General features: G+C 33.7%; 214 protein-coding genes, 16 pseudogenes, 2 riboswitches and 1 other annotated feature (2 of these 233 only partly in view). Of the genes and pseudogenes, 174 read left to right on the top strand and 56 right to left on the bottom strand.

The genetic code is table 11. The features are described from left to right. The 3 genes and pseudogenes from AAG068_RS15760 to AAG068_RS15750 form a co-directional block, all read left to right on the top strand. A protein-coding gene (locus AAG068_RS15760) for a GNAT family N-acetyltransferase (protein ID WP_001968677.1) crosses the window boundary here: on the top strand, positions 1–436 show its 3' portion. 71 nt of this gene lie to the left of the window's left edge; 436 of the gene's 507 nt are visible here — the last part of the coding sequence; the start codon falls outside the window, past its left edge; its stop codon occupies positions 434–436. Between the two features lie 48 nt (positions 437–484). After that, positions 485–871, top strand: a pseudogene (locus tag AAG068_RS15755) (hypothetical protein); the annotation flags it as partial. An 88-nt stretch (positions 872–959) separates the two neighbouring features. Then, positions 960–1,265: a monooxygenase gene (locus tag AAG068_RS15750; protein ID WP_098254585.1), complete on the top strand. Its 306-nt coding sequence runs from the start codon at positions 960–962 to the stop codon at positions 1,263–1,265. A 134-nt stretch (positions 1,266–1,399) separates the two neighbouring features. On the opposite strand, the gene AAG068_RS15745 is transcribed toward AAG068_RS15750, so the two are convergent. After that, a complete protein-coding gene (locus tag AAG068_RS15745; protein WP_329375463.1) occupies positions 1,400–1,633 on the bottom strand; it encodes a DUF6241 domain-containing protein in 234 nt (77 codons plus the stop codon). A gap of 111 nt (positions 1,634–1,744) precedes the next feature. Here AAG068_RS15745 and AAG068_RS15740 point away from each other — a divergent pair, with 111 nt between their 5' ends. Further along, positions 1,745–2,077, top strand: a complete 333-nt coding sequence (locus AAG068_RS15740; protein ID WP_001120970.1) for a DUF1904 family protein — start codon at positions 1,745–1,747, stop codon at positions 2,075–2,077. A gap of 52 nt (positions 2,078–2,129) precedes the next feature. On the opposite strand, the gene AAG068_RS15735 is transcribed toward AAG068_RS15740, so the two are convergent. Together AAG068_RS15735 and AAG068_RS15730 are read right to left on the bottom strand one after the other, a co-directional pair. Continuing rightward, positions 2,130–2,453, bottom strand: a complete 324-nt coding sequence (locus tag AAG068_RS15735) for a hypothetical protein (protein WP_166688362.1) — start codon at positions 2,451–2,453, stop codon at positions 2,130–2,132. Positions 2,454–2,569: 116 nt separating this feature from the next. Continuing rightward, positions 2,570–2,962 (bottom strand): VOC family protein, encoded by a 393-nt coding sequence (locus AAG068_RS15730; protein WP_166688363.1) that lies wholly within the window; start codon positions 2,960–2,962, stop codon positions 2,570–2,572. Positions 2,963–3,073: 111 nt separating this feature from the next. Here AAG068_RS15730 and AAG068_RS15725 point away from each other — a divergent pair, with 111 nt between their 5' ends. Then, positions 3,074–5,383 (top strand): AAA domain-containing protein, encoded by a 2,310-nt coding sequence (locus AAG068_RS15725; RefSeq protein WP_166688364.1) that lies wholly within the window; start codon positions 3,074–3,076, stop codon positions 5,381–5,383. 75 nt (positions 5,384–5,458) lie between these two features. Further along, positions 5,459–5,560, top strand: a riboswitch (SAM riboswitch). An 88-nt stretch (positions 5,561–5,648) separates the two neighbouring features. Then, on the top strand, positions 5,649–6,854 hold the full coding sequence (locus AAG068_RS15720; protein ID WP_342714914.1) for a M20 family metallopeptidase: 1,206 nt from the start codon (positions 5,649–5,651) through the stop codon (positions 6,852–6,854). 166 nt (positions 6,855–7,020) lie between these two features. Here the strand turns inward: AAG068_RS15720 and AAG068_RS15715 are convergent, their stop codons facing one another. Then, positions 7,021–7,461 carry an Lrp/AsnC family transcriptional regulator gene (locus AAG068_RS15715; RefSeq protein ID WP_001178565.1) on the bottom strand — a complete coding sequence of 147 codons (441 nt, stop codon included), beginning with the start codon at positions 7,459–7,461 and terminating at the stop codon, positions 7,021–7,023. A gap of 167 nt (positions 7,462–7,628) precedes the next feature. Between AAG068_RS15715 and AAG068_RS15710 the strand changes: the two genes are divergently transcribed. The 5 genes from AAG068_RS15710 to AAG068_RS15690 all read left to right on the top strand — a co-directional run bounded on the left by AAG068_RS15710 (position 7,629) and on the right by AAG068_RS15690 (position 13,267). Further along, complete coding sequence (locus AAG068_RS15710; RefSeq protein WP_247998377.1) at positions 7,629–8,393, top strand: SDR family oxidoreductase; 765 nt, start codon at positions 7,629–7,631, stop codon at positions 8,391–8,393. A gap of 232 nt (positions 8,394–8,625) precedes the next feature. Further along, positions 8,626–9,222, top strand: a complete 597-nt coding sequence (locus tag AAG068_RS15705) for a TetR/AcrR family transcriptional regulator (RefSeq protein WP_166688367.1) — start codon at positions 8,626–8,628, stop codon at positions 9,220–9,222. Between the two features lie 62 nt (positions 9,223–9,284). Next, a complete protein-coding gene (locus AAG068_RS15700) occupies positions 9,285–10,427 on the top strand; it encodes an MFS transporter (protein ID WP_166688368.1) in 1,143 nt (380 codons plus the stop codon). A 358-nt stretch (positions 10,428–10,785) separates the two neighbouring features. Further along, the gene (locus AAG068_RS15695; RefSeq protein ID WP_166688369.1) at positions 10,786–11,352 is read left to right on the top strand and encodes a TetR/AcrR family transcriptional regulator; all 567 of its coding nucleotides are present in this window, start codon (positions 10,786–10,788) and stop codon (positions 11,350–11,352) included. A 58-nt stretch (positions 11,353–11,410) separates the two neighbouring features. Then, positions 11,411–13,267, top strand: coding sequence for an alpha/beta fold hydrolase (locus AAG068_RS15690; protein WP_247998376.1), 1,857 nt, complete (start codon positions 11,411–11,413; stop codon positions 13,265–13,267). 164 nt (positions 13,268–13,431) lie between these two features. On the opposite strand, the gene AAG068_RS15685 is transcribed toward AAG068_RS15690, so the two are convergent. Continuing rightward, complete coding sequence (locus AAG068_RS15685; RefSeq protein ID WP_166688371.1) at positions 13,432–13,944, bottom strand: hypothetical protein; 513 nt, start codon at positions 13,942–13,944, stop codon at positions 13,432–13,434. Positions 13,945–14,500: 556 nt separating this feature from the next. Here AAG068_RS15685 and AAG068_RS15680 point away from each other — a divergent pair. The 12 genes from AAG068_RS15680 to mntA all read left to right on the top strand — a co-directional run bounded on the left by AAG068_RS15680 (position 14,501) and on the right by mntA (position 23,587). Then, positions 14,501–15,010, top strand: a complete 510-nt coding sequence (locus tag AAG068_RS15680; protein WP_166688372.1) for a DinB family protein — start codon at positions 14,501–14,503, stop codon at positions 15,008–15,010. 48 nt (positions 15,011–15,058) lie between these two features. After that, complete coding sequence (locus AAG068_RS15675) at positions 15,059–15,370, top strand: hypothetical protein (protein ID WP_243870302.1); 312 nt, start codon at positions 15,059–15,061, stop codon at positions 15,368–15,370. A 92-nt stretch (positions 15,371–15,462) separates the two neighbouring features. Beyond that, positions 15,463–15,768, top strand: a complete 306-nt coding sequence (arsR, locus tag AAG068_RS15670) for an arsenical resistance operon transcriptional regulator ArsR (RefSeq protein ID WP_074595470.1) — start codon at positions 15,463–15,465, stop codon at positions 15,766–15,768. Between the two features lie 60 nt (positions 15,769–15,828). Continuing rightward, complete coding sequence (locus AAG068_RS15665; RefSeq protein WP_004411740.1) at positions 15,829–16,266, top strand: ArsI/CadI family heavy metal resistance metalloenzyme; 438 nt, start codon at positions 15,829–15,831, stop codon at positions 16,264–16,266. 18 nt (positions 16,267–16,284) lie between these two features. Further along, entirely contained in the window at positions 16,285–17,325 is a 1,041-nt protein-coding gene (gene arsB / locus AAG068_RS15660; protein ID WP_166688373.1) for an ACR3 family arsenite efflux transporter, read from the top strand. A gap of 25 nt (positions 17,326–17,350) precedes the next feature. Continuing rightward, positions 17,351–17,755 carry an arsenate reductase (thioredoxin) gene (arsC, locus tag AAG068_RS15655; protein ID WP_071759159.1) on the top strand — a complete coding sequence of 135 codons (405 nt, stop codon included), beginning with the start codon at positions 17,351–17,353 and terminating at the stop codon, positions 17,753–17,755. 304 nt (positions 17,756–18,059) lie between these two features. Beyond that, positions 18,060–18,716: a uridine kinase family protein gene (locus tag AAG068_RS15650; protein ID WP_071759158.1), complete on the top strand. Its 657-nt coding sequence runs from the start codon at positions 18,060–18,062 to the stop codon at positions 18,714–18,716. A gap of 294 nt (positions 18,717–19,010) precedes the next feature. After that, positions 19,011–19,994 (top strand): phosphotransferase enzyme family protein, encoded by a 984-nt coding sequence (locus AAG068_RS15645; protein ID WP_166688374.1) that lies wholly within the window; start codon positions 19,011–19,013, stop codon positions 19,992–19,994. A 55-nt stretch (positions 19,995–20,049) separates the two neighbouring features. Next, positions 20,050–20,649, top strand: coding sequence for a DJ-1/PfpI family protein (locus AAG068_RS15640; RefSeq protein ID WP_166688375.1), 600 nt, complete (start codon positions 20,050–20,052; stop codon positions 20,647–20,649). Positions 20,650–21,021: 372 nt separating this feature from the next. Then, positions 21,022–21,771, top strand: coding sequence for a metal ABC transporter ATP-binding protein (locus AAG068_RS15635; RefSeq protein ID WP_071759155.1), 750 nt, complete (start codon positions 21,022–21,024; stop codon positions 21,769–21,771). After that, positions 21,768–22,634, top strand: coding sequence for a metal ABC transporter permease (locus AAG068_RS15630; RefSeq protein ID WP_048525430.1), 867 nt, complete (start codon positions 21,768–21,770; stop codon positions 22,632–22,634). Before AAG068_RS15635 ends, AAG068_RS15630 begins: the two co-directional genes overlap by 4 nt. Before the next feature lie 17 nt (positions 22,635–22,651). Further along, on the top strand, positions 22,652–23,587 hold the full coding sequence (gene mntA / locus AAG068_RS15625) for a manganese ABC transporter substrate-binding protein/adhesin MntA (RefSeq protein WP_342714913.1): 936 nt from the start codon (positions 22,652–22,654) through the stop codon (positions 23,585–23,587). Between the two features lie 88 nt (positions 23,588–23,675). On the opposite strand, the gene AAG068_RS15620 is transcribed toward mntA, so the two are convergent. From AAG068_RS15620 to AAG068_RS15605, 4 genes are all read right to left on the bottom strand, one after another. Then, on the bottom strand, positions 23,676–24,281 hold the full coding sequence (locus AAG068_RS15620) for a response regulator transcription factor (RefSeq protein WP_166688474.1): 606 nt from the start codon (positions 24,279–24,281) through the stop codon (positions 23,676–23,678). Next, a complete protein-coding gene (locus AAG068_RS15615; protein WP_166688377.1) occupies positions 24,259–25,848 on the bottom strand; it encodes an ATP-binding protein in 1,590 nt (529 codons plus the stop codon). The genes AAG068_RS15620 and AAG068_RS15615 overlap by 23 nt, the downstream gene beginning before the upstream one ends. Before the next feature lie 83 nt (positions 25,849–25,931). Continuing rightward, a complete protein-coding gene (locus tag AAG068_RS15610) occupies positions 25,932–27,896 on the bottom strand; it encodes an FtsX-like permease family protein (protein ID WP_166688378.1) in 1,965 nt (654 codons plus the stop codon). 23 nt (positions 27,897–27,919) lie between these two features. Continuing rightward, complete coding sequence (locus tag AAG068_RS15605) at positions 27,920–28,675, bottom strand: ABC transporter ATP-binding protein (protein ID WP_087984508.1); 756 nt, start codon at positions 28,673–28,675, stop codon at positions 27,920–27,922. A gap of 346 nt (positions 28,676–29,021) precedes the next feature. Between AAG068_RS15605 and AAG068_RS15600 the strand changes: the two genes are divergently transcribed. Both AAG068_RS15600 and AAG068_RS15595 read left to right on the top strand, forming a co-directional pair. Beyond that, positions 29,022–30,017: a CgeB family protein gene (locus tag AAG068_RS15600; RefSeq protein ID WP_166688379.1), complete on the top strand. Its 996-nt coding sequence runs from the start codon at positions 29,022–29,024 to the stop codon at positions 30,015–30,017. A gap of 167 nt (positions 30,018–30,184) precedes the next feature. Next, positions 30,185–31,069 (top strand): alpha/beta hydrolase, encoded by an 885-nt coding sequence (locus AAG068_RS15595; RefSeq protein WP_166688380.1) that lies wholly within the window; start codon positions 30,185–30,187, stop codon positions 31,067–31,069. Positions 31,070–31,217: 148 nt separating this feature from the next. Here AAG068_RS15595 and AAG068_RS15590 read toward each other — a convergent pair. Then, positions 31,218–31,354: pseudogene (locus AAG068_RS15590) on the bottom strand (transposase); the annotation flags it as partial. 22 nt (positions 31,355–31,376) lie between these two features. Then, positions 31,377–33,023, bottom strand: coding sequence for an ABC transporter substrate-binding protein (locus tag AAG068_RS15585; RefSeq protein ID WP_329339194.1), 1,647 nt, complete (start codon positions 33,021–33,023; stop codon positions 31,377–31,379). A gap of 102 nt (positions 33,024–33,125) precedes the next feature. Here AAG068_RS15585 and AAG068_RS15580 point away from each other — a divergent pair, with 102 nt between their 5' ends. The 5 genes from AAG068_RS15580 to menA all read left to right on the top strand — a co-directional run bounded on the left by AAG068_RS15580 (position 33,126) and on the right by menA (position 38,327). Beyond that, positions 33,126–34,379 carry an MDR family MFS transporter gene (locus AAG068_RS15580; RefSeq protein ID WP_329339191.1) on the top strand — a complete coding sequence of 418 codons (1,254 nt, stop codon included), beginning with the start codon at positions 33,126–33,128 and terminating at the stop codon, positions 34,377–34,379. Positions 34,380–34,471: 92 nt separating this feature from the next. After that, positions 34,472–35,626, top strand: coding sequence for a 1-deoxy-D-xylulose-5-phosphate reductoisomerase (locus tag AAG068_RS15575; protein ID WP_270672487.1), 1,155 nt, complete (start codon positions 34,472–34,474; stop codon positions 35,624–35,626). A gap of 217 nt (positions 35,627–35,843) precedes the next feature. After that, entirely contained in the window at positions 35,844–36,416 is a 573-nt protein-coding gene (locus tag AAG068_RS15570; protein WP_048525451.1) for a histidine phosphatase family protein, read from the top strand. A 187-nt stretch (positions 36,417–36,603) separates the two neighbouring features. Further along, positions 36,604–36,987, top strand: a complete 384-nt coding sequence (locus AAG068_RS15565) for a hypothetical protein (RefSeq protein ID WP_048525453.1) — start codon at positions 36,604–36,606, stop codon at positions 36,985–36,987. A 428-nt stretch (positions 36,988–37,415) separates the two neighbouring features. Continuing rightward, positions 37,416–38,327: a 1,4-dihydroxy-2-naphthoate polyprenyltransferase gene (gene menA, locus AAG068_RS15560; protein WP_088316211.1), complete on the top strand. Its 912-nt coding sequence runs from the start codon at positions 37,416–37,418 to the stop codon at positions 38,325–38,327. Positions 38,328–38,425: 98 nt separating this feature from the next. Here the strand turns inward: menA and satA are convergent, their stop codons facing one another. Then, positions 38,426–38,977: a streptothricin N-acetyltransferase SatA gene (gene satA / locus AAG068_RS15555; protein ID WP_071759142.1), complete on the bottom strand. Its 552-nt coding sequence runs from the start codon at positions 38,975–38,977 to the stop codon at positions 38,426–38,428. Between the two features lie 217 nt (positions 38,978–39,194). On the opposite strand from satA, the pseudogene AAG068_RS15550 reads away from it, so the two are divergent. From AAG068_RS15550 to AAG068_RS15515, 8 genes and pseudogenes are all read left to right on the top strand, one after another. Next, a pseudogene (locus AAG068_RS15550) lies at positions 39,195–39,311 on the top strand (polysaccharide deacetylase family protein); the annotation flags it as partial. 354 nt (positions 39,312–39,665) lie between these two features. Next, on the top strand, positions 39,666–40,028 hold the full coding sequence (locus AAG068_RS15545) for a DUF2294 domain-containing protein (RefSeq protein ID WP_016717920.1): 363 nt from the start codon (positions 39,666–39,668) through the stop codon (positions 40,026–40,028). Between the two features lie 555 nt (positions 40,029–40,583). Next, on the top strand, positions 40,584–42,116 hold the full coding sequence (locus AAG068_RS15540; protein ID WP_342714912.1) for an NADH dehydrogenase subunit 5: 1,533 nt from the start codon (positions 40,584–40,586) through the stop codon (positions 42,114–42,116). Beyond that, positions 42,116–44,740: a DUF2309 domain-containing protein gene (locus tag AAG068_RS15535; protein ID WP_342714911.1), complete on the top strand. Its 2,625-nt coding sequence runs from the start codon at positions 42,116–42,118 to the stop codon at positions 44,738–44,740. The genes AAG068_RS15540 and AAG068_RS15535 overlap by 1 nt, the downstream gene beginning before the upstream one ends. Before the next feature lie 79 nt (positions 44,741–44,819). Next, the gene (locus tag AAG068_RS15530) at positions 44,820–45,332 is read left to right on the top strand and encodes a carbonic anhydrase (RefSeq protein ID WP_166688386.1); all 513 of its coding nucleotides are present in this window, start codon (positions 44,820–44,822) and stop codon (positions 45,330–45,332) included. A gap of 85 nt (positions 45,333–45,417) precedes the next feature. Then, positions 45,418–46,848: a cryptochrome/photolyase family protein gene (locus AAG068_RS15525; RefSeq protein WP_342714910.1), complete on the top strand. Its 1,431-nt coding sequence runs from the start codon at positions 45,418–45,420 to the stop codon at positions 46,846–46,848. Positions 46,849–46,959: 111 nt separating this feature from the next. After that, on the top strand, positions 46,960–47,415 hold the full coding sequence (locus AAG068_RS15520; protein ID WP_048525467.1) for a TspO/MBR family protein: 456 nt from the start codon (positions 46,960–46,962) through the stop codon (positions 47,413–47,415). 103 nt (positions 47,416–47,518) lie between these two features. Next, entirely contained in the window at positions 47,519–48,229 is a 711-nt protein-coding gene (locus tag AAG068_RS15515; RefSeq protein WP_166688388.1) for an alpha/beta hydrolase, read from the top strand. Between the two features lie 102 nt (positions 48,230–48,331). Here the strand turns inward: AAG068_RS15515 and AAG068_RS15510 are convergent, their stop codons facing one another. Both AAG068_RS15510 and AAG068_RS15505 read right to left on the bottom strand, forming a co-directional pair. Continuing rightward, complete coding sequence (locus tag AAG068_RS15510; RefSeq protein ID WP_166688389.1) at positions 48,332–48,697, bottom strand: YxeA family protein; 366 nt, start codon at positions 48,695–48,697, stop codon at positions 48,332–48,334. Between the two features lie 396 nt (positions 48,698–49,093). Continuing rightward, positions 49,094–49,198, bottom strand: a pseudogene (locus tag AAG068_RS15505) (acyl dehydratase); the annotation flags it as partial. Positions 49,199–49,316: 118 nt separating this feature from the next. Between AAG068_RS15505 and AAG068_RS15500 the strand changes: the two are divergent. The 8 genes from AAG068_RS15500 to AAG068_RS15460 all read left to right on the top strand — a co-directional run bounded on the left by AAG068_RS15500 (position 49,317) and on the right by AAG068_RS15460 (position 55,387). After that, entirely contained in the window at positions 49,317–49,703 is a 387-nt protein-coding gene (locus AAG068_RS15500; protein ID WP_166688390.1) for a general stress protein, read from the top strand. 85 nt (positions 49,704–49,788) lie between these two features. Further along, positions 49,789–50,190: a peptidase U61 gene (locus AAG068_RS15495; protein ID WP_342714909.1), complete on the top strand. Its 402-nt coding sequence runs from the start codon at positions 49,789–49,791 to the stop codon at positions 50,188–50,190. Between the two features lie 35 nt (positions 50,191–50,225). Beyond that, positions 50,226–51,251, top strand: a complete 1,026-nt coding sequence (locus tag AAG068_RS15490) for a ParM/StbA family protein (protein WP_166688391.1) — start codon at positions 50,226–50,228, stop codon at positions 51,249–51,251. 276 nt (positions 51,252–51,527) lie between these two features. Then, positions 51,528–52,478: a magnesium transporter CorA family protein gene (locus tag AAG068_RS15485; RefSeq protein ID WP_166703129.1), complete on the top strand. Its 951-nt coding sequence runs from the start codon at positions 51,528–51,530 to the stop codon at positions 52,476–52,478. Positions 52,479–52,555: 77 nt separating this feature from the next. Next, positions 52,556–52,777: a hypothetical protein gene (locus AAG068_RS15480; protein WP_098346726.1), complete on the top strand. Its 222-nt coding sequence runs from the start codon at positions 52,556–52,558 to the stop codon at positions 52,775–52,777. Positions 52,778–53,048: 271 nt separating this feature from the next. Then, positions 53,049–53,483, top strand: coding sequence for a hypothetical protein (locus AAG068_RS15475; RefSeq protein ID WP_048525481.1), 435 nt, complete (start codon positions 53,049–53,051; stop codon positions 53,481–53,483). Positions 53,484–53,721: 238 nt separating this feature from the next. Beyond that, positions 53,722–54,462, top strand: coding sequence for a YrrS family protein (locus AAG068_RS15470; RefSeq protein WP_166688393.1), 741 nt, complete (start codon positions 53,722–53,724; stop codon positions 54,460–54,462). Positions 54,463–55,087: 625 nt separating this feature from the next. Then, positions 55,088–55,387, top strand: a complete 300-nt coding sequence (locus AAG068_RS15460; RefSeq protein WP_000214796.1) for an ArsR/SmtB family transcription factor — start codon at positions 55,088–55,090, stop codon at positions 55,385–55,387. A 58-nt stretch (positions 55,388–55,445) separates the two neighbouring features. Here AAG068_RS15460 and AAG068_RS15455 read toward each other — a convergent pair. Further along, positions 55,446–55,526: pseudogene (locus AAG068_RS15455) on the bottom strand (DUF2187 family protein); the annotation flags it as partial. Positions 55,527–55,752: 226 nt separating this feature from the next. On the opposite strand from AAG068_RS15455, the gene AAG068_RS15450 reads away from it, so the two are divergent. The 3 genes and pseudogenes from AAG068_RS15450 (at position 55,753) to AAG068_RS15440 (ending at position 57,816) form a co-directional block, all read left to right on the top strand. Beyond that, positions 55,753–55,995: a hypothetical protein gene (locus tag AAG068_RS15450; RefSeq protein WP_048525485.1), complete on the top strand. Its 243-nt coding sequence runs from the start codon at positions 55,753–55,755 to the stop codon at positions 55,993–55,995. A gap of 353 nt (positions 55,996–56,348) precedes the next feature. Further along, positions 56,349–56,718, top strand: a pseudogene (locus tag AAG068_RS15445) (MarR family transcriptional regulator). 219 nt (positions 56,719–56,937) lie between these two features. Beyond that, positions 56,938–57,816: a LysR family transcriptional regulator gene (locus AAG068_RS15440; RefSeq protein WP_063224972.1), complete on the top strand. Its 879-nt coding sequence runs from the start codon at positions 56,938–56,940 to the stop codon at positions 57,814–57,816. Positions 57,817–58,134: 318 nt separating this feature from the next. Here the strand turns inward: AAG068_RS15440 and AAG068_RS15435 are convergent, their stop codons facing one another. The 4 genes from AAG068_RS15435 to ycaC form a co-directional block, all read right to left on the bottom strand. Next, positions 58,135–59,970, bottom strand: a complete 1,836-nt coding sequence (locus AAG068_RS15435) for an amidohydrolase (RefSeq protein ID WP_157409974.1) — start codon at positions 59,968–59,970, stop codon at positions 58,135–58,137. Between the two features lie 13 nt (positions 59,971–59,983). Continuing rightward, a complete protein-coding gene (locus AAG068_RS15430; protein ID WP_071759131.1) occupies positions 59,984–60,577 on the bottom strand; it encodes an antibiotic biosynthesis monooxygenase in 594 nt (197 codons plus the stop codon). After that, on the bottom strand, positions 60,574–61,218 hold the full coding sequence (locus tag AAG068_RS15425) for a hydrolase (RefSeq protein WP_048525494.1): 645 nt from the start codon (positions 61,216–61,218) through the stop codon (positions 60,574–60,576). Before AAG068_RS15425 ends, AAG068_RS15430 begins: the two co-directional genes overlap by 4 nt. A gap of 169 nt (positions 61,219–61,387) precedes the next feature. Continuing rightward, positions 61,388–62,032 carry an isochorismate family cysteine hydrolase YcaC gene (gene ycaC, locus AAG068_RS15420; protein WP_048525495.1) on the bottom strand — a complete coding sequence of 215 codons (645 nt, stop codon included), beginning with the start codon at positions 62,030–62,032 and terminating at the stop codon, positions 61,388–61,390. 493 nt (positions 62,033–62,525) lie between these two features. Between ycaC and AAG068_RS15415 the strand changes: the two genes are divergently transcribed. The 5 genes from AAG068_RS15415 (at position 62,526) to AAG068_RS15395 (ending at position 69,393) form a co-directional block, all read left to right on the top strand. Further along, positions 62,526–63,362 carry an alpha/beta fold hydrolase gene (locus AAG068_RS15415; RefSeq protein WP_157409973.1) on the top strand — a complete coding sequence of 279 codons (837 nt, stop codon included), beginning with the start codon at positions 62,526–62,528 and terminating at the stop codon, positions 63,360–63,362. 410 nt (positions 63,363–63,772) lie between these two features. Next, on the top strand, positions 63,773–65,362 hold the full coding sequence (locus AAG068_RS15410) for a bifunctional metallophosphatase/5'-nucleotidase (RefSeq protein WP_048525499.1): 1,590 nt from the start codon (positions 63,773–63,775) through the stop codon (positions 65,360–65,362). Between the two features lie 439 nt (positions 65,363–65,801). After that, positions 65,802–67,133: an erythromycin esterase family protein gene (locus AAG068_RS15405; RefSeq protein ID WP_157409972.1), complete on the top strand. Its 1,332-nt coding sequence runs from the start codon at positions 65,802–65,804 to the stop codon at positions 67,131–67,133. A gap of 498 nt (positions 67,134–67,631) precedes the next feature. Next, entirely contained in the window at positions 67,632–68,789 is a 1,158-nt protein-coding gene (locus AAG068_RS15400) for a serine hydrolase domain-containing protein (RefSeq protein ID WP_157409971.1), read from the top strand. A 343-nt stretch (positions 68,790–69,132) separates the two neighbouring features. Continuing rightward, on the top strand, positions 69,133–69,393 hold the full coding sequence (locus tag AAG068_RS15395; protein ID WP_157409970.1) for a cytochrome P450: 261 nt from the start codon (positions 69,133–69,135) through the stop codon (positions 69,391–69,393). 165 nt (positions 69,394–69,558) lie between these two features. Here the strand turns inward: AAG068_RS15395 and AAG068_RS15390 are convergent, their stop codons facing one another. Further along, positions 69,559–70,710, bottom strand: coding sequence for an anion transporter (locus AAG068_RS15390; protein WP_342714908.1), 1,152 nt, complete (start codon positions 70,708–70,710; stop codon positions 69,559–69,561). Positions 70,711–71,570: 860 nt separating this feature from the next. Between AAG068_RS15390 and AAG068_RS15385 the strand changes: the two genes are divergently transcribed. The 25 genes and pseudogenes from AAG068_RS15385 to AAG068_RS29965 all read left to right on the top strand — a co-directional run. After that, positions 71,571–72,995 (top strand): alanine/glycine:cation symporter family protein, encoded by a 1,425-nt coding sequence (locus AAG068_RS15385; RefSeq protein ID WP_048527828.1) that lies wholly within the window; start codon positions 71,571–71,573, stop codon positions 72,993–72,995. Between the two features lie 124 nt (positions 72,996–73,119). Further along, a complete protein-coding gene (gene glsA / locus AAG068_RS15380) occupies positions 73,120–74,100 on the top strand; it encodes a glutaminase GlsA (protein WP_048527827.1) in 981 nt (326 codons plus the stop codon). Between the two features lie 233 nt (positions 74,101–74,333). Further along, positions 74,334–75,650, top strand: coding sequence for a sensor histidine kinase (locus tag AAG068_RS15375; protein ID WP_342714907.1), 1,317 nt, complete (start codon positions 74,334–74,336; stop codon positions 75,648–75,650). 4 nt (positions 75,651–75,654) lie between these two features. Then, positions 75,655–76,599 carry a response regulator gene (locus tag AAG068_RS15370; RefSeq protein ID WP_000274068.1) on the top strand — a complete coding sequence of 315 codons (945 nt, stop codon included), beginning with the start codon at positions 75,655–75,657 and terminating at the stop codon, positions 76,597–76,599. A 681-nt stretch (positions 76,600–77,280) separates the two neighbouring features. After that, positions 77,281–78,855 carry a spore germination protein gene (locus AAG068_RS15365; RefSeq protein WP_342714906.1) on the top strand — a complete coding sequence of 525 codons (1,575 nt, stop codon included), beginning with the start codon at positions 77,281–77,283 and terminating at the stop codon, positions 78,853–78,855. A gap of 26 nt (positions 78,856–78,881) precedes the next feature. Continuing rightward, positions 78,882–79,973 (top strand): spore germination protein, encoded by a 1,092-nt coding sequence (locus tag AAG068_RS15360; protein WP_342714905.1) that lies wholly within the window; start codon positions 78,882–78,884, stop codon positions 79,971–79,973. Next, positions 79,970–81,163, top strand: a complete 1,194-nt coding sequence (locus tag AAG068_RS15355; protein WP_342714904.1) for a Ger(x)C family spore germination protein — start codon at positions 79,970–79,972, stop codon at positions 81,161–81,163. The genes AAG068_RS15360 and AAG068_RS15355 overlap by 4 nt, the downstream gene beginning before the upstream one ends. 224 nt (positions 81,164–81,387) lie before the next feature. Next, positions 81,388–82,380, top strand: coding sequence for a DUF4046 domain-containing protein (locus AAG068_RS15350; RefSeq protein WP_342714903.1), 993 nt, complete (start codon positions 81,388–81,390; stop codon positions 82,378–82,380). A gap of 107 nt (positions 82,381–82,487) precedes the next feature. Continuing rightward, the gene (locus AAG068_RS15345; protein WP_342714902.1) at positions 82,488–83,732 is read left to right on the top strand and encodes an NAD(P)-dependent malic enzyme; all 1,245 of its coding nucleotides are present in this window, start codon (positions 82,488–82,490) and stop codon (positions 83,730–83,732) included. A 167-nt stretch (positions 83,733–83,899) separates the two neighbouring features. Beyond that, positions 83,900–84,247: a DoxX family protein gene (locus AAG068_RS15340; RefSeq protein ID WP_342714901.1), complete on the top strand. Its 348-nt coding sequence runs from the start codon at positions 83,900–83,902 to the stop codon at positions 84,245–84,247. Positions 84,248–84,561: 314 nt separating this feature from the next. After that, positions 84,562–85,380 carry a pyrroline-5-carboxylate reductase gene (gene proC / locus AAG068_RS15335; RefSeq protein ID WP_342714900.1) on the top strand — a complete coding sequence of 273 codons (819 nt, stop codon included), beginning with the start codon at positions 84,562–84,564 and terminating at the stop codon, positions 85,378–85,380. 177 nt (positions 85,381–85,557) lie between these two features. After that, complete coding sequence (gene brnQ5, locus AAG068_RS15330; RefSeq protein WP_342714899.1) at positions 85,558–86,910, top strand: branched-chain amino acid transport system II carrier protein BrnQ5; 1,353 nt, start codon at positions 85,558–85,560, stop codon at positions 86,908–86,910. Between the two features lie 309 nt (positions 86,911–87,219). After that, complete coding sequence (locus AAG068_RS15325; protein WP_342714897.1) at positions 87,220–88,635, top strand: amino acid permease; 1,416 nt, start codon at positions 87,220–87,222, stop codon at positions 88,633–88,635. A gap of 166 nt (positions 88,636–88,801) precedes the next feature. Next, positions 88,802–89,443, top strand: a complete 642-nt coding sequence (locus AAG068_RS15320; RefSeq protein ID WP_342714896.1) for a nucleotide excision repair endonuclease — start codon at positions 88,802–88,804, stop codon at positions 89,441–89,443. A gap of 198 nt (positions 89,444–89,641) precedes the next feature. After that, a pseudogene (locus AAG068_RS15315) lies at positions 89,642–89,829 on the top strand (small, acid-soluble spore protein, alpha/beta type). Positions 89,830–91,038: 1,209 nt separating this feature from the next. Next, the gene (locus AAG068_RS15305; protein WP_342714895.1) at positions 91,039–92,268 is read left to right on the top strand and encodes a helix-turn-helix domain-containing protein; all 1,230 of its coding nucleotides are present in this window, start codon (positions 91,039–91,041) and stop codon (positions 92,266–92,268) included. Between the two features lie 1,498 nt (positions 92,269–93,766). Continuing rightward, positions 93,767–95,086 carry a hemolytic enterotoxin HBL lytic component L2 gene (gene hblC / locus AAG068_RS15300; protein WP_342714894.1) on the top strand — a complete coding sequence of 440 codons (1,320 nt, stop codon included), beginning with the start codon at positions 93,767–93,769 and terminating at the stop codon, positions 95,084–95,086. Positions 95,087–95,147: 61 nt separating this feature from the next. Continuing rightward, entirely contained in the window at positions 95,148–96,368 is a 1,221-nt protein-coding gene (gene hblD / locus AAG068_RS15295; RefSeq protein ID WP_000714435.1) for a hemolytic enterotoxin HBL lytic component L1, read from the top strand. Between the two features lie 36 nt (positions 96,369–96,404). Further along, positions 96,405–97,532 (top strand): hemolytic enterotoxin HBL binding subunit HblB, encoded by a 1,128-nt coding sequence (gene hblB, locus AAG068_RS15290; protein ID WP_001968418.1) that lies wholly within the window; start codon positions 96,405–96,407, stop codon positions 97,530–97,532. 375 nt (positions 97,533–97,907) lie between these two features. After that, entirely contained in the window at positions 97,908–99,308 is a 1,401-nt protein-coding gene (gene hblA, locus AAG068_RS15285) for a hemolytic enterotoxin HBL binding subunit HblA (RefSeq protein ID WP_157409962.1), read from the top strand. Between the two features lie 683 nt (positions 99,309–99,991). Continuing rightward, complete coding sequence (locus AAG068_RS15280; RefSeq protein WP_166688398.1) at positions 99,992–102,397, top strand: PAS domain S-box protein; 2,406 nt, start codon at positions 99,992–99,994, stop codon at positions 102,395–102,397. 366 nt (positions 102,398–102,763) lie between these two features. Next, positions 102,764–104,263 (top strand): spore germination protein, encoded by a 1,500-nt coding sequence (locus tag AAG068_RS15275; RefSeq protein WP_048527806.1) that lies wholly within the window; start codon positions 102,764–102,766, stop codon positions 104,261–104,263. Positions 104,264–104,283: 20 nt separating this feature from the next. Beyond that, the gene (locus tag AAG068_RS15270; RefSeq protein WP_042511077.1) at positions 104,284–105,366 is read left to right on the top strand and encodes a GerAB/ArcD/ProY family transporter; all 1,083 of its coding nucleotides are present in this window, start codon (positions 104,284–104,286) and stop codon (positions 105,364–105,366) included. A 2-nt stretch (positions 105,367–105,368) separates the two neighbouring features. Beyond that, complete coding sequence (locus AAG068_RS15265; RefSeq protein WP_088316584.1) at positions 105,369–106,448, top strand: Ger(x)C family spore germination protein; 1,080 nt, start codon at positions 105,369–105,371, stop codon at positions 106,446–106,448. 211 nt (positions 106,449–106,659) lie between these two features. Further along, a pseudogene (locus tag AAG068_RS29965) lies at positions 106,660–106,834 on the top strand (nucleotide excision repair endonuclease); the annotation flags it as partial. A 175-nt stretch (positions 106,835–107,009) separates the two neighbouring features. Here AAG068_RS29965 and AAG068_RS15255 read toward each other — a convergent pair. The 3 genes and pseudogenes from AAG068_RS15255 to ansR form a co-directional block, all read right to left on the bottom strand. Then, the gene (locus tag AAG068_RS15255; RefSeq protein ID WP_088081149.1) at positions 107,010–107,381 is read right to left on the bottom strand and encodes a DUF1304 domain-containing protein; all 372 of its coding nucleotides are present in this window, start codon (positions 107,379–107,381) and stop codon (positions 107,010–107,012) included. A gap of 39 nt (positions 107,382–107,420) precedes the next feature. After that, positions 107,421–107,660: pseudogene (locus AAG068_RS15250) on the bottom strand (nitroreductase family protein); the annotation flags it as partial. Positions 107,661–107,836: 176 nt separating this feature from the next. Further along, positions 107,837–108,214 carry an HTH-type transcriptional regulator AnsR gene (gene ansR / locus AAG068_RS15245; protein ID WP_048527800.1) on the bottom strand — a complete coding sequence of 126 codons (378 nt, stop codon included), beginning with the start codon at positions 108,212–108,214 and terminating at the stop codon, positions 107,837–107,839. Between the two features lie 185 nt (positions 108,215–108,399). On the opposite strand from ansR, the gene ansA reads away from it, so the two are divergent. Continuing rightward, complete coding sequence (gene ansA / locus AAG068_RS15240; protein WP_144611835.1) at positions 108,400–109,404, top strand: asparaginase; 1,005 nt, start codon at positions 108,400–108,402, stop codon at positions 109,402–109,404. Positions 109,405–109,457: 53 nt separating this feature from the next. Further along, positions 109,458–110,888: an aspartate ammonia-lyase gene (aspA, locus tag AAG068_RS15235; RefSeq protein ID WP_048527796.1), complete on the top strand. Its 1,431-nt coding sequence runs from the start codon at positions 109,458–109,460 to the stop codon at positions 110,886–110,888. A 244-nt stretch (positions 110,889–111,132) separates the two neighbouring features. Here aspA and AAG068_RS15230 read toward each other — a convergent pair whose 3' ends face one another. Both AAG068_RS15230 and AAG068_RS15225 read right to left on the bottom strand, forming a co-directional pair. After that, complete coding sequence (locus AAG068_RS15230; RefSeq protein ID WP_342714889.1) at positions 111,133–111,987, bottom strand: manganese catalase family protein; 855 nt, start codon at positions 111,985–111,987, stop codon at positions 111,133–111,135. A 234-nt stretch (positions 111,988–112,221) separates the two neighbouring features. Next, positions 112,222–113,355, bottom strand: a complete 1,134-nt coding sequence (locus AAG068_RS15225) for a zinc-dependent alcohol dehydrogenase (protein ID WP_342714888.1) — start codon at positions 113,353–113,355, stop codon at positions 112,222–112,224. Between the two features lie 229 nt (positions 113,356–113,584). Here AAG068_RS15225 and sasP point away from each other — a divergent pair, with 229 nt between their 5' ends. Then, positions 113,585–113,797, top strand: coding sequence for a small acid-soluble spore protein, SasP family (sasP, locus tag AAG068_RS15220; RefSeq protein WP_000002837.1), 213 nt, complete (start codon positions 113,585–113,587; stop codon positions 113,795–113,797). Between the two features lie 294 nt (positions 113,798–114,091). Continuing rightward, positions 114,092–114,607, top strand: coding sequence for a DUF3231 family protein (locus AAG068_RS15215; protein ID WP_000512139.1), 516 nt, complete (start codon positions 114,092–114,094; stop codon positions 114,605–114,607). 35 nt (positions 114,608–114,642) lie between these two features. On the opposite strand, the gene AAG068_RS15210 is transcribed toward AAG068_RS15215, so the two are convergent. Beyond that, positions 114,643–115,119, bottom strand: a complete 477-nt coding sequence (locus AAG068_RS15210) for a YndM family protein (protein ID WP_342714887.1) — start codon at positions 115,117–115,119, stop codon at positions 114,643–114,645. Positions 115,120–115,393: 274 nt separating this feature from the next. On the opposite strand from AAG068_RS15210, the gene AAG068_RS15205 reads away from it, so the two are divergent. The 3 genes from AAG068_RS15205 to AAG068_RS15195 all read left to right on the top strand — a co-directional run bounded on the left by AAG068_RS15205 (position 115,394) and on the right by AAG068_RS15195 (position 117,311). Next, a complete protein-coding gene (locus tag AAG068_RS15205) occupies positions 115,394–115,606 on the top strand; it encodes an alpha/beta-type small acid-soluble spore protein (protein ID WP_000069660.1) in 213 nt (70 codons plus the stop codon). 194 nt (positions 115,607–115,800) lie between these two features. Continuing rightward, a complete protein-coding gene (locus tag AAG068_RS15200; protein WP_000872953.1) occupies positions 115,801–115,953 on the top strand; it encodes a hypothetical protein in 153 nt (50 codons plus the stop codon). A 14-nt stretch (positions 115,954–115,967) separates the two neighbouring features. Continuing rightward, the gene (locus AAG068_RS15195; RefSeq protein WP_342714884.1) at positions 115,968–117,311 is read left to right on the top strand and encodes an amino acid permease; all 1,344 of its coding nucleotides are present in this window, start codon (positions 115,968–115,970) and stop codon (positions 117,309–117,311) included. Positions 117,312–117,363: 52 nt separating this feature from the next. On the opposite strand, the gene AAG068_RS15190 is transcribed toward AAG068_RS15195, so the two are convergent. Both AAG068_RS15190 and AAG068_RS15185 read right to left on the bottom strand, forming a co-directional pair. Further along, on the bottom strand, positions 117,364–117,990 hold the full coding sequence (locus AAG068_RS15190) for a LysE family transporter (protein WP_342714883.1): 627 nt from the start codon (positions 117,988–117,990) through the stop codon (positions 117,364–117,366). Between the two features lie 91 nt (positions 117,991–118,081). Further along, entirely contained in the window at positions 118,082–118,840 is a 759-nt protein-coding gene (locus AAG068_RS15185) for a YqcI/YcgG family protein (protein WP_342714882.1), read from the bottom strand. Between the two features lie 508 nt (positions 118,841–119,348). On the opposite strand from AAG068_RS15185, the gene cotF reads away from it, so the two are divergent. The 3 genes from cotF (at position 119,349) to AAG068_RS15170 (ending at position 121,499) form a co-directional block, all read left to right on the top strand. Next, the gene (gene cotF, locus AAG068_RS15180) at positions 119,349–119,828 is read left to right on the top strand and encodes a spore coat protein CotF (RefSeq protein ID WP_065484273.1); all 480 of its coding nucleotides are present in this window, start codon (positions 119,349–119,351) and stop codon (positions 119,826–119,828) included. Positions 119,829–120,169: 341 nt separating this feature from the next. Continuing rightward, positions 120,170–120,676, top strand: coding sequence for a DUF2243 domain-containing protein (locus tag AAG068_RS15175; protein ID WP_342714881.1), 507 nt, complete (start codon positions 120,170–120,172; stop codon positions 120,674–120,676). Further along, positions 120,666–121,499 carry a cytochrome c oxidase assembly protein gene (locus tag AAG068_RS15170; protein WP_342714880.1) on the top strand — a complete coding sequence of 278 codons (834 nt, stop codon included), beginning with the start codon at positions 120,666–120,668 and terminating at the stop codon, positions 121,497–121,499. The genes AAG068_RS15175 and AAG068_RS15170 overlap by 11 nt, the downstream gene beginning before the upstream one ends. Before the next feature lie 706 nt (positions 121,500–122,205). Here the strand turns inward: AAG068_RS15170 and AAG068_RS15165 are convergent. Further along, positions 122,206–123,063, bottom strand: a complete 858-nt coding sequence (locus AAG068_RS15165) for an MBL fold metallo-hydrolase (protein ID WP_342714879.1) — start codon at positions 123,061–123,063, stop codon at positions 122,206–122,208. A 336-nt stretch (positions 123,064–123,399) separates the two neighbouring features. Between AAG068_RS15165 and AAG068_RS15160 the strand changes: the two genes are divergently transcribed. Both AAG068_RS15160 and ppsA read left to right on the top strand, forming a co-directional pair. Then, a complete protein-coding gene (locus AAG068_RS15160; RefSeq protein ID WP_342714878.1) occupies positions 123,400–124,602 on the top strand; it encodes a macrolide family glycosyltransferase in 1,203 nt (400 codons plus the stop codon). Between the two features lie 152 nt (positions 124,603–124,754). Next, positions 124,755–127,361: a phosphoenolpyruvate synthase gene (gene ppsA, locus AAG068_RS15155; protein ID WP_342714877.1), complete on the top strand. Its 2,607-nt coding sequence runs from the start codon at positions 124,755–124,757 to the stop codon at positions 127,359–127,361. 55 nt (positions 127,362–127,416) lie between these two features. Here the strand turns inward: ppsA and AAG068_RS15150 are convergent, their stop codons facing one another. Further along, positions 127,417–128,034 carry a TetR/AcrR family transcriptional regulator gene (locus tag AAG068_RS15150; RefSeq protein ID WP_342714875.1) on the bottom strand — a complete coding sequence of 206 codons (618 nt, stop codon included), beginning with the start codon at positions 128,032–128,034 and terminating at the stop codon, positions 127,417–127,419. 171 nt (positions 128,035–128,205) lie between these two features. Here AAG068_RS15150 and AAG068_RS15145 point away from each other — a divergent pair, with 171 nt between their 5' ends. The 5 genes from AAG068_RS15145 (at position 128,206) to AAG068_RS15125 (ending at position 132,120) form a co-directional block, all read left to right on the top strand. Further along, a complete protein-coding gene (locus AAG068_RS15145; RefSeq protein WP_342714874.1) occupies positions 128,206–129,387 on the top strand; it encodes a YhgE/Pip domain-containing protein in 1,182 nt (393 codons plus the stop codon). Positions 129,388–129,568: 181 nt separating this feature from the next. After that, entirely contained in the window at positions 129,569–130,003 is a 435-nt protein-coding gene (locus tag AAG068_RS15140) for a ferritin-like domain-containing protein (RefSeq protein WP_342714873.1), read from the top strand. A 233-nt stretch (positions 130,004–130,236) separates the two neighbouring features. Then, on the top strand, positions 130,237–130,698 hold the full coding sequence (locus AAG068_RS15135; protein ID WP_342714872.1) for a DUF2691 family protein: 462 nt from the start codon (positions 130,237–130,239) through the stop codon (positions 130,696–130,698). Between the two features lie 26 nt (positions 130,699–130,724). Then, a complete protein-coding gene (locus tag AAG068_RS15130) occupies positions 130,725–131,237 on the top strand; it encodes a GNAT family N-acetyltransferase (RefSeq protein ID WP_342714871.1) in 513 nt (170 codons plus the stop codon). A 4-nt stretch (positions 131,238–131,241) separates the two neighbouring features. After that, positions 131,242–132,120: an aminoglycoside phosphotransferase family protein gene (locus AAG068_RS15125; protein WP_342714870.1), complete on the top strand. Its 879-nt coding sequence runs from the start codon at positions 131,242–131,244 to the stop codon at positions 132,118–132,120. A gap of 51 nt (positions 132,121–132,171) precedes the next feature. Here AAG068_RS15125 and AAG068_RS15120 read toward each other — a convergent pair whose 3' ends face one another. After that, positions 132,172–133,980: an S-layer homology domain-containing protein gene (locus AAG068_RS15120; RefSeq protein ID WP_342714869.1), complete on the bottom strand. Its 1,809-nt coding sequence runs from the start codon at positions 133,978–133,980 to the stop codon at positions 132,172–132,174. A gap of 242 nt (positions 133,981–134,222) precedes the next feature. Here AAG068_RS15120 and AAG068_RS15115 point away from each other — a divergent pair, with 242 nt between their 5' ends. The 4 genes from AAG068_RS15115 (at position 134,223) to AAG068_RS15100 (ending at position 138,752) form a co-directional block, all read left to right on the top strand. Then, positions 134,223–135,551 (top strand): YjiH family protein, encoded by a 1,329-nt coding sequence (locus tag AAG068_RS15115; protein WP_342714868.1) that lies wholly within the window; start codon positions 134,223–134,225, stop codon positions 135,549–135,551. A gap of 347 nt (positions 135,552–135,898) precedes the next feature. Continuing rightward, positions 135,899–136,486: a GNAT family N-acetyltransferase gene (locus AAG068_RS15110; RefSeq protein ID WP_342714867.1), complete on the top strand. Its 588-nt coding sequence runs from the start codon at positions 135,899–135,901 to the stop codon at positions 136,484–136,486. A gap of 330 nt (positions 136,487–136,816) precedes the next feature. Beyond that, positions 136,817–137,449: a YdcF family protein gene (locus tag AAG068_RS15105; RefSeq protein ID WP_342714866.1), complete on the top strand. Its 633-nt coding sequence runs from the start codon at positions 136,817–136,819 to the stop codon at positions 137,447–137,449. A gap of 154 nt (positions 137,450–137,603) precedes the next feature. Further along, complete coding sequence (locus AAG068_RS15100) at positions 137,604–138,752, top strand: acyl-CoA dehydrogenase family protein (RefSeq protein ID WP_342714865.1); 1,149 nt, start codon at positions 137,604–137,606, stop codon at positions 138,750–138,752. A gap of 196 nt (positions 138,753–138,948) precedes the next feature. On the opposite strand, the gene AAG068_RS15095 is transcribed toward AAG068_RS15100, so the two are convergent. Beyond that, positions 138,949–139,419, bottom strand: coding sequence for a DinB family protein (locus tag AAG068_RS15095; RefSeq protein ID WP_342714864.1), 471 nt, complete (start codon positions 139,417–139,419; stop codon positions 138,949–138,951). Positions 139,420–139,488: 69 nt separating this feature from the next. On the opposite strand from AAG068_RS15095, the gene AAG068_RS15090 reads away from it, so the two are divergent. From AAG068_RS15090 to lepB (AAG068_RS15075), 4 genes are all read left to right on the top strand, one after another. Beyond that, complete coding sequence (locus tag AAG068_RS15090; RefSeq protein ID WP_342714863.1) at positions 139,489–140,217, top strand: ArsR/SmtB family transcription factor; 729 nt, start codon at positions 139,489–139,491, stop codon at positions 140,215–140,217. 146 nt (positions 140,218–140,363) lie between these two features. Beyond that, complete coding sequence (locus AAG068_RS15085; protein WP_342714862.1) at positions 140,364–141,509, top strand: stage II sporulation protein P; 1,146 nt, start codon at positions 140,364–140,366, stop codon at positions 141,507–141,509. A 194-nt stretch (positions 141,510–141,703) separates the two neighbouring features. Further along, complete coding sequence (locus AAG068_RS15080) at positions 141,704–142,381, top strand: copper homeostasis protein CutC (RefSeq protein ID WP_342714861.1); 678 nt, start codon at positions 141,704–141,706, stop codon at positions 142,379–142,381. 23 nt (positions 142,382–142,404) lie between these two features. Then, positions 142,405–142,956 carry a signal peptidase I gene (gene lepB, locus AAG068_RS15075; RefSeq protein WP_000662503.1) on the top strand — a complete coding sequence of 184 codons (552 nt, stop codon included), beginning with the start codon at positions 142,405–142,407 and terminating at the stop codon, positions 142,954–142,956. A 49-nt stretch (positions 142,957–143,005) separates the two neighbouring features. Here the strand turns inward: lepB (AAG068_RS15075) and AAG068_RS15070 are convergent, their stop codons facing one another. After that, positions 143,006–143,419 (bottom strand): hypothetical protein, encoded by a 414-nt coding sequence (locus AAG068_RS15070; protein WP_342714860.1) that lies wholly within the window; start codon positions 143,417–143,419, stop codon positions 143,006–143,008. Positions 143,420–143,669: 250 nt separating this feature from the next. Between AAG068_RS15070 and AAG068_RS15065 the strand changes: the two genes are divergently transcribed. From AAG068_RS15065 to lepB (AAG068_RS15020), 10 genes are all read left to right on the top strand, one after another. Continuing rightward, positions 143,670–144,422 (top strand): IclR family transcriptional regulator, encoded by a 753-nt coding sequence (locus AAG068_RS15065; protein WP_342714859.1) that lies wholly within the window; start codon positions 143,670–143,672, stop codon positions 144,420–144,422. A gap of 14 nt (positions 144,423–144,436) precedes the next feature. Beyond that, entirely contained in the window at positions 144,437–145,150 is a 714-nt protein-coding gene (gene pxpB / locus AAG068_RS15060; RefSeq protein ID WP_342714858.1) for a 5-oxoprolinase subunit PxpB, read from the top strand. Then, positions 145,141–146,130: a biotin-dependent carboxyltransferase family protein gene (locus AAG068_RS15055; protein ID WP_342714857.1), complete on the top strand. Its 990-nt coding sequence runs from the start codon at positions 145,141–145,143 to the stop codon at positions 146,128–146,130. The genes pxpB and AAG068_RS15055 overlap by 10 nt, the downstream gene beginning before the upstream one ends. An 18-nt stretch (positions 146,131–146,148) precedes the next feature. Continuing rightward, a complete protein-coding gene (gene pxpA / locus AAG068_RS15050; protein ID WP_342714856.1) occupies positions 146,149–146,910 on the top strand; it encodes a 5-oxoprolinase subunit PxpA in 762 nt (253 codons plus the stop codon). Positions 146,911–146,933: 23 nt separating this feature from the next. Further along, positions 146,934–147,629 carry a DUF969 domain-containing protein gene (locus tag AAG068_RS15045; RefSeq protein WP_342719774.1) on the top strand — a complete coding sequence of 232 codons (696 nt, stop codon included), beginning with the start codon at positions 146,934–146,936 and terminating at the stop codon, positions 147,627–147,629. Position 147,630: 1 nt separating this feature from the next. Further along, positions 147,631–148,593 carry a DUF979 domain-containing protein gene (locus AAG068_RS15040; RefSeq protein WP_342714855.1) on the top strand — a complete coding sequence of 321 codons (963 nt, stop codon included), beginning with the start codon at positions 147,631–147,633 and terminating at the stop codon, positions 148,591–148,593. A gap of 15 nt (positions 148,594–148,608) precedes the next feature. After that, a complete protein-coding gene (gene pcp, locus AAG068_RS15035) occupies positions 148,609–149,256 on the top strand; it encodes a pyroglutamyl-peptidase I (RefSeq protein ID WP_342714854.1) in 648 nt (215 codons plus the stop codon). 75 nt (positions 149,257–149,331) lie between these two features. Then, positions 149,332–150,051, top strand: a complete 720-nt coding sequence (locus tag AAG068_RS15030; protein WP_342714853.1) for an NAD-dependent protein deacylase — start codon at positions 149,332–149,334, stop codon at positions 150,049–150,051. A gap of 242 nt (positions 150,052–150,293) precedes the next feature. Then, positions 150,294–152,447, top strand: a complete 2,154-nt coding sequence (locus AAG068_RS15025; protein ID WP_342714852.1) for a peptidoglycan D,D-transpeptidase FtsI family protein — start codon at positions 150,294–150,296, stop codon at positions 152,445–152,447. Between the two features lie 82 nt (positions 152,448–152,529). Continuing rightward, positions 152,530–153,051 carry a signal peptidase I gene (gene lepB / locus AAG068_RS15020; RefSeq protein WP_342714851.1) on the top strand — a complete coding sequence of 174 codons (522 nt, stop codon included), beginning with the start codon at positions 152,530–152,532 and terminating at the stop codon, positions 153,049–153,051. 33 nt (positions 153,052–153,084) lie between these two features. Here lepB (AAG068_RS15020) and AAG068_RS15015 read toward each other — a convergent pair whose 3' ends face one another. Continuing rightward, on the bottom strand, positions 153,085–153,708 hold the full coding sequence (locus AAG068_RS15015) for a cephalosporin hydroxylase family protein (RefSeq protein WP_306475324.1): 624 nt from the start codon (positions 153,706–153,708) through the stop codon (positions 153,085–153,087). 157 nt (positions 153,709–153,865) lie between these two features. Between AAG068_RS15015 and AAG068_RS15010 the strand changes: the two genes are divergently transcribed. Both AAG068_RS15010 and AAG068_RS15005 read left to right on the top strand, forming a co-directional pair. Then, positions 153,866–154,390, top strand: a complete 525-nt coding sequence (locus AAG068_RS15010) for an NUDIX hydrolase (protein WP_342719773.1) — start codon at positions 153,866–153,868, stop codon at positions 154,388–154,390. Positions 154,391–154,497: 107 nt separating this feature from the next. Further along, positions 154,498–155,355, top strand: a pseudogene (locus AAG068_RS15005) (PhzF family phenazine biosynthesis protein). Positions 155,356–155,388: 33 nt separating this feature from the next. On the opposite strand, the gene AAG068_RS15000 reads toward AAG068_RS15005, so the two are convergent. Beyond that, the gene (locus tag AAG068_RS15000; protein ID WP_342714850.1) at positions 155,389–156,165 is read right to left on the bottom strand and encodes a class I SAM-dependent methyltransferase; all 777 of its coding nucleotides are present in this window, start codon (positions 156,163–156,165) and stop codon (positions 155,389–155,391) included. Positions 156,166–156,362: 197 nt separating this feature from the next. Here AAG068_RS15000 and AAG068_RS14995 point away from each other — a divergent pair, with 197 nt between their 5' ends. Beyond that, complete coding sequence (locus AAG068_RS14995) at positions 156,363–156,830, top strand: DUF2716 domain-containing protein (protein WP_342719772.1); 468 nt, start codon at positions 156,363–156,365, stop codon at positions 156,828–156,830. Positions 156,831–156,893: 63 nt separating this feature from the next. Here the strand turns inward: AAG068_RS14995 and AAG068_RS14990 are convergent, their stop codons facing one another. The 3 genes from AAG068_RS14990 to AAG068_RS14980 form a co-directional block, all read right to left on the bottom strand. Further along, positions 156,894–157,664, bottom strand: coding sequence for a DNA alkylation repair protein (locus AAG068_RS14990; RefSeq protein WP_342714849.1), 771 nt, complete (start codon positions 157,662–157,664; stop codon positions 156,894–156,896). A gap of 32 nt (positions 157,665–157,696) precedes the next feature. Next, positions 157,697–158,002: an iron-sulfur cluster biosynthesis family protein gene (locus AAG068_RS14985; RefSeq protein WP_342714848.1), complete on the bottom strand. Its 306-nt coding sequence runs from the start codon at positions 158,000–158,002 to the stop codon at positions 157,697–157,699. Positions 158,003–158,114: 112 nt separating this feature from the next. Then, positions 158,115–159,581, bottom strand: a complete 1,467-nt coding sequence (locus AAG068_RS14980; protein ID WP_342714847.1) for an amino acid permease — start codon at positions 159,579–159,581, stop codon at positions 158,115–158,117. Between the two features lie 112 nt (positions 159,582–159,693). Beyond that, positions 159,694–159,886: riboswitch (Lysine riboswitch) on the bottom strand. A gap of 322 nt (positions 159,887–160,208) precedes the next feature. Here AAG068_RS14980 and AAG068_RS14975 point away from each other — a divergent pair. Beyond that, positions 160,209–160,658 carry a GNAT family N-acetyltransferase gene (locus AAG068_RS14975; RefSeq protein WP_342714846.1) on the top strand — a complete coding sequence of 150 codons (450 nt, stop codon included), beginning with the start codon at positions 160,209–160,211 and terminating at the stop codon, positions 160,656–160,658. Between the two features lie 40 nt (positions 160,659–160,698). Here AAG068_RS14975 and AAG068_RS14970 read toward each other — a convergent pair whose 3' ends face one another. Then, positions 160,699–161,601: a sulfite exporter TauE/SafE family protein gene (locus AAG068_RS14970; RefSeq protein ID WP_098347041.1), complete on the bottom strand. Its 903-nt coding sequence runs from the start codon at positions 161,599–161,601 to the stop codon at positions 160,699–160,701. A 206-nt stretch (positions 161,602–161,807) separates the two neighbouring features. Between AAG068_RS14970 and AAG068_RS14965 the strand changes: the two genes are divergently transcribed. The 9 genes and pseudogenes from AAG068_RS14965 to AAG068_RS14925 all read left to right on the top strand — a co-directional run bounded on the left by AAG068_RS14965 (position 161,808) and on the right by AAG068_RS14925 (position 169,240). Then, a complete protein-coding gene (locus AAG068_RS14965) occupies positions 161,808–162,605 on the top strand; it encodes a VOC family protein (RefSeq protein WP_342714845.1) in 798 nt (265 codons plus the stop codon). 14 nt (positions 162,606–162,619) lie between these two features. Next, complete coding sequence (locus tag AAG068_RS14960) at positions 162,620–163,558, top strand: aminoglycoside phosphotransferase family protein (protein ID WP_342714844.1); 939 nt, start codon at positions 162,620–162,622, stop codon at positions 163,556–163,558. Positions 163,559–163,571: 13 nt separating this feature from the next. Continuing rightward, a complete protein-coding gene (locus tag AAG068_RS14955; RefSeq protein ID WP_342714843.1) occupies positions 163,572–164,315 on the top strand; it encodes a metallophosphoesterase family protein in 744 nt (247 codons plus the stop codon). Positions 164,316–164,447: 132 nt separating this feature from the next. Continuing rightward, positions 164,448–165,119, top strand: coding sequence for an AAA family ATPase (locus AAG068_RS14950; protein ID WP_342714842.1), 672 nt, complete (start codon positions 164,448–164,450; stop codon positions 165,117–165,119). Positions 165,120–165,247: 128 nt separating this feature from the next. Continuing rightward, positions 165,248–166,072, top strand: coding sequence for a DUF2785 domain-containing protein (locus tag AAG068_RS14945; RefSeq protein WP_342714841.1), 825 nt, complete (start codon positions 165,248–165,250; stop codon positions 166,070–166,072). Positions 166,073–166,177: 105 nt separating this feature from the next. After that, positions 166,178–167,164 (top strand): alpha/beta fold hydrolase, encoded by a 987-nt coding sequence (locus AAG068_RS14940; RefSeq protein ID WP_342714840.1) that lies wholly within the window; start codon positions 166,178–166,180, stop codon positions 167,162–167,164. A gap of 34 nt (positions 167,165–167,198) precedes the next feature. Further along, a pseudogene (locus AAG068_RS14935) lies at positions 167,199–167,870 on the top strand (response regulator transcription factor). Next, a complete protein-coding gene (locus AAG068_RS14930; protein ID WP_342714839.1) occupies positions 167,867–168,862 on the top strand; it encodes a sensor histidine kinase in 996 nt (331 codons plus the stop codon). The pseudogene AAG068_RS14935 and the gene AAG068_RS14930 overlap by 4 nt, the downstream one beginning before the upstream one ends. Before the next feature lie 63 nt (positions 168,863–168,925). After that, complete coding sequence (locus tag AAG068_RS14925) at positions 168,926–169,240, top strand: DUF3892 domain-containing protein (protein ID WP_342714838.1); 315 nt, start codon at positions 168,926–168,928, stop codon at positions 169,238–169,240. An 86-nt stretch (positions 169,241–169,326) separates the two neighbouring features. Here the strand turns inward: AAG068_RS14925 and AAG068_RS14920 are convergent, their stop codons facing one another. Together AAG068_RS14920 and AAG068_RS14915 are read right to left on the bottom strand one after the other, a co-directional pair. Further along, entirely contained in the window at positions 169,327–169,767 is a 441-nt protein-coding gene (locus AAG068_RS14920) for a YaiI/YqxD family protein (RefSeq protein WP_144575681.1), read from the bottom strand. A gap of 81 nt (positions 169,768–169,848) precedes the next feature. Continuing rightward, positions 169,849–171,291 carry a PLP-dependent aminotransferase family protein gene (locus AAG068_RS14915; protein WP_342714837.1) on the bottom strand — a complete coding sequence of 481 codons (1,443 nt, stop codon included), beginning with the start codon at positions 171,289–171,291 and terminating at the stop codon, positions 169,849–169,851. A gap of 124 nt (positions 171,292–171,415) precedes the next feature. On the opposite strand from AAG068_RS14915, the gene AAG068_RS14910 reads away from it, so the two are divergent. Next, positions 171,416–172,327, top strand: coding sequence for a DMT family transporter (locus AAG068_RS14910; RefSeq protein ID WP_342714836.1), 912 nt, complete (start codon positions 171,416–171,418; stop codon positions 172,325–172,327). An 18-nt stretch (positions 172,328–172,345) separates the two neighbouring features. On the opposite strand, the gene AAG068_RS14905 is transcribed toward AAG068_RS14910, so the two are convergent. After that, positions 172,346–172,813: an NUDIX hydrolase gene (locus AAG068_RS14905; protein WP_342714835.1), complete on the bottom strand. Its 468-nt coding sequence runs from the start codon at positions 172,811–172,813 to the stop codon at positions 172,346–172,348. A 96-nt stretch (positions 172,814–172,909) separates the two neighbouring features. Between AAG068_RS14905 and AAG068_RS14900 the strand changes: the two are divergent. The 6 genes and pseudogenes from AAG068_RS14900 to AAG068_RS14875 all read left to right on the top strand — a co-directional run bounded on the left by AAG068_RS14900 (position 172,910) and on the right by AAG068_RS14875 (position 177,488). Beyond that, positions 172,910–173,304: pseudogene (locus AAG068_RS14900) on the top strand (DUF3980 domain-containing protein). Between the two features lie 17 nt (positions 173,305–173,321). After that, on the top strand, positions 173,322–173,792 hold the full coding sequence (locus AAG068_RS14895) for a GNAT family N-acetyltransferase (RefSeq protein ID WP_342714834.1): 471 nt from the start codon (positions 173,322–173,324) through the stop codon (positions 173,790–173,792). Between the two features lie 48 nt (positions 173,793–173,840). Continuing rightward, entirely contained in the window at positions 173,841–174,743 is a 903-nt protein-coding gene (locus AAG068_RS14890; protein WP_342714833.1) for an AraC family transcriptional regulator, read from the top strand. Between the two features lie 11 nt (positions 174,744–174,754). Then, positions 174,755–175,702, top strand: a complete 948-nt coding sequence (locus tag AAG068_RS14885) for a serine hydrolase domain-containing protein (RefSeq protein WP_342714832.1) — start codon at positions 174,755–174,757, stop codon at positions 175,700–175,702. A 206-nt stretch (positions 175,703–175,908) separates the two neighbouring features. Then, a pseudogene (locus AAG068_RS14880) lies at positions 175,909–176,280 on the top strand (hypothetical protein). A 170-nt stretch (positions 176,281–176,450) separates the two neighbouring features. Then, complete coding sequence (locus tag AAG068_RS14875) at positions 176,451–177,488, top strand: SDR family oxidoreductase (RefSeq protein WP_342714831.1); 1,038 nt, start codon at positions 176,451–176,453, stop codon at positions 177,486–177,488. 62 nt (positions 177,489–177,550) lie between these two features. On the opposite strand, the pseudogene AAG068_RS29960 reads toward AAG068_RS14875, so the two are convergent. Then, positions 177,551–177,690: pseudogene (locus AAG068_RS29960) on the bottom strand (DUF4240 domain-containing protein); the annotation flags it as partial. A 174-nt stretch (positions 177,691–177,864) separates the two neighbouring features. On the opposite strand from AAG068_RS29960, the gene AAG068_RS14870 reads away from it, so the two are divergent. Continuing rightward, on the top strand, positions 177,865–178,305 hold the full coding sequence (locus AAG068_RS14870; RefSeq protein ID WP_342719771.1) for an NUDIX hydrolase: 441 nt from the start codon (positions 177,865–177,867) through the stop codon (positions 178,303–178,305). 21 nt (positions 178,306–178,326) lie between these two features. Beyond that, positions 178,327–178,973: pseudogene (locus tag AAG068_RS14865) on the top strand (alpha/beta hydrolase). A gap of 47 nt (positions 178,974–179,020) precedes the next feature. On the opposite strand, the gene AAG068_RS14860 reads toward AAG068_RS14865, so the two are convergent. Then, a complete protein-coding gene (locus AAG068_RS14860) occupies positions 179,021–180,964 on the bottom strand; it encodes a translation factor GTPase family protein (RefSeq protein WP_342714830.1) in 1,944 nt (647 codons plus the stop codon). Between the two features lie 265 nt (positions 180,965–181,229). Between AAG068_RS14860 and AAG068_RS14855 the strand changes: the two genes are divergently transcribed. The 10 genes and pseudogenes from AAG068_RS14855 (at position 181,230) to AAG068_RS14810 (ending at position 188,772) form a co-directional block, all read left to right on the top strand. Then, positions 181,230–181,658, top strand: a complete 429-nt coding sequence (locus tag AAG068_RS14855) for a MarR family winged helix-turn-helix transcriptional regulator (protein ID WP_000204172.1) — start codon at positions 181,230–181,232, stop codon at positions 181,656–181,658. A gap of 18 nt (positions 181,659–181,676) precedes the next feature. Further along, positions 181,677–182,315: a nitroreductase family protein gene (locus AAG068_RS14850; protein ID WP_342714829.1), complete on the top strand. Its 639-nt coding sequence runs from the start codon at positions 181,677–181,679 to the stop codon at positions 182,313–182,315. 37 nt (positions 182,316–182,352) lie between these two features. Then, a complete protein-coding gene (locus AAG068_RS14845; RefSeq protein ID WP_342714828.1) occupies positions 182,353–182,646 on the top strand; it encodes a putative quinol monooxygenase in 294 nt (97 codons plus the stop codon). An 86-nt stretch (positions 182,647–182,732) separates the two neighbouring features. Next, positions 182,733–183,208: pseudogene (locus AAG068_RS14840) on the top strand (signal peptidase II); the annotation flags it as partial. A 411-nt stretch (positions 183,209–183,619) separates the two neighbouring features. Then, entirely contained in the window at positions 183,620–184,126 is a 507-nt protein-coding gene (locus AAG068_RS14835; protein WP_342714827.1) for a DUF3902 family protein, read from the top strand. A 214-nt stretch (positions 184,127–184,340) separates the two neighbouring features. Beyond that, a complete protein-coding gene (locus AAG068_RS14830; protein WP_342714826.1) occupies positions 184,341–185,507 on the top strand; it encodes a serine hydrolase domain-containing protein in 1,167 nt (388 codons plus the stop codon). Positions 185,508–186,243: 736 nt separating this feature from the next. Then, the gene (locus AAG068_RS14825) at positions 186,244–186,720 is read left to right on the top strand and encodes a YbaK/EbsC family protein (RefSeq protein ID WP_342714825.1); all 477 of its coding nucleotides are present in this window, start codon (positions 186,244–186,246) and stop codon (positions 186,718–186,720) included. Between the two features lie 22 nt (positions 186,721–186,742). Then, a complete protein-coding gene (locus AAG068_RS14820; protein ID WP_342714824.1) occupies positions 186,743–187,504 on the top strand; it encodes a YqcI/YcgG family protein in 762 nt (253 codons plus the stop codon). Continuing rightward, on the top strand, positions 187,497–188,135 hold the full coding sequence (locus AAG068_RS14815) for a LysE family translocator (protein ID WP_137015075.1): 639 nt from the start codon (positions 187,497–187,499) through the stop codon (positions 188,133–188,135). The genes AAG068_RS14820 and AAG068_RS14815 overlap by 8 nt, the downstream gene beginning before the upstream one ends. A 121-nt stretch (positions 188,136–188,256) precedes the next feature. Next, a complete protein-coding gene (locus AAG068_RS14810) occupies positions 188,257–188,772 on the top strand; it encodes a hypothetical protein (protein WP_342719770.1) in 516 nt (171 codons plus the stop codon). Positions 188,773–188,894: 122 nt separating this feature from the next. Here AAG068_RS14810 and AAG068_RS14805 read toward each other — a convergent pair whose 3' ends face one another. Beyond that, complete coding sequence (locus AAG068_RS14805; RefSeq protein ID WP_342714823.1) at positions 188,895–190,274, bottom strand: catalase; 1,380 nt, start codon at positions 190,272–190,274, stop codon at positions 188,895–188,897. Positions 190,275–190,536: 262 nt separating this feature from the next. Between AAG068_RS14805 and AAG068_RS14800 the strand changes: the two genes are divergently transcribed. The 6 genes from AAG068_RS14800 (at position 190,537) to AAG068_RS14775 (ending at position 198,304) form a co-directional block, all read left to right on the top strand. Then, positions 190,537–191,754, top strand: coding sequence for an aspartate aminotransferase family protein (locus tag AAG068_RS14800; protein WP_342714822.1), 1,218 nt, complete (start codon positions 190,537–190,539; stop codon positions 191,752–191,754). 448 nt (positions 191,755–192,202) lie between these two features. Further along, positions 192,203–193,225, top strand: coding sequence for a hypothetical protein (locus tag AAG068_RS14795; RefSeq protein ID WP_342714821.1), 1,023 nt, complete (start codon positions 192,203–192,205; stop codon positions 193,223–193,225). Positions 193,226–193,601: 376 nt separating this feature from the next. Continuing rightward, positions 193,602–195,119, top strand: a complete 1,518-nt coding sequence (locus AAG068_RS14790; protein ID WP_342714820.1) for a glycosyltransferase family 2 protein — start codon at positions 193,602–193,604, stop codon at positions 195,117–195,119. A gap of 52 nt (positions 195,120–195,171) precedes the next feature. Then, complete coding sequence (locus AAG068_RS14785) at positions 195,172–197,493, top strand: glycosyltransferase (RefSeq protein ID WP_342719769.1); 2,322 nt, start codon at positions 195,172–195,174, stop codon at positions 197,491–197,493. A 257-nt stretch (positions 197,494–197,750) separates the two neighbouring features. Further along, positions 197,751–197,951, top strand: a complete 201-nt coding sequence (locus AAG068_RS14780) for a hypothetical protein (protein ID WP_342714819.1) — start codon at positions 197,751–197,753, stop codon at positions 197,949–197,951. 110 nt (positions 197,952–198,061) lie between these two features. Next, positions 198,062–198,304, top strand: a complete 243-nt coding sequence (locus AAG068_RS14775) for a hypothetical protein (protein ID WP_016118130.1) — start codon at positions 198,062–198,064, stop codon at positions 198,302–198,304. Positions 198,305–198,447: 143 nt separating this feature from the next. Here AAG068_RS14775 and AAG068_RS14770 read toward each other — a convergent pair whose 3' ends face one another. Both AAG068_RS14770 and AAG068_RS14765 read right to left on the bottom strand, forming a co-directional pair. Then, positions 198,448–199,935: a glycosyltransferase gene (locus AAG068_RS14770; RefSeq protein WP_342714818.1), complete on the bottom strand. Its 1,488-nt coding sequence runs from the start codon at positions 199,933–199,935 to the stop codon at positions 198,448–198,450. Between the two features lie 87 nt (positions 199,936–200,022). After that, on the bottom strand, positions 200,023–200,283 hold the full coding sequence (locus tag AAG068_RS14765) for a hypothetical protein (protein ID WP_098347453.1): 261 nt from the start codon (positions 200,281–200,283) through the stop codon (positions 200,023–200,025). A 403-nt stretch (positions 200,284–200,686) separates the two neighbouring features. On the opposite strand from AAG068_RS14765, the gene AAG068_RS14760 reads away from it, so the two are divergent. Next, positions 200,687–202,144, top strand: a complete 1,458-nt coding sequence (locus AAG068_RS14760; RefSeq protein WP_001186940.1) for an MFS transporter — start codon at positions 200,687–200,689, stop codon at positions 202,142–202,144. A 56-nt stretch (positions 202,145–202,200) separates the two neighbouring features. Here AAG068_RS14760 and AAG068_RS14755 read toward each other — a convergent pair whose 3' ends face one another. Genes AAG068_RS14755 through AAG068_RS14745 form a run of 3 tightly spaced genes read right to left on the bottom strand, consistent with a single transcriptional unit; the run spans position 202,201 to position 205,374 of the window. Then, entirely contained in the window at positions 202,201–203,310 is a 1,110-nt protein-coding gene (locus AAG068_RS14755; protein WP_342714817.1) for a DUF4018 domain-containing protein, read from the bottom strand. After that, positions 203,285–204,448, bottom strand: a complete 1,164-nt coding sequence (locus tag AAG068_RS14750; protein ID WP_342714816.1) for a DUF58 domain-containing protein — start codon at positions 204,446–204,448, stop codon at positions 203,285–203,287. The genes AAG068_RS14755 and AAG068_RS14750 overlap by 26 nt, the downstream gene beginning before the upstream one ends. Next, the gene (locus tag AAG068_RS14745) at positions 204,445–205,374 is read right to left on the bottom strand and encodes an AAA family ATPase (RefSeq protein WP_342714815.1); all 930 of its coding nucleotides are present in this window, start codon (positions 205,372–205,374) and stop codon (positions 204,445–204,447) included. The genes AAG068_RS14750 and AAG068_RS14745 overlap by 4 nt, the downstream gene beginning before the upstream one ends. A gap of 204 nt (positions 205,375–205,578) precedes the next feature. Between AAG068_RS14745 and AAG068_RS14740 the strand changes: the two genes are divergently transcribed. Together AAG068_RS14740 and AAG068_RS14735 are read left to right on the top strand one after the other, a co-directional pair. After that, complete coding sequence (locus AAG068_RS14740; RefSeq protein WP_097843601.1) at positions 205,579–205,896, top strand: PadR family transcriptional regulator; 318 nt, start codon at positions 205,579–205,581, stop codon at positions 205,894–205,896. Positions 205,897–205,903: 7 nt separating this feature from the next. Continuing rightward, entirely contained in the window at positions 205,904–206,440 is a 537-nt protein-coding gene (locus AAG068_RS14735) for a DUF2812 domain-containing protein (protein WP_087955877.1), read from the top strand. A gap of 318 nt (positions 206,441–206,758) precedes the next feature. Here AAG068_RS14735 and AAG068_RS14730 read toward each other — a convergent pair whose 3' ends face one another. Continuing rightward, positions 206,759–207,007, bottom strand: coding sequence for a hypothetical protein (locus AAG068_RS14730; protein ID WP_000433607.1), 249 nt, complete (start codon positions 207,005–207,007; stop codon positions 206,759–206,761). Positions 207,008–207,290: 283 nt separating this feature from the next. Between AAG068_RS14730 and AAG068_RS14725 the strand changes: the two genes are divergently transcribed. The 8 genes from AAG068_RS14725 to AAG068_RS14690 all read left to right on the top strand — a co-directional run bounded on the left by AAG068_RS14725 (position 207,291) and on the right by AAG068_RS14690 (position 212,591). After that, complete coding sequence (locus tag AAG068_RS14725) at positions 207,291–207,674, top strand: VOC family protein (protein ID WP_098668652.1); 384 nt, start codon at positions 207,291–207,293, stop codon at positions 207,672–207,674. A 14-nt stretch (positions 207,675–207,688) separates the two neighbouring features. Then, positions 207,689–208,231: a GNAT family N-acetyltransferase gene (locus AAG068_RS14720; protein WP_342714814.1), complete on the top strand. Its 543-nt coding sequence runs from the start codon at positions 207,689–207,691 to the stop codon at positions 208,229–208,231. After that, positions 208,231–208,812 (top strand): kinase, encoded by a 582-nt coding sequence (locus tag AAG068_RS14715; protein ID WP_342714813.1) that lies wholly within the window; start codon positions 208,231–208,233, stop codon positions 208,810–208,812. Before AAG068_RS14720 ends, AAG068_RS14715 begins: the two co-directional genes overlap by 1 nt. 162 nt (positions 208,813–208,974) lie before the next feature. After that, positions 208,975–209,709 (top strand): LytR/AlgR family response regulator transcription factor, encoded by a 735-nt coding sequence (locus AAG068_RS14710; RefSeq protein WP_342714812.1) that lies wholly within the window; start codon positions 208,975–208,977, stop codon positions 209,707–209,709. Next, on the top strand, positions 209,709–211,025 hold the full coding sequence (locus tag AAG068_RS14705; protein ID WP_342714811.1) for a GHKL domain-containing protein: 1,317 nt from the start codon (positions 209,709–209,711) through the stop codon (positions 211,023–211,025). The genes AAG068_RS14710 and AAG068_RS14705 overlap by 1 nt, the downstream gene beginning before the upstream one ends. A gap of 79 nt (positions 211,026–211,104) precedes the next feature. Beyond that, the gene (locus tag AAG068_RS14700) at positions 211,105–211,782 is read left to right on the top strand and encodes a YhfC family glutamic-type intramembrane protease (protein ID WP_342714810.1); all 678 of its coding nucleotides are present in this window, start codon (positions 211,105–211,107) and stop codon (positions 211,780–211,782) included. Between the two features lie 2 nt (positions 211,783–211,784). Then, on the top strand, positions 211,785–212,171 hold the full coding sequence (locus AAG068_RS14695; protein ID WP_342714809.1) for a DUF3887 domain-containing protein: 387 nt from the start codon (positions 211,785–211,787) through the stop codon (positions 212,169–212,171). A 108-nt stretch (positions 212,172–212,279) separates the two neighbouring features. Continuing rightward, on the top strand, positions 212,280–212,591 hold the full coding sequence (locus AAG068_RS14690) for a hypothetical protein (protein ID WP_342714808.1): 312 nt from the start codon (positions 212,280–212,282) through the stop codon (positions 212,589–212,591). Positions 212,592–212,631: 40 nt separating this feature from the next. On the opposite strand, the gene AAG068_RS14685 is transcribed toward AAG068_RS14690, so the two are convergent. Beyond that, positions 212,632–212,847 carry a helix-turn-helix domain-containing protein gene (locus tag AAG068_RS14685; protein WP_000974619.1) on the bottom strand — a complete coding sequence of 72 codons (216 nt, stop codon included), beginning with the start codon at positions 212,845–212,847 and terminating at the stop codon, positions 212,632–212,634. Between the two features lie 10 nt (positions 212,848–212,857). Next, positions 212,858–213,340 (bottom strand): DUF2975 domain-containing protein, encoded by a 483-nt coding sequence (locus AAG068_RS14680; RefSeq protein ID WP_342714806.1) that lies wholly within the window; start codon positions 213,338–213,340, stop codon positions 212,858–212,860. Positions 213,341–213,625: 285 nt separating this feature from the next. Here AAG068_RS14680 and AAG068_RS14675 point away from each other — a divergent pair, with 285 nt between their 5' ends. From AAG068_RS14675 to AAG068_RS14665, 3 genes are all read left to right on the top strand, one after another. Then, positions 213,626–215,287: an alkaline phosphatase gene (locus AAG068_RS14675; protein WP_342714805.1), complete on the top strand. Its 1,662-nt coding sequence runs from the start codon at positions 213,626–213,628 to the stop codon at positions 215,285–215,287. A 268-nt stretch (positions 215,288–215,555) separates the two neighbouring features. After that, positions 215,556–216,587 (top strand): fatty acid desaturase, encoded by a 1,032-nt coding sequence (locus AAG068_RS14670; RefSeq protein ID WP_342714804.1) that lies wholly within the window; start codon positions 215,556–215,558, stop codon positions 216,585–216,587. A 275-nt stretch (positions 216,588–216,862) separates the two neighbouring features. Then, a complete protein-coding gene (locus AAG068_RS14665) occupies positions 216,863–218,050 on the top strand; it encodes an RtcB family protein (RefSeq protein WP_342714803.1) in 1,188 nt (395 codons plus the stop codon). 62 nt (positions 218,051–218,112) lie between these two features. On the opposite strand, the gene AAG068_RS14660 is transcribed toward AAG068_RS14665, so the two are convergent. Beyond that, positions 218,113–219,537: an amino acid permease gene (locus tag AAG068_RS14660; protein ID WP_342714802.1), complete on the bottom strand. Its 1,425-nt coding sequence runs from the start codon at positions 219,535–219,537 to the stop codon at positions 218,113–218,115. Between the two features lie 267 nt (positions 219,538–219,804). Between AAG068_RS14660 and AAG068_RS14655 the strand changes: the two genes are divergently transcribed. After that, positions 219,805–220,554 (top strand): IclR family transcriptional regulator, encoded by a 750-nt coding sequence (locus AAG068_RS14655; protein ID WP_342714801.1) that lies wholly within the window; start codon positions 219,805–219,807, stop codon positions 220,552–220,554. 75 nt (positions 220,555–220,629) lie between these two features. Continuing rightward, positions 220,630–222,270, top strand: coding sequence for a M20 family metallopeptidase (locus tag AAG068_RS14650; protein ID WP_342714800.1), 1,641 nt, complete (start codon positions 220,630–220,632; stop codon positions 222,268–222,270). 191 nt (positions 222,271–222,461) lie between these two features. Here the strand turns inward: AAG068_RS14650 and proC (AAG068_RS14645) are convergent, their stop codons facing one another. Then, entirely contained in the window at positions 222,462–223,280 is an 819-nt protein-coding gene (proC, locus tag AAG068_RS14645; RefSeq protein WP_342714799.1) for a pyrroline-5-carboxylate reductase, read from the bottom strand. A 339-nt stretch (positions 223,281–223,619) separates the two neighbouring features. Continuing rightward, positions 223,620–223,830, top strand: a binding site (T-box leader). 135 nt (positions 223,831–223,965) lie between these two features. Between proC (AAG068_RS14645) and proB the strand changes: the two genes are divergently transcribed. Next, positions 223,966–225,069, top strand: a complete 1,104-nt coding sequence (proB, locus tag AAG068_RS14640; protein ID WP_342714798.1) for a glutamate 5-kinase — start codon at positions 223,966–223,968, stop codon at positions 225,067–225,069. Between the two features lie 31 nt (positions 225,070–225,100). Further along, positions 225,101–226,348, top strand: coding sequence for a glutamate-5-semialdehyde dehydrogenase (locus AAG068_RS14635; protein ID WP_342714797.1), 1,248 nt, complete (start codon positions 225,101–225,103; stop codon positions 226,346–226,348). Between the two features lie 50 nt (positions 226,349–226,398). Here AAG068_RS14635 and AAG068_RS14630 read toward each other — a convergent pair whose 3' ends face one another. Further along, entirely contained in the window at positions 226,399–227,592 is a 1,194-nt protein-coding gene (locus AAG068_RS14630; protein WP_342714796.1) for a nucleoside transporter C-terminal domain-containing protein, read from the bottom strand. 164 nt (positions 227,593–227,756) lie between these two features. On the opposite strand from AAG068_RS14630, the gene AAG068_RS14625 reads away from it, so the two are divergent. The 4 genes from AAG068_RS14625 to AAG068_RS14610 form a co-directional block, all read left to right on the top strand. Next, positions 227,757–228,800, top strand: a complete 1,044-nt coding sequence (locus tag AAG068_RS14625) for an ArsR/SmtB family transcription factor (RefSeq protein WP_342714795.1) — start codon at positions 227,757–227,759, stop codon at positions 228,798–228,800. A 51-nt stretch (positions 228,801–228,851) separates the two neighbouring features. Beyond that, positions 228,852–230,072: an MFS transporter gene (locus tag AAG068_RS14620; RefSeq protein ID WP_342714794.1), complete on the top strand. Its 1,221-nt coding sequence runs from the start codon at positions 228,852–228,854 to the stop codon at positions 230,070–230,072. Between the two features lie 87 nt (positions 230,073–230,159). Next, on the top strand, positions 230,160–230,486 hold the full coding sequence (gene hmoA / locus AAG068_RS14615) for a heme-degrading monooxygenase HmoA (protein ID WP_342714793.1): 327 nt from the start codon (positions 230,160–230,162) through the stop codon (positions 230,484–230,486). 146 nt (positions 230,487–230,632) lie between these two features. After that, positions 230,633–230,686: the 5' portion of a nucleotidyltransferase domain-containing protein gene (locus AAG068_RS14610; RefSeq protein ID WP_342714792.1), read on the top strand. Its footprint extends 639 nt past the window's final position; the window shows 54 of its 693 coding nt (coding positions 1–54); the start codon lies at positions 230,633–230,635; the stop codon falls past the right edge of the window.

Below are 230,686 nucleotides of genomic sequence, written 5' to 3'. Positions count from 1 at the left end.
TACATCAGATAGCAATGTTATGAAATACATACCCGAAGGGGTTTTTACTGAGGAAGATGCAAGAAACTTTGTAAATAGAAATATGGGTGAAAATGCAGAGAACTTTCCTGTGATACTGGTAGACGAAAATATTCTGATTGGTCATATTGTTTTTCATAAATATTTTGGTGAGCATACTTATGAGATTGGGTGGGTATTCAACCCAAAATATTTCAATAAAGGATATGCTTCTGAAGCAGCACAAGCTACATTAAAATATGGGTTTAAGGAAATGAAATTACATAGAATTATAGCTACATGTCAGCCACAAAATATCCCGTCATATCGATTGATGGAGAAAATTGGAATGAGAAGAGAAGGATATTTCAGGAAGTGTATACCCCATGGAAATGAATGGTGGGATGAATATTATTACGCTATTTTAGAAGAAGAGTAGTGTCTCAGTATGCATGGTTCAAATCAAGATCATAATTAAAATTGTGCTATCTTTTCAACCGAACATCCAATAGCAATAGCTCGCAAAGGAAGCAACCATTGGATAAAAACTGAGGATGTTAATAAATCACACTGGGCATTAGATAATTATCAAGAAGAAGGAATCAGAGTACACAACTGGTTTGTTGACGATAGTGTGGTTATTTACCATAGAACAGTTGCCACATTAATAAATACTTTAATTGAACACGGGTTTTCGCTGGATAAAATAATCGAACCACAATCAACTTTGGCAGGGATAGAGAAAATACCAGATTTAATAAACGAATCACGAAGTCCATCTTTTATTATAATCAAGTCAAAAAAAATAATATTTAAAAATATCTACCGCAATCTGGGAGCTTTTATTGAATTACGAAAACAGCCGTTTCATTAAAGAATGGCTGTTTTTTTAAAACATAACCTAAAGTCGTTAAACTGTATGCATTCGAATTGAAAAATATTGAAAATAGGGGTGAGTGAAAATGGCATATTTATTACAGGTTGATTTTCCGTTTGAAGGTCCTTTTGGTGAAGAAATGGAAAAAGCATTTTTGGATTTAGCAAAAAGTATTAATGAAGAAGAAGGATTCCATTGGAAAATATGGACGGAGAATGAAGAAACGAATGAAGCTGGAGGCATCTATGTATTTGAAGAAAAACAAGATGCTGAAAAATACGCGGAAATGCACAAAAACAGACTTCAAACATTTGGTGTTAAAGATATTAGAGTAAGAATTTTTGCCATCAATGAAAAGTTAACGAAACTGAATCGTGGTTATAGTAAATAATAAGGGACACAGAATTCAAAAAAGAAGGGGATAAGCCCTTCTTTTTTTGAATTGATGCTACAGAAAGAATAGCGTTTTTTTTATTATAGGAGCATCTCTATTTGATAGTTTAATATCGATGTGACAATACCTCATTATTGTTTTTCAGACTTCCCTTGTTCTAGAATGTATGCTTCTTCTTGTTCCGATGTCGCTAATTCGTATGCTTGACCAGTGCTGTTATTATCCAATTCCCATAATAAATTATGCTCCTCAACGGATTGAGAGAAATCGCCTTCATACCAACGAACCAAAATCTTGAGGTACTGTTCTTTATGTTGCAAGGTTCCACTATTACTTTCATCAATTACTCGACGTACTGCTTCGATGTTTTCTGCATTCTTAAGAATGTCATTGAAATGTACGAATAGATGTTAGTGCAGCAAAATAAATTGTGTTATGATATGAGGAAATATAAGCTATGTAACGGAGGGAATAACATGCCGCATGTTGTGTTTCGTGGAATTACTACAGAACAATTAAAAAGCATAAGCAAGCCATTAGTAGAAGAACTCGCAGATATCTGTGAGTGTGGTACGGATAATTTCACCTTGGAACTACCAAGTTCTACGTTTGTATTCAATGGAGAAGAAATAGAAGCGTTTCCTCTTATTGAAGTGAAATGGTTCGAGCGTGGACAGGAAATTCGTGATCGATTTGCCAAGGCTATTACTACATATGTAATGGATTTTGGGCTTCCAGAAGTAGAGGTTGTATTTACGGTTTTCACAGAATCAGCGTATTATATTAACGGGAAGCATTGTGCAAGTTAGAGCTATTGGAAAGATTTTTATAACATTAAGAAAAGAAATAGGAGAGAATATCCTATTTCTTTTTATTTCTATAAAAAAATATAACTGCTAAATCTAAAGTAATGATAATAATTAGAAGAAATACTTCTATAAGTGCATCAGTTTTCCCATGTTGCAAAGACTTTATAAAGAAATCCCATTCTGTTTCATAGGGAGGCTCTGCCCAATTTCGTTGCATTCCTAACACTATTCCATTTACGAAAAAGATAATACTTAATAGGATTCTTCCAATAAATGCGGCAACTACTTGTAAACTCCAATGCTTTATTTTGATTACATACAGAATAGGGAATAGTATAAGTATCCAAAAAATAATAATATAGATTGTATGGATCATTCTCTACTCCTCATAAAATGATTGTTTTTAATATAGGCGATTCTTTTGGTTGAAGATATGTTTCATTAAAAATAAGGGCCGGAATTCCGGCGCCTTTTCTATCCTAAAGTCTTACTCTATCTCTCCGTCTCAAAAAACTCAATCCATTCTCCATCAGGACCAGCAAAGAATATGTAACGTGTTCCATCTGGTAATGTTTCAATTTCATCTCCTAGTAAAAAGATTACTTTATGTTTATTTAGTCTTTTAATTTCATCTTCTAATGAATCCACTTTAAAGCAAATGTGATGTACTTTTCCTTCTGCCGGAAGAGAAGAGTTATAACCTTCAATGAGTTCTAGTATCGTTTCCTTTGATTCTTCCACACCTAAAAAAGCGAGTTTTAAGTCTGGATTCGGGTGTCCCATACGTTTAATGAGCTGTAAGCCAACTACTTCTTCATAAAATGAAATAGATGTTTCTAAGTTTGCGACCATAAGTCCGACGTGTTCAATTCTTCTAACTGACATGTAGATTCCTTCTTTCTGAAAATTATATACAATATATTATTGAAAATTAAGAAAATAAGCAAGATAAAAACCTTACAAATTTTAGCGTGTTATATGGTATAGTGAGAAAGTATGTTTGGGGAGAAGGAAGGAGATTATACGATGAATACACCTACTCAAACTCCTTCATTATCGGAAACGATGAAAGAGTGGCATTATGCATTAGCGTATGAAATTAAGCATTGGAAAACGATAGGTGGTAGTAAAATTTCTATCATGAACGGTCGTTTTTTATATACAGATTATGAAAGTACAGTATATGTATTTCAGCTTATTTCGGAAGTAAGCTTACCGGAAGGTTCACCAATTCGAATTGAGTTCGATGGTGAGGAAGCGACAGGAGAAGTATTATCTGTACATGGATTAGAAATAGAATTGAAATTAAATGATTATATACAAGGTGAAATACGAGAAGCTGTTTTATACAGTGAACCGTGGCAATTGTTAGAGCAACTGCAAGAGCGATTGAAAGAAGCGCGTAAAGATAAGTTAAAACGTAATCGTATAAAGCGTCTTGTTGACGGGACGAGTAGTCCGAAGCATATTGAGAAGATGAAAAATCCGAAAAATGAATTGGCGTATCGTTCATTTTATAATCCGACAACGTACGTATGGGGACCGCCTGGAACAGGGAAGTCTTACAATTTATCACGTATTATATCGGCTCATTATCAAAAAGGAAAATCTGTACTTGTATTAGCTCATAGTAATGCGGCAGTGGACGTATTAATGAGTGAAGTAACGAAGCAAATTGAAAATAAAAAGAAATGGACGCCTGGTGAAATTGTTCGTTACGGTTATAGCCAGCATGATCATATACGAAATCATGAAACGTTACTTGCGTCGAAGCTAGTTGAAACGACGAACGGGTCTTGGGGAGAAGAAAGACTCTATTTAGAAGAAACACGCCAAGATCTTCGTGAAAAGATTTTATCATATAAAGCGACTTCTGCTGATAAGAAGCGTATACAAGAGATTGAAAGTGATCTTCGAAAGCAAAAAGCGAAAATTAAAGAAGTAGAAAAAGAATATATTGAAAATGCGAAAGTAATCGGTGCGACTTTATCGAAATGTGCGATTGATTCACTTATTTATGAGCGTACGTTTGATTTAGTTGTCGTAGATGAAGTGAGTATGGCATATGTTCCGCAAATTGCGTTAGCTGCTTCACTTGGAAAACGCATCGTCGTTTGTGGTGACTTTTTACAGTTACCTCCAATTGCGATGGCAAACCATGAACTCGTTCGAAAATGGCTTGGGGAAGATATGTTTTACCATGCGGGGATTGTTGAGTCTGTTAATAAATCAGAAGCACATCCGAACCTCTTTATGTTGCAAGAACAAAGACGTATGCATGCAGATATTTCGAAGTTTACAAACTCATTTATTTATAAAAATAGAGTATATGATCATCCGTCTGTTTCAGAACGTAAAGAACTTGCGCAACTACAACCGTTCGCAAATGAGGCGAGCGTTTTATTTGATACGAGTCTAATGGGTGCCTTTTCGTTAAAGGACGCTGCTTCAGGTTCTCGTTTTAACATTATGTCTGGTTTAGTAGCGATGCAAATGATGTTAATCGGATTGTTAGATGGTGTTCAATCAATCGGTGTTGTTACACCTTACAGAGCGCAATCCCGCTTTTTATCAACGTGCATTAGAGAAATGTTGCAGAGAACGAAATATCAAAACATACCTGTTTTAGCGGCGACGGTTCATAAGTTTCAAGGTTCTGAAAGAGATATGATGATTTTTGATACAGTGGATAGTTATCCGCAAGAACGACCTGGCGTGTTATTCTTTGACCATAAAAACCATCGCCTCGTCAATGTTGCAGTGACAAGGGCGAGAGGGAAGTTCATTCAATTATCAGATTGTCATTATATGCGTAAAAACCTTTCGAGAAAACAAGCGTTATCACAATTAACAGCTCATATAGAACGTCACGGAGATGTGTATGACCGCACGACATCACGACAATTGTGGGAACGAAAAATTTCGAAACGTTTACGCTGGTTTATGGAAATGAATCTTGAAGAGCCAAAAGGGTTATTGAAAGATATTTTAGCGGCAAAACGAAAAATTATTATTTCACTTCCAAGTACAAAACAAGTGGATAAGCGAGTATGGCAAGCGTTAATGCGTTCAAATGTGCAAATAACAGTGTATAGTGATGGACCAGTTCCATTAAAAAATGTAAAGTTACAAAGACAAAATAAAGCATTCCCGTTTATCGTAATTGATGATGAAATCTTTTGGGCAGGGGCACCGCTCACATCTCAAATGATGTTTGAAGGTAGTACGGAATTTCCGTACGTATGTGCAAGACTGCAAGCACCAGAAACAATTGGTGTTTTAAAAGGATTTTTAGATATTCGGTAAATTCGGATAGGAATGCCTTGACTTTTAATCGGAATGAACTTAGAATGAATATAATTTAATATAATTTTATGAAAATTCTTATCGCGAGAGGTGGAGGGACTGGCCCTATGATACCTCGGCAGCGGATTCGTTATGAATACTGTGCCAATTCCAGCAAGGTAACTTGAAAGATAAGAAAGAAGCTCATTTTGACTGTATATGCAGAAGCCTCTTTCTATCTTTTAGAAAGAGGCTTTTTTACGTGAAAATATAAGGGGGAAGAAAAATGGGAGCGACAGGAGTAACGTCACAAAGAAAAACAATTGAAGAGAGTATTGAAAGAAATAAGGAAAAGTACATAGAAACAAGTCACGATATTCATGCGAATCCGGAGATTGGTAACCAAGAGTTTTATGCATCAAGAACGTTGAGTTTATTGCTAGGGAGTGCAGGATTTCAGTTGCAGCACAATATAGCTGGACATGAAACAGGTTTTATCGCGCGAAAAAGTTCAGGAAAACAAGGACCAGTTATCGCATTTTTAGCTGAGTATGATGCTTTACCAGGACTTGGTCATGCGTGTGGTCACAATTTAATTGGCACAATTAGCGTTGCGGCAGCGATCGCATTATCAGAAACGCTTGAAGAAATTGGCGGGGAAGTTGTCGTGTTTGGAACACCAGCTGAAGAAGGAGGGCCAAACGGTAGTGCGAAAGCGAGTTATGTAAAAGCTGGTTTATTTAAAGATATTGATGCGGCACTTATGATTCATCCGAGCGGAAAAACAGCGACAACAAGCCCTTCACTAGCAGTCGATCCACTTGATTTTCATTTTTACGGAAAAACAGCTCACGCCGCAGCTTCACCAGAAGAAGGAATTAACGCATTAGATGCGGTCATTCAACTGTATAACAGCATTAATGCACTTCGCCAACAACTTCCATCAGATGTGAAAATTCATGGCATTATTACTGAGGGCGGAAAAGCACCTAACATTATTCCTGACTACGCTGCAGCAAGATTCTTCATCCGTGCAGCAACGCGAAAAAGATGTGCAGAAGTAACAGAAAAAGTAAAAAACATTGCACAGGGAGCAGCGTTAGCAACAGGTGCGAAAGTAAAAATCCATCAATTCCAAAATGAAATCGATGAATTACTCGTAACAAAAACATTTAATGAAGTCGTAGCCGAAGAACTAGAATTACAAGGTGAAGACGTAAATCGGAAAGAAAGATTTGGCATCGGTTCAACCGACGCAGGAAACGTAAGTCAAGTCGTACCGACCATTCACCCGTACATTAAAATCGGGCCAGATGATTTAATTGCACATACGAATGAATTTAGAGAAGCAGCACGTTCAGAACTTGGAGATAAAGCATTAATTACATCCGCAAAAGCAATAGCAAATATGGCGTATCGATTAATTACGGAAGAAGGGTTGTTAGAGAAGGTGAAGGAAGAGTTTAGAGAGGCGCAGAGGAATCAGGGGTAAGGGGATTAAGGTACTTTTTTCGAATAGAGATCTAATTAATAAGTAGAGATATAAAAAAGAACATTGAAATATCAATGTTCTTTTTTGTTACTAATCATTAATTTTGTTGGATTTTCTCATAAAGGAAAAGCTTTTACTGTTAGCGGAGGATAATACGTATCCTTTATTAGAAAGATAATTTCTCCTCAAACTCACTCTTTAAAACAATTAAAGGAGATGACAAGCCAAATTGCATTAAAGAGTCTAAAAATGCAGCGAGAGAATCCATCGAATCGCTCATAACTTTCATCATATAATTAAACTCCCCACTAATTCGATATAAATCTGTTACTTCAGGAGCGGCATTACAAAATTGGATAAAATCAGAGCATTGGCTCGTTTTAAACATGATGAATGCTTGAATGTTTTTATTAATTTTGGAAGGCTCAAATTTCGTTCGGTAAGCCGCTATAACGCCTTGATCTTCAAGTTTATTAATACGTTCCTTTACAGCCGGTTGCGTCATGGATATAATTCGGCCTATTTCTGAAACAGAAATTCTCGCATTTTCATACAACAAGTTCATAATTTTATGATCGATTTCATCCAGTTTTACTGCGTTTTGCATTGTGTAGCCTCCTTGTTTTGTTTTCTAAAGTGAATCATAAATTATAACTATAATATCATAAGTGAACTAACTAAATTACCTATAAATCTGTATTTAAAATGATTGGTTTTTGCATGAAAATATAAGTATAGGATTTATCAAAAGGGAATTTAGGAAGGATGGAAAAAATGAAGAACCTTGATGGGAAAGTAGCATTAGTAACAGGAGCGAGTCGCGGAATTGGCCGTGCGATTGCGATGAGATTGGCGAAAGATGGAGCATTAGTTGCGATTCACTACGGCCGAAATAAAATAGCTGCAGATGAAACGATTAGTGAGATTGAATCTAATGGAGGAAAAGCGTTCTTAATTGAAGCTGAACTCAATTCAATTGATGGTGTCAAAAAGCTAGTAGAACAGTTAAAGAATGAATTACAAATAAAAGTTGGTACATCAGAGATTGATATTTTAGTAAACAATGCAGGGATAGGTACACAAGGAACGATTGAAAATACGACAGAAGAAGTTTTTGATGAAATTATGTCTATAAATATTAAAGCACCATTCTTTTTAATTCAGCAAACATTACCGTTACTACGAGCAGAGGGGCGCGTGATTAACATTTCATCAGCTGAAGTAAGGCTTGGTTTTACAGGCTCAATTGCATACGGCTTAAGTAAAGGTGCGCTTAATACGATGACACTGCCTCTAGCTAAACATCTTGGAGAAAGAGGTATAACAGTGAATACAATTATGCCTGGATATACGAAGACAGATATGAATACGAAATTGCTAGATAATCCGGAAATACGAAATTTTGCTATGAATTCATCTGTGTTCGGACGAATAGGGCAAGTTGAAGATATTGCAGATGCAGTAGCATTCCTTGCTTCTTCTGATAGCCGCTGGGTAACTGGGCAGATTTTAGATGTTTCTGGAGGGTTTTGCTTATAAAGGCACTACTCCATACTCATCACGCTAATTTATAGAAAGATAGACATACTAAAGAAGTCTATTAAAACGTGATTTTTTCGCTAGGCAACTGGAATAAGGGGGCTATTTTTAATTATTCGTAATCTAAAATAATCAAATTTTATTTTACAGTAGCAATAAACAAATTTATTGACCGCGCGGTACAAAAAGAGTATTCTATTCATGTTATCTTTAAAATGAGAGGAGGATACGATTGAATAAACGCGGCAGACCCCGAGAGTTTGATTATTCCTCAATTGTAGATGTTGCAATGAAAACATTTTGGTTAAGAGGATATGAGGGGTGTTCTACACAAGATTTATGCAGTGATACAGGACTTGGAAAAGGAAGTTTATACAATACTTTCGGTAGTAAACATGAACTGTATAAACAAGTATTAGAACGCTACCATGAAATTGGGATTAGGGAACAAAGGAAATTGTTAGCTACTCCAATTCCAGTTAAAGAACGATTAAGTAATTTTTTTGAATGGGCATTGAAAGAAGACTTTGAGAATATTAATCAAAAAGGATGTTTATTGATTAATGCCAGTATAGAACGTGCTAAAAACGATTTAATGGTACAAGAAATTTTCTCGAAGCATGTTGAACTTCTTAAACAAGCTATTGAAACAGTGATGGAGGAAGGATTGCAAACAGGTGAAATTTCAAAGAAGCAATCAGCTGAGGATTTAGCTAGTCTGCTTTTAAGCAGTTATTACGGATTCCGTGTTCTTAATGTATCGATGCAAAATCGGATGTTGTCTGAACAAGTTATCAAAGGAACAGTGGAGTCTATTTGTGGCGCTTAGTGCGCTCTTTTTTCACACTATTTTTGTACCAATCATTACAATAATGAATAAGGAGTGTTTTTATGTCATCGATTATTTATTTATTAGCTTTAGCAATCTTTTGTATGACTACATCAGAATTTATGGTTGCAGGTATGATGAATGAACTTGCTCTTGCATTCCAGGTTTCTGTATCATCTATTGGGTATTTAATTTCAGCTTATGCAGGAGCAATGGTAATAGGAGGTCCCATTTTAACTGCAATCCTCTTACGAATGCGCAGCAAACAAGCATTATTGTTTTTAATGTTCGTATTTTTAATTGGTCAATCGCTCGGAGCTATTGCTTGGAACTATGATATTATGATGATTTCACGTATTATAACTGGTATTGCTTCAGCTTCAGCTTTTGGAGTTGCGATTTCCTTTTCTGCAACATTGGTTCACTCTGATTCAAGGGGAAAAGCTGCATCAATTGTACTTGCAGGTTTAATGTTCGCAACTGTATTAGGTTTACCTATAACAACCGTTATTTCGCAATATTTTGGCTGGCGTATTAGTTTTGGGGCTGTTTCGGTTCTTGTGCTAGTATCAGGGATTATGATTCAACGGTTGTTACCATCATCTTCAAATAAAGAACAATTAAATTGGAAAGACGAACTTCTGCGATTTAAGAATATTCATCTTTGGGCAGCGTACGTAACAAGTATGTTCATTATTGGTGGTACGTTTGCAGCATTTAGTTATTTCACTCCTATCTTTACAAATGTCACAGGCTTTTCAAGTGCAAGTATTCCATATTTACTTGCTCTCTATGGCAGTGCGACGGTAATTGGGAATATAATAATTGGCAAGTTCGCTGATAAATTTACAATGAAAATACTTATGGGTGGATTAATTATATTAATCATAGCGTTGTCTTTATTTGCTTTAAGTGCAGAGAATAAATACATTACAGTTATTTCTACGATTTTTATTGGTTTAACTGGTGTAGCATTGAATCCAGCTATGGTTGCGAGAGTGATGAAAACAGCTAGTAATGGAATAATGATAAATACCGTTCATAGTTCTTTTATTACGCTAGGTATTGTTATTGGTTCGTCACTAGGTGGTCTTGGGATCAGTAAAGGATATGGTTTTGTATCTCCGCTATGGATTGGAGCTTGTTTAGCTATCCTTGGGGTAATTTCGTTATTCCCATATTTACATAAAGGAAAGGTAGATTAAGATGTTTAAAATTTCTTTATATGGGGGAGCACCACATTACTACCAAGCTAATACTTTCATATCCCCCTAAATTAAATTTTTCTTTCTCTACAGATAGCTATTCTGAGAAGCCGCTCATTTTTTCGTTTTGGGGGCATTTCTTTTTCTTAAGTTGATGGGTATGTATGGTGACCCCTATTAGGCGATAGTGAATTAACAATTTCGGGGTTCAGTTCAACTTTATTCAAAATAAGATTTTTTTGCAGTAAAATCAATGTTAGTAGAATTTTTTTAATCAAAATTTTTTTAAAATTAACATAAATACTTGCAATATTTAAATTAGTACTATATAGTTCTAGTTATGACAAAGGTAAAATTAATGAATCAAAAACGTGTGATTGAAGTAGCTGCAACATTATTTTTAGAAAAAGGGTTTGCTTATACAAGTATGGATGAATTAGTACGTGTAAGCAAAGTTTCAAAGTCTAATGTGTATTATCACTTTTCTAATAAGGAAGTACTATTAGAAGGGGTCGTTGATTATTGGATCGAAATGTATCAATCTGCAATTGATGACGTACTTTCTCAGAACCAATTTTTAGTTGAAGATCGTATCCAACAGTTTTTAAAGCAATTATCACAAGGAGTTCAGTCGAGAGAGTATAAGGGGAGCTGTCCATTTATTACTCTTTATATTCAAAGTCCTACACAGGCCACGCAAATAAAAGAAAAAATAGGTCTTTTTTTTACAGGATTACAAAAGAAAGTTTCTCTATTACTTAAACAAGGGGTAGAGAATGGAGAATTCAGAAATACGATTAATATTGATGAGGTTGCATCACTTTTTATTACAAATCTTGAAGGAGCGTTATTTATTTCAGAAACATTGAAGGATGCAACTGTAGTTACGAAAACAGCAGATCATTTTTTTAAATTGCTTCGATAAAAGAAGCATTTTTTTTACATCAAATTAGTACTGAATAGTACTAAAAGGGAGATTTTATATGAGAACAGTATTTTTAACTGGTGGAACAGGCTTTATTGGAAAGCAATTAGTGAAAGAATTAGCCAAAGAGGATGTTAAAATTCTTCTTTTAGTGAGGTCGAAAAGTAAAGCAATACGCATTTTTCAAGAAAGAGGCATCTTAAAAAAGGCAGTTATGCACTTTATTGAAGGTGATTTGACGAAAATTGATTTAGGTCTAAGTGCTGAAGATAAGGAGAGGGTGTTGAAAACGGATGTGATTATTCACGCAGGAGGCCCCATGGATATTCAAGCGACAAGTAAAGAGGCAGCTTCCGTATTTTTAAATGGCGCGAAACATATTAGTGAATTAGCTAAAAGTATTCATCAATTGAAGGGCTTGCAACAATTTATTCATGTTGTAGGTTATATGAGTCCCTTTGATGATAAAAATAGCAAGATTGCAATTGATGTGTTTCAAGACGGAAACAATTATTTGAAAATAAAAAATCCATATGAGAGAACAAAATTTTTAGCAGATCTTTATATCCGTCAGCAGGCATCAGCAGTAGGTTATCCGCTTTCTGTAATTAATCCGCCAACTGTAGTCGGTAGTAGTAAAACAGGGAGTACAGAGCAGATAGCAGGATTAGGTTTGCTTGTGATGAGTATGCGAAGAGGGCTCATGCCAGTGATTCCTGGAGGTAAGGGATATAGGTTACCACTTATTTCAAACGATGAGTTTGCGAAGTTTATTGTGCAGGTTTTCAGGTTGGAGCAACCGACTATTCAAACATATACACTTGTTGAAGACAAACAGCACGATCAGAACATTGCTGAATTATTAAGTATTATGTCGGAAAGTATGAATATGAGGGCACCAAAAATCTCGGTTCCAATGCCGCTTATGAAAACAATTATGAATAGTGGAGTAAGTAAAATAACAAAAATTCCTTCTGATGGACTGAATTTTATTACAAAACGAAAATTTTCAAATGTTTCAGCGAAAAAAATTATGGGAGGAGATTGGTTTAAGAAGACGAGTGTAATGAAATTTTTCCCTGCCGTAGTAGCTGATCTGGATTATCGAATGATGTATCAAAATGGCCAGCATAATCATTTATTTAAACGAACATTATGCAATAACACTACCCTTTACCAATTACAAGGAGAGGGTAAACCGTTTATTTTATTACATGGTTTATTGAGTGATGGAGAGGATTTATTTCCTTTAGCACAAGAGCTTCATGAAAAAACTGGTCAACCTGTATGGATCTTGGATCTTCCAGGTTTGGGACGTTCTCCTTTTAAACGAGAGAAAAATCTTCTAGATATCTATTTGAATGTAGTGAAAAAGTTATTGGAGAAAGCTACTAATGGTGCACATCTAATTGGTCATTCATTCGGTGCATTTATTCTTCTGGAAGCATTGGTACAAGAGTACATAGATAAGAAGTATTCAATCACTTTACTTCAGCCACCTGTTGTTAAAAAAAATGCTAAATCGCTAAATGTTCCTCAATTTATGAACAAATGGACATTAAAACTGGCAACTACTAATTTCATAGAGCGATATTTATTAAGTAATGGTTTGTTTGAAAGTATAGAGAGCATCCCTGAACATTATATTGAAAAAATAAGGAACAGTTTTACTTCTCCTAGAATTTTAAATACTACGGTTCAGCTTAACAGTTTACTACTGAAAAACGATCAAGGTGATTTCAATGAAGTAACAAAGTATAATCTTCACATTATTTGGGGGGATTATGACAGAAGTTATTCTGCTCCATCGCATCTTGGTAAGGTTGATTTTGTTCCATATGGCCATCATTTTCCTCTTAGCCATCCGAGTGAAACGGCAACATTAGTAATAAAAAATAGTAATACTAGTAGATGAGAGTGTGGGATAAATAAAAAATGTGTAGTAAGAACGTTGTGTCTTTGAAATAAAATCGTACTGTTTGGGGTCCCGCCAACAAGACGCGAATTTTGCACGCTAAGAAAAAATACAATAAGCTGTCCATATGGGCAGCTTATATACATAATTCTCGTTATTGGAAGTTAATCTATATTGTTCTTAAATAAACTTAATATTTGTTGAGCATCTGTATCCCTTATTATATAATGTTCGAGATTTTTTTGTTCTTCATTGTCTTGACGAGCAATTACAACTTTTTTATTCTCTAGCCAAATTAAATATGTTTCACTGGAACTATCTTGGTAATTTACATTCATTTGATAATCAATATTTGCCTTGGCCTCATCATCTAGCAAAAGAGGAATAACTCTTTCTCGATCCTTATCTATTCCTGCATGTTCCATAGATTTAATAATTTGATCAAACTCTAGATTTATAGCTGTTTTTTTATTTTTTACCTTAGTTGATATAAGCTCAATTTTCTTTATTTCCTTTCCTTGAAAGAAAATTTGTTTGCGATTTTCCTCTTGTTGTATTGAGGCAGTTTTTACTTTTGGTTGTTCAGTAGTAGATGTACTACCAGTGTTTGTCTCAGTCGAACAAGCGGATAAATATAGGAATAATGATAAGGTCAGAAATGATATATTTTTATTCATAAATTAACTCCTTTTTTTATGGATAATATTCTCTTTCACCATGTAATAAACCTTTTTAAAGGGGAGAAGCTATCTACTCTTCGTATGAATACCTTATACACTTGAAGTTAACATAACGTCTCATTGTCGGTAGCAAGTTTTTCATTAAATCCTTGTTTTTACTAAATTTTTTGTCTCTATGTCTATCTATCTCTTATACAAGATTTTATACATCATTGATATAGCGGGGATTCTAGGGATCTTCTCTATTCTTTTTTGCATAAAATCTTGTATAAAAAAGTAGTTAGACTAGTGTGTTTTCTCCGGTTCATTTCAAAATATAATTGAAAATTCATCTTTAAATTAAAAAAAGTGTTACCTATATATATTAATAACTTCGAAATATTGTATAACAGATAATTTTTATTGTGCTAACGAATCAGGATAGTGTGGCGACTGACCAACTAAATAGTTGCTTATTCTCGATTATTAGAAGGGAAGTTCTATCATTTCGCGAATTTATTAGACATAGACGAGCGCTATAATTTTCTATATGTACATAAAGAGGTGACTACGCATGAATCAAAGACCGTCAGAAGAAGAATACGCCGGGAGCTCCGGTGAATATATCCGTTTGGTGCCGGACGGTAACATCATCGATATTCTGTTCGCCCAGGAAAAGCAAATGATCGAGCTACTGGCATCGTTGACCGAAAGCCAGGCTGCATATCGGTATGCGGAAGGAAAATGGACGCTGAAAGAAGTCGTGGGCCACATTGCAGACGCGGAACGCGTCATGACCTACCGCCTGCTCCGGTTCGCAAGAGGGGACCAGACGCCGTTGACCGGTTTCGATCAGGAATTGTTCATGCCTCCTTTCGGAAGTTGGACAACTGAGCAATTGGCCGAAGACTACCGGGCCGTACGGCAATCAACGATCACATTGCTGCGCGGGCTACCGGCGGAGGCGTGGACCCGAAAGGGCACAGCCAACAACCTAAGCATTACGGTGCGCGCCCTCGCGTACGGCATCGCAGGACACGAACTTCATCACATGGGGGTCATCCAAAATCGGTACTTGAGTTAATCGTCGGGTGAGGATCAACTGTTAATAGAAAAGTTAAGTGGTGTGAGTTTGCGAGCAGAACATATTAACCCGATATATAAAATCGTTATAGAGAGTATTCCAGCACTATGTGATTCGCAAAGTAGCAACGTTCGTTTATCGGAAAGAAGTAAACTAGTTACAAAAAGCGGACTCGTTTTACAAATTTCTAACGGTAAATGGCAAACTGATGATGACGAATTAAACGATAAACTAAACGATATTCAAAAAACGGAAAAGGATTTAGTACAGCAAATGGTAAAAGTGAAAACGAAAGAGCCAACTCATACAAGTAGGCTCTTTTGGTTTCTTTGGGATATCCTTTATATTTCATTATATTAATCAAAAAAATTGATTAATTAGTTGCATAAAGAGCTAAACTACATATATACTATAAACATCAAAAAAAGTTGGTGAAGGGAGAGTGAACTAAAATGGCACAAGATTTTCAGCCCTATGAGAAAAAATTCAAAGCATTAGCGGATCAGAAGCGTTTAGAGATTATGTATGAACTTTGCCAGCGAGGCCAGACTTGTGTATGTGATTTAACAGAGATTTTTGAAATGACGCAATCTAAATTGTCCTATCATTTAAAGATTTTATTAGATGCAGGTTTAATTGTAAAAGAAACAAAAGGTACGTGGAGTTATTATGATTTAAATGATGCGGAAGTAAATAATTTATTATCAGAAGAATTATGCTGTATCTTTAGAAAAACAGGCAAAGGTAGTTGTTGTTAAAATTTTGCGTTATTAATCAAAAAAAATTGATTAATAACATATAAAGAGGAGGAATAAGCTATGAGATATGTTCATGTCGGTATAAATGTTACGGATTTAGAGAAGTCTATTGAATTCTACGAAAAGGTATTTGGTGTGTCACCAGTTAAGGTGAAAGTAGATTATGCAAAATTTTTATTAGAGACGCCAGGACTTAATTTCACGCTAAACGTACGAGATGAAGTGAAGGGAAATCAGGTAAATCATTTCGGTTTCCAAGTGGATACAGCTGAAGAAATTACGTTACATAAAGAAAGATTAGAAAAAGAAGGTTTCTTTGCGCGTGATGAGATGGATACGACTTGTTGCTATGCGGTTCAAGATAAGTTTTGGGTAACGGATCCTGATGGGAACGAGTGGGAATTCTTTTATACAAAAGCACAGAGTGATGTTCATAAAATAGAAGAGGCACCTTGTTGCACGACTTCTAACGTAGTAGAACAAAATTCTTGTTGTTAATAGGAGATGGAAAATAAAATGAAACGTTTATCTTTTCTAGATCGATATTTAACACTATGGATTTTTCTAGCTATGGCTGTTGGGATTGGTTTAGGGTTTGTATTTCCTAGTGTAGTAGACGGACTGAATACATTACAAGTTGGAACAACGTCTATCCCGCTTGCTGTTGGTTTAATTGTCATGATGTATCCACCATTAGCAAAGGTTCGTTACGAGGAAATGGGTCGAGTATTTAAAGATGTAAAAGTATTGGTTTTATCTTTAGTACAAAACTGGATTATTGGACCTGTACTTATGTTTGTTTTAGCAATTATTTTTCTTCCAGATAAGCCAGAATACATGGTCGGGCTCATTATGATTGGTTTAGCACGTTGTATTGCAATGGTTATTGTTTGGAACGACCTTGCAGATGGGGATAAAGAGTATGCGGCAGGTTTAGTGGCTTTTAACTCAGTATTTCAAATGTTATTCTTCTCCGTTTATGCATACGTGTTTGTAACAGTCATTCCAGAATGGTTAGGAATTGAAGGGGCTATTATCGATATTACAATAATAGAAGTAGCGAAATCCGTATTTATCTATTTGGGAATTCCTTTTATAGCAGGTATGTTGACACGCTTTGTACTCGTTAAGTTAAAAGGAACACAGTGGTATGAAAAGGTGTTTATACCTAAAATTAGTCCACTTACATTGCTGGCATTGCTATTTACAATCATCATTATGTTCTCTTTAAAAGGGGAAATGATTGTTAGCGTGCCACTAGATGTTGTAAGAATAGCGATTCCGTTATTAATCTATTTTATTGTCATGTTTTTTGTTTCTTTCTTTATGGGAAGAAAAATTGGTGCAAACTATCCGGTGACTACAACGTTAGCATTTACAGCAGGTAGTAATAACTTTGAGTTAGCAATTGCTGTAGCAGTTGGTGTGTTTGGTATTCATTCAGGCGCAGCATTTGCAGCTGTTATCGGGCCGTTAGTGGAAGTACCTGTAATGATTGCACTTGTAAACGTCGCTTTTTGGTTTAAGCGTAAATATTTTAATGATCAACCAGTATAATTTAAAAACAAAGGTGGAAAACAACATGGAAAACAAAAAGACAATCTATTTCTTATGCACAGGAAATTCATGCCGAAGCCAAATGGCAGAAGCATGGGGGAAACAATATTTAGGTGATAAGTGGAATGTATATTCTGCAGGAATCGAAGCACACGGAGTAAATCCAAATGCTATTAAAGCGATGAAAGAAGTAAATATTGATATAACAAATCAAACTTCGGATGTAATTGATGTAAATATTTTAAATAAAGCTGATATAGTTGTTACCCTTTGTAGTCATGCAGATTCTGTTTGTCCTTCGACACCTCCGCACGTAAATCGTGTTCACTGGGGATTCGATGATCCAGCAGGAAAAGAGTGGTCTGAATTTCAACGTGTCCGTGATGAAATTGGAGAACGTATAAAGCAATTTGCTGAAACAGGGGAGTAAATAAAGGAAAGAGCCAATCTTCTATCGTATAGGGATTGGCTCTTTTATATTAGTCATGACTGCATTGGTTCGCATAAATTACTGGAAAATAGAGGATGTTCTATTGGATTGATAAAGTTAGAAGTGTATTTAATCATGTAGGTGTTCACAAATAATAAAGTCATTTAAAAGATAATAAAGTTGTTTAGAATTAGAGATGGTATGATGAATAATCACACTATCTTTTTCTTTTTATGTATAATTAAATAAAAGGATTTTTGGATATTAAAATAAAGGGTAGTATATTAGCGCAAGGGGGAGAATGATGGATAAGTTGTTACAAGAAATTATAAATTGGTTAAAGATGAGAGATGAACAAATTGTTATCGGTATTTCAGGACATGGTGCAGCTGGAAAAACAACGTTTACTAATAGACTCGTAAAGCTACTAAATCAAAATGAAGTAAATTATATTAATACAGATCCTTACATTGTTAGTTCAGATATCCGCAAGCATGCAGTGATTCACTATACATATCAAAATGAAAATCATCGTTATAAAATGACAGCTTGTCATCCAGCGGCGCACCATTTGGCAGCTTTAGAAAGAGATATTCATATGGTTAGAGCGGGGCTAGATTTTTATACGATAGATACGCATTATATGAAAAGTAAGTTGATTTCTTCGGAAAATAAAGTAACGATTGTGGAAGGAATGAGCGCCGCATTTATTAATCCTGATTTATTTGATTTGAAAATTTATTTTTATACAGATGGCGAAACGGAACTAATGAGAAGATCAAGCCGGGATATAGCTGAAAGGGGAGCCGATATAAATTATTTAAGGCAGTCTCATGAAGAACGCCGGATTCAATATGAAGTATTTATGCATTCGTATAGTCAGCGTTTTGATATAATTATCAAAAATTCTGATGAAACAATATGTTTAGAAAAAAATACATTTGAGTTTTATAAAGTTTAAATGAAAATCCTCAATTTGTTAATTGCATTATGACGCTTAATTTTTCTTATTTAGTACTTGTATTAAACAAATGTATTATTTAATCAATAATACATTCACTATGAAATAACTAGATTTTTAAAAAGATATAGTAGCCTTCTTTCATCTACATAGATAGAAGGCTACTATAATTTTGGCGGCAAAATTACATAACTGTATTATTACTCACAGTAGGAGTTATATCTTAAAAATCTTCACTTTAAAAGGTTTTATTCGGAAGTACAAAAATGAATTTTTGTATGTAAGGAGAATAGGATGAAACAAATAATAAAAGACATATTAATAAACTACTTTAAAGAAATTCATTCACTACTAGTTGAAGAAGAACTACATAAGAACAGTTGGAATACAGATTTACACTACAAAATTATAGTGAATGGAAAGCGGTATTCCGCACGGTTTATTAATAGCGATCGAACAATCAATCCAGCCTTTGGGACGTTATCTAATGAACAATTGAAAGAGCAAGTACGGTTTACGTATTATTTACGAGAGCATGGAATTCCGTTTATGGAGATTAAGGAGAATATGGCGGGGTATTACTTTACATTACTCACTTGGAATGAGGAACAGTACCGGTTTGTATTGTCTACTTGGATTGAAGGAGAACATATTACTCATTGTACAGAAACGATGGCAGAAGTCTTTGGAAAGGAAGCAAGAAAGATACATGATATTTCTAGTACGTTTCAAAGCTCGGCTTTTCAAAAGAAATCTCATTTAGATGGATATGGTGAGTTTATCAAGCTATTAGAAAGTAATGGTTGTACAAGTAAGGAATTGAAAGAGTATATAGATTTCGCTAAGTACCATATAGAATGCGCACATACGAGTGATTTGGAGTGTATTGTACAAACTGATTTAAATCCTTTAAATGTCATATGGGATTCAAATCAATGTGTAAAAGGAATTATAGATTTTGAATCGATTGCATATGTTGATCGTATTGAAGGATTAGCCTTTTTAATAAAATGGTATTCCCGGACAGAAGGAATACAGTCGCATAAAGTATGTTCGAAAGTTGCTAGAGCATTTTTAGAAGGGTATAAAGCTAATAACATTTTAAATTCAAATGATTATAAAAGACTTTCTTCGTTGCTGTGGTTATCAGGCAGTTTAAATTGGAACTTTGTTAAAAAGACGTTGAGCCTAATAGGTGACGAGAGTGCATTAGTAGAACATTTGAGAGTTTATAAAAGAAGAGGAGAAAGACTGTCGTCATTGTTAATTTGTAGATAACATTTATTCTTCTAATTTTGGATGCGAAAAAGAAAGTATATGAGGTGTTCAAAAAATGAAAATACAAATTGTATTGTTTGATGGTTTTGGAGAGCTTGTCTCTTTTGCACCTTTTGAAGTATTGAAAAGAGCGATAGAAGAAGGGGCTCCGTTTACGGTTGAACTCGTATCAAGTGAACGAAAACAAGAAGTTACTACCTCGTTTGGAGTTACGGTTACACTACATGATTTTTTACGAATGGATAATCGCCCAGATTTGTTAATTGTACCTGGTGGTGGCTGGAATCATAAAGCTGAGCACGGGGCACGAAAGCAAGCAGAGCTTGGTACTCTGACTAAAATGATTAGAGATATGCACAACGAAGGAACGATTGTTACGGGAGTTTGTACTGGAGGTATGTTACTAGCTGCATCCGGTATATTGAATGATAAAAAGGCAACAACGCATCATTTGGCGCAGAGTGAAATGAGTGAATATGGAGCAGAACTTCTTCCTTACAGAATTGTAGATCAAGGGAATGTTATTACTGCAAGAGGAGTTACTTCAGGACTTGATTTAGGACTTTGGATCACGGAAAGATTTGCAAGTCCTAAAATTGCAGCTGCTGTTGAAAATAGAATGGAATACGAGCTGCGAGGTGTTGTTTGGAAGTGATTTAATTTTAACCATGTTTTTGCTGTAGAGTGTATCAAATAGTATAAAAGAGGAAGATCCAACTCATACGAGTAGGCTCTTTCTCTTTTATACTATATTGCTTGTCTTTCACAGTAATATCTTTTTTTTAAAATCATAAAATAGATAATATATTTTGTTCCACATTGATAATTATTTTCATTATATATTTATAAATTAGTAAAATTAAGTTTACAAATTTGCGTATAGCTTATATAATTTGACTCATATAAAAAAGTTTCCTTAAGGAAACTTTATCGTGAATTTACATTCGCGTTATATTTTTTTGTTTAAAAGTTGCCATAGTGCAAAATAATTATATATATGAAAAAAAGAAAGGGGAATGCATAAAAAATGGATGAGGCTATAATTGTCAAAGATTTATTTGTATCTTACCAAGGGAATCAAGTAGTTCAAAATGTTTCCTTCGATATTGAAAAAGGGAAGCTCGTTGGAATTATTGGTCCAAACGGTGCGGGGAAATCTACTTTAATGAAAGCTGTTTTAAATCTAATTCCAAGTGATAAGGGATACGTTCAAGTTCTTGGAGAGGATATTCGGAGTGCTAGAAAGCATGTTGCATATGTACCGCAAAGGAGTGATATAGATTGGGATTTCCCAATCACAGTTTTAGATGTGGTGCTAATTGGAACATATCCATCTTTAGGGATGATGAAAAGACCGAAGAAAGAGCATCGAGATTGGGCTTTTGAATGTCTAAAAAAAGTCGGTATGGAGGAATTTAAAAATCGTCAAATTGGTGAGCTTTCAGGTGGACAACAACAACGTGTCTTTTTAGCGAGAGCATTAGCACAAAAGGCAGAGATATTTTTCTTAGATGAACCGTTTGTTGGAATTGATGTAACAAGTGAAGAGACAATTATTAAAATTCTTAGAGAATTACGTAAAGAAGGAAAAACAATTGTTGTTGTACATCATGACCTAAGTAAAGCAGAGTCCTATTTTGATAAATTACTATTATTGAATAAGAGCTTAATTCATTACGGAGAAGTAAGGCAAGTATTAGAACCAACTGTTATGTCAAAAGCGTATGTAAATCATGGCATATTGTTTAATAATGCAGCGGAGGTACATTCATCATGAAGATTGTAGAATTTATAGATGCATTAATGCAGTACGGTTTTCTGCAGAAAGCGTTATTAACTTCCGTTATGGTAGGAGTTATTTGCGGTGTAATTGGCTGTTTTATTATTTTACGAGGTATGGCTTTAATGGGAGATGCAATTTCACATGCTGTTCTTCCAGGCGTAGCCCTTTCTTATATGATTGGTATGAATTATTTTATAGGGGCGGTTTTAACAGGGGTTATTACTGCTGTTGGAATCGGATTTGTAAGTCAAAATAGTCGAATTAAACATGATATGGCGATAGGGATTATGTTTACATCTGTTTTCGCTATAGGGATTATTTTAATTACCTTTATGAAGAGTAGTTCGGATTTGTATCATATTTTATTCGGGAATGTTCTATCAGTTCGCTCTTCCGATATGTGGATGACACTTATTATTGGAGTTGTCATTATTGGTCTTGTGATTTTGTTTTATAAAGAACTACTCGTATCCACTTTTGATCCAACGATGGCACAAAGTTATGGATTGCCGAACAAATGGATTCATTACGGTTTAATGATTTTACTTACAATGGTTACAGTTGCTTCATTACAAACTGTGGGAATTATTCTAGTTGTCGCTATGCTTATTACACCAGCGGCTACAGCGTATTTATTAACAAACCGTTTATGGGTCATGATTTATTTAGCTGCAGGAATTGGTGCACTTTCATCTGTAGTAGGGCTATATTTTAGTTTCTCTTATAATCTTGCTTCAGGTGCAACAATTGTTCTCGTTGCAACATTCTTATTCGCCTTGGCATTCTTTTTCTCGCCATCACAAGGTTTATTTTGGAGAGCTATTAAAATTAGAAAAAATAGAGCAGAGTTGTCATAATTGATTGGAGGATAATGATGAAATTAAAAAATATTTTATTATCGGTAATTTGTATTTTCGTATTTGCATTAACAGCGTGTTCTAGTAACACAAATGGAAAAGAAGAGGGTAGTGGAAAATTAAAAGTTGTAACAACATACTCCATTATATACGATATGGTGAAGCAAATTGGTGGTGATAAAGTTGAGATTCATAGTCTTGTTCCAATTGGAGCTAACCCGCATGAATATGATCCACTACCGAAAGATGTTATGAAAATGACAGATGCAGATATGGTGTTTTACAATGGATTAAACTTAGAAGAGGGCGGCGCATGGTTTAAAAAACTATTGAAAACGGCAAATAAATCAGAGAAAGATGCACCGGTTTATAAAGTAAGTGAAGGTGTAGAAGCTATTTATTTAGAAACAAAAGGATTGGAAAAAGAACCAGACCCACATGCTTGGATGAATATTAAAAATGGTATTATATACGCTGAAAATGTGAAGAAAGCATTAATTAAAGAAGATCCTAAAAATAAAGAGTTATATACTAAAAATGCCGATAAGTATGTAGCAGAACTTCAAAAATTACATGATGAGACGGTAAACAGAATTCATCAAATCCCTGAAGAAAAACGTTTCTTAATCTCTAGTGAAGGTGCTTTTAAATATTTTGGAAAAGCATATGGTATTAAGACGGGATACATTTGGGAAATAAACTCAGAAAATCAAGGTACACCAGATCAAATTCGAGATGTTGTAAGTTTAATTCAAACAAACAAAGTTCCGGCTTTATTTGTCGAAACAAGTGTAGATCGACGTAGTATGGAAACTGTTTCAAAAGAAACAAACGTACCAATTGCAGGTACAATTTTTACAGACTCACTAGGTAAAACAGGTGAGGATGGAGATACTTACTTGAAAATGATGAAATGGAATATAGATACCATTATTAATGGGTTACAGAAATAAAATCTAGCTAGTGTAACTATTGAAATTTTATACGATAAGAAAGAGCCAACTCATGTGAATTGGCTCTTCTTTCATGTATCATGTTTTATTAATAATTGGGCTGAATATAACCTAATTTTATTCCCTTTGTGACAGCTTCTAAAGAAGAGGAAACGTTTAATTTATCAAATACGTGTTGAATGTGATTGGAAATTGTACGTTCGCTAGCGTATAACATAGAAGCAATTTCTTTTCGCTTATAGCCATCACATAGTAATTGTAAAATTTGTTTCTCACTATGGGTTAATTCTTCAATTATTTCTGTAGAGGTTGGAAAATGAAGTGCGCCTTTATTAATGTCACTTAATATTTGTACCAATACTTCAGGTAAAATATTTTTATTAATAAAACCACTAACACCTAGTTTTTGCGCTTCATACTGGTAAACAGGTAAATCATAACCTGTTAATATAACTATTTTTGTATTACATTTATTATCCAAAATCATTTTAGCTACTTCCAAACCATCTTCACTACTGATATTGCTTAAATTAATATCTAGTAAGATAATATCTGGTTTAAACTGATTGATAATTGTAATGACATTTTTGATATTTTGTAATGAGTGAAAGGCATCTATTTCAGGATAATCTTCTAAGGCTATTTCCAAGCTTTTTGCAAACAAAGCGTGATCATCTATTAATAAAATGTTTATAGGAATCGTCTCCTTTCATCGGAATAAAAATAGTAATGCATAAACCAGAAGGAGTGCTATTTGAAATGGTCATTTCACCATTTAATAAAAGTAGCTGTTCTTTAATTGAATGCAATCCTTTATGACCATTTAGTATGTCTGCTTCGGTAGTTGTTAAACCTTTACCATCATCTTTCACAATAAGTTTTATTTCACCATTTTGTTGTGTTAAATGTAAATGTATCTGTGAACAATTTGAATGTTTGAATGCATTCGTTACTAGTTCTTTTAAAATTCGATATACGACAAGATGATAGGGTTCTACTAAAAACAAGTCGTCATTACACGTAAATGATATATTAACATGTTTCATTTCATATTTTTTTTGTATCATTTTGAGTAAATTAAGATAATTTTCTTTTAATGTAAGTGTTTTTAATAGAGTTGGATGATACTCCTGCATTTCATTGCGTATTGTATGACTTAAGTTGTCCAGTGTCGCTACGATCATGTCATGAATTTCTTTTTTGCTAGATTTGTTCATCATATTTTTAACAGCTAATATGTCTTGTAGTATTTCATCGTGTAAATAATTAGAAAATCCACTTTTTAATTGTTCTTCTTTCACTATTTGTAATAAGTTATGAACATAAGAACTGTCGGGTAAAGTTTTTAATTCTTTTGTACTCAAATTTGAGATCGTGTTTTTTGTTTCTTGAAATAACAATGTGAAATAAAGCTGAACGAACCAAATAATTGTATGTATAAAAATGAAATAAGTTATCATATTAAATTGAAATAGTACCCCGAGTGCACTCATAAAAATAAAAATGCATAAAAACATAAAAGTGATTGCGCCTTTTTTTAAGGGGAAATACTGTTTCATAGACATATGATTTTTAAAAGCTATTGCATGAATACTAAATAGGGGAAACAAAATTATTATGTACCATCCTAAATTATTTACGTATTCGGGACTCTTTCCAAATAACGTAACATATACGATAAAAGGAACGATAAGAATTGCAGTAGATTTAAGTAAATGCTTTTTTTCACTTTTACAAACAAATTGTATTCGTTTGTAATGTTGCAGGAACAGAAAAATAATACAACTAACACTAATAAGCCATTGAAATGAAAATAGAATGGAAAATATTCTATCGTTTATGAAATATGCGCTTAATGTTAGTAAACATGTAACTCGTAAAATCCAATCCTTTTCTTTTTTATAACTATAAATAGAATCTTGGAAAAAGAATAGGAGTATAAATTGCACGATTTTATATAGAATCAAGACACTCAGTAGTGTACTGAACATACGAAAAATCTGTTCATCATTCACTGTAAGTAAAAACTGCCAAGAAGTAAAAAGTAGTAAACTCGAAAACTGTGATAATAGAGTATTGTTTTTTAAATTGATAAAACTAATATATGATCCATAAATAGACATAATCGTTATAAACAGTAAGGGGAGTAATTTTGCTATTCCTATAATATTGTTCATTGAAAATTCATAGCATAAAAAAATAATCATACAAAGTTGATTAATTAATATTAAAATTTGTTTTGGTTCATAGTGCTTTTTCATAAATTCACTTACCTTTGTTAGATTACATAAAGATAAAGCTGATGTTTTTATGTAGCATCAGCTTTATCTTTAAGTGTTTATTTTTAATCGTTAAATATAATTTTATAACATGCTCTTTTTGTTAACAAATAATAAACGGTATATACAACAGTAAAAATCATTACTGCAAAAAGAATAGGTAATATAAAGGCACTGCTTTTCCCTAATAAATCATCCATTAACGCGGTTTTATAGGCAACTAATGCAAAAATGCTATGTGCTAATCCTATTATGTAAGGAATGCTAAACAAGGTGAAAATCTCTTTACTTATTATTCTTTTTATCTTCTTTTTGTTATAGCCCATTCTATTTAAGATAATAAATTCGTTTTTATTTGACATCATGCTTGAAAGGTTATGGAAATAGAAAATACTACCTGTTGCAATAAAGAAAATGATAGTAACGAAACTAATGAGTAAGAACGTTGAACTATTTTGCTGAATAATATAATCATTTTTTTGGTAACTGCTTGTAAAATACATATTATTTTTAAATAGTGGGGCTAAGTTTTCATAAACAGCTTTATTATTCCTCATATCTTTTCCATTAAAACTCACTATCGTTTTTTGTGGTAGCTCTAAAGTTTTTATTTCTTTATACAGTTGATCCGAGATAATAAGTGTTCCTACACTATTTGCAAATCCAATGGGATTAAGTAATGTAGTGTCTTTCACTTTAACGTCTATATTAGTTGTAGCGGTTACGTTTAAAGTATATATTTTCCCTTTATCTAGGTTTTCTTTTTCAGGTCGATATTTTACTAGGATGCTTTCATTTTTAGCTAAATGATTAAATTCTACATTTTTATCTTGAACATGTATTAACTCTCTGTAATCAGACTCAGAGATAAGATCAAATCCGTGCTCCTTTTTTATACTATATTCTTTTGGTAAACTCCCAGAATTAGATTTCACGTTAATAATGGTTGTTTCAGTATAGTTTATACTTTCTTTACCAACAGTGTTTTGTACAGTTTGTAATGCTTTATTGGCTACTTCTTTATTTTCTATTGGAAATTCAATAGCTGAAGGTACGATACGTTCTGTAGCGGCAACTGGATAGTAAAGTGTCAGTAAAGTAGAACTGAAAATAGCTAAAGTTCCAGCGGTTAATAAGGTTAACAAAATTAAAGTTTTTGCTTTTGAACGAATTTTAAATATAAAGTTTGGGATGACGATAATATTGGATTCTTTATAAAACCATATTTTATTTTTCTTTAGCTTTTGAATCGCATATGGTAAAAATGAATGAATAAAGAAGATCGTCCCTAATATTACACTGAACATTGTTAAGAGAGCGATTGGTGAAAAGCCAATTGTTTTCCACAAGGATTGCATGCCTCTTGTAATATCGAGAGCTAAGAAATAGCCAATTAAAATTAAAACTAATCCTAGTAGTGAAAAAGCTGTATTAATTTTCAACTTATTTTCTTCCTTTTGTTCCATACGTACTAAAGTTAGTAAGGAACTTTTTCGAAGGATAATCCAGTTTGATAAAGATAAAACAAAAAGAACAGCAAAGATAAAAATAAAAGTGAATAGTACTGCATCAAGGTTAATGAATGGTACTTTAGAAGTATCTATTTGTAATTTTAGTATTTTAATTATTACTCCTACAATTCCTTTATGAGCAATAGCACCAAAAATAACTCCTACAAGTAGGGCAGCAAAGCAAATGATAATATTTTCAAAAGTTAACAGTTTTAGCATTGTTGATTTTCTATATCCTAAAAGGGAGTAAATACCGAGTTCGTTCATTCTTTTTTTTATAAAAAATGTATTAGAGTATGACATATAGAATAGTACAAATGCCATAACAAAGATCGCCACCGTTTTTGACATTGTTTCTACTCTACCGTCAGACGAAATTTTTTCCATAACAATGTCGTTCATGGAAAAAGAGATAAAGGAGAAAAATACCATCAGTACAAAAGCTACTGAAATAAAATAGAATGAATAGAAGGAGAAGTTATTTTTTAAATTCTTTTTTGCGATTGTAAATAATTCCACAGCTCAATCGTCCTTTCACATTTCTAGTTATATCGATTTTCATCAATTTTAGAGATTTCTTTTAATATTTCTTCAAAAAATTCTTTTCTATTTTGCTTATTTTTCTTTAATTCTTTTATAATGTTCCCGTCTTTGAATATTAAAATTCTACTAGAAAAACTAGCTGCATAGGCATCATGAGTTACCATTAAAATTGTAGTTTGAAGCTCCTCGTTTACCTCTTTTAATTTTTGAAGTAGTTCTGTTGCAGAATTTGAATCTAATGCGCCTGTTGGCTCATCTGCAAATAAAATACTAGGCTGCTTCGCAAGGGCTCTTGCAGCTGCAACTCTTTGTTTTTGTCCACCTGACAGTTGACTAGGATACTTACTTAATTGCTCAAATATTCCAAAGCGCCGTGCTAAACTTTCTATTGTTGATTCAATTTCCTTTGGTGATTTTTTTAACAGAGTAAGGGGAACCGCAATATTTTCCTTTACTGTTAAGCTATTAAGTAAAAAATACTCCTGAAAAATAAAACCTAAATAATCCTTCCTAAAATCAGCAGATTTATTATTGTTAAGCGTTTGGATATTGACCCCGTTTATAAAAACATCGCCATCTGTAGGTGTATCGATAGTGGATAAAATATTTAATAAAGTCGTTTTTCCAGATCCAGAGGCCCCCATGATACCTACAAATTCGCCCGCTTTAATATCAAATGAAACTTTATTAAGTCCAGGTAATTGGTTTTTGTTATAAATCTTTGTTACATTCCTTGCAGATACTAATGCATTCATTTGATTTACTCCTTTTCGTCTATTTATATATAAAGTGTATCTTTTGATATATATAGAAGCATGAGTAAAAAGCGCAACTTTGTATTACGAAATGGTGTAACTGATAATAAAAGGAGAAAAATAACTTTGTTTTTTCTTGTATGAAGTTGTATAAGTAATAAAAAATTATAGATATATCATGATAGGGATATGAATAAAGAAAGTATGATCGTTAGCCTGTGAAATGAGGGAAGTTCAACATAATGGACATAAACGTTGCTTATACATGTAAAATAAGATGTCATAAAAATGAATAAAGACTGCTAATTTTTGTGCACTTTGATTATGTAGAAATAGGGGAGATGACATGAAAGATAATACGCCTAAGAAAATTTTATTTATTCAATCAGGCATTCCTTTTTATTATCCAATGATCGAAGAAGCAATTTTGAATAGTTTACAGAAGATAAACAGTAATACAATTATGGTAAACCCAGAACGAGCGATAGAAACCGCATTAAAAATGAAACCGGATTTTATTTTGGTACTCGGTGGTTTAAACGAGGGAATTATTAGTGTCATGCCAGTAATAAAGAATGCAGGTTTTACTACTGGACTTTGGCTGACAGATGATCCGTATTATACGGATGTAACACAACATCTTGTGCCGTACTATGATTACATATTTACGCAAGATTTAAATTGTATCAAATTTTATAGAGGGTTGGGATGTAACAATGTATTTCATCTGCCGTTAGCAGCAAATCAAGATGTGTTTAAACCTTCTCAGAAAGAAGATACATATAAGTATGATCTTAGTTTTATAGGCACAGCATTTGAAAATAGACTTACCTTTGTTGATTCTATTTCAGAGTATTTAGCAGGAAAAAATATAAAAATTGTGGGGTTCGGTTGGGAGAGGTTAAAGAATTATGAAAGATTAAAGGATAAAATACATGTCTTGCCACTTGCGAAGTATGAGGATGCATTGCAATATTACGTAGCTACTAAAATTAATATAAATTTACACCGTTCACCAAATGATAAAGAATTGAATTGTAATGCTGCAAATATCCAAGCCTATTCAGTAAATAATAGGACGTTTGAAATTAATGCCGTAGGTTCTTTTCAATTAACTGATATACGACCAGATGTAGCAAAGCATTACATACTAGGTGTTGAAATAGAAACTTTTAATAGTGCACGGGAGTTTATACAAAAAGCGGAGTATTATTTGGAACATGTACAAGAAAGAAAAAGAATAGCAAAAAATGGGCTGAATAGAACTTTGAAAAATCACACATATGATAAACGTATAGTACAACTATTAAACTATATTAATTTCATAGACGTGAAGATGTAGTCTAACCATTAACTTAAATGATAGGTGGTTGGTGCTTTCTAAATCTCGTATTCTATAAAAATCATTTGTGAAAAAGGAATTTGGATAATTTTGTTGAATTTATTTATTCTAAAAAAACAATTTTACATTCAAACTAATTTATATCTAATAATTAGAGGAGATTAAAAATGAATCACTTTTTTGTAGAATTTGGCGAATATGAAGCAAGTGTTTGTGAATGGGGGGATAAAAGTAATCCTCAAATCATTTGTTTTCATGGTTTAGGAAGTACAAAATTAAGTTTTATAGAAATTGCGAAACTTTTACAGGATAAATATCATATTGTATCGTTTGATCTACCTGGACATGGGAAAACACCAAGTTTTGGGAAGGATGAAGATTACGGTGCATCTCATTTAACAAAATGGGTAGTAGCATTACTTGAGGGGATAGGAAAAGAAACATTTCATATAGTAGCGCATTCATGGGGAGCAAGCGTTGCGCTTCACTATGCAGCAGAATGTACAGAAAAAGTGAACAAGATGGTTTTGTTAGATGGTGGTTATCATCATGGTAAAATGAATGCAAATTATTTTGCGGAACTATATAAAGGTGCGGAAGAAGGAGAGTGCCCACCTCCGTCATTAGAAGAAGAAATCACCCATTACGAGAAAGATTTTGATGAATATATTTTTGGCAGTAAAGAAGCATTCATTCAATCAGAAAAAATGGTTTACACTAGATGGTCGCCATTAATAGAGCGTGCAGTTTATGATTTAATGAGAGAAGAAGATAATAAAGTGAAATGGCATGCTACTGGCGATACCGCTAGAAGTGTAATTAAGTTTCAATATACGGTGTATAGAACGTTGAAATCGCATAAAATTAAAAACGATATTTTATTGTTGTATTGCGATCTTCCACATAATTATTTAGAAATAAGAGAATTACAGATTGCGGAATTTAGGAAGCATATTGATATTACGACGAAGCTGTATACAGATACAGGGCACCTAATGCATTGGGATAGACCAGAAGAGATTGCCGAGGATGTTTTACATTGGTTCAAATAAAGAAGGTCCGTTGTTCACATTTGAGCAACGGATTTTCTTTTGGAAAATTGAATGTAGTTGTCATAATCAGTTCCTTGTAAATAGAAATAATAAAGCTAGCTATAAGGCCAAAAAGTTTTTGAGGAAAAGTAAGCCTAATGCTCAAAACTGGCTCAGGGTTCTTGATATAAATCTGTGTATTCAGCTTCAACCGCGAGATGTAGTAGACCTGTTATCATGAATAGTTTGTAAGTCCCCTAAATTGAAGTAACCAAGATCACGTAAACAAAAATCGCCTGCTTCTATTGGATTAGGTTTCTTGTGAATTTTAAATTAAAGGTCTTATCCAAAGTTGAGAAAAATCCACATACCCAAAATATTTCATCTTAATATTCGTTAAATCTGATGAAAAAGGAATTTGACGTGTATCATAGTATAAGGGAATCATAATAGAGGATTCTATCAGTTCTTTTTCAAGATTTTTATTTAATAAAGGCCACTCTTCAAAATGTGTATGTTTGTATTTAGATAGTTGGTTTCTTAGTGATTTATTTGTTTTTAAAACTTTAGCCAATGGTGAATATCTAGCTGTTAAAAAATAATAAAATGATATTTCTTGATTCATCTCGAATACTTCACCATGAATAAAAAGGTCTACTTGTTCATTAAGTTTTTCATCCCTAAGATAGTTTTCAAATGGAACCCATTTAACTTGAAAAGGTATATTTTCTTTTTCTAAGATATTCATTAACCATTTTGTGGTTGCTTCTGTATACTGAGTAGCTTTTATAATAAGTGGTTCTTTAAATTCAGGACGTTTCCTTTTTGGGATATTGATTTGATGATCTATGTCTTTTAAACAGCTTTTAATATTTGGGATTTTTTGAGAATCATATTCATGAATATGATTTATATTGTTAGCGATAATAGAATGTAAGTAATTACGAACATCTATGTGCTGAATGGAAGAATCGCGCCAAGCATTCATAATTATAACGCCAAAACCGGAATTCCTTTCTACTTGAAAAGTAGAATTACATTTATGGTGTTTGGAAGATTGATAAATAGTATCAAATTCCAGAGGGACTTGAATGAATTCTACTGTATCTAGCAAAGGTCTTTCTTGAAAATAATCATGAAATGCTATCAATGATGTTTTCTCCAGATTATTCTCTCCTATGTAAAAACCACCGGTTCCTATAATTTGACCGTTATTTTCTTTATAAATACTTGTATTTATCATACATAACATTTGTAAACAATAACTACACCCCTTTGGGTAATGTATATCAATAATTAATGGTGATACAACTTCTATTTTTTCTATGGGTGCCCATAAATCTTTATAGTATGTATGATCGCGTAATTTTGAGAGACATAGTTTCACATCAGACGCTGTTAAGATGGAGCCATCATGAAATTTTATAGACTTTTTTAAATATAGTCTAAGCGTAGATTGAGTTACATCCCAACTATGAGCTATTTCAGGGAATATGTTCCCCTTTTCATCCATATAAACAAGTCGATTGAAAACATTTGCGACAATATGTGCACTATGTACATCGGCAGCCTCGAGCGGATGTGTTGTTAAAAATGCCTTTCTTCTAGGAATAATTAATTTATCATCTGAATTATGTATATAGCCAAATTTTGAATGAAACTTAGTCATTAAGCGTAGTTTACTGTTTGGAGACCAATTATATAGTAAATATTTACTACTTTTTTCAACAGGCTGTTGGTCCATAATTTCCATTACTTGTGACTCATAGATTTGTTCTATATTTTTCAACCATTGAAGAGAGGAGGGATTTCCTCTACCTTTTCCAGAAATGAAAGTCAGCCAACCTTCATCCATCCATTTATGTAAGTAACGTACTGTTTGCTTTGTACTTAAATTTAAAAAATCTGCTAGGTCTTGTATTTTTATATTTCCTGAAGAAAATGATTGCCATAGATTCAGTAAAGTTTTATCCATTTTCCTATCTCCTTTTATAAGTGGACATGTTTTTCTGAAGTTGTCCATTTTTAATTTGATAAGTCTAGTTTAATATAACATTAGGCAAGGGGAGGAGATACGATGAATTGGAAAGAATTTGAGCAAAATATAAAAGTACGCTTAATTACATCATTTTTTAATCGTGCTGTTACATCAGCAGTAATGCCTTTTATGGCATTGTTTTTTGCTCAAGAAATAAGTAAAGTATGGGCCGGGTTATTTTTAATATTAACGGTTATTTTAAGTTTTTTTTCAAATTTAATTGGAGGTTACATTTCAGATCGATTTCAGCGAAAGAAAATTTTATTGTTAACTTCTTTTTCTAGTACTTTGATATTTTTATTCATGACTTTAAGCTTATATCCGAAAGATAAGGAGATCTGGTTATTTGCAATCGCTTATGTAGGTTTTATAATAACTAGCAGTCTTGGGCGCCCATCCATGCAAGCTATCATCATAGACTCAACTACACCGGAAAATCGAAAGGCTGTCTATACAATTGACTATTGGCTTATGAATCTTTCTATGGCAATTGGTGCAGCATTAGGTGGTTTTTTATACATTAATCATCAACAAGAGTTGTTTATACTACTGACTTGTGTTTCTGCTACAGTACCGATCGCTTATAAAATTTGGCTAGTTACAGAAGTTAAAGAATGCTTAGAAAAAAGGCAGGAAAATATAGTACTTGATCTAATTCAAAATTATAAAATTGCTATTCAAGATAGAGCATTTTTAAGAGTTGTAATAGGGTCTACCTGCATATTTGCAGCAGAGTTTTCTTTAAACAGTTATATTGGTGTACGACTTTCAGAAACATTCAATCCAATAAGCATTGGGAACTTTGAAATAGTAGGAGTGAGGATGCTAAGTATTCTTAACATACAAAATATGCTCTTAGTAGTATGTTTAACATTTATTATAAATAGATTTATAGATCATATAAGTGGGAAAAAAGCGTTACTTTTAGGTCTTGTGCTCTATGGGATAGGCTATGTGGCAGTAACATCTTCAAACACTTGGTACGTACTAATTATTTTTAACTTTATTGCTACTGTTGGTGAACTTGTCTACTCACCAATCAGAAATGCAGAACAAGCTAATATGATTCCGGCTGACAAGAGAGGATCATATTCAGCCTTTGCGGGCCTATCAGATATTGGGGCGGACCTAATTGCAAGAATGACTATTATCGTCGGTGCATTCTTAATTCCTACGATGATGTCTGTTTATATTGGTATGATTGTAATAATAGGGGCATTTTTCCTATATAACGGTCTGTTTGTTAGAACTAGTAGTCAATCACAGGAAAGATTGAATAAAATTTCAATATAATATAATACCTAAAATGAAATATACACTATTCTTTCTATAGAATCGTAGAATAAGTGTGTAAAGAGGGATTATACAACTTTGGAGGAATTATCATGGTAAAATATATTTCAATTCTTGGTTCAACTGGCTCAATTGGTACGTCTGCATTAGATGTAGTCACTTCTCATCCAGAACATTTTAAAATTATTGGTTTAACAGCAAATCACAATATTGACCTTCTCGAACAACAAATACATACATTTTACCCTCAGATTGTAAGCGTAAGCACAAAAGATTTAGCAGATGCACTTCGGAAGCGAATTTCTACGGACACAAAAGTCACATATGGAACAGATGGATTAATTGAAGTTGCAACTTACCCTGATTCTAATCTTGTATTATCTGCAGTTGTCGGTGTCTCTGGTCTCCTTCCAACAATTGAAGCATTAAAAGCGAAAAAAGATATAGCAATTGCGAACAAAGAAACATTAGTTGCAGCAGGGCATATTGTGACAGATTTAGCGAAACGAAACGGCTGTCGCTTAATTCCAGTAGATAGTGAGCACTCTGCCATTTTTCAATGTTTAAATGGGGAAAATACTCAAGAAATTGAGAGGCTTATTGTTACTGCTTCAGGCGGTGCATTTCGAGATAAAACGCGTGAGGAAATGGAAATCTTACAAGCTAAAGATGCCTTAAAGCATCCCAACTGGTTAATGGGAGCAAAACTAACCATTGATTCAGCTACATTAATGAACAAAGGCTTTGAAGTCATGGAAGCACGTTGGTTATTTGATATCTGGTATGAGAAAATTGATGTTTTAATTCATAAAGAAAGTGTTATTCATTCCTTAGTTGAATTTATAGACGGATCCATCATGGCACAGCTCGGTGCCCCTGACATGAGAATGCCGATTCAGTATGCATTTCATTATCCAACTAGATTACAATCAAACTATAAAAAATTAAATCTACTAGAGATAGCTAGCCTACACTTTGAAAAACCAAATTTCAAAAAATTCCCTTGCTTACATTATGCGTATGAATCAGGAAAAATTGGTGGTACAACACCTGCTGTCTTGAATGCAGCAAATGAAATTGCAAATGCGCTATATTTACAAAATAAAATTTCATTTTTTGATATTGAAAAAACAATTTATTCTACTCTTGAAGCTCATCATAGCATTGCAAATCCAGATTTGGAAACAGTATTAGACGCCGATCATTGGGCTCGTGAATATGCGAACGAATTATTAATTAGAAAATGAAATACGAGCTAGAACAGAACTCGTATTTTTTAGCTCTCCATTTTACGTGTTCTTTTGTTTTCATACATTTACATTCACGGAATTGTAAAGGAATGTATTTAAGATATCGCATGCAGAAGGATTTATAGTAATTATTAGTTATGGTCATTGGGAAAGTTCTTTTTAATTAATATAAGCTATATACAGAATAAAGAAACCTAAAAAACTGGAGGTAATTATGAAAACTTTCATATATATGGTTAGACACGGAGATTCACCAAAGTTTGGAAAAGAAGCATCAAGAGGATTAACCGAAAAAGGGAAATTAGATGTTCAACGAATAACAGATATATTACAAGGTGAGGGAATCGACGTTGTTATCTCGAGTCCATACAATCGTTCAATTCTAACTGTTCAGCAGTTAGCGAAGCAAATAGGACAAGAAGTTTTAGTATTTGAAGAATTAAAAGAGAGAATTTTTATTGCTGAAGAGGAACGAATGTCGGATAAAGAATTATTTCCTTTGATAGAAAAGTCATTTTTAGACCCCGACTTTGCTTTAACGGGAGGAGAGTCTAATGTCGACTGTCAGAAACGTGCTATAAAAGTCTTAAAAGAATTATTAAACACCTATCGAGGACAGAAAGTAGTAGTAGGCACTCATGGAGCTATTATGACGTTGATGATGGGGTATTATGACAGTAAGTATGATTTGAATTTTTTACTACAGACATCAAAGCCAGATATATATATAATGGAATTCAATGGACAGGAATTGGTGGAGGTTAAAAGATTGTGGGAAATTTCATAGATTGACTTTATTCATCCATAGCTTTTCCTAGTGACGTATATTATAAGCAATAGGGTTACTGCGGTAACTCTTTTTCTTATGGCACTGACGGGGGACTGATTTCAAAAATCTAAAAAATTCGGTTTCTTAGCGTACAAAATTCACGTTTTGTTCTTGCTATCCCGAGGTGAAATGGGAGGGAATATTTTTGGGCAGGATATCTTTAAAGTTATTTTTTAAATCAATCCTATTTTTTTTCATATGTGGTATTGTTGTTTTTTCTATATTTCAGATTATTTTTGTCTGGAGTGTTTCGACAGGATTAGGAAGGGATGATATAGTCGGATTTTCTGATAATAAGTATGTAATTGGACGTCCACCTGTTAGCTATAATTTATATAAAAAAGATAGTGGAAAAACTATATTAGATAATGTTATTGGTTATAAAAAGGGAAAAACTAAAAGCTATGTTCGAAATGAAGTTGAATTTGTAGTGATAGATGAGATAAAGGGGAGCTATGAACTGTATAAAATAGAAAATGCTTCAGAAAAGGAGATAGCATGGCTGAAAGAAATGAAGAAATTAAAATAATAGAGACTATCTGAAAGATAAAGAAGCACACTTGTTATTGTTAGATCTAAAAAATGGTTTAGACTGATAACTGAGTTTTATTTCATGAAAAGAGTCATTATTAAAATAAAGTATTAGGGGGGCAGTCCCATCGCCATCAAGCTAATATTTTGAAGCACCACCAAAACAAAAATTTTACCTCTCGACAGTTATATATAAGAATTAAGCTCATTTTTTCGTTTTGGGGTGAATCTATTTTCTTAAGTTGATGGGTATGCGTCTGTACCCCATATTAGAAAAACAATCTTTTGATGCAAAGTTATCGTGAAAGCAAGAGCATTACAGTTCTATCATCAATTCTTTTTTTGCTATAATAGATGCGTGGCAGGAAATAGATAGAAAGAAACTGCTAGTAATTTATACTTAAAGTAGGGAGATTGAACAGAGTTATGGGGAATGAAAAAGAAATTAGTTCCGCTAAATTAATATGGAAGATGACGCGCCCGCATACATTAACGGCGACGTTTTCTCCTGTAATTTTAGGAACAGTAGCATCACTTTATGTTACAGACATTCATTGGCTTTTATTTATTGCGATGATGGTTGCATGTTTAGCGTTGCAAATAGCAACGAATTTATTTAATGAGTACTATGATTTCAAACGTGGATTAGATACCGCTGATTCTGTTGGTATCGGTGGCGGAATTGTCCGTCACGGATTGAAACCAAAAAACGTGTTAACAGTTGCACTTTTATTGTATGTAGTAGCAGCAATTATTGGAGTTTATATTTGTATGAATAGCAGCTGGTGGTTAGTCGTCATCGGTTTAATTGGGATGGCGGTTGGCTATTTATATACAGGTGGTCCATTACCAATTGCGTACACTCCATTTGGAGAATTAGTTTCTGGATTGTTAATGGGGACATGTTTTGTACTCATCGCTTTCTTTATTCAAACGAATACGATCACAATTGAAAGTGTATTGATTTCCATTCCAATTGGAATTTTAGTCGGTGCAATCAACATGTCGAATAACATCAGAGATATCGAAGAAGATATTAAAGGTGGAAGAAAGACATTAGTAATCCTCCTTGGTAGAGAAAAAGCAATAGTGACACTAGCTGTAGCTTTTTTCATTGCTTATTTATGGATCGCCGTAATTGTATTAATGGGTTATATAAGCCCTTGGGCATTAGTTATGTTCCTAGGCTTGAGAAAGCCAATCTCTGCCATTCAAAGTTTCCAAAAAGGAGCAAAGGATCCCGGTTATATGCGCATCGCCATGAAATCAACAGCGATGACAAATACGATTTTCGGCTTCTTATTATCAGCAGGATTATTAATTAGTTACTTGTTGTAAATAAAAAATATTGTTAAATAACTTAACCCCAATTTCTCAATTTTAATGTAGAGAGATTGGGGTCTTTATTTTGAGTTTGTTTAACGTTAAGAACATTTTCATTCGAAGTGAAAATACCAATAAATTGCAACTTCATCACTTGTCATATCCAAACCTTTATAAACAAGAAAATCAAATCCACCTATTACAAATCCACATTTTTCATAGAACTTACACGCAGCAACATTATTATTTTGCGTTTCAAGCATGATACCGGGCATGTTGCCTTCTTTTGCCCATTGCTTTGCTTGTTCAATTAATCTTTTACCAACCCCGAGTGTACGATGTTTTTTATCCACCGTTATATCTTCTATGTAAGCATAGTGATTCCAATTCTTTTTCAATACTATTAATCCGATGATTTGGTTATGTAACAGTGCTATGTAAATTACTTGATTAGGATTATTTATATATTCATTGTACGCCACTTCTTCATTATCATTTTGTAAATAACTTTTTTCATAACTTGGAACGTCTTCTACTGTATATTCTATTCGTCTATTTACTTTTGAAAGAGAAAGAATTAACCGAGCATTCACTATAAAACTGTCATCAATCTCCGGGAGATTGTCTAAATCATTTGTTTCTAACTCTCTAATTAAAAGGCTCATCGTGATACCTCCAAATCATAGTATTTCTTTTGGTTTTTTATCCCGCGTTAACGGACAGTAAAACTCCCACCTCAAAATTCAGTTGGAGCAAAGAAGTTAGGTGGGAGCTGATAATCAGCGGGGGATGAACAAAACCCCCACTGATTAAAGTTTCACTTTATTTGATTCAAATTCATTCCGATTACAAAATTATAATAGAATTTGAATGGTAAGGCTATCATTACAAGCTCTTCCGGAAATCATTAAATTTTATAAAGAGCAAGAGTATGAATTTGGAGTATACAATGACGAGGAACATTTTCGTCTAAACTTCCAGAAAGATCAACGTCTATAGTATAAACATAGTTATTTTAAAAAGGTGTTTTTATTACTAAATCAATAATTAAGCCAAAAGTCGATTTCCTATTTTATAAAGAAATCGACTCTTTCGTTTATGTATTATGTCACAAGAACTCCCTTACTTTCTCCGGAATGTCTCCTTTAGAAATCTATGTAACAGAGCCTTTATAGTAAGAGTATCTTGTTGGTAATAATCAAAAAAATCTATATTGTAATATAAAAAAACACTATGATATGAAAGGATACCTTACAACAATCCCAATAAATTCTTCTCAATAATTGAAAATAAAATCAATCCGGATTATTATATTGTTATTGTAAATCTATTTTATTGAAGGAGGATACATAGATGAAAAGCTCAAAAGGCTCTATTGAATCAGAGATAAGCAAAGCAATTACTCACTGGGAAAAGGACTACCTAGGACGCGGGTCTATATCCGTTAAGACAGATATATTACGGGATATGATTATCGTAAATTTACAAGGTATTTTAACGCCGGCTGAATATACTGTTTGCGAAACAAAAGACGGTATGCTAACGATAAAGAAAAATCGTTCGGAGCTAGTTGAATCTGGAATTGATGATTTGAAAGAGATCATACTAGAATTAACTGGAGAAAAAGTGAAAAGTTTTCATACGGATATAAGTTCGCGTACAGGTGAGCGAGTAATGATTTTTAAATTGTTTCATAATCTTGAAGAAAAATTTTAAAAATAAAAAACACCTTAAGGTTAGGGGAAGGATTAAGAAACCTAAAAGTTTGAAGTTATTTAGGTATAATAAATCTTTAAAAACTGATAAAGAAATTGACAAACTGCTTAATATGGTTTATCTTATAATTGTTTTAAAAAATTGATAGATGCTCATTTTAACAGTTTGCTATAATTAAGGCTTTAGCATTTTTTTAATATGTCATATTGACTAAATGAAAAAGTTTCTTAATGAAAAGATAGCGTATAACATAAATTGATATATTGATTGCATAATCTAGGAGATCAGAAATATACTTTTCTTTTTAACAGGAGTAATACATACATTATACTCTATAAAATGGGAGCTCTTCAAAAAACTTTATTGAAGTTAGTTGAAGTGAAACCGACAATCTCCATAATTCAATGATGATATAAAATCATTGAATTATGGAAGTTGTCGGTTTTTTTTATGGAAAAAACGATGTACTAAAAAGAGTGAATGGAAATTGAAATTAAAAAACTATCTTAAAAGAAATTTTTATAGGTTATTTTCGTTGGGAAGGGAGTATTGTACATGTTAATTTCGCTGAGTTCATCAACACTGTTAACATTATTTTTTATGGCGCTTAGTGCTTCTTGGCTAAGTGGATTGTTGTTTTTACATGCAAGGATGCCTTTACGTTTTGTTCATATCCATATTGGTATCGCTGCATTGCCTTCATTGGTTTCTTTACTCGCACTGGTTAATCGCAATGGAGATAGAGTTGTAGGGCCTTGGCATTTAGATACTTTAGCTTGGTTCATGGCTTTCTTTGTTCTTACAATTGGTTTAATCATTCAACGTTTTTCTATACGTTACTTACTGGGAGATCGCTTATATCGAAAATACTTTGCACTTTTTACATTTACTACAGGTGTATCTTCAGTCGCATGGTTAAGTAATGATCTTCGTTTCATGATTATTTGTTGGGGAGCAACTCTTATAGGATTGGTTTTACTCATATGTCTAAATAAAGGGTGGAAAGTAGTTAGCGAAGCAGCAAAAATTTCTAGTTATTTATTTATAATAAGCTGGATCGCCTTGCTAGCAGCTATCATTTGGCTTTTTCAAGTCACTGGACAGTGGCAGTTAACATCAGTTTTAACGAATGAAAATGCAGCTCAATTTGGAACGTTGGAGAAAACAGGAATTAACTTATTGATTATAGTAGCTGTGATGATTCCAGCAGCACAATGGCCTTTTCAAAGATGGTTAATTGAGTCAGCTGTTGCTCCAACTCCTGTTTCTGCTATTATGCATGCGGGTTTAGTAAATGCTGGCGGTATCATGTTAACTAGATTTTCACCTCTTTTTCATGATGATATTGCACAAATCATTTTACTAATTTTCTCTAGTATTTCTGTCTTAATCGGAACAGGAATTAGCCTAGTTCAAGTTGATTATAAACGTCAGCTAGTGGGATCAACTATTGCACAAATGGGGTTTATGCTTATTCAATGCGCATTAGGAGCCTATTTGGCGGCTGTTATTCATTTAATTTTACATGGTTTATTTAAAGCTACACTGTTTTTACAAGCTGGTTCTTCCGTACAACGTTTTAGGGCAGTGAAGCCGTCTAATGAAAAGATGTCTAATTTATGGACTATGGTCGGGCGTGTTTTCGGATTATTTATAGCGATTGCTTTTTGGTTTACGACTTCTGGAGAAGGGTATGAATTAGTTAGTGCGTTCATTTTAGGGTGGTCATTATACTTTTCATGGAAACAGCTTGTTGTTTTTGGAGAGGGAAGAATGGGACGAATTGTTGGCGTATTTATTTTAGTTGGATTTTCTCTCATTTACTTTACCGTTCATAATTCTCTTTATAAATGGTTGCATACTGACATGTATCAAAATGTTCAACCTTCAGCTTCAGCCGTTATTTTTGTTATATGTCTCTTATTATTTGGTAGTGCTATTAGTACTCTCGTTACTCGTAATCAATCCTCTACAATGTTTGCTGTAATGTATCTTTGGTTCGTTCGAATAGGTGAAGCGAGACAAAAGTCAGTAGAAAGTCATCCAAGCTATCTTAAACATTATGTATCAAAGGGAGGTAATCAGTGATGAGCATATCGTCAATCGTAACGAAAGAAACTTTAAAAAAGAAAGAGACAAACATCGAAGTACAAGAAAGGAATATGAATGATTTAGTTGAATCTGCTAGCCGAGTGATTGCACCACTTTGGCCGATCGCTACATTTGCAGCTCATCACCCTTGGATGGGACTTGAAAAACAATCATTTGAACAAGTTGCAGATTGGTTAAAAGAAATTCGTAATGTGGATATATATCCGAGTGCTGCTATGATTCATTCGGCAAAGGCAAAAAGGGAGATTGAGGAATCGTTTTTACAAAGTGGCTTGTCTCGTTGGCTTGATTCACAATCTTTTCATATCCCGCGAAAGAAAGCGGAGCAGTTTTGCCAAGCAGCTTTAAAATTAGAAAAATTACCTTCTAGTTTATTATCATCGCCACAATTAAATAAACTGGCAGAAGAAATGAGTTATATAAATACAGGAAGTATGAAAGACTCTTCTATGCAACCTGTAAGTACACTGATAGAGAATCAAAAGGGTGACAACCTATCTGATATTCTTAATTATCATATTATTAAATGGTGTAAATTATATCTTGATGACTCCGGGTCAAGTTGGACGATGCCAAATCGAGAAAAAGGTTTGTATCGTGCATGGCATCACCTTATTAAATTTGATCCAGCGCTCAGTAAAAATGAGCGTAGCGTTTTAAAAGATTGGCCAGAGGATGCCGAGGTAGCTTTAACAAGAGCTTTATTTGAATTAGGAATTTCTGAATCTAACAAGCAAGCTTACCTTGAAGGTCACTTGCTTGCTTTGCCTGGGTGGGTAGGAATGATAAGATGGCGTTCCCAACAGTCAACTCAGGAGCAGGAACTTATGATTGAATATTTAGCAGTTCGAATTTCTATGGAGCTGGCCATTGTCAAACCTTATTTACCTATAACAAATCAAAAGGCTGAGAAAAAAGTTGCGATTGTTCCGCTTATAGCTTCTTGGATCTATTGGGGGAATATTTCAACCCTGGAATGGTCACAAATGTCTGCAGCTGAACAAAGCGAATTATTAGCATTTGCTTATCGTTTTGATGAAAATATTCGCAGGAAACTTTGGCTAGAAGCTTGGGAACAGACGCATGCAGAGCAATTAAGGGAAAGGATTGTTTCTAAGCAACGTGCAACTAATGATAAAAAACGTGTATTAGCTCAATTAGCATTTTGTATTGATGTCCGTTCAGAACCATTTCGTCGCCACCTAGAAAAATTAGGTCCGTTCGAAACGTTTGGAATAGCTGGTTTCTTTGGGTTACCGATTGCGACTAGTGAACTAGGCAGTAGCGAAAGCCATCCTTCTTTGCCAGTTATATTAAAACCGAAACATCAAATAAAAGAGCTCACGGATGAAAATGAATATAAATCTTATGAGCAACGTAAGAAGATAGACAGCTCAGTAAGTTATACGTTTAAAACGATGAAACAAAATGTACTGACAAGTATGTTACTACCTGAGGTAAGTGGCCCTTTACTTGGTTTACAAATGGTGACAAGGAGTTTTGTGCCAAGAAGAGTAGGTAGTTTCCTTCGTAACCTTCGTAAAACGATGTTACAAAAACCTGATACAACATTCTCACTTAATCATGTTCATGATACAAAATGTGAGATACCTATCGGTTTTACGAAAGAAGAAAAAGTGAACTATGTGCGTCAAGCTTTAAAAATGGTAGGATTGACAGAAAAATTCGCGCCTTTAATTGTAATGTGCGGACACAGTAGTCATAGTACGAACAATCCTTATGCTGCAGCGCTTGAGTGTGGTGCTTGTGGCGGAGCAGCAGGAGGATTCAATGCAAAAGTTTTTGCTACTTTATGTAATCTTCCAGAAGTAAGAGAGGCATTGTCTGCTGAAGGTATTAACATTCCGGAGGACACCATTTTTGCAGCAGCTGAACATAAAACAACAGTGGATGAATTGGAATGGATTTACGTCCCAGAACTTTCGGAAACTGCGCAAGAAGCATTTGATTGTATTGAGTCGGTTATGCCAAATGTCAGCCAAGATGCAAATAGAGAGCGTTTAACACAATTACCTAATTTTAAAACGAAAATAAAAAATCCGAGTAAAGAGGCACATCGATTTGCAGAAGATTGGAGTGAAATACGTCCGGAATGGGGATTAGCCCGTAATGCATCTTTTATTATCGGAAAACGAGAATTAACTCAGGATTGTGACCTAGAAGGAAGGGCTTTCCTTCATAATTATGATTGGAAACAGGATGAAAGTGGCAATATATTGGCTAACATCATTGCAGGACCAGGAACAGTAGCTCAGTGGATAAATCTCCAATATTACGCTTCAACTGTAGCTCCTCATTATTATGGTAGTGGAAACAAAACAACCCAAACCGTAACGGCAGGTCTCGGTGTTATGCAAGGAAATGCAAGTGACCTGTTGCCAGGCTTACCTTGGCAATCGGTTATGCAGTCAGATAGTGAGACGTATCATTCACCACTTCGTTTACTAATTGTAATTCAAGCACCTATTGAATATATAGAGCGTTTGCTAAATAAGGATTTCACATTTCGAGAAAAAGTTCAAAATGGATGGGTTAGACTGGCAAGTGTTGATCCAGAAGGACAATGGAAAAATTGGTAACAATCATGTCATGAATAATCAACTATCGTTACTAGTTTAAAAGTTTCATAAATACGATAATGAAGAAGGAGTGCTCCATATGAATTCAAAGAATAAAAAAGTATTAGTATTAACAGACATTGAACATGGGATAGAGCCTATTATCCAACAAGTAACTAACATTCAACAAGAAAACATATTGACTATACACAGCTATGATTCTGTAATTGTACATCCTTATGGAGATATAATGAGATCTATTATTATTGCTATTTATCAAGAAAATGTGGAAGAAATTTTTGTTGTAGGAATAGAGGATAAAGAAACTTCTTCAGTTAATCTACAAACTCAACGTGATTTCATAAAAGATAATATAGAATTAGACTATCTCTTTAAAAATTGCATGCCTGAATTTTCAAGTGGTAGCCTGAATGAATGGCTAAGTGGACAAGAAAATGTTAGTGAAAATATTGAGAAGAGTATAGAGATGATTCGTCATCATCCATTAGTACCTTCTAATATTAAAGTTCATGGTTTCATGATTGATAGAACAGGTGAAAAAGAAACGGTTGTTAAAATTCCTACTAATAAAATAGTTGAAAAAGTTAATTAATCTATGAAAGACAAATAAATTCTTATGTATAAATTGCTGTTGTATAATAAATTTTATTATATTTTAAGAATCAGAAGAGGTAGTCATGCAAAATAAAATTATCGTTATGTTTCAAAAAGATTTTCGTTTATATGATAACCCAGCTCTATTTGAAGCTGCTCAGTCCGGTGAGGTTGTTCCGGTATATATACATGACGAAACTTTTTCAATAGGAAGTGCGTCAAAGTGGTGGTTACATCATGCTATAATAGATGTCCAAAAGCAACTTGAGGCATTGGGCTCTACTTTAATAATTCGCAAAGGAAATACACAGGAAGAAATATTTTCTCTCATAGAACAGTTAGGTATAACGGCTGTATATTGGAATGTTTGTTATGATCCGGACAGATTACAATCTAATGAAAAAATGAAAATAATGTTAGAGGGTAAAGGTATTGTCTGTAAGGAATTTAATTCACATTTATTATTAGAACCGTGGATTATTAAAAAGAAAGATAACACTGAATATAAGGTGTTTACGCCTTTTTACAATGCATTTCAAAAGCAGGTAATACCTAAACCTATTAGTAAAGTGCAGCGTATAAAAGGAGGAAACTCTTTACCAGCAAGCTTATCTGTTTCAGAATTACATTTGCTGCCGACTATACGGTGGACATCTCATATTGAATCCATATGGGAGCCTACAGAAGAAGGGGCATACAAAACATGTAAGAAATTTTTCTCTAGTAAATTAGCCTCTTATAGTGAAGGAAGAGATTTTCCAAATGAAAATGCTCATTCGATGCTGGCACCTTATCTTTCATTTGGCCAAATATCAGTGAGATGGATGTATCATTACTTAATAAATAAAAGTACCGAAAGACAATGTAGTCTTTTTGAAAAACAAGTGAATAGTTTTATACGCCAATTAATTTGGCGAGAGTTTTCTTATTATTTGCTCTATCATTATCCGTTTACAGTATATAAACCTCTTAATAAGAGCTTTGAACATTTTCCGTGGAATAATGAAGAGGAATTATTAACAGTATGGCAGAAGGGTGAAACTGGTTATCCGTTTATTGATGCGGGAATGCGGGAACTATGGCAAACAGGTTTTATGCATAATCGAGCAAGAATGGCTGTAGCCTCTTTTCTTGTCAAGCATTTGTTAATTCCGTGGCAAGAAGGAGCAAAATGGTTTATGGATACACTACTAGATGCTGATATTGCAAATAATACAATGGGATGGCAATGGGTTGCTGGAAGTGGAGCAGATGCATCACCGTATTTTCGTATTTTTAATCCCATCACACAAGGAGAAAAGTTTGATAAAGAGGGGGAGTATATAAGAAAATGGGTACCAGAATTAAGAGATATGCCTAATAAATATATACATAAACCTTGGGAAGCACCTGAGCATATTTTACAAAAGGCTAATATAAAGCTTGGTCATACATATCCTTTGCCAGTCGTTGATCATAAGGCGGCACGAGAGAGAGCGCTTTGTGCATATAAAAGTATGAAAGAGTTCACATAAAATAAGTTAAACAATATGTATTTGAAATTTAAATATTAGAATGTTATCCATTACAAGGACATACTAATCATATAAAGTTTCTATAATCTTCTAGTAAAAAGGAGAATGTTTATGAAAAAATCTAGTATTCTAGTATTTTTACTAACATATGGTTTGTTTTATGTTTCTAGTATTTTATTTCCTATCGATCGTATGTGGTACGATGCGCTAGAAAAGCCGTCTTGGACACCTTCTGGTATGACAATCGGAATAGTTTGGGCTGTACTATATGGACTTATTGCATTGTCGGTTACAATTATTTACAACAAATATGGATGTAAGCCAAAAACATTTTGGTTTGTATTCCTTTTAAATTACATGTGCAATCAAGCGTTCAGCTACTTTCAATTCAGTCAAAAAAATTTATTTTTAGCAACAGTAGATTGTTTACTAGTCGCTATTACTACGTTACTTCTCATAGCGGTTTCTTCCAAATTATCTAAAGTATCGACATGGTTGCTAATTCCATATTTTTTATGGTCTGCATTTGCTACATATTTATCTTGGACCATTTATAGTATAAATTAAACACGTAAATAAAAACTTGAGCACAATAAAAATGCTCGAGTTTTTATGTGTATGAATGATAATCTAAAATATAGAATATATACATCTTAGGGAGGTCATCTTTGTGAAGAAATGGATAAAAATTATTCTGTACTCTTTACTAGGTATTTTAATTATAGGAAGTATTACGTTTTTGACTTGGTCTCAGTTTACTTATAAACCAACGAAAGAGGCTTTGTCGTTAGTAGATGATAAAAAAGATGAGGATAATATAGTTTTTGGACAGAAAGATGCTAAGGTAGGCGTTATTTTTTATCAAGGAGCTAAAGTAGAAGCTGAGGCTTATAGTTACTTAGGGGAAGCTCTTGCAAAAGATGGGCATTTTGTAGTGATGCCTAAGTTACCATTAAATTTAGCGATACTTGGAATCAATGCGGTAGACAGTGTAATGGAACAGTATCCTGAAGTTCAAAAATGGTATGTTGCAGGGCATTCAATGGGGGGAGCTATGATTTCTAAGTATGCCTTCCAACATGAAGACAAGGTAGATGGAATCATTTTCTTAGGCTCGTATCCTGCAGATGATTTCTCTACGAAATCGATTCCAATGTTATCTATTTATGGAGAAGTAGATGCTTTAACAACTGTAGAAAAAATAGAGAACAATAAAAAGTTCATGTCAAAGAATACAACTATGCACATGATAAAAGGCGGAAACCATGCTCATTTTGGCATGTATGGTGAGCAAAAAGGTGATAATGCAAGCTTAATTACGCCAAAAGTACAACGAGATGAAACTGTGAAAGTAATTGAACAGTGGTTATTAAAACAATGATAACGAATTTAATAAAGTGATCTAAAGAATTCTACTTCCTCAATATATCCTAATGGTAGGTTGGAGAGGTAATCAAGAGCCAGCTCATAAGAGTAGGCTCTTTTATTTAATTTCTACCTCTAATTGCTTTCTTATTTTCTCCGGAATATCCTTTTCAGAAATAACGTCGTAAGAATACACATACTTTCCTTTTACATGAATTTTTAAGTGAGTTTTTTTTATAAAATCATTAGGGGTGCTAGTTCCTACTGTATATTCTTTCTCATTCTTTGATTTATCAACACCTTTTAGGGTATACATAGCTCGTCCTTTATGATGATAATCTGGAACACCATATCCCTTCGCAATGGCGTATACATTTTTTTCTTCAGCAATCGGATTAAATCTATCCAAATCCCCTCGTAATATGAAAGGTAGTAAGTATATAGGTAGGCCTATTCCTAGTATGCAAAGTACAAATTTCTTCATGATCATTTCTCCTCTTGTTCATTTACATAATTCAGTATAGAAAAAAATTCTTATAAATATAGAGGGAAATTCCTTAAGGTTTTCTTAATAAAGTTTAACCGTGTGAAAAAAGATTAACTTTAGTATTAAGCCTGCGGAATGAATAGCCAAATAACCTGTTTTCTTTATTTTTTGATGGTAGGTTATTTGGTTTTATATTAGTATGGGTGAATTAAGAAATAAGTGAGATTTAGGAACTAGAATAAATGTATTTTATAGTAATAAGAGAATTATCTAAATACATTTATAGTGCGAACAATGAAAGAAAGCATCTAGTGAGATGCTTTTTTCTTTTGAAGTAGAGAATCCCATGGGGCAGTTACATGTAATGCAGCGCTGTGCTTCTATGTCATTGGAAAATTCAATGATAAAAAAAGAGGCTTGTCTTCCAAATAAATTGTTATTTGTAACACTGTTATCAAAGCAAAGTGCTCGTGACATTTCTTTGATATTCAAAAACATTAATAACCTATTACATGAAGTTTTTTGAAAATTTAGGTTTAACATCTTTAAAATAGGTGTATTACATATTACATAACAACTAAATAAGAAAATAAAAAACTAAGGGAGGAAAAATACAATGCATAAGAATGAAAGAAAACCGGTGGTTCATGAATATGATAATGAACATGAAGTAGTTATGAAAGTAAAAGAGCTAGAATTGCAAGGGATTCACCAAGATGACATTTACGTCTTAACACATGAAAAACATCTAACAAAAAAGATTGCGGATGATACAAACACAAATACGATTGGAGTAAAAGAACAAGGATTGGGTACAAGTATTATCAACTTTTTCTCCAAAAAAGGGGACGAACTCCGAAATCAAATGGAGGAAATGGGGTTGTCGAAGGAGGAAGCTAACTTATATGAAGAAAAATTAGATCAAGGTAGAATTTTACTTCTAGTAACAGATGAAATACCAACGGCGAGTGATGGGCAGCCGCAAAACTATCATTCTCTCTAATAGATTGCAACATCTGATAAATAGGTAAGTTAATTATTTTAGGTTGTAGCATGGAAGAAAATAAAAGTAGAGAAGGGTGAGAAAAATGAAACATACAATATTTAAATATGCTGTGATTGGGATTGCGACCGGAGTCATGGTCTCCCTATTAAAAAAAGAAAATCGGAATGCTATACAAACAAAAGGAAAAAGCGTAAAAGACAAACTACAAGAAGGAAACATAAAGGAAATATTGGAGAAGGTAACTGAGACAAGTAAACAATTCTCTGTAACTGCAGCTAATGTTGCTAAACAAACATTACCACAACTGCTTACAGCCACACCAGTTGTCATTTCTACTATTAAAGATTTAACAGAAAACGAAAATAACAAAAAGAAAAAAGATGCAAAGGATAACGAAATAAATCAAAACAGTAAAGACATAGACGGAGAAAAAACGAAAAATGAAAAGAAATATATGAAAGAAGGGAAAGAAGAGAGTGCTTAGATTTAATTCTAAAAAGAGAAAGTGAGGAAAAAAGTATGAAATCTCTGTATGCAATTGATGTAGGAATTGGTTTTACTAAGCGGGCATATCGACAGGATGTAGATTCTGAGATGACGATTAAGAGTGAAGCTTCCACACTAGCCCCTGTACCTAATCATGCTGAAAGTGAAGATTTAACAAAGGTAAGTTTTATAGACTTAGACTTTGCATACTACATGGGAAATGAAGCGCATCAATCTGCCGCTTCATTTCTTCCTACATTTGACGAAGAAATAGAAAAATATTATGAAAGCGAACAGTTTAAACAACAAATATTTGGTTGCATTGCAAAGGATTATAAAGAAAATGTCGTGTTACCTTTAGTTGTTACCGGGCTTCCTGTTACTTGTTTTGGTAGTCAGCATGAGCAATTACAACGTGCACTAAAAAAAGAAACTTCCGTACAAATTGATGGGAAATTTATTAATATTACGGTGGAAAATGTTTTGATTCTTCAGCAACCGGTCGCTTTACATGCCTATTTCTTAAAAGAGGGAATCATTCAGGAACAAGATCGTATCTTAATTATTGATGGTGGATTTCGTACATTAGAAATGACAGATATGAAACAGAATGTCATTTTAAATCATTATGAGACGGAACTAGGATGTAGCAAGCCTTTGAAAAATATTAAGAATATCCTGCAGAATCATGCGGGGGAAAGTGATCACTTGCATATTAACGACATGCCAAAAGTATTAGAAAAAGGATATGGGGATCGAGAAGAAAATCCTCAGACAAGTCAGGTTGATACTTTGATTCAAAAAGAGTTGGATACACACTTCCAAGACGTTATGCGTGTATTACAAGAACAATTTAAGTTAGACCAGTATGACACTATCATTTGGACAGGAGGAATAGTAGACATACACAAAAAACGAATTGAAAAAATGCAAGGTGAAATTTCTTCTTTCCGTATGGTAGACGCTTCGAAAGAGGCAGCACTTCATGGATACTATATGATTGGAAGTCAAGTATTTGACGACATCACCAATCAATCTGCATATGAATCTAAATTATAATAACGACCGAAATGGAGTTCGTTAAATAGACGTGCCACATATAAATAAGAAAAGATAAAAAGTGCTTGTATAGAGGAAATGTTTAAAATTTAGAATCCAAATAACTAATATATAGGGGGTCTTCCTTGCGTAACAGAAGAAGACCTCCTATGCCATTTAGTTTGTAATGTAGAGGATCTAAAAACTTTTCCTCCAAGACATGAATACCTACATATAAATTTCATATTACGGATATTATTCGATGAAACATAAAACTATTCAGAAAGGAAGAATAATGTGGAATGTATAAAAATGCCGAAATGGGATTGGTATCATGTGAAAACTAGTGAACTTGAAAAACTTTCTTCTATAATCCCTCGTGATGTAACATCTTATTTCTCTCAATTTATAAAGAAAATAAGTTCTCCTTGTGAAAATGGATTATATGTTTATACGTTATCACCAAGTCAAACTTGTGTATATGGTTCGTTTTTATATGATCAAGATAAAAAGGACGCCCAAATTCAAAAATTTCTTCATTATTTCGTAGCTCATGGAATACTGATAACGGTCCAGGAAAAAGAGGAAGAGGATTTCCAAAAATTAATAGATAATTCCTTTTTTAGTGTGAAAAATTGTAATAGTTCCGCTGAAGGATTATGTGCTATCTTATCAATCTTTATATCTCATTACTTGCGAAAGGTTGATTATTTCGAAAACAATTTTAGAAATGTATTATGGGATTTTTATCATCATAATAACATAGCAGTTTTAGAAAGAATTTATCATATTCGTCATGAATTATTTATGAACACACATGTGTTTCGCTTAATACAAGAAGTGTTACAAGGCTTGGAGGAAGCTTGGTTAGAAAACCTAACGAACACCCTTTGTTATAAACAAACACACGTAAAATTAGAGCGTGGATTACAACTCGTTAAAGAGTACCAAGAAGAATTAGACACGATGATTCATTTACAAGAAGTTGTTTCTTCTCATCGTGGGAATGAAATTATGAAAGCTCTTACTGTATTAACTGCTGTAAGTACGCCTTTGACGGCCTTAGGAGCATTGTGGGGGATGAATTTTAAATATATGCCTGAACTAGAATGGAAATATAGCTATTTAATCGCTCTCTTATTTATTATTTTCACAACAGGTGGCATGTATTTGTATATGCGATTCAAAGGGTGGACAGGTGATTTATTACGAGTAAAGAAAAAGAAATCTTTTTTTAAATCTAATTAATCCTGTTTATAAAAAATATGATAGATATGAATCATAGATATATGGTTAGTAATATTTATTAATAGGGGGAGTGCCACATGCCCATCAAGCTAACAAAACAAAATAATTCGTTTGGGGATGTTGAAATGCTTATCAATTTAGCAAACAAAATGTATCAAAGAGGGGGCATGTCGCTTATCGACAAGTGTCCGACTCCTGTGAAGGTGTTATTTTCGAATTCCCACAAAAAAGTACGCTATTCTATGCAAATGACGTCTTACGTGAAAACACCGCATATCATTTTAAGAAAAGGTATTTAGAAAACGAAAAATCAACTCATCCGGCTGACACGCTATCTCCACTGTACAAGGATTCTCCCACCACAGTAAGATAAAATTATCGAAGAGAATTATGAGCCTTACTTGACGAAACCAATGATAGGAAATTCATGTTGAGATATACATATTCATTATTGAAATTAGTAATAATAAAATGTATTATTGAAAAGCACTATTTATAATTCAAGTAATCAAGGCTATGTATCCAAAATAATTCGAACATTCAGAAATTATAATATTATCTAAAAATGAGGTGAGGTTAATAGAAACAGTACATATTAAATGGTATGGATTGTATAGTTTAAATGATTTTTATAATAGAGAAGAAGCTTTTAAGAAGGGAATATTTGCAATCTCTAGAGTATATGCTAATAATGAAACATTGATCTATATAGGAAAAACCAAAAGAAGCTTTATACAAAAGATAAGGGAACTTAATAAGGATTGGACTTTTGATGAAAGTGAATTAAAGATTACATTAGGAATAATAGAGTTTCCTAGTGGTGAAAGTTACTCTGAAAAAAAGGTAAAAGAGATAAAATCCCTTCTGATTTTACGACATATCCCAGTAGAAAACAACACATCTTTATTGTACCATAGAGGGCAGTTTAATTTGAAAATTATAAATAAGGGAAGAAGGGGCTTAATTGTTAAAAAGATTTCTACAGGAGATCTAATGTGGACGTAATTGGAATCATCTTTGAATAAAATTGAAGGTTTCTTACGAATAGGAGTTTATCAATTTTTAATGTATTAAAATATTTTTGAATAACATATGTCAGATACTTGAAACAACACAAATTTTATTATGATATGAAATCTTGTATGGGAATTGTGATTTATTTCCATCGTTTAATAAAAATATTAAGAATTATAAGAATGATGCATAAAGATTAGAAGAGAAAATAAATTCGGGGGTTTAAAAAATGGTACAAGTAAGCAGGTTTCAAGAAAAACAACAAAATCGTCGTAAAAAGGTGGTTTTTAATATTGCATTTACTTTGGTATTAGTGACAGTTGGTATAGTGACATACCAGTTGTTTTCCCCTTCTGATACATCAAAGAAAGCAATTGCTCAAGAAAAGAAAGCAACAAAGATAGAAGAGAAGAAACGTAAAGAGAAAGAAGCAGCGCAGTTAGAAGAGAAGAAACGTAAAGAGAAAGAAGCAGCGCAGTTAGAGGAGAAGGAGCGTGAGGAGAAAGAAGCAGCACTGTTAGACGAGAAGGAACGTGAGGAGAAAGAAGCAGTACTGCTAGAAGAGAAGAAACGTGAGGAGAAAGAAGCAGCACTGTTAGAAGAGAAACAAAAAGCAGAAAAATCGGTAAAAATGAACGGAAATGAAAATAAAGAGGGAGAAAAAACGGCATCTCAAGAAAAAGGTTCTCAAACTAATCCTTCTTGGAAGCCAATTGGTACAGTGCAAGGAGCAAAACCTGAAATGAAATTTAAAGAAGGAACAGTAGATTGGAGTGAGATGAAACAAGCAATTTCTTATGCTGTTGATGTTCCAGAGAGCCAATTGATTTTCGATTTTATTGGGAATAATGGTGATAATAAAGCCTACGGTAATGTACGAGATAAGCAAAGTAATAAAAAATATAAGGTTGATATTGATTGGGTAGAGAATCAGGGGTGGAAACCAGCATCTGTTCAAGTGTTGAAATAAATAATAGAAATGTAATTATGTGTTTAAAAGTTTACTTTTGTAAAAACTCACAAAAGAGTCCGTATCAATCAGGACTCTTTTTGTTATGTTGACAGCATTAATTACTTGGACTCATTTGTTAGATCCTGATGCGGACCAACTTTGATAACCAATAAAGTCTCATCTCGTGTGAGCGTTCATCTATTAACCAAAGAACAACAAAAAAACGAGTACAGGATTAAGTTGTACAAGAAAATAGAAAGGAAGGAAATATTCTCCTCGTAGTAAACGACTTAGTATTATCGATCTTTATATGACCAACACTCCTGCACCTAGAGAAAACAATGAAAAGCTCAAGGAAAGAAAACAACAAAGATAGAAGGGAAACACAAAGCAGAAAAATCGGTAGTTACATGTGAATGATTTGAAAAATCTTCATTATAAATTTAGGCTAACTTCACATAGAGCACATATTAATATTTTATTATTTATATGTAATGAAAGAATAAATAAAGTGAATTGTATTTCGTTCTGTTTTTAAAAATTTAAAATTCCTTTATTTTTATATAAAGGTTTTACATCGGAGTTTTAAATATTTTGGAAATAGATCAAAATAAAAGGAGTTCATATAAAAGGGGAATGTCCTATGACAACATATACAAGTGAAATGAGAAAAAGTTTAGTTTCAGAAGAAGATGTAGATATTTTGAAAATTATGGCGCATCCAATCCGCTTACAAATTGTAAATGAATTAAGTACGAGAAAAACGTGTAATGTAACACAATTAACAGAATTGCTGAATATTCCACAATCGACAGTTTCACAACATTTATCAAAAATGAAGGGTAAAGTGTTACGAGCTGAGCGAAAAGGTTTAGAAATTTATTATCATATTCATAATTTAAAAGCGAGTAAGATTGTAAGTGTTTTAGGATATATAAACTAATGAAGTATTTTCATATAAAATAGCCGCTGCTGGTGAGAAGGGGCTATTTTGTATTGCTTTATGTATTTACATTTGAAATTGTATAGTTTTTATGATTTACAATGGTTTGATCAAATTCAAAAGTACCACCGCTTACTATAATCATATCCCATAATAATAGTTCCTCCTTTAGATAAGGGGGGATTAGAGCTTATTCCATAGACTTTAACGGGTTCACTTTACCTTGGGTTTTTAAGGATGAATTGAGCAGGTCTCTGTGAAAATAGAAAAAACACCTTAATGCGCCTTCTTCTAAAATTTTTTGTGTCATTAGCCCTTTTTACTACATAGCTTATTATAAATTGTTTTAGGGAGGGGTATAAGTAATGGCATATACTTTAAATGATATTTGTATCGATGTGTGTCTTATTGTTACGTTTACTCCTAGTGGCGGGGTAGAATCAATTGTAAGTGGTGGAGAAGAGTGTGGATCTAGTCCTAGTATAGTGATTAATTCTGATGGCTCAATTACTATTACATTACCATTAGTAGCTTGTTTATCCCTCGTATTAAATGACGATTTAAGTGTTGGAGCATCATTAACAAGCTTGTCTTTTAAAACTTCTTAAGTGAGGTACTAATTTTATATGAAAGATTAGAGCGCTCCTTTTTGTAGGAGGGCTCTAATCTTTTTTTAAAACTATATCATATACATAGGCAGACGCATCATCTGAAATTTGTTCCGATTCAATTTAGAATATGACAAAAGAGAACTTGCGTTAGACAACAAGCTCTCTTTAAAAGAAATAACGTAATTGAGATACTTATATAGTAACAATTGTTTTCTTCTAATTCCATATGTCTTATGTTGAGAAATAAATTATAAGTGGCTTGATAACGCTAAAATGAATGATTGACATAATATTTTGACGATAATATAATAAATCTCGAATTCAAGATAACTTGTAAAGGATTGGGAATTATGAGCGTGATTAACGATGAGAGCCTATATTTAAAGTTATTTGTTATATTATGAAGGGAATTACAGTCAATCACTAAATGTATTGCAAAGGATATAAAAAATTATGGACTTAATCCAACTGAATTTGCAGTGCGTGAGCTACTATACAGTAAAAGCGATCAGCTTATACAAAAACTTGGAGACAAAATATTACTTGCAAGTAGTAGTATCACGTACACGTCAAATATTTCAGAAGGTATTGAATTAATGGACACTATTTTTCCTCAGCATAAAGGGGGATTCGGCAAATATTTGATAGTTTGGACTATATGGAGAAAAAATGATAATTAAACAGTTGAAAAAGTTAGGATGTTACACACAGAAATTGTAAGTTTTTAGAGGTTATTTCTGCTTAGTAATATCCTAATTAAATATAAATTAAATAAATAGGAGGAAAAATTAATAAATAGTAGTAAATTTATTGTAATGCAAAGTAAATAAATTATGTAATTGCAATTGATATAGTAAGAAAGATAGTTGTTATGTTAACGATATACATATCGTCCTTTTCATTATAAATCTTTCATAAAGCGGAGAGTGGGTATCAAGAATGGAATTACGTCATTTAGAGTATTTTATTCAAGTTTGTAATAATAATAGTTTTACTAAAGCTGCGGAAGTTCTAGGTATTTCACAGCCGACTTTAAGCCAACAAATCCGTGTGTTAGAAGGTGAACTTGATACACCCTTGTTTCATCGAGTTGGAAGAGGTATCAAAATGACAGAAGCGGGTAAGCTGCTATTTGATAAAGGAAAATTTATCATGCAACAATTTGATGACGTTTATAATGAAATTTTTGAATTAAAGGGTGTAAAAAGAGGGGTAATCACTATAGGAGGTTTATTAGAGGATCTCACTTATTTAACACCTTATATTATGAAGTTTCAACAACATTATCCTAACATCGTAGTAAAAATTATAGAATCCGAAGTTGCTGTAAATCAAATCGTTGATAAAAATATTGATATAGGCATCACGCGTAGTGCTCAAATTCCAGACACATTAACAAGCACCCTTTTGTATAGCGAAGAGCTTGTCCTTGTCATTCCAAAAAATCATCCTTTGAATGAAACATCATTTGTTTCTTTTCGAGAATTAGTAGGGCTCAGTAGAATAATGGTTTCATGTAGTTGTCGTGAATCTATTAAAATATATTGTGAGAGTTTAGGGTTATCTTTATCTGAAGCAAATATAGAAACAAAATCTTCTATTTCTCTATTGAGCCTTGTATACAATGGACATGGGGTTGCCATAATACCTCTTTCACTGGTTAACTTTGTTAATAATGATACTTTGAGCATAGTTCGTATTATTGACCCAACACCAAGTCAAGATATTAATCTTATTCACTTTGATGATAAATTTTTAAGTTTTGCAGCACGTATCTTTATGCAGAAGTTAAATAATCCTGAAAAAGTATTAGTATAATAAAAATAATAATGATTATAGTGTGAGAATTAAACATGATACATAATTCTTGGGAGAAGACCTAAATTACAGTCAAAGGGTAAGTAGATTTATATGAGTGGTGTAGTCGCTTCAAAATGGAATACCATGGACTTTTACTTAAGGGGAAAAGGACAGACTTTGCAAGGAGAGAAGGCTGTTAAAAACAAGTCAAGTTAATCAATTAACTCTTTGGTCTTATCGCATAGTAATAGATTCCATTAGGGATATACTGCTATTTCTTTTTACATATTCTTATTGCATAAAGAAAACCACCGGCATTATACCGGTGGTTTTGACTTAGAAAGCAAAGCAAGTACAACCAATACCCCATTTAGTTCCATCTTTTCCTATTACGGTATGAGTGTGTTGATGGAGAGGGTTACTGCAACTATGTAACTTGTGATCATGGGCATCGTGAGAAAGTATAGTGTGGGCTAGGTTAGCACCACCATAACCATAAACTCCCGTCGGTGACCAATCAGGTGATGCTGGTGGCAATTCAGGTGATAAATTTTTAAATTCATCATTTCCATAAACAACCTGCCCACCCATAATGGTTAGTAATGATTCAAGGTTCTTGATTTCTTCTTCTGGCACAGTAAAGTAGTCAGCAGACAATACAGCAAGATCAGCAAACTGACCTACTGCAAGGGTTCCTTTTTTACCTTCATCACCAGAGAACCACGCACTTCCTTTTGAATATAATTCCAGGGCTACTTTTCTATCAAGTTTATTTTTTTCATCGTATATCGAAAGTCCACCAATGGTTTTTCCGGCAACCATCCAGTAAAGAGCGACCCAAGGGTTATAGCTGGAAACCCTAGTTGCATCACTACCAGCGCCAACAGGTATACCTAGGTCTAACATCCGATAAATTGGAGGAGTACGCTTTGCAGCTTCCTTTCCGTATAAATCAACAAAGTATTCACCTTGAAAAGCCATGCGGTCTTGGATGGCAATACCGCCATTTAAAGCCTTAACACGTTCCATACTACGATCTGAGATTGTTTCTGCATGGTCAAACCACCATCGTAGACCATTAAAAGGGATTTCTTTGTTGACTTCCTCAAATACATTTAAGAATCGTGTGATTGACTCGTCATAAGTTGCATGTAAACGGAATGGCCAACGGTTTTCCACTAATAGAGAAATTACTTTCTTTAAGTCAGCTTCCATCATCGTAGCTAGTTCAGGACGTGGCATTTGAAATTTTTCGAAATCGGCTGCCGAGAATACTAACATTTCTCCGGCACCATTCATTTTATACTTATCAGTTCCTTGACCTGGAGAAACAATTTTGGCCCATGAAGCAAAGTCTTCATATTCATGATTAGGATTTTGCGTAAATAGATTATAAGCAATACGCAAAGTTAATTGTTCCTTCTCGGCTAAATGTTCAACAACTTTGTAATCATCAGGATAATTTTGGAATCCGCCACCTGCGTCAATAGCACTTGTAATACCTAATCTATTTAATTCGCGCATAAAATGGCGAGTTGAATTAATTTGGTCGTCAAAATTAAGTATTGGTGCTTTACCCAAACTTGAATAAAGAATAGAAGCGTTAGGATTCGCAATTAAAAGGCCCGTTGGATTACCTCGTTTATCTCGCTCAATTAAGCAGCCTGGAGGGTCTGGGGTATCTTTTGTGTATCCCAGTGCACGCAGCCCAGCACGATTTACAAGTGCTCTATCGTAAAGATGTAGCACAAAGACAGGTGTGTCTTCAGAAACAGCATTAATCTCTTCTAAAGTTGGCAACCGTCTCTCTTTAAATTGAAATTCAGACCAACCTCCAACTACTCTTACCCACTGAGGAGCAGGTGTACGCCTTGCCTGTTCTTTGAGCATTTCGAGAGCTATGGCAAGTGAAGGCACACCTTCCCATCGTAATTCCATATTATAATGAAGACCGCCACGAATAACGTGTATATGAGAGTCATTCAGACCTGGAATAGCTCTCTTTCTTTTAAGGTCTATTTTTTTTGTTTTTTCTGTGGCACTATTAAGAATTTCATCTCCACCTACTGCAGTTATTAAACCATCAGTTATGGCGATAGCAGACACCTCAGGTTGAGAGGGATCAAGGGTAGTAATTTTTCCGTTATATAAGATCATATCCGGTAAATTCATATTCACACCTCGTCTACTTCCTATTATTTTGTAACCATGGATGAAATAATTTACCGAAAATCGGCATAACTACCCATGATAGCAAGGACACTATACATACAGAAACAAAAAAAGCGGACATAATAGGATTCATATGTTTTATAATAGGTCCTATCAATTTAGGAACTAACATGCTAAGAGGCCATACACCCAGAAGGGTAACGATAGACATTTTCCATTTTGGCGGTGGAATTGGCGTTTTCGGAGTAACAAACCAATAAGCCAAACTACGTTCAGTTTTGTAACTTGGATTAGTAACTTGAAATTGTTCTGCCTTTTTTAACAAATCTCGGCGAACATCTGATTCTTGCCAAGCACGTAGATGCTCATACGTATCAAAGCGAAAAATAACAGTATACTCTCTGGATTCGTTATTTGGGAATATTAGATTTACACCTAAATGCCCTGGGAATTTAGTAGCGGCAGCTTCGATTTCATGTCTCCATGTTTCAAACTGTTTTTCTTTCCCTTGTTGAATTTCCCATGTAACAATCGTTGTTACTGGATCGGCAACATCCATCGTGTTCCCTGTATGAGTCTCTTCGACAGCTACTCCTTCGTGTTTCATATTTTCCTGCTTGGAAGCGCGCCATGCACCATAGTATATGCGTATTCTACACCTTGACCATAAGCACCAGTGTGTTCCTTTACAATCTCCATTACAGCATCATAAGTATCTTTGTGTGCCCAGTCACGTTGGTATTCAAGTAAAACTTGAATTGCTGTCACTGGAATTGCACCAGCTTGTTCTACACGACGCATAGCAGCGTTATGTGCTGTCAAACTAGTGCCACCTGAAGCATCATCAACTGCATACACCTCATAGCCAGCTTTAATTGCTTCAAGCACAGGGAATGCAAGGCAAACTTCAGTCCAAAGTGCTGCAAATATTAATTTCTTTCTACCTGTTGCTTTAACTGCTTCAACAAATTTTGGATCTTCCCAAGAGTTCATTGAACTGCGTTCTATAATTTCATGGTTTGGGAATATGTCAAGAATTTGCGGCCAAAAATAACCAGAAAAGCTGCGTGTCTCAACTGTAGTAAGAATAGTAGGTACGTTAAAAGTTTTTGCTGATTTAGCAAGCATCATAACGTTATTAATCAATGTTTGTCTATCAATACTTGCAACTCCAAAAGTCATTTGAGGTTGAAAATCAATTAAAATTAAGGCACTGTTCTCCGGGTTTAATAATTCTAAATTACTCATAATAAAACGCTCCTTTTTTTTATTTTCAAAAAGTTAATTTAAGTTGTAACCATAAAAATAAAAGCTTTGCTATACTTTTTAATTTAAAATTTAGTGCTGATTTAATCAGCACTAAATCTATACTATCTACTTTAAAAAAGTAATTGAAAGCTATTTCTTTGAAATACATTTATACATTTTGTTTACTAAGATCGCGCTGAGCTCCCATATAACTTCCAATTATATTTTGATAACCTGGAAGATTACTAGCAAGCAAATTGCCAAAACCTTCAACATCGTTGCGCCAATCGCGTTGTAATTCGCAAGCTACGCTAAACCAGTTCATAAGTTGTACGCCATTATGTGCCATACGCGTATTGGCAGCATCTGCAACTTGTTTGCTGAAAGTTCCTGAAGCGTCAGTAACAGCAAATACTTCATATCCAGCTTTTATAGCAGAAAGTGCCGGGAAAGCAACACAAACGTCCGTAACTACGCCCGCGATGATAAGTTGTTTTTTTCCAGTTTCTTCGATTGCTTTTACAAAATCATCATTATCCCATGCGTTAATTTGTCCAGGTCGAGCTATTTTTGGTGCGTGAGGAAAGAGATCAACCAATTCTTGCATTAAAGGTCCGTTAGGCCCGTTTTCAAAACTTGTTGTTAAAATAACTGGTAAATCAAAAAACTTAGCAGTATGAGCAAGAGCTAAAACATTGTTCTTGAATTCATCAACACCATAGTCACGTACTAGTCCGGACATAAGACCAGTTTGATGATCTACTAAAAGCACAACAGCATCATCTTTGTTAATACGAGAATAGAGATCAGTCATTATGTATTCCTCCTAAAAATTAAGTAATCGAAGAAAGTTTAAATAGTCGAATACTATCATAAGTTTCTTCGTTTATAACTAAGCTGACCAATAATATTGGTTATAGCAGCATTCACAGAACATGAAGTGCTATACAAATTTATAGTATTTTAAAACTGATTAGTTAATCAATTCTAAATTATCTATAATTTGTATAGGTCGTAACTATAGTTGTTTTCACTATAAAATAGATTGGTATTACCTATACATCCTATAGATAGAACGATATTGATAGTCACCTATTTTTGTTATTAGAATTGAATAGGAGGAATGTTCAGTAAATAATTCGTGATGAAAAAGGTATAAGATGAGGAATTGTTCCATAAACAAAAAATGAATTCTTCGGAACAATGGAGTTTCAAGCTTAGAGTTCACAATATAAATGTGTATAAATAGGTTATGAGATTCATCCGAATTATTGAAGAAAAGGATACATATTAAAGGAGGTAGGACAATGGCAAAAATTACTGTAGGAACCGAAAATCAAGCACCAATTGAGATATATTATGAGGATCATGGCACAGGAAAACCAGTTGTACTAATTCATGGTTGGCCGTTAAGTGGTCGATCTTGGGAATACCAAGTTCCCGCTCTTGTTGAGGCTGGATACAGAGTTATAACATATGATCGTCGAGGTTTTGGAAAATCATCTCAGCCGTGGGAAGGGTATGAATATGATACCTTTACTTCTGATTTACATCAACTATTAGAACAGTTAGAGCTTCAAAATGTCACACTTGTTGGTTTTTCTATGGGTGGAGGCGAGGTAGCCCGGTATATTGGGAAATATGGAACGAATAGAGTAGAGAAGGCTGTATTTGCAGGAGCTGTACCACCATTCCTTTATAAGTCAGCAGATCATCCTGAGGGTGTATTAGATGATGTAGCAATTCAAGGATTTGAAAATGGAGTAAAAAGTGATCGCCTAGCATTCCTTGATGAGTTTACGAAAGGATTTTTTGCTGCTGGAGATCGAACTGACTTAGTTAGTGAACCATTTCGACTTTACAATAGGGATATCGCTGCGGGTGCATCACCTAAAGGAACACTAGATTGTATCGCTGCTTTCAGCAAAACAGACTTCAGAGGCGATTTAGCTAAGGTTAATATACCTACCCTTATTATTCATGGTGATTCAGATGCGACTGTACCATTTGAATATAGTGGGAAATTAACACATGAAGCAATTCCTAATTCTAAAGTAACGTTAATAAAGGGTGGTCCACATGGGCTAAATGCAACGCATGCCAAAGAATTTAATGAAGCACTCCTATTATTTTTAAAGGACTGATTACAACTATATAATTGTTAATTGATAACTTATAAACAAGTTAAAATAAAGCTTTATAAAAGATGCTCTTGGATAAATCCAGGAGCATCTTTTTAAATGGTGATATTGAGATGTTAGGTTGATAAATCTCCAGTAGTTTTGGATTGAATATTCTTCTTAACAGCTAAAATGTATTGATTAGAGTTTTTTAGATTTCTTAGAAGTATTGTTATATTACTATCAAGATAATATTTTGAATAATCCTCAAAAAAAGAAATGTACATTTTTTTTTTGAGGAAGAAATATCTTGTCAGAAAACAATAAAATCTTATTAATTTTTATAATTGGTAGAATTTTTATAGAAATAATTCTCTTAATATATTAAAATAACATTGTATTATGTCAGATTTTAATTAGGGGAGAGAAATTTTATGTTGAAAAAAATCATTCCAGTTGCTTTAGCAATAAGTACAGTTACTTTTACTAGTGTATTTGCTGCGCCTTCAGCACAAGCAAGTACAGAACCAAACCGCTACATAGATGTGCAAATGCTCGGTATTAACGATTTTCATGGGCAACTAGACACTGTAAAAAAGATTAACAATAAAGATGCAGGGGGAATTGAGTACTTAGGGGCTTATTTACGTGATCGTGAAAAACAAAATCCGAATACATTAAAGGTACATGCTGGAGATGTTGTTGGAGCAAGTACTCCTGTTTCAGCATTATTACAAGACGAACCTACGATTGAATTTCTAAATGATTTGAAATTCGATGTTGGGACTATAGGAAATCATGAATTTGATGAAGGTGTTGCGGAAATGAACCGCCTTATTTATGGTGGATACCATGAGAAAACAGGGAATTTTAAAGGAGCAAAATTCCCATATGTTGCCGCAAATTTCTATAATAAATCCACTGGCCGTTTATTTTTACCACCATTCACTATAAAAAAGGTACAAGGAGTTCCTGTTGGATTCATCGGAGTCGTAACAACGGATGTTCCTAACCTTGTTATGCCTACTATGCTAAAGAATGTAGAAATTACAGATGAAGTTGAAGCTATTAACAAATCCGTAAAGCAATTAAAAAAACTAGGCGTTAAATCTATCGTTGTTCTTGCGCATAACGGAGGTATAACAGATGGGAACGGCGTAACAAATGGTGATATCGTCCGATTAGCAAATGAGACTGATCCAGAAGTCGATGTTATTTTTGGTGGGCATAGCCACACTTATGTAAATGGAACTGTTAATAATAAACTTGTCGTACAAGCAAATTCTTATGGTATGGCTTTTGCTGATGTTGATGTAAAGATCGATCGTAAAACACAAGATATTGTTGAGAAAAAAGCAGAAATTGTTACAACTTACCATGAAGGCATGGAGCCTGATAAAAAAATCAAGAAGAAGATGGAGAAATATCAAGCAAAAATCGCACCTCTTGTTAATGAAGTTGTAGGTAAATCTATTGCTCCACTAGATCGCAAACTCAATACGGCTGGTGAATCTACTCTTGGAAATTTAGTTGCTGATGCCCAGCGTACAACAATGCAATCTCAAATTGCACTTATGAATCCTGGTGGTATTCGTAATGACCTAGATGCTGGTGATATAACATGGGGAGAGATATATGGTATTCAACCATTCGGAAATCAATTAATAAAAGTAAATTTAACAGGCCAAGACATTCGTGATATTTTAAATCAACAATGGCAAAAAGACATAACAAGAATGCTTCAAATTTCAGGGATCCAATACACTTGGGATGCGAACAAGCCTAATGGAGAAAAAGTAACAAGTATTCGCTTAACAAATGGAGAAGAAATTATTCCTTCTAAAACTTACAGCGTCGTTGCTAACGCATTTTTAGCTTCAGGTGGAGATGGATTTGTATCCTTTAAAAACGGTAAAGATGCTGAAGCAGGGCCAACTGATTTTGAAGCGTTAGTAGATTATATAAAAAAATCAAAAGAACCAATTCAGTCTATTATTGATGGAAGAATTCAAAAAACAAATTAGGTTTTTATTAATCTCAAAAACAACTAGATTATCTGTGCGCTAAACTTTTTAGTGTGCAGGTAATCTATTTTTTGTGGGTTTGAAATAAAGTCTTATTGTGGACAATGGGTATATCGTCTAGATGCAGAGTGCAGAAAAAAATGAAGTAAACAAAAAAATAACCCTAAACTAACTCTATGATAAAGAGAATACATTGCAAAAAAACAAAATTTGGAACTTCCTATTAGCCCAATATTAACTGCGCTACAATGGATTGAAGCTCATGTAGTTTTATATTCGTATGAGTGAATTAAGAATTTCTTAAGAACCTATTAAGAAATAAGTGAGTTTTAGGAATTAGAATAAATGTATCTTAACAGTAATAAGAAAATGAATGTTTTAAATGGAAGTTAGCAGAGTATGTCAAAAAGCTATAAGTAAATATTTCAGGAGGTTTTTTATGAAAAAGAAAATAATTATTGCAATTGTTGCTTCTGCTATAACAATGACTCATTTTGTAGGAAATACTTATGCAGATTCGAAAACAGAGGTTTCTGTTACAGCTCCCTACAATACAAATCAAATAGCGAAATGGTTAGAAGCACATGCAAAGCCTTTAAAAACAACTAATCCAACTGCATCTCTTAATGATTTGAAACCACTTAAGAATATGGTAGGTTTAGCTTCAATTGTAGGTTTAGGTGAAGCTATGCATGGGGCTCATGAGATTTTTACGATGAAACACCGTATTGTTAAGTATTTAGTATCTGAAAAGGGCTTTACCAACTTAGTTTTAGAAGAGGGATGGGACAGAGCTTTGGAACTTGATCGATATGTTCTTACTGGAAAGGGAAACCCAAGCCAACATCTATCACCTACATTTAAAACGAAAGAAATGTTGGATTTACTTGATTGGATTCGGCAATATAATGCTAATCCAAAACATAAATCTAAAGTGCGTGTCATCGGGATGGATATTCAATCAGTAAATGAAAATGTTTATAATAATATAATAGAATATACAAAGAGAAACAATTCAGATCTTGTGCCTAGAATAGAAGCGAAGATAAAAGGTCTTATTCCTGTAACAAAGGATATGAATACTTTTGAGAGCCTTTCGAAAGAAGAAAAAGAAAAGTATATTTCAGATGCTAAACAAATTAGTGCTTTATTAGAGGAAAATAAAAGCTATTTAAATGGAAAATCTAAAGAGTTTGCATGGATAAAGCAAAATGCTCGTATTATTGAACAGTTTACTACAATGTTAGGGACGCCTCCTGATAAACCAGCGGATTTTTATTTGAAACATGATATTGCAATGTATGAAAATGCGAAGTGGACTGAAGAACATTTAGGAAAAACCATTGTATGGGCACATAATGGACACGTTTCGAAAACAAATATGCTTCCTTTTATATATCCTAAAGTAGCTGGGCAGCATTTAGCAGAATATTATGGAAAAAGATACGTATCTATTGGAACGTCAGTTTATGAAGGACAATACAATGTCAAGAATAGCAATGGTGAATTTGGCCCATATGGAACATTAAAATCGGATGATCCAAACAGTTATAACTACATTTTTGGACAGGTCAAAAAAGATCAATTTTTTATTGATTTACGTAAGGCGAACGGCGTGACAAAAACTTGGTTAAACGAACAACATCCAATTTTCGCTGGAATAGCTACCGAAGGGCCTGATATACCAAAAACTGTTGATATATCATTAGGTAAAACGTTTGATATACTTGTTCAAATTCAAAAAGTGAGTCCATCTCAATTACATCAATAAATTTAGAATCATGTGCCTTAATGACAACTTGAGAAGTGTTTCATATAATACTATGAATTTTGTTTTATATAGTAAGAAGAATAATTGTATTGGAAAAAATTAGAGATTCAACCTGTTAAGAGTAAAATGAATCTTCAATATGTAAAGCGCAAAAAACACTGAAGCGAAAAGCATCGGTGTTTTTTGCGCTTTCGGGCACAGATGCTACTTCAATCCTATTGTAGAAGTGATTTTGTATGTAAGGAATTTGTAAGGAATAGGTAAGAAAAAAGAGATTTTCATTGTGTAGGATAAAAATATAAGGAGGCGTGAAGGGGGAATAAGTACGGCCTACATATAAAACAATTAGTAACAAGAGTGTTTTGTGAAAATAATGAGTACAATGTTTGCAAATGCATTGTTGCCTTTTCATCATTGAGAGAATTAGTAGCTGTGTGGTTAGTATATGAGACAGCTATCAGCCATCAATACAATTTAAATAGAAGAGAGGAATTCTTTATGAAAACACGCAGTAAAATTACATGTGCAAGTCTAGCACTTTTAATAGCTGGAAGTTCCCTGTTATACATAACACCAACATTAATTGTAAAAGCAGAACCTACGCAAAATGTATCTAGTTCGTTACAAACAAGTACGCAAAGCGATCGTACTTCCGTTAAGAAAGCAATGCGAGATGAACTGCAACTTGGATACCCGGGAATACTCGCTAAAATTTCTAAGGGGGGTAAAACTTGGAGTTATACAGCTGGGGTAGCGGATCTGAAAACTAAGAAACCAATGAAAGCAGATTTTCGCTTTCGCATTGGCAGTGTGACGAAAACGTTCATTGCAACAGTTCTACTTCAATTATCTGGAGAGAACCGTTTGAATTTAGACGACTCCATTGAAAAATGGTTACCGGGTGTTATTCAAGGAAACGGATATGATGGTAACCAGATTACGATCCGGCAAATATTGAATCATACAAGTGGTATTGCTGACTATATAAATTCAAAAGACTTTGATATTACGGATATAAAAAAATCGTATACGGCTGAAGAATTTGTAAAGATGGGGATTTCACTTCCCCCAGACTTTGCCTCAGGAAAGGGTTGGTCTTATTCAAATACAGGATATGTAATACTAGGAATCCTTATTGAAAAAGTAACAGGAAACAGCTATGCGGAAGAGGTTGAAAATCGGATCATTGAACCGCTTGATTTGTCAAATACATTCCTACCTGGCAATTCAAGCGTGATTCCAGGCACTAAGCATGCCCGTGGCTATTTGCAACTAGACGGAGCGAGTGAGCTAAAAGACGTTACTTATATTAACCCAGGTAGCTCGGATGGAGATATGATTTCTACTGCTGACGACTTAAACAAATTCTTCTCTTACTTACTAGGTGGCAAATTACTGAAGGAACAGCAGTTAAAACAAATGCTTACTACAGTTCCTACAAATAGAGAGGGAACCGGATATGGTCTTGGAATCCTTGAAATTAAGCTTCCGAACGGTGTCTCGGTATGGGGACACAGGGGGGGCGTTCCAGGGTTTTCCACTTTTGCTGGTGGAACACTTGGAGGTAAACATACACTCGCTATCAATTCGAACAGTTTAAACATTAATAACCCGGAAGTTTTTAAAAACATTTTACTTGCTGAATTTAGCAAGTAGGAAAAACGGATAAATTTTGTCATTTGTAATTTCCATCGGAATGGATTATCGCTTGAAAGAGTATAGAGGGATTAAGTATCTAGAAACAATCAAGCCAATCATGAAGAATGGCTAAGTAAAAGGATTTGTTTATACATTGGCCAACTAAAAGAGCAACACATATAATGAGTGATTAGTATGTATCTAGTATTGCATTTGTATTGGTATCGTCACGGATTGTAAATTTGTATAAGGTGCGAAGTCTAATTTAAGACTTCGCACTTTTGCTGTTTAACAGCTTTTATTACGAAGCTATTAACAATAGAAAAAAGGAGAATGTAACTAGTTATGTGGATACTACTGTATGATTGGTGCAACAAATTGTGACTCTAACGTATTTGAAAGGCCTGATAAATTCAACGTTTATCGTCTTGACATTGATATTAAAAAGGCATTTAGTGGTACTGCAAGACATCTTGCTTTTGGATCAAGTATTTATAATTGTGTAGGAGCAGCATTTGCAAAATTAGAAATTGAAATAGATTCAACCATCAAAGATAATATTAGCGGGAAAAAATTGAGGGACATTAAGGATTTTGTGAAGAAGACTTCAAAAATGAACTGAAATCTAATAAATAGCGTAAAAGCTAAAAGATTTTCGCTTTGAGAACATCTTAAAATATTAAATTGATGGTAACTTTGTTGTATCTCTTTAAACATACCTATATTAAAACCCAAATTTCTCAATTTAATGCTGAGATATTTGGGTTTTTCTAAAGTAATCAATTTTTTAAAAAATTTTTAGAAATTTAAAGATAAAGTATTGTATACATGTAAGTATGATTAAAAATGCAAAGTTGTAAATGCTAAATTTAATTAAATACGCCTTACTCTCTTTACCATTGGCTTGAGTGAATAGTTTATAGGAAATTACACTGGCTAAAGATGCGATAATTGTTCCAAGCCCTCCAATATTTACTCCTAGTAATAAAGGTTTCCAATCAGAAGTAAAGTTTGATAGAAGAATTGAAGTAGGAAAATTGCTAATCAATTGACTCAAAAATATGGAACTAAAGAAGACTGAAGTATCTCCTTTTAAATTAGCGCGAGCAAATGTCTCCAGCGCATCGGAATGGGAAATGTTTCCGATAAAAATAAAAAAACAGACAAAGGTTATTAGAAGAAAGTAATCGATCTTAAATAGTAAGTTTCTATCTAACGTAAATGCTGCCATCAATGTAACTATTAGCGCAATGTAATAATTAATGACACCAAAAATAGATGCAATGATAGTGATAAGTATCAAAATCCAGATGGTAGCTTTTTTTCGATTCTTCACGGTAATAACAGGTAGTTCTATTTTTAAATCTGTTTTTTGAAGTTTTTGAGTAAATATAAATAACAAACTGATTCCAAGTACAGCTAAAAGCAGGATTGAACCTAAAAATGGGATGAGCTTAATTCCATAGTAAGAATATAAGTATAAATTTTGTGGGTTTCCCATAGGCATCAAGCTACTGCCGATGTTTGCCGCAATTGTTTGCAGGATGATTGTATCCATCATGTTCATTTGTGTTTTTTTACTAATGACAAGTGTTATTGGAACAAAAGTGAGGAGAGCGACATCATTTGTTACAAACATGGAGCAAATAAAGCATAACAAAATTAGAATAATAGATATTGACCTGCTGTTATTGCATTTATTTAAAATCGCAACGGCAAGTTTGTCTAATATCTTTAGCTGTTCCAAGGCCTTAATGGCCACCATTAGATTAAATAAGCTAATTAACACTTCAAAGTTAATATATTCGATCTTTGGCGAATGTATTAAGCAGCTTACAATTGCTAGTATCAGTGAAATGGTAAGTACTAAATCCTTTTTTAAAAATTCGAATTTCATAAGGAGTCTTTTTTTATTTTGAACGAATACTATTTCTTTCACAATACACCACCTGTAATCTATGTTAGTAGAATGAAACGCAAAGGAAATATACATTTAATAATAGATATTCAACAAATCTCACTAGGGGATTAATTGAGAAAACAAATGTTTTTTGTATGATACCATAAATAAATTAAATGTTTTGTTTTTTTAATATTCTTATAATAACTTATCGATTCTTGATTTCAAATACTTTATATGAAGTTCTAAAAGAGAAAAAGTATGCATGTTTTTATGAAGAAAATAGAGACTTGTCAAAAGTTAGGTAGAACGGAATCCGTGATGTTTGGATACTGTATAAAATTCACAAAACCTCACTGTTTTTTAGATGAAAAAACCTTAAAATATTTTTTGGTTTTTATAAAAATCTGTACTTTTTCGTAACATTCTGTACTTTTGATTATAAATTAAAAATAAGCTTCTCTTAGTTGAAGATTGAAAGCGCTTCATAGTTTTTCTATGAACTTTTTACCTAGCCTATTTTTGAGATTAGTAGTGAGAAAGGAGATATTTCCATGTTCTAGGGAAAATTAACAAAAAACCAGTTAATCACTATTGATTATTATGATTTAAATGTAAATCACCGGTAAACGAAACAAACATAATAGTACAACAATATTAGTGGATAAGAATATTAGTTTTACAGAAGGGGATAGAGCACCGTATGTATAAGCGTTAAGTTCTTCAAAAATTCAGTTTTACAGTTACATGTTGTGATGTTTGCTTAAACAGGCCAATCCTATTAATATAGAAAATTTTTATCCTTGTTGTATTTGAATATGAATGAGGTATTTATGCCAGGGAATATAGGTGATTTTATATAGATTATGATAGATAAATTTTTGGTATGGAGTGATAATATGGAAAGATTTTTTGTAGATTTAGTCGGGTCAACGAATGATTTTTTATGGTCTAAATTGTTAATTATTATGCTTGTTATTTGCGGAATTTATTTTACATTTAAATTGAATTTTGTACAGTTTCGAATGTTAAAAGAGATGGTCCGTGTATTAATGGAGGGGAAAAGTGGTTCTAAAGATCAAATCTCTCCTTTTCAAGCGTTTTGTATTGGTATGGCAGCTCGCGTTGGAACAGGGAATATTACAGGAATTGCGATTGCGATTGCATTAGGGGGGCCTGGAGCTGTATTTTGGATGTGGATTATTTCTATTATTAGCTCGGCATCCAGTTTTGTTGAAAGCACATTAGCACAGATATATAAAGTAAAAGATAAAACTGGCTTCCGCGGTGGTCCATCCTATTATATGGAAAAAGGGTTGAATAAACGTTGGATGGGAGTATTATTCTCTATTTTAATCACAATTACTTTTGGTCTTGTATTCAATTCAGTACAATCAAATACAGTTACAATTGCTTTTCAAAATGCATTTGGTACAGATCGCCTAACAGTCGGGATAATCATGGCCATTGCTTTCGCTGCGATTATCTTTGGTGGTGTACAACGTATTGCAAAAATGGCTGAATACAAAGTGGTATTTTTAGCGGTATTATACATTGGAGTTGCATTATTTGTTGTAGTTACCAACATATCAAAAATGCCGGAAGTTCTTTCTCTTATTGTTCAAAACGCATTTGGTTTTAAACAAATAGCAGGAGGTTCAATTGGTGCAGCACTTATGAATGGGGTTAAACGTGGTTTATTTTCAAATGAAGCTGGTATGGGAAGTGCACCAAACGTTGCTGCAACAGCAACAACAAGTCATCCGGTGAAACAAGGACTGATTCAAGCATTTGGTGTATTAACGGATACACTGATCATTTGTACTAGCACTGCCTTTATTATTTTGCTTTCTGATGCATATAAACAACCGGGGTTAAATGGTATTGCACTTACACAAGCAGCATTAAGTGAACACATCGGTTCTTGGGCATCGGGTTGTCTTGCTATCTTTGTTTTTTTATTTGGATTTGGTGCGTTAATTGGCAACTATTATTATGGTGAAACAAATATTCGCTTCTTACATACAAGTAAAGTGTGGTTAATGATATACAGAATAAGTGTGTTGGCTATGATTGTATTTGGTTCCGTTGCAAAGGTTCAAATTGTATGGGATTTAGCGGATTTATTTATGGGCTTTATGGTTATTATTAATTTAATTGCTATTACCTTACTTTCAAAAGTAGCATTTGCGGCGTTACAAGATTATATAAATCAGAAAAAAGCTGGTAAAGATCCTATTTTTTATAAAGAAAACATTAAAGGGCTTAAAAATATTGAATGTTGGGAAAATTATCAGAAAAATTCAAAAAAGAAAAGTGTGTAATAAGAAAGATATTCAGACTGTAATATGTCTGAATATCTTTCTTGGTTCTAGTGCAAATATTATTGATTATAGTAAAGAAAAAATCATTCTATATAAAGTTAATAGTACGGGGGAATATTTTTAAATGATAAAAGATTATAGCATTCAAATTGAGGGTCAAGAAAAAGTTTGCTTAGATCAATGGGTAGCCCATTATCGAACGTATGCAGCTAAGGGACGAAGCGCCAGTTATATTCCCGCTCTGGGGGAAATAAATGTATCGCAGTTAGGTATTTGTATAGTAAAGCCAGATGGAACAATGATAAAGTCAGGAGATTGGGAGATACCTTTCACATTACAAAGTATATCAAAAGTAATCGGTTTTATAGCCGCTTGTTTAAGTCGCGGTATTTCTTATGTATTAGAACGAGTTGACGTAGAGCCAACTGGAGATGCCTTTAATTCAATTATTCGTTTAGAGATACATAAACCAGGAAAACCTTTTAATCCTATGATTAATGCTGGAGCGATTACGATAGCTTCACTTTTGCCAGGGAAATCGGTGCAAGAAAAATTAGAATCTCTATACGTATTAATTGAAAAAATGATAGAGAAGCGTCCTGCTATTAATGAAATAGTATTTCAATCCGAATGGGAAACGGCTCATCGTAATAGAGCTTTAGCATACTATTTAAAGGAAAATGGTTTTCTAGAATCAGATGTGGAGGAGACACTAGAGGTTTACCTAAAACAATGTTCGATTGAAATAAATACAGAAGATATTGCCTTAATAGGGCTTATACTAGCACATGATGGATATCATCCTATTCGCAAAGAACAAGTGCTCCCTAAAGAAGTAGCTAGGTTAACAAAAGCTTTAATGCTTACTTGTGGAATGTACAATGCTTCTGGAAAATTTGCTGCTTTCATTGGATTACCAGCTAAGAGTGGGGTATCTGGAGGAATTATGACACTTGTTCCCTCAAAATCTAGGAAGGATTTATCGTTCCAAGATGGATGTGGTATTGGTATTTACGGACCAGCCATTGATGAGTATGGGAATAGTTTACCAGGAATTATGTTGTTAGAACATATTGCAAAAGAATGGGATTTAAGTATATTTTAAAAAGGAGCACAGATATTTTGGTGTTAGAGCGAGTCCAAAAGTGTTCAGACCTTATATTGTGTCTGAACATTTTTGAGTTATAAAGTATCTTTCTAAAGTAGAAGAGTGTAATGAATACTCACAATCTATAATGCTTTCGTTTATATCTTATTTATCAGTTTTTGAAAAAAATAGAGTAAGTATTGTATTAATGCAAATAGGTTTGTATACTGACTGTTAGGCGAAAGTGAGAAGTGATTATTTTGAATCTTAGTAATTTAGTAAAAAAAGACATCTATATTCTCGTTTTAATGATACTTACAGTACCCTTAGTAGGTGAAATAAAGTCATTTCCCTTAAATGAAACATTTAGAATGAGCTTTGGTGCACCAACATTTTTCTTTTTTTTGTTATTATTTCGACGAGTTCCAGCATTTTTACCGGGTTTTTTAACAGCAATAGTCGTTGTAGTATTTCGTATCTCAATGGATGTCATTATAAAGGGAAATATGGATTGGTTAGCCGCTTTTCATACTCACTATCCTAGTTTTTTCTTTTATTTTACGTATTCGTATCTCTTTCATTTAGCAAAAATCAAACGATTTTATCATCAACCACTAATGATTGGTTTTATTGGTTGCATTATTGAAATATTGTCAGACTGTGTGGAATTAATGATTCAATATTTTGTATTAAAAACATCGATCACATCCGAGGCAATAAATGAAATCATTGTTATCGCATGTTCCCATAGTTTTATAGTTCTAAGCTTTTTCAATATGATGAAATTGTATGAAGCGCAATCAAGGGAGAGACACATAAAGAAACAAAATGAACACATGCTCATGCTCATCTCTAATTTATATGAAGATGCTGTTCATTTAAAAAAAACATTACAGGATGCTGAGAATATAACAAAAAAATCCTATGATTTATATAAAACCTTAGACTCTTTTGAGCACAAACAGATGAATTTTCAGTTTGAGGATTTAAGGCAACAGGCATTACAAATTGCTGGCGAGGTCCATGACGTTAAAAAGGATAACCAACGCATTTTTGCGGGACTTTCAAAACTAATTTCTGATGAAAGTTTTACAGATTATATGTCTGTACATGAACTGGTAAACATCATTATACGGGCAAATACGAAATATGCACGGTTGCTAGAGAAAGACATCCAATTTGTGTATAAAATTGATGGTGTGCATCCTCATTATCACATTTATACAATCTTATCTATTATAAATAATATCGTAACAAACGCTGTAGAAGCTATCCAAGGTATGGGAATCATCACAATTGACATTAATAAAGACCATCATTTTGTTGAATTTCGAGTAGGAGATAATGGTCCAGGTATTTCTTCAAAATATAAAGATTCAATTTTTGAGCCTGGTTTTACTTCTAAATATGATGATTTAGGCAATCCATCGACAGGCATCGGACTATCGTATGTTAAAAAAATGGTCGAACAACTAGAAGGTGATGTTACGCTTGAGGACAGAACCGAAGGAAAAGGATCAATTTTTATAATTAGATTAGGGATTGATCATATAATTTCGAAAGGGTGATTCTATGTATTTTTATATAGTAGATGATGAAAAAGCGGTTCGCTCAATGTTGGCTCAAATTATCGAGGATGAAGATCTTGGAGAGGTTATAGGAGAAGCTGAGGATGGTTTATCTTTAGAGCAACACATGCCAATCCTTAAAAAGATAGACATTTTATTTATCGATTTGTTAATGCCGATTCAAGATGGAATAAAAACAATTCGTCAAATAAAGCCTTCGTTTAAAGGGAAAATCATCATGGTTTCTCAAGTAGAATCAAAAGAATTAATTGCTGAAGCTTATTCGCTTGGCGTTGAATACTATATTATTAAGCCAATTAACCGGATTGAAGTCTTAACAGTTGTTCGGAAAGTCATTGAAAGAATTCGTTTGGAAAAATCGATAAAAAACATTCAAGAATCGCTTAATATGGTATTAAAATTGGATAGTAATTCAAGTGCGCAAGAAAAATACCGTAATGAAAAACATTTAAATACTTTTAATCACTTTCAAAATTCCATTCATTTTCTTTTGTCTGAATTAGGAATAGCCAGTGAAAGTGGAAGTAAAGATTTAATGGATATGCTAGATTATTTATATAAATATGAACAAGATAACACGTTGGAACAAGGTTTTCCTTCACTAAAAGAGATTTTTATGAATTTAGCTCAAAAAAAACTTGGGGATTCAGCTGAAGATGCCGAATTAAAAAGGTTCATAGAAGCTTCCAAACAACGGATTCGAAGAGCAATTTATCAATCATTAAACCATTTAGCTTCCCTTGGACTTACTGATTTTTTAAACCCGAAGTTCGAAAATTATGCTTCTAGATTTTTTGATTTTACTACCGTAAGGAGAAAGATGACAGAATTGAATAATGAACCAACAGTACCTGCTCGTATTGATACGAAAAAATTTATTCAAGTTCTTTATTTTGAAGCAAAACGAATACACTTGGAATTAAGATGATAAACTCTTGCTCATTATTATTTTCAATTAATAGATTGATAGTTGTTTTCATGTTATTTGTTTTATATAGTCTTTCTAAGAGAGTAGTTTCCTTTATTTCATATTGGTTTTAAAATCAGAAAATTCCGTATCGATTTGGTAGAAATGTACTAACTTGGAACAAAAGAATATGTATTTTTTACACATTAATATCCATTTAAAAAAACGAGTATTTCTAAAATAAAATATAACTACATAGTAAGTTGAATTGAAAAAAAGATGCTATCTTCTAGCATCTTTTTTTCTTTAAGAGAAAATATCATTGATACTTATATTATTTGAAATTCAAATGCAGGCATATAAATAAGGGAAAAGGAGATAATATTTAACAAACTATAATTGGAAATGGTATTTTAGGTCAGAAATGTTTTTATACTAATTAGGTTATTGGTACTAAATAAGCATAATGTCTTGCTTTTATGCTCTTTAATCTTACAGTTATTTTTTATTAAGTACATACCGTTCTTTAGAAGTCTCAATCCTAGCAGAGTATATAAATTGGGTGATAAACATGTGGAACATAATTACTTCTTATCTTCCAGATTGGAAAGTCTTTGTACAAGCTTTTATCTTGTTTTTAATTCCGTATACTATCTCAAGATTTTTTCATTGGGTTCGTATGTCAGAGAAAGAGTGGGAAGAATGAGTTGGTGGAAGTCAAGAGACAAACAAGTGAAGAAAAATAATATTCAAAGTAAAACGAAACAAGAGTATAAACCTTCTCAAAATACAACCGTTCATTTCACAAATGATTTTGCCTCTAATTTAGAACTTATAAAGCAACAGATCGGACATAATTCTGATGTTCGTTTTCGGAAGTTTAATATTGGACGCACAGATATTCAAGCTGGGATCATTTTTGTTGATGGTCTATCAGATAAAGAGATCATTGACAAACACATTATGAAGTTACTAATGGATGATTTTTCTGACGAATATAAAAATGAATCTTCTTATGTGGAGGGGACTGTTTCAAAAGAATATATTAAAAATAAAGTTCTTACAGTTAGTGAAGTAGCAGAAGTCCATTACATAAAAGATTTGATATCCAAAGTATTGATAGGTTCAACAGCTCTCTTAATTGATGGTTTAGCAGATGTGTTTATTCTTGGTACAACAAAAGCAAATAAACGAAACATGGAAGAACCAGTATCAGAGGCATTAGTCAGAGGGCCACGGGTCGGTTTTACTGAAGTATTAAGTGATAATACCTCACTTTTGCGACGGCATTGTGCGGATGAGAACTTATCATTAGTAAAGCTACCAGTAGGAGAACGTGCAAAGAAAGAGTTAGTTGTCGCATTTATTAAAGATCTTGCTAGTACAGAATTGGTGGAAGAAATAAAAAGTAGAATTCAGAAAATTGACATAGACAGTGTACTCGAATCTGGTTATATAGAGCAACTCATTGAAGATAATTATCTCAGTCCTTTTCCACAGATTCAAAATACAGAACGACCTGATCGTGTTATTAGTGCTTTGATGGAAGGTCGAGTAGCTATTTTGTTAGATGGAACACCATTTGTTTTAATTGCTCCAGTTACATTTAGTATGTTGCTGCAATCACCAGAAGATTATTATGAAAGGTGGATTCCTGGTACGCTTCTCCGCTTATTACGCTTCATGACAGCTTTTGTTTCATTATTTGCTCCAGCACTGTATATTTCTTTTATTTCATTTCATCCAGGATTAATTCCCACTAAGCTCGCTATTTCGATTATCGGATCGCGAGAAGGAGTTCCTTTTCCCGCTTTAATCGAAGCGTTAATTATGGAAGTAGCTATCGAAGTTTTACGAGAAGCAGGTTTACGTCTGCCTAAACCGATTGGACCTGCAATGGGAATTGTGGGCGGTTTAATAATTGGTCAGGCTGCCGTAGAAGCAGGAATTGTTAGTCCAATAATGGTTATCGTTGTTGCGGTAACAGCTATTTCTTCTTTTACTATTCCGCAATATAGTGTGGGAATTACGTTACGCATTCTTCGTTTTGTAGCTATGTTTTGTGCTGCGATATTTGGCTTGTATGGTGTTATTCTCTTCTTTCTTTTACTTTGCAGTCATTTAGTGAAACTGAAAAGTTTTGGCGTTCCTTATACTAGCCCTGCTGTTCCGTATCGATTTAGTGACTGGAAAGATTTTATGGTTCGCATGCCATTAAAAATAATGAGACGTCGACCGAAAATAATGCATACTAAAAAAACTATCCGCAAAAAGTAGCTGATGACGAAAGGAAGTGGCCTTCAGTGATTACTGAACCTAAAGACCGAATAACAACTTCGCAAGCAGTTGTTATTATTGTAAATTACATACTTGGAACAGGAATCCTCACTCTGCCCAGAGCATCTGTAGAAAAAGTGAAAACACCAGATGTATGGCTAAGTGTGATATTAGGTGGGATACTCGCAATGGTTTCAGGAGTCATCATGGTCAAATTAAGTCAGCAGTTTCCAGATAAAACATTTTATCAATACAGTCAAGATATTGTAGGGAAATGGATAGGCAGGTTGCTTAGTTTTCTTATTATAGGGTATTTTCTTACAACTTCAGCCTTTCAAATTCGTTCAATGGCAGAAGTAATAAGCTTTTTTTTGCTCGAAGGAACCCCCACATGGGCTATTGTTATGCCTTTTATGTGGATAGGTCTCTATTTGATTATGAGTGGTATTAATTCAATTGCACGGATGTTTGAAATAATATTCCCTATTACTGTTTTTATTTTTTTACTCGTTTCCTTTATGAGTATAGGGATATTCGAGATAGATAATCTCCGTCCCGTATTAGGTTTGGGAATTAAACCAGTGTTAGATGGGGTAAAAACAACGTCTCTCGCATATACAGGTCCTGAAATTATGTTAATTCTTTTGGTGTTTATGGAACAACGAAAGAAAGCAGTAAAAGCTATTTTAGTTGGAATTTCTATTCCGTTAATCTTTTATGTAATAACTGTTGTAATGGTGATTGGTGCATTATCAATTGATGGGGTTGTAACAAGAACATGGCCGACAATTGACCTTATGCGCAGTTTTGAAATTTCTGGTTTGATATTTGAACGTTTTGAATCTTTACTACTTGTAATATGGATTATGCAAATATTTGCTACCTATACGATTAGTTACTATGCAGCTGCATTAGGATTAGCCCAACTCTTTAAAAAGAGTATTCATCCGTTTATTTTTGCTTTGATTCCAATCATTTACATCATCGCTATGACTTCGAAAAATATAAATCATTTGCTTAAATTGGGGGATATGCTCGGTAATGCTGCTATATTTTTATTTGGTTTACTGCCACTGCTCCTTCTTATTATTACACGATTAAAAGGAGGAATAGTGTGAAAAAGAAATTTAATTATATGCGGTTCTATTTGGCTTTGTTATCGATGCTTGTGCTCCTATTTTTAACTGGATGTTGGAGCAGTAAAGAAGTAGAAGAGTTGAGTTTAACTGCAGGTATAGCACTAGATAAAGGGAAGGATTCAACAATTGAGGAAGAGGATGAGGAAGGAGGATATCCTAAAAGAAATCTTATAACAGCTACTTATCAAATTGTTAGTTCGCAAGCACAAAGTAAAGGAAACGGACAACAAAAACGTTATATAAATGTTTCTGAGACCGGTGATTCCATTCATCAAATTGTTCGGGAGCTTTCATTGAAAAGAGAGAGCGAAATGTTCAGCCCGCATTTAAAAAACATTGTTATTAGTGATAGTCTTGTACGTACATACAGTTTAGAACAATTACTTGAACAGTATCTCCGTGACAATGAAGTTCGGCTTAGCTCTATGATCTTAATTAGCAAGGGGCTAGCGAAGGAGGTACTGGAATCAAACAAAAAAGGAGAAATCCCAGCATTTCGTTTGTCTGGAATTGCAGATAATAGAAATAGAACAACAAGGATTTTGGCTCCTGTATCGCTCGCTAAATTAGAAGGAAAGATGCGGTCAGGGTCCAGTTTTCTTTTGCAAAATGTAATCTCGATGAATGGGGAAACAAAATTTGCAGGAGCTGCTGTAATTAAAGGGAAGACAAAAAAATTGATGGGCTTTTTAAATGAACAGGAATTGGAAGGAGTAGTCTGGATAAACGGAAAAAGGAATGGTGGTGTGGTAAAAACTTTTGATAAAGAATCAAAGAAACTCATTATATACGAAATAAAGTCAATAAAAAGCAAAATCATACCACATGTTAACGGAAATAATATTTCCTTTGATGTAAACATTGAATCAGAAGGACGTTTGTCTGAAAATTGGGTGCAATCAGGAAAAAATTTTGAAAATGAATTTTTAAAAAGAGAAGAAAAAGCTATTGAAAAAGAAGTAAAGCACTTAGTACATCATGTTACAAAAAAAATAAAAAAAGAATATCAAGTCGATATTGCGGGTTTTGGCAACCAATTAAGAATTAAACACCCGAGAACATGGGAGAAAGTCAAAAAAGATTGGGATCGAACATTTAGTAAAGTACCGATTAAATATCATATAAATGTAACTATACAAGATTATGGAGCGTCGAGTTTAAAACGATGAGACGTCTTAATTGACCTTATATTTACACAAAAATAAAAAGTTACAAAAATTTTAATTTGAAAATTTTTGTAACTTTTTGTTTTTTTATGTCCTTCTTATTATAAATTAAAGAAATGATTTTACCCTATACGTTTCTTTTGCGTTATAAAAGTAGATCACAATAGTTACTATTTAACGTTAGGAAAGAGGAATCGTTATATGTCTTGAATAGGAGGGAGTTTGAAGTGCAAGCGAAAGCAGTGCAAATAGAAGAAATCTATCAAGAAATATTAGACGGTAAAAGAAGTAGGTTTCCACCGAATACATGGAAAGAAGATAGCAATAGAGAGCTATCTAAAAGGGTCACAAAATATTTAATTGAAACAATTTTAAAATGGAATGAAGAGGATATTAAACAAAAATGGAATACCCCTTTAATTATAAAATATCGATTGCTCGGCGCGCTCAAACATGGTTATGATAACAGTCCCTATAAGATGATTGAAGACTTATATCCTAATAGATTTAAAGAGTGGGAGTTTGGTATGGCACCATTAAATTTTTGGACTAAAGAAAAAGCTCTTGAAGCATTAAAATGGACTGTCGAAGAAAAAGAAAAGCTAAGTAAAGTAGAACTACTCAAATTCTATAGTAAAAAATGGTTAGAGAAAAATAAACTCAGTGCACCATTAGTTATGTATTGGAATGGTAGCCCTTATGCAATGATAAATTCTTTATATCCTAATAAATTTAAAGAGTGGGAATTTAGTATGACTCCTAACAAGTTTTGGACTAAAGAAAAAGCATTGGTAGCATTAAGGTGGACTATTGAAGAAAAAGAAAAATTAACTTCTTTTCAATTATTACAAGTTTACAGTGTAAAATGGCTTACTATTCATAAATTAATTTCTCCTTGTCAAATATTCTGGAATAACAGTCCGTACGCCATGATTAATGAATTATATCCTGGTCAAAATAAAGAATGGGAATATAAATTCACACCTACCGGATTTTGGACTGAAAAAAAAGCATTAGAGGCGCTGAAGTGGACTATTGAAGAAAAGGAAAAACTAACAGAGGAGCAATTACTATCTATGTACACACAAAGATGGTTAATTAAACATAAGTTATGGACACCATTAAGAAGATATTGGAAGGGAAGTCCATACAATATGTTAAATACTTTATACCCCAATCGTTATGCAAAAGATATGTTAAAAGGTTATAAAAATAAATAATGATTATATTAGAAGTCTTACTTATATCATACAATATCAAGTTTAATATAGAGTTAATAAAATATTGATTTAATTAATTCTTAACTTAATTATAGGAGCGAAATTATATGTCACTTTTACGAGATGAAGCATTAAAAATGCATAAAGAAAAACAGGGGAAGATTGGTGTTTATTCTAAAGTTAAAGTACAAAATTCAACAGATTTAAGTCTCGCTTACTCACCAGGTGTTGCTGAGCCATGCTTAGAGATTTATAAAGATGAAAGCAAATTATATGATTATACAATGAAAGGGAATCTAGTTGGAGTTATATCCGATGGAACTGCAGTATTAGGTCTTGGGAATATTGGACCTAAAGCAGCTATGCCAGTGATGGAGGGAAAAGCTTTACTTTTCAAATCATTTGCTGAGATCGATGCTTTTCCTATTTGTTTAAACACTAATAATCCGGATAAGATTGTTGAAGTTGTTAAATTATTAGAACCAAATTTTGGTGGGATAAACTTAGAAGATATTGCAGCACCTCAATGCTTTGAAATTGAGGAGCGCCTAAGAAAATCTTGTGATATTCCTGTTTTCCATGATGATCAACACGGTACAGCTATTGTAACGATTGCTGGCCTAATTAATGCACTTAAGTTAACAAATAAAAAAATTGAAGATGTGCAAATCGTTGTAAATGGTGCTGGTGCTGCTGGGATAGCGATTGTTAAGCTGTTACTTCATATGCATGTAAAAAATGTTATTTTGTGTGACACAAAAGGGATAATATATGAACAGCGACCTATTGGAATGAATGCGCTTAAAGAAGAAATAGCTCGTATTACAAATATAGAACAGAAGCGGGGAACATTAGCAGAGGCGCTTATTGATGCTGATGTATTTATTGGAGTATCAGCTGCAGATGTAGTTGATGAGGATATGATTCGTTCTATGAATCATAATCCTATTATTTTTGCCTTGGCTAACCCTACACCTGAAATTATGCCTAATAAAGCAAAAATAGCAGGAGCACTAGTAGTTGGTACAGGACGTTCTGATTTTCCTAATCAAGTAAATAATGTACTAGCTTTCCCCGGAGTTTTTCGTGGAGCTTTAGATGTACAAGCAAAAGAAATTAATGAAGAAATGAAGCTAGCAGCTGTTTATGCAATAGCTGAGTTAATTTCAGAAGAAGAGCTTCATGTCAACTATGTCATTCCAAACCCGTTTGATCCTAGGGTGGTGCCACATGTAGCATATGCTGTCGCACGTGCTGCAGTGGAAACCGGTGTTTCAAGAAAAAATATCAGCATGTCTGAAATTAAAAACAATCTATTCAGGTTAACAAAAGAGGTAAATATATTAAAATAAATATTTTTCTTAAGAAAATATTATGTAGTAAAGGTTAGCTACTTAGTTCTTAGCGTATAAAAAGTTAAATTATGTATATCTCCCTTTCTGATATTGGTAAAACGCATATATTTATTCCTTGTGAAGTATGAAAATTAACAAAGTCTTAAAAGGAGCGAGTTTAAAAGATGATTGTTCTTCAGGTAGTTTTAGCAATTTTTATTGTAGTAGGGGGATTCATAAAAATTTTCCGTATATCTTTTCAGGTAGAACATTGGCAACAATATCAATACTCATTATGGTTTATGTCTATAATTGGTTTTGTTGAAATTGTTGGAGCAATAGGTATAATCGGTGGTATTTGGAATCAATACTTAGCGATAGGAGCAAATACATTATTAGCAGTTCTCATGGTCGGAGCCATTCATGCTCATATGTTTCGAGCAAAACAATCTATTTTAATGGCAATTCCTGCATTACTTTGTTTCATACTATCTACGGTGATAATTATTTGGAATTTAAATACATTTTATTAAGCTTAACTATAAATTGTTAAAATAAGTAATTGTTAGAGGGATATGTAAGCTCTATTTAAAATGGTGAATAGTTAAAGAATATTAATTCAGAAAAATTATCATCATTTTACTCTTGTTTTTAATAGTTCTATGAATAGAAAGTCTCTTCATTTTTTTAATGCATGCTTGTAAACGACATACGAAAACATAACTCATTATAGGAAGGAGAATTTTTAAATTCTATTGATAAAACCAGTAATTGTAATAGCCCTTATTTAGAATAATAATTTCAAAATCAATAAAGTTTAGAATAGAAGGAGCAAGATCAAATTATTATGAATAAACAAATAGGATTTATCGGATGTGGAAACATGGGTATTGCTATGATAGGTGGAATGATTAATAAAAATATAGTGTCTCCAAATCAAATAATTTGTTCAGATTTAAACGTCAGTAATTTAAAAAATGCTAGTGATAAATATGGCATAACTATAACTACTAACAATAATGAAGTCGCTAACAGTGCCGACATTTTAATTTTATCAATTAAACCAGACTTATACACATCGGTAATTAACCAAATAAAAGACCAAATAAAAAATGATGTAATTGTTGTAACTATTGCTGCAGGAAAAAGTATTAAGAGCACTGAGAATGAATTTGATAGAAAGTTAAAGGTTGTTAGGGTAATGCCTAATACACCGGTACTTGTTGGGGAAGGAATGTCTGCATTATCTTTTAATGAAATGGTTACAGAAAAAGATATAAAAGAGGTGCTAAATATATTTAATATTTTCGGCCAGACGGAGGTCGTAAATGAAAAACTAATGGATGTTGTTACATCTATTAGTGGTTCTTCTCCAGCATATGTGTATATGTTTATAGAAGCCATGGCAGATGCTGCTGTACTTGGCGGTATGCCGAGAAATCAAGCTTATAAATTCGCAGCTCAAGCTGTATTAGGTTCTGCAAAAATGGTATTGGAAACGGGGATACATCCAGGTGAATTGAAGGATATGGTTTGTTCTCCAGGTGGAACGACAATAGAAGCTGTAGCAACACTAGAAGAAAAAGGTTTAAGAACAGCTATCATTTCAGCTATGAAACGTTGTACGCAAAAATCTATGGAAATGTCTAGTTTAACTAGTAGGTGAAAAGCTTTGTTTAGGCGTAACTTCATAGCCATTAATTTAAGCTGTTATTTCAGTTGCTATTCGGGATCATAAAATGGCTTTCTACAACGGTGCTCTAAGCTGGGATAAACTAGATTAGTATATAAATTAAATGAAAAAATAAAGAGAGTATACAAATGTGTAATCGGAGGATTTGTTATGTCAAATAAAGTTCCTACTTCCTTTATCATTATTATAGGATTGATGCTGTTTGCATTGTTTTTTGGAGCAGGAAATTTAATTTTTCCACCTATGCTTGGTCAAATGGCTGGAAAAAATGTATGGATAGCCAATGCAGGCTTTTTAGTTACTGGAGTTGGTTTACCATTGTTAGCAATCACAGCATTTGTTTTTTCAGGTAAAAATGATTTGCAATCTTTAGCTAGTCGTGTGCATCCGGTGTTTGGTATTGTATTTGCGACCGTTCTCTATCTGGCGATTGGTCCCTTTTACGCCATCCCTAGATCTGGCAATGTATCGTTTGAAATTGGAATTAAACCTTTTTTATCAAATGACGCAGGTCCTGTTGCATTAACCGTATTTACAATCTTATTTTTCACAGTTACATGCTTATTATCTCTTAATCCTACAAAAATTATTGATATAGTTGGAAAAATTTTGACTCCTATCAAATTGACTGTTATTGGGATTCTCGTAGTTGTGGCTTTTATTCACCCAATTGGAAGAATTCAAGCACCTATTGAAGTTTATGCATCAGATTCATTTTTTAAAGGTTTTCAAGAAGGGTATTTAACATTAGATGCTCTTGGAGCTTTTGTTTTCGGAATCATTATTGTGAATGCAATTAGAGAAAAAGGGGCTACTACTAAAAATCAGCTTATGATTGTTTGTGTAAAAGCAACAGCTATTGCTGCTACACTCTTAGCTCTTATCTATACTGCCCTTTCCTATATGGGTGCTTCTAGTGTTGAAAAACTAGGTCGTTTAGATAATGGGGCTGAAGTTTTAGCAAAAGTTTCGGATTATTACTTTGGTTCGTATGGTGCAATTTTGTTAGGTTCAATGATTACAGTAGCATGTTTAACCACAAGCGTAGGACTTATCACTGCTTGTTCTTCTTTTTTTCATAAATTATTTCCAAAGATCTCTTATAAAAAAATTGCTATTATTTTGTCTGTTTTCAGTACACTAGTTGCGAATATAGGATTAACACAATTAATTATGATTTCAATCCCTGTATTAATAACTATGTATCCAATTGCTATTACCTTAATATTCCTAACATTTTTACACTCTGTATTCAATGGTAGGTTTGAAGTATATCAAGGGAGTTTGATATTGACATTTATTTTTAGTTCATTAGATGGATTAAAAGCTGCTGGAATAGAAAGCGAAATAATTCATAATTTTCTTGAGCATTTTCTTCCTTTATATAGTGTAGGTTTAGGATGGGGATTTCCGGCTATTATAGGCGGTGTATGTGGGTATATTGTTAGTGTATTACGGAAGAAAAATACCGTAAGTTGTAGTGAAAGTCAATTAAATAAATAAATTCTTTTTGTTTATCATATCATTATCGGGGACACAAAACTAATTCTTTCTTTGGAATGAAAAAATCTTTTATTTATATTTTTGGAGATAAATTGAATGAGCTATAACACATTATAGCTGATGTTTGTTGAACACTGGATGAAAGAGAAAAAATAGAAAGTATTAACCTAAAAATACGGATAAATCTATAGAATATTTCAAATTTATTTAACGTAAAAGAAATATTATGAGACTACCTAATAACTTAGTAAATTTATATACGACAATAATAAGAAGAGCAAACCTTATTTTAAAGGGGATACAGAGAATATGAGTAATTTATTAAAAAAGAAATCCGTTACACAATTGTTAGAGCATAATCAAAGCAAGACCTTAACGAAAACATTAGGAGCATTTGATTTAATTATGTTAGGGGTAGGCTCGATAATCGGAACGGGGGTTCTTGTGTTAACTGGATTAGTAGCAGCAAGAGATGCTGGTCCAGCAGTTATTTTTTCATTTGTACTTGCAGCAATTATATGCGGATTTATAGCATTATGTTACGCAGAAATTGCTTCCACACTCCCGGCATCTGGTAGTGTATATACGTACTCATATGCAACAATTGGTGAGTTTGTTGCTCATCTAGTAGGTTGGTCTTTACTGTTAATATATATCGTGGCAACAGCGGCTGTCGCTGCTGGATGGACAGGCTATTTCCACAATTTAATAAAAGGATTTGGATTAGAGATACCTAAAGCTCTAGTAACGATTCCTTCGCATGGTGGTATTGTGAATCTACCAGCAGTAATCATTACATTGATATTAGCATGGATGTTATCCCGTGGTACGAGGGAAAGTAAACGAATCAATAATATAATGGTATTGGTTAAAATTGGTATGATTTTATTGTTTATTACAGTTGGTATATTCTATGTAAAACCAACGAACTGGATACCAATTGCACCATATGGTTTAAGTGGGGTTTTTACGGGTGGAGCAGCTATTTTATTCGCCTTCACGGGTTTTGATATATTAGCAACTTCAGCAGAAGAAGTAAAAGATCCGAAACGTAATCTTCCCATCGGTATTATTGCATCATTAATCATATGTACAATTATTTATGTTATCGTATGCCTTGTTATGACAGGAATGGTTTCCTATAAAGAATTAAATGTTCCTGAGGCAATGGCTTATGTAATGGAAGTGGTAGGACAAGGAAAAGTCGCTGGTGCAATTGCTGCAGGTGCTGTAATTGGCCTTATGGCTGTTATTTTTTCAAATATGTATGCGGCAACACGAGTTTTCTTTGCAATGAGTCGTGATGGATTGTTACCGAAATCATTTGCGAAAGTTAATAAGAAAACTGGAGCACCCACTTTTATAACTGGATTGTCAGGAATAGGGAGTTCTATAATAGCTGGGTTTATTGATTTGAAAGAATTGGTTAATTTAGTTAATATCGGTAGTTTGGTGACATTTGCGTTAGTTTGTCTATCAGTTATTATTCTCCGTAAATCACACCCAAATTTAAAACGTGGATTTATGGTACCTTTTGTACCTGTATTACCAAGCGTTTCAATTGTTTGTTGTGTGTTTTTAATGCTAAATTTACCGTTAAGAACATGGATGTACTTTAGTATTTGGATTACTATTGGGGCAGTAATATATTTCCTTTATTCGATAAAACACAGTAATTTAAATGAGGAAACGATCTCGAAATTACATGATAAAATTGCGAGATAATAACGATAGGAAATTTTATTAATAATCATATTGATAGTTGAGTAACATAGAAACAGTTTTTTGACATTTAGCAAGAAATAAAATGAAAAATCCTAGGACAGCTGAGTGCCTTTTTTAGAAACCTTGTCTGTTTTTCATGATTTAAAACTAATAAGGAGAGGAAAGTATGAGTGAATTGCATTTTATGAGTCTAGAAGAACTGGATAATGAATTAGAAAAAGATGACAGTGGTATTTATTTTATTAAAGATTATAATGACAATATTATTTATATAGGCAAGGCTTTTAGTATAAAAAGTAGAGTATTAGCTCATTTTAATAGTTATTCCAATATTAAGGAATATGTACATTTATTTAATAAAGTAGCGTATCTCATTGAAGATAGTTTGTTAAAACGCTCATTGTTACAAGTTACTTATATGATTAAATATAAACCAGTATTAAACAAAGAAGTCCAAAAAGAATTCCCAGAGTTATATAATCAATACATTAAGCAAACAAATAAAAAATCCATGTTGTTAGAAATGGATGAAGCTAAAGAAAAAAGGGATGAGTTAAAGAATAGATTAGTAAAATTAGTAGGCGGAAAAACTATGTTTTATGACATAATTTCTCTGTTAAACAATGGATATAACTATCATGTTCTCGCAAAAGTATTGAGCATAGAACTTCAAACTTTAATTATAATGAAAGAACACCGAAACAAATTTCCGATACCACATAATTATAAGAGGACAATAAAGCATCAAGATATAATGTATGCTTTATCTGGAAAAAAGAATTTAAGTACTTCAAGGTTAAACACTTAACTTTAAAGTAGTAAATTCGTTGCTTTTGTAGCTTTTATTGTTATATTGAAATGCAATGTACATTTATGTTTCAAATTCAGTTGGTAGAATAAGGGAAGGGAAAGGGTTCCCATAAAAGTACTAGAAGAAATTAGGTTACTCATGCTTAAATAGCATAATTAGGCACATGTTATTTATAAATATATTGGAAGTGCAATTATAAATATTCAAAGATACGAAAGTAATACAAATGAAATTCTTATTTGTGCTACTACAAGTACTATTGAGCAAATGAAGTATGAAATTGCTCTTTGAACTAGGAGTCACACTGGGACCTGATACATTTGATCGGTGGAGAGATTACAAAACGCTTATTTCGAATGCCTGAAAAACAGTTAACAGGTTAATACAGATTACACTAAGAAAATAATCCGTATATATACGGATTATTTTTCCTTTAATTTACAAAAAAAATGAATTTTGAAATTGAAAAAACCTCTCAGATTCCTTTTTAATAACCTTTTGTAGTTGTGTTAATGGAATAGGTATTGAAAGAGAATTAATTCAATACGGACGATGTATGAGCTATTAAAAGAGTTTTGGTATTATTTGTAATTTCAATTCCGTGATACTTAAGCCGCTATAATAAAAAATTTTATGTCTAAATCGATATAAAGGAATAATTATTAAGTGATATTTCTTTTTTTATAGAATAAGTAAAAACTGATATTGTAGTAATTACTGTTTTGAGGTCAATTTACTGTGCACCTTAATTATTGAAGTTTTTTTGTTGATTAACAACTATTGTATTTGGAAATTAATAATAAGTTTATGTGATGCGGTAATAAAACTATCTAGTTTGCTATTCTTAGTATTTGTAAAGTATATATATTTTTTCCTCTTTTGTGGAAAGTAAAACTAATGTTGCGACCAGTAATATAGTGCCAATTAGATAAAACTAGTTGCCACTATATAGCCGATTTTTTGAGTATTCCATTCGTTTTTTATTCTTATTCTTATTTTTTGTTGATGAAAAGACCTTGTACTCAATTAAATGTTTAATTGAGTACTTGAATTTCCTCCACCTTGTATTTTTCAAAGCATAGTGCTTCAAAAATAGCCTTATCACTTTCAGCTGTTTCCAATTTCATGACTTCGTTATTATCTTTTTTTTAAATTTGGAACGAAGTGGTTTTTCAGTTTCATATTTAAATTAGCAGTATTTATTTTTTGAATTCAATTTGTATAAGTGATTGAATTGGAACTTTGACTGTTGTTTCTTGCGGCGGTACAGTATCTCCTGTCACTTTCGCTGCATTTTAAATCTTTTTCCAGCTTGGTCCTCGCATTGACTACCACTGTATTTTGTAGCTCTTCACTGTTTTCTCAAGTTCAATAATTATATCTTGTAGAATTAAGAAAAGAATTTAGTGTATTTCATTTACTGATCTACTCTGATATTTAGATGCTAACTACAATTAAATAATATATGATTTTTATAAAGAAGATATAGTAATATTTTGTTGTGAATTGTACTAATTTGATATTTTATAGTATTATTTGTCGTGAATTATATATAACAGAACATATTTTATGGATCTATAAAGGAGAATGCAATGAATACTTCCATCGATATACAACACTTGTGTGATCTTGCACATAAAGCATTTACTGCCCCTGTGCATATTTTATCTGCAGACAGAAAAATTTTATATCATTCTACATCTGATAATGTTTGTAGTCCTTTTTATTCTTCAAAAGAAGAACATCTTACTGATATTTATCAAGAAAATGATCCCTGTAACTTGCCACTTTTCCGAAGTAACAACTATCTTGAAAATTTTGTTCTAATTCATATAGAAAATCATGATGATATTAAAGGGACTATTATAATCGGTCCTACTATACATCCAAAAGATTCAGATGATATGATCATAAAATTTCAGAAAGAATTTAAATCAAATGATAACATTCAAGAAAGACTTGCCTATTATCAGTGTTTATCTGAGATTAAAAAAACTACATTAATTGATATGGGAATTTTATTACATTACATGATTTTCAATGAAAAGTTAGATGTAGATATTGTCTTGGAAAAAAATAAAGTACTAGAGGAAGTTCCTAATAAAATTGTGAAACCTGATTTATATATTTTAAAACGCCGACAAAACAAACCTAAAACTCACAATATGGCATTAGTAAATGATTTCTTTTCGACTATCAAAGAAGGAAATAAAAAAAAGTTAATACAGTATATGTATGCGGTTTCACAAGAAGATGTTGAACTTATGCTAATAGAGGATCCGCTCAGGAATCAAAAAAACCTTGGAATTATTGCGATTACCTTAGCCACTCGATATGCAATAGAAGGAAACCTGCCACCAGATATTGCTTTTGCTCATAGTATTTTATATATACAAACCCTAGAACAATTAGATAATGTAGAATCTGTAAAGCGATTGTCAGGGGACGCTTTACGTACCTTTGCAGATCGTGTGAAAGAATACAATGCAAAAAAGTATTCTTACGCGGTTACTACATGTATAAAACATATTAATAAAAATGTTTACGATGGAATATCTCTGAATGAACTTGCTAATCATTTAGAAATTACGCCTACTTATCTGTCTAAACTATTTAAAAAAGAAATGGGAATCACTTTAAGCGAATATATTCAAAGGGAACGAGTGGAAGAAGCAAAAAAATTATTAACACTCACTACTTATTCGTTATCAGATATCTGTGCTTGGCTTAACTTTAATGACCAAAGTTATTTTATAAGAGTTTTCAAAAAAAACACTAGCATGACTCCTAGGCAGTATCGTGAAAAATATACAATAATATAAGCTTGTTATCTGCTGTCTCCAATGTAAAGACTTAAACATGGATGTAAGTATCCCCAAAGATGAAAATATTGAACTTATTACTCTAGAAAGAGTTTGTGATTTGTCTAGAAAAAGAACCTGTATTCAAATAGACGTATGAGATTAACCTGATATTATCTTGTTAGCGGAAGAGTTTCAATTTTTAGGAGTTAGAAAAATAATGGAGAAACAAAGTTTATCTATTTTTTTATAACAATCATGTGCTGAATTTATTGGTATAGTTCTGAATTAGATAAACACTAGTCTGACGTCAGCTCAAACAAATAGCTCATAAACACATATCTGAGCAAAAGCTCAATGGAAATGTTTGTACCGTATTGTTAACTTGAAAAATACACTAACCATTATTTTGCTAAAGAAAACAAAAAGATAGAAGGCTGCAAAGTGTTTTAAGGAAGCTTTGCAGCTTTTTTGTAATTTAGAACCTATGTTTATAACGATGATAAGTTTATAGACTAATATCTTCACGTTTAATATTTGTTAATATAGATATTATAATGTTTTTTTGTAAAAAATCAATAATATAACATAGATTACTAAATATATCTATATTTTATGCAATTATACATAACTAAATAAAGGTAAAAAAGTATAAAAAGACCTATTATATTATTCTATAAGTATTTTTTCTAAAATAAAATTTCTTGGTTGATCTAAAATAGTTATTTTTTAACCGTATATACATTAATTTGTAATCATTACAATTACAGAAATGAAATTTACGAATAACTATATTTATATAATTTTTTTGGTTCATATTTTTATTTAACGGTAAATTATCGAGTGTAATCGACAAAATTTTTCTATTTACGCATTAAAAATTTAATGTTTTAATGAACAACATAACTGGTATGACCAGAGAGAAAGGAGAAGGTTACGCTAATAGGAATTATAGTGTAGTTGTAAGTAACATTGTGTTGGGATTAATTTTCTAAAAAATCGATCTATTATTAAGGGGCCAAGAATCTTAAAAGAATCAAATTTGTAATAAAACTGTTCTAAGTTTCTGCATAACAAAAGTGAAGTTATTCCGCAATAAAAGTATAAGCGATGTACAGCATAATTTCACCTTTTGTAGTCTAGTAAGGATTTTGCTGACAAAACTAAGAGGTATATTATGAAATTGAAATTAAACAATGTTACGACAAGATTAACTGTAAGCATTGGTTTATTGATTCTCGCGGTTCTGTAAGTTAAACCGCAACCTTAGGGAAGAATTAATAAATTATTACTCATAGGGTGCCTGATTCAAATATATTTAATAAATTTTTGTTATTTATTTTTGAAAAATAGAGTATCGAAATGAGAGATAAATAAAATCCTTACATCCTATTAGAAGTAAAAAATAACGATATTAACGTATCTGAAAGATTTCTCCTTCCTAACCAGTTTACAAAGAGAAAGGTCGTACAAGTTATATGAATTAAGTTATAAAAACAGTGGTAAAGGAGTGTACGGAATGAAAAATAAAATAATTACAGGATTATTAGTCACATCCATTGTAACTGGAGGAAATATTCCTATCAATACTCTCGCAACACCAATCGTTCAAGCGGAAACTCAACAGGAAGGCATGGATATTTCCTCTTCATTACGAAAATTAGGTGCGCAATCTAAATTAATTCAAACGTATATTGATCAATCTTTAATGAGTCCTAATGTACAGTTAGAGGAAGTCACAGCTTTAAATACAAATCAATTCCTAATCAAACAAGATATGAAGGAATGGTCATCGGAACTCTATCCACAGTTAATTCTATTAAATTCAAAAAGTAAAGGATTTGTAACAAAATTTAATAGCTATTACCCGACATTAAAATCGTTTGTAGACAATAAAGAAGATAGAGAAGGGTTTTCGGATAGACTTGAAGTACTTCAAGAAATGGCTATGACGAATCAAGAAAATACGCAACGGCAAATCAATGAATTAACAGATCTTAAATTACAGCTTGATAAAAAATTAAAAGATTTTGATACTAATGTGGCAACTGCGCAAGGCATACTAAGTACAGATGGAACAGGAAAAATAGATCAGTTAAAAAATGAAATATTAAATACCAAAAAAGCAATTCAAAATGATTTACAGCAAATTGCATTAATACCAGGGGCGTTAAATGAACAGGGATTTGCTATATTCAAAGAAGTTTATAGTCTTTCAAAAGAAATTATTGAACCAGCTGCTCAAGCGGGGGTGGCAGCGTATAACAAAGGAAAAGAAATTAACAACTCTATTCTAGAAGCAGAGAAAAAAGCAGTGCAAGAAGCAACAGAGCAAGGTAAAACTGCTCTAGAGATTGAATCAGCAAAAAAAGCAGCTCGTGAAGCAATTGAGAAAAGCAAACAAGGTGAAATAGCAGCCGCAGCCGCAGCCAAAACACAAGAGTATGACCTGATGAAGGTCATTGATACCGAAAAGATTAAGAAAACATTTGGCGTTTTTGCTGAAGTAAATAAATTAACAGCAGAACAGCGAGCATATTTAGATGATTTAGAGAAACAAAATCAAAAAATATATGATTTAACAACGAAACTATCAATAGCTGATTTACAAAAATCAATGCTTCTTCTTACACAAAATGATTTGCATACGTTTGCAAATCAAGTAGATGTAGAACTGGATCTACTAAAGCGCTATAAAGAAGATTTAAATCTAATAAAAAATAGCATTACAAAATTATCTACTAATGTTGATACAACTAACGAGCAGTCTCAAAAAGATACATTAAGACAATTAAAAAATGTAATAAGTTACCTTGAAGAACAAGTATATAAATTTTAATATTGCGTTTTTTGGAAATATATAAAGATTATAAGCATTTAGCGAAAGAAGGAGAATAGTCATGAAAAAATTTCCATTCAAAGTACTAACTTTAGCTACATTAGCAACTGTTATAACTGCTACTACCGGTAACACTATTCATGCATTTGCACAAGAAACGACTGCTCAAGAACAAAAAGTAGGCAATTATGCATTAGGCCCCGAAGGACTGAAGAAAGCATTGGCTGAAACAGGGTCTCATATTCTAGTAATGGATTTATACGCAAAAACAATGATTAAGCAACCAAATGTAAATTTATCTAATATCGATTTAGGTTCAGAGGGGGGAGAGTTGCTCAAAAATATTCACCTTAATCAAGAGCTGTCACGAATCAATGCGAATTACTGGTTAGATACAGCGAAGCCACAGATTCAAAAAACTGCTCGTAATATTGTAAATTACGATGAACAATTTCAAAATTATTACGACACATTAGTAGAAACTGTACAAAAGAAAGATAAGGCAGGTCTAAAAGAGGGTATAAATGATTTAATTACTACAATCAATACAAATTCAAAAGAAGTTACAGATGTTATTAAGATGCTACAAGACTTCAAAGGGAAACTATATCAAAATTCTACAGATTTTAAAAATAATGTTGGTGGTCCAGATGGGAAAGGTGGATTAACTGCAATATTAGCAGGTCAACAGGCAACGATTCCACAACTTCAAGCTGAAATTGAGCAACTTCGTTCTACTCAGAAAAAACATTTTGATGATGTATTAGCATGGTCAATTGGTGGTGGATTGGGAGCAGCTATTTTAGTTATTGCAGCTATTGGAGGAGCGGTAGTTATTGTTGTAACTGGCGGCACAGCAACACCAGCTGTTGTTGGTGGACTCTCGGCTCTTGGAGCAGCTGGTATCGGTCTAGGAACTGCGGCTGGTGTCACAGCATCTAAGCATATGGACTCCTATAACGAAATTTCTAACAAAATCGGAGAATTAAGTATGAAAGCAGATCGTGCTAATCAAGCAGTTCTTTCGCTTACTAACGCGAAAGAAACATTGGCATATTTATATCAGACTGTAGATCAAGCGATATTGTCTCTAACAAATATTCAAAAGCAATGGAATACAATGGGCGCAAATTATACAGATTTATTGGATAATATCGATTCTATGCAAGACCACAAATTCTCTTTAATACCAGATGATTTAAAAGCCGCTAAAGAAAGTTGGAATGATATTCATAAAGATGCAGAATTCATTTCAAAAGATATTGCTTTTAAACAGGAGTAGAACTGAAATTTAAAACCTAAATTGGAGGAAAATGAAATGATAAAAAAAATCCCTTACAAATTACTCGCTGTATCGACGCTATTAACTATTACAACTGCTAATGTAGTTTCACCAGTAACAACTTTTGCAAGTGAAATTGAACAAACGAACAATGAAGATACAGCTCTTTCTGCAAATGAAGCGAGAATGAAAGAGACCTTGCAAAAGGCTGGATTATTTGCAAAATCTATGAATGCCTATTCTTATATGTTAATTAAAAATCCGGATGTGAATTTTGAGGGAATTACCATTAATGGATATGTAGATTTACCTGGTAGAATCGTACAAGATCAAAAGAATGCAAGAGCACATGCTGTTACTTGGGATACGAAAGTAAAAAAACAGCTTTTAGATACATTGAATGGTATTGTTGAATACGATACAACATTTGACAATTATTATGAAACAATGGTAGAGGCGATTAATACAGGGGATGGAGAAACTTTAAAAGAAGGGATTACAGATTTGCGAGGTGAAATTCAACAAAATCAAAAGTATGCACAACAACTAATAGAAGAATTAACTAAATTAAGAGACTCTATTGGACACGATGTTAGAGCATTTGGAAGTAATAAAGAGCTCTTGCAGTCAATTTTAAAAAATCAAGGTGCAGATGTTGATGCCGATCAAAAGCGTCTAGAAGAAGTATTAGGATCAGTAAACTATTATAAACAATTAGAATCTGATGGGTTTAATGTAATGAAGGGTGCTATTTTGGGTCTACCAATAATTGGCGGTATCATAGTGGGAGTAGCAAGAGATAATTTAGGTAAGTTAGAGCCTTTATTAGCAGAATTACGTCAGACCGTGGATTATAAAGTAACCTTAAATCGTGTAGTTGGAGTTGCTTACAGTAATATTAATGAAATGCACAAGGCGCTTGATGATGCTATTAACGCTCTTACTTATATGTCCACGCAGTGGCATGATTTAGATTCTCAATATTCGGGCGTTCTAGGGCATATTGAGAATGCAGCTCAAAAAGCCGATCAAAATAAATTTAAATTCTTAAAACCTAATTTAAATGCAGCGAAAGACAGTTGGAAAACATTACGAACAGATGCTGTTACATTAAAAGAAGGAATAAAGGAATTAAAAGTGGAAACTGTTACTCCACAAAAATAGGGAAATATTAATTCTGTTGTAAAGTGAACTAAAACATAGAAAGTCTATGATTACACTGTTAAACAGAAAAGTAATAATTAATAAATCCTTATATAACAGAAAGGCGGAGTCTCATTAAAGACTTCGCCTTTCAATTATATATAAGTATGATTCGAATAAAAAATAACCTTGTAGTTTAATTGCTTTTTTAAAATTTGCAACAGAATTGGTTAATTTGAAGCAGATGATATACATTTTCTTTAATACTTAATGATTTGAAGGCTGCTAAAGAAAGTTCAAACGATACTGATAAAAGATGTAGAACTCATTTTGAAAGACATCGCTTTTTAATAAGATTAGAACTTGAAACCATACCTTATATAGGAGGAATACGAAATGATGAAAAAAATTCCTAATAAACTACTCGCTGTATCAGCGTTTTTAACTATAACAACTACTTATGCAGTCATACCACTAGAAACTTTTGCAATTGAAATTGAACAAACGAACACTGAAAATATGTCTCTTTCAGCAAATGAAGAACAGATGAAAAAAGCTTTGCAAGATGCTGGTTTATTTGCAAAAGCTATGAATGAATATTCTTATTTGCTAATTAATAATCCAGATGTGAGTTTTGAAGGAATAACTATTAATGGAAATGCAGATTTACCTAGTAAAATTGTACAAGATCAAAAGAATGCAAGAGCACATGCTGTTACATGGAATACACAAGTAAAAAAACAGCTTTTTGATACATTGACAGGCATTATAGAATACGATACAAAATTTGAAAATTATTATGAAACATTAGTAGAGGCGATCAATACTGGAAATGGAGATACTTTAAAAAAAGGGATTACAGATTTACAGGGAGGAATTCAACAAAATCAAAACTCTGCAAAAGCATTAATAGAAGAATTAATTCAATTAAAAAATGCTATTGGAGAAGATGTTAGAACATTTGGAAGTCATAAAGAGACATTGCAATCGATTTTAAAAAACCAAGGTGCTGATGTGGAGGCTGACCAAAAGCGTCTAGAGGACCTTTTAGGACAAGTAAAATATCAGAAAGACATAGAATCTAAGGGGTTAGACATGGTGAAAATCCCCTTTATTCCAACCTTGATTGCTGGTGGCATAATGATAGGTGATGCAAGAGGTAAGTTAGGTTGGCTAGAACCTGAATTAGCAAAATTGCGTCAGACTGTAGATTATAAAATAACATTGAATCGTGTAGTTGGAGTTGCATTTCATAATATTAGTGATATGCATAGTATGCTTGATAGTGCTATCACTGCTCTTACTTATATGTCTACGCAATGGGAGGATTTAGATTCTCAATATTCGGGTGTACTGGGACATATTGATAAAGCTGATCAAAAAGCTGATCAAAATAAATATAAATTCTTAACCCCTAGCTTGAATGCAGCGAAAAACAGTTGGAAAACATTAAAAACAGATGTTGTCACTTTGCAAGAAGGGATAAAAATTGCAGAGAAAAAAGAACAGGATTTTTTGAATCAGCTTCGTCCATCAAACGTTTTCTACTTTTATAAAAAAATTCATAACGCATACACTTTTGAAATAAAGACTGGAACAAATGCGCCAAATGCGTCTTATAAAGTTATGAATTTAACTAAAAACACTGTTCATAATATGTGGAGTGGAGGGGCTAATACTAACATGTGGGCTGATTGGCTTTCATTCAATCCAAATGATGAATTTGCGATAGTAGCAGTAGTGGATGGTAAAGAATATGTTGTGTATAAAGACAAAGTACAAAATATAATGAACTGAATCTGAAAAGTAACGAAGTAATTGGAGCTGGACAATAAACTAGACACCAAGTTAATTGAAAAATTGCAATGGCATATATCTCCTTATGTCCTAGAATACTTAGCTAAAGAAAAAGTAAATATTGAACCAAGGAGTTAGTTGCATTATGTGGATGGTTTTACCGAAAGGTTTCAAGTACATCACTCATACTCATACAATTATGTAGTTATCCTGAAGCATCTACAGGTGTTCTTATGGACCCTGAAGAACTACTTCGCTTCCTAAGTGCAGTAATTTTATGCAAAATTAAGTGAATGTTTTTGTACATAGATTAGTTGACATTGATATAGGCTTTTTCCATTTTTAAAGACAGTTTTGTTTTTTTGTGTTATGTTTCAAAAATTACAGATGAAATTTCTATATTCATGAACTCAGCATATAATCATTGTTTGATGAAATGACATACCACGTCCCTTAGAGTTTCAGACATATTACGATAACTTAAAGAAAAAAGATAATAGTAGTCAACGGTTACTATTATCTTTTTTGAACTATTTTTCATTAAAATATCTCATCTGCTGTGCTCCTTATTTACTTTTCTAGATTTTATCCTAGTTTAAAATTTATGCATTTGAACTGTTTATACAGTTTGTAGGATTTTTAGTTTTTTTGTCGAATACACTTAATGCAAGGAGGGACATTACATGATTATTAAAGATTATTTCATCAACCTTTCTATTTTTTCTTTATTAGTTAGCGCAGCAATATTTATCCAAGTGTTTACAATTAATTCTAGTCGATATTTTGAAAAGCTCTATGGAGGGATTATTGCAGTTACGTTAATGTTCTTTTCTTTTCCATACATGGGATTTTCCTACGATCTTCGAGTTGTTCCTCTTATTCTATCTTTTATTTACTTTGGTCGTATTGCTGGTTGGATTACGTTAATTAGCATAATTGTAATGCGTATCTTTTACACTGGAGGGTACTGGGAACCTCCTGTGATTGCTTATTTAGGTATGGGGATTCTATTTTCTACCTTTAAAACTTATTTTAAAAAACTACATCCTTTTAAAAGTGCATCGTTATATTTTTCTGTTTTTATTGGAATAAAGTGGTTAGTTGGCGTATTATTTAATACTACATTACTTTACACAGGAGGCCTATTATATATAGCGTTAGGACTTTTAATTGGGCTATTTCTTATGGAAGCCTACCAGAGATTGTATTATTTAACACGGGACTTATCTAAAATGAATCGAGAATTAAAAAAATCGAAGCAAGAACTTGCAGATACCGTACATGAGCTTCAAGGAGGAATTTTTAAATTTAAAAAAGTGGGTAAGCACTTTATACACACTTTATGTGATGGACAGTTTTATTATCAAAACGGATTTTATTCTGAACAGGTGGTAGGAAAAAGCTTACGTACTATTGATGCTTCTATTGTTCCTCCACATTTAGTTCCACAATTGATGAAGTACTATCTTCAGGCATGGGAAGGAAAAGAAATTATATTTGAATTACCTTGGCCAAATGATAAAACTATTATTCTTATTGCGCTTAGGCCGATTAAACGAAATGGACAAGTTATTGAAGTTGTTGGTTCTACAGTTGATATAACTGAAAGGAAAAAGGTAGAATCAGAATTAAGCGCTACCAAAGAATTGTTGGAATCATTTATAAAGCACAATCTAGATGCTATTACCATTTCTGATCGAGAAGGGTATATTTTACAAGCGAATAAAGCTTATGAAAAGATATTTGGTTGGTCATCACAAGAAATCATAGGTAAGAGATTACCTTGTGTACCAGATTTTTTAATGGAAGAATCACTTAAAAATATTCAGAAAATTCTAACAGGAGAATCTGTGGTTACTAGATTAGAAACTGTTAGACAACGTAACGATGGGAGTCTTCTTGATGTCAGTCTGACAGTTTCTCCTATATTAGATGTAAGAGGAAATGTGATAGCTTTATCAGCAATATGTAGAGACATCTCTGAAAGGAAACAAGCAGAAAGAGAACGGCATCGATTACACCAGCAATTAAGAGATAGTGAAATGAAATACCGTGCACTAATCGAACAAGCAACTGATGCCGTATATGTAGTAGAGCTGAATGAAGAGAATGCTCCAAGTCGATTTATTGAGGTAAACCCTGTTGGGTGTAGAAGATTTGGATATAGTAGAGAAGAGTTGCTCTCATTATCATTTTCAAATATAGTACCACAAGATTCTCAAATGATCGTAAGGTTATTAGAAAAAATTAAAAAGGGACAAACTTCCTTCACTTTGCAAGATGAATATGTTTTTCCAACAGGAAAAGTAATAACAACTGAGTTTAGTGTTCGTGTTTTTAACTTAAATGGTAAAAAAGTTTTCCTAAGTATTTCTCGTGATATCACTGAACGGCTAAAAACAGAAGAATTATTGCGAAAATCTGAAAAACTTGCTGTTGTAGGACAATTAGCGACTGTAATGGCTCATGAGATTAATAATCCATTAACTGCAATGAAAGGGTTCATGCAATTACTAAAATCAACGGAAAATGAGAATAATCAGGGTTATATTAATATAGTATCATCAGAGATTGAGCGTATAGAGAGCATTACAACTGAATTTATGGCGGTAGCCAAACCACAGGTGGTAAAAATACAACCTAATGATATTAGTGTGCTAATGGATCAAGTTTTAATGCTACTACAACCTCAAGCAATGATGAATAATATAAAATTTAGAATCGATCTTAACCCTGGTATTCCATTGATTTCATGTGAAGGAAATCAATTAAAACAAGTATTTGTTAATATATTAAAAAATGCAATTGAATCTATGCCGATGGGAGGGGAAATTCTCATTCAATTAAATATACTTGATAATAATCAATTAAGCATTCGTTTTATCGATCAAGGGTGTGGGATTCCAAAAGAACGTATACCATATCTCGGAGAACCTTTTTATAGTATTAAAGAAGAGGGGATTGGCTTAGGGTTAATGATCTGTTATAAAATCATTGAAACACATCAGGGAAAGATATTTATTGAGAGTGAAGTGAATAAGGGAACTACAGTTGAAGTCACTCTTCCTATTTGTACACTTCAAAATTAATATATTCTTTTACTGAAATTTTTTAAGAAACCATACAGAATGTAATGCTAATGTTACTTAATGAAATAGTAAAGAGAAGAACACTGGTAAATGTACCCTATAGAATAGACACTTGAAAAAGCTTGTTATAAAAACATCCTTTCTTTAGAACCAAAAGAAAGGATGTTTTTAATATCGTAATTCTGATTGAAAATATTTCTAATATTTACTTGTAATACATTTTTTAACTAATTTTGGTTAAATTATTTTCAAAGGCGTTATTATTAATTCAATAAGTATACTTACATATCACCATCCCTAATTTTAAAAATAGCAATTTCCTGAAAACTATATATAGTTTCTTTCTGAAAGGAAGGGTATTATCAATTGAAACCACATGAAAGAATATCTGTTTACTCTATAGAATCTTTGCAGGATTTAATGAAATTACTAAAAAAATCTAAAGATTTTATAACGTTGGAAATTGCTTCTAATAATTCCTCTATAGTCATTTCATATTTTAGAACATTAATCGATGTAAATATATTTCATGAAGAGGTTTTGACTTATATAAAAGAGAAGAACTTCGATTCGTTACAAGATATTCAGTCTGTCTTACCCTTTGAGAATTCAAAAATAACAAATCAAATGGAAGATATTCAGGATAGTATTTTAAATGGCTATATACTTATTCAGTTTGATACAGATACATTAAATTGTTTGTTAGTAAATGTGTCAAAGAAAGAAAAAAGGGATATTACAAAAGCTGAAATTGAATACAATATTGTGGGTCCGCAAATCGCATTTGTCGAAGATTTAGATGTGAATTTAAATTTGGTACGTAGAAAGCTTCCAACACCTTATTTACAAATGAAGGAATTGAAAGTAGGCGCGCTCTCTAACACAACTGTTGCAATTGTATTTATTGAGGGAATTGTAAATGATCAAAATCTACAAGAAATTATAAAACGGGTAAGCCAAATAAAAACAGACCATGTTTTGGATAGTACTTATTTGATTCAGTTAATTGCAGACAACCCGAATTCTATATTCCCTCAATTTTTGAATACAGAACGTCCTGACCGTGTAGCAGCTGTATTAGCAGAAGGGAAAATTGCACTTTTTGTAGATGGCTCGCCTTATGCTATCACTCTTCCAACAACATTAATTGACTTTTTTTCTACGACAGAAGATTATACCATGCCTTGGATTATGGCCTCATTTTTTCGACTGTTAAGGATTTTTGCTTTTATCTTTTCTGTTTTAACGACTCCATTATATGTTGCGATCTTAACATATCATTATGAGCTAATTCCAAAAGAACTTCTTGAAACGTTGATCATATCGAGAAGTAAAGTACCTTTTCCTCCAGTCATTGAAGCACTTTTTTTAGAAATAACGATTGAATTACTGAGAGAAGCGGGGACACGTTTACCAACTAAAGTGGGTCTAACTGTCGGTATAGTAGGGGGTATTGTTATTGGACAAGCATCGGTAGAGGCAAGTCTTACAAGTAACGTACTTATTATCATTGTTGCACTTTCAGCTCTTAGTTCATTTACAGCACCAATATATCGAATTGGTAATACAATTCGAGTAATTCGTTTTCCTTTTATAATAGCTGCACACCTGTTGGGCTTATTAGGAATTGTTTTAACAAGTTCTTTACTTTTAGCACGCCTATTACGTACAGAATCATTAAGACGTCCTTATTTGTTCCCTTTTTATCCTACACGCCCTACAGATTGGAAAGACAGCATTATACGTATGCCAATCTCAGCGATGTTCCGACGTCCTATTTTTTCAAGGTCTAAACAGCGTTTTCGTTTTAATCCAGAAGAGGTAGAGAAAAATAAAATCAAATCACGAAATGATTTTGATGATTGAAATTAACAGGGAGGAGCATTATGAAACAGGTCCCAATTGAGTATCAAGTCTCTCCATTTATGGTATTTTTTTTAATTATTACTATACAGATGGGGGTTGGTATGCTTGGTTTTGAAAGGATTAGTGCAAAATTAGTTGGAAATGATGCGTGGATAAGTACGCTACTTTTTGGAATATCTGTTAATCTTATGATTTGGATCATATATCAGATTTTAAATCAGGGTAATGGAGATATCATTGCAATCAATCAAAACGTGTTTGGGAAATGGATTGGTGGAATGTTCAACTTCATTTTTTTATCTTATATTGTATTGTTAGGTGCAACAACACTACATACTTATATCGAAGTAGTACATGTTTGGATGTTTCCTTCCATTTCATCTTGGATTATAGCAGGGGCTTTTTTGGGTCTATGTTATTACATTGTTACTGGAGGATTTCGGGTAGTTGCCGGAATCGGCTTCTTTGGAATCGTTATCCCAAGCATTCTAATCTTCACATTTTTTTATCCTTTGCAGTATGCAGATTTTCAAAATTTATTTCCAATTGCACAGCATTCATTCCTAGAAATTATGAAAGGAATGAAAGGAAATATGTTTAGTTTTTTTGGATTTGAAATGTTATTGCTGTACTACCCATTTATTAAAAAGGCAAGAACGTCTCAAAAATATGCGCACTATGCAAATTTAGTAACGACTATTGTCTACACATACCTTATGATTTTAACTCTCGCGTTTTTTAGTGAAAAACAACTAGCGAGCGCGATATGGGCATATTTAAGCATGATTAAAATTATACAATTTCCCTTTATAGAGCGGTTTGAATACATTATTGTTTCTGTTTGGGCTTTTTTTATATTACCTAACGTTTCCTTTACATTGTGGGGAGTAAGTCGTGGTATAAAAGAGGCGCTGGGAATAAAGCAAAAATATGTTTTGCCAGTTATCATCGTATTCATCTTCGTTTTATCATTTTTCTTGAATAACCGTAATAAAATTAACTTATTAAATACTTGGACAGGTCAAATTGGCTTTATGTATATATATGTATACTTACCTGTACTATGGCTAATTCAAACCGCCAAAATAAAGTTAAGGAGATAAACATGAAGCGATGGTTACTTTTCATTATAGTAAGTGTCTTCTTAATAGGTTGTGCTAAAACGAAAATTGTGGATGACATTGACTTAGTTCAAGTTGCGGCATATGATACCGAAGCAAAAGGTAAGCTAAAAGGAACCTTTGCGATTTCAGCTTATAAAGGAGGCGGAGAAGGTGAAACGAAAATCTATTCAGCATCAGGCCAGACTGGTAGAGAAGTTCTTGCAAGAGCATCCGAAAAATCTTCTGGACCTCTAGAGTTGGGGCAATTGCGTGTGATTATATTTAATGAAAAAATAATTGAAAAGGGAATGCAGGAAATTTTAGAGACTTTGAACCGAAATCCTAGTGTAGGAAATGCAATTTATTTAGCAATTACAAATGTAAAAGGGGAATCACTATTGAAGGGGAACTATTCTAAAGAAAAAGAAATTGCTTCCTATTTATCCTCTTTACTTGAGCAAAATATGGACAATGGAACGCAACCAAAAACAAATTTTTTTATGTTTTTAAATCAACTTAATGATGATGCGAGAGATTCTTATTTACCGATGATATCTAAAAAAGGTAACGTGTTGGAGTTAGATGGAATAGCACTTTTTAAAAGATGTAAAATGGTTGATAAAGTGAACCCTAAAGATTTATTTGTATTTAAATTGTTGACAGATAATTTTAAACAAGGTACATACCAATTCAAACTACCTGGTTCTTCAAACACGTACGCCACGATAGAGAATATAAAGGCTAGAACAAAATATAAAATGGCGGGAAATAGTAAGCATCCATTTGTAAATGCTCATATTCAAGTTAAAGCTGAAATTCAAGAATTTACAAAAACAAAAAATCTAGATAATCCTAAAGAAATAAAAAAATTAGAAAAAATTATGGAAACAGAAATAGAAAAAAAAGCAACTACATTGATAAAGAGATTTATTAAAAAAGGCACAGATCCTATAGGACTTAGAAAGCTTGGTAGAACTCACGTAAGAAAATGGAACAGTCAAGAATGGGAAGAATCCTATAAACAGTTACGTTTTCGTGTAACAGCTGATGTAAAAGTAACCCAATCTGGTGTTACAGAATAAATAAATCAAATAAGATGTGGAAAATTTTAATAAAAAATAGAATCTTGCAGGAGATTAGGGAGAAGAGAAACGATTAACAAAGCATTTCATAAACATTAAGATGCTTTGTTAATCGTTTTTATACCTGTAGCTTTATCACTTACAGTAACCATATTAGCATTCCGTGACGCATAATTTCATAATCTACACCAATTCTAAAGGTTACACTTACACCTTGTTACAAGTAATTTATATGATTAAATATAAAACAGTATTAAATAAAGAAGTTCAAAAAGAATTCCCAGAGTTATATACTCAATTCATTAAGCTGACAAATAAAAAATCCATGTTATTAGAATTGATGAAGCTAAAGAAAAAGGGAGGAGTTAAAGGATAAATTAGTAAAATGAGTGGGTTAAAAAACTATGTTTTATGACATAATTCTTGTTTGAAATCTGTTATACCTCCAAATTCTTTCGATACAGAAATAGACATATAAAAACGCCATCCTTTCCTATGGATCTTCAGAAAGAATAGCGTGTTTTTTTCAAAAATGAGTTCTTTTATTGAAATTCTCTTTTTCTATATGACAGATAAAAGGGCAAGCAGCGCTAAAATGGCAGGAAGTCCTTGTTTCACGATAATTGATTTATTGGATGTGAAACCTCCGAAAATAGCTGCTACCACTACACAAATGACGAAAAATAATTGAACCATATAACCAATGTGATTGTTTCCAAGTATAAGTCCCCAAATGAGGCCAGCTGCTAAAAATCCATTATATAAACCTTGATTTGCAAACATAATGGCTACGTTTCGATCTCCTTCTAAATGCTTCGGCAATTTGAAAGCGCGTTTTGCTACTTTTGAATTAATAAAAAACATTTCGAGAATCATGATAAATAAATGCTCTAATGCTACGATTCCTACTAAAATAGCTGTGATGATTTCCATACTATTCTGCCTCCTTTAGTATTTAATATAAGTTTTATGCTATTTCCATTTTGCAGTTCTCTCAACAGGGAGACGATATGTAGCATATCCTTCGTTGGTTATTTTATCAATAGATAGAATTATAACTGATACATAGCGCTCTTTTTCCAATCCAAAGAATGTATTGTTATTTTCTTTGTCATGCTCTCTGATTGGAGTGGAATCATATTTATGTGCAAGTGCTGTCAGCATGAACTGCATAGAGAGAAGTACTAGATCAATCAGTATAGTTCCGCGATTTTTCTTGATATGGAAGTTTTTAAGAAGAATATTTTGTATATACAAAATATTAAAATATAATTTATAAATATAAAGTTAATAAAATAAATTCGGATTAATCCTATATATACCGTTTACAAATTAGTTGTCTAAGTATTTTTAGTTTAAAGAGTGTAGTGTCTTCGTTTTTTATTGAATCAACTTTTACATGTTGGTTTAATATTTTCTATTCTCTTGGAACTTAGTTCTCGTTTACTTCTCACAAAAGCAATAAAATCAATTATCTCTTCTGTTGAAAGTGCTTCTCCATCTATTAAAAGTGTTGGATCTGGATCGTTTAGGAGTCTTGTAATATCAATTACATCTTTGTTTTGATGTGAATGTTCAATTCGACCTAATATATAATCTACAGACGTATCAAATAAATCTGCTATTTTAGATAAAGATTGTAATGAAGGTAATCTATAACCATTTTCATAACCAGCATAGGTGCTTTTCGCAATCCCAAGTCGATCTGCTGTCTCTTGTAAGGACCATTTTTGATTTTTTCTTAATTTAGATAAACGTTCCAGCATTCGTCTCATACCCCATCTAATTTTATTAAATTAATTATAACATAGAAAAAGAATCAAGAATAGAAAAAAAAGTACGCGTATTGAATACAAAATCTTGATTAATTCAAATTAAGTTCTATAATGATAAATATAAATACGCATTACGCGAACGATATATCGTTGTTTATTTTATGGAGGGGTTGTGTATGAAGAAAATTTTATTACTTGCAACTGGTGGGACAATTGCATCTGTGGAGGGGAATGAAGGGCTTGTTCCAGGATTGTCCGCTGAGGAATTATTGAATTATTTTTCGAAGTCGTCTCGAAACTTAGAAATAGATTGCAAAATCTTACTGAATATTGATAGTACCAATATGCAACCTGAGCATTGGAAAGAAATAGCTAATGCTGTTTTTAATCACTATGATGACTATGACGGGTTTGTGATTACACATGGAACGGATACGTTAGCTTATACATCTTCTGCGTTATCTTATATGCTTCAAGGTTTAAGAAAACCAGTTGTTTTAACAGGCTCACAGGTGCCTATTAGTTTTAAAAAGACAGACGCAAAGAAAAATGTAGCTGATGCTCTTAGATTTGCCTGTGAGGATGTTGGCGGTGTGTTTATTGTTTTTGATAGTAGGGTGATTATTGGGACGAGAGCAGTTAAAATGCGAACAAAAAGTTATGATGCATTTGAAAGTGTGAATTATCCATATGTTGCTGAGGTAAATGAAGATGAAGTGAAATATCATTGGAAGCCAACGTCCTCCCATAATGAACTTTCAATAAATACTAATTTATGTACGGATGTTTTTCTTATGAAATTGTATCCAGGTACAAAGCCAGAGATATTTGATTGTTTAAAAGATTTGTATAAAGGGGTTATTATTGAAAGTTTTGGTAACGGTGGATTACCTTTTGAAGGAAGGAACTTGCTTTCGAAAATTCAAGAGTTGACTGAAATGGGGATTGCTGTAGTGATTACTACTCAATGCCTGGAAGAAGGAGAAGACATACTTCTCTATGAAGTAGGACGGAAAGTGGCGCAACATCAAGTAATATTGTCTGGAGATATGAATACGGAAGCCATCATAGCAAAATTGATGTGGACGCTTGGAAAAACTAATAAATTAGAAGAGATTAAAAAAATTATTGAAGAGCCTTTAGCCTACGATTTAACAATAAAGTCTGATAAGGATTGGTAATGACTTCATATGATTTATTTAGGTTTTACATTTAATATGGGAGAGAAATTAAAATGTCAATGACAAACAAGAACATGCGAGTGGAGAAGGATTTTTTGGGAGCAAAGGAATTACCTATTAAGGCATATTACGGAATTCAAACTTTACGCGCTGTTGAAAATTTCCCGATTACAGGGTACAAAATTCATGAAAGTTTAATTAGGGCGTTCGCAGTTGTAAAAAAAGCAGCAGCGCTTGCGAATACAGATGTAGGAAGATTGGAATTGAACAAGGGCGGCGCGATTGCAGAAGCAGCTCAAGAAATTCTTGATGGAAAATGGCACGATCATTTCATCGTAGATCCAATCCAAGGCGGAGCAGGTACTTCAATGAACATGAATGCAAATGAAGTCATGGCTAATCGTGCTCTTGAATTATTAGGAATGGAAAAGGGAGACTATCATTATATTAGTCCAAATAGTCATGTGAACATGGCGCAATCAACAAACGATGCATTCCCAACGGCGATTCATATCGCAACATTAAACGCATTAGAAGGTTTATTACAAACGATGGGTTATATGCATGATGTATTTGAATTAAAAGCAGAACAGTTTGACCATGTTATTAAAATGGGTCGTACACATTTACAAGATGCTGTGCCAATCCGTCTTGGACAAGAATTTAAAGCATACTCTCGCGTACTTGAACGTGATATGAAACGAATTCAACAATCGCGTCAACATTTATATGAAGTAAATATGGGGGCAACTGCAGTGGGTACAGGCTTAAATGCAGATCCAGAATACATTGAAGCAGTTGTAAAACATTTAGCTGCAATTAGTGAATTACCGCTTGTTGGTGCAGAAGATTTAGTAGATGCGACGCAAAATACGGATGCTTATACTGAAGTATCTGCAGCACTGAAAGTATGTATGATGAATATGTCTAAAATTGCGAATGACCTTCGCTTAATGGCATCAGGTCCACGTGTTGGTTTAGCAGAAATTATGTTACCAGCTCGTCAACCAGGTTCATCTATTATGCCAGGGAAAGTAAATCCTGTTATGCCAGAAGTAATTAATCAAATTGCGTTCCAAGTCATTGGTAACGACCATACAATTTGCCTTGCTTCAGAAGCAGGACAATTAGAATTAAACGTTATGGAACCAGTACTTGTTTTCAACTTACTTCAATCAATTAGCATTATGAATAACGGTTTCCGTGCCTTTACAGATAATTGCTTAAAAGGAATTGAAGCGAATGAAGATCGCTTAAAAGAGTATGTTGAGAAGAGTGTAGGAATTATTACAGCCGTGAACCCTCATATCGGTTATGAAGCAGCAGCTCGCGTTGCGAAAGAAGCAATCGCGACAGGGCAATCCGTTCGAGAACTTTGTGTGAAAAATGGTGTACTGTCACAAGAAGACTTAGAACTAATTCTAGACCCATTTGAAATGACACACCCAGGGATTGCAGGAGCAACTCTTTTAAAGAAAAATTAAAAGAAGAGGAGGGATAAGTCCTTCCTCTTTTTTACAATATAGGGATGCTATATGTAAATAGACGTAGGAAGATTATAAGTAAACAGTGGCGTCTAATGGTTCATAGAAACAAAATTAAGAGGAGCAGAAATATGATCAACATCACTTGATTTATTAAAACATCTTATCATATTAACAACAAGCTTACATGAATCTTTATAAAGAACTATGGCCAACCATGAATAAATAGTTGGCCATAATGATCTTAAAGATCCATATCTTTTAATCCAGGGCTATGCTCATTTGGCATTTCAGGAAGTTCTGGTACAGGAAAACCTTTTGGCGGTTCCATTACTGTTAATGTTCCTTTGTTTCTACTTGGGGATTCACCTTGGAATATTTCTCCCATTCTTGTTGGATCTAAGCTGAAATTAAATTGTGCATTATGGAATCCCATGTCTACATATTTTCTACACTCTGGATATTTATTAATATCATAGTTCGGCACAGGGAAGAGTTTTCCCCATTCAACTCCTAATGTCTCTAAAGCTTTTGCAAAAGCATTTTGATGTGCATTATCACGTACAATTAAAAATGCAAGAGTTTCTCTAAATGTTTGATTAGAACTCATTTCATAAATTCTAGTCTTTTGAAGTACGCCTGTAGATTCAAGTACGACATTATCTAGTAAATCGCTAATTAAGTTTCCATGACTATATACCCAAGATCCATTCCACGGATTTCCAGCTGCATCAACAGGCAATGAACTTTGAGCACCTACAATAAAGTGGTGAGGGTTTGCATGTTTAACCGCTTCATCAAGCGGTGCTTTGTCAATACCAGCATTTCCTGGCGTAGGTTCACCAGATCCAGTTAGTAGCTGATTAATTGTATGTTGTACAAGTTCTACATGGCTTATTTCCTCTAAAAAAACACCTCGAAGTAAATCGCGATATTGCTTCTCTTTACCTCTAAAATTTGAGCTTTGGAAGAAATATTGCATCATTGTACGCATTTCCCCATAATGCCCGCCTAATATTTCTTGTAAAACTTTTGCAGCAGCTGGGTCTGGTTTATCCGGCTTAATCATATTAATTATTTCCTCTTTATAATAAAACATGAAATACACCTCTTTTTAAGTTAGTTAACATTGTTATCGTGTCCGTTAATTGGTTGCTTAATACTTTAATTCATTTTTTTACCAATAAATTGTTGCCTTAAAATGCAAAGTCTTTTGAAATAACTCTTTTCGATGTGAGATGAAAGTGGGGGATAGCTACTTAGCATGTAATAAAAAAAGATAAGATTACGGAGTGCAATCTTACCTTTTCATAAAGAATAACAAATTGTATCTTCAAGGTTTCAAAATGACTTTTATACAATCATCTTCACGATTATTGAAAATTTGATAACCGTAACTTGCTTCTTCGAGGGGGATTTTGTGTGTAATAATCTCCTTTGGATTGAATTCTTTATTTGTTATTTTTTCAAATAGTTCTGGCATAAAATGAATAACAGGTGCTTGTCCCATTTTTAGGTTAATATTTCTAACCCAAAATGCCCCAAGTGGGAATGCATTATAATTCCCACCATAAACCCCAGTCATTTGAACCGTTCCGTATTTTCTTACAGCTTTCGTAGCAATTTGAATAGGACCGAGAGTTCCACCTTGTAATTTCAATTTTTGTTCTAGAAATTCTAGTGGTGATTTTTTTCCATCCATGCCCACGCAATCAATGACTACATCAGCACCGCCATGTGTGATTTCCTTTAAATGTTCTCCCATATCAGGAAATTTTGTAAACTCAAGTACCTCAACATTGTTAATCCTTTTTGCATAATTTATTCGATAATCTAAGTAATCGACTGCGATTACGCGCTTAGCTCCTTGCATCCAAGCGAATTTTTGTGTCATTAATCCAACAGGTCCACAACCTAGAACGATAACAGTATCACCTGGCTTAACACCTGCGTTTATTACACTCCAATAGGCTGTTGGCAAAACATCGGATAAAAACAGTAGGGATTCATCTTCAAGTTCGCATGATTCTGGTATAACAAATGGAGTGAAATTTCCAAAAGGAACTTTTAAATATTCTGCTTGTCCACCTGGATGGTTACCAAATTTCTCTGTATAACCAAAGTATCCACCAGAATCATAATGAGGATTAGAGTTATCACATTGGCTTTCCATTTCATGTTGGCAATAAAAACAATGTCCACAAGCAACGTTAAAGGGAATAACAACGCGATCTCCTTTTTTTACTTTAGTAACATCTGGACCAACTTCTTCAACAATGCCCATTGGCTCATGACCAATAATGTACCCTTGGGGTAACGGCATGTTTCCTTGATATAAATGTAAATCAGAACCGCAAATAGCGGTTGAAGTTATTTTTACAATAATATCATCTTTTTTCTCTAACTTTGCATCATCAACTTGTTTAACTTGTACTTGGTTTGGTCCTTGGTAGGTTACAGCTTTCATCTCATATCTCCTTAGGAATCATTTTTCATAATTTATATGTATCTCTTGGCAAAATAGAAATCTATACATAATGTTGTTATGAAAGTACGTTATAGCAACTCTTCTTTCTTATGTCTTTTTCTCTATTTTAAGAAGAAACTCAATATTTATTCACAATCTAATTTCCATAAAAAGGATAATTATTATTTCATAATTTGTAGCATATTAAAAACATCGGAGGTGAAAGAATATGGCAAACAATAACAGTGGAAGTCGTAATGAATTGTTAGTTCGAGGCGCTGAGAATGCAATTGATCAAATGAAATATGAAATTGCACAAGAGTTTGGTGTACAACTTGGTGCAGATACAACAGCTCGTTCAAATGGATCTGTTGGTGGTGAAATCACAAAACGTTTAGTAGCAATGGCTGAACAACAACTTGGTGGTAGAGCTAACCGCTAAGTAAATTGAAATACAATATAGCAAATATGTAAATCAATTTCTTTTGTATATGTATAAAAATAAAAACCCTTATAGTAAATGGATTCTCACTCAAAGATTATCGATAATTTTCTTTCATAATCTTTGAGTATTTAATTTGTAAACTACTTTCCTAAACAATAAACACGTAGTGTTGGAAAGGTGTTTTCCATGCATAGTAGAAAATCTTTCGCAGGAAAAAGCATACTTAAAAATTTGATTTCAATATTGAAATCAATATTGATTATGATATTTTCGAAAGGGAGGAATTTAAAAATGGGTATTTTAAGTGGAAACCCTCAAAATGAACCGTTACATTACGGAGAAGTATTTGATATTTGGAGTTATCTTCTAGCCGCACAAGGTGGAATCGCAAGCCATCAAGTATTTATGAATCACACAGGTGACGAAGATTTGAAGAAGTTTTTAGAAAGCTTAATTGAAAATGATATGAATTCAGAAATAGAAGAGTTAAAAACTCTTTTAAAGGTTAATGGCGTAGCTTTACCGCCTGCTCCTCCAGAACGACCAGTTGCATCTATCGAAGACATTCCTCCAGGAGCGCGTATTAATGATGCTGAAATAGCAGCAGCTGTTTCTACAGGATTAGCAGCTGGACTTGTGACATGTAGTCAAGTGATGGGAAAATGTCTTCGAGAAGATGTAGGGATGCTATTTGGACAATTTCATATGAAAAAAGCGCAAGCAGGTGTAACGTTACTGCGTTTAAGTAAGAAAAAAGGGTGGGTAGTTCCACCTCCATTACATGTGAAAAACTCTGATCAAGCTTAATAAACAAAAATAAAAAAGTGGCATTGGCCACTTTTTTATTTTTTAGATGTATCCTCAACTTTGGATTTATTTATTGTAGAAGAATCCATATATTCATCTGACATTTCCATAGCATATTTATCAGGATGAATATGATTGTAATTTCTTAATTCATCGTCGTTACGCAGTACTAACCTCTTCATATAAATGTGGAAGAAAACCTCTATTCCGCCAATAATTAAAGCGGCTAAGAATGAAGAAAGTCCAATATTACGAGTAGCATCTAAATTAGTAAACAAGGATGTTAAAAGCCAAATTCCGAAGAAGCTTAAGCCGAAATCTGCCATTGTAGCAATCATATTTCCGTATTTAGGTAAAATGAAGAGATCGCCGATTAAATAGGCAGCTCCTGTTAAGAAAAGAGAAATGAGTAATACTCTAGGAATGGAAATGCCTTGAAAGATACTGAGTACGATAAGTAATACTGCAGTTATCGCTGTGTATTTAATTAATAAAGCAACAATATGTTTCATCATTTTCCTCCATTGTTTAAACGTATATGGAATAAAATATTTCATTAGAAACGGGTTATGCTTTTATATAGCGTAACCCGTTTCATTTTCTGATGGAAGCCTATTTATAATATCCCATGGCACGTATATTATATTTCGTTCTCCTATACACTATTATGTTGGGCTTAAAGGGCATCAATTATACCTTTGAATTCGTGGTCGTAATTACCAATTAATTAGCTATATATTTTGGCATGTAATTTAACATATTAAAGAAAGAAGGAGGTGAATCAATATGTCAAACAATAACAGTGGAAGCAGCAATCAATTATTAGTACGTGGTGCTGAACAAGCTCTTGATCAAATGAAATATGAAATTGCTCAAGAATTTGGAGTGCAACTTGGAGCGGACGCAACAGCTCGTGCTAACGGATCTGTTGGTGGTGAAATTACAAAACGTCTCGTATCATTAGCGGAGCAACAACTTGGTGGTGGAGTTACTCGTTAATTTTATATACAAAATGGATATAGAGGAGAGGCATGTCGTCTCTCCTTTCTCATACATTTTTTAGATTTACAACTATATCTCGAATTTATTTGTTTAACTTTTAGACTTACAAGGTTTTAAATACATAATTAATTTTTGCGCAATAAAAGGATAAAAGATGCGAGGTTATATTTGATGCGAAAGGAGCAGAAAAAATGAAATATGAAGCATTATTTACAGTTGAGATTTCTGTAGGAAGTGAAAGAGTAGCAAATCACAAAATAAAGGCTCATGATGTCGTTGATGTTGTTGAAAAGCTTGCTGAGAAGTACTTAAGTGATCATGAGGGGCATTCTCAAAATGAATAAAGGAGAATCGTAATATGACCTGTCATGATGTTAAGAACGAAACGAAAGAAAAAAAAGATTTAAAATGGTGGCAACTCTCACTTATTGGAATTGGTTGTACAATAGGAACGGGCTTTTTTTTAGGATCCAGTATAGGGATTAAAATAGGTGGTTCGTCAATTATTCTTATTTTGATTTTAACGGGATTCACTACATATATTGTATTTGAAGCATTGGCAAAAATGGCAGTGGAAGATCCGCAAAAAGGATCGTTTCGCATTTATTCAAGAAAAGCTTTTGGAAATTGGGCGGGTTTTAGTCACGGATGGACATATTGGTGTTCGGAGTTGCTTATTATGGGCAGCCAGTTAAGTGCGTTAGGAATCTTTTCACGTTACTGGTTCCCTAAAATACCACTATGGATATTTGCTGCTGTATATGGAGTAGCGGCTATATTAATTATTTTTATAGGGGTAAAAATATTCGAACGTTTAGAAAAATGGATGGCTATTATAAAAATCGCGGCTATTATAGGATTCATTGTGATTGCTATTTTGGTTATTTTAGGATTTATAAAGGGTGGTTTATATAAGGCGCAAATGCCGCGGAATTTTAAAGATTGGTTCCCAAATGGATTAAAAGGCACTTGGTCCTCTCTAATTTATGCATTTTATGCATTTGGAGGAATCGAAATTATGGGGTTAATGACAATAAGACTTAAAGACCCTAAAGATGCACAAAAATCAGGGAGAGTAATGTTAATGATTTTAACGATTATTTACGTAGTCTCTTTAGGGTTGGCAATTATGATGGTACCATTAAACCAGTTTAATACGAAAGAAAGTCCTTTTGTAATAGCGTTACAAGACTATAATTTGCCGTATGTGCCATTTATTTTAAATGTAGTATTAATTTTAGCGGGTTTTTCAACGTTAGTTGGTTCATTATTTGCAGTGACAAGTGTATTAATGAACTTAGCTGAAGAAGGTGATGCACCTGCAATGTTTGCTAAAAAAAACAAGAAAAATATCTCTTTTCCAGCTTTAATTCTTATCATAATGGGGCTTGGTGCTTCTATCCTTAGTGCTTTATTACTACCAAAAAATATATATGAATATGTAACAACTGCAGCTGGATTAATGTTGTTATATACATGGAGTTTAATTCTTCTCTCCTTTTGGAGACTAATGAATCCAAAAGGTTGGATGCAAATAAAAAGTATTATTGGTCTTATTATGATTGCACTAGCTGTTAGTGGAACACTATTGCAAAAAACAACGCGTTTTGGTTTCCTAGTGAGCTTGTTGTTTTTAGGAATAGTTGTTATTGTTACTATAATTGTTCATTTTGTCTCAAGAAAAAGGGATACAGCTATATGAAGTATCTTTCTTTTCACAACAGGAATAGTATGTCAGAACTAAATAATAGAAGTTATTGAAAAATGATTTGGTAAGTTTGAAAACCAAAATATAATCCATAAATAATAAGTGATATTCCAGATACTATCATTATAAGAGACAATATACGAGTATTCAAAAATTTACGAAATATACTAGATGTACTTGCCATCGTAATATCCCAAATAAAAATACCTAAAATGGTACCAAAGCTATATAACAAAAGCTGCTCTTTATTATAGGAAGAAGCGGCTTTTGCTAATATAGAGCCGAAAATTCCAAGCCAAAATAGAATTGTTAATGGATTAGATAAAGACATAAAGAAACCAGAAAAAAAGCTTTTAATAATTGAATCATCATTTCTCGTATTACTAATGCTAATTTGATTCGCGTTTTTTAAACTTTCGATACCTGTATAGATTAAAACAAAAGCCCCGAAAGACCATAAAAAAACTTTTATAATCTCTTTTTCGAGGAAATGAATGACACCTAAATAAATAAGCGCCATATAGATAATATCTGCAATTAAGGCTCCTATGCCAAGAATCCAAGCGTGAAAAAACCCACTCCTAATACCTTTTTCTAACTGTGCAGCATTAATAGGCCCCATTGGAGCAGATAATGATAAACCTAAGAAAACATAGCTTAAAAATATGCCCACGTATAACATGCTCCTCCCACTAAATTTGATCTATATTAAATCTATTCAGTGGTTAAAGTTTGTACAACTAAATAATAAAAAGTGGAGTGGATTACTTATTTTTATGCAAGTATTTTATGATTCGAGAAAACGGACATTTGGATGGAATTGTTTCATCATCACGTAAAAAATATTGCTGCCATTCATAATTATCTTTTTCACCATAATCTTTAAGAGAAGGGTGAATAGGAGCTTTGTCATAAGCAGCTAGACGTTGACGTATTAAGTTTTTTAGTTTTCGTGTGCGTTTCTCAGAATTCATAATTTCCTGTAAAACCCATCTAGGAGTTAAAGCAAGCATCATACATGAAAAATGTCTACTTTTTCTATTAACATGGGCAGGTGTAGCGCAATAAACAAAATATGATTCATTATGAAAGCAAAATTCCCAAGTGTTTTCCATAGGATCTTTTGGAATGTGCATAGGCCATTCCATCTCGTCCAAACGGCTAGTTGTATTAAGTAGAGACCAATAAATATGTTCAAAATCCTCAACGGTAGTTTCTTGCTTTAAATCTATTGGTGTATGAATAAAAACAATAAGTGAAGCGTATTGCCCTGTGTCTCTAGAACATTCCGTATATTCTTTAAGTAATGTGGCAAAATCAGCGCTAGTATTCGTATCTCTAGGATCACCAATGAATCCGTACCGGAGGTGATTGGCTGTAAAGCCGTGTTGAGCTGGGATACAAGGGAAAGGTTTATTTTTATCTGTCATTTTTAATTTAAAAGAACGGAAAGCTTCTTGTTGCCAATGTGGAAGGTTAGTAATATTTTTTTGTAAAGAGTCTTTATCGTAAATTATAGTCATCTTTTTATCCCTCCTAAGTCATAATATATAGCCTATTAATTATTTAGAAATAGGTGACTAACACGGCTAAAGTAATTATTTTTTAATCTATAAAAATAAAGTGATTTAATGGAGAATCCCCTTCAATGTAGTTACTTTAATATTTGATTTTTAATAATATATAAATTTAAGTAACTATAAAATTAAAAAATATGAAGGTACAATGTTCACATTTATATTTTCTAACTAGTATGGTTTATAACGAAACGAGAAAGGATGTATTATGGTGGGGATTTTTAAGGAAGAAAAAATTAAATTTATAGATTGTAAAGGCGAAGAAGTCATTTTGAAAATTAAAATTAAGGATATAAAAAAGTAGGGAAGAGGAATTAAGTTTATTTTATGGTGATTAACATAGAAAATGGAAAGTAATGATAAATTAGGTTGAAATGAATTTATGTAGTATAGGCCCCTTTTACATTTTTTTGCATAATGTTGTAGCATGAATGAATATTAAGGGGGAACATATATGTCTTATCCTAATCAGTTAGCTTGGCATGAAACATTGGATCTACATGAATTAGTAGCATTCCAAGCGAACGGTTTAATCAAATTAAAAAAGTCAGTTAGAAATGTACCTGATCAAGCACTTCAATCGTTATATATTAAAGCTATAAATGCCATCCAAAACAATCTACAAGAGTTAGTACAGTTTTATCCATATGCTCCTGGATTTCAATCACAGCATCGTGATGACACTGGATTTTACGCTGGAGATTTGCTTGGATTAGCAAAGACATCTGTTCGAAACTATGCAATCGCAATTACTGAAACTGCAACACCCCGACTTAGAGAAGTTTTAACCCGTCAAATAAATGGCGCTATACAATTACATGCGCAGGTTTTTAACTTTATGTACGAACGCGGTTACTATCCAGCTTACGATTTAAAGCAACTATTAAAAAATGATGTTCAAAATGTGCAAAAGGCAATACAAATGCAATATTAAAATGAAGATATGGAAATTACCTTAAGAGAAAAACTATAGTTTATTTATACAGGATCAAATAGTTAAGACTAAATGGTAATTTCCATTGTTAATAAATTGATTAAAGGATAAAAATATAGATTCATTCGAAAATACTAAAGAAATTATACTAACGCTGTTTTAGAATGGTGAACTTCTTAAAGTTTTTTAGGGAGTTGTCATCAAATATTAAATATGCTAGAGAATAAGTATCTATACGATATTTCTAACTGAACATTAGTTTCCTTTGGCGCTAAGTATGTTTAGCACGTTTTTCTTTTGGGAAAAATAAGAATATACATTAGTGGAAAGGGTAGGATTTAATGGGTACTAAAACCGATAATACAAGCTATTTAACCTCTTCTGTTTATTTGACCCGTAATCTATGGTCAGGTATCTTGTTTGGCCTAGGGTTAGTAGCTTTTATAGATGAAACTATTTTTCATCAACTGCTACATTGGCACCATTTTTATGATAAATCTACAACAGATATTGGACTGATTTCAGATGGTCTTTTTCATGCTTTTAGTTGGTTTGCAACGATTGGTTCCTTGTTTATGGTTGCTGATCTTCGCCGTAGAAATGCATTTTGGTTGAAAAGATGGTGGAGCGGGTTAATGCTTGGTAGTGGTGGATTTCAATTATATGACGGTATAATTCAACATAAACTAATGAAAATACATCAGATTCGATACGTAAATAATGTTCTTATCTACGACGTAATATGGAATATAATTGCGACTGTAATGGTCTTAATTGGAATTCTACTAGTTTTTCAGACAAGAACCGATGAAAGATTATTGAGAGGGAAAAGTTTAGATGAACAATAACCATCTTCATCACGAAATATGGAGTTTATTGGATTTTTCGTTATTCGTATTCATTTTAATTATATTAATAATTTATGTTGTAGCGACGGTATTATCAAATCGTCAGTACAAACGATGGCCGTTATATCGAAGTGTCTTCTGGGTTTTAGGGCTTATTTGTGTAGCAATAGCAGTTGTTGGACCTTTAGCTCATCGCGCTCATAATGACTTCACAATACATATGCTTGTGCATTTGCTCCTTGGGATGTTTGCTCCAATTTTTATAGCATTAGCAGCTCCGATGACTCTTTTTTTACGAACGCTCAATGTGGGAACAGCGCGACGTCTTTCAAGTATACTAAAGAGTAGGCCTTTAAAAATCCTTACTCATCCAATTATCGCAACCTTGCTTAATTTAGGAGGGTTATGGATTCTCTATACGACTAACTTATACTCGATGATGCAGAAAAGTATACTTCTTCATTTGTTCATACATTTCCATGTTTTTATTGCAGGATACCTGTTTACCACATCAATGATTTATGTTGATCCAATATCCCATAGGTATAGTTATATATACCGATCAATTATTTTAATAGTTGCATCAGCTGGTCATGGGATATTATCGAAATACATATATGCTCATCCGCCTGCTGGTGTAGTCACTGAACAAGCTGAAATTGGGGGCGTGCTGATGTATTATGGTGGGGATTTCGTTGATATTGTTCTTATTTTTATACTTTGTTTGCAATGGTCCAGGGGTAGCAGACCGAGAACAAAAGTCAAGAATATAGTAAGGTCATGGAATGTATCGGATTTTTTGAAACTAAAAACATTGAAATGAAATTTGGTCAAAATGTACTTGAAAGAAACATTAATAAAAATCAATATTTTATTTTCATCTTTAAAATTTATGTTATGACTATTTAACATTGAAATATCTCCATGTTTATACTAAAGATTCTAACATTGAATTCATTACATCATTGCCTATGAAATATACAAGTTGAGATAACGGATTCCAGCTTGTCATTAATCTATCTACGCTAATTTTTTATTTCTGTCACAACATCTTAATAACTTTCATAAAAACCTCTTTAGAAGCCAAGTTAAAAGGATTGAATTTCGGGATATGGTTAAAAATATGGAGTTTTGTATGAGTTTTAAAGGTTATAAATAAAAAAGCAGCTAGCAAAAGCTAACTGCAGCGAGGAAATTACATTCATGAATGTAAGGAGTATAACTATTTCATGGATTAAGTATAATATGAACAAAAAATTTAAGCTTATGCTATGAAATTAAAAAGAGCAGTTATTTATTATGACTGCTCTTTAATGGTAAGAAATAAAGCCTGGGTAAGAAGCAGACTTTATTAAAGATAGTGTGTGCGAAAGCTCGATTTTTATTCCAAAAGAGTAGTTCGATTTTTAGGATATAGATATTGCCTACATTCAATTTTTTAACAGTTTAAGTTTAAAACCTTTTGAATGATAATTTTGTATTATATTTTGATTCATTAATATGAAAAGATAAACAAAGTATTTTCATGCTTAATGTATCTTTTTGTCTACATATTTTCCATAATCGGGTACAGCGATTTTATCAAATTCTTGAACGAGTGTTTTGAGGCTTGTTGATAGCAATTCACCTGACATTGGTATCCCATGTCCAGTAATAGCGACTAGAGGCTTTATTTCTTCTAATTTAATGATTGATTTTTTAGCGGCTTTCCAATCTGTTGTTAAATAACGGGGTGGTCCGCTTATTTCCTGTTCCTGAGTAAATACTTTATATAGATATTCCTGTTTCACCGTAACAAAAGCGTCCCCAGCAATTAAAGTTCGGTCTTTTTCTCGGAATAATGAAATGTGCCCAGGAGTATGCCCTGGTGTATGAATCCATCTAAACTCTGGCATATGGGTAACAGTTCCATCGGTAGGTAGTGCTTTTACGCTATTTCCTAAATCAATCGGTTCATTAGGGAACAGGGGAGACATTTTCGCTACCATACCACCTTCAACTGTTGGATCTGGTTCAGGATAGCTTTGTTGTCCAGTCAAGAACGGTATCTCCATTTGATGGGCATAGACTGGAACATCCCAATACTTAATGAGTTCAATTATTCCTCCAACATGATCAAAATGCCCGTGAGTTAAAATAATTGCTTTTGGACGGCTATTTGTACCAAATCGCTTCTCAGTAACAGAGATAATTTCATTTGCACATTTAGGCATTCCAGCATCAACTAAAACAAAATCATTAGTCTCAGGGTTTCCAACAAAACAAATGTTGACGATTTGAATCGTATAACAAAATAAATCAGGTAATAGTTCGATACCGTGACCACTTTTAATTGAAGTTGCTGGAATAAACTTGTAATCACTTCCGTAATTCATTTCATTGTCCAATTTTTATCCCCCTTAATATATGTTAATACAACATTATAGTTCCCTAATTTTGAAAATCCATTTTGGTGGATGACGTTTTATAAATACAATTTCATTCATTTCTTTTAGTATTTCACATTCTGTTTACTTACATAGAGTGCATATTCAAACTTATTTCTGTCACAATTCAGAAAGTCTCCACTTGAAGTAGGCATCCATCTTTTGAGAATTTATAGTATATCGACTTTGTTTCTTACTCGTTTATTACATTTACTATCACAAGTATCCATTATTAAAATGAAGAGAGAAACGCACTTTATTATAGGGGATTTTTAATTTTAGAGGAGGAACTATCATATGGCAAAGGTACTGATGTTTAATTTTCCAGGGGAAGGACATGTGAATCCAACTCTTGCTCTTATTGAAGAATTAGTAAAAAGAGGAGAAGAAGTTGTTTACTATTGTGTAGAGGAGTATAAGGGGAAGATTGAAAAAACAGGAGCTTCGTTTCGTCCATATGAAAATTTTTTAGAAAAAGTAGACATGTTAGAAAGAATGAATGGAAAAATACATCCCTCTGAACTATTATTACATATGGTAAAATCCATGGACAAAATAATAAAGATTATTATAGAAGAGCTGGAAGAAGAAAAATATGATTATGTAATATATGATAACAATTTTGCAGTAGGATGGATTATAGCTGAAGCACTAAATGTACCTAGAATTTCTTCATGTACAACATTCGCAGTTACTAAAAAGGTATTTAACGCCCTGATGAACAATCACAATGAAGGAGATAAAACATCACCTTCCTATCAAGAAGTTACGCGTATTCTAGAAAAATGGCAAAAGGTATATGGTTTTTCTATGAATGAAAAGAAAAATGTAATGACGTGTGCTGGAAATATTACTCTTGTATATACATCTGAATTCTTCCAACCAGATGTGGAGGAATTAGATGATTCTTATATTTTTGTTGGTCCCTCTATTACATCACGGAAAGATATGCAAGAAATTACTTATAAACAAAAGGAAGAAGAGAAACTTATTTATATTTCTATGGGAACTGTATTTAATCAACAAATGGATTTTTATTATACATGTTTTGAAACATTTAAAAATTTTCCTGCTACTATCATATTATCTGTAGGAAAACATATTGACATTAACCAATTGAAAAATGTTCCACATAATTTCAAGGTTTATAATTATGTGCCTCAGCTAGAGGTCTTGAAACAGGCTAATCTTTTTATTACACATGGGGGAATGAATAGTTCTAGTGAAAGTTTGTATTTTGGTGTTCCTATGATCGTTATACCAGTTATGGGAGATCAACCGATAGTGGCTCAAAGAATAGAAGATTTAAAAGCTGGCATACAATTAAATCTAAAAAATCTTACTCCAGCGACATTATATAATACAGTAATGGAGGTATTATATAATGATGTATACTTAGAAAATAGTCATAAAATTAAATGTACTTTAAAAGATGCTGGTGGATATATTAAAGCTGCTGACACAATAGAAATATTTAAGATGAACATGGATATTAAATAAGATGCCCCAGTTTTAAAAAGCGGCAACTGGGGCATCTTATTACTTTCTTCCTAACTTAATTATATCATGTAAATCACGTTCGAAATAGACTGTTTATTCTCATTTACTACTGTTACAATCAAGAACACATGATTAGTAAGGAGAGATGTTAAATGAGTTCTTTCGTTCTCGATTTTCAGGAAATAGAAAACACACAGCTTTCACTCGTTGGTGGAAAAGGTTTGAAGTTAGGGGAGTTATCTAACATTCAAGGGATACAAGTTCCAGAAGGATTTTGTGTTACAACGGTAGGATATGAAAAGGCCATCGAGCAAAATGAGGATCTTCAAACTTTGTTGCAGCAACTAACAAAGTTGAAAAAGGAAGAGCGAGCTCAAATTGGTGAAATGAGTAAGAAGATTAGAGAAGTCATTATGGCAGTAGAAATCCCTACTGATGTAGTGGAAGCGGTAGCTCATTATCTCTCACGTTTTGGAAATGAACATGCGTATGCCGTGCGCTCTAGTGCTACGGCTGAAGATTTACCGTATGCCTCGTTTGCTGGTCAACAAGATACGTATTTAAATATTATCGGAGAAGAAGCGATTTTACAGCATGTAAGAAAGTGCTGGGCGTCTTTATTTACAGAGCGAGCAGTTACGTACCGCATGCAAAATGGTTTTGAACATAATCAAGTTTCTATATGTGTTGTCGTTCAAAAAATGGTTTTCCCTGAGGCTTCGGGCATTTTATTTACGGCCGATCCGATTACTTCTAACCGAAAGGTGTTATCAATCGATGCAAGTTTTGGACTTGGTGAGGCATTAGTATCAGGACTGGTCTCTGCTGATAATTATAAAGTAAAAGAAGGCGAAATTACCGAAACGATGGTAGCGACTAAAAAAATAGCTATTTATGCATTAAAAGAGGGCGGAACGGAGACGAAACAGATTGATCCGGTTCAGCAAAAACTTCAAACATTGTCTGAACAACAAATTTTACAACTAGCAAGTATCGGAAGACAGATTGAAGCTTATTTTGGTTGTCCGCAAGATATTGAATGGTGTTTAGCCCATAATACATTTTATATTGTCCAAAGTCGCCCCATTACGACTTTATATCCAATTCCTGAAGAAAATGATGGGGGAAATCATGTGTATATATCAGTTGGTCACCAACAAATGATGACCGATGCGATGAAACCGCTTGGGTTATCTTTTTTCCTGTTAACGACTAATGCTCCTATGCGTAAAGCGGGAGGACGGCTGTTTGTTGATGCTACACAACAATTAGCTTCACCTGCTAGCAGAGATTATTTAATAAATACTTTAGGAAAATCAGATCCACTCGTAAGAGATGCATTAACGACTATAATCGAGCGAGATAATTTTATTACATTGTTGCCGGATGATGAAAAAGAAAAGAGTGTTAGTAAAAGTAAGCAACCTGCAAATTCGCAACCAGAAATCGCAAATGATCTGGCAATCGTTACGAATTTAATACAGAATAGTGAAGCATCAATCGAAGAGTTAAAACGAAACATGCAAATGAAATCAGGGGTGGATGTACTTGATTTTATTTTGGAAGACATTCAGCAATTAAAGAAAGTATTATTTAACCCGCAAAGTATCGCTGTCATTATGGCAGGAATGAATGCTTCAACATGGATGAATGAAAAGATGGAGCACTGGCTAGGCGAAAAGAATGCAGCAGACACGCTTTCTCAATCGGTACAAAATAATATTACGTCTGAAATGGGTTTAGCATTACTGGACGTTGCTGATGTGATTCGGCCGTATCCAGAAGTTATAGCGTATTTACAACATGTAGAAGAAGATAGCTTTTTAAATGAATTAGTTCAGTTTAAAGGCGGGGAGAAAGCTCGAGAAGCAATCAGTGCTTTTCTAAATAAATACGGAATGAGATGCAGCGGAGAAATCGATATTACGAAAACGCGCTGGATTGAAAAGCCAACTACAATTATCCCGATGATTTTAAATAATATAAGAGACTTTAAAGCGGGTGCTAGTAAACGGAAGTTTGAAGAAGGGCTGCAAGAAGCATTGAAAAAAGAAGAAGAGTTAGTAAATCGATTGCAGCACTTGCCAAATGGAAAGCAAAAAGTAGAAGAGACGAAGCAAATGATTTGGAATATACGTAATTTTATCGGTTATCGTGAATATCCAAAATACGGCATGATTAATCGTTATTTCATATATAAGCAGGCATTATTGAAAGAAGCTGAGCAACTTGTGCAGAGCGGTGTCATTCGTGAGGTCGATGATATATACTATTTAACTTTTGAAGAACTTCACAAAGTTGTTCGCACGAATAAACTAGATTACGAGCTGATACAAAAACAAAAAAATGATTACAAATTATATGAAAAACTAACGCCTCCTCGTATCATGACGTCTGATGGAGAAATCATTACAGGTAAATATAAACGAGAAAACCTCCCAGCTGATGCGATTGTAGGCCTGCCTGTTTCTTCAGGAGTGATTGAGGGAAGAGCTCGCGTTATTTTAAGCATGGAAGAAGCGAATTTAGAAGAAGGAGATATATTAGTTACTGCGTTTACTGACCCTGGCTGGACACCATTATTTGTGTCTATAAAAGGATTAGTCACTGAAGTTGGCGGACTTATGACGCACGGAGCAGTAATTGCACGTGAATATGGATTACCAGCAGTCGTCGGAGTAGAGAATGCTACAAAATTAATAAAAGACGGACAACGAATTCGGGTACATGGGACTGAAGGGTATATTGAAGTGTTGTAATGAAATAAAAGATCATCCGCTAATATAGTGGATGATCTTTTGTTATATAGCTGACTTATTTCTTTAAACCAGCCGCATAAAAAGGTCCATGAACTGCGATTGTTGATAAAATGCGAGCAATTTCCTCTGGTGTTTCTTTTTGCCCGTTATTTAACCATTGCTGAATAACACCAATATGAGCAGATGCCATATAAGAAGCTAGATATTGGCTTGGGACAAGTAAATTCTCCTTATTAATGAGAGCACCATTCGTATCTTCAAATATTGTTTTCCACATAAAGTCTTTCAGTTTTGTTTGGAAAGATAAATCTCCTTTTGGACTTAATACAGCTTTCATAAAATCACTATTTTCATTTAGAAATTCAAGAATAGAAGTGATAAGTATAAACGGCATTGTTGGGGAAGGATTTGACCCAAGATCAGCAATCACTTCAGGTAATCTCTGTTTGGCAATGCTAGAAAATTTATACATAATTTCTTCTTGGCATTTCGTCATTAAATCAAATTTATCTTGATAATGCGCATAGAAAGTACCGCGATTAATGTTTGCTTTCGTTGTAATATCTTTCACTGTAATGGCGTCAAAACCTTTTTCTTCAATTAATTCGACCAATGCATTTCGTATGGCAGTTTTCGTACGAATAACGCGTAAATCTAAATTACTATCACGCAAAGTACGTCCCTCCTTCTTTTTAGCCAACACATTTCAAAGATGTGTCTTATAACCGACACATTCACGATTTTTGATTATTGTATAAGGTTTAACTCGAACATATAATTCAAAATATAAATAAACAACACGTTGTTGGTTATTATAAATCAAATGTAAGGGGGAGAAAAGAAAATGTTTAAAAATAAACTTTTATTGTTATCACCAGTTATTGCACTACTTGTTGTTTTTATTTTTTCATTAACGTTATTTCCAACTGTTCAACCTCAGCCGAAAAACTTGCCAATCGCAATTGTAAATGAGGATCAAGGAGTAGAAATTCCGAATCAACCGAAGATGAATATGGGGCAAACGATTGTTGATAATATGAAAAAGACATCAAAATCAGAGGAAGAACCTGCAGTGAAGTGGGTAGAAGTGAAAAATAAAGAAGCAGTTCAAAAAGGCTTAAATAATCAAGAGTATTACGCAGCGTTAGTTATTTCAAAAGACTTTAGTACAAAACAAGCATCATTACGAACATCACAGCCATCTTCGCCAGAGGTAGAAATATTCATCAATCAAGGAATGAATACAGCGGCTTCAACTATGGCAGGACAAATGTTAAATGGGGTAGTTGATAATATGAACAATACTGTTCGTACACAACTATTAGAAGGATTGAAAGCAAAAGGAGCTACATTAACAGCAGATCAAGTTACAAATGTAGTAACACCGATTGCAAAGAAAGTGACAAATGTGAACGAAACCGGCAAAAATAGTGCGAACGGTAACTCGCCGATGTCTTTATTTCAGCCGTTATGGATTGTAAGTTTAGCGAGCGCAGCAATTATATTTATTGCGATAAGTAAAATGCCAGTAGGTACAAGAAAAGAAAGCTTCGTATTAAAATTAAAACAAATCGTAACAGGGGCTGTTGCGACACTGGTCATTGGGTTCGGTCTTACATGGATCGCGGATGGTATGGTAGGGTTAAATATTTCGAACTTCACAGATACGGCACTGTTTCTGTCTATTACATCGTTTAGTTTCTTCTTAATGATATCGGCGGTACTTTCATTAGTTGGATTAAAGGGAATCGGTGTATTCGCTCTCTTACTATTCTTCGGGGCGCCGTTATTATCGTTAGCACCAGAAATGTTGTCGCCATTTTATCAAGACTGGGTGTACGCATGGTTGCCAATGCGATTTATGATTGAAGGGCTTAGAGAAATATTCTTCTTTGGAAAAGGGTTAAGCTGGAGTACACCTCTTACTGTGCTCGTTTGGATTGGTGGAGTAAGTATGGTTATTATTTTAGCGACTGCTTTCAAACGTAGTGTAGGAAAGGAACATAAAACGGGATTAAACGCATAAAATCAAAAAACGTTTCACTAAGAGTGAAGCGTTTTTTGATTTTTATTAGCTTATAGGGAAATCAAGTAGGATAGGTTTTTCTATATTTTAAAGGGAATAGAAGATGCGGTATCATTTTATATACATGCTCCTGCTATTTCAAATTGCATAAAATGTTATGTGAAATAATGGAGGGGATACGATGTATATTTCGAATTATTATTATTGGTATAGGCAAAATGATAAGCTGATTCGTGATATTGAGAAAGCTATTAATGGAGAATTTAGTGCCATAAATTGCTATGCAAAATTAGCTAACATGGCTCCAAATGCGACGGAACGAAATCAAATTCTTGAGATTCGTAACGATGAAATAAAGCATTTCCATCATTTTGTACAAATCTATACAAATTTAACGGGTCAGCAGCCGAAACCACAAATTACGGAAGAATGTCCGAATACGTACTTACAAGGATTAGAATTCGCTATACAAGATGAACAGAAGACAGTAGATTTTTACTTGGAAATTTCAGATGAAACATCGGATGCACATCTGAAAGAGTTGTTGCGCAGAATAGCTGCCGATGAACAAAATCATGCGGTGTGGTTTTTATATTATTTTGTGAAGACGAAGTGAGCATTAAGAATGAATGGCTGATGTGATGAATATATTAGAAATTATTTTAAAGTGCAGTGCAACAATTGCATGAAAAACTCAAATATAAGCAGAAAGAAACCGTTTCATAAGTAGTGGGACGGTTTTTTTCGCGGTGAAATACAAGTTACATAGATATCGATAAATTATAGTAATTGAATTTGGTATATAATGTATGAAATAAAAACGAAAATAAATAAGCTAGGAGCAAATAAATGAAGAGAGGAATTACAGTAGATATTCCAAATGAATATGATAATTTACTTTGGAAAGTGTTAAAGCCGATTGATATTTCTTCATATGATTGGTGGGTAGGGAATGAGGAGTCATACTTAATAGCACGTGGTGGATTGGATGAGACATTATTTCCAGATGAACCAAGTATAGTGGAAGGATCAGATTTGAAAACTTTATTTAAAGACAATATATATTATGTTATTTTTGCAGATTTAAAAGCGTATTCAAAAGGAGAGGAAGTAGTAGATATTGAAACATATGAAGAATTTAAAGAGAGTAAGTGTGAATTAGTTTTACTAGTTGCGGATTGTACATACGTCATAATTTACGCTAAAGATCAAAAAAAGATTGAATTGATTTATGAAAACGCAAGGAATCAAGATTATTATGTTGAATACGTTACAGACGAAAATGACGGTAGAACGCGATTATCAGTATGATAGTAATTTGAAAGGGGAACAGCAATATGGAGAGAAATACAGTTAAAGAATATACAATTCGAACTGCTACTGAAGAGGAAAGTGATAGCATAATTACTCTATTAAAAGAAGTAGCAGAGTGGCTACAACATAAAGAAGTGGACCAGTGGCAGTATCTGTTAGGCGGAGAGGCTACAGCTGAAATACTAGAAGGTATAAGAGAGAAATATACATATGTGGTTACGAAAGGAGATGAAATTGTCGGTACGGTTACAGCATCTCCTAAACAAAATGATTGGGATGAACATATCTTTGGTAAGGAGGAAGTTTCAGATTCTTTATATATTCATAGATTTGCAGTGAAACGAAAGTATAAGGGGAATGGAATCGGAGAGTTGATTTTACAATGGATAGACGCGAATGTGCACTGTGACAAAGAGTTTTTGAAACTAGATTGTGTTGGGCATAATCGTACGTTGAATGATTTTTATAAGAGAAATGGCTTTGAATATGTTGGAAGCACAGAAGGACTTAGTAAGTTTCAAAAGAGAAGGGGGTAAGTGGATGAATCAATTTCCTACTGCTTTAGTTAAAAGGTTGATAGAGGAACAGTTCCCTGAATGGGCACATTTAGAAGTGAGACCTGTAAAGTTTAGTGGGCATGATAATAGAACGTTTCATCTAGGGGATGAGATGAGTGTAAGGTTGCCAAGTGATGCGGCATATGCACCACAAGTAGAGAAAGAAAATAAGTGGCTACCTCTATTAAGTAAGGAACTTTCTTTACCAATTTCTACACCACTTGCGAAAGGTAATCCATCTGAAGCGTATCCATGGCCTTGGTCTATTAATAAGTGGATAGAGGGGGAAACAGTTACGAAACAAAATGTTCGTGACTTAAATGGATTTGCAGCGGATTTAGGAGCATTTTTATTAAAATTACAATCCATTGATGCGAGTAATGGACCGATCGCTGGAGCACATAATTTTTACCGAGGCGGGCTTATATCTGTATATGATGAAGAGGCGAGAGGTGCTATCAAAAATAATAAGGACGTTTTTGATGAAACTGTATTAACGCACCTTTGGGATGTAGCACTTCAGTCAACGTGGAAGCATAAACCAGTTTGGGTTCATGGAGATGTTGCACCAGGAAATTTACTCGTTAAGGATGGAAAGCTTTGTGCCGTAATTGATTTTGGTATTTTAGGAGTAGGAGATCCAGCTTGTGATGCAGCGATGGCATGGACATTTTTTGATAAAAGTAGTAGAAAGGTATTTAAAGAAGTATTGCAAATAGATGAAGAAGCGTGGAATAGAGCGAGAGGATGGGCACTTTGGAAAGCGTTAATTACATATGATGCGAATAAGACTAGTGATAAGATAGTTGCAGAAGAATCGTATCGTGTCATTCAAGTGATTGTGGATGATTATGGACAGTAATAGAAAAAGCCTATTTTGAATCATACGATCAAAATAGGCTTTTTTATATGATTAATCGATACTTAAAGCTTTTTTACCCATTTGATTATAACTGTGCTCAAATCGGGATTTTACCATTGGCTGGTCTTTTTTACCGTCTAATGGGTCATTATAATAAATGTTACGATCATCTACACCAGTTATTATAATAGTATGTGCATTTCTGTATCCATTTACGGTTTTTCCTTGAGGTGTTTTCCAAGTTTGTTCTAGTTGTGGAGCAGTTATTCTGGTTCCTACCCACGCTACAACTGGTTTACCATTACGTACATAGCTTTCTAATACAGAGAAAGCCTGTCCTGTTAAATCTGTACCTCTTGCATGTTTATCAAGTAATTGTTTCAATGGTGCCGGGTTAATAGAGTAACCATAACTTATTCCTCTTACATCACCAACGAATCCGATGTCTGGATCACCCCAAACTGAAATTTTCCCATCTCCTGTAGTCTGGCGTCGAGTTGTATCAAATGGCATCTGATTAGCAAAGTCTACTTTATTTAATGAACGTCCTGTATAGTATTCTAAAAGCATTTGTAGTGAAACAACTGCACTTCCTTTTTGTAGTTCCGGCAATTGATTAATGGCAGGAACATTTAAGAGGAGCTTTGGACGCAAGAGATAAGACATGTTTATCCATTTTGGTCCTTTATCTGTACGAATTTGTACCCATCCGCCATCTCCCATAGCTAATTCTTCGATGCCGCCTTGTGGAGCATACTTTCCAGATATTTTAGAAGAAAAATTAGGGCTATCGTAAGCGAAAAATGTTCTTGGTATGTATGTTAGTTCTTTTCCCTCACCCTCTTTTAAATATGGATTCATCCATTGAAGTCCTTCGCTAGTGCGAATTTTTAACCAGATGCTATTTTCTTCAACGACTGTTACAGTTTGAGGGGAATATTTACCAACCACGTATCCTGTTCTTGACGGTCTATCAAAGGTAACAAAGTTTTTATCAATGTATACTTGTTTCTCTTTTAATGGTGTCCACTTTAGTCCATGATCCGTCGCAATTTTAATCCATCCGTTTTCAGATTCATCGAATACAGTAACGGTTTGTGGTGCATATTCAGCAAGTATACCTGAATGAAGAGAGGTTTCAGGATAAATAAAATAATGTTGTTTCATAGTAACTTGCTTTAATTTAATTTCTTTATCTTTCGATTGGTCTGTGCGAGCAACTAAACTTGCAGCTTCTGCACGGGTAATCGTGTTATCTGGATACCAATGACTACCACCATAGCCCAGTGAAATACCAAGAGCAACAAGAAGATTGGCGGATTTTTCACTCCAATGTCCTTTTAAATCTCGGAATACAGTAGGTAGTTTTTCAGTGGCTTTTTTGTCTAAGTTATATGAATGAACAAGCATAGAGGCCATAGCGGCTCTTGTTAGCTTTCCAGAAGGTTCAAAATTCCCATTACCAACGCCTTTAATAATCCCAGCTTTTTCTACTGCAGCAATATAAGGAGTAGCCCAATGTTCTTGAGAATCTTTAAATGATGGCTTTGCTGAAGCGTCTATTTGTAAGTTTAATATTTTTGCCATGATAATTGCGGCAGAAGCTCTATCAATTTCAAGATTAGGTCCAAATGTACCGTCTGGTAAGCCAGACAAGACTTTTTTCTTTACTAAATAATCAACGGACGGCTTTGCCCAGCCAATAACATCAGGAAACTGATAGTAGTCTTCGTCTTCGTAATTCCCCAACTGCACATTATTTTTTTGCGTTACAGTTTCACTCACAGCTAAAGAACTAGATGGAGCGATGATAGCACCAAATAGTAACGCACTTGCCATAGTTATTTTTATTGTTTTCAAATTCCCATTCTCCTTCTATTTTTATGTAGATTAATTTAAAGAGTAAATTGAAAAAAAGAAATGATTTAGTTACAAAATATATGTTTAAAATGAGTATATGTAACATATATGAAAGATATTATATGATAATTTTTGGAGACTGACAATAAAAAAGTAAGATTATTGCTTGTATAATTTTCAATTGAAAAGAAGGGATTCAATGTAATTATACAGAATATTTAGATAAAAGGAGCTGTCGAATTTTGAGTGAAATTGAATTAAAAAGAAATGTAATTAAGACAGGGAGTGAGAAGAGGATCATTCTTCGCTTTATACTCGCTAGTCTAGTTGGGGTGTTTATGTTTTTCGTACCAGTTACGATAAATGGTGCTTCATCCATTATGATCGATCATATCGTATCATGGATTCGGACTTCGGTTCCGAGCGTCGTACCTTATTATGCACTACTCGTTATGATAGTGGGTGCGATTTATCCGTTTTATACGAAGAAATGGAATGCATCTCTCGTAGACATTTGTTTTTCTATTTTAAAAGTAGTTGGCGTCGTTTTTGGTGTATTATATTGCTTGAAAGTAGGGCCAGCGTGGTTCTTTGCACAAGATGTAGGACCGTTTTTGTATGAAAAACTAGTAATATCGGTAAGTTTACTCGTTCCAATTGGTTCGGCTTTTTTAGCATTATTAGTCGGGTACGGATTACTTGAATTCATCGGTACGTTTTGCCGTCCCATTATGAGACCTTTATGGAATACACCAGGACGGTCAGCAATTGATGCGGTTGCTTCTTTTGTGGGGAGTTATTCGTTAGCTTTATTAATTACAAATCGCGTGTATAAAGAAGGTAAGTATACGACAAAAGAAGCAGCCATTATTGCTACAGGTTTTTCTACAGTATCCGCAACATTTATGATCATCATCGCAAAAACATTAGACATTATGCATTTATGGAATGTTTATTTTTGGACTACTCTCGTTGTAACATTCATCGTAACTGCTATCACCGTAAGAATCCCACCACTTAGTAGAAAACCAGATACATATGTAACAGAAGAAGGGTTCCCGGAGCCTGTTTATAAAGAAAAAATGCTAGAACGTGCTTGGGAAGATGCGTTAGAGGTATCAAAGTCTGCACCGAGTATTATGAAAAATATTGCAGTGAATTTAAAAGATGGTTTTATTATGACAATGGGAATTTTGCCATCTATTATGTCAGTAGGATTAATTGGTATCGTCTTAGCGAAATTCACGCCAATATTTGATTGGATCAGTTATATTTTCTATCCGTTTACATGGCTATTACAATTACCAGAAGCAGAACTAGCTGCTAAAGCCGCATCCGTTGGTATCGCAGAAATGTTTTTACCTTCTCTTTTAGTTGTAAGTGCACCACTTGTGACAAAGTTTGTCATTGCGGTTGTTTCGGTATCATCTATATTGTTTTTCTCAGCTTCCATTCCTTGTATTTTATCGACAGACATTCCTTTAAAAGTATCAGAACTTATTATTCTCTATGTACAAAGAACGATATTAACGTTACTTATTATTACTCCGATTGCTTATTTGTTGCTTTAAAGTTTTTAAAAGCGGTGTATTCCCATATCACTATTAAGCTAAGAAAATCAAATATCCCCAGACGTGAAAATATACAACTATCACGTCTGGGAATATTTTTACTTATCTTTCGTATATGACGTAATGCTTCTTAAGAAGATTCCTAATCCTGCAAAAAAGAATCCTAAGCATAATAAGCTGCCTGGTGTTCCCCAAGTAATTTGATCTAGCATTTTTATCCCCTCCCGTTTTATTATTATATAGCATTTATTAGGAATTATCAAAATTTTCCTTTTCAGATATATTCTATTATTCTTATAAAAGGTTTTGTTTTTGTATGATATAGTAACAACAAAGGGGGTTTACAAATGGAAATGATTCACGAAAGAGCAAAGTTACGGTTAATAGATAGTGAGGATGTCGAAACTTTGTTTTCGATTATAGAAGGAAATCGGGATATTTGGGCGTATTTAATTTCTAAAATGGATAATGTTCAAGATATGCAGCAATATGTGCAAAAAGCGATAAAGGGTTATGGAAGGGGTACTGAAATACCTTTCGTTGTAGTGGATCAACAGACGAATACGATTGTAGGAAGTACACGTTTATATAATATTTCAGTAGAAGATAAAACAGTAGAGCTAGGGCAGACTTGGTATCATCCAAGTGTGCAACGTACGAGTATCAATACAGAGTGTAAGTATATGCTTCTTCACTATGCTTTTGAAAAATTGCATATGCTGAGAGTACAAATTAAGACGGATGCAAGAAATGAAAAAGCACAACGAGCAATTGAACGTTTAGGAGCAGTTAAAGAAGGTGTGCTTAGAAATGAAAGAAAATTACCAAGTGGTCATGTGAGAGATGCAGTTGTGTATAGTATTATTGGAAGCGAATGGCCAATAGTGAAAGCTTGTTTATTGGAAAAATTAGAATTGTATAAAGAAAAGTTATAATTCGTGTTTTGAAAGGTATATTGTTCGTAATACATGAAAAATATACCTTTTTTCTTACAAAATGCTACTTTATTTTAATTACTTTTGTTTCATCGTTCCCTTCTGAGAAAAAATTCGTTACAATGTAATTGTATGGTAATAAACTTATGAATTTAAAACATGTAATGAAAACCGCAAATGAAAATGAATTGATAATCCTCAATTTTAAATGAAAACCCTTTTATACATAGATAACAAGTAAAGTTCCTTCTTTTAAATAAACTCAAACAAAACGATTTGATATAAATGTTTTTTTATAGAAGTATGGATGATGTACGGAGGCAATTACAAATGAAAGAAAATAAGAAAAGTAAGAAAAGACGAATCTTTCAAGTATTTTTACTAATGATTTGTTCTGCTATTTTATATGTAAGTTATGCAGCTTACGATATTTGGAGCTATCGTTTTAAAACAGATGATAGTATGAAAACGGATGCTGGTATCGTACTAGGAGCGGCTTCTTGGAACGGAAAACCATCCCCTGTATTTAAAGAAAGAATTAATCATGCGATTTCTTTATATAAGAACGGAAACATTAAAAAGATTATTTTTACGGGTGGTACAAAGTTCGAGGCAGAACTTGAGGAAGCGCGTACTGCAAGAGTATATGCAATGAAACAAGGTGTAAAAGACGAAGATATTTTAATTGAAACAAAATCCCTTTTTACTGAAGAAAACTTAAAGAATGCGAAGGAAGTTGGAATAGAGAACGGAATACGCACATACACGATTGTAAGTGATCCACTTCATATGAAACGCGCAATGAGAATCGCAAAACATATTAATATTGAAGCGTATGCTTCACCAACGCCGACATCAGCATATAAAACGTTAGACACAGAAATTCCATTCTTCTTTAAAGAATTATTCTCGTATATTGGATATGTAACCTCTTTGCCATTAAAGGCATTGAAGGGAGACTAACATAAGAAAAGAACCTATCCTTAAATAGGAACTTTTCGTATTAGTCAAAAACATTGTATTTTTATCGGAATAGTGAAACAATAAAGAGGTAGCTTCATATAATCATAATGAAAAAGTGAGCGGTTGATGAATCGAACATAAAGGAGATTATAGTATGGCACTCTCATTTGTTGAAACAGAAAAACAATCTTTCATTATTGCACAAATAAATAAATTGATTCCGGAGTTCATGGAAAGGGAGCATCAACTAAGTGAATTAGGATCATTTCCGTATAAAAATATAAGTGATTTGAAAGATATCGGATATACGAAATTAACGTTACCGAAGGAATTTGGTGGTAGTGCGATTTCTTTATATGACTTCGTTTTATTTCAAGAGAAAATCGCGGAAGGCTGCGGAGCTACTGCATTATCGATTGGCTGGCATCTTGGCATTGTGAAAGAGCTAGCGGAAAATCGCTCTTGGAATGATGAGATGTTCAAATGGTTTTGCGAAGAAGTGCGTAACGGTGCACTCTTTAACAGGGCAGCAACAGAACCAAAAACAGGGAGTCCGACGCGTGGCGGTAAACCAGAAACAATAGCGGTTCAACAAGGCGAGAAGTGGGTTATAAACGGAAGGAAAACCTTTACAACGATGGCGCCAATACTTGATTATTTTATTATTTCAGCGAGTATGGAAGGCCGAGAAGAAGTTGGTGAGTTTGTTATTCCAAGAAACACGCTCGGTGTATCCATTGAAGAAACGTGGGATAGCGTTGCGATGCGAGGGACTGCTAGTCACGACCTTGTCTTACAAAATGTGGAGATAGAAAACCGCTTTTTTACAGATATAAAGGGCGGAAAAGTGAAACAAAAGGGTATTGGCTGGTTGCTACATATACCAGCATGTTATTTAGGAATTGCACAAGCAGCAAGAAATTATGCAGTTCAATTTGCGGAATCATACAAACCAAATAGTTTAAATCATTCTATTAGTTTATTGCCGAATGTTAGAAGATTAGTTGGAGAATTAGAACTTGAGCTTATGCAAGCTCGCGTCTTTTTATATCAAATTGCAAAAAAGTACGATGAGGCAGAAGATAAACTATCACTGCAAGCGGAATTAGCAGCAGTGAAATATGCTGTAACGAATGCGGCAATATCAATTGTAGATAAAGCAATGCGCATCGTAGGGGCCAAAAGTTTATCAGAAAAAAATCCGCTTCATCGTTACTATTTAAACGTCAGAGCAGGATTACACAATCCGCCGATGGATGATGCAACACTATCTATGTTGGCAGATGCGGCGTTTCGGTCGTAGTTTTTAAAGCTTACATTTTATTGTTTATGGATATTATAGTTGTTTCGAAAGCACGGGTTTGATTACTAATCAAACCCGTGCTTTTTATGTGTACGACGTACCAAATTGAGATGAGATTTTTAATAGAAATTGTTATCATGATTTTGGATTGTTATTGGCTGAAAAAATATTTATTGTAATGTTCGTTTGGCAACTTTTAATCCCAAATTAAAGGTCTTTCCAAGTTTACCATTCGTAAATATTGTAAAAACTGACCTGCATGGACCGCATCATGATAGGCAATTCGTAATAGCATGTCGCCTAAATATCTTTGATAGCCAACATCGCTTCGATCAATAAGGGTTGAATCTAGCTCGGCTATGCTTATTGATTGTACATGTTCTATGAAGTCAGTAAAGTATACTTGTGCCCATTCAATTTCTTTTTTTACACAAGTAATTGGCTCGTCATCATACGGGAAATGTATATCATGTATTGAGCCGTTGTTTTTTAAAATCATATGATAGTAAAAAGTTGAGCTCCATACATGACGAATCATTTCACCAAAGGACATAGCCTCATGATCAGGTTTCCAATTAAGAAAATTGTCAGGAAGAGAATTCCATAATTTTTCTGAGCGCCTTCTCGTTTCTTTCAAATTTAATATACTAAGATCAATTGCATTCATAATACATTCTCCTTTACTATTAAACTTAAAATAATTGTATCAGTTTAATAGTTAGGGTATCATCGAAATATGAATGTATATCCGAATATCTCATATATAGCTAAACTAATTGCTGAACCTACAAGAGCAATTATCTTAGATTGTTTAATGAATAATCAGGCACTACCTGCTAGCGAATTAGCTTATATGGCAAAGGTGTCACATCCAACGATTAGTTCTCATCTTTCTAAATTAGTAGAGGGGAATCTACTTACAGTTGAACAACATGGTAGACATCGGTACTATCGACTTGCTAATCAAGAGGTAGCAGAAGTTCTTGAAAAGTTAGGAACAATCGCGCCAACAGTTCAAGTTCGGTCTTTAAAACAATCGGATCAACTAAAACAAATTCGTTATGCTCGAACTTGTTATGATCATCTTGCAGGCAGACTCGGTGTAGAGATAACCGAAAAATTATTAGATAAGGAATTTATCATTTTAGAGAAAGGAGAATATATTGTAACGGAACAAGGTAAGCGCTGGTTTCTGAATTTTGGAATAAATATTGAAACGGCAGATATAAAGAGAAGAATATTTGCAAAACCTTGTCTTGATTGGAGTGAACGACGCTACCATATTTCTGGTTGGTTAGGATCTGCAATAGCAAAAGTATTTTTTGAACAGGAATGGATTACAAAAACAGATAAGAATCGGGCTGTTCATCTTACAAAAAAAGGTATGAAGTTCTTGAAAGACCAATTAGGCATTAACATGGAAAATAAAAAAGTCCATCAAAATGCAATGCCTCCTGTCGAGTAAACGGCATGAAATAACCTGAGTTCTATATTTATATAGACTCAGGTTATTTCATTTCTTTTAAAATTTTTGAGACAATTCTATTAAATTAGTAATCATATTACTTAAAAATTATGCGTAAGAATATAGTAAATGAAGGGAGATATAAAATGAATAAAGTGAAACTGAAAGTATTAAATGTAAGATATGTAGTGGTATGTATTTTATTCACGATTATATGTATCCTCACTTCATTCTTCATTTCTAGTAATTCTAGCGTATTTAAATCATATTATATGAATCAGTTATTAGGAACGAATTCTACTAAAGGTCTTATGTATATGATAGGAAGTGAAAATCGTTATTTTGCAGAAGAGTTTCATAAAGAAAAAGGACGAGCGTCTTTAGAATCTTTTTTACTATCACTTTCTACAAACATTAATGTAAATGATCTCCGAAGTTTATTAACTCGAGAACTTCCTAATATGAATCAATTTTACTCGGAAATATTAATTGCTGGGGAAGGAACAGATTATACGAACATTCCTGAAGAATCTAGTATTCCTTTAGATAAAATTAAAGATAAAGGTACTGCTATTGAGTACCCAAAGAGTGAGAAAGAAAACAATTCTACTGGTGAAAATTCAAATACACAAAATAACAGTGAAAATAAAGTTTTTATTTATCATACACATAGTTGGGAATCGTTTATTCCTCTTATTCCAGGTGCTACTGTACCCGATGATGCTTCCAGTACAAATAATGAAGTGAATATTACGTTTGTTGGAAACTATTTAAAACAAAAATTAGAAGAAAAAGGAATAGGTGTTTCGCATGATACGACAAATATGAGGGATTTTCTGCGAAATAAAAATTTAAATTGGGCTCAGTCTTACAAAGGATCCCGTCAAATATTACAAGATAAATTAATGCAAGATAAAAATATTATGTTTCCAATGGACCTTCATAGAGACGATGCACGAAAAAATATTACAACAAAAAATATTAACGGAAAAAATTATGCTCGGCTCTATTTCATTTTAGGGCGAGAGAATCCTAACTTTGAAAAAAATAAAAAAATAGTAACGGCAATAAATTCATATTTAGATGAGAAGTATTACGGGTTAAGCCGAGGGATTTTTATTAAAGATCGTAAAAGCGGGAACGGAGTATATAATCAAGACCTTTCTCCAAATGCATTACTTATTGAAATGGGAGGGGTAGATAATACACCAGAAGAGTTGTATGCTTCCGTTGATGCATTAGTAGAAGCATTTAGCCACTATTATAATGAAGTAACTAAGAAAAATAACTAAAATAAAAAGGAGTGACACTTAGTCAGAAGTGCTAGGGGGTTACTCCTTTTTTGTAGAATATAAAATCACCAATAGGTGTTAGTAGTTAAAAAATCTTTCTTTTCATTCTTCTTTTTATAGTTTTATAGGAGAATGCTATGCTTCTTATTTCACCTACTGTATAATAAGAAAAAAGCACGAAAAGAGGTCATCTCATGCTAGAGGTTATTGCAACATGTTTAGAAGATGTGAAACGAATTGAACGAGCTGGCGGGAAGCGTATTGAATTAATTTCATCTTATACAGAAGGTGGTTTAACGCCGAGTTATGCATTTATTAAAAAAGCGATAGAAGCAGTACATATACCGATTCACGTTATGATTCGCCCGCATGCGAAGTCTTTTACATATATGGAAGAAGAAATTGAAATGATGAAGGAAGATATTATTATCGCGCAGAAGTTAGGTGCAGCTGGTGTTGTATTAGGTGTATTAAACGAACAAAATGAAGTGGATGAAAAGAAATTAGCAGATTTACTATCTGTTGTAGATGGAATAAATGTAACGTACCACCGTGCGATAGATGATATAGAAAATCCGGTAGAAGCGATGAGAACTTTAAAGAAGTTTCATAAAGTGACTCACGTTTTAACTTCAGGTGGACAAGGAAATATAGTAGAGAATATTCCGGTACTTACAGAAATGCAAAAGGTAAGCGATGGTCAAATTCAACTTGTAGTTGGAGCTGGGGTAACGAAAGAAAATATAAAGCAATTACTAGATGAAACTGGAATCACGCAAGCGCATGTCGGTACAGCGGTAAGAGAAGGGAAATCATGTTTTTCTGACATTGATCTTAATTTAGTACAAGAATTAGTTCAAATCATACAATAAATAATAAAGAAAGAGGAGAAACGATGAAGGAAAATACGAAGAAAGAATTATTCTCATGGGCTAAAACGATAGGGTTTACCCTTGTATTAATCGTTATTATTCGAGGTGTTTTATTTACACCTTCATTAGTACAAGGTGAATCGATGATGCCTACTTTAGAAAATAACGAACGAGTTCTCGTAAATAAGATTGGTTATAGTATAAGTGGATTAGAGCGCTTTGATATTATCGTCTTCCACGGAAAAGAAGGATACGATTTAGTAAAACGAGTAATTGGTTTACCAGGTGATACAGTTGAGTATAAAAATGATGTGTTATATGTAAACGGAAAAGCGATGGAAGAACCATATTTAAAAGAGTTTAAAGAAAAAGCAGCAGGCCGTGTATTAACTCCAGACTTTACGTTAGAACAAATCACAGGAAAAACGAAAGTGCCAGAAGGTCAAGTGTTTGTTTTAGGAGATAATCGTGAAGTTTCGAAAGACGGTCGTATGTTTGGATTCATTTCAGAAGATGAGATTGTCGGAAAAGGACAAGCTGTTTTCTGGCCGTTGAAACAAGTAAGAGCGTTATAAACAAAAAGTATGGAAGAAAATATTCTTCCATACTTTTTTTGTGCCTTATTTAAATGTTTGGTTTTGCTATCACTTGAACTTTTGAAAGAGAACCATCATTATTTCTAAGTTTGATCTTGTATTCACCTTCAGGAAGCCAATCACTCCAATTTATATTAAATTCATTGATCGCTTGTGCCCCGGGTTTTAAAGTTCCGTCGATTATCCAAGAACCTTTAGCGTTATATAAAGTGTAACTAAAAGAAGAATCGCCTATATTTTTTACAAAAAGGCTTAATTCATCACCGTGAGAGTAGTTAAAGCTAGAAATACTTGATCCGAAAAAATGAATTTCTTCGTTCACTATTTTATGATGTTGGGCAACTTTAGTGGTTGCATGAGTATCTTCATTTGTCGCAAATGTCACATTATAACCTATACAAAAAGATAACATAATAGCAGGAATCACTAGTAGCTTTTTCAAAAGAAACACTCCTTATATGTTGTTATATATATCATGATAATTGAAGTGTATTAGAAATGTAATAGTTTAATGTAAAAATTTACAAATAAATTGGATTGTTTACGTTTTTTAAATTACTGACAAATATATCGAGTCATAGGCTTGAAAAAAATATTGATAGAATTGATAGAATATTTTATAATTTTGAATTATACGTTTGTTTCGAAAAACGGAATTTAAGTTCCGAAATTCGGAACAAGAGGGAGATAGAATGAGTATAAATAAAACAGCAGTTAAGACAATGGATATTTTAGAGTTGTTTTATGAGCATGAAGAGCTAAGTTTAACAGAGATGGTTCAGCTTACGAGTATGCCGAAAACATCTGTTTATCGTTTAATTGGCTCGTTAGAAGAAATGGAGTTTTTACAAAAAAATGAGAAGGGGAAATATCGTCTCGGAGTCGTTTTTTTACGGTTCGGTCAACTAGTTTCACAAAGATTATCAGTAAGAAATATTGCGATTCCATATATGAAAGAGCTTAGAGATAGTTTAGGACAGGCAGTTAATTTAATTATTCAAGATGGTATTGATGCGATTTATGTGGAAAAGATGGAAGGTGCTCAGCCTGTACGCGTGTATACGGCGGTTGGAAGAAGAGCGCCACTTTATGCGGGTGCATGCCCGAGAATTTTACTATCGTATTTCTCTGAGGAAGAGAAACGGAAGTACATAGAAGAAACGGATTTAAAACAGTTTGCCGATGGAACAATCGTGGATAAAAAACAGTTGTTAGAAGTGTTACAAATGGCGAAAAAGGAAGGACATACCATTAGTTATTCGGAGTTAGAAAATCATACAGCAGCAATAGCAGCGCCTATTTTTGCAAGCGATGGAACGGTTGTAGCAGGGATTAGTATTTCGGGATTAGCAATTGAATATAACGAAAGTAATGTTGCATATTTTATTGCGAAAGTGAAAGAGACAGCACAGCGCATTTCGAAAGAACTCGGCTTTTTAGCATAGAAAGAGGGAGTGGGATGAAATTTTCTGCGTCAGGGGATCAAGCAATTATTGTTACATTTGGTGAAGAAATTCGGATGGAGACATACGAAAAAGTGCAGCGATTGTTTCAAGCTTTGAGGAAGCATCCATTTACAGGAATGGTTGAGTGTGTTCCATCTTTCACTTCATTAGCGGTCTACTACAATGTATACGAAGTATGGAAGCGAAATGGGAGAAGTGAAGGAGCATATCATTACGTTTGTCGGTATATACAGGAGCTTTGTAATTCGTATCAAGAAGAATTACATCAGAATGTGAAACATATTTCTATACCTGTTTGCTACGGAGGAGAATATGGACCTGATTTGGAAGAGGTCGCGCATTATAGAGGATTACAGGTAGAAGATGTCATTCGCATACATAGTGAAACAACATACTTTGTGTATATGTTAGGTTTTACACCAGGCTTTCCATATTTAGGAGGGCTATCAAAAGAATTAGAAACACCTAGAAAAGAAACACCACGATTACAAATACCCCCTGGTTCGGTAGGTATTGGCGGAAATCAAACAGGTATATATCCGCTTGAAACACCAGGGGGATGGAATATTATTGGTCGAACACCAATCTCCTTATTTAATCCAGAAGAAGAAACACCAACATATATTCAAAGCGGTATGTACTTACGATTTATCCCAATAACGAAGGAAGAGTATGTATCACTTGAGGGGGCTAAAGAATGGATGTAGAAGTTTTGCATGCAGGGATGTTTACAACAGTCCAAGATTTAGGGCGAACTCATTATCAACAATACGGTGTACCAGTTGGCGGGGCCATGGATCAAAGTGCACTTCGGATAATTAATATGTTAGTCGGTAATGAAGAGAATGAAGCGGGACTCGAAATGACAATTATGGGACCTAAATTGTTAATAAAGAAAACAACTTTACTTGCGATTGGCGGAGCAAATATGGAACCGTTACTGAATGGGGAACGTATTCCATTATGGCGTCCCATTTTAGCAGAAGAAGGTAGCATGCTTTGTTTTGGAAAAGCGAAAAGTGGTTGCAGAGCGTATGTAACTTTTGCAGGTGGTATACAGATTGATCGCATAATGGGCAGCAAAAGTACTTACATACGTGCAGCGATTGGTGGTATGGAAGGGAGAATGCTGAAAAAAGGAGATTATTTTCAAATTGGTACGCAGACAGAAATAGCGAGTCGTTTCATTCAAGATTTACAAAAGAGAGAGCGAGTCAAAACGAACTGGACAATTGGCAGCAGCATAAGGCCAAAATATAAGAAATATCCTAAGCTGCGTGTCATAACTGATTTTGAATATGATCAATTTACAGAAGAAAGTATACAGGCATTTTTTACGAAAGAGTACAAAGTATCTAATTACGCTGACCGTATGGGCTATAGGTTTGAAGGAGAAGTTTTAAATAGAGTGGAAGAAAAAGAGATTTTATCAAGTCCCGTTACATTCGGAACGATTCAAGTGCCAAATGGTGGACAGCCGATTATATTAATGGCAGATAGGCAAACGACGGGCGGGTATCCGAGAATGGGAAATATCATTTCAGTAGATTTACCTCTTCTTGCTCAGTTAAAACCAGGGGACTATGTTTCTTTTAAGAACATTACGCTTGAAGAAGCGGAACAATTGTACATAGAACAAGAAGTAAATATGAATCTATTAAAGAAATTTATCGCTTTACGAAGCTGAAATTGGGAGGGTAACATCGTGACGACAATCGATTTAAACTGTGATTTAGGAGAAAGTTTTGGAGCTTATAAAATGGGGAATGATGATGAAATTCTTCCGTTCGTTTCCTCTATAAACGTTGCTTGTGGTTTTCATGCGGGTGATCCGACTGTAATGAGGAAAACGGTCGAAAAGGCACTGCAGCACAATGTAGCAATTGGTGCGCATCCTGGTTTTCCTGATTTAATTGGATTTGGAAGAAGAAATATGAATGTTTCAGAGAGTGAAGTATACGACTATGTATTGTATCAAATCGGTGCATTAGACGCTTTTGTGAAAGCAGCTGGCGGGAAGATGCATCATGTGAAACCGCACGGTGCTCTATATAATATGGCGGCGACTAATCCGGAAATTGCAGATGCAATTGCAAAGGCAATTTATCATAGTAATTCAAATCTATTACTTTACGGATTAGCAAATAGCGAGGCGTTTATACAGGCTGCGGAAAAATATAATATAACTCTCGTACAAGAAGCTTTTGCAGATCGGACGTATAAGGAAGATGGGACATTAACGAGCCGTACGGAAGAAAATGCACTTATAAAAAATGAAGACGAAGCGATAAAGCAAGTGCTTCAAATGGTGAAAGAAGGCTACGTAAACGCGGTGAACGGAGAGAAAGTAGCAGTTCACGCGAAAACAATTTGTTTACATGGTGATGGAGAGAAAGCAGTGCAATTTGCGAGAAGAATATACAGAACATTCGAACTTAATGGTATTTCTATTTGTGCACCGAAGTAAAAATATGAGGGGAAGTGTTGGAATTGGTGAAATTAATCGGGATATTACTTGTTGCGGTGGGCTTTTTATTTAGATTAAATACACTTTTAGTAGTTATGGTTGCAGGTATTGTTACGGGTATGGTTTCGGGATTAAGCTTTTATGATGTAATCAGCATGTTCGGTAAGTTTTTCATAGAAAATAGATATATGTCTATGCCAATTATATTAACTTTACCTGTAATCGGCATTTTAGAGCGTTACGGTTTAAAAGAAAGAGCAGAAGCACTTATAACGAAATCAAAAGGTGCAACAACTGGAAGAGTATTAATGTCATATTTTACGATAAGAGAATCATCAGCAGCACTTGGACTGAACATTGGTGGTCATGCACAAACGGTAAGGCCGCTCGTTGCACCGATGGCAGAAGGAGCTGCGCAAGGTAAATACGGTAAGCTTCCTGAAAAGTTAAGAGAAAAGATTAAAGCAAATACAGCGGCTGCGGAAAATACAGCTTGGTTTTTCGGAGAAGACATTTTTATCGCAACTGGTGCCATTTTATTAATGAAAGGATTCTTCGATTCAGTAGGTATGCATGTTGGTGTATGGGATATGGCGCTTTGGGGTATTCCAACTGCAATATCAGCACTTATCGTAAGCTGGATCAGATTTAGAAGATTTGATAAATATATAGCGAAAACGATGACAGCAAAAGAAAAAGAAGAGAAGGAGGTAATATAAGATGAACATTATCACAATGGATACAATTTATTACGTATTAGGTATAATCGTTGCTTTTATCGCTGTTCGTATTGCCTTTGATCGCCAACATCCAAATCGATTTGGTTCTAGCTTATTTTGGGCGTTATTTGCAGTTACATTTTTATTCGGAAATGTAATCCCTTCGTTTTATGTTGGTTGTATCGTGCTCGCTATGGTCGTGTTAGCTTCATTAAATAAAGTAACAAAATCAGAGGAGAAAGAAGTTCCAGTAAAAGAGCGTGTGAAACATGCGGAGAAATTAAAAAATAAAATTTTTATGCCTGCACTATTAATTCCTATTTTTACAATTATCGGTACGTTAACGTTAGGGAAAATCAAATGGGGAAATGTTTCTCTTGTTGATCCAGATAAAGTAACGCTAGTTGCATTAGCACTTGGGGCATTACTTGCATTCGTTGCGGCGATGCGTATTACGAAATCGAAAATAACAACGCCTGTTCAAGAAGGAAGCAGACTATTACAAGCTGTCGGCTGGGCTGTCATTTTACCACAAATGTTAGCAGCACTTGGCGGTATTTTCGCGAAGTCTGGCGTTGGACAAGTTGTTTCAGATTTAGTTGGACAAGTATTACCGACAGAGTATCCGTTCGTTGCTGTTATGGCGTATTGTTTAGGAATGATGCTCTTTACAGTTGTAATGGGGAATGCATTCGCAGCGTTTGCCGTTATTACTGGCGGAATTGGCTTACCTTTAATTGTACAAATGCACGGAGAAAACCCGGCAATTATGGCAGCGCTTGGTATGTTTGCTGGATATTGTGGAACACTGCTTACTCCAATGGCAGCAAACTTTAATATTGTTCCGGCGATGCTATTAGAACTAAAAGATAAAAATGCAGTTATTAAAGCACAAGTACCAATAGCTCTTTCCATCTTTATTATCAATATGTTTATTATGTACGGTCTTGTATATCGTTTCTAATTAGGAGGGAAAACTATGAAAACAGTATTACTAACAGGGTTCGATCCGTTCGGCGGAGAAAGCATTAACCCAGCTTGGGAAGTTGCAAAAAGTTTACATGAAAAAACAGTGGGAGAATACAAGATTATTAGTAAACAAGTCCCAACTGTATTTCATAAATCAATAAAAGTTTTAAAAGAATATATAGAAGAACTAAACCCAGAAATGATTATATGTATTGGACAAGCTGGAGGCAGACCAGATATTACGATAGAGCGAGTCGCAATTAACGTTGATGATGCAAGAATTGCTGACAATGAAGGGAATCAGCCGGTAGATGTACCGGTTGTAGAAGAAGGAACAGCTGCTTATTGGTCTACACTTCCGATGAAAGCAATTGTAAAAAGATTACAAGAAGAAGGCATACCAGCTTCCGTTTCCCAAACAGCAGGTACATTCGTTTGTAATCATTTATTCTACGGTCTCATGCATGAACTAGTGAAACGTGATAAGAAAATAAAAGGTGGATTTATTCATATTCCGTTTTTACCAGAACAAGCGAGCAATTATCCAGGCCAACCAAGTATGTCGCTTTCTACTATTCGTAAAGGGATAGAATTGGCGATTGAGGTTACGACGACAGTTGAGGTCGATATTGTGGAAATTGGTGGCACCACGCATTAAATAAAACGAATCATACAACACCTCCTGTAAACAACTGGTATAATAAGTATAGGAAAATACATAGAGGTGATTTTTGTGCAACAATTTGAAGAAGTACGTTCAATTTTAGAAAAAGCGAAGAAAATTACAGTGTTAACAGGCGCAGGAGCAAGTACGGAAAGTGGTATTCCAGATTTCCGTTCAGCAAATGGATTGTATGCTGATGCGAATGTGGAGATGTATTTATCAAGAGGATATTATAATAGAAGTCCAAAAGAATTTTGGAAGCATTATAAAGAAATCTTTCAAATTAATACGTTTCATCAATATAAACCAAATCGTGGTCATCGTTTTTTAGCTGAATTAGAAGAACAAGGGAAAGATATTACGATTTTAACCCAAAATATTGACGGTTTACATCAATTAGGTGGTAGTAAACATGTCATTGATCTACATGGAACGCTTCAAACAGCACATTGTCCGAAGTGTAAAGCGGGATATGATTTACAGTATATGATTGATCATGAAGTGCCTTGCTGTCAGAAGTGTAATTTCATTTTAAATCCAGACGTTGTTTTATACGGAGATACATTGCCGCAATATCAAAATGCGATAAAACGTTTATATGAAACAGATGTACTTATTGTTATGGGAACGTCGTTAAAAGTACAACCTGTCGCTTCATTTCCACAAATCGCAAAGAGGGAAATAGGGGCAACAACAATTTTAGTAAATGAAGAGTTAACAGGACAAGAATATAACTTTGATTTTGTTTTTCAAAATAAGATTGGTGAGTTTGTTGAAGGGTTATCTTAAATGAAATAAGTTAACGAAAAAACTGGGGTGTATAGAGAACACCTCAGTTTTTTGTTTGAAGAAAATTCATGTTATGACGAATTAAGGGGAATGGTAATAAATAGGATATAAACCAAAAAACTGAAAATTAAATCTTTTATTTCTTTTGTAATTAATATAAAATTCTATATATACCATATAAATAAATTTGATACATAATGGTTCTATGTAGAAATGTTAATAGAATGAAGCGAGGGAGCGAAATGAGACAGAAAAAGGAGCAGAAGAAACAATCGAAAAAGAAAAAGATTCATATTCCTTTTCGGTTAAATGTACTATTTTTTATCGTCTTTCTTTTATTTTCAGCTATTATAATTCAATTAGGTAAAGTACAAATCATTGATGGAGAAACGTATAGAAATGAAGTGAACAAAAAGGAAGATGTAACGGTAAGCACTCCTGTTCCTAGAGGGAAAATGTTTGATCGGCAAGGTCAAGTGATTGTAAATAACAAACCACTACGAACCGTTACATATACGAAAATGAAAGGGGTAGATTCGAAAGAAGTTTTACAAGTAGCAAGGCAGTTAGCCCAGCTAATAGAAATGTCACCAGAAGATATAGATAAGTTGACAGAAACAGATAAAAAAGATTTTTGGATGCAGTTAAATGAAAAGCGAGCAGCTGCAAAAGTGACAAAAGAAGATGAGAGTAAATTTAGGGAGCAAGAAATAGAAGGAAAAGAATTAGATAAAAAAGTAGAAGAGTTACGCAGGGAAAGAATTACGCAAGAAGAATTAAGCGAACTTTCAAAAGAGGATTTAGAAGTACTAGCAATTAAAAGTAAAATGAATGCGGGATATAAAATGACGCCGCAAATCGTTAAAAAAGATGTAAGTCAAAATGAATATGCAGTCGTAAGTGAAAGATTGGCGAGTTTGCCAGGAGTGGATACGACAGTGGACTGGGAACGTGAATACCCAAATGATAAAATACTTCGTTCTATCCTTGGTAGCGTTTCCACTGAAAATGAGGGCTTGCCAAGAGAACAGTTAGATTATTATTTAGTGCGTGATTATAACCGAAATGACCGTATTGGTAAGAGCTACATCGAGAAACAATACGAAGATGCATTACATGGTACGAAAGAACAGTCTAAAAATATTACGGATAAAGCAGGAAATATTATTCGGACAGAAAAAGTGACTGAAGGAAAAAGTGGAAATAATTTAATGTTAACAGTGGATATGGAGTTGCAGAAAAAAGTAGAGCAAAGTCTTGAAAAGAATTTACGAGCATTTCATTCTGCAGAGCCAATGATGGATCGTGCATTCGTTGTAATGATGAACCCGAAAAACGGGCAAATTTTATCAATGGCAGGAAAGAAAATTGTAAATAAAGATGGCGGCATGCAAATAGAAGACTTTGCTTTAGGAACGATGACAAGTTCTTATGAGTTAGGGTCAACTGTGAAAGGGGCCACGTTATTAGCTGGATATCAAACTGAAACAATTAAGCCGTATACGCATTTCTTTGATGCACCAATGTATTTTAAAGGAAGTAGTAAGCCAAAGAAATCGTGGAAAGATTTTGGTGATATTGATGATTTAAGAGCTTTACAAGTTTCATCAAACGTTTATATGTTTAACACGGCTTTAAAAATGGCAGGTATAAATTATGCGCCAAATAATCCGTTAGACATTAAACAAGAGACATTTAATAAAATGCGCTACTACTTTAGACAATTTGGCTTAGGTGTACCGACTGGTATTGATTTGCCAAATGAATCGATTGGTCAAATAGGTAGAACGGATAACATACCTGGTTTTTTACTTGATTATGCGATTGGACAGTACGATACATATACACCGCTGCAGCTTGCTCAATATATGTCAACAATTGCAAACGGCGGTTACCGGATGAAACCACAAATTGTACAAGAAGTGAGAGAGCAACCACATAGACCAGAGGATGTAGGAAAAGTTATACGCTCTATTGAACCGGTTATTTTAAATCGAGTGGATATGGACACTTCATACATTAATCATGTAAAAGAAGGATTTAGAAGAGTTTTTCAAGAAACTGACGGAACAGGTACGGCAACGTTTAAAGGATTACCGTATAAACCAGCTGGAAAAACAGGAACAGCTGAAACCGTATACGGTGGAGAAAGTGATATTGGAAGAGATGAAAACAATAACCGAAAAAAATGTTATAATTTAACTCTTGCCGGTTATGCACCATATGATGCTGATCCGGAAGTTGCTTTTTCAGTTGTTGTACCTTGGGTGAATGATGACAAATCAGGCATTAATTCCGCGATTGGTAAAGAGATTTTGGATTCATATTTTGAATTGAAAGCGAAAAGAGCGGGTGGAAATCTAGTCCCAGTAGAACAGCTGAACAAGGCCCAGTAAAAATAGTATCACTGCACAGAAACTTATTGTGCAGTGATATATTTTTTGAGTTAAAAAGCGTTTAAATAAGGTAGGAATGGATATGAAACAGGAGATTAAAAGAGGCTGGGGGAAATACATACTCTTCGTGTTTGTTTTGGTAGTAGCCTATCATTCTTTTACTTTATGTAAAGTGGAAGGGAAATCGATGCAACCAACTTTATATGAAGAAGACTACGTATTTGTAAATAAAGCAGCAGTGCATTTTTCTAATTTAGAGCACGGAGAAATTGTCATTATAAAGGAAGAAGATGAGTCGAAATATTATGTAAAACGAGTAATAGGACTTCCTGGTGACGTAATTAACATAACGAATGGATCTTTATATATAAATGATAAAAAACAAGAAGAACCGTATACAAATAAAGATTTATTCAATAATACGCAAGTATTTTATAATTTTCAAAAGACAAAAATCCCGCCAAATAAGTTATTTGTCATGGGAGATAACCGCGAAGTGAGTAGGGATAGTCGCAATGGCTTAGGATATATTGAAGAAGATAATATAATAGGCAAGGTGGAATTTGTATATTATCCTTTTTCAAAAATGAAAATCATAGAATAAGTGGGGATGTACACCCCCCCACTTATTAAAGTTTCACTTTATCTTCTTTAAAAAACCTTTTGGATTGAATGATATGAAAAATTTATGTTTAGACTCGTCGATTATGAAGTTATTGTTTTTAGTTAAAAACTCATCCACAGCTTCCATCGGGCCAGGCCCCCAATCGGGAAGAAGAGGATTTCCATTAATAGAGGTATCTTCTATAATCATATAACTTCCAGTAGTGACGATAGATTTATATAGTAAAAGTTCTTTTGAGACATGCTCTTTACTATGATCAGAATCTAAAATAACTAAAATCACATCATCAGGTTTGCGCATACTTAAAATGGTTTGGACGGCCTGTACAGAAACAGAAGAAGCTGTTAAATACGTAATCCGATTATGTGATGGCCGATTTGGCTGCGGAGTTATATCAATAGTAAGTACATGACCTTTTCCAATTAAATCTAACATAGAAGCTAAATACAGTGCACTACCACCATGAAATGTCCCGCATTCAATAATTAAATCGGGCTTTAATTCGTGAATGATCTCTTGGTACAAAAAAAGGTCAGAGGGAAGTTTACAGATTGGAACCCCGAGCCAGTGTGTATCTTTTAACCACACAAGGCTGTCGTAATATTGGTTTAGAAATTCATTGCTTATATTATCGATTTTAAATTCTCCTTTCTATAAAAGATTCTTTCGTTTGACGTAAAGTGTTTACGCATGAAAGTTGTACTATATACTATGTGGTAAGGAATTGTAAGGCGAGTGTTTTTACTTGAAAATAAGCCAAATAACTTATATGAAAATGAAAGGAAATGATCGTATGTACAAGTACACCATTTGTTTTATTAGAAAACGCGATAAAATACTGTTATTAAATAGAAATAAAAAGCCAAACATGGGAATGTGGAATGGTGTCGGAGGAAAAATAGAGGAGAATGAAACGCCATACGAAGGAATTATTAGAGAAACGTTTGAGGAAACGGGAATAGAGCTTCCAAGTGTAACATCTAAAGGGAATGTTATTTTTAAAGATAAAGACGAGCCTTGGGATGGTGAGGGAATGTATGTATTCCTTGCTGATTTACCACATGGAGTGCATATGGACACACCATTAAGTACGGCGGAAGGATTATTACAATGGAAAGAAATTGATTGGATATTAAATTGTGATAATAGAGGTGTAGTTAGCAATTTACAAAGCTATTTACCAATCATATTAAAAGAAGAAAGTAAGTTCGAGCATATATTCACATATGATAACCGGAATATTATTAATTACACAACTGCATGTTTGACGGAAGATGACGCGAACAAAAGGTATGAAAAGCAACTTGTTTCTCAATAGAAAAGTATAAAAATAATCCCTCTTATAATCTAGTAGAGATTATTTTAATAGAGCAATCAGCATTTTTATGGGGATTGCCTTCATTATATATGCGAGGAAGGTGTCTTATGAAAATACCTGTCTATGTTGCAAGTGCATTTAGTAAGGATCGTAAAGGCGGAAATAAAGCAGGAGTGGTGTTTATGGAGAATACATTGACCACTATTCAAAAAATGGAAATAGCCAAACAACTGGGCTATGCGGAAACCGCATTTATATCAGAATCTGGAATTGCTGACTATAAAATTGAGTATTTTACACCAAAAGAGGAAGTTGATTTATGTGGTCATGCTACAATTGGCTCTTTGGCGATACTGATGCATGTAAATAAACTTTTCAAGAATCGCTATACGATTGAAACGAACAGCGGTGTTCTGACTATCACCATAAAAGATGACATCATATTCATGGAACAAAACGAACCGATATTCTATGATGTTATATCTCCAAATGAGTTCATCGACTGCTTTGATAGTAAAGCTATAGACAATACATACCCAATTCAAATTGTCTCCACGGGATTAAAAGATATTTTAATTCCTATAAAAAGTGAAACACAATTACATACACTGTAACCTAATTTTGAAAAAATGAAAGAAATCAGCAAGTATTATAATGTTGTCGGAATGCATCTATATACTTTTAATGACAATCGAATAATATGCAGAAACTTTGCTCCACTATACGACATTAATGAAGAAGCAGCGACTGGAACTTCAAACGGTGCATTAGCTTGCTACCTTTATGAACAGCACTACTTACAAAAAGAAGTCTATGTATTTGAACAAGGTTATTCTTTACACTCGCCTTCCGAAATATTAGTTAAATTAGCAACCGATAGCGAGAATAAAATAGAAAAGGTTTATGTTGGCGGCAAAGGCTATTACTGTGAAACGAAGTATTTAAATATGGCAAATATTTACTAAAAATAGAAAAGAGATGGTAGATCCATCTCTTTTTCATATGCTCCATGATGAACTGCGAATCGCCTTAATCAGAAAACGATGTTGCTTCACATCAAAATATCCTTTTTGCAAGATGAGCTCATGTATACGATATAATTCCTCGTAATACCTTTCGACAGTAAAATCAGGAATTTGCCACGGAATTGCTTTTAAGTAGTAGACGATAGCGCCAATATCATAAAAACGTTGGAAAGGGAATTCTTCTTTTGCTTCTAAGATAGTAAGTCCATTTTCCTGTAGTTCATTACACGCCGCTTCAAGCGACCAACTTGCAAATTCACTATTTAGTGGTGTGCCAAACTGCTCATTAAGTTCAGCGCAATCGAGACCACCAACTTGTTGTGTAAGGAACATTCCATTAGGAGAAAGAATTCTGTTTACCTCAGAGGCAGCATATGATTCATGTTGATTTATGATTAAATTAAATTGACCATCTTGAAATGGTAAAGCAGTATCATTAATCACTTCGACGACTGTAACTCCTAAAGGCTCTAATTTCTTCCGAGCAATTGGCAAGTTTGGAGCATAACCCTCAGTCGCATAAATAGTTGGCGGGAATGGTTGTAACATAGATAAAAACTCTCCGCCGCCAGTACCCATATCGAGCATTGATTCTGCACGCTGCATAAGCTGGAAAGCAGTACTGCCGTATGACCATGATAAAGGCTCGCTCTTCATTCGGCCAGTTTCTGAAATGAAAGAAAAATCCCAGCCACTAAAGTTTGTATTTGCACTCTCTAATAAAGTTAAAAATAATGGATCACGTTTCATAATTGTATCCTCCTATTTTGTAAGTAAATGATATGATGAGAAAAGAAAAAAGGAGGACCTCTTATTAAAGGGGAACGGTTTTACGTTTCATGTTCGAATAGATTCATATACATTCGCTCCTTGTGAGAATGGTTATTTATATATTCGGGATAACCGAGTGGAAATCCTTTGAAGTTAGTAGGGAAGGTAGTTGTTTAATGGAAAACTGGATAGAGTTTACGGACAAAGAGAATGATCAAATTTGGGACAAGATATATAGTGAACTTGATTTTTCACCAAGTGTTTCTATATTTCCATCATTTATGGTGCCAAGTCCTTTTGTTAAATATGATATTTCTCATTACTTTGGGGAGTCGATAAACGATTTGGAAAGTAAAGCGTTACAAGCTTTTCAAGAAATTACAGCATCGAATGAATATATCATGGCACTGGATTGGCAACATGAGTGTTATTGGACGAATCCACATGTAGAGTTTGAAAGAGATGAGTGGATGATACCCGTATTTCCGAATGGAGATTACTACTTCTTTATTCAAAAAGACTTTAAGTGGGGCTATTTAGGCCACCCTTGGGAGGAGAGTATAACGATATTTGGAAAAGAACTTATAGAAAGCTTTGAACGAAATAAGCCGGAAATGTTTCAAAGTATTTTAAGGCAGGGATAATGTTTGAAAGAGAAAACCGCTTATACTTCATTCTTGAAGCATAAGCGGTTTTCTTTAAAATACTTAAAAAGAAAAATCTTTTGGCAAAGTACCACTTTTTATCACTGTTCTTAACCCGTGTTTTATAATCCAAGGGTTAATAGGATGCTGTTTATTACGTAATTGTTGTAACCATTGAAAAACGAGTTCTTTATCTTCTTTCGTAATATCGTTAATATGATTGGCTACTGATTTTTGGACATATTTAGAAGGGTCATTCATTAATGGTTCAAGAAGCTGTAAATTGTTCTTAAAGTCACCTTTTAGAGCTCCTATTTTTTTAGCCCAAGGAAGTCTGGGCCTTGTACCTTCTGAGACCAATCTCCTAATGTGGCTGTTTTCGTCATGAATCCACTGTTGTAATATGTGTAGTGTGTCTTCATGGTATGTTTTAAGAAAAGGCCGAATGGCATATTCAGCAGTATTCCTTTTTGTTATTTCATACATAGCGTTAAATGAGGATTCAAAATCGTTAAGCCCATATTTTTCAACGTATTTTGCAATAGGCATGTACATATATCCGTTTGTAAATGTACCTACTTCTGTTGTGTTTTCTGGTCCCAATGTTTTCAGTAAAATATGTATTGCTGCATTAAAATCTTTTTGTAATGCAGTATGTAATTCATCTGCTATTACTTCTATACGCTGCTTTAACTCTAAATTTTCAACTTTACATGTTATGGAAGATACAAAGGTGCTTTTAGAGAAAGAAGGATCGTGTTTACAAATAGAATCAGCTATACTTTCTGCTAATTCTTCATTAAATAAAAATTTTAACGGAACATATTTACCCATGTTTTCACCTCAATGATCAGCTAAAACAATTTTTATTTTTTAATCGACAACCCATAAACCAAAGTCTCACTCGGAGTCGTAATACTAAAACCAGTCGTCTTATAATCAAGTTTCACCGTATCGCCAGTGTAGTCTTTCGTAAATGAATCCATTTGTACGGTAAAATTAGCATCTTCATATACAACGTCATCTGCATTATATGTATCCAAAATTAAATCAACATCAACGAAAATACTACAAGAATTTGTCATTGTTCCTCTAATGCGAATGATCTTTTTGTCTTCACGTTCTAATCTATGTATAGCTGCTTTTGCTTCATCAGTAATGCGAATGTTCATCGTATCCCAACCTTTATGTATATTTCCTTTATTATTGCAAAAACAGGAGAAATAGGGAAGGGAGAAGCATTGGAATAAAAAACGAGCAAACAATTTGTTTGCTCGCTCTACTTTATTTCAATTCACATTTATCAAGTGGAATCACTTTCGTTTTCTTCGTAAATTTATATCCTAACCATAGTACTAAGAAGAGTGGTAAACCGATGTAAGAAACGAGTACGCCGTTCCAGTCGATTGATTCACCCATAAATGCGCCGTAGTTTTGTCCTAAAATTACGATGACGCAAAGTGTAAATGCGAAGATTGGACCAAATGGGAACCATTTTGCTCTATATGGTAAGTCTTTTAAATCTTTGCCTTGTGCGATATATGCTTTACGGAAACGGTAATGACTAATTGCGATTCCAACCCATGCTATAAAGCCAGACATTCCAGATGCGTTTAATAACCAAATGTATACAACACCGTCACCGAATAAAGAAGCAATGAAAGCGATACTACCGACAATTGACGTTACGATTAACGCGTTAACAGGTACACCGCGGCTATCTAATTTGCCTAAGAATTTTGGTGCTTTACCTTGGCGAGCTAAATCCCAAAGCATACGAGTTGATGCATACATACCAGAGTTACCAGCAGATAGTACTGCCGTTAAAATAACAGCGTTCATAACAGAAGCAGCAAAGGCAACGCCCGCTTTTTCAAAAATAAGTGTAAATGGACTTACTGTAACATCGCTTGCAGCAAGGCTTTCAGTCGTATAAGGAATTAATAAACCGATAACGAGAATCGCAAGGATATAGAATAAAAGAATACGCCAAAAGATGGAACGAATTGCTTTTGGAATATTACGCTCTGGATCAGAAGTTTCACCAGCAGCAACTCCTAACAATTCAGTACCTTGGAAGGAGAAACCAGCTGCCATAAACACACCGATAATTGCCATGATGCCGCCGTTAAATGGAGCATCTGCAACAGTGAAGTTTTTGAAGCCAACAGTTTCACCGCCCATAATTCCAAAAATCATCATGAAGCCGATAATTAAAAAGATAATAATAGTAACGACTTTAATAAGTGCGAACCAATATTCAGATTCACCAAACCCTTTAACAGATAAATAGTTTAAAAGGAAAATAATAGCTAAACATAATCCACTCCAAATAAGAGAAGGGGTATCTGGGAACCAAAATTTCATAATTAATGTTACAGCTGCGAGTTCTGCAGCAATTGTAATGGCCCAGTTATACCAATAGTTCCAGCCAAGTGCAAAGCCAAGGGATGGATCAACAAATTTTGTTGCGTATGTGCTAAAAGATCCGGTAACAGGCATGTAAGCTGCGAGTTCAGCTAAGCTTGTCATTAAAAAGTAAACCATAATCCCAATTGCGGCGTATGCAATTAATGCGCCACCAGGCCCAGCTGAATGGATGACACCACCGCTGGCAAGAAATAATCCGGTACCAATTGTACCGCCGAGAGAAATCATCGTAAGGTGCCTAGATTTTAGACCGCGTCTTAATTCACCTTTTTCTTTTGTAGTTTGCGTTTTAGAGGTAGCTTGATTCGTTGCGCTATTCATGTTCAACACTCCTTTTCTTGTAAGATAGGAAGGAGCGGGGGAGAAAAATACAAAAAACCGCCAAAGGAATTTGGCGGAACGTTTCACAAATAACCACCCCATCATACCCTTCCGTTAAGATAGCACCCCACGTTTACACGGTAATTTTGTAAACGTGACAGTTCTGTTCCTTTCGGTGACAGCCCCAGCTCATATTTCCAGAGAAGAAATATAAACTTCGGCAACTTTTCCTTTCAAACGGAGTCTTAGACATTCTCTGTATCTCGTCCGTTTTACTCTTAAAAGTCGCAACCTCTACCTCATCGGATTGATGAGGATTTATATATTGCTAAGATTTTTAATATATGGCAATTGTAATGAGTTTCTGAATATATTGCAAGATATTTTGTAGGAAAAAATCAAAAAAGATCGGTTATTGTATAGGAAACGCTTGCAAAACTCCACCCGAACCTACTATTATGTAACAATAAGCAAAGAAAAAATTGTTATACAAATGTTTCGCAAAAAATATTGAAAAACCCTTCAAAAATTAAAAGAAAATTCAGAAAATATAATTCGACATTTATAATAAGGTCATATTTTTTGATATAATTAGAGAAACGTTGAATCAAAAAAGGGGAAATCAATATGAAATTAGAAACAGAAAGGCTCTATATAGTGCCGTGTACAGAAGAGAGTATTCACGTTGCTTACGAGCAAGGATATAATAGTGGCTCACATATTGTAGGGCATGTAGAAAATGTAAAACAAAATAAGGATTTATTACCTTGGGGCGCGTGGTATGTCATTCGAAAAGAAGATGATATCGTTCTAGGAGATATAGGGTTTAAAGGGAAACCAAATGAGGAACATATAGTAGAAGTTGGTTACGGATTTATTGAGAAATATTGGAATAAAGGGTATGCGACAGAAGCTGTACGGGAACTAATAGATTGGGCTTTTCAGACAGGAGAGGTAGAAATGATTATTGCGGAGACACTTCTTGAAAATGAAAGCTCGATTCGTGTATTAGAGAAATTACATATGAAGAGAACTGGCACTACAGAAACGATGATGAATTGGAAAATAGAAAAATAAAAAATACCGCTCGAAGTATATCGGGCGGTATTTTTTATCGTTATGGTAGCATTTGTTTTTGATCATTCGGATATCCCGCTGTCGGTGCGTTAGAACGATTGGAATGATTGCGAACAGCAATGAAAATAGAAATAATAACGACAAGACCAATTGCCACGTAAGAAAGTGAAATAATAGTTGGATCCACTTTAAATGTAGTAAGCAGTGTACGAATGTTTGTGAAGATTATAAGGCCACCAACTAATACGCCAAGTAAATGAGAAGGAACGATGCGCACTAGCCATGCAGCAATTGGAGCTGCGACAATACCACCAAGCATTAACGCAAATACCCAAACCCAGCTTACTTGTTCCCAGCCAAGTGAGATGAAGAAGCCAATTGTTGCAGCTAATGAAACAGGAAATTCACTCGTATCTACAGATCCAATAACTTTTCTCGCTTCATTTCCTCTTGCTAGAAGAACAGGTGTCGTAATCGGTCCCCAGCCACCGCCACCAGTTGAATCAACGAATCCAGCGAATAAGCCAAGCGGCACAAGTTGTTTAGCTGACATACGTTTATTTGAAGTAACAATCTGTTTTTGAATAATGAATCGTAATAAAATATAAACTCCTAAAGTAAATAAAAATAAGGAAATGTACGGTTTAATGATATCGCCAGGTAAATTACTTAAAAAACATGCCCCAACAAATGCACCAATTGCTCCTGGTAATGTAAGCCTGGAAACGGTGTATTTATCAACGTTCCCAAATTTGAGGTGAGATGCACCAGAAGCGGCGGTTGTAACAACTTCAGCTAAATGAACAGATGCGGAAGCTACAGCCGGTGCGATACCAAACATTAGTAAAAGTGAGGTAGAAGTTACCCCGTACGCCATTCCAAGCGCTCCATCGATTAATTGAGCGAAAAATCCAATAATAGCAAAGACAATTAATTTCTGCATAAAAAATCCCCCTGTAATAGTAAATGAAAAAGGCACTTTTCCCGTGTGAGAAAAGTGCCTTTGGTTTTTCCAATCAGCAATATTGAAATTTGTTTCATTATAATACATATTAATCGTATAAATCAACTAGGTTTTAAAGTTTTTTGAATTGAACGAAATAAAAATAAAATATACAATAAAAGGATGGAGAGAAAGGGGAGAAAGACATGTTACGATTTGATCATCTCGTACACGCAGTACATGGTACACCGGAGGAAGCAGCAAAACAAATGCAGGCGCATGGATTCCATACTGCAATAGGTGGAGAGCATACTACTTGGGGCACTTGGAATAGTTTAAGTTATTTTGATTTATCATATATAGAATTTTTAGCAGTACAGCATGAAGATAAAGCGAAGAAAGCAGACAATCCATTAGTACAAGAAACAGTAGTGAAATTACAAGCTGGAGAAGGCATGCTGCAAATTGCAATTCGAACAGATACCATTGAAGAACTAGCAGTTAAGTTTAGTAAGCACGGTTTACATACGATAGGACCATTTGAAGGAAAACGTATGAGGGAAGATGGCCGCCTTTTAGAATGGAAAATGTTATTTGTAAAGCAAGAAGAGAACGGACCGAAATTACCTTTCTTTATACAGTGGAATGAAACGGACGAAGAAAGAAGAAACGATTTACGTAACATCGGGACGATCACTGAACATAAAAACAAAGTACAACAAATTGAAACGATTCATTACGCAGTGAAAAATGTTCGAGAAACAGTACGGAAATGGAAAGCAGTCATGGAGCTAACTGCAAGCCCAGTCATGAAAAATGAAGAATGGAATGCGGAGTGTCAAAGTGTATTGTTTGGTGACATTCATGTGCAGTTTTGTGAACCGGTTGGAGAAGGTCTAGTGCAAGAATACAAAAAAAATCATGGCGAATATCCATTTGCAGTGGAGTTTAAAAGTGAAAATAAACGAGAGCATGAAGTGTTAGGTAGTTTGTACATATATTGATAGAGGTGAACGTTGTGGAAGAAATGCTTAGAGAGATAGAGAGAGAACTAGAATGGCCTCGTATTGTAAAGTGTACAGCTATTTCGAAAGGTTTTTCACATGAAGAGAAATATAAAATAGAGTTAGAAAACAGAGTAACATATTTTGTAAAAGTATGTGATACTGTTCATTTTGAACGTAAACAAGAAGAATATACGTATATGAAACAATTAGAGTTATTACATATTCCAACGCCGAAATTAATTCATTTTATAAAACTCGAGGAATTAAATAAGTGTATTCAAGTATTTAAATGGATCCAAGGTGTAAATGGTGAAGAAGGTTTAGGGAAGCTATCGGTGGAAGAACAGTATTATGCAGGAAGAAAAGCAGGGGAAGTATTAAAGAGGATTCATTCAATTGAAAAAGAAAGTGCAAGTAATAAATGGGAAACGGTTCGATGGAATAAATATGAAAGATATATAAAAGCATTAGAAGGTTACGAGGTGAAATTTCTCGATTTGAAGCCAGTATTAACCTTTGTAGAAAATCATAAGTATTTATTGAAAAATCGTCCACTCACCTTTTTACACGATGATTTCCATCCAGCAAATACTATGATTCATAATAAGGAATTTATCGTTATCGATTTTGGTGGATATGATTTTGGCGATCCAATACATGATTTTTATAACGTAGCGATTTTTACTACAAGAATAAGCAAACCGTTTGCGTTTGGACAAGTTCATGGTTATTGCGGGGGAGAACCGTCACTTCATTTTTGGCAACTGTACTCCTTATATGCAGCAATGACATTCCCGGCGGATATCGTATGGACTAACCGAAGCACACCGCATTTAGTAGATGATATGAAGGAAAGATTGAACGTAATTTTAGAAGATCATAATCATTTTTCATCCTATATTCCAAAATGGTATCAATCACAACATGAGGATATAATAAACTATAAGTAATGGAGGGATTCATATGGATAAAATAGCAGTAATTTCGGATATTCACGGTAATATTCCGGCGTTAGATTCTGTACTGAAAGACATTAAAGTAAGAGGAATTGAACGCATTATTTGTCTTGGAGATTTAGTTGGAAAAGGTCCTCATTCAAGTGAAGTAATTGAAATCATTCGTAAAGAATGTGAAGAAGTTGTAATGGGGAATTGGGATGATTTCATCACAAAACCGACGGAATTTGAAACGTTAAAATGGCATCAAAAACAATTATCAGAAGAACAAAATGACTATTTAAGAAGCTTACCATTTTCAATCGAATTTTATATGAGCGGCAAACTGATTCGTATGTTCCACGCTTCACCGAGAAGTTTATATGAAAGAATTCAACCGCACGCTTCAAGAGAAGAGCGTGTTAGTATGTTCGAAAACAGTGAGCTCACAGAGAATATAGAAGGGGAAAGAAAACCAGATGTCGTTTGCTACGGTGACGTTCACCAAGCATTCGTTCAAAATTTCAGAGGGAAAACGTTATGTAATGCTGGTAGCGTAGGCAATCCACTTGAAATTACACAAGCTTCCTATTTAATATTTGAAGGAATGTACAATGAAAAAGAAACCGCGAGCTTTTCTATTCAACTCGTACGTGTACCGTATGATATTGAATTAGCTATTAGGCTAGCAGAAGAACTCGATATGCCAGAAATTGAAGAATACAAACAAGAATTACGGACTGCTTTATATCGAGGGTTTAAGGGAAAGTAAGCCAATAATAACATATCAACGATTTTTTCGATATATCGACGATTCGACAAGGGATATCGACTTACCGACAAATAGTGACATAAATTCTTATTCATAATAATATTATGTAAACAAATTGCGGGAGGAAATACCATGAATCGAAAACTACGAATCAAAGAAATTGTAGATCACATATTAAAATTAAACTTAACTTATCCAACAAGAGTGGGTGTAAGTGGTATAACAGCGTCAGGAAAAACAACATTTGCAAACGAACTAGCGGAAGAAATAAAAAAACGAGGATTACCAGTAACACGCGCCAGCATTGATGATTTTCATAATCCAAAAGTGATTCGCTATGCAAAAGGAAAAGAGTCTGCAAGAGGGTATTACGAAGATGCACACGATTATACAGCTTTCAAAGAAAGATTATTAAAGCCTTTAGGACCGAACGGAAATTTACTATATGAAACGATTTCTCATAATTTAAAAATGGATATTCCTGTACATAATGAGCCGTTAATGGCTCAACCCAATATGGTGCTAATAGTAGATGGAACGTTTCTATTGAAAAAAAACATTGAGTATTTATTTGATTACAAAATCTTTGTAGATACAGATTTTGAGATTGCGAGAGAACGTGGTGCAAAGCGCGAGACTGAGACTTTTGGAAGTTATGAAGAAGCAGAGAAGATATTTTTGAACAGGTATCATGCGGCCTGTAAAATGTATATAGATGAGCATAATCCGAAAGAGTGTGCGGATGTTGTATTTCGGAATAGTGATTTAGCAAATCCAGAAGTTATATTTCAAGAGCGAAAGTAATACATAATCAAAAGTATATGTATAGCCTTTTATTTATAGTTATAATTCTCGTATAATTAAATTAACTTTAAAAAGTAAAAACGGGGGATAAGGCAATAAAAAAACGTAAAAAGGGGACAGGGAATAGAATGAATGAAGTACTAGAACTAAAAGAAGAACTACTACAAATTAAAAATAATAATTATGCTGTACCAGAAGACGTAGATGCATATCCATATGCGCAGTGGATGCTAGATTATATCGGTTCACCTGATGCTGAATTACGTGATGATTTAATTTATAATACGCTTCATAAATGGATTACAAATGATGTATTTAGACAAAAAGAATTACGAGGATTAATGTTACAAGCAATTAGTCCTGATTATTTATTTTATAAAATTGGTGAAAAGGGCACAGACTCTGTATTTAAACGTGCCTTCTCTGTATTAATTCCGCCACTTATTTTATCTGTTCATGAGAGAGAACCGTTGTTATCGGAAGAGCAACTGTACAGTGTGGCAGAACAAGTGTTGGAATATGTATATTTAGAAGAAGATGTAAGAGGTTATGTAGAAGGAAAAGGTTGGGCACACTCTACAGCACACGCTGCTGATGCACTTGATGCTTTAGCGCGTACTATACAAAATCGTGAGTTTTCATATGCAATATTAGCTGCTGTTCGTCAGAAGGTTCGCTTACGTGACTACGTATACATCCATTTTGAAGATGAGAGATTAGTAGCGCCAATTATGTCGTTACGTAACCAAAATCTTTTAACTGAAGAAGAGTGGAGCAACTGGCTACATAGTATAGCAATTGTTGAAGACATCCCGCATCCTCAGTATGATATTTTAGTACAAAATATTAGAGCTTTCTTAAGAAGTTTATACTTTAGAGTTTTAGAGACAGAGGGTAGTACAGCCTTTACAGATGATATATTGGAGACTTTGAAGGGTTTGCGTAGGTATTAAAAATGGTCCAACCTTAGAAACAATGAATAGATATTAATTTTGAAAATTTATTAGAAATTTATTTTTATATTGTACCCTTTCATTATAGGTTGAAAGGGGTGTCAAATGAAAAAATTATTGAAGTTAGTGAAAATAATATTTTTAATGTGTGTTAGTATGATTTTCTTTGGAACAGGCGCTGTATTTATATATCATAACTATCAATTAAAAATGGAATCGAAATTAATGAACAATGAAGGCGAACTTGTTAATTTCGATAATAAAAAAGTGAATGTTTATAATGAGGGGAGCGGAGAGGATACGTTTGTATTTTTGGCCGGATCTGGAATTGCCGCTCCTGTTTATGAATTGAAAGGTTTATATAGTGAATTTTCGAAAAAAAACAAGATTTCTGTAATTGAGAGAGCAGGTTATGGATACAGTGATGTTTTTCAAGATGATAGAGATATTGATACGATATTAGAACAAACGAGAGAAGCGCTTATTCGAAGTGGAAATAAACCACCTTACATTTTAGTACCACACTCTCTATCGGGAATAGAGGCTATTTATTGGGCACAAAAATATCCAAGTGAAGTAAAAGGGATTATTGCGTTAGATATTGGTTTACCTAAACAGTACGTGACTAATAAAATAGGTATGGTTGATTCATTAAAAATAAAAGGGATGAATCTTTTAACGAAAATTGGTTTTCAGAGATTAGCTCCCTCTATTACTTATAATCCCGAAGTCATTCGTCAATCCTTTTTAAACGAACAGGAAAAAGATATTTATAAAGCGCTTACGTATAAGAGGGCTTTTAATGATGATATGAAGCAAGAACTTTTACAAAGCTACAATAACGGTAAAAAATCAAATTCCTTATCGATCCCAAAAGAAACACCTATGTTATTTATAGATGCGATTGCTGGGCAATATAAAGATTCGAAGTATACAAAGCAAAAAAACGAAGATTATAAGGAGTTTGCTAGCAAGTTATTAATAGCTGATGTGAAAATAATTGAAGGTACACATAGTATTTATTTATATGCTCCTGATGAAATATACAAAATTGCTATGGATTTTATTAAGAATAAAGTAGTGAAGAACTAAGCAATTGTTATTTTAGCGATGAAAGGTCTACATAATGAAAGTATATAACTTATTAATTGTTGAAGACGATTTGATTATAGGAGATTTATTACAAAAAATTTTACAGCGTGAGAAGTATAATGTGTGTTGGGAGAAAGAGGGAAGGAAAGTTCTTGATATAATTCATGAAATAGATTTAGTCATAATGGATGTTATGTTACCAGGCGAAGATGGTTATCAAATTACAAAGAAAATAAAAAATCTAGGATTAAATATTCCAATTATATTTCTATCAGCTAGGAATGATATGGATAGTAAACTAAAAGGTTTGACCATTGGAGAAGAATACATGATAAAACCTTTTGATCCTAGAGAGTTGTTGTTAAGGATTCAGAAAATGTTAGATAATCAATATGGTGCGTTCACGCAAATTAACCATTTATTTATAGATGCAGAATATAAAAGAGTTTTTATTAATGATTTGCGTAAAGAAGTTGCTTTTACAGCAATTGAACGTAAAATATTTTTCTATTAATATGAAAATAGAGATAGAATTTTATCTAAAGAACACTTCTATGATTACCTATGGCAACTCGAAGATAGAAATCAAAATATCATGAACGTACATATAAAGAAAATCAGAACCAAAATTGATGATAAAACAGGTGATATTATTCAGAACATATACGGAGAAGGGTATAGATTAAATATCTATATGAAGAAATGAACTTAAAGAAAAAATATCAGTTACTATTATTCTCCGCTATGATTAGCGTACCACTGTTATTGTTATCAATTAGTATCTTTGTATCAGTTATTTATAATGTTGTCTTTAAAACTAAAAATCAGAACATTCCTTTTCACGAATCCTATGCATATCCTACGATGTTAATCATATTTTTATTATCACTATTAATATTAGCTTTTGTATTTTCAAAATCGATTAACACAGTATTAAATAAAATTAATGTATTAAATCAAACGATTCGAGATTTAGCTAGTGATAAAAAAATCCCTAATATAATAAATGTTAAAAGCGATGATGAAATGGGAAAGCTGATTAAATCAGTGAACTTGCTTATAGAAAGAACAACTTATCGAGAATTAGAACTACAACAACAGGAACAAATAAAAAAGGAACTATTAAATAAATTACGGCATGATATCAATACACCCTTAACAGCGGTCAGATTACAATTATATTATTTAGAAGGTGAGCACAAGGATCAAGCACCAGTACTTGAATCAATGTATGAGCAGATACAATATATAAGTGATTTAACTAACGAATTTAATATTCAATCTACAGAGACCTTAGAGAATACTTATATTGTGAATGATGAAGTTAATATACATAATTTAATAGAAAATATGATTAAAAAATGGAGCTATTTGTATAGCATTCATAAAATTGAATTAGTATATAATCCACAAGATAATGAGTTGATATGGAATAGTAATGAGTTATGGATTCAAAGGTTATTTGATAATATTTTTCAAAATGTCCTTAAACATTCAAAAGCTAAAAAACTCAAAATTATTATAGATGAAGATATTGTTTCCTTTAGAGATAATGGAATTGGGTTTAATATAAATACTAAAGGTACAGGACTTGGTTTGAAAAATATTGAAGATATATCAAAGATGTTCGATATAAAATACACTTTACAATCAAATAGTGAGGGTACTATGTTTTTATTTGAAAATACAAAAGTTTAGAGCAAATTACATAAAACCAACACCTCCCAACCATACTAATAAAATGTGTTGGAGGTGAATGTTATGGACAATAAAGACTTTGAAAAAGTTTATAATGATTACTTACATCAAGGAGAAAAGCAAGCTCAATTTGAAGTAGACAATGAAGTCAATTCAGGAGCAGAACAAATTGTTGCTGTTCGTAAAAATGATGATGGTGATTTAATTGCGTTTAAAACAAGTAGCGGGAGAGAGTTAGATTATATGAATGCTCTTAGTGAAGCAAAATCAGGGAAGTTAGCTCATGTGGATGTATTTCATAAGTATGGCAGAGATATTATACGTAGTGAACCTGATGGAATAAAGGAAAATAACTTAGATAATTTACCTTCATTTTAAACGGGTAAACCTCAAGAAGAGAATGTTCATTTGGATATTCTCTTCTTTGTTTTGCGAAGTTTTCCTTGCGAAAAGAAGGTTCATCTTTAATGGGCGATCATACTTTTAAAGAGCGCTCTAAATTTCTCTTTATCTTCTGCTGTAAATGGTTTCGGTCCCTTTGTACGTTTACCACTTTTTCGAACCATTGCACTTAAATATCGTGTTTGTAACAATTGTTCAATGTTATCATTCGTATACTTATAGCCTTTATGGTGTAGAACGATACAGCCTTTTGCTAAAGCGAGCGAAGCAAGACCGTAATCTTGCGTTACGATTAAATCTTCTTTTTTTGCTAACTGCATAATGCGGTAATCTGCAGCATCTGCTCCAGAATCAACATAAATTGTTTCCACACCTTTAGGCTGCTGAGCATTAGAATAATGAGAAAAGCTAGTAACGAGGGTAACAGGAATTTCTGCACTCGTAGCTTCAAAAATAATTACATCTTTTACAGGACAAGCATCTGCATCAACGTAAATTTTCATCTTTATCACTCCTATAACTAGGTTCGTGTTGATAATAATGGTAGATTGTTCTTTTGTCAAACGATAAAGCTTTATGTAAAGTCATTTTTCACAAATTAAAATAGCTTCTCGCAAACGAGAAATACCTTCCTCAATTTGATCAATATTCACTTTTCCATAAGATAAACGAATATAGCCATCTTTCGCACCGAAAATACTACCGGGCATAAAGGCGATTTCTTGTTTTAAGCTTTGCATAATGAGTTGTTTTTCGTTTATCGGTTCGTTTAATTTTCCCCATATGTATATACCACCGGTCGGGTTTGAAAAAGAGATTTTATCGTGAAGTTGCTCGTTTAAGGCGCGAACGATAACGTCTCTTTTTTCTGCTAGTTGTTTTCGTAACGGTACGATATGAGACTGAAATGGTACAGTTTCGAAAAATTGCTGCATAAGCCACTGCGGGAAAATGCTCATACCTAATTCCATTTGGTGTCTTGCGTCTGATAACCTTTCTACTACAGACTGCGGGGCGACAAGCCAGCCGACTCGTAAACCTGGTGCAATCATTTTTGATAAGGAATGTACATAAATGACTGTCCCATTTTCATCTATTGATTTTAAAGTAGGGCAAGGTTGTTTCTTTTCTAACGTAAGTAAGCTGGACGGATCATCTTCCACAATCGCAATTCGTAAGTCTGCGCAAAGTGATAATAGTTTTTTTCTACGGTTTGGATGCAGCATTGTTCCCGTAGGATTTTGGAAATTGGGATTTAAAAAGATCATTTTAATCCGATGCTTTCTATATAATTCTTGCACATCATCCGGATTAATACCATGTTCATCGACAGGTAAGGGGAAAATACGAATACCTGCTGATTGGAATAACGGTAAGGAATAACAGTGTGAAGGACTTTCAAAAGCGACTGCATCACCTGGATTTAATAAACATTGCACGATAAGGTGAAGTGCTTGCTGTGCGCCAGAAGTAATCATAATAGACTGCTCAGTCGCTTCAATTTTTAAGTATTCCTTCATATATTTTACGACCGCTTGTCTTAGCGGGAGATAGCCTTGCGGATGATCGTAACTTAATGAATGAGTTAACGGTTGTTCTCGTAAAATCGTTTGTAGTTGATCGTGAGGATAGAGGTTACAACCGAGCTCTCCGTTTGCAAAATCTATAATATTTTCATTTTGTTGTACTTCCGCACGAATATGGCGAAGTAACGGTAAGTTTGGTAAAAAAGTACCACCTTCTACGAAATTTCTCCAGTTCGGCGTTAATGTTGGAGAAACGCCCCACATATGTGTACTTACACGTGTCCCTTTACCAGTCGTACTTTCTACAATTCCCATAGCACGTAATTCATTATAAGCAGTAGTAACTGTACTTCGATTTACATTTAACTGCGTAGCTAATTTTCGTTCGGAAGGTAGGAAGCTTCCTGGAGGTAGTTCTCCGTATGTAATACGTTTCTCAATAAAGTCAACAACTTGCTGATAAATGGGGATTTTACTGTCGTTATCTAGCTTCCATTCCATACAAACGCCTCCGAATCTCTTATATATATTCAGTATAACAAATTGGCTGGGTAAAAAAACAGCCAATTGGACGGTGTTATATCCAGCCAATTTTACTATGCTAAATATGGAAGGGGAGATTCGGATGAAAAGATGGCAAATGGAATGGCTCCTAGTATCAGTAGCATTAGTATGGGGAGCAAATTATACGATAGGAAAGTATGGCGTGGCATATATGTCATCCATTCAATTTAATAGTTTACGATTTTTAGTAGCATCTCCGGTATTATTACTTATTACATTTTTAATGGAACGCTCATTACGTATTGAAAGAAAAGATTGGTTACGATTAGTAGCAGTCGGTATCGTTGGTACGACAATGTATCAAACGATGTTTATGCTATCTGTGAAATATACTTCAGCAACGAACGCCTCATTACTAATTGCGATGTCACCTATTTTTACAGGGATATTAGCAGTATTGCACAAACAAGAACGTTTTTCGATGAAAGTACAAATTGGTTCAATAGTAGCGTTTATTGGTGCAGCATTCGTTTTATTAACAGGGCATACAGGAGGAGCTACTTATGAATATGCATGGCTCGGAAATGTAATTGGATTAGTCGCAGCAATTGCGTGGGGATGGTATCCAATATTAGCGCAACCTCTTATTACAAAATACTCCGCAATGAGAGTTACATCATGGTCTACTTTAATTGGAATTGTACCGCTAGTTATATACTGTTTATTCAACGTAAATTCTTTAACGTGGCCAGTAGATATGCCAAGCTGGGGATCACTAGCATATTCAATCATCTTTGCGACTATCTTCGGACTAGCAATGTGGTATGTCGGTATTAGTCAAATAGGCTCAACGAAAGTAATGGTTTATATGTATCTCGTACCATTATTCGCAGTTATCTTTGCGGCAGTAACAATTGGGGAGCAAATCAATATGATGCAACTCGTTGGCGGACTTATTATCTTTGTGGGTCTATATGTTGTAAAAAAGGGCGGAATCAAAAAGCCAGCTCTCAATTTGAAAAAAGTAAGTTAACAGTAAAAAGGATCTCTTTCATATAGAAGGAGATCCTTTTTGTTTTCGTAATAAAAGGGCTTGTTCAACGGCCCATTTTTGATGATCATGAATGAGAAGCTCTACAGCAAGTAAAGGAGACATCCATCGTAAAACATGACCTTCCTTACAACGTTCAGTTTGTTTCTGCACCATGTTCGCAATATAAAAGAACCCATCGTTTAAATAATATGTATCTTCCTTTTCTGCATAAAAATATCGAGCCGCATTACCGATATACTGATCAATTCCAATTGCCCATCCTAATTCCTCTAGTAGTTCACGGTGCAAACATTCTTCTTTTGTTTCATTACCTTCCATACCGCCACCAGGTAAAAAGTAACGGTCTCCTTTTTCGATAATAGCTACTTTTGAGCAAGTATCGTTAAAAATAACTGCGTAGCAACTAGGTCTTAATACATAATGAGCGGTAGATTTTTTCAAGCCAAACGTGAGTTTTGAAATCATAAAACACGATCTTTCTCTATAAAATACATAAAAGGAATATTAAGGTAAATAAAGAATGAAATAAGTATAATCTGAATAGATTGGAGTGGTAACACCATGATAAATCGAAAATGTTCAAGATGTAAAGAAATAACAGGTACGATGCACGGTGGTAAAAAAATTAAGGAAGAATTTCTATGTGAAGACTGTTTGCAAAAAGGGATTGAGAGTGGGGAGATCGAATTATCACAAGTGGAGCAAGAAAAAACTTCGTATCTTTCTATAAAAATATTAAAAATAATGAGTGTAATTTATTTAATAGGATCAATTTTAATGGCTTTTTCTGCTGGATCGCTTATACATGATCCAGGGAAGTATCAATTTTAGGGTCAGGTGCAGTTGGTGTAATTATTATTGGATCCATATTCCAGTCTGTTCTTGTATTTTGCGGGATATGGGTATTCATTCTATTAGTAGAAACCGTCATTAAAATTTATGAAAAAATGAAGTGAGTGAGAGGGAGAAACATATGCGAGTAAGAAACATCCAAGGGGAAGATTATGTAAAGATTCATTCAGTTTTAAATGATTGGTGGGGCGGGAGAGACATGGCTGACATGTTGCCAAAATTGTTTTTTGTTCACTTTCAAGAAACGAGTTTTATCATTGAAGAGGATGGCGAAATGTTAAGTTTCTTATGTGGATTTTTTTCACAAACATATAAAGATGAAGCATACGTTCATTTTATCGGTGTCAATCCGAAGTATAGAAGAAGAGGAATCGCATCGACATTGTATTCTTATTTCTTTGATGTTGCGCGTGCAAATAACCGTAAAATTGTAAAAGCAATTACGTCACCAATTAACAAAAAGTCGATACAGTTTCATCAAGAAATCGGTTTTCGGATTGAGGCTGGGGATGATGAGGTAGAGGGTGTATCAGTACATACAAATTATGATGGGAACGGCGGTAGTAGAGTATTATTTTTAAAAAATGTATAAAAGTAGGCTAGCTTAACGTTAGCCTTTTTGTTGTGAGGAGATAAAAGTATGGAGAGTAAACAAAGTAGAAATGAGTACTTACGCCGCATTTATAAAGTGCAAGATTATATAGAATCACACATAGATGATTCACTTTCAATTGAAGAGCTGGCGGATGTAGCAGGATTTTCAAAGTTTCATTTTCATCGTATTTTTAAGGGGATAGTAGATGAGCCATTATCAAGGTATGCAAACCGATTAAAATTAGAAAGAGCAACAAATTTACTTACATACCGTTTGGATATGACAATTACAGATATTGCGTATCACTTCGGATTCACAGATTCAGCAGTTTTCTCCCGTACATTTAAAAATTATTACGGTGTAAGTCCGTCACAATATCGAAATGATAATAGCAAGAATTGCAAAGACGTAAGGAGAGCTTCTCAATACAATGAGTGTAAGAAGGTTCGAGGAAATGTTGAAATTGTAACAGTGAATAATATAAACGTCGCATATATAAGACATATCGGTACATATGAAGAATTAACGATAGCTTTTCCAAAAATGATAGAGAAATTATTTCATTACGCAGCGGAGGAAAACTATTATGTATTTGAGGATACGAAAGTATTAACCATTTACCACGATCATCATGAATTTACTGAGGACAATCATTTAAGAACTAGTTTATGTATAACAATTCCGGATGGGTCCGTAGTAGAAACGAGCGACATTGGGATAATGGTAATACCTTCCGGAAAGTATGCGGTAGGTCATTTTGAAATATTCCAAGATGAATATAAAGGAGCATGGGATTTCTTATACGGTGAGTGGCTTCCAAATAGCGGATATAAACCGAGAGATTCATATCCTTTTGAAATGTATATAAATGACCCAAGGCAGCACCCGGAAAATAAACATATAGTTGATATATATGTACCAATCGAACCTTTTGAATCATTGATTTAGGGGGAAGAACAATGCAAACTGCTGAAAAGCTAGACTGTATTATAAAAGAAGAATACAAAAATATTAATGGTATGTTAGTAGTGCAGAGAGGAAATGTTGTTTTTGAAAATTATTATAATAGTTACAGTCCAGATAATGCATTTCATATAGCGTCAGTTACAAAAACGATAATCTCTGCGTTAATTGGGATATGTACAGATAAGGGCTATATAAAAAGTGTTGATCAAAAAATAATAGAATTTTTCCAGGAATATAACGTTCATTCATCTGAAATAACAGTAGGACATCTTCTTACGATGACAGCTCCACATCCTTTCGTAGACTGGCAGGAACCGTTAGAAGAACTATGTACACAAGAGGATTGGGTAAAGTATACATTGAACAGGATTGGACAAGGCGGAGAAATTGGATCTTTTAAATATTCATCTGCAGGAGCTCATTTACTATCAGCAATCATAACGAGCGCAACAGGAAAAAGTGTGCGTGAATTTGCGAATGAACACTTATTTCAACCACTCGGCATGAGAGAAATTTCAAACTACAATATGAAAGCATTTGGATTCGATGACTTATTCGGAAAAGATGTAAAGGGATGGGTTCATGATCCAAATGGTATTTCAACAGGCGGCTGGGGACTTACGTTAACAGCTAGAGATATGGCTAAGTTTGGACAGTTGTATTTGAATGAAGGTATTCATAATGGAAAACAAATACTATCAAAATCATGGATAAAAGAATCGACAGAAATGAACCAAAATCAATATGGTTACTTATGGTGGTTACGAGAAGAGGCAGGAATCTTTTCATACTGTGCAATGGGCGATGGTGGGAATGTGATTTGCTGTATTCCGGAGAAGGAATTGGTTGTAGTAATCGCTTCTGAAGTTATGCCGAATGCACGGGATAGATGGGAATTGATTGTGAAATACATTTTTCCTTATATAGGATCAAATAAATAACGGAAGCAAAAAGATGGTGTGAATGGGAGTTTCATACCATCTTTTTGTTTTATGACGGAAAGTTCATGAGAAGGTAATTTGTATGTTGAAAATGTAAATATTAGGATTTTTTGATATAAAATTATTTTTTTTTAGTATAATGAGGACAAGGCCTGAAAATACTTGAATATTTAAGTGAATATTTTAAAAAGGGAGATTAAGGAGATATGAAAAGCTTACTTCAAAAAACTTTAGCTGTTACAGGACTAACTGCTTCTTTATTAGGTATGGTTTCTTCCGTTTCATTTGCTTCGATTAGTTAGGATAATAGTGCAAGGTGGTCAGGATCCGGATCAAAAGCTAGGGCAACTGCCTACACTGCAAAATCAAATGAACCTCTTATGTACAAAATGATTGTAACAGCTAAATTTAGTGATGGCTCTTTTAATAGAGCAGAAGTGGATGATGCACGAATTTCAGATCGTTTAGATGTTGAAGTTTCATCCAAAGGGAAAGTGAATGGTGGTTATTCGACTCATGAATGGTTAGTCGTAGAGGATGATAGTGCGTACGCCTATAAGGAAATGGTAATTAAATAAAGTCTCACTTTATTATTTTAGAAGCCATGATGATTAACTTTTCAAAATGGTTTCTTTTTATTTTTACAGAATTAAAATTTTAGTGAAAATCTGCATCCCACCCGTAACTTTCCGCAGCGAAAAATCGTTTAACAAACGAAAGGATTTCCAATCAAGAATGGGGGAGAACTATGAAGGTTTTAATTCTAGGTGGTACGCGATTTTTAGGAAGAGCTTTTGTAGAAGAGGCATTAAAAAGAGGGAATGAAGTTACATTATTTAATCGTGGAACAAATAAAGAAATTTTTCCTGAAATAGAGCAGTTAATCGGTGACAGAAATGATGATGTTTCAAGTTTAGTAAATCGCAAATGGGACGCGGTAGTCGACACGTGTGGATTTTCTCCTCATCACATTAGAAATATCGGAGAAGTCTTACAGAATAATATAAAGCATTATATATTCATTTCAAGTCTTTCCGTATACAAAGATTGGATTCCACCTCATATAAAAGAAGATTATATATTACAACCCGAACCAACGGGTGATCAAATAAAGGCTGTGGAGAATGGTGAAGTTTCTCCTTATGAGTATTACGGTGCGCTGAAAGTATTGTGTGAAACAGAAGCAGAGAAGTATTGGCCGGGACGTGTTTTACACGTAAGAGCAGGACTCCTTTCAGGGGTGTTTGATTATACAGATCGACTTCCATACTGGATTGGGCGTGTAGCAAAGGGAGGAGAAGTGTTAGTTCCAGGAAGAAAAGACCGTCCAGTGCAGATAGTTGATATAAAAGACGTCGCAAACTGGGGACTAAACATGGCAGAAAATAATAAAGTAGGTACATTCAATGTTACAGGTCCGAATTATGAATTGACGATGGAAGAGCTATTAAATACGTGTAAAAAGGTTACGAATAGTGATGCTGCATTCGTTTGGGTAGATGAATCATTTATGAATGAACATAAAGTACGGCCTTGGACAGAGATGCCACTATGGCTTCCAGAAACTTTTTCATTAGAAGGTGAGACGAAGCCGTGGAAAGGTGGTTTTTCTATTAGTATTGAGAGTGCTGTGAAAGAAGGGCTTACTTTTAGGAAGTTAGAACATACAGTTACAGATGTGTATGAGTGGATGAAGAGAATGGACGAATGGGAATTAAAAGCAGGCATTTCAATTGAAAGAGAAAAGGAGCTGTTAAATAAATGGAATGAAACAAAGAGAGTGTAAATAAGAATTCTATGAAAACAGGACTCTGTCTATTGGTTAAACAGAGTCCTAATATTTATCTATCATTCAATCGGTTCTTCCCCATATACTTCCCATAACTTAGGAAACATCTTTTTTAACCTTCTTCGTCATCTTCATTCCAGTTAAACTCGATATCGTCGAATTTTTCATTAGATAAGACATGATAAAGTGTAAAGTAACTATATCAATGTAATGATAAAAAATAAAAATAATTATCGGAAAGTTCAAAACTCATTGAATGAAATAGAAAAATTTAGTAATCTTATTTGTACAGCACATACATAATGGTTTTATTGCGATTTTTAAATAAAGTATAGGGGCAATCGGTGTGGATTGAAAGTTTAAAGTCGAGGAAATATGTTTTAATTACCGCGTCGGAGCAATTTGTAAACATAATAATAACATACTCATTCTGCAAGGTGACGGTGAAGGTTTTTGGTACGTACCAAGCGGAAGAGTGAAAATGTTAGAAAATAGTGAAGATGCGTTAAAACGAGAACTTGCTGAAGAGTTAGCGGTTCCTATTGAGGTAAAGAGATTAATATGGTCAGTAGAAAATTTCTTTACACTTTCTGAACGAAAGTTTCATGAAATTAGTTTTTACTATGAAGTAGAGCTACATGAGTTACCTGCGAATGGAGCGGATCAATATATTTTGGAAGAAGAGGATAGAACGTATTTGTTTAGATGGGTGCCGGTAGAAGAACTGTATGCATATAACTTACAGCCTGCATTTTTAAAAGAGAAAGTAAAGGATATAACAGTCCATACAGAACATATTGTTTTACAAAAGTAAATATATTCGGAGGGGAAAAAGGTGAAGGGGACTAAAAAAGAGATACATATAAATGACAAAGTAATTCATTACACACATATCAAAAAAAGGGTTCCAGTATGGTTTGCTTTATGTTTTCAGGTTCTGGATATAATTACGATAAACCGCTATTTTATTATGCGACGATGCTTATGCTCCAAAATAAAATAGATGTAGTACATATTCATTATTCTTATGACGAACAAGTAATGAATAAACCAATAGAAGAACTAACGAAAGTAATGATGGATGATATTAATCCTGTAATGAATGAAGTATTAAAAGCTGAGCAATACAACGAGACTATGTTTTTAGGGAAGTCACTCGGAACCATTCCGATTGCAAATGATTTAATGAAGAGAGCAGAGTTTTTACATTCAAAAATGATACTACTTACACCTTTACTAACTTTTGATTCCATTTTTGATTCGATCCTACATAGTCATCATGAAGGACTTTTAGTAATTGGAGATAAAGATCACCAATACAATGCAGATCAAATCGATCAGTTACATAAAACGAATCTAACGATCGATGTTGTTAAAAATGCAAATCATTCTGTAAATGTTGGGGAATATGAGACAGAGAATTCAATTGAGGCGATAGCAAATATAATAGAAAAACTTAAAGAAGTTATTAGGACAAACTAATCTATCAATACATACAAAAAAGAGGTGCAATTTGCACCTCTTTTACTTTAATAAGCCTTCAACACATGAAGCAAATAATCCTTACGATGCAGCGGATTATAATCAACACGTTTTCGAGTAGGGAAGGGAGCCTTCAGTTCTTTGTAACCAGATGGCTTCGTTGTAAAAATGCCTTCTCCTTCAGTGAATGAATGGAGCATTCGCTTAAAATTCTCTGTTTTCGCAACAGGTAATGATCCTGTTAAATGGTAGGAGTCATTATTGAATATAGGCTCACTAAAAGTTGCTGGAATAGCAGCTAGTTTATACATTGCAGTACTAATTGCATGCTCTGGGACAGTTAATTCGAATTCGTTTACTGGTTCATATACACATGTCTCAGCTTGCTTTAAAGCATCCATTAGTACAAGTGGTGTTAAGTTTCTAAAATCACTGGCTGTTGTAACAGGGCTTGCATAACCTGTATGGGTTAACGTGACGATAATGTCCGTAACTTCCCATCCACATAATCCTTGTTTTAACGTTTGAAATACAGTATCTTCAATCGCTTTATGAAATGCTAATGGAAGTGATCCAAGTTCAACGCCTAACTTATATGTTAGGCCAGAATTCAGTTCACCACGTTCGATTTTAAAGCCAATTGTTGCGTAAAATGGATTCGTTTTTTCACCCATGACTTCAATGGTATTTCCTGCGCCAATTGGCTTCTCAATACATACAACCCGCGTATTTGAGAAAGTAACCTGCAAATTATATTTCTCAAAAAGTGTTGTTTCAATTACTTCTTTTTGTACTTCACCGAAAAGGCGAATATATAGTTCATTATGAACATCATCTTTCCACACTTTAATGAGCGGATCTTCTTCGCATAGTTCCATAAGAGCAGCGTATAAATCATGAATTTGCTCTTTTGGTAATGCTTCAATAGCAGCTTCTATTTGTGGTTCGGCAAAGTGAATATCTTTTATATAATCAGTCCGTTCACCGATAATATCCCCAATTTTAATATCATTCAGTCCCCACACTTTGCAAAATTCTCCGCTAGGAACGATAGGAGATTGAACAACATCTCCATTATGAAACATGCATATTTTCTTAATCTTTTCTTTATGCGCCAGAACGTCCCCGCGCTGTATATCAACATATTTTCTAACATGTAAACGACCAGAAAAAACTCTTACATATGCAATCTTTTCACCAGAAGGTTCACGTTCAATTTTAAACACAACACCGGATAATGTTTCATTTTCAGCAGGTTTATTAGCTGGAAATAATGATGAAATATTTTCGAGCAGTTCAGTTACTCCCATACCTGTCATAGCTGAACCGAAAAAGATTGGGAACACATTTGCTTGCGCTATTTGTTTAATGAGCTCATTTCTTAATAATGTGTTCGGTACGATTTCATCATTTACATATGACGCAAGTAACGATTCATTATAAGGTGCTAACAGTTCCATACAATCGTCATATGATTTGTATACAATAATATGGGCATCTTTCGTTCCTTCGTTTCGAGCAGAGTAGAAGGGGGACGTTTCATTTGAAAGAATCTTTTTTATTTGCTTTACAACTTTTTCAGTATTTGCGCCACTACGATCAATTTTATTAACGAATAAAATAGTCGGGATGTTTAGTTTCTGCAATGTTCGCATTAAAATTTTTGTTTGTGCTTGCACACCTTCAACAGCAGGAATAACCAAAATTGCACCGTCTAAAACACGGAATGATCGCTCCACTTCAGCGATAAAATCAGCGTGTCCAGGTGTATCAATGACATTTACTTTTAAGTCGTTGATATAGAAAGAAACGACAGAAGCTTTAATCGTAATTCCGCGTTGTTTCTCTAATGCCATTGAGTCAGTTTGCGTATTACCACTATCAACTCGGCCAATTTCTTTAATCACATTCGTTTCATAAAGAATTCGCTCAGTCAAACTCGTCTTGCCAGCGTCTACGTGCGCGACAATCCCTATATTTATTGTTTTCATATGTGAATATCCTCATTTCATTTCCCATTTTTAATTCCTCATTTCTATTTGTGCATTGCCGCATTACAATCACTCCCTAGTCATTTAAATTAGTACTATTATAGAGCAATTAACATTTTTTGTAACGCGACAAAGCGCCTTAATTTGGAAAAAATAAATTGAAAACAAAATGCTTGCATTCTAAATCGATATAGATTATATTAATTGACATATCAACTATTGATGCATCAAATGTTTTTTATTTTGTATGTAAAGGAGGGATAGTTTGACAAGTTCATGCTCAAAAGAAGCGATCATTTTATATAAATTACACTTTCTAAATAAAGAAGTAAGTTCGAAGTTTGAAGGGTGTACGGGTATGAGCCAGTCTCGATTAGAGCTTATACTTCAGTTATATGAAGTAGGTGAAATTAGTCAAAAAGCACTTCAACAAGAAGTGAATATTGATAATGCTGCGATAACGAGGCATTTAAAACAGCTTGAGGCAAATGAAATGATAGTAAGACGTAAAAATCCAGACGATAACAGAATTACGTTAGTTTCTCTTACTGAAGAGGGACGAAATAAAATTCAGGCGTTTCAAGAGGAAAAAGAACGTTTTGCAGCTTCAGCATTTAAAGGATTAAGTGAGGAAGAACGCGATAATCTTTTAAATATGTTAAATCACATTCAAGAAAATATAAAAGAATTATAAAAAAGGGAGAATACAACTATGACTAACTCAGTAAAAACAAATGATTTTAACGAAATTTTAACAGGACGTCGTTCAATTCGTAAATACGACACATCAGTGAAAATTAGTAAAGAAGAAATGACAGAAATTCTTACAGAAGCAACACTTGCACCATCATCTGTAAACATGCAACCATGGAGATTTTTAGTAATTGAAAGCGACGAAGCGAAAGCAACACTTGCGCCACTGGCGAAATTCAACCAATCTCAAGTAGAAACATCTTCAGCGATGATCGCTTTATTTGGTGATTTAAACAACTTTGATAACGCAGAAGAAATTTACGGTACAGCTGTAGAGCGCGGTTTAATGCCAGCAGAAGTAAAAGAAGATCAAATGAAAAAACTTTCAGCTTACTTTTCAATGGTTACACCAGAAGTCATGAAAGATACAGTACTAATTGACGGTGGCCTTGTAGCAATGCAATTTATGCTAGCAGCTCGTGCTCACGGTTATGACACTTGCCCAATTGGCGGATTTGAAAAAGACCAAATCGCAGAAGCTTTCGGATTAGATAAAGAACGTCACGTACCAGTTATGTTAATCTCAATCGGAAAAGCTGCTGACAGTGGTTACCAATCAGTTCGTCTTCCAATTGAAAAAGTTGCTGAGTGGAAGTAATTTCAAAGAAAAAGTGGAATATGAGAGGGGAAACACCATGATTATTATTCACGCAATATTTCAAGTAGATCCAGTAAAACAACAATCATTTTTTGAAGAAATTCGTCCGCTCATTCATAGTTCAAGAGAAGAAAGTGGAAATATTTCGTATGACCTTTATAAAGATACAGAAAATGAAAATGTATATACGATGGTAGAAGTATGGAAAGATGAAGCAGCAGTTGCGAGTCATAATACGAGTGAACACTTCACATCTTTCGTTAGCAAAGCAAAACAGTTTTTAACTGCTCCACTTGATATAAAAGTTTATAATGGAGAGTTAGTAAAATAATATAGTGAAAAAGATGACTTTAGCGTGTTGCTGGGGTCATCTTTTTTGTATAAGTGGAATCTATTCTCGACATAGCTATGTTGGAACATAGAAAAATTCCACTTTTTGTACGAAAAAATTCATGGGGAGACATATTCTCTGTTTTTTCAAATGCATGGATTAGTGTAGTTTTTTATGTAATTATTGCATTAGTTATTCTATATGCTTTTTATAAATTAATGAGGAAAAAGGTAACGAAATCAGAAATAGAACAGGATAAACAATCGATAACAAAAGAAAGTACGGATAGAACCGAAAAGAACAAGAAAGTGATGCATCAGTTTGAACAGCTATTACCTAAAGATAAGATAATATAAGAAAAACGTTAGAGGAATGGGAAAGAACTTTACCATTTCACGAACAGAGAAGGCCTTATGAAACGATGCAACAATGGTTAAGTAGAATTTGTAGAAAGAGAGATATTATTCCGATATATGAGTCTGTTCGTTATGGTGAAAAGACGTATACGGAGTTAGATGTAGAGAAGACTGTACGATGGATAGAGCGGGACGGGAAAGGGTGACATTAATATAAGTAAATAAAATTAACTGTAAATTAATTTTATTTACTTATATTTAATTACGTGGTAATGTATACTTACTTTTTTATATCGATACCAATGGAAAAAGGTTGCCTTAGTAGAGTATGGCTCGTTACATTTTTTGTGAGGCTATCTTCACTTCGTCAATATAGAATGAAAAAGAGATGAAATAATTACGAGTAGTATGTAAATAAAAAATTATTATTTATCCCGCTTTAATGGGCAGTAAGACCCCCACCTCAAAACTCAGCGAAAGCAAAGAAGTTAGGTGGGGGTCGGGCTGCCCATAAAAGCCCGATTGGTGAGGGCTAATAATCAGTGAGGGATGAAGAAACTCACCACTGATTAAAGTTTCACTTTATGTTTAAATTTTTGTAAGGGTGTGAAAATAGAATGAAACCGGTATTGAAAAACATACTCCTTTCCTTTATTTTTTCTGCAGCAGGGATGTGTTGGTTTCTGTTTATGGTAGTTAGAGGAGGCGGAGACTGGTTATTGTCTTGGGTAGGTGTATTAATGGCATTTTTATCTTTATACGCGTTAATAGATTTATATTGTAAGTATACATACGATAAAAAATTAAGTATATTGTTTATTAAAGCAACGGTTACTACTTTTAGTTTTGCAGTATTGGGAATCACCTTTGGTATTGTACACGAGCTTTTACAGCCATGGAGTCTCAGTTTAATGGTTTGGTATTGGTTGTTAGTGTTACTTTTGTTTGTAACGACCATAATATTATTAGTTTTTGTATTATTTGTTAATCGTAAAAATCATAATATTCCTGGGAGATATAGAATACTTATACTGCTTAATCTATTTCTTACGTTAGCACCAGTGCTGTGGCCATTACTTCTTACTATTATCGGAAATGGCATGAACGCTAGTGCAGGATGGTAAAAGTGAATATAGGGTTTTAAGTATGTAAGAGAACGTGTTTTCATAAATTGAAAACACGTTCTCTTTTATTTTCATACATTACTTTTTTCATCTGGTTGTTAAATTTTGAAAGTAAGTATTTCGTAAGGAATGGATAAGAAAAAAGAGAGTTTTATCATATAGGATGAAAGTATAGCTTGAATCAATACGATATGAATAGGGGAGAGAAAGCCTTATGAAAAAACGTAATTCAATGAAATTAGCAAGTTTGGCAATTTTATTGGCGGGTACTACTCTAATCACACCAGGTTTTACTGTGAAAGCGGAGTCTACTCAAAATATCTCTAATTTGTCAAAAGCGCATGATCAAAAGAATCGAAATGGTTGGAAGCGAGTAATGCAGGAAACAGTACAGCTTGGTGCTCCAGGGATATTAGCTAAGGCGTATAATAACGGAAAAACGAGTAGTTATACTGCTGGCGTAGCAGATTTAAGTACAAAGAAACCGGTGAAATCAGATTATCGCTTTCGAATTGGTAGTGTGACAAAAACTTTTACTGCCACGACTGTTCTGCAATTAGTTGGAGAAAATCGCGTACAACTTGACGATTCAATTGAAAAGTGGCTACCGGGCCTTATTCAAGGAAATGGGTATGATGGTAATCAAATTACGATACGCCAACTTTTGAATCATACGAGTGGTATAGCTGAATATTTAAAGTCAAAAGATGCTGACATAATAAATTCGAAAAAAACGTATACAGCAGAAGAAATAGTGAAAATAGGACTTGCGCTGCCTCCGGATTTTTCGCCAGGTAAAGGCTGGTCGTATTCAAACACAGGATACGTAATACTAGGAATGCTTATTGAAAAAATAACTGGTAATAGTTATGCGGAAGAAATCGAAAAGCGAATTATTGAACCTTTGGACTTGTCAAATACGTTTTTACCAGGTAATTCACCTGTCATCCCAGGAAAGAATCATGCTCGTGGGTATGTGAAAACCGAAGGAACGAGCGAGTTGAAAGACATTACGTATTATAATCCGAGTTTAGCTAATTCAGCTGGAGACATGATATCTAATGCGGACGATTTAAATAAATTCTTTTCATCTTTACTCAGTGGTAAGTTATTGAAGGAACGAGAGCTAAAAGAAATGCTTACTACAGTTCCTGTAGAAGGAAAAGCGGTTGGTGATGGGTATGGTCTTGGAATCTATGAGACTAAACTTCCGAATGGTGTTTCAGTTTGGGGTCACGGAGGAGGAATTCCCGGATTTACAACTTTTGCTGGCGGAGTAATTGGTGGTAAACATACATTGGCTGTCAGTATTAACTCTTTAGATGAGGTCGATATTGTTTCGCAGTTTAATAAAATGATGCAAATTGAATTTAAGAAATAATAGATGAAAAGAGTTCTACTATAGAGGTATATAAGGACTTGTATGTGATTTGATTGTTATTAAAATATAGTCTTAAAAACCCCCGAATCATGAGCAATTTACTTCCCATGATTCGGGGGTTTTATGTGCTGTTACAAGAAAAGTAATGATGTATTTAAATTTTTTTATTTTACTATAAATCTATTGTATTTATTTGATATTTCTTATTTATAGTGACTTTTACATTTTTAAAATATTGGAACATACAAAGGTAAGTAGTTCTAGATTTTGGAGTTAATAATAAGTAAATTGTGATTTTTGTTGAAAAATATTCGAATGTATTTCCTTAATTTACATAATAAGGTACTTTTATCGTATGAATTAATATCTTAAAGCGTATTAATGTTGACGCATTTCCGAAGGATAAAACAAAACATTTTTGGAAGATGAAAAATAGAACACATATACAAGTCCTTTTTCAAAAGAAACAATATGTATGAATTAATAACAAATAGAATTAGGTATACAAAAATAGATAATTATGATTTGTGTCTAAATGATTGACTATTATGAAATTAATGATTAATATAGGTTTTATATTTTAATTACATTTATATTACAAATATGTATTTTATTTCAAATTAAATTGTGTCTTAAACTATAATTGAATATATTGTGAAAAAGAATAGAGAGCGGGAACAGCAATAGAAAAGGCTATCTTTTCAAATTGTGTAATGAAATCAAAGGGAGGATAAATATGTATAAACAAGTAGTAGAACTGTTAGAAGAAGCGGCTATATCGTATAAACAATATACACATGAACCAATATTAGATTATGAAACAGATAGAAAAATTAGAGAAAGGTTTAAATTAGAAGGTGTACCCAGTAAAAGTTTATTTTTAAAAGATAAATCAAATAACTATTACATATTTGTAACTGTTGAAGGAGAAAAATTAGATTCAAAACTTATGAAAGAGTTGGTTGGAAAAAGGATTTCTATTTGTTCAGCCGAGGAGTTAATAGAAAAAACTTCTTGTGTTCCAGGATGTGTATCTCCATTTGGCTATCCAGATGAAATCACACTTATTATAGATCGAAAAATTTATAACTATAATAAATTTTTGTTATCTCCTGGTATACCTGAGATAACAATTGAAATACCTATAAAAAGTATAAATAAAATTTTAAATATTGTTGAGAATAATATTTTACTATATGAGAAAAAAATATAAATATATTAGGGGGATTTTAGTAATGCCAACTACAAAAATGTATTTATACGATCAAAAGAGAATAATTGAAGAACAAAATAAAGGGATTTTAGATGAGTGGAAAACTGTATCTTTCAATAATTTTCACGATAGCATTTTAGATCAATCTAAACCATTTCCGTGTTATTTTGCAGTGGATTCTGAGAAACATGGTTGGTCTAGATATATATTTTCTGAATCGGCTTATGATGAAAATGAATTGTTCAAACTAAGAGATGGGATTTATGAATATATTAAAACATATCAACAAATTGCAAAGAGAACTACTTTAGTAATATTTTTTAAACCATCTAATAAACAATTACTGGCTGAAGAATACAAAAAACAATTTTGGAATGTATTACAATTTTTAATGAGAAATGATCCGGAGCCATGGAATGCAGAAATACCAATAGATCCTTATAACGCTAAATGGGAATTTTGTTTTGGTGGTGAACCTATATTTGTTGTTTGTAGGGCTCCAATATATTCTGAGAGAAAAAGTAGATATACAGGAATCGGCCTTGAAATTACGTTACAACCTCGAGGTACTCTGGATGATATTACAGGTGATACAAAACAAGGGAAACAAGTGCGGAAAGTGATTAGAAAACGTTTGTTAGAATATGATGATATTCCAATGCATCCAGATATAGGGGATTACGGAATAAAAGAAACCTTTGAATGGAAACAATATATGTTACCAGAAACAAATGAAGAAAGTGTAATGAGATGTCCTATTACGGGGTTGAAGAAAAATGATTAGCATGATATTCAGTTATATATTATTAGGGATTTCATTGTCTGCACCAGTCGGTCCGATTAATGTTGCTCAAATAAATAAAGGAATAAAAAATGGTTTTTTGAGTGCATGGTTAGTAGGAGTCGGGGCAATGTCAGCAGATGTTGTAATGATGTTTTTAATTTACTTTGGTATTTCGACTTATTTAACAACTCCAGTTGCTCAACTTTGCATTTGGATTTTTGGTTTTGTAACGATGATTTATTTGGGCTATGAAAGTATGAAAGAAGCTACTAAACAAGTTCAATATATTTCATCAGGTGAAAAAGAACATCCTTTAAAATCTTTTCTATCGGGGTTTGCTATCGCAATTTCTAATCCATTAAATATTATTTTTTGGATAGGGATATATGGATCAGTTCTAACTAGTGCTATGAATACTATTGGAAAAGAACAAGCTTTATGGTATAGTGCAGCCATTTTTGCTGGGATTATGATTTGGGATATATTTATGGCTACATCTATTCATTTTGGTAGAAGATTTATTAATCATACAGTAATGAAATGGATTTCCATAGTAGCAGGCATTGTTTTAATTCTGTTTGGAATATATTTTGGCTACGAGGCAGTAAAAGGAACTGCTCAACTATTGTGAACTTTTTGATGATTAGAGAGAATAGTGATTTATTAGAAATTTATTCATCGCGAATCTTTTGGTTTTTGGATGTGTTAATCGATGGGGATAGGTTAATTCCTTATAGTAAAAGACTTATAGAATCATTCTTTTAAGTGTATTTATATTATGTGTATCTATTCAACAAGTGGTACATTCTCAAACAGATGCACCAGAGCTATCTTCTGATTGTCTTGAAAAAAGGAAAATTCGAGATGACAAGCATGTGAAGAATATAATAAGTGATATTAAATCCACATTTAATTTAAATATTGATGAACATAGTTTTTTGGAAGTTAGTAAAAGAAATTTGGAGGCTGCTCATTTGATGTATGGTGGAAGGGAAAATGATTCTTATTATAATTCGCTAACTAAAATTTATGATAGTGGTGGATTTAGTGAGCAGCCTAGCTTATTTGTGAGTGCGCAAGAAGCATTTTTACTTTATAAAGAAAAAGATAATATCAATGTAATGAAGCGCCTAAAACTAGACAGTGAAAAAGGGGAATGGATCGTTATAGAAACAAAAAAGAAGAAAGGGAAAAAAGTGAAATTCAAGCCGTTGCAATGTGAAAAAGATTATTTGAAAAAGAGAAATGAGTACCATAATGTAAAATGAAATAACGAAAATCTTACAGGAGAATCTATCTTTAATAATTTATAAACGAGACAATAGATTTTATTAGTAATTTTTCTATAAAAAACGTCATTTTAAACATTAAAATGACGTTTTTTATATGCTTAAATCTTTTGCAACGCACTCTCAATCTTTGCAGCTAAATCAGCAGACACTTTATGAAAATACCCTAAAACGACCTTTCTAATATCATCGGAGATAACTTTCATATCACTAGCTAAGTTTTTAGCAAGATGCTCTTTTTCTATCGGTTTTAACTTCGCATAAAATTCACTAGGCTGCGTAAAGTCATCCTGTTTCGTTATAGAGGTTCTTTCGAGTTTACCTTCAACATATCTTCCATCACTACTTGTTATTTGCTTAGCAGGTGTCCAATTTTGCTGTTGGTTAATCGTTAATTTGCGGAACTCAGGTCCAATTCTTCTTCTTTGAGAATCACTATAAATGTTAGCCCGCCCTTGCAACATTTTATCATCTGATAGTTCTGCGCCGTCTAGTAAATTAGAAGGGGAGAAGGCGACTTTTTCTACTTGCTCCATATAATTTTCAGGATTTTTGTTTAATACCATTTTGCCGACTGGTATAAGAGGATATACCTTTTCATCCCATACTTTTGTATCATCTAAAGGGTCATAAGAAAGATGTTCTTCATCTTTTGGGTCCATGAGCTGGACGTATAATCCGTATTCCACTGGTTTACCATTTGCGATTGCATCATATAAATCTTTCCCGCTATAATCAGGGTTTTCAGCAGCCAGTTTAATTGCTTCCTCACTAGTAATGAATTGTACACCTTCAAATGGGTACCAATGATACTTTACATATTTTCGGTTACCTTCTGCATTTCTCCAAACATATGTATTAACACTATGTCCCGGAATGTGGCGAAGACTTTTGGCCGTACCAGCATCAGAATATAAATGAATAACGAAATGAATGGATTCAGGTGCTTTAGCGACAAAGCTCCAAAAACTACTAGGGTCTATTAAGTTATTTTTAGGTGAAGGTAATAACGCGTGAATTGTTTCTGGGAAGCGCATCGGATCACGAACGGAAAAGACAGGGATGTGGTTACATAAAAGGTCGAAAATGCCTTCCTTTGTATAAAACTTTGTAGAAAAACCGCGTACATTTCTAGAAGTATCAGGTGTGCCTTTCGTACTAACAGCTAATGAAAATCGTACCATAACGGGAACTGTCTCATTAGACTGTTGTAAAAAATTTAGTTTCGTATGTTCAGACATTGGATAAATCGTTTGAAAATAACCGAACGCACCAAATCCTTTTACATGAACAGGTCTTTCTAAAATTTTTTCGTGAATAAATTCTTGTAACGTCTCGTGAAGTACACTATCTTGCTCTAGAACAGGTCCACGTGAACCAACTGTTTGTGAGTGAAGTGTAGCTTGTTCATTACGTTCTCTATCTTCATTAAAGTCATTCCCTAGTAAAGATTGCCCCTGCTTATCATAGTTTTCATTCATCGATATAGCCTCCAAATCTTTTTTATCCATTGTTACTAAATATGATTTTATAATCTTGATTATGTATGACATGCAAAGTAGTAACAGACCGCTAGATGAAAAAAATGCACATGTAGTGGACCTGTTGAAATAGAAGAAATTATGGAAAAATGAATATCGTGAAGAAAATTACTATTAAAATTTTAATCTAAAAAATGAATTTATAGAGAATAAACATAAATAAACATAAATAAACAGGGAAAATAACTAGGAGGAATTTAACATGTCGGATTGGTTTCAATTAGATAAGGAATATATGATGTCTACGTATTGTCGTACGAAGGTTGCGATAGAAAGAGGAGAAGGGTGCAAGCTTTATGATGTGGATGGTAAAGAGTATGTAGACTTATTTTCTGGTGTCGGAGTGAACGTATTAGGGTATAATCATCCGAAAATTGTACAAACGACAATGGAACAAGTTACAAAATCGTTGCATCTGCCGTTTCATTTTTTAAATCCAGTTGCGATTGAATATGCAAAGAAATTAGTGGATTGCTCATTAAAAAATGGAAAGGTCTTTTTTACAAACTCTGGTACGGAAGCGACAGAAACAACGTTGAAATTAATTGATAAATATAGAGCTAATACGAATGAAGAACGTGAAGGAATCGTAGTGATGAAGAATAGTTTCCATGGGCGTACATTAGGAGCACTTCATTTTACGAGACAAGAAAGTGTATATCAAAATTTCCCTAAAACATCGATTCCTGTATATGAAGTAGAGCGCGAGAATATAGAGCAATTAGAAGAAACAATTGTTAAAGAAAATCCAATTGCAATTATGTTAGAACCTGTATTAGGCAGCGGGGGTATTTATCCTTTATCGCGTGAATATTTACATGGTGTTCAACACTTATGTGAGAAATACAATGTACTACTTATTGTTGATGAAGTACAAAGTGGTATGGGGAGAACGGGGAAACTATTTGCTTATCAAAATTTCAATATTACACCAGATATTATTCAAATTGGTAAAGGAGCAGGAGGCGGGATCCCGCTTGGAGGAATTATTGTAGGTGAAAAGTTATGCGATGTATTTGCACCAGGAGATCACGGCACAACGTTTGCTCATTCATCTATGGGAACAGCTTTAGGGTTAACGGTATTAAACACATTGATTGAAGATGGTTTAATGCAAGAAGCGTATGAAACGTCACTATATTTAAATGATAAGTTGCAAGAAATCCAGAAAGAAAATTCTTATTATATTCAGGAAGTACGTCATGCTGGTATGATGTTTGGAATTAGTTTGAATGATACGAATGAAAATGTGAAGAAATTACAGGTAGAGCTAATGGAGAAAGGAATGTTAGTTGACGTTACACAAGGGAACATCATTCGTTTACTCCCTCCGTATATAATTACGAAAGAAGAAATTGATGCATTTATTACTCAATTTATTTCTTGTATGGATAAAGTTGCTGCTGTAGTAAGTGCTTAAAAGTTAAAAGCTAAATATTATATAAAATGCACTCTAATTGTTAAAAATAACTTTGCAATTGGGGTGCATTTTTTATAGTTGAATTTTATCCCGCTTTAACGGGCAGTAAGACCCCCACCTCAAAATTCAGCGAAAGCAAAGAATTTAGGTAGGGGATCAACTGCCCATAAAAGTCCGATTGGTTCAACTAATAATCAGTGGGGGATGAAGAAACCCCCCACTGATTAAAGTTTCACTTTATAAAATACAGTTGTTATTAAATAATAATAGCAAGAATTGGAATGGATTTTATTAGATTTGATACATGATTGAATGATATTTTACTGTTGAAGAAAAAAGAAAGTAAATATAAAGATAGTAGATAAACGATTGGTACTAACAACTAATGATAGAACGTTTTAAAAATAATAGCATACGAATATATAAATAATAAGAATGAGGTGATAGATTGGAAAATAATGATATTCAATTTACTTCTTTACAAATGAGAACGGATAAATATGGGTGGGCCGGTATTCAATATACAAATAAAAAGCAGGCTATCTTATATACTCGAAGCGGAGGAGTAGAATGGGATGTTGTCAATCCTCTTAATTCAATTGTATTATTTGTATATCCAATAAATGCTCGAAGCTCTTGGGCATATGGTTTAACAAAAACGAATGACGATTTATTGCCAGCTATATTTTATACAGTTAATAGAGGGGAAAGATGGAGTGAGTTTATTTTACCGGTTGAAGAAGATTGGGAGAAATCGACTGATGTTCAAGTACAATTGCATGCTACGAATATAGATAGTATATGGATTGTATTATCTAGAAAGCTTGCATCAAATAAATTTGAACATAATTTATACTATTTGAAAACGAAAGGGAAAGCTTGGAAAGTAATAAAAAATATAAGTATTAGTGATAGTATTTCAGGGATAACATTTATAAACGATCTAATTGGATTTATTTCATTACAAAAACAATATGAAATATCAACGGTATTTAAAACAATAAATGGTGGGGAAAGTTGGCATCCTATAAAAGATATTCCAAGTCTTGAAGGAATTAATAATGGGACTACTATGGCTTATAAAGCAATCTATAAAAATAACTTATTAGTAATACCAACTAAAATGAAGGATAATGTATTTTTAATGAATTACTCATTTGATAAGGGGAATTCGTGGCATATTTCAAATAAAACAATAAATACGAGTAAAGTGGCTGTTTCGTTTTTTAGTTCCTATTATGGCTGGGTTATAAATAGTGAAAATGGAAGTGTGTATCAAATAATAAAAAAAGGAGCAAAATGGATCAAAGTATCAAGCAATCCATTGTTAAAAAATGTATTTTGTTTGCATTTTTTTAATCGGCGTAAAGGTTGGGCGTGTAATAAAAAAGAAATATTTACTACAAAAGATCGCGGTATAACATGGAAAAAGGTAGTATATAAAATTAATAATATTGATAAATTTATTTAAAAGAGTCCTAAAGAAATTAGGGCTTTTTTGTGTTTTTTATGGTGAGAGTTGTAACAAACAATGGTAAGAGAAAGGAGGTAAGTGCAGAACTTATATTTTCAAAAATAGACGGTTGTTTTTACACAGTATAATTCACTTTTGAATATGTTAATAAAGTAGCAAATTCATAGGAAATGGTAATACTTAATATTTTATCCCGCTTTAATGGGCAGTAAGACCCCCACCTCAAAATGCAGCGAAAGCAAAGAAGTTAGGTGGGGGTCGGGCTGCCCATAAAAGTCCGATTGGTGAGGGCTAATAATCAGTGGGGGATGAAGAAAACCCCCACTGATTAAAGTTTCACTTTATGTCACATGATGTGTAAAGGGGGCGTGTAATGAAATCGTTAACGGTTATTATTTTGTATAGTGAAAGAGAGCAAATATTAGAAGAGTCAATTCAATCTATATGGAAGTTAAATCCTCTTGAAATTATAATTTTCGTTCCTAACGATAGAAGTAATTTGTATGAAATAGCAAAGAAGCATAAATGTCATATTGTTGTGATGGATAAATATAGTACGCATGATGATGGGTACGAAGCTTCTATAAAGGCAGCAAAAGGAGATGTATTGTTATTTATAGATAGTAATTTTTCATTATCTTCAAATGAAATGAAGAATTTTATTGAGCCAGTCGTTACAAATCAGGCTGATGTAGTATTAAATAAAATAGATAAATTTATAGAAGTTGGTAAATGTCCAAATATGGATATTGTTTGGAGAAAAATGTTAAATGAAATTTTAAGTCGACCAGATTTAAAAAGTAATTCAATACTTTCATTACCATATGCACTTACGAAAGAAGTAGTGGTAAATATCGGCTTTGATTATATGAAAAATATCGTTCTAGCTCATATGAACATAGTGAATCAAGGCTGGCGGATTAACGATCAATATGCAATAAAAACGTTATCTAGAGATGAGACGTTACAAGAAGAAGGGTATTTAGTTAAAAAAGAATTGTTAGAAAATGAAAAAGAGAAAGTGAAAAAATATTTAATCGGTATTTCTAAATGGATAGAGAAAAAGGGAAGAAGAGTAGGGTTTACTGATGCAGGAAAAAGAAGAGATATTATTCAAAGATTAGGTGAAAGCAAGCAGTATCCTTCGTATCATCGAGGCTGGGGAATGCATTCTTCAATTTATAACGGGAAGCAACTTTCTGTCATTATACCAGTGCAAAATGAAGAAGAGACTATAGAACAAGTAGTACTTGAGGCAAGAAAAATAGAACCGCTAGAAATAATTGTCGTTGTAAATGGTTCGACAGATCAAACGGCTAATATTACTAAAAGACTTGGTGCTACTATTATTGAATATAACGAACGACTTGGTCATAATGTTGGACGTGCTATTGGAGCGCTTGAAGCTACAGGAGATATTCTTTTATTTATTGATGGTGATTTTAGCGTTTCAGGAAGTAATTTGCATCACTTTACAAAAGCAGTTTCAGCTGGTGTAGACATAGCATTAAATGATTTGAATCCGATGTTACATCCTCCGTTTTATGTTGTAGACGTCGTAAAATATATGCTTAATTTAGCATATAATCGTCCAGAATTAAGTAATGGCTCATTAGTAGCAATTCCACATGCTATGAGTAGATCATGCTTAGATGCAATAGGGTGGGAAAGTTTACTATGCCCTAGTCTTGCACAAGTAAAAGCTATATTACAAGGGTATAGAGTAGAATGTGTACATTACGTTGATGTTGTAAAACCGAATAGAATTCGTTTAATGGAGAATGTAAGTCACAATGGACATCCTCCGGCAGTATTAAGAATAATTGGTGATCACGTTGAAGCTCTCTCTTACTTAATAGAACATCTTGAAATAGATGGAAAGGGTGATTAAACTGTTAGACCAGTACAAAAAAATTAACATTTCATATGAAGAATTATGGCAAATGGATTTTCAAACTACAGAACCATTTATACTCAAGGTTGATTGGGATAAAGTAACGTATGAATTTTTAATTCGTATTAAGCCTAATGCTTCTAACACTATTGTTTTTGGATCCGGAGCAGGTGGATTTCAAGAACAGCCAATTGGTCCGCCTATTTTTCATCGACATTCATGGATGGATGAATTTGAAGATACTGTTATATATTATAATGATCCTACATTATATCTTGGAAAATTATCTTTAGGTTGGGGACAGGGGGAGTTAGATAGATTTTACTTGCAAGATATAGCAAATATTTTAGAAATAGTATTTGCAAAGTTAAAAATTGATTCGGAAAATGTGTTGTTTTATGGTAGTTCCGGGGGAGGGTTTATGTCTTTAATTTTAGCTGGATTCGTTAAGGGCTCCACAGCTTTAATTAATAATCCTCAAACAAATTTATTAAAATGGATACCTGTACCAATAAATCTAGTTTTCGATTTGTCTTATCCAGGTTTATCAAGAGAAGAAGTTGAGGAGAAATTTGGCGAAAGAATTAATGTTGTGAAATTTTTTAATCACATTAAATATGTACCAAATATTTATTTTTTGCAAAATTTCGCATGTGAATTTGATGTGCAAAATCATTTACTACCATTCATTTCTGAATTAGAACAATTGGATAAGGATACGGAAGTAAATGAAATTGTAATAGATTTATATTTCGATAAGAAAGCAGGGCATGCAGCTGTAGGTAAGAGTGAAACAATTGAATATATAAAAAAAGTAAAGCCTAATCAGACTGTAAAAGAAAAACAAAAAGAAGTGGGGCTGTCAGTCGTTATAGTTTTAGGAGAAGAAAAATCGAAATTGAATCAAATTTTAAACAAATTGCAGCATATAAAACCACTAGAAATTATTATTGTAGCTGATGATAGAATGAGTGTGATACAAACTTTACCCACATTTGTTGAAAGTAATGTTGTTGTGATTGAAGAAAAAAATAAATGGAAAGCACCAGTTCATGGGGCAAAAATCGCCAATGGAGATGTAGTCTTATTTTTAGATGGGGAAGATGTCATTTTTTCGGTAGAATTAGAGCGATTTATAGAACCGATACTGAAAAAGGAACAGGATGTAATTTTGAATAACATAGACTCCGTATGTTTTGAAAAGATGAGAGTAGAATGGCCAAGTATTGCTATGGTGTATAGAAAAATAGTGAACGATGTTTTGGGGTGTATGGATTTAAAATATGATTCGATGTTATCTATGCCATATGCCATTACAAAAAAAGCAATTGAAGACATTGGATATGACACTTTGCAAAACCCGGTTCTATCTCAAATAACTCTTATTGAGAAAGGGTGGCGACTACAATCCTCGTCAGCTATCACTAACACCTCCTTGAATAATATACCCGCAAACAAAACCTCTTTCTATAAAAATGAATTAACTAAATTAGAAGTATGTGAGATTAAAGAGAATATAAAAGCTTTGGAGAGTTGGTTACAACGAAAAGATGATAGAGGAGACTATACAGATGGAGGAAGAAAAAGAGACATTATAGAGCAACTAAAAAAACAAAAGAATTATTCGCATTTCCATAAAGGGTGGGGGATGAATTCATCAATTTATAATGGAAAACAGTTATCAATTGTTATACCGGCACAAAATGAAGAAGGGACGATTAAAGAAGTTATTCTTGAAGCGAGAAAAGTTGAACCGAAAGAAATAATTGTTGTCATTAACGGATCAACAGATCAGACAGAAGTAATCGCTAAGCAATCAGGGGCAACCGTAATTGTTTATGAAGAAACATTAGGGCATGATGTAGGACGGGCAATTGGTGCACAAGAAGCCACAGGGGATATACTTCTCTTTATTGATGCTGATTTTGCTATTCCAGCAAAAGATCTTCATCCGTTAACGCAAGCTGTTGCGGATGGTGTTGATATGGTTTTAAACGATTTAAATTTAAATCTTAGATTTCCTCTATATATTGTAAATTTATATAAATATATGTTGAATATTGCTTGTAACCGTAAAGATTTAGGGGTAGGATCTACAATTGCTGTTCCCCATGCTATTAGTAGAAAATGTTTAGAGGGAATCGGGTGGGACACTCTTCACACAGCGTGTGTTGCGCAAGTAAAGGCAATATTAGAAGGGTATAAAGTCGAATGTGTCCATTTTGTAGATGTAATGAAACCAAATCGTATTCGTCCAAATGAGCACTTTGCAACAGTAGGACATCCACCAGCTGTATTGAGAATTACCGGCGATCATGTAGAAGGGCTTTCTTATTTACTGAAGAATAGGGATTTTAAAGATTTATTTTAATTTGGAAGCTACTTTACTAATAAGGGTGAAATAGCAACGGATAGAGTGTAAGTTGAATATTGGAATGAAAACAAAATTTTAAAAAAGTTACTCTTTTGGTTCAGGTGTAAGTGAAAACTTCTTCAAATACATGAAGAGGTTTTTACTTTTTTTATTTCACTTTATTTTAAGTATATAAGGTGAAGAGTAAATAAAGAAGTAACGATATTTTTATTTCTGTATAAATTAATATTAGGTACAAGAAAGGAGGGAATGCCTTGTCTTGCATCAATAAAAATTGTTTTAATATTTGTTTAGAAACTAAAGTTAATCCAAATGGTGGCGCAGAAATATTCGTAAGGTGCAATGATGAATGCTCATCTAATTTTAATGTAATACCATTTATCGCATGTATTTCTATTTCAGTAAAAGATGACTTGAGTTTCTTAGTTGATTTAGATAGTTTAATCAAACGTTAATTGCCGATTAAACGAATAGTAAAATAACATCTAATTTATAAAATTTAGTACGAGAGTCGTGTCCGAATTTAATTAACTGCATATATTGTTAAAGGAAAGGAGGGAGAGTTATGGCATGTACTACGAATAATGTTTGTTTAGATGTGTGTCTTAAAATTACAATTACCCCTGGTAGTGGAATTGATGCAGTAGTCGATTGTGGAGGCACATGTGGGACAAGTCCTACTATTGTAATTAGTCCTAGTGGATCAATTGTTATTACTTTACCATTAGTTGCATGTTTCTCAATTGCACTAAATGATGATTTAAGTGTTGACTCTTCATTAACAAGCCTCTCTTTTCAAACTTCTTAAGAAAGATATAGAAATGAAAAGCCTGCCTGCTACTTTTCTTTTGAGTTGATGTGAAAATAAAAAAGATGGTTACAACCCATCTTTTTTATTCTGTAATATATTAAAAATGAGATAATATATTATTTAGTAGGCAGGATGTATAATTAAAAGTAATCTTTTTGTTCAATCAGGTAAGAAATTGCTTCTATATGATCACCAATGATTTGTTGTGTTGCTAATGAAAGGGAACCTTCCTCAGAGAAGTGTTTTTCAGGTCGAACACGATTCAATTTATCAACGTCGACAGAATGGACATTTTGTACATGAAAGCCTGCTACAATTGTTTTAACTTGACTTAAGGTTGGTGAAAGAAGTGAATCAAACCCTATCGTATAAATGCATTTTCGACTAAAAGCATGAGGGACAGCAATTGTGGATCCCATACCTAAATCTTTCCGATTACATGCTAAGTTGATAGCATATTTACATGCGGTGACGATAGAATACGGTAGACGATACATATAGTAATACTCTAGTTTATTTAAAGCTAAGTCCGTGCCATTTTGAATAGATTGTACAAATGGTAATAAATCATGACTAGAAATTAAGAAATCTCCATCTACAAATAATAGTATTTCACCTTTTGCAAAAAAGGCACCAACAGCACGTCCCGTATCATTTCCAAGTGCTTCTTCGTAACTTATAACTGTTGCACCGCAACCCTTCGCCAATTCCTCTGTTTTATCTGTTGATCCATTAACAATAACAATAATTTCAAAAGGTTTTAATTTTTGTACCTCACAAATGACAGATTCTATCGTATTTTCTTCATTTTGAACAGGGATGATAACTGATAATTGTTTATCTCCATAAGTATTCGAATAAAACTCTTTACCTGTAATTATTTTTGGAATGGATTTTTGTTCCCCGTTTTGAAGCCCTAAAATAATATCCCGCTTTCGATTATTATCGGTATAGTTTCCTCTTGGATCTTGCATTTTACTTATCCAATTTGCAATGGCTTCAAGATGATAATGAATGAATTGAGTTGAAGGAAAAGAGGGAACTTGAGGGATAGAAATGTTGAATTGATCACAAATCCGAAATTTATGTTCAATAATTTTCATTTGGGCCAATATTGGATTTGATAAACTATCTGGAGTAATTACGTCAAGCGCTTCTTTTGTCATTGCGTAGGGAGGAAATAATAAGGAGTTAATATTTAAATCTGGGCGATGAAAAAAATGATTCGTAACTTGTTGCCAAATCATTGCTATATTTGGCTGTTGTTTTTGATAAAAAAAATCGTCTAAATTATTTAATACGACGTCAGCAGATCCATTTCGTAATGGTTGAAGAAATTGTATAAGTAAGGAGGGGGGAACCATGTAATTTTCATCTAAAAATAAGAGATACTGTCCCTTTGCTTTTTTTGCACCAATTACATAAAGATTAGTAGATTCTATCGGTTCTTCTAGTGTAATAATTTCACAATTGTAGGAATCTGCACTCCAAATTGAATCCTGGGTATATCCGTTAATAGTAAGGATAATTTCTAAAGGCTGTAGTTGTTCACATGCTTCCAAAATTCCAGGTAAATTTTTTATTTTATGTTGTATGGGGATAATAATAGAAATTGAATTTTTACACATAAGCAGTCTCCTTTTTAATCAGAGGTAGTTGTTAATAAGATTAGATAAAATAGGAGATATATTTTCTTTTTGGTATAAGCATAACAATCATTTGTTTTTATCAGATTCACAATTTTCATTACTTGAATTAGAGTTTTTATTGATTCCAGAAGCGAGTAAATTATTGAGAACGCCAAGGTCTAATTGTAGAGGGATGGAGTTTTCGGATGGAGCTTCCTCATTTTCTTTTTTTGTAGTTAATATAGTCTTTATATTTTTAATTTCTTTATATTGTTTTAAGGTAATGAAAAATACAGAAATAATTAAGAGAAAAGAAACAGTGGTAAGTAAAATTATTATTTCCAACATAAAAGAGCCTCCTTTAAAACTATAATAATATTATAGTTAAATGTAATAAAACAGAATGCGAGCTAATGAGTTCACTTATTAAATATATGCAAATCTTAAGTAAAAGTTACTGATTTCTAGGTTAGAGGAAGCAATTATAGAAACGTTATACATATAAAAAAATGAAAGGTTCATTTGTAGTGTAAAGGTATATATTATATAGCCTTAACTTCATTTTATGAAAAGTTAAATAGGGTGTAAATTTATACAAAAAGAGCATTTAATTGGACAAATAATTAATTATATGAAATAATAATAACAGAAAAGGAGACGTTGCTTTTCCTTAAGTGCTTCGAATTAATTTTATTCAATAAGAGAAGGTGTGCTTAAAGAAGTTAAATTAAAAAAGGAGCTGTTTTATTATATGCAACAAAATAATGATTTAAATTTTGAACCTCAAGACGTTAATATTGTCAATCCTAAACAAGCCAGGAAAGCAGTTGTTGCTACTGGTATAGGGAATGCAATGGAGTGGTTTGACTTCGGATTATACGCGTATTTAGCGGTTATCTTAAGTCAATTATTCTTCTCAGGTGTTGATAATAGTGGATTGCAACTTGTACTTACATTCGGTACATTTGCAGCAGCCTTTCTCGTTCGACCAATCGGAGGTGTATTCTTTGGTAGAATAGGAGATAAGTACGGCCGAAAAATCGTGTTAAGTACTACTATTATTTTAATGGCACTTTCTACATTATTCATCGCATTACTACCAACCTATGAACAAATTGGTGTATGGGCACCAATACTACTTTTAGTTGCCCGAATGATTCAAGGCTTCTCTACAGGTGGCGAATATTCAGGTGCAATGGTTTATATCGCAGAATCTTCTCCAGATAAAAAGCGTGGTATACTCGGTAGTGGTCTTGAAATTGGAACACTCTCAGGTTACATTGCTGCATCGGTAATTGTTACCATTTTGACGTTATTGTTAACAGATGAACAAATGCTCAGCTGGGGCTGGCGTATTCCTTTCTTAATAGCTGCACCAATTGGCTTGGTCGGTTTATATTTACGCCGTCATTTAGATGAATCTCCAATCTTTGAAGAGATGGAAAAAGCACAAGAGGAATCTGAAGACAATGAACAATTTTCATTTATGGATATTATTAAATATCACAAAAAAGACTTCTTATTAAGCACAGTAATTGTCGCCTTCTTTAATATTACAAATTATATGATTCTTTCGTATATTCCTTCTTATCTAACTCAAGTACTTAAAGTCAAAGAAACAACTGGCTTATTAATTATTTCTATTACGATGGCACTTATGATTCCACTAGCACTATATTTCGGTAAATTAAGTGATAAAATTGGTAATAAACGCGTCGTGCAAATTGGTTTACTTGGTTTAACTGTATTTGCAATTCCAGCATTTTTACTAATAGGTAACGGACATATTGCAGCTATATTTGCAGGTATTTTCGTATTAGGTTTCTTCCTAAGTGTATATGAAGGAACATTACCTTCCTTATTACCATCACTATTTTTCACCGATGTACGTTATCGAGCACTTTCGATCTCATTTAATATTTCTGTATCGATATTCGGTGGAACAACACCGCTCGTATGTTCATACTTAGTTCATGCGACTGGTAACCCGCTTGCACCAGCATTTTATTTAGCAGGTGTAAGTATTATTGGATTAGTCGTATTTAGTGTTTTATTCGTTACAACTTCAGGACGTGCGCTAAAAGGCTCATATCCTACAGTAGAAACGAAAAAAGAAGCACATCAAATTGCTAAAGAAGACCCTGAAGAAACACTTTGGTGGCATGAAGAGTCATTAGAGATTGAGGCAGGGAAGAATGCTTCAATTTAAAAAGTAACGTAGAAGTATAAAAAGACTCCTATGAAAATAGGAGTCTTTTTGTTGTGTTATTTCTTTCTTTTCTTCAAACTCTTTTGATATGCATAGAGTTTTTGAATCTCTTCCTTAAATTCATGTAACAGTACGGTGTTTTCCTCATTTGAATAACGCACTGTATTATAAGCATCTATAACAATATGACTCTCAATATTTACATCTTCTTCACGATTTATTCGTCCTAACCATGCTTCAACAGTTTCTCCTCGTTTTCTATTTAAAGGAGGAATTAATTTACTCTCCAGTTTAAAAATCCCTTTTCGAATTTCGTTATGTGGTGGTTTATTTCGTTTCAAACGTTTTTGGCTCATTCCTTCTTTATCAGTGATGATAGTAGATTCGAAGACAGGCATATTTGGTAAACTGAATTGTTTTCGTCTTTTTATTATTTTCCAAACGACGTAAATAGCGATAGAAGCACAAGCTATTATGGTCATGCTATTTATAAGAGTTGGATCAAAATCAGGAGGTGTTTTCCCATCTGTAATTTGTGGTTTTAAGAGATGCCCTTTACTTGCCCAAATTCCTTCAGTATCTTTCAATTCAGCTGCTATGAGAAATGGATTTATTACGTAACCGACCCCTAATGCGACTACTTCTGTCATAAAACTAAAAATAAGACGAATAAAAGGGAAAATTAGAACAAGTATGGTACTCATTACAACAATTGTAATAATAGAAGCGAAACGTAATAACTGTTGATTACGATTTGTCCCAGTTAACCAAAATGTAATCATAATGTGTATAACTAATAGTAACAGTTTCCCGAGCGGTGGAAAGGGAGCATAAAATATAGCCGAAACACCAAACCAAACAATACCGCCTAACGATTTTTGAACTGGGTAGCCAGGTCCAACTACATGCACGATAAAGAAGAAAAGTGGTAACATAATTGTGCCAAATAAAGAGAAAGGGAGAAAGATAGAACAACCAATTATTTGAGTCATTAACAGTATGACAAATCCTGTCGTTCTTTTCTTCATGAATTTATGAATTAAAAATACTCCAAAATAGCCTGTTACTAAAAATAAAGCAACAGCAACAAGTTCGTCTCTTTCCGTTAATAACGAAAGGAGGAGCAGCAGAATAAAGTCATTAACGTGATAGAGCCAAGTCTTCAAGCTTTTCCACCATCCCTTCGTTATTGATAAGAAACGTAGGCTGCGATAGAAGAGAGAGGTCATTCTTCTGCAAGCCAATGTAAATCATTGTAGAGGATCGTTCTCCTTTTCTATTTGTATAATGGAGAAATCCTTGTTTCGGAATTAATGTGCTATCGTCTGATATACGTGCCAACTCTTCTAAAGCTTTTGCGTAATGTGTTTGCCCTTCGTTTAATGGTAAATGCAGAGGACCACCTTCTGCTAATACACTAATAAATAATTCAAACGGTATTTGATGCTTCGTTGCGTATTGACAAATGTATGTAGCAAATGAAATAAGGTCTTCTATATTATCTTTCCAACCAAATCCGCGATCAGCAGCTAATGAAAGACAAATTGTCCAACTATAATTTTTAACAGGTTCATATTGCTTCGCCTGTAATTCCTGCATTTTAGCAGATGCTTTCCAATGGATAGAACGGAAAGACTCACGTTCATATCGTTTAACTCCAATAATAGATGTTTCATCATTGTAAAAAGAAAAATTCGTTCGATAAGATCCGTTTAAAAGTTGCTGAAGTTCTTGCAAACCTGCTACTTCTTTAGGAGAAGGGTACACAATAATTTCAGTTCGTAATTTATCAAAAATGGGCAAATGTACAGTTAAAAGATGAAAAGGATCCTTTAAGACACATTCGAACTGTTCAATTTGAAACACACCACGTTTCGTTGCGGTTAAAGTTAAATCCCATTTTTGCGCTGAATGTGCAGGCTGGGAAAACGGGAAAGAAAATAACGTTTTTGATATTTGTTCAATCCCTTGATCTTTTTGTGGTAGTAGGGACGGATTTAAATGAAAATAACAAACACCGTTAACGAGTGGTATATTTGCTCCATTTTTTAAATGAATGAAAAACTGTCCAGATTCATTAGGGAATAACCGAGTTGTTTGTTTCTCGTTTAGCACTTGAAATTTTTTCTCTATGTAAGCGACATATTTATAAATGAAAATCGCAAATAAATAGTAGAAGAAAAAGAAAAACATAATAATTCGTTGCGGCATAAATAATGTAAATAGTATAGCGCCTGGGACAGTTAGTTGAATAATATGGAGTTGGAAAAATAACGGTACAGTTACAACGCGCTGTCCATTCATGCTTGCTCAATCTCCACTGGTACGTCAACTTCTTTTAAAATCCTCTGCATAATTTCATTTTTTGTCGTACGTAATGCGCCTTCCATTGATAAGACAATGCGGTGATTCCAAACAGAAGGAACTAAAAATTGTATATCTTCAGGCGTGCAATATTCTCTTGCGCGTAAAAAGGCTAACGCTTGAACTGCACGCACTAAGGCAAGTGTGGCACGTGGACTTACACCGTTAGCGATGTAATCATGATTTCTTGTAGCATGAGCAAGTTTAATAATGTAATGTTCTAACGGTTCTGATACGAAAATTTCTTTTACTCTTTTCTGTGCTTCTAAAATGTCTTCTAAAGAAATAACAGACTTGACGCTTTCTAACGGTGTATCGTTACGAAAACGTCGCATCATTTTCAACTCATCTTCAGGTTCCGGATAACCTATAGAAATTGTCATTAAAAAACGATCAAGCTGTGCATCTGGTAGAGGAAACGTTCCTTGTGATTCAATTGGATTTTGCGTCGCAATAACAAAGAACGGTTTCGGAAGAGGAGTAGATTGCTTTTCAAGCGTTACTTGTCGTTCTTCCATCGATTCTAATAAACTAGACTGTGTTCTAGGCATAGCGCGGTTAATTTCATCCGCAAGCAAAATGTTGGTCATGATTGGTCCAAGTCTTAACTCGAATTCGCTCGTTTTCGGATTAAAATATTCAATACCTGTTATATCACTCGGAAGTACATCCGGTGTAAATTGGAAGCGAGAAAAATTACCACCTATACTTTTAGAAAGTGTTTTCGCAAGTAACGTTTTCCCCGTACCAGGCACATCCTCAAGCAGTACATGTCCATCAGCAAGCAATGAAACGAGTAATAAATCTATAACATTTTCTTTACCGACAAAAACGGATCCTATATTTTCTTTCAATTTATTTATCATATGTATCATTCCTTTCAAAATATAAACGGATATTTCTATATTTTAACAAATTATTCAGAAAATTGATATGATTTTTCAATTCAAAGAAATAAATATCCGATTATTAAATTATACTTGCATATTTTGGAATGTAGTTATAAAATATCGATATACGATGTATCGTAAGTCGATATATCAAGAAACGATGTATCGGAGGTGGTTATAATGAATGCAAAAGCGAAAAAATATATTCCGTTAACAGAGGCGACATATTACATATTGTTATCACTAGTGAAACCAATGCATGGTTATGGAATTATGCAAATGGTAGAAGAGATGACTAATGGAGAAGTAAAACTCGGTCCAGGTACTTTATACGGGAATACGACGAAGTTATTAAAAGAAAAATTAATTGTTGAAGTTGCCTCTACAGATAGAAAGAAGTGCTATGAGTTAACGTCACTTGGTAGAGAAGTATTGGAGCTAGAGTATAACAGGTTACAGAGATCTGTAAGGAATGGAAATAGTATATTAGGGGAGTGAATGGAAGATGGAGACTAAAAGGGTGTTTAAGTTTTTTACGGCATGGAATTTAGAAAAAGAAGAAGCTTTTTTACGAAAGATGCATCAACAAGGTTGGGCATTACAAAAATATAATGTAATGTATACGTTTAAGAAAACTGAGCCAAAAGATGTAATATACAAAGCTGATTTTAGATTGGTTTATAGAGATTCGAAAGAACAACGACAAGAGTATTTCGAAATATACGAAATGTCAGGTTGGAAACGCGTAACAAGTTTCACAAGCTGGAATTATTTTTGTAAAGAAGTCGAAGAGGTAAATGAATTACCTGACATATACTCAGAAAAGGAGACGAGGATACAAAAACTAAATCAGTTATTAGTATTCTTTGTTATTATGTTAGCAACTATATTACCATCAATGTACAATCTATTTATAAGCCCGATGGAATCAAGAGTGCCAATGTGGGCGAAAGCTATGACGGGTCTTACAGGTTGTATGTGGATATACTTCTTTATAAGACTCACTTGGAAAATTAAGAAGTTAAAAAGTGAAATATTATAATAAGAAGTAGAAATAAAAAGAAGTTGATTTTGTAAGGAGAAATATCGGGATTAACTTCTTTTGTTTTTATATAATTGTATTTTTACTCGTTATTTTTTACATAATAAAAATCTATATGAAGGTGCGGAATTTACATTTCCAACACACATCCCCGAAATAATAAAAGAAGAAAAAACGATTTATATTAAAAATCAAAAAATAAAAGATGGATAAAAAGGTGTGGGGTGTAACTTATAATAAGGAAGAAAAACATTTTTTGATTAACATATTAAATCGAAAAATCCCCTACAAAAAATCGGTAGGGGGTAATAAAAATGTTTAAGAAAAAGACTGATTTTGCGCAGGTTTAATAAATTGCTCTGGGTTTTCAACAAGTCCGCATACAGCGCATTGGACTCTATATGTTGGTCCTTGATAGGCCATATGAAAAGCATTCATATTTTCATTTGTGTATTCTTCTTCTACTTGACCAGTTTGTGGATTTAACTTGACTGGTTTTACTTGTTGTTCAAGAATATTAAAGCGAGTACGGTTCGTTTTACAGCTTGGACATAGCATTGGTTCCATATGTATACACCTCCATTTGTAGCATTTCTTAAACTCTTAAATTTTATGCAACCAAAAAAACTTTCTCAATATAAATAGGTGTTTAATGTATTTAAAATTCAGAAAAAATAAAATATAATAAGGGTACGAACTGGTTATGTCCAAACCAAATCTCCTGTTTTATGCCAATAAGCTGGGGGGCCGAGAAATCGGCCTCATTTTTTTGTGCTCGTTACGATAAGGAACAAGGTTTTTATGAGACTTTTGTCGAAATTTTAGGGATGGATATAAAGGGGGATGTAAAATGAATTTAAAAATGAAGTACATCATTTTATATGTAGAAAAGTTTGAAGAATGTGTAAGGTTTTATAAAGATATTTTACAGTTACCTATAAAAGCAGAGCATGGTACATATATTGAATTTAATACTGGAGATACAATATTAGCAATGAACACGAGGCAAGATGTGAAAGAATTAACAGGACTACCACTTACAGAAGGCGAGTTACAATCTTCTCATTTCGAATTAGGATTCGTTGTTGAAAATGTACAAGAAACGATTGAGCAATTTAGAGGACAAGGTATTAAGGTTTTAGTTGAACCAATTGTGAAACCGTGGGGACAAACAATTGCATACATTGCTGATCCAGATGGGAATTATATTGAAATTTGCAGTTCATTAGAATAGAAGGAGAAAAAGCGATGGGGTTTCCGAAACTAGAAACAGAACGTTTAGTATTAAGAGAACTAACACTGTTAGATGCAGAAACGATGTTCCGTTATTTTTCAAAAGAATCTGTTATACGTTATTTCGGAATGAATTCTTTCGAAAATATTGAACAAGCGAAAACGACTATTCAAACGTTTAAAAATCGTTATGAAGAGGGAAGTGTATTTCGCTGGGGAATTGAGAAAAAGGGCACGGGCCAATTAATCGGAACGTGCGGATTTCATTTAATAAACAAACATCATAAGCGAGCTGAAATCGGTTATGAATTAGATGATACATATTGGGGACAAGGGTATGCAACGGAAGCGTTACAATCGATTTTAGATTACGGATTTGAAACGTTGCAACTTATAAGAATTGCTGCTGTTGTATACGTAGAGAATAAAGCTTCTCAAAAATTATTAAGTAAAGCAGGTTTTCAAGAAGAAGGATTACTTAGAAAACATATGATTCAAAATGGAGTTGCTCATGATACGATTTTATACTCGTTGTTAAAAGAAGAGTGGAATAAATAATGAGTACAAATGAGCTTATAAATATAATGAAGAAACATAAAGGAAACAGGTTCATTCTAGGTATAGATGGTTTAAGTCGGTCAGGAAAAACAACGTTTGTAACAAACTTAAAGGAAAATATGAAACAAGAAAGTATTCCGTTTCATATTTTTCATATTGATGATCATATAGTAGAGCGTAATAAACGATATGATACTGGATATGAAGAATGGTATGAGTATTATTATTTACAATGGGATATTGAGTGGATTCGGCAGAAGTTTTTTCAAAAGTTACAAACTGAAACAAAACTGAAGTTACCGTTCTATCATGATGTGACAGACTCATGCGAAATGAAAAAAGTACAGATTCCCATAGTAGGTGTAATTGTAATTGAAGGTGTTTTTTTACAACGAAAAGAATGGAGAGATTTCTTTCATTATATGGTGTACTTGGATTGTCCAAGAGAGATACGGTTTCTGCGCGAGAGTGAGGAAACGCAGAAAAACCTTTCAAAGTTTGAGAATAGGTATTGGAAAGCAGAGGGTTATTACTTAGAAAAGGAATTACCGAAGGAGCGGGCGGATTTAGTTATAGAATAATTTGAAGAAAACCTCAACTTTGTGCTTGAATAGTTGAGGTTTCTCTATGTAATAGCAAATTAATTATTTTAATTCTTGGGAAGGAGATTAGTATAACAATTTGAATTATATAGTTATAGATAAATCTATAGATGAAAAGATTTCAATAAAGCGAGTGATCACATGAGTATTTTCATTTTAGAAGACGATGTCATACAAGCACAGCAAATGAAGCGGTTAGTTGAAGGGATTTGCGAGAAATATATGTTGCCTTTTGATTTTATCGAGGTGACTAGTAAAAGTGAAAACATCATTACTAATATTCCTATGGCGAAATATGTCCCAATCTATTTTTTAGATATAGAGATTAAAAGGGAAGAGCGTAAAGGTTTACAAGTTGCGCAAGAAATACGAAAGTATGATACGCAAGGGATTATTGTATTTGTAACGACGCATTCTGAATTTGCACCTATTTCTTATCAATACATGGTATCAGCTTTAACTTTTATTGATAAAGGGTTGCCATATGAGGAGAGGCGTAATGTTTTTGAACAATGTTTACTTCAGTATGAAGCGCGTAATAAGCATATTATTCCGTCCGATGAATTTATCGTTGAAAATAGTAATGCGACTGTGCGGGTTCCGTTTCATGAAGTGGAATACGTTATGACGGATGAACCGCACCGTTTAGCGTTAGTGACGTTAGATCGAATTGTTTATTTTTACGGGACTTTAAAAGAAATTGAAATAATAGATGAACGTTTATTTCGTTGTCATCAATCATATATCGTGAATAAGAAGCAAATGTCTTTTTATGATGCGAAACAGAAAATGATAGTTTTAAAAAGTGGGAAACGCATTCCAGTATCACGTCGTTTAGTGCGTAAAGTACGTAACATGTTAAAGGATGAGATGTAATGTATATTTATGATTTATTTGCAATACTGCTTACTAGTATGAGCCATACGTTTTTGTACATTCAATTAATCCGGTATAATAGATTGTCATATAGAATGTTAATAGCTTTAAGTGCGGTATTCATTATTTTACTTGCTATAGTCGTAACAGTAACGAGATATCCAGAATTGAATAGTACGATTGCGTTATTTTTAATAAGTTTAGGACTAATGCAAAATGAACTAAAACTTAAGCATAATGTATATTTTGCACTAGTGAGCATGGTGATAATAACATTAGTAAAAATGTTGCTTTTGGATTTAGGAATGAAAATCTTTATGTTAACGCCATTTAATTTATATTTATGGACAGGAAGCGTGATTCATCTTACCGTATCGACACTTACTTTTATCGGTATTTTTGTAGCCCGTAAAAGAATCCGAAAAATTGCTCAATATATAGTAGGTAGTCCACTATACTATGTAACTTATATATTATTAATTGCCGGATTTATTATTGAATTAATCTTAACTCAACCATCTTCTGCGCTATTAGCACAATTAAATCAACAATACAGTGAAGTAAGTTATATTTCAGCGATTATTATATTTTTATTATTACTAATCATCGTACTTATAAGCTCACACTTATCGAAAGAAAAGTTACGAGAAGAGCATGAAAAACGTTTGGATAAAGAGTTATTAGATTATGTGGAGAAACTAGAGGATATGCATGATGAGCTTGCTAGTTTCCGTCATGATTATATGAATGTATTACTATCGTTAGAAGAGGGCATACGTACAAAAAATGTGAAAGAAATTGAGCAAGTGTATTATGACGTAATAGCTCCTACATTAAAAACAATAAATGATCATGAACTTGATATTGCGAAATTATCTCGCATACATATTCCTGAAGTGAGAAGTGTATTAAGGGCGAAAGTTGGCACTGCCCAGCAGCAACAAATAAAAGTAATGCTTGATATACCAGCGAACATTGAAAGTGTTTCGATGGAGATTATTTCATTTATTCGCACCATTTCAGTTTTAGTAGACAATGCAATTGAAGAATCAATACAGAGTGAGGAAAAGATATTGCAAATCGCATTTTTTAAAATGGATTCAAGACAATATTTTATCGTGCGTAATAGTTCAAAGAGTGAAGCGATTGATCTGCAAAAAATTTATGAGAAAACCTATTCAAGCAAAGAAGGGGCTAGAGGGTACGGGCTATTCTCATTAAAACGGATTATAAATAAAACAAATAATGCGACGTTGGAAACAAATTATATACGTCCATATTTCACCCAAACCTTCATTTTAAATGACCATCTATGATGAAAAGGAAACCGAATAGGAAAGAACTACATACTTTCTACACTCGTTTTTATACACTTCAAGTAAGAGGTGAAGCGAGATGAATGGTCTTATTTTTACAACAATGATTAGCTTTGGTTTACCGCTTGTAGCACTTTTATATGCTGTCTGGAAGAAACGCTATATTCCATATATGTTAGGTGTATTGGCTTTTGTTGTATCACAAATATTGATTCGCATACCAATACTGAATTATGTAAATGGAACTAGCACAGATTTTCAAATGTTTTCTGTTATGCAGCCTATACTATTTGCACTTTTGCTTAGTTTATCAGCTGGAATTTTTGAAGAGATAGCACGTTTTATCGCAATGCGTTATTTTATGAAACAACGAGATTGGCAGTCGGGTTTTTTATTTGGAGCAGGGCATGGTGGTATTGAGGCAGTGTTAATAGTTGGCATCCCGGTAATATCCCTATTATTGTCACAAACAGTCATTCAAAATGGTGACAGTTATTATTTCGGAGGTATTGAGCGCATTTTTGCGATGGTATTGCATATTGGGCTTTCCTTCATTGTATTGCAAGCTGTCGTCCAAAAGAAATTTCGTTATGTTGTATATGCAATTCTCATCCATGGGACTACAAATGCATTAGCTGTCATTATATCGCTATATGTACAAGGGAAAAGCGGGATCATTATGTCAGAAGTTTCAATAGCAATTTGTGCTTTACTCGTTTTTAGTTATAGTTTCATGTTAAAAAGAAAGGGTGTATGAAAATGAAAAGAATGTTACTTATTATTATAAGTGCTATCGCGGCGTTTGCACTTGCAGCATGTACCGGTAATAAAGTAGATGAAAGTACGTCAAAAAAGTTTATTCCAAAGGCGGAAGAAATTGTATCATTATTAAATGAAGCGAAGTATAAAGAAGTGCATGAAAAATTTGATAGTAAAATGAAAGCTGGATTGCCAGAAGAAAAAATGAAAGATCTTACACCTGTAATAGAGAAAGCCGGTACGTTCGAAAAAATTGAGAAAAAATCGATTGAAGAAAAAGATGGATTATATACTGTGATTCTTGTAGCGAAATATAGTAAGGAACAACGGACATATATTATAACTTATAATGACAAAGAAGAAATAGCAGGTTTATTTATTAAATAAAAACAGATGCAGTGGAAATATCCACACTGCATCTGTTTTTTTGTATAACCAAATTATGGTTATTCGTGCTAATATGAACTCATAGCTATAGAGAAGGGGTGGGTAAGTATGAAAAGTGAGATAGTACTTAAAAAGAAGTACAGTATGATAAGTTATATATCTTTACTCATCGGTATTTTATGTTTTCTATTCGTTTTTATAACGCCGACAAGGATAGCGAATGCAGGTAATATAGTTGGAGATTATATTACAGTCGCCTTGACAGTTGCAGGAATCATACTTTCTATCATTACAATGACGAAAAAAACAGAGAAGAAGGGGATTGCTATTCTTTCATTCATACTGTCCTTATCATTCTTTATATTTTGGATCATTGCGATAATCTTATTGTTTACTGGTCAAATTAGTTTTGTACCGTAATGTGTAATAAAAAGAGTCCTTCTCGTATGAAGGACTCTTTTCATTCAGTATCTTCAGGTTGATATTCTAAAATATCCCCAGGTTGACATTCTAATGCTTTACAAATGGCTTCTAAAGTTGAAAAACGAACTGCTTTTGCTTTTCCGTTTTTCAAAATAGAAAGGTTAGCCATTGTAATTCCAACCTTCTCCGAAAGTTCTGTTACGCTCATTTTTCTTTTCGCTAACATTACATCAATATTAATAATAATTGCCATATTATTCACCTCAGACCGTTAAATCATTTTCTGATTTTATATCTATCGCATCTTTTAATAGTCTTTGGAGAACGGCAGCAAAGACCGCGATTACCATTGAAGCAAAAATCATAATCATTCCAATAATAATAATGCCAGGGGCGTCATCTCTCTCTGCCACAAGATAGAAAAGTGGCAAACCTAATACATATAATACACTAATTGCTAGAGCACTGTACTTAATATTTTTTAAAGCTTTAACAGATAACTCTGAGAATGCGTTGTTCTTATCAATATAGTTTAAAAGCTGAAATGTTTGGTACAACGCAAAATAATAAGGTATTGCAGTTGCGTATAAGTTGATAAATACAAGATATTTAATATATGCAATATCAGGATATAGTTCTGCAGCGAAATTTCCTATTTTAGGGACTAAAAAAATGCACATAGCAAGAACGGGGATACCCATTAGAATCACAGCTGTCTTTAAGAAGAGTGTTGATCCTTGTTTCATAAAAAGCACCTCATTTATTTAATATCTTATTAATTTACCATAGAATTTATTGTTTATCAATAAATTTTTATTTATTTCAATTGGGGATTTATTGTTAAACAAGTTAATAATGAAAAATCTTGTTTATTAAGATAGATAAACTATACCGACATGTAATGAATGAGAAAGTTACGATTGTTAGCTTTATAAGAATTGGGAACTAATAAAACATATGTAGGTCGTGAAAAGTAAAGGGAAATCAGACCTTTGTATGTAAATGAATGTGAAACAAATGGAGGCGCAATAATGTCAGAATTAGCTTTAAAGATGAAGAAATTGTTGTTATTAGGAACAATCACAATAAGTATGTTATGCACTGAAAGTTTGATGAATTATCATACAGTGGAAGCTAAAGTGAAAAAAGTAGAACATCAACCGAAAAATGTAATCATAATGGTTATGGACGGAACGAGTTCTTCAGCAACTACATTAGCTCGCTTGTATAAAGGGAAACCACTAGCATTAGAAGAAATGGTAACAGGAGGTGTTCGTACATATTCAGCGGAATCAGCAATAACAGACTCAGCCCCAGCAGCTACAGCTTTAGCGACGGGGAATAAATCGAATTCTGGATATGTAGGTGTATTACCTTCTATTGTAAGTTCACCTGGCTTAAAACCTATAAAAGATGAGGACAAGTTACGGCCAGTTGCCAATATTTTAGAAGGTGCCAAACGTACTGGACGCGCAACTGGAATTGTGGCTACAGCTGAAATTCAGCATGCTACTCCTGCTGGATTCTCTGCTCACCATGTAAACCGCAAGCATTTTGACGTAATTGCGGAGCAACAAGTGTATCAAAATATAGATGTCGTATTAGGCGGGGGAAAAGCGGCACTGCTACCTCAGAAAAGAAAAGATAGTGAAGATTTAGTAAAGGTGATTCAAGAGAAAGGATATGACTTTGTTGAAACGAAAGATGCATTATTGAACGCTAAATCTAATAAAATTTGGGGGTCTTTTTCATCAAATGCTCTTGCGTTTGATATGGATCGTGAAGCAACAAATCCAAAGCAACCAACACTTTCTCAAATGACTGAAAAAGCAATTCAAGTGTTATCAAAAGATAAAGATGGTTTCTTTTTGTTTGTAGAGGGAAGTAAGCCAGACTGGGCAGCTCATGTGAATGATCCAATTGGGATGATTAGTGATGTGTTAGCATTTGATAATGCAGTTGCAGAAGCATTAGAGTTTGCAAAAAAAGATGGTAATACGATGCTAATAGCCGTAGCTGACCATGGTAACAGCGGTATTTCTATCGGGAATATGAATACGACAAAAGGTTATAATACTACGCCAGTCTCTGCATACATTGATCCATTGAAAAAAGCGAAAATGACACTTGAAGGGGCTACAAATAAACTGAAATCGGATTTATCAAATATAGAAGATATAGCCAAATTATACGGTTTGGACAATTTAACTTATGATGAAAAAGAAAGAGTAAAAGCAGCAAAAAAGAAATCGGATGTAGGTCTAATACTTACTACATTATTGGCCAATCGTGCGAACATAGGCTTTACAACAGGTGGTCATACAGGTGAGGATGTATTTTTGTATTCTTACGGTCCACAAAAGCCATACGGTTTGATCCAAAACACAGATATCGCGAAGACGATGGCGAAAGCAATGGGCTTTAACTTAAAAGAAGTAACAAACAAGTTATTTGTAGAGAGTGAATCAGCTTTTAAACAAAACGGAGCAACAGTCACTATAGATAATACTAATGCAGCAAACCCGGTGCTCATAGTAAAACGTAATAATGTAACAGCTCAATTATTTGTTAACAAAAATATAATGCTTATTAATAATAAAGAGTATGAATTAGAAAGTGTTGTTGTAGAAAGCAACGGAAAGGTTTATGTACCAGAAGAAGCAATTCATCTATTTAGAAAACGTTCCCGTTAAAAAATTGCCAACCACTTATCTTAGTTAGGATGAGTAGTTGGCAATTTTTTGTTGAACTCAAAGTTTTTTATATGATAATACACATTTCCAGCACATATGCTCTTTCTGTCGATATAAAAACTATTTTAGACGTAAGTAATTTGTAAGTAATGAGTAAGAAAAAAGAGATTTTTATAAGATATAATATTTATTACATCTACTTTTAACACCTGATACTAATAGTATGCTATAATGTGAATTAGCAACAAAAAGGAAAGGAATTAAAACAATGACATTAGAAAATACTAAAAATTTAAAAAAACAAGTTGCTCCATATGAAAAATCAACGATTAAAAAAAGTGTGTGGCAACTTATAAACACAGTCGTGCCATTTATTATTTTATGGTACCTTGCTTATAAAAGTTTGTCTGTTTCTTATTTGTTAGCATTAGTTCCATCTCTGTTAGCTGCTGGTTTTATGACGCGAATTTTCATAATTTTTCATGATTGTACCCATTATTCATTCTTTAAAAGTCGACGTGCAAATAGAATAGTAGGGACATGTATGGGGGTGCTAACATTATTCCCATTTGATCAATGGGGACATGAGCATGCGATTCATCATGCTACAAGTGGTAATTTGGATAAGCGAGGTACAGGAGATATTTGGACGCTTACAGTGGATGAATATGTAGCTGCGCCATTTAGACTTCGTTTAGCATATCGTTTATATCGCAATCCATTCGTTATGTTTGGATTAGGTCCGATTTATGTTTTCTTGCTTAAAAATAGATTTAACCGAAAAGGTGCTAGACAGAAAGAACGTATGAATACTTATTTGACGAATATTATTATCGTTGCTGTAGTAGCTATACTTTGCTGGGCAATAGGATGGCAATCGTTTCTATTAGTACATGGTACGATATTCTTAATTGCAGGTTCAGTAGGGATTTGGCTGTTTTACGTACAGCACACATTCGAGGATTCTTACTTTGAAGAAGATAAAGATTGGGAATATGTGAAAGCGGCTGTGGAAGGAAGTTCATTTTATAAACTTCCAAAAATCTTGCAATTCCTAACTGGTAATATTGGATTTCATCATGTTCACCATTTAAGTCCAAGAGTACCTAACTATAAACTAGAAGAGGCACACAATAATACGCTTCCGTTAAAAAATGTACCAACGATTACACTTGCTACAAGCTTACGTTCACTTCGTTTCCGTCTTTGGGATGAGAAGAGTAACAATTTTGTTAGCTTTAAAGAAGTCAAAAATATAATTAAAAACAATGTTTCTGTCCGGGTGAAATCGGAACTATAATTTCATCGGCTATAAAACTCCCCTTAATCATTAACGATGTAAGGGGAGTTTTTGTTATACATAACGGATATCGAGGACGTGGAAAACTACATGTGTAGGTATAAACATAAAGAGACGGTAATTATATTATGTAAATAAGGATAATCATCATAATTTTTTATTACTGTGAAGGATATCGTGCATATATAATGGAAAGCAGAAGGTGGATGAGAATAATGATAAGAACAGAAACAACGTAATAAAATAATTCTTTCAAAAGGAAGGGGAAATGAAAGATGTTAAAATTACAAGGAAAATACAATGAAGCGAAAGTTTTTACAAATAACGTTGATGAGACTGCGACTGGGCAGATTATTGATCTTTGTAACCAAGAATTCGTAAAGGATAGTCAAATTCGTATTATGCCAGATACACATGCAGGAGCAGGTTGTACGATTGGAACAACAATGACAATACAAGATAAAATTGTTCCTAATCTTGTAGGGGTAGATATTGGGTGTGGGATGGAAGTTGTTGTAATTGATAAGAAAAAAGAAGAAATTAATTTCGATTACTTAGACGAAACAATTCGTAAATTCGTTCCAAGTGGTTTTCGTATACGAGATAAAGAACATCGATTCTCAAAAATGATTGATTTTGATGGTGTAAGAGCTCCATTTACATTACAACGCGCTCAAAAAAGTATAGGTACTCTTGGGGGAGGAAATCATTTTGTCGAATTAAATGAAGATGAAAAAGGAAATGTATATATTGTTATTCATAGTGGTTCTCGTAATCTAGGTAAACAAATTGCAGAGTATTACCAAAACTTCGCATATGAACAACTCACTGATGTTACATCAATGAAAGCTGAAATTATTAAGAGATTAACTGAAGAGGGGAGAGTAAAAGAAATACAAGAAACTTTACGAGGAATTCAGCAGCCTAATATTCGTAAAGAACTAGCTTATTTAGAAGGAAAAGGATTCAAAGATTATATGAATGATATGAATATTGCCCAAAAGTATGCTGCGTTAAACCGTAAAGCAATGATTGATGAAATTGTTACGAGAATGGACTGGAAAATTACGGATCAATTTACTACAATACATAACTATATTGACATGGAAAATATGATTCTAAGAAAAGGTGCTATTTCAGCTCAGAAAGCTGAACGAGTCATTATTCCAATTAACATGAGAGATGGTTCAATTATTGCATTTGGTAAAGGTAATCCAGACTGGAACTTTTCTGGTCCGCATGGGGCAGGACGTATCATGAGTCGTAAGAAGGCTAAAGAATCATTGAGTCTAGAGGAATTTCAAAATACGATGACAGAGGTGTGGACTACATCAGTAGTAGAAAGCACAATTGATGAGGCACCAATGGTATATAAGCCAATGGATGAAATTATCGAAAATACGAAAGAAACAATAGATATAAAGCACATTATTAAGCCATTATATAATTTTAAAGCGAATTAGAATGATAAAAGACTGCACATAAGGTAAAAGCTATGTGCGGTCTTTTATATATAAGTATAGTATTACATAGTCTCGCTAATTTTACTTTCACTACGAGTGTTAGTAGCAATTCTTTTCTTAACTTTAAAGTGATAGTACGTGTAGCAAAAGATAATAAATGGTACAGTGCAATAGATTCCAAGTCGTTGTTCAGGGATAAAGATAAGACTAATTAATATAATGCCATACAATCCAAAACCAAGAATTGGTACAAGTGGATAAAGTGGAGTTTTAAATTTTAAGTCTTCTAATCTTCCACCGTCTGCTAAATAATGTTTACGGAAAAAGAATTGAGAGACACAAATTGACATCCAAACAATGATTGTTATGACGCCAGAAATAGAAATTAACCATAAGTAAACTGTTTCAGCAGCTACAACGCTCGTCAAAAGGGAAAAAGCAGAAATAGCGATCGTCATAATTAAAGCGTTTAAAGGGATTCCGCGCGATGACAATTTCTTTAAAAAAGCTGGAGCCATTTCATTTTTTGATAATGACCAAAGCATGCGAGTTGCGGCGTATAGTCCAGAGTTTGCGACAGAAAGAACAGCAGTAAGAATAACAAAGTTCATAATATCAGCTGCATATGGAATACCGATATTATCAAATACAGCAACGAACGGACTTTTTGTTAATCCTACTTCTTCCCAAGGAATTAAAGCAACGAGAACAAAGATTGCTAAGACGAAGAAAAACATTGTGCGCCATATAATATTTCTAATAGAACGAGGTAAAGTTTTTGCTGGATCTTCACTTTCACCTGCTGCGATTCCGACAAGTTCTGTACCTTGGAAGGAATAATTGACTGTAACCATTGTTAATAGAATAGCTGCAAGTCCATTTGGGAATAAACCACCATGATTTACGAAATTTGATAATAATGGGGCTGGTTCATCGCCTTTTAAATCAATAAAACCGAACATAGCGGCGCCGCCAAGGATAATAAAAGCTATAATGGCAGATACTTTTATACTTGAAAACCAAAATTCTGTTTCTGCATAACTACGAGCAGATAATGCGTTAATTGTGAAGATTGTAACGCCAAATATTAAACACCAAACCCAAACAGGAATATCAGGAAACCAGCGCTGCATTGTAATGCCGGCAGTTGTAAATTCAAGACCGGTCGTATTCGCCCAGCTTAACCAATATAACCATCCGATTGTAAATCCAGTTGCAGGATTGATGAACTTAGTGGCATATTCCTGGAACGAACCGGAAACAGGCATGGCTACAGCAAGCTCACCAAGACATAGCATAACGAAATACATTAATAACCCACCAGCAATAAAGGCAAGTACGGATCCACCAGGCCCAGCTTGACTTATAATAAAGCCAGATCCGTTAAATAACCCCGTTCCAATCACACCACCGAGTGCAATCATGAATAAGTGTCTACTTTTCATCGTACGTTTTAATTCATTGTTTGTATTGTTTACTTGCGTCATTGTTTTCCTCACTTTCGTAGTTGATAGAATAAAGTTTGATGTTTTTCCGTATTGTGGAATGTATTCCGTGATGTGAAATCTTGTTATAATTTTCAGATAATTAAAAAGAAAAGTCAATATTTTTTTGTTTACGCTTTCAAATTATTATCGCGGTATGTTTTTTATTTTTAGAAAATTAAATAAACTAATTGATTTCATTTTGAATATTTGTTAAATTGATAGGTAATTGAGCGTACTAACATATTACAAGTCAAGTTGAGGTGAGTTATGGTACAGTCCATTGATCGAGCGATAAGTATTATAAAGTTATTAAATTCTACTAATGAAAAAGAGTATTGGGCTATTTCTGATATAGCGGACAGAACACATCTCCCAGTTAGTACAGTACATAGATTACTTAATTCTCTAATCGAGCATGGGTTAGTTACGCAAATTTCAGAAACGAAACAATACAAAATTGGGCCCATGTGGATGGAAATAGGATTACGTCAATTGGAGAAAGTAGACTACAGATCTGTGGCAAGAGAAGTGATGAAGCGATTAGCCTCTGAAGTAGAAGAAAGTGTGTATTTGAACATTCCAAATGGAACACATTCTATTATCATTGAAAGAATTGATAGCCCTTTAAAAATTCGAGTAATCGATAACTTAGGGGAGCAAATTCCACTTTCAATTGGTGCTGCAAATAAAACAATGCTTGCCAATATGAAAACGAATGAAATGGAACATATTGTAGAACATTTACTTTCTTCTTTACCAGAACAAAAGCTCAATCTCTTAGAGCAAATAAAGCATATAAGAAATGAAGGATATGCGGTAAGTTATGGTGAAAAAACAGAAGGTACAGCCTCAGTAGCTGCACCAATTATCGGATTTAATCATAAAGTAGTAGGAGCATTAAGTGTTGGGTTAATTAGTCATCGTATTAATGAAGATCGACTATCTTTTCTTATTAGTAAGGTAAAACAAGCAGCTCATGAAATATCAATAAAAATCGGCAGTACATCAGAACTATAATTTTGATAACTGTCGTCATTTTTTATTCATATAATGGAATTTATTTTCATAATGCGGAAAAATAGGGGGATTTATATGTCAAAGTGGCAATCAAAAGAACAATTGATTCAATTATTAAGCAGTCTTGTTGAAATTCCTAGTATTACAGGTACAGAAGCCGAAGTAATATTGCCAGACTTTGTTGTGGAACAATTATCAGGTTTACAGTACTTCAAAGAAAACCCGCATCATTTGCAAAAAAATCCGACAGAAGACGGACGATATTTTGTTACAGCCCTCGTAAAGAAAAGCGATAGTACAAAAAATACAGTAATTCTAGTTAGTCACTTTGATGTTGTAGATGTACAAGATTACGGAGTATGGAAAGAGGATGCATTCAACCCTAAAAAGTTAACGTCTATGTTTTATTCTCATAAAGATAAACTACCAGGCCATGTACGTGAAGATATAGAACAAGGAGATTGGCTATTTGGTAGAGGAACAATGGATATGAAATGTGGCCTCACGTTACAAATGGCAATGATTGAGCAGGCCTGTGACGGAAGATTTGATGGGAATGTTCTTTTATTAGCCGTTCCAGATGAAGAAGTAAATTCGGTGGGAATGAGGGCTGCTGTTCCAAGATTACTTGAGTTAGCAAAAGAACATGATTTAAATTATAAAACAGTGCTAAATTCAGAGCCTATGTTTGCAAGACATCCTGGTGACCAAAATAAGTATATTTACACTGGTTCTATTGGTAAAGTGTTACCTGGTTTTCTTTGCTATGGTAAAGAAACACATGTAGGTGAACCTTTTGCGGGCCTAAATGGGAGTTATATGGCCTCATTAATAACAGCAGAATTAGAGTTGAATACAGACCTCTGTGATATTGTAGAAGGGGAAGCGAGTCCTCCGCCAACTAACTTACTTCAACGGGACTTAAAGGAGGATTATTCTGTTCAAATTCCGCATCGTGCCGTCACATTATTTAATTTGTTTTTATTAGAAAAATCAATGACAGATGTCGTTTCATTGTTACGTCAAAAAGTAACGAAAGTAGCAGAGGAAATAGAAGAGAAATATGAAAAGCAAGCATATCGTTTTTCTAAATATAATCCGTTTATAGCGCCTAATATGAAAGTGAATGTATTAACGTACGAAGAGCTTATTGCTTATGCAATTGAACAACATGGGCAAGAGAAAATAGATGATATTCAATCCAGTATAATAAAAAATAGAAAAGAGAAAGATGATCGTGCGGTAACAATTGATTTAGTAGATAAACTAGCTATTTTATGTAAAGAAAAGGCGCCGATGATTGTACTTTTCTTTGCTCCACCATATTATCCAGCTGTAAGTTCACGCAACAATCCGTTAATTAAAGAAGTAGTTACAGAAATGGAAAAGTATGCACATTACAATCATAACATTACATTTGAAAACCAAAACTATTTTGGAGGAATTTCAGATTTGAGCTATGTGGGCTTACAGAATCCTCTAGACTCAATGAGTTCACTGGTAGATAATATGCCGTTATGGGATAAAGGTTACTCGATTCCCCTACAGGAACTAGAAGAGTTTGACGTTCCTGTATTAAATATGGGGCCGGTAGGGAAAGATGCACATCAATGGACAGAACGTTTAGATGTAAATTACGCATTTGAAACGTTATTAGATATGTTGCCGAAATGCATTGAAAAATTATTAGTTTCTAATAAAATTACACAAGCGTAGTAGGGAATAAAGAAGAGTTAAAACTAGAATTCCAAAAGAAGATATAAATAAAATTATCTCAGTATAACCAAAAGAACGGACAAACTCAAGTGTTTATGAGTTTGTCCGTTTATTATTTTGTGAAAGTGGGAGAGTATGTAATGCACCATTCTTCAATTAAATTCATAGCTAACGTGATCTCTTTTATCGTTTTATTTTTTTGTTTGACTAGACAGTTCAATAGACTTTTGTGTACAGCGCTGCATAGCTGAAATGATGGCTGTGCGTAAACCTTTTTCCTCTAATGTTGCTACAGCCTCTATCGTTGTTCCGCCAGGAGAACAAACCATATCTTTCAATTCACCTGGATGTATTCCTGTTTCTAGTACCATTTTTGCAGAGCCTAACACAGCTTGAGCAGCAAATTTATATGCTTGATTTCTAGGCATACCATCTAATACAGCTGCATCTGCCATCGCCTCTATCATCATATATACGTATGCTGGTGAAGAACCACTTACAGATGTTACAACGTTCATTAATTTTTCACTTACGACCTCTGCTTGACCAAAGCTATTGAAAATGTTAAACACATCTTCTAAATCTTTTTCTGTCACCATTTCATTAGGGCATAATGCAGACATTCCTTCTCCAACAAGAGCAGGTGTATTAGGCATTACACGTACAACTTTTAATTTTTTATCAAAAGCTTCTTCAGTACTTTTAATGCTTTTCCCGGCAGCAATTGTTATGACGATAACATCGTTTTTGATGACCTCTTTTATTTCGTTAATGATCGCTGCGTATAGGTCTGGTTTAATTGATAAAATTAAAATATCAGCATTTTTAGCTACCTCATTGTTGTCGGTAGTTGTAGTTATTCCATATTTTTCATTTGCTTGTTTTAAATTCGTAGTGTTTAAATCTGAACAAATAATATGATTTGCAGACACTACCTTTTTGTTTAGCATCCCGCCAATGATAGCCATTCCCATATTTCCGCATCCGATGAATCCAATTTGTTTATCCATAATAATTCAATTTTGCTCCTTTTTAATAAAGTATATCATTCTGAAATTGTTATTTTAAAATAATAACAACATCTCCATGCAATATAAAGAAACATTCTAAGAGAATATATTCTTTTTTGCAACAGTAAAAGATAAAAATGAATTATATTCGACATTCTGTAAATATATACACTATAATTTAAGAGCTTATATTTATGTACATGATTTAACCTTATATCGATTTGTATTTTCATTCAGTAGGGTGTTAATTTCATACAAGTAACTTTCCGCTCTATTTATTTTTTAAAATACCTCTTGACACCAAATCAAACTATATCGCATAATATAAAAAAATTAAACCGTAAATCGTTGAAGGGAAATAGTACATATGTCTTCTTGCGAAAGAGAGTGGAATTCACCGGCTGAAAGATTCCTCGTATAGAATATATCGAACCTATCCCTGAGTCTTAAATGAAAGTTTAGGCGTTCGCCTGCGTTATAGGCACCAAGTGGATATCTATGTATATCAATTAAGGTGGTACCGCGGAACAATGACCGTTTCGTCCTTTTTATTTTATTAAGGGCGAAGCGGTCATTTTTATTTTGCTCATAAATAGGCTAGTTGCAGCACTGATAAGAATGGAAATCGCTGCAAGCTGTATGAATAAAATTGTAATGTATAAAAAACTTTGTGGAGGATACAAAAGTGAAAAAACAACGAATTGTTGTAAAGATTGGGAGCAGTTCCTTGGCAGATAGTCACGGAGGCATTTCTAAAGAACAACTTTCAGATCACGTTGCCGCATTGGCTCGATTGAAAGAGGAAGGGCATGAAGTGTTGTTAATTACATCTGGGGCCGTCGCTGCAGGTTTTTCAGCACTAGGGTATCCTAGTAGACCTGTGACAATTAAAGGAAAACAGGCTGCTGCGGCTGTCGGACAAAGCTTGTTAATGCAGGCGTACACGGAGGAATTCCGTAAATATGGTATTGTAACTGCGCAATTATTGCTGACGAGAAGTGACTTTTCTAGAAAAGAACAATATAGTAACGCTTACGCTACTTTAGGAGAGTTATTAAACCGTTCTGCTCTTCCAATCATTAATGAAAATGATTCCATCTCTTTAGAGGAGCTAACGTTCGGTGATAATGATATGCTGTCAGCTTTAGTAAGCGGACTTGTTTCAGCGGATATGCTTATGATTTTTACAGATGTGAACGGTCTATATGACAAAAATCCTCAGAAAAATGCGGATGCGAAAAAATATTATTTCCTTCCTGAAGTTACGGAAGAAATCGCTTCTCTTGCAGGAGATGCTGGTTCAAAACTTGGAACTGGCGGTATGAAATCAAAAATTGATGCTGCGAAGACAGCACTTTCTCTTGGCGTGAGTGTATTTATTGGAACAGGATGTGGGCAAGAGAAGTTTGTAGATGTTTTGAAGGGCAAAGGTGATGGTACGTATGTCGGAAATGCCCCTCAAAAAGAAATGAAGATGAACAAGCAATGGATCGCGTTGCATTCGCTTGTAAGCGGACAAATTGTAGTAGACGCCGGAGCAGCTACAGCTATTATTCAGCATGGTAAGAGTCTTCTTCCTGCTGGCGTTACAAATGTGTCAGGATCTTTCAAAGTTGGCGATGTCGTAGAAGTAATGACGCAACAAGGGCGCGTAATCGGAAAAGGACAATGCACCTATAGCGCAGAGGAGTTAAGAGAAATAAAAGGTATGCAAAGCCAACATATTCAAGCAAGAGGCGAAAGACATAATTATGAAGTCATTCATAGAGATTATTGGGTTTCACTTTAAGAATAGTGATGTTAAAAAGGAGGAAACAAAAATGAATGAAGTGTTGGCAAAGGGGAAAAGAGCGAAAGAAGTTGCAATGGATCTTGTGCTTAAATCTACAGGTCAAAAAAACGAAGCACTTGCTGCAATTGCTGAAAGGCTAATAGTAGAAACAGCTTATATTTTAGAGGAAAACAAACGTGATATCGAAGAAGGTAAGGCAAAAGGATTTTCTGATTCACTCCTTGATCGACTTATGCTAACTGAACAACGCATTGTTGATATGACAGAGGGGATTAAGCAGTTAATCGAATTACGTGATCCTGTTGGAGAATGTGTAAGTGAATGGCAACGGCCAAATGGACTATCTATTCAGGAGATGCGTGTACCACTTGGTGTTGTTGGGATGATTTATGAGGCAAGGCCGAATGTAACGGTAGATGCTGCTACAATTTGTTTGAAAACAGGAAACGCAGTTATATTACGTGGTAGTTCTTCTGCTATCCATTCTAACAAAGCTATTGTTGACGTTATTCACCGAGCGCTTAAACAAACAAGCTTGCCAGAAGAAAGTGTACAGCTTATAGAAGATACAACGCGAGATAGTGCAAAGCAGTTGTTTACATTGAATGAGTACTTAGACGTTCTTATTCCAAGAGGTGGAAAACAATTAATTGATACTGTAGTGAGAGAAGCGTCTGTTCCAGTACTTGAAACAGGTGCAGGAAATTGTCATATTTTCATTGATGAAACAGCGGATAAGCAAATGGCAATTGATATTATTATAAATGCAAAAACGCAGCGTCCATCTGTATGTAATGCCATTGAAACGATTGTACTTCATGGGAAGTGGGCGCAGCAATTTGGTAGCGAGCTGTTTTCAACTTTGAAGGAAAAAGGTGTGGAGCTACGCGGTGATCAGAGAGCATTGGCAATTGATTCTTCAATTGTAATTGCTTCAGAAGAAGACTGGGGTACAGAATTTTTATCACTCACGTTGGCAGTGAAAGTAGTTTCTTCTATAGAAGAAGCGATTCACCACATAAATACGTATGGTTCTATGCATTCCGAAGCGATTATTTCAGAAAACGAGGAAAACGTCAGCAAATTCTTCACAGCTGTAGATGCGGCTGCACTGTACCACAATGCATCCACTCGTTTTACTGATGGATCTGAATTCGGATTCGGCGCAGAAATTGGCATCAGTACACAAAAGCTACACGTAAGGGGGCCAATGGGACTACCTGCATTAACTTCTACAAAATATGTGATTCGTGGAAATGGTCAGATTCGAAAATAAAAATAAAAGACACTCAATTCGATTGGGTGTCTTTTATTTTAAAAAATTATTTACCATACAAAAAGCCCAACAAGCATAGCGCTTAATAAGGAAACAGCCATTCCGCTCACAAGAAGCTTCCAAACATTTTTCCCGATGACTGATGATTTTTCGCCGCCAAATAATGAATTGTAAGTTCCATAAATCATACCTACTGTACTAAAGTTAGCAAATGAAGCTAGAAATGTTGTTGCAACTGCAACCGTATGAGGTTGTAACGACTTTAAATTCGATTTTAAATCCATCATTGCAACAAATTCATTCGTTGTTATTTTAATCCCCATTAATTCAGCTACATACATAGCATCGCTCCCCGATAAACCGAGTAAAAAAGCAAAGGGGCTAAAGATTATGGAGAAGATTTTTTGAATTGTTAAACCTGTTACGAAAAAGCTTAAAATCCCGTTTAAACATGCAGTTAATGCTACATAACCAATTACCATAGCTAAAATAACGATAACCATATTCATACCGACTAACATACTGTTTGAAATAGTAGAAAAGAAATCCTTTTTTTCATGTTTTGAAGGTGTATATACGACATCATCTTCTTTCGTAACTTCCACAGGATTTAATACATTGGCTAAAATTAATGCATTAATACAGTTTAAAGGGATTGCGCTGAAAATATATGTAGCTGGAACCATTGATAAATATGCGCCAAGAATGGATCCGCTGACACTACTCATACTCATAATTCCAAAAGTTAATAAGCGATTTTCTTTTAAAACAGATAATTGATCACGAACAACCGCAAGTGCTTCGGTGTTTCCTAAAAACATCATTTGAATCGAAAAGAAACTTTCTAACTTTGGTAAACGAGAAATCTTTGAAATAACTGCACCTACTTTATCAATAATCCAAGTTAAGATTCCAAAGTAAGAAAGAATATCAAAGAAGGTGATAACGAAAATGATTGGAAGTAATGCGCTAAAGAAGAAATCAATTGTTTGGTTTTCCATAGCAGAAGGAAACGCAAACCGAATCCCTTCATTCGCACATGAAAGTAGCCAACTGAAAAATGACGCAATTTTATTAATGATAATACTGCCGAGCTTCGTGCCTAACATAAACCACGTAATTAAGAGCTCCAATATGATTAGAATTAAGATTGGTCTCCATTTTATTTGTTTTTTATTAGGCGAACAGAGGAAAACGATTAATATGACAACGAAAATCCCTAACATATTTAATATGAAATACATGTCAACAACTCCTTGAAAGTTATTATTTGTATATAAAAAAGCTCCTATTCTTCTTAATTTAGAATGAATGTATTTCAACTCATATTTTATGAATTCTAAAAATATAGAAGGATAAATTCGATAGAAATAGAATTAAATATATAGCAAACAAGGAGGGGATAAAAATGGAGGTTTATCACATAACGAGTAGAAAGAGGGAAACTTATCATGTTCAAGTGAAGTATTCAATACTTTTCGAATGCGCACTTGGCATTGCGGCAATTACTCATAAAAGGTTAATCGATACTCTTGAAAAGAGTCAAAATGAATGGGAAGAAATTAAGGAATCATTAACAGAAGAAATGAGAGAACACTTACAGTTTGTAGAAGAACATAATACGTGGAAAGCATTACTTCAGTTGTTGTATAAGGAAGAGTTTCAGGATTTATCACAGTTTCATGCTAAAATCGATTCGATTTCAGAAGAAGATTTGAAATATATATGCTTACCGTTTTTAGGCGAGAAATATGAAAAGAAAAGACATTTAGCAGCAAGTGGGGACGTAACTACAATATATGAACTAATGGAACTGACGCAGGATCATCAGTTTTTCTCCGCGTATATTCGTTTTATATGTAATATCGATGTGCAAAAACTAAAGGATCATTTAGTAGCCGTTATGACAGGTTGGTATGAGAGTGTTATTCAGAAAGAGGAAGAGAAAATACTTTCTATATTACAAAGAGACTATGAAGCGAAAAATGAGATGAATAAAAAGATGAAACCGGAAGAGTTCGTCGAGTGGGCGACTGGCGGTGTGAACTATATGCCAGAACCAAGTGTTCATAATGTACTTCTTATCCCGCAAATGACGTACAGACCGTGGAATATTGAGGCGGATATTGAAGATACGAAAGTATTTCATTACCCAGTCGCAAATGAAAGCATCCACCCTGAAGATCTATATGAACCGAATTATTTTTTAGTTCAAAAACATAAAGCACTTGGGGATGAAGCAAGGTTACGCATTGTAAAAATGTTGTTTGAAAAAGAAAGAACATTGCAGGAAATTACAGAAAGACTGCAACTCGGTAAATCGACTGTACACCATCATTTGAAATTGTTACGTGCAGCGAAGTTAGTAGATATACATGACGGGAAATATGTATTAAGAAAGAAAGCAGTACAGTCGTTAGCGAAAGAATTAGATATGTTTTTGAATAGATAATTAACAACGAGAATGTACATAGAGGGAGGAATATAAAAGAAAAGTTGGTGTATGAAATTGAAAAATGTATTGAAAAATCGTTCGTTCTTTTTCATGTGGATAGGTAGCGCGATTTCAGAATTGGGCGGGGCTTTCGGAACGTTATGTAATTCGATTCTTGTTTATGAATTAACAGGCTCAAAAACAGCTTTAAGTAGTATGTGGCTATTATATTTCATCCCATCACTCATACTGCAACTAATAAGTGGCCCATTTATAGATAAATGGAGCCGGAAGTGGATTATGATTTTTTCACAATGGGTGCGAGCTTCCGTTTTCTTATTGCCGTTCGTCATGATACTTACAAGTAATATAGAAGTTTGGCATGTGTATGTCGTACAAATTATAATCGGACTTATTACGCCGCTGTATACACCTGCAAGTCAAGCCATTACACCGAGCATTGTAAGTAAAGAACAACTTCAAGACGCAAATGCGTATATTGATGGGATGGCTCGTCTTATGATGTTTCTTGGGCCCGTATTAGGCGGAGTAGTCATTCATTTGATTAGAACAGAACTTACATTATCTTTCGTATGTATTTGTCTTTTTGTCAGTGGTGCATTATTACTTAATATAAAAGAAAAGGGAACAAAACAACCTATTCGGAAAACGTGGCTAGAACAGTTTCTTCACGGTTTTGCATATTTTTTCACAAAACCAGTTATCGTTTGGCTCGGTGTCTTTCTTACTTTCGTGCAATTTGGGGTCGGGGTAACGCTGGTTACAAATCTTCCTTATATAAAAGATGAGCTGTCAGCAGGTTATGCGGAGTTTGGTTATTTTATGGCTGGTTTCCCGTTTGGCTATGTAATTGGATCTATACTAGTCGGAAAAGTAGCATATAAAAGCCGGCGTATACTTATGCTTGGTGGATTGTTTATAGGAGGACTCACATACATTTTTCTAGGGTTCAATCATAGTATAGTAATTGCAGTGTTTATTGAAGTAGTTGCCGGCATTTGTATTTCATTTTTCAATGTTCATAACACAACAATTTGCCAACAAACAGTACCGAACAATATGATAGGACAAGTATTTTCAGTGCGTTTATTTTTCATACGATCCGCTATGCCGTTAGGTGTGTTATTAGGAGGCATACTAAGTGAAATGTGGGGAGTGAGAGCATTATACTTTATCATCGGTGCGATTATATGTGTTACTTCTTTAATAGGACTAATACTTCCGTATTTCAAGTTTTTAGATGAGGCTATAGAAGAGAAATCAGCATAATGCAAACTTTATAATTGAAAATAATTATCATAATCAACTATAATAGAAGAATAGTAGTATTCGTATTATAAAGAGGGAGTGGGATATATGTTTATCGAAACGAAAACATTTACAGTAAAAGAAGGTACATCAAATATAGTTGTAGAACGTTTCACTGGCGAAGGTGTTATTGAAAAATTTGAAGGCTTTATCGATTTAAGTGTTCTTGTGAAAAAAGTAAGACGCGGCGACGAAGAAGTTGTTGTTATGATTCGCTGGGAATCTGAAGAAGCATGGAAAAACTGGGAAACGAGTGAAGAACATTTAGCAGGACATAGAGCGAGTCGTGGTAAGCCAAAACCAGATCATATCATTAACGTGGATCATGCAGTTTACTATGTGAAATCATCAAAAGCGGCTTATCAACAGTCGTAATATATATGTAAAAGTAGAGGATATTTGTTTAGTAATAAACGAGTATCCTCTTTTTTGATTTATGGTAAAATATGGATGTGGTATATGTTTTATTGTGTCATTATAAATGGAGGTAAATGAAGTGAAAAAATGTTTGGAGGTTACAAATGTTAGAAGCACAAACATCTATTAAACATGAACAACATAAAAAATTAGTGCAA

Origin of the sequence: Bacillus paramycoides (assembly GCF_038971285.1) — a bacterium.
Classification (GTDB): Bacteria; Bacillota; Bacilli; order Bacillales; family Bacillaceae_G; genus Bacillus_A.
The sequence above is the reverse complement of the archived record's forward strand: the minus strand, read 5'-3'. Positions and strand labels throughout refer to the sequence as shown.

Coding starts and splice junctions, on each gene's coding strand:
- AAG068_RS15750 (WP_098254585.1), top strand. CDS start 960: ATGGCATATTTATTACAGGTTGATTTTCCGTTTGAAGGTCCTTTTGGT.
- AAG068_RS15740 (WP_001120970.1), top strand. CDS start 1,745: ATGCCGCATGTTGTGTTTCGTGGAATTACTACAGAACAATTAAAAAGC.
- AAG068_RS15735 (WP_166688362.1), bottom strand. CDS start 2,453: ATGATCCATACAATCTATATTATTATTTTTTGGATACTTATACTATTC.
- AAG068_RS15730 (WP_166688363.1), bottom strand. CDS start 2,962: ATGTCAGTTAGAAGAATTGAACACGTCGGACTTATGGTCGCAAACTTA.
- AAG068_RS15725 (WP_166688364.1), top strand. CDS start 3,074: ATGTTTGGGGAGAAGGAAGGAGATTATACGATGAATACACCTACTCAA.
- AAG068_RS15720 (WP_342714914.1), top strand. CDS start 5,649: ATGGGAGCGACAGGAGTAACGTCACAAAGAAAAACAATTGAAGAGAGT.
- AAG068_RS15715 (WP_001178565.1), bottom strand. CDS start 7,461: ATGCAAAACGCAGTAAAACTGGATGAAATCGATCATAAAATTATGAAC.
- AAG068_RS15710 (WP_247998377.1), top strand. CDS start 7,629: ATGAAGAACCTTGATGGGAAAGTAGCATTAGTAACAGGAGCGAGTCGC.
- AAG068_RS15700 (WP_166688368.1), top strand. CDS start 9,285: ATGTCATCGATTATTTATTTATTAGCTTTAGCAATCTTTTGTATGACT.
- AAG068_RS15695 (WP_166688369.1), top strand. CDS start 10,786: ATGAATCAAAAACGTGTGATTGAAGTAGCTGCAACATTATTTTTAGAA.
- AAG068_RS15690 (WP_247998376.1), top strand. CDS start 11,411: ATGAGAACAGTATTTTTAACTGGTGGAACAGGCTTTATTGGAAAGCAA.
- AAG068_RS15685 (WP_166688371.1), bottom strand. CDS start 13,944: ATGAATAAAAATATATCATTTCTGACCTTATCATTATTCCTATATTTA.
- AAG068_RS15680 (WP_166688372.1), top strand. CDS start 14,501: ATGAATCAAAGACCGTCAGAAGAAGAATACGCCGGGAGCTCCGGTGAA.
- arsR (WP_074595470.1), top strand. CDS start 15,463: ATGGCACAAGATTTTCAGCCCTATGAGAAAAAATTCAAAGCATTAGCG.
- AAG068_RS15665 (WP_004411740.1), top strand. CDS start 15,829: ATGAGATATGTTCATGTCGGTATAAATGTTACGGATTTAGAGAAGTCT.
- arsB (WP_166688373.1), top strand. CDS start 16,285: ATGAAACGTTTATCTTTTCTAGATCGATATTTAACACTATGGATTTTT.
- arsC (WP_071759159.1), top strand. CDS start 17,351: ATGGAAAACAAAAAGACAATCTATTTCTTATGCACAGGAAATTCATGC.
- AAG068_RS15650 (WP_071759158.1), top strand. CDS start 18,060: ATGGATAAGTTGTTACAAGAAATTATAAATTGGTTAAAGATGAGAGAT.
- AAG068_RS15645 (WP_166688374.1), top strand. CDS start 19,011: ATGAAACAAATAATAAAAGACATATTAATAAACTACTTTAAAGAAATT.
- AAG068_RS15640 (WP_166688375.1), top strand. CDS start 20,050: ATGAAAATACAAATTGTATTGTTTGATGGTTTTGGAGAGCTTGTCTCT.
- AAG068_RS15635 (WP_071759155.1), top strand. CDS start 21,022: ATGGATGAGGCTATAATTGTCAAAGATTTATTTGTATCTTACCAAGGG.
- AAG068_RS15630 (WP_048525430.1), top strand. CDS start 21,768: ATGAAGATTGTAGAATTTATAGATGCATTAATGCAGTACGGTTTTCTG.
- mntA (WP_342714913.1), top strand. CDS start 22,652: ATGAAATTAAAAAATATTTTATTATCGGTAATTTGTATTTTCGTATTT.
- AAG068_RS15615 (WP_166688377.1), bottom strand. CDS start 25,848: ATGAAAAAGCACTATGAACCAAAACAAATTTTAATATTAATTAATCAA.
- AAG068_RS15605 (WP_087984508.1), bottom strand. CDS start 28,675: ATGAATGCATTAGTATCTGCAAGGAATGTAACAAAGATTTATAACAAA.
- AAG068_RS15600 (WP_166688379.1), top strand. CDS start 29,022: ATGAAAGATAATACGCCTAAGAAAATTTTATTTATTCAATCAGGCATT.
- AAG068_RS15595 (WP_166688380.1), top strand. CDS start 30,185: ATGAATCACTTTTTTGTAGAATTTGGCGAATATGAAGCAAGTGTTTGT.
- AAG068_RS15585 (WP_329339194.1), bottom strand. CDS start 33,023: ATGGATAAAACTTTACTGAATCTATGGCAATCATTTTCTTCAGGAAAT.
- AAG068_RS15580 (WP_329339191.1), top strand. CDS start 33,126: ATGAATTGGAAAGAATTTGAGCAAAATATAAAAGTACGCTTAATTACA.
- AAG068_RS15575 (WP_270672487.1), top strand. CDS start 34,472: ATGGTAAAATATATTTCAATTCTTGGTTCAACTGGCTCAATTGGTACG.
- AAG068_RS15570 (WP_048525451.1), top strand. CDS start 35,844: ATGAAAACTTTCATATATATGGTTAGACACGGAGATTCACCAAAGTTT.
- menA (WP_088316211.1), top strand. CDS start 37,416: ATGGGGAATGAAAAAGAAATTAGTTCCGCTAAATTAATATGGAAGATG.
- satA (WP_071759142.1), bottom strand. CDS start 38,977: ATGAGCCTTTTAATTAGAGAGTTAGAAACAAATGATTTAGACAATCTC.
- AAG068_RS15545 (WP_016717920.1), top strand. CDS start 39,666: ATGAAAAGCTCAAAAGGCTCTATTGAATCAGAGATAAGCAAAGCAATT.
- AAG068_RS15540 (WP_342714912.1), top strand. CDS start 40,584: ATGTTAATTTCGCTGAGTTCATCAACACTGTTAACATTATTTTTTATG.
- AAG068_RS15535 (WP_342714911.1), top strand. CDS start 42,116: ATGAGCATATCGTCAATCGTAACGAAAGAAACTTTAAAAAAGAAAGAG.
- AAG068_RS15530 (WP_166688386.1), top strand. CDS start 44,820: ATGAATTCAAAGAATAAAAAAGTATTAGTATTAACAGACATTGAACAT.
- AAG068_RS15525 (WP_342714910.1), top strand. CDS start 45,418: ATGCAAAATAAAATTATCGTTATGTTTCAAAAAGATTTTCGTTTATAT.
- AAG068_RS15520 (WP_048525467.1), top strand. CDS start 46,960: ATGAAAAAATCTAGTATTCTAGTATTTTTACTAACATATGGTTTGTTT.
- AAG068_RS15510 (WP_166688389.1), bottom strand. CDS start 48,697: ATGAAGAAATTTGTACTTTGCATACTAGGAATAGGCCTACCTATATAC.
- AAG068_RS15500 (WP_166688390.1), top strand. CDS start 49,317: ATGCATAAGAATGAAAGAAAACCGGTGGTTCATGAATATGATAATGAA.
- AAG068_RS15495 (WP_342714909.1), top strand. CDS start 49,789: ATGAAACATACAATATTTAAATATGCTGTGATTGGGATTGCGACCGGA.
- AAG068_RS15490 (WP_166688391.1), top strand. CDS start 50,226: ATGAAATCTCTGTATGCAATTGATGTAGGAATTGGTTTTACTAAGCGG.
- AAG068_RS15480 (WP_098346726.1), top strand. CDS start 52,556: ATGCCCATCAAGCTAACAAAACAAAATAATTCGTTTGGGGATGTTGAA.
- AAG068_RS15470 (WP_166688393.1), top strand. CDS start 53,722: ATGGTACAAGTAAGCAGGTTTCAAGAAAAACAACAAAATCGTCGTAAA.
- AAG068_RS15460 (WP_000214796.1), top strand. CDS start 55,088: ATGACAACATATACAAGTGAAATGAGAAAAAGTTTAGTTTCAGAAGAA.
- AAG068_RS15450 (WP_048525485.1), top strand. CDS start 55,753: ATGGCATATACTTTAAATGATATTTGTATCGATGTGTGTCTTATTGTT.
- AAG068_RS15440 (WP_063224972.1), top strand. CDS start 56,938: ATGGAATTACGTCATTTAGAGTATTTTATTCAAGTTTGTAATAATAAT.
- AAG068_RS15435 (WP_157409974.1), bottom strand. CDS start 59,970: ATGAATTTACCGGATATGATCTTATATAACGGAAAAATTACTACCCTT.
- AAG068_RS15430 (WP_071759131.1), bottom strand. CDS start 60,577: ATGAAACACGAAGGAGTAGCTGTCGAAGAGACTCATACAGGGAACACG.
- AAG068_RS15425 (WP_048525494.1), bottom strand. CDS start 61,218: ATGAGTAATTTAGAATTATTAAACCCGGAGAACAGTGCCTTAATTTTA.
- ycaC (WP_048525495.1), bottom strand. CDS start 62,032: ATGACTGATCTCTATTCTCGTATTAACAAAGATGATGCTGTTGTGCTT.
- AAG068_RS15415 (WP_157409973.1), top strand. CDS start 62,526: ATGGCAAAAATTACTGTAGGAACCGAAAATCAAGCACCAATTGAGATA.
- AAG068_RS15410 (WP_048525499.1), top strand. CDS start 63,773: ATGTTGAAAAAAATCATTCCAGTTGCTTTAGCAATAAGTACAGTTACT.
- AAG068_RS15405 (WP_157409972.1), top strand. CDS start 65,802: ATGAAAAAGAAAATAATTATTGCAATTGTTGCTTCTGCTATAACAATG.
- AAG068_RS15400 (WP_157409971.1), top strand. CDS start 67,632: ATGAAAACACGCAGTAAAATTACATGTGCAAGTCTAGCACTTTTAATA.
- AAG068_RS15395 (WP_157409970.1), top strand. CDS start 69,133: ATGATTGGTGCAACAAATTGTGACTCTAACGTATTTGAAAGGCCTGAT.
- AAG068_RS15385 (WP_048527828.1), top strand. CDS start 71,571: ATGGAAAGATTTTTTGTAGATTTAGTCGGGTCAACGAATGATTTTTTA.
- glsA (WP_048527827.1), top strand. CDS start 73,120: ATGATAAAAGATTATAGCATTCAAATTGAGGGTCAAGAAAAAGTTTGC.
- AAG068_RS15370 (WP_000274068.1), top strand. CDS start 75,655: ATGTATTTTTATATAGTAGATGATGAAAAAGCGGTTCGCTCAATGTTG.
- AAG068_RS15365 (WP_342714906.1), top strand. CDS start 77,281: ATGAGTTGGTGGAAGTCAAGAGACAAACAAGTGAAGAAAAATAATATT.
- AAG068_RS15345 (WP_342714902.1), top strand. CDS start 82,488: ATGTCACTTTTACGAGATGAAGCATTAAAAATGCATAAAGAAAAACAG.
- AAG068_RS15340 (WP_342714901.1), top strand. CDS start 83,900: ATGATTGTTCTTCAGGTAGTTTTAGCAATTTTTATTGTAGTAGGGGGA.
- proC (WP_342714900.1), top strand. CDS start 84,562: ATGAATAAACAAATAGGATTTATCGGATGTGGAAACATGGGTATTGCT.
- brnQ5 (WP_342714899.1), top strand. CDS start 85,558: ATGTCAAATAAAGTTCCTACTTCCTTTATCATTATTATAGGATTGATG.
- AAG068_RS15325 (WP_342714897.1), top strand. CDS start 87,220: ATGAGTAATTTATTAAAAAAGAAATCCGTTACACAATTGTTAGAGCAT.
- AAG068_RS15320 (WP_342714896.1), top strand. CDS start 88,802: ATGAGTGAATTGCATTTTATGAGTCTAGAAGAACTGGATAATGAATTA.
- AAG068_RS15305 (WP_342714895.1), top strand. CDS start 91,039: ATGAATACTTCCATCGATATACAACACTTGTGTGATCTTGCACATAAA.
- hblC (WP_342714894.1), top strand. CDS start 93,767: ATGAAAAATAAAATAATTACAGGATTATTAGTCACATCCATTGTAACT.
- hblD (WP_000714435.1), top strand. CDS start 95,148: ATGAAAAAATTTCCATTCAAAGTACTAACTTTAGCTACATTAGCAACT.
- hblB (WP_001968418.1), top strand. CDS start 96,405: ATGATAAAAAAAATCCCTTACAAATTACTCGCTGTATCGACGCTATTA.
- hblA (WP_157409962.1), top strand. CDS start 97,908: ATGATGAAAAAAATTCCTAATAAACTACTCGCTGTATCAGCGTTTTTA.
- AAG068_RS15280 (WP_166688398.1), top strand. CDS start 99,992: ATGATTATTAAAGATTATTTCATCAACCTTTCTATTTTTTCTTTATTA.
- AAG068_RS15270 (WP_042511077.1), top strand. CDS start 104,284: ATGAAACAGGTCCCAATTGAGTATCAAGTCTCTCCATTTATGGTATTT.
- AAG068_RS15265 (WP_088316584.1), top strand. CDS start 105,369: ATGAAGCGATGGTTACTTTTCATTATAGTAAGTGTCTTCTTAATAGGT.
- AAG068_RS15255 (WP_088081149.1), bottom strand. CDS start 107,381: ATGGAAATCATCACAGCTATTTTAGTAGGAATCGTAGCATTAGAGCAT.
- ansR (WP_048527800.1), bottom strand. CDS start 108,214: ATGCTGGAACGTTTATCTAAATTAAGAAAAAATCAAAAATGGTCCTTA.
- ansA (WP_144611835.1), top strand. CDS start 108,400: ATGAAGAAAATTTTATTACTTGCAACTGGTGGGACAATTGCATCTGTG.
- aspA (WP_048527796.1), top strand. CDS start 109,458: ATGTCAATGACAAACAAGAACATGCGAGTGGAGAAGGATTTTTTGGGA.
- AAG068_RS15230 (WP_342714889.1), bottom strand. CDS start 111,987: ATGTTTTATTATAAAGAGGAAATAATTAATATGATTAAGCCGGATAAA.
- AAG068_RS15225 (WP_342714888.1), bottom strand. CDS start 113,355: ATGAAAGCTGTAACCTACCAAGGACCAAACCAAGTACAAGTTAAACAA.
- sasP (WP_000002837.1), top strand. CDS start 113,585: ATGGCAAACAATAACAGTGGAAGTCGTAATGAATTGTTAGTTCGAGGC.
- AAG068_RS15215 (WP_000512139.1), top strand. CDS start 114,092: ATGGGTATTTTAAGTGGAAACCCTCAAAATGAACCGTTACATTACGGA.
- AAG068_RS15210 (WP_342714887.1), bottom strand. CDS start 115,119: ATGAAACATATTGTTGCTTTATTAATTAAATACACAGCGATAACTGCA.
- AAG068_RS15205 (WP_000069660.1), top strand. CDS start 115,394: ATGTCAAACAATAACAGTGGAAGCAGCAATCAATTATTAGTACGTGGT.
- AAG068_RS15200 (WP_000872953.1), top strand. CDS start 115,801: ATGAAATATGAAGCATTATTTACAGTTGAGATTTCTGTAGGAAGTGAA.
- AAG068_RS15195 (WP_342714884.1), top strand. CDS start 115,968: ATGACCTGTCATGATGTTAAGAACGAAACGAAAGAAAAAAAAGATTTA.
- AAG068_RS15185 (WP_342714882.1), bottom strand. CDS start 118,840: ATGACTATAATTTACGATAAAGACTCTTTACAAAAAAATATTACTAAC.
- cotF (WP_065484273.1), top strand. CDS start 119,349: ATGTCTTATCCTAATCAGTTAGCTTGGCATGAAACATTGGATCTACAT.
- AAG068_RS15175 (WP_342714881.1), top strand. CDS start 120,170: ATGGGTACTAAAACCGATAATACAAGCTATTTAACCTCTTCTGTTTAT.
- AAG068_RS15170 (WP_342714880.1), top strand. CDS start 120,666: ATGAACAATAACCATCTTCATCACGAAATATGGAGTTTATTGGATTTT.
- AAG068_RS15160 (WP_342714878.1), top strand. CDS start 123,400: ATGGCAAAGGTACTGATGTTTAATTTTCCAGGGGAAGGACATGTGAAT.
- ppsA (WP_342714877.1), top strand. CDS start 124,755: ATGAGTTCTTTCGTTCTCGATTTTCAGGAAATAGAAAACACACAGCTT.
- AAG068_RS15145 (WP_342714874.1), top strand. CDS start 128,206: ATGTTTAAAAATAAACTTTTATTGTTATCACCAGTTATTGCACTACTT.
- AAG068_RS15140 (WP_342714873.1), top strand. CDS start 129,569: ATGTATATTTCGAATTATTATTATTGGTATAGGCAAAATGATAAGCTG.
- AAG068_RS15135 (WP_342714872.1), top strand. CDS start 130,237: ATGAAGAGAGGAATTACAGTAGATATTCCAAATGAATATGATAATTTA.
- AAG068_RS15130 (WP_342714871.1), top strand. CDS start 130,725: ATGGAGAGAAATACAGTTAAAGAATATACAATTCGAACTGCTACTGAA.
- AAG068_RS15125 (WP_342714870.1), top strand. CDS start 131,242: ATGAATCAATTTCCTACTGCTTTAGTTAAAAGGTTGATAGAGGAACAG.
- AAG068_RS15110 (WP_342714867.1), top strand. CDS start 135,899: ATGGAAATGATTCACGAAAGAGCAAAGTTACGGTTAATAGATAGTGAG.
- AAG068_RS15105 (WP_342714866.1), top strand. CDS start 136,817: ATGAAAGAAAATAAGAAAAGTAAGAAAAGACGAATCTTTCAAGTATTT.
- AAG068_RS15100 (WP_342714865.1), top strand. CDS start 137,604: ATGGCACTCTCATTTGTTGAAACAGAAAAACAATCTTTCATTATTGCA.
- AAG068_RS15095 (WP_342714864.1), bottom strand. CDS start 139,419: ATGAATGCAATTGATCTTAGTATATTAAATTTGAAAGAAACGAGAAGG.
- AAG068_RS15090 (WP_342714863.1), top strand. CDS start 139,489: ATGAATGTATATCCGAATATCTCATATATAGCTAAACTAATTGCTGAA.
- AAG068_RS15085 (WP_342714862.1), top strand. CDS start 140,364: ATGAATAAAGTGAAACTGAAAGTATTAAATGTAAGATATGTAGTGGTA.
- AAG068_RS15080 (WP_342714861.1), top strand. CDS start 141,704: ATGCTAGAGGTTATTGCAACATGTTTAGAAGATGTGAAACGAATTGAA.
- lepB (WP_000662503.1), top strand. CDS start 142,405: ATGAAGGAAAATACGAAGAAAGAATTATTCTCATGGGCTAAAACGATA.
- AAG068_RS15065 (WP_342714859.1), top strand. CDS start 143,670: ATGAGTATAAATAAAACAGCAGTTAAGACAATGGATATTTTAGAGTTG.
- pxpB (WP_342714858.1), top strand. CDS start 144,437: ATGAAATTTTCTGCGTCAGGGGATCAAGCAATTATTGTTACATTTGGT.
- AAG068_RS15055 (WP_342714857.1), top strand. CDS start 145,141: ATGGATGTAGAAGTTTTGCATGCAGGGATGTTTACAACAGTCCAAGAT.
- AAG068_RS15040 (WP_342714855.1), top strand. CDS start 147,631: ATGAACATTATCACAATGGATACAATTTATTACGTATTAGGTATAATC.
- pcp (WP_342714854.1), top strand. CDS start 148,609: ATGAAAACAGTATTACTAACAGGGTTCGATCCGTTCGGCGGAGAAAGC.
- AAG068_RS15025 (WP_342714852.1), top strand. CDS start 150,294: ATGAGACAGAAAAAGGAGCAGAAGAAACAATCGAAAAAGAAAAAGATT.
- lepB (WP_342714851.1), top strand. CDS start 152,530: ATGAAACAGGAGATTAAAAGAGGCTGGGGGAAATACATACTCTTCGTG.
- AAG068_RS15010 (WP_342719773.1), top strand. CDS start 153,866: ATGTACAAGTACACCATTTGTTTTATTAGAAAACGCGATAAAATACTG.
- AAG068_RS15000 (WP_342714850.1), bottom strand. CDS start 156,165: ATGAAACGTGATCCATTATTTTTAACTTTATTAGAGAGTGCAAATACA.
- AAG068_RS14995 (WP_342719772.1), top strand. CDS start 156,363: ATGGAAAACTGGATAGAGTTTACGGACAAAGAGAATGATCAAATTTGG.
- AAG068_RS14990 (WP_342714849.1), bottom strand. CDS start 157,664: ATGGGTAAATATGTTCCGTTAAAATTTTTATTTAATGAAGAATTAGCA.
- AAG068_RS14985 (WP_342714848.1), bottom strand. CDS start 158,002: ATGAACATTCGCATTACTGATGAAGCAAAAGCAGCTATACATAGATTA.
- AAG068_RS14980 (WP_342714847.1), bottom strand. CDS start 159,581: ATGAATAGCGCAACGAATCAAGCTACCTCTAAAACGCAAACTACAAAA.
- AAG068_RS14975 (WP_342714846.1), top strand. CDS start 160,209: ATGAAATTAGAAACAGAAAGGCTCTATATAGTGCCGTGTACAGAAGAG.
- AAG068_RS14970 (WP_098347041.1), bottom strand. CDS start 161,601: ATGCAGAAATTAATTGTCTTTGCTATTATTGGATTTTTCGCTCAATTA.
- AAG068_RS14965 (WP_342714845.1), top strand. CDS start 161,808: ATGTTACGATTTGATCATCTCGTACACGCAGTACATGGTACACCGGAG.
- AAG068_RS14955 (WP_342714843.1), top strand. CDS start 163,572: ATGGATAAAATAGCAGTAATTTCGGATATTCACGGTAATATTCCGGCG.
- AAG068_RS14950 (WP_342714842.1), top strand. CDS start 164,448: ATGAATCGAAAACTACGAATCAAAGAAATTGTAGATCACATATTAAAA.
- AAG068_RS14945 (WP_342714841.1), top strand. CDS start 165,248: ATGAATGAAGTACTAGAACTAAAAGAAGAACTACTACAAATTAAAAAT.
- AAG068_RS14940 (WP_342714840.1), top strand. CDS start 166,178: ATGAAAAAATTATTGAAGTTAGTGAAAATAATATTTTTAATGTGTGTT.
- AAG068_RS14930 (WP_342714839.1), top strand. CDS start 167,867: ATGAACTTAAAGAAAAAATATCAGTTACTATTATTCTCCGCTATGATT.
- AAG068_RS14925 (WP_342714838.1), top strand. CDS start 168,926: ATGGACAATAAAGACTTTGAAAAAGTTTATAATGATTACTTACATCAA.
- AAG068_RS14920 (WP_144575681.1), bottom strand. CDS start 169,767: ATGAAAATTTACGTTGATGCAGATGCTTGTCCTGTAAAAGATGTAATT.
- AAG068_RS14915 (WP_342714837.1), bottom strand. CDS start 171,291: ATGGAATGGAAGCTAGATAACGACAGTAAAATCCCCATTTATCAGCAA.
- AAG068_RS14910 (WP_342714836.1), top strand. CDS start 171,416: ATGAAAAGATGGCAAATGGAATGGCTCCTAGTATCAGTAGCATTAGTA.
- AAG068_RS14905 (WP_342714835.1), bottom strand. CDS start 172,813: ATGATTTCAAAACTCACGTTTGGCTTGAAAAAATCTACCGCTCATTAT.
- AAG068_RS14895 (WP_342714834.1), top strand. CDS start 173,322: ATGCGAGTAAGAAACATCCAAGGGGAAGATTATGTAAAGATTCATTCA.
- AAG068_RS14890 (WP_342714833.1), top strand. CDS start 173,841: ATGGAGAGTAAACAAAGTAGAAATGAGTACTTACGCCGCATTTATAAA.
- AAG068_RS14885 (WP_342714832.1), top strand. CDS start 174,755: ATGCAAACTGCTGAAAAGCTAGACTGTATTATAAAAGAAGAATACAAA.
- AAG068_RS14875 (WP_342714831.1), top strand. CDS start 176,451: ATGAAGGTTTTAATTCTAGGTGGTACGCGATTTTTAGGAAGAGCTTTT.
- AAG068_RS14860 (WP_342714830.1), bottom strand. CDS start 180,964: ATGAAAACAATAAATATAGGGATTGTCGCGCACGTAGACGCTGGCAAG.
- AAG068_RS14850 (WP_342714829.1), top strand. CDS start 181,677: ATGACTAACTCAGTAAAAACAAATGATTTTAACGAAATTTTAACAGGA.
- AAG068_RS14845 (WP_342714828.1), top strand. CDS start 182,353: ATGATTATTATTCACGCAATATTTCAAGTAGATCCAGTAAAACAACAA.
- AAG068_RS14835 (WP_342714827.1), top strand. CDS start 183,620: ATGAAACCGGTATTGAAAAACATACTCCTTTCCTTTATTTTTTCTGCA.
- AAG068_RS14830 (WP_342714826.1), top strand. CDS start 184,341: ATGAAAAAACGTAATTCAATGAAATTAGCAAGTTTGGCAATTTTATTG.
- AAG068_RS14825 (WP_342714825.1), top strand. CDS start 186,244: ATGTATAAACAAGTAGTAGAACTGTTAGAAGAAGCGGCTATATCGTAT.
- AAG068_RS14820 (WP_342714824.1), top strand. CDS start 186,743: ATGCCAACTACAAAAATGTATTTATACGATCAAAAGAGAATAATTGAA.
- AAG068_RS14815 (WP_137015075.1), top strand. CDS start 187,497: ATGATTAGCATGATATTCAGTTATATATTATTAGGGATTTCATTGTCT.
- AAG068_RS14805 (WP_342714823.1), bottom strand. CDS start 190,274: ATGAATGAAAACTATGATAAGCAGGGGCAATCTTTACTAGGGAATGAC.
- AAG068_RS14800 (WP_342714822.1), top strand. CDS start 190,537: ATGTCGGATTGGTTTCAATTAGATAAGGAATATATGATGTCTACGTAT.
- AAG068_RS14790 (WP_342714820.1), top strand. CDS start 193,602: ATGAAATCGTTAACGGTTATTATTTTGTATAGTGAAAGAGAGCAAATA.
- AAG068_RS14785 (WP_342719769.1), top strand. CDS start 195,172: ATGGATTTTCAAACTACAGAACCATTTATACTCAAGGTTGATTGGGAT.
- AAG068_RS14775 (WP_016118130.1), top strand. CDS start 198,062: ATGGCATGTACTACGAATAATGTTTGTTTAGATGTGTGTCTTAAAATT.
- AAG068_RS14770 (WP_342714818.1), bottom strand. CDS start 199,935: ATGTGTAAAAATTCAATTTCTATTATTATCCCCATACAACATAAAATA.
- AAG068_RS14765 (WP_098347453.1), bottom strand. CDS start 200,283: ATGTTGGAAATAATAATTTTACTTACCACTGTTTCTTTTCTCTTAATT.
- AAG068_RS14760 (WP_001186940.1), top strand. CDS start 200,687: ATGCAACAAAATAATGATTTAAATTTTGAACCTCAAGACGTTAATATT.
- AAG068_RS14750 (WP_342714816.1), bottom strand. CDS start 204,448: ATGAATGGACAGCGCGTTGTAACTGTACCGTTATTTTTCCAACTCCAT.
- AAG068_RS14745 (WP_342714815.1), bottom strand. CDS start 205,374: ATGATAAATAAATTGAAAGAAAATATAGGATCCGTTTTTGTCGGTAAA.
- AAG068_RS14740 (WP_097843601.1), top strand. CDS start 205,579: ATGAATGCAAAAGCGAAAAAATATATTCCGTTAACAGAGGCGACATAT.
- AAG068_RS14735 (WP_087955877.1), top strand. CDS start 205,904: ATGGAGACTAAAAGGGTGTTTAAGTTTTTTACGGCATGGAATTTAGAA.
- AAG068_RS14730 (WP_000433607.1), bottom strand. CDS start 207,007: ATGGAACCAATGCTATGTCCAAGCTGTAAAACGAACCGTACTCGCTTT.
- AAG068_RS14725 (WP_098668652.1), top strand. CDS start 207,291: ATGAATTTAAAAATGAAGTACATCATTTTATATGTAGAAAAGTTTGAA.
- AAG068_RS14720 (WP_342714814.1), top strand. CDS start 207,689: ATGGGGTTTCCGAAACTAGAAACAGAACGTTTAGTATTAAGAGAACTA.
- AAG068_RS14715 (WP_342714813.1), top strand. CDS start 208,231: ATGAGTACAAATGAGCTTATAAATATAATGAAGAAACATAAAGGAAAC.
- AAG068_RS14710 (WP_342714812.1), top strand. CDS start 208,975: ATGAGTATTTTCATTTTAGAAGACGATGTCATACAAGCACAGCAAATG.
- AAG068_RS14705 (WP_342714811.1), top strand. CDS start 209,709: ATGTATATTTATGATTTATTTGCAATACTGCTTACTAGTATGAGCCAT.
- AAG068_RS14700 (WP_342714810.1), top strand. CDS start 211,105: ATGAATGGTCTTATTTTTACAACAATGATTAGCTTTGGTTTACCGCTT.
- AAG068_RS14695 (WP_342714809.1), top strand. CDS start 211,785: ATGAAAAGAATGTTACTTATTATTATAAGTGCTATCGCGGCGTTTGCA.
- AAG068_RS14690 (WP_342714808.1), top strand. CDS start 212,280: ATGAAAAGTGAGATAGTACTTAAAAAGAAGTACAGTATGATAAGTTAT.
- AAG068_RS14685 (WP_000974619.1), bottom strand. CDS start 212,847: ATGGCAATTATTATTAATATTGATGTAATGTTAGCGAAAAGAAAAATG.
- AAG068_RS14680 (WP_342714806.1), bottom strand. CDS start 213,340: ATGAAACAAGGATCAACACTCTTCTTAAAGACAGCTGTGATTCTAATG.
- AAG068_RS14675 (WP_342714805.1), top strand. CDS start 213,626: ATGTCAGAATTAGCTTTAAAGATGAAGAAATTGTTGTTATTAGGAACA.
- AAG068_RS14670 (WP_342714804.1), top strand. CDS start 215,556: ATGACATTAGAAAATACTAAAAATTTAAAAAAACAAGTTGCTCCATAT.
- AAG068_RS14665 (WP_342714803.1), top strand. CDS start 216,863: ATGTTAAAATTACAAGGAAAATACAATGAAGCGAAAGTTTTTACAAAT.
- AAG068_RS14660 (WP_342714802.1), bottom strand. CDS start 219,537: ATGACGCAAGTAAACAATACAAACAATGAATTAAAACGTACGATGAAA.
- AAG068_RS14655 (WP_342714801.1), top strand. CDS start 219,805: ATGGTACAGTCCATTGATCGAGCGATAAGTATTATAAAGTTATTAAAT.
- AAG068_RS14650 (WP_342714800.1), top strand. CDS start 220,630: ATGTCAAAGTGGCAATCAAAAGAACAATTGATTCAATTATTAAGCAGT.
- proC (WP_342714799.1), bottom strand. CDS start 223,280: ATGGATAAACAAATTGGATTCATCGGATGCGGAAATATGGGAATGGCT.
- AAG068_RS14635 (WP_342714797.1), top strand. CDS start 225,101: ATGAATGAAGTGTTGGCAAAGGGGAAAAGAGCGAAAGAAGTTGCAATG.
- AAG068_RS14630 (WP_342714796.1), bottom strand. CDS start 227,592: ATGTATTTCATATTAAATATGTTAGGGATTTTCGTTGTCATATTAATC.
- AAG068_RS14625 (WP_342714795.1), top strand. CDS start 227,757: ATGGAGGTTTATCACATAACGAGTAGAAAGAGGGAAACTTATCATGTT.
- AAG068_RS14620 (WP_342714794.1), top strand. CDS start 228,852: ATGAAATTGAAAAATGTATTGAAAAATCGTTCGTTCTTTTTCATGTGG.
- hmoA (WP_342714793.1), top strand. CDS start 230,160: ATGTTTATCGAAACGAAAACATTTACAGTAAAAGAAGGTACATCAAAT.